At 63.6% G+C, this 230686-nt stretch carries 185 protein-coding genes, 2 tRNA genes, 1 pseudogene and 1 riboswitch (2 of these 189 cut by a window edge); of the genes and pseudogenes, 84 read left to right on the top strand and 104 right to left on the bottom strand.

Features of this window, described 5'->3' with window-relative positions; translation table 11 throughout:
- From B0E51_RS02190 to B0E51_RS02170, 6 genes are all read left to right on the top strand, one after another.
- A protein-coding gene (locus B0E51_RS02190) for a bifunctional nicotinamide-nucleotide adenylyltransferase/Nudix hydroxylase (protein ID WP_077443162.1) crosses the window boundary here: on the top strand, nt 1-56 show its end. The gene continues 994 nt to the left of window position 1, outside the view; only the last 56 of its 1050 coding nucleotides appear in the window; the start codon falls outside the window, past its left edge; its stop codon occupies nt 54-56.
- Nucleotides 57-119: 63 nt separating this feature from the next.
- Complete coding sequence (locus tag B0E51_RS19620; RefSeq protein WP_217333051.1) at nt 120-281, top strand: hypothetical protein; 162 nt, start codon at nt 120-122, stop codon at nt 279-281.
- Nucleotides 282-297: 16 nt separating this feature from the next.
- Nucleotides 298-1329 (top strand): SPFH domain-containing protein, encoded by a 1032-nt coding sequence (locus tag B0E51_RS02185; RefSeq protein ID WP_077443161.1) that lies wholly within the window; start codon nt 298-300, stop codon nt 1327-1329.
- A gap of 4 nt (nt 1330-1333) precedes the next feature.
- The gene (locus B0E51_RS02180) at nt 1334-2272 is read left to right on the top strand and encodes a sugar kinase (protein ID WP_077443160.1); all 939 of its coding nucleotides are present in this window, start codon (nt 1334-1336) and stop codon (nt 2270-2272) included.
- Between the two features lie 619 nt (nt 2273-2891).
- Nucleotides 2892-3650, top strand: coding sequence for an abortive infection family protein (locus B0E51_RS02175; protein WP_168172554.1), 759 nt, complete (start codon nt 2892-2894; stop codon nt 3648-3650).
- A 4-nt stretch (nt 3651-3654) separates the two neighbouring features.
- Nucleotides 3655-4500 carry a hypothetical protein gene (locus tag B0E51_RS02170; RefSeq protein WP_143525759.1) on the top strand — a complete coding sequence of 282 codons (846 nt, stop codon included), beginning with the start codon at nt 3655-3657 and terminating at the stop codon, nt 4498-4500.
- Nucleotides 4501-4503: 3 nt separating this feature from the next.
- Here the strand turns inward: B0E51_RS02170 and B0E51_RS02165 are convergent, their stop codons facing one another.
- Nucleotides 4504-5598: a hypothetical protein gene (locus B0E51_RS02165; protein ID WP_077443158.1), complete on the bottom strand. Its 1095-nt coding sequence runs from the start codon at nt 5596-5598 to the stop codon at nt 4504-4506.
- Nucleotides 5599-6024: 426 nt separating this feature from the next.
- A complete protein-coding gene (locus B0E51_RS02160; RefSeq protein ID WP_077443157.1) occupies nt 6025-6579 on the bottom strand; it encodes an SMI1/KNR4 family protein in 555 nt (184 codons plus the stop codon).
- A gap of 151 nt (nt 6580-6730) precedes the next feature.
- Here B0E51_RS02160 and B0E51_RS02155 point away from each other — a divergent pair, with 151 nt between their 5' ends.
- A complete protein-coding gene (locus B0E51_RS02155; protein ID WP_077443156.1) occupies nt 6731-7735 on the top strand; it encodes an ATP-binding protein in 1005 nt (334 codons plus the stop codon).
- 97 nt (nt 7736-7832) lie between these two features.
- On the top strand, nt 7833-9212 hold the full coding sequence (ntrC, locus tag B0E51_RS02150; RefSeq protein WP_077443155.1) for a nitrogen regulation protein NR(I): 1380 nt from the start codon (nt 7833-7835) through the stop codon (nt 9210-9212).
- Nucleotides 9213-9457: 245 nt separating this feature from the next.
- On the opposite strand, the gene B0E51_RS02145 is transcribed toward ntrC, so the two are convergent.
- Nucleotides 9458-13330 (bottom strand): glycosyl transferase family 36, encoded by a 3873-nt coding sequence (locus B0E51_RS02145; RefSeq protein ID WP_077443154.1) that lies wholly within the window; start codon nt 13328-13330, stop codon nt 9458-9460.
- A gap of 184 nt (nt 13331-13514) precedes the next feature.
- Between B0E51_RS02145 and B0E51_RS02140 the strand changes: the two genes are divergently transcribed.
- Both B0E51_RS02140 and gnd read left to right on the top strand, forming a co-directional pair.
- On the top strand, nt 13515-14864 hold the full coding sequence (locus tag B0E51_RS02140) for a glucoamylase family protein (protein WP_077443300.1): 1350 nt from the start codon (nt 13515-13517) through the stop codon (nt 14862-14864).
- 64 nt (nt 14865-14928) lie between these two features.
- Nucleotides 14929-15834: a phosphogluconate dehydrogenase (NAD(+)-dependent, decarboxylating) gene (gene gnd, locus B0E51_RS02135; protein WP_077443153.1), complete on the top strand. Its 906-nt coding sequence runs from the start codon at nt 14929-14931 to the stop codon at nt 15832-15834.
- 260 nt (nt 15835-16094) lie between these two features.
- On the opposite strand, the gene B0E51_RS02130 is transcribed toward gnd, so the two are convergent.
- The 9 genes from B0E51_RS02130 to B0E51_RS02090 all read right to left on the bottom strand — a co-directional run bounded on the left by B0E51_RS02130 (nt 16095) and on the right by B0E51_RS02090 (nt 21991).
- Entirely contained in the window at nt 16095-16475 is a 381-nt protein-coding gene (locus B0E51_RS02130) for a VOC family protein (protein WP_077443152.1), read from the bottom strand.
- A 101-nt stretch (nt 16476-16576) separates the two neighbouring features.
- Entirely contained in the window at nt 16577-16966 is a 390-nt protein-coding gene (locus tag B0E51_RS02125) for a VOC family protein (RefSeq protein WP_077443299.1), read from the bottom strand.
- A gap of 166 nt (nt 16967-17132) precedes the next feature.
- Nucleotides 17133-17555 carry an SgcJ/EcaC family oxidoreductase gene (locus B0E51_RS02120; protein WP_077443151.1) on the bottom strand — a complete coding sequence of 141 codons (423 nt, stop codon included), beginning with the start codon at nt 17553-17555 and terminating at the stop codon, nt 17133-17135.
- A 109-nt stretch (nt 17556-17664) separates the two neighbouring features.
- Complete coding sequence (locus B0E51_RS19070) at nt 17665-17955, bottom strand: hypothetical protein (protein WP_143525758.1); 291 nt, start codon at nt 17953-17955, stop codon at nt 17665-17667.
- 32 nt (nt 17956-17987) lie between these two features.
- Entirely contained in the window at nt 17988-18236 is a 249-nt protein-coding gene (locus B0E51_RS02115; protein ID WP_077443298.1) for a DUF1272 domain-containing protein, read from the bottom strand.
- A 585-nt stretch (nt 18237-18821) separates the two neighbouring features.
- Complete coding sequence (locus B0E51_RS02105; protein ID WP_077443149.1) at nt 18822-19526, bottom strand: LytTR family DNA-binding domain-containing protein; 705 nt, start codon at nt 19524-19526, stop codon at nt 18822-18824.
- On the bottom strand, nt 19526-20578 hold the full coding sequence (locus tag B0E51_RS02100) for a histidine kinase (protein WP_077443148.1): 1053 nt from the start codon (nt 20576-20578) through the stop codon (nt 19526-19528). Before B0E51_RS02100 ends, B0E51_RS02105 begins: the two co-directional genes overlap by 1 nt.
- Nucleotides 20579-20610: 32 nt before the next feature.
- Nucleotides 20611-21273 carry an alpha/beta hydrolase-fold protein gene (locus B0E51_RS02095; protein ID WP_077443297.1) on the bottom strand — a complete coding sequence of 221 codons (663 nt, stop codon included), beginning with the start codon at nt 21271-21273 and terminating at the stop codon, nt 20611-20613.
- Nucleotides 21274-21337: 64 nt separating this feature from the next.
- Nucleotides 21338-21991 (bottom strand): cysteine hydrolase family protein, encoded by a 654-nt coding sequence (locus tag B0E51_RS02090; protein ID WP_077443147.1) that lies wholly within the window; start codon nt 21989-21991, stop codon nt 21338-21340.
- A 144-nt stretch (nt 21992-22135) separates the two neighbouring features.
- Between B0E51_RS02090 and B0E51_RS02085 the strand changes: the two genes are divergently transcribed.
- From B0E51_RS02085 to B0E51_RS02075, 3 genes are all read left to right on the top strand, one after another.
- A complete protein-coding gene (locus tag B0E51_RS02085; protein ID WP_077443146.1) occupies nt 22136-23086 on the top strand; it encodes a helix-turn-helix domain-containing protein in 951 nt (316 codons plus the stop codon).
- Between the two features lie 139 nt (nt 23087-23225).
- Entirely contained in the window at nt 23226-25676 is a 2451-nt protein-coding gene (locus tag B0E51_RS02080; protein WP_077443145.1) for a prolyl oligopeptidase family serine peptidase, read from the top strand.
- Nucleotides 25677-25944: 268 nt separating this feature from the next.
- Nucleotides 25945-26220, top strand: a complete 276-nt coding sequence (locus B0E51_RS02075) for a hypothetical protein (RefSeq protein WP_254424367.1) — start codon at nt 25945-25947, stop codon at nt 26218-26220.
- A gap of 89 nt (nt 26221-26309) precedes the next feature.
- On the opposite strand, the gene B0E51_RS02070 is transcribed toward B0E51_RS02075, so the two are convergent.
- A complete protein-coding gene (locus B0E51_RS02070; RefSeq protein ID WP_077443143.1) occupies nt 26310-26660 on the bottom strand; it encodes a cupredoxin domain-containing protein in 351 nt (116 codons plus the stop codon).
- Nucleotides 26661-26670: 10 nt separating this feature from the next.
- The gene (locus B0E51_RS02065) at nt 26671-27213 is read right to left on the bottom strand and encodes a DUF4142 domain-containing protein (protein ID WP_077443296.1); all 543 of its coding nucleotides are present in this window, start codon (nt 27211-27213) and stop codon (nt 26671-26673) included.
- Nucleotides 27214-27355: 142 nt separating this feature from the next.
- Here B0E51_RS02065 and B0E51_RS02060 point away from each other — a divergent pair, with 142 nt between their 5' ends.
- Nucleotides 27356-28057, top strand: a complete 702-nt coding sequence (locus B0E51_RS02060) for an RNA polymerase sigma factor (protein ID WP_077443142.1) — start codon at nt 27356-27358, stop codon at nt 28055-28057.
- Between the two features lie 23 nt (nt 28058-28080).
- Here the strand turns inward: B0E51_RS02060 and eda are convergent, their stop codons facing one another.
- The 4 genes from eda to zwf form a co-directional block, all read right to left on the bottom strand.
- Nucleotides 28081-28737: a bifunctional 4-hydroxy-2-oxoglutarate aldolase/2-dehydro-3-deoxy-phosphogluconate aldolase gene (gene eda, locus B0E51_RS02055; protein WP_077443141.1), complete on the bottom strand. Its 657-nt coding sequence runs from the start codon at nt 28735-28737 to the stop codon at nt 28081-28083.
- A 162-nt stretch (nt 28738-28899) separates the two neighbouring features.
- Complete coding sequence (edd, locus tag B0E51_RS02050; RefSeq protein WP_077443140.1) at nt 28900-30717, bottom strand: phosphogluconate dehydratase; 1818 nt, start codon at nt 30715-30717, stop codon at nt 28900-28902.
- 104 nt (nt 30718-30821) lie between these two features.
- Nucleotides 30822-31535 (bottom strand): 6-phosphogluconolactonase, encoded by a 714-nt coding sequence (pgl, locus tag B0E51_RS02045; RefSeq protein ID WP_077443139.1) that lies wholly within the window; start codon nt 31533-31535, stop codon nt 30822-30824.
- 119 nt (nt 31536-31654) lie between these two features.
- Nucleotides 31655-33118, bottom strand: coding sequence for a glucose-6-phosphate dehydrogenase (gene zwf / locus B0E51_RS02040; protein WP_077443138.1), 1464 nt, complete (start codon nt 33116-33118; stop codon nt 31655-31657).
- A gap of 225 nt (nt 33119-33343) precedes the next feature.
- On the opposite strand from zwf, the gene B0E51_RS02035 reads away from it, so the two are divergent.
- The 7 genes from B0E51_RS02035 to B0E51_RS02010 all read left to right on the top strand — a co-directional run bounded on the left by B0E51_RS02035 (nt 33344) and on the right by B0E51_RS02010 (nt 46070).
- The gene (locus tag B0E51_RS02035; RefSeq protein ID WP_077443137.1) at nt 33344-34096 is read left to right on the top strand and encodes a GntR family transcriptional regulator; all 753 of its coding nucleotides are present in this window, start codon (nt 33344-33346) and stop codon (nt 34094-34096) included.
- Nucleotides 34097-34130: 34 nt separating this feature from the next.
- On the top strand, nt 34131-35141 hold the full coding sequence (locus tag B0E51_RS02030) for an SIS domain-containing protein (protein ID WP_077443295.1): 1011 nt from the start codon (nt 34131-34133) through the stop codon (nt 35139-35141).
- Nucleotides 35142-35149: 8 nt separating this feature from the next.
- Entirely contained in the window at nt 35150-36298 is a 1149-nt protein-coding gene (nagA, locus tag B0E51_RS02025; protein ID WP_077443136.1) for an N-acetylglucosamine-6-phosphate deacetylase, read from the top strand.
- Between the two features lie 88 nt (nt 36299-36386).
- Nucleotides 36387-36887: a hypothetical protein gene (locus tag B0E51_RS19065; RefSeq protein ID WP_143525757.1), complete on the top strand. Its 501-nt coding sequence runs from the start codon at nt 36387-36389 to the stop codon at nt 36885-36887.
- Nucleotides 36888-36965: 78 nt separating this feature from the next.
- Nucleotides 36966-37199, top strand: a riboswitch (cobalamin riboswitch).
- Nucleotides 37200-37326: 127 nt separating this feature from the next.
- Nucleotides 37327-39264, top strand: coding sequence for a TonB-dependent vitamin B12 receptor (gene btuB / locus B0E51_RS02020; RefSeq protein ID WP_077443135.1), 1938 nt, complete (start codon nt 37327-37329; stop codon nt 39262-39264).
- Between the two features lie 239 nt (nt 39265-39503).
- Nucleotides 39504-42659, top strand: coding sequence for an efflux RND transporter permease subunit (locus B0E51_RS02015; RefSeq protein ID WP_077443134.1), 3156 nt, complete (start codon nt 39504-39506; stop codon nt 42657-42659).
- Nucleotides 42660-42890: 231 nt separating this feature from the next.
- Complete coding sequence (locus B0E51_RS02010; protein WP_077443133.1) at nt 42891-46070, top strand: efflux RND transporter permease subunit; 3180 nt, start codon at nt 42891-42893, stop codon at nt 46068-46070.
- 32 nt (nt 46071-46102) lie between these two features.
- Here B0E51_RS02010 and B0E51_RS02005 read toward each other — a convergent pair whose 3' ends face one another.
- The 5 genes from B0E51_RS02005 to B0E51_RS01985 all read right to left on the bottom strand — a co-directional run bounded on the left by B0E51_RS02005 (nt 46103) and on the right by B0E51_RS01985 (nt 52886).
- The gene (locus tag B0E51_RS02005) at nt 46103-46579 is read right to left on the bottom strand and encodes a hypothetical protein (protein WP_077443132.1); all 477 of its coding nucleotides are present in this window, start codon (nt 46577-46579) and stop codon (nt 46103-46105) included.
- A gap of 109 nt (nt 46580-46688) precedes the next feature.
- Entirely contained in the window at nt 46689-48731 is a 2043-nt protein-coding gene (locus B0E51_RS02000) for an alkaline phosphatase family protein (protein ID WP_077443131.1), read from the bottom strand.
- Between the two features lie 209 nt (nt 48732-48940).
- Nucleotides 48941-50590, bottom strand: a complete 1650-nt coding sequence (locus B0E51_RS01995; RefSeq protein WP_077443130.1) for a multicopper oxidase domain-containing protein — start codon at nt 50588-50590, stop codon at nt 48941-48943.
- 325 nt (nt 50591-50915) lie between these two features.
- Complete coding sequence (locus B0E51_RS01990) at nt 50916-52199, bottom strand: MFS transporter (protein WP_077443129.1); 1284 nt, start codon at nt 52197-52199, stop codon at nt 50916-50918.
- Between the two features lie 198 nt (nt 52200-52397).
- Nucleotides 52398-52886: a GNAT family N-acetyltransferase gene (locus tag B0E51_RS01985; RefSeq protein WP_077443128.1), complete on the bottom strand. Its 489-nt coding sequence runs from the start codon at nt 52884-52886 to the stop codon at nt 52398-52400.
- Nucleotides 52887-53679: 793 nt separating this feature from the next.
- Here B0E51_RS01985 and B0E51_RS01975 point away from each other — a divergent pair.
- From B0E51_RS01975 to B0E51_RS01965, 3 genes are all read left to right on the top strand, one after another.
- Complete coding sequence (locus B0E51_RS01975) at nt 53680-55074, top strand: pitrilysin family protein (protein WP_254424366.1); 1395 nt, start codon at nt 53680-53682, stop codon at nt 55072-55074.
- Nucleotides 55071-56576, top strand: a complete 1506-nt coding sequence (locus tag B0E51_RS01970) for a pitrilysin family protein (RefSeq protein ID WP_077443126.1) — start codon at nt 55071-55073, stop codon at nt 56574-56576. Before B0E51_RS01975 ends, B0E51_RS01970 begins: the two co-directional genes overlap by 4 nt.
- A gap of 323 nt (nt 56577-56899) precedes the next feature.
- Nucleotides 56900-57319 carry an acyloxyacyl hydrolase gene (locus B0E51_RS01965; RefSeq protein WP_254424365.1) on the top strand — a complete coding sequence of 140 codons (420 nt, stop codon included), beginning with the start codon at nt 56900-56902 and terminating at the stop codon, nt 57317-57319.
- A gap of 92 nt (nt 57320-57411) precedes the next feature.
- Here the strand turns inward: B0E51_RS01965 and B0E51_RS01960 are convergent, their stop codons facing one another.
- From B0E51_RS01960 to B0E51_RS01940, 5 genes are all read right to left on the bottom strand, one after another.
- Nucleotides 57412-58932 (bottom strand): DHA2 family efflux MFS transporter permease subunit, encoded by a 1521-nt coding sequence (locus B0E51_RS01960; protein ID WP_077443124.1) that lies wholly within the window; start codon nt 58930-58932, stop codon nt 57412-57414.
- Nucleotides 58933-59094: 162 nt separating this feature from the next.
- Nucleotides 59095-60291, bottom strand: a complete 1197-nt coding sequence (locus B0E51_RS01955; protein ID WP_077443123.1) for an HlyD family efflux transporter periplasmic adaptor subunit — start codon at nt 60289-60291, stop codon at nt 59095-59097.
- A 10-nt stretch (nt 60292-60301) separates the two neighbouring features.
- Nucleotides 60302-61756 (bottom strand): efflux transporter outer membrane subunit, encoded by a 1455-nt coding sequence (locus B0E51_RS01950; RefSeq protein WP_077443122.1) that lies wholly within the window; start codon nt 61754-61756, stop codon nt 60302-60304.
- 36 nt (nt 61757-61792) lie between these two features.
- Nucleotides 61793-62272 (bottom strand): MarR family transcriptional regulator, encoded by a 480-nt coding sequence (locus tag B0E51_RS01945; protein ID WP_143525756.1) that lies wholly within the window; start codon nt 62270-62272, stop codon nt 61793-61795.
- A 51-nt stretch (nt 62273-62323) separates the two neighbouring features.
- Entirely contained in the window at nt 62324-62587 is a 264-nt protein-coding gene (locus B0E51_RS01940; protein ID WP_254424378.1) for a hypothetical protein, read from the bottom strand.
- Nucleotides 62588-62836: 249 nt separating this feature from the next.
- On the opposite strand from B0E51_RS01940, the gene B0E51_RS01935 reads away from it, so the two are divergent.
- The 11 genes from B0E51_RS01935 to B0E51_RS01885 all read left to right on the top strand — a co-directional run bounded on the left by B0E51_RS01935 (nt 62837) and on the right by B0E51_RS01885 (nt 72477).
- On the top strand, nt 62837-63652 hold the full coding sequence (locus B0E51_RS01935; protein WP_077443120.1) for a helix-turn-helix transcriptional regulator: 816 nt from the start codon (nt 62837-62839) through the stop codon (nt 63650-63652).
- An 83-nt stretch (nt 63653-63735) separates the two neighbouring features.
- Nucleotides 63736-64311 carry a DsrE family protein gene (locus B0E51_RS01930; RefSeq protein ID WP_254424364.1) on the top strand — a complete coding sequence of 192 codons (576 nt, stop codon included), beginning with the start codon at nt 63736-63738 and terminating at the stop codon, nt 64309-64311.
- 26 nt (nt 64312-64337) lie between these two features.
- A complete protein-coding gene (locus B0E51_RS01925; RefSeq protein ID WP_077443119.1) occupies nt 64338-65258 on the top strand; it encodes a substrate-binding domain-containing protein in 921 nt (306 codons plus the stop codon).
- 11 nt (nt 65259-65269) lie between these two features.
- Complete coding sequence (locus tag B0E51_RS01920; protein WP_254424363.1) at nt 65270-65947, top strand: c-type cytochrome; 678 nt, start codon at nt 65270-65272, stop codon at nt 65945-65947.
- Complete coding sequence (locus B0E51_RS01915; RefSeq protein WP_077443118.1) at nt 65944-66897, top strand: c-type cytochrome; 954 nt, start codon at nt 65944-65946, stop codon at nt 66895-66897. Before B0E51_RS01920 ends, B0E51_RS01915 begins: the two co-directional genes overlap by 4 nt.
- Nucleotides 66898-66954: 57 nt before the next feature.
- Entirely contained in the window at nt 66955-67386 is a 432-nt protein-coding gene (locus B0E51_RS01910) for a DUF2946 domain-containing protein (protein ID WP_343124651.1), read from the top strand.
- A gap of 165 nt (nt 67387-67551) precedes the next feature.
- Nucleotides 67552-68490: a hypothetical protein gene (locus tag B0E51_RS01905; protein WP_077443116.1), complete on the top strand. Its 939-nt coding sequence runs from the start codon at nt 67552-67554 to the stop codon at nt 68488-68490.
- 196 nt (nt 68491-68686) lie between these two features.
- Nucleotides 68687-69112: a TIGR01244 family sulfur transferase gene (locus B0E51_RS01900; protein WP_077443115.1), complete on the top strand. Its 426-nt coding sequence runs from the start codon at nt 68687-68689 to the stop codon at nt 69110-69112.
- A gap of 2 nt (nt 69113-69114) precedes the next feature.
- Nucleotides 69115-69882: a sulfite exporter TauE/SafE family protein gene (locus B0E51_RS01895; protein WP_077443114.1), complete on the top strand. Its 768-nt coding sequence runs from the start codon at nt 69115-69117 to the stop codon at nt 69880-69882.
- A 24-nt stretch (nt 69883-69906) separates the two neighbouring features.
- The gene (locus B0E51_RS01890; protein ID WP_077443113.1) at nt 69907-70764 is read left to right on the top strand and encodes a hypothetical protein; all 858 of its coding nucleotides are present in this window, start codon (nt 69907-69909) and stop codon (nt 70762-70764) included.
- Between the two features lie 102 nt (nt 70765-70866).
- Complete coding sequence (locus B0E51_RS01885; protein WP_077443112.1) at nt 70867-72477, top strand: peptidase S10; 1611 nt, start codon at nt 70867-70869, stop codon at nt 72475-72477.
- Between the two features lie 172 nt (nt 72478-72649).
- On the opposite strand, the gene B0E51_RS01880 is transcribed toward B0E51_RS01885, so the two are convergent.
- Both B0E51_RS01880 and B0E51_RS01875 read right to left on the bottom strand, forming a co-directional pair.
- Nucleotides 72650-73750: a LacI family DNA-binding transcriptional regulator gene (locus tag B0E51_RS01880; RefSeq protein WP_174570574.1), complete on the bottom strand. Its 1101-nt coding sequence runs from the start codon at nt 73748-73750 to the stop codon at nt 72650-72652.
- Between the two features lie 41 nt (nt 73751-73791).
- On the bottom strand, nt 73792-75075 hold the full coding sequence (locus B0E51_RS01875) for a sugar MFS transporter (protein WP_077443111.1): 1284 nt from the start codon (nt 75073-75075) through the stop codon (nt 73792-73794).
- 438 nt (nt 75076-75513) lie between these two features.
- On the opposite strand from B0E51_RS01875, the gene glk reads away from it, so the two are divergent.
- From glk to B0E51_RS01860, 3 genes are all read left to right on the top strand, one after another.
- The gene (gene glk / locus B0E51_RS01870; protein ID WP_077443110.1) at nt 75514-76587 is read left to right on the top strand and encodes a glucokinase; all 1074 of its coding nucleotides are present in this window, start codon (nt 75514-75516) and stop codon (nt 76585-76587) included.
- A gap of 105 nt (nt 76588-76692) precedes the next feature.
- A complete protein-coding gene (locus B0E51_RS01865) occupies nt 76693-79644 on the top strand; it encodes a TonB-dependent receptor (RefSeq protein WP_077443109.1) in 2952 nt (983 codons plus the stop codon).
- 142 nt (nt 79645-79786) lie between these two features.
- Nucleotides 79787-82120, top strand: a complete 2334-nt coding sequence (locus B0E51_RS01860) for a family 20 glycosylhydrolase (protein WP_077443289.1) — start codon at nt 79787-79789, stop codon at nt 82118-82120.
- A 234-nt stretch (nt 82121-82354) separates the two neighbouring features.
- On the opposite strand, the gene B0E51_RS19425 is transcribed toward B0E51_RS01860, so the two are convergent.
- Both B0E51_RS19425 and B0E51_RS01850 read right to left on the bottom strand, forming a co-directional pair.
- Nucleotides 82355-82513, bottom strand: coding sequence for a hypothetical protein (locus B0E51_RS19425; protein ID WP_168172553.1), 159 nt, complete (start codon nt 82511-82513; stop codon nt 82355-82357).
- 15 nt (nt 82514-82528) lie between these two features.
- Nucleotides 82529-87004, bottom strand: a complete 4476-nt coding sequence (locus B0E51_RS01850; protein WP_077443108.1) for a DEAD/DEAH box helicase — start codon at nt 87002-87004, stop codon at nt 82529-82531.
- A 198-nt stretch (nt 87005-87202) separates the two neighbouring features.
- Here B0E51_RS01850 and B0E51_RS01845 point away from each other — a divergent pair, with 198 nt between their 5' ends.
- The 4 genes from B0E51_RS01845 (at nt 87203) to pbpC (ending at nt 97776) form a co-directional block, all read left to right on the top strand.
- Nucleotides 87203-89215: a serine protease gene (locus tag B0E51_RS01845; RefSeq protein ID WP_254424362.1), complete on the top strand. Its 2013-nt coding sequence runs from the start codon at nt 87203-87205 to the stop codon at nt 89213-89215.
- Nucleotides 89216-89370: 155 nt separating this feature from the next.
- Entirely contained in the window at nt 89371-90174 is an 804-nt protein-coding gene (locus B0E51_RS01840) for an alpha/beta hydrolase (protein WP_077443107.1), read from the top strand.
- Nucleotides 90175-90310: 136 nt separating this feature from the next.
- Nucleotides 90311-95305, top strand: coding sequence for an alpha-2-macroglobulin (locus B0E51_RS01835; RefSeq protein ID WP_077443106.1), 4995 nt, complete (start codon nt 90311-90313; stop codon nt 95303-95305).
- 62 nt (nt 95306-95367) lie between these two features.
- Complete coding sequence (gene pbpC / locus B0E51_RS01830; protein WP_254424377.1) at nt 95368-97776, top strand: penicillin-binding protein 1C; 2409 nt, start codon at nt 95368-95370, stop codon at nt 97774-97776.
- A gap of 161 nt (nt 97777-97937) precedes the next feature.
- Here pbpC and B0E51_RS01825 read toward each other — a convergent pair whose 3' ends face one another.
- The 15 genes from B0E51_RS01825 to dtd all read right to left on the bottom strand — a co-directional run bounded on the left by B0E51_RS01825 (nt 97938) and on the right by dtd (nt 112101).
- A complete protein-coding gene (locus tag B0E51_RS01825) occupies nt 97938-98843 on the bottom strand; it encodes an alpha/beta hydrolase (protein WP_077443104.1) in 906 nt (301 codons plus the stop codon).
- An 87-nt stretch (nt 98844-98930) separates the two neighbouring features.
- Nucleotides 98931-99455: a lipocalin family protein gene (locus tag B0E51_RS01820; protein WP_254424361.1), complete on the bottom strand. Its 525-nt coding sequence runs from the start codon at nt 99453-99455 to the stop codon at nt 98931-98933.
- 64 nt (nt 99456-99519) lie between these two features.
- On the bottom strand, nt 99520-100602 hold the full coding sequence (locus B0E51_RS01815) for a cyclopropane-fatty-acyl-phospholipid synthase family protein (RefSeq protein WP_077443102.1): 1083 nt from the start codon (nt 100600-100602) through the stop codon (nt 99520-99522).
- On the bottom strand, nt 100599-101381 hold the full coding sequence (locus B0E51_RS01810; protein WP_077443101.1) for a DUF1295 domain-containing protein: 783 nt from the start codon (nt 101379-101381) through the stop codon (nt 100599-100601). The genes B0E51_RS01815 and B0E51_RS01810 overlap by 4 nt, the downstream gene beginning before the upstream one ends.
- Nucleotides 101378-101932, bottom strand: coding sequence for a DUF2878 domain-containing protein (locus B0E51_RS01805; protein WP_077443100.1), 555 nt, complete (start codon nt 101930-101932; stop codon nt 101378-101380). Before B0E51_RS01805 ends, B0E51_RS01810 begins: the two co-directional genes overlap by 4 nt.
- Nucleotides 101929-103215: a cyclopropane-fatty-acyl-phospholipid synthase family protein gene (locus tag B0E51_RS01800; RefSeq protein WP_077443099.1), complete on the bottom strand. Its 1287-nt coding sequence runs from the start codon at nt 103213-103215 to the stop codon at nt 101929-101931. The genes B0E51_RS01805 and B0E51_RS01800 overlap by 4 nt, the downstream gene beginning before the upstream one ends.
- Nucleotides 103216-103234: 19 nt before the next feature.
- A complete protein-coding gene (locus B0E51_RS01795; RefSeq protein WP_254424360.1) occupies nt 103235-104020 on the bottom strand; it encodes a DUF1365 domain-containing protein in 786 nt (261 codons plus the stop codon).
- The gene (locus B0E51_RS01790; RefSeq protein ID WP_077443098.1) at nt 104017-105315 is read right to left on the bottom strand and encodes an FAD-dependent oxidoreductase; all 1299 of its coding nucleotides are present in this window, start codon (nt 105313-105315) and stop codon (nt 104017-104019) included. Before B0E51_RS01790 ends, B0E51_RS01795 begins: the two co-directional genes overlap by 4 nt.
- 3 nt (nt 105316-105318) lie before the next feature.
- Nucleotides 105319-106218, bottom strand: coding sequence for a fatty acid desaturase (locus B0E51_RS01785; RefSeq protein ID WP_143525765.1), 900 nt, complete (start codon nt 106216-106218; stop codon nt 105319-105321).
- Nucleotides 106219-106414: 196 nt separating this feature from the next.
- The gene (locus B0E51_RS01780) at nt 106415-107833 is read right to left on the bottom strand and encodes a deoxyribodipyrimidine photo-lyase (RefSeq protein ID WP_077443096.1); all 1419 of its coding nucleotides are present in this window, start codon (nt 107831-107833) and stop codon (nt 106415-106417) included.
- 22 nt (nt 107834-107855) lie between these two features.
- Nucleotides 107856-108638: an anti-sigma factor gene (locus B0E51_RS01775; RefSeq protein WP_077443095.1), complete on the bottom strand. Its 783-nt coding sequence runs from the start codon at nt 108636-108638 to the stop codon at nt 107856-107858.
- Nucleotides 108635-109195, bottom strand: coding sequence for a sigma-70 family RNA polymerase sigma factor (locus tag B0E51_RS01770; RefSeq protein ID WP_077443094.1), 561 nt, complete (start codon nt 109193-109195; stop codon nt 108635-108637). Before B0E51_RS01770 ends, B0E51_RS01775 begins: the two co-directional genes overlap by 4 nt.
- A 189-nt stretch (nt 109196-109384) precedes the next feature.
- Nucleotides 109385-109460: transfer RNA gene (locus B0E51_RS01765), tRNA-Ile, on the bottom strand.
- 154 nt (nt 109461-109614) lie between these two features.
- Nucleotides 109615-111489, bottom strand: coding sequence for an RNA polymerase sigma factor RpoD (gene rpoD, locus B0E51_RS01760; RefSeq protein WP_077443093.1), 1875 nt, complete (start codon nt 111487-111489; stop codon nt 109615-109617).
- 171 nt (nt 111490-111660) lie between these two features.
- The gene (gene dtd / locus B0E51_RS01755; protein WP_077443092.1) at nt 111661-112101 is read right to left on the bottom strand and encodes a D-aminoacyl-tRNA deacylase; all 441 of its coding nucleotides are present in this window, start codon (nt 112099-112101) and stop codon (nt 111661-111663) included.
- 78 nt (nt 112102-112179) lie between these two features.
- On the opposite strand from dtd, the gene B0E51_RS01750 reads away from it, so the two are divergent.
- Nucleotides 112180-113073, top strand: a complete 894-nt coding sequence (locus tag B0E51_RS01750; protein ID WP_077443091.1) for a lipid A biosynthesis acyltransferase — start codon at nt 112180-112182, stop codon at nt 113071-113073.
- Between the two features lie 18 nt (nt 113074-113091).
- Here the strand turns inward: B0E51_RS01750 and B0E51_RS01745 are convergent, their stop codons facing one another.
- The 4 genes from B0E51_RS01745 to B0E51_RS01730 all read right to left on the bottom strand — a co-directional run bounded on the left by B0E51_RS01745 (nt 113092) and on the right by B0E51_RS01730 (nt 117079).
- Nucleotides 113092-113412, bottom strand: a complete 321-nt coding sequence (locus B0E51_RS01745; RefSeq protein ID WP_077443090.1) for a tetratricopeptide repeat protein — start codon at nt 113410-113412, stop codon at nt 113092-113094.
- The gene (locus tag B0E51_RS01740; protein WP_077443089.1) at nt 113409-115136 is read right to left on the bottom strand and encodes a glycosyltransferase family 39 protein; all 1728 of its coding nucleotides are present in this window, start codon (nt 115134-115136) and stop codon (nt 113409-113411) included. Before B0E51_RS01740 ends, B0E51_RS01745 begins: the two co-directional genes overlap by 4 nt.
- Nucleotides 115137-115220: 84 nt before the next feature.
- The gene (locus tag B0E51_RS01735) at nt 115221-116261 is read right to left on the bottom strand and encodes a CDP-glycerol glycerophosphotransferase family protein (protein ID WP_077443088.1); all 1041 of its coding nucleotides are present in this window, start codon (nt 116259-116261) and stop codon (nt 115221-115223) included.
- A 2-nt stretch (nt 116262-116263) separates the two neighbouring features.
- Nucleotides 116264-117079, bottom strand: coding sequence for a glycosyltransferase family 2 protein (locus B0E51_RS01730; RefSeq protein ID WP_077443087.1), 816 nt, complete (start codon nt 117077-117079; stop codon nt 116264-116266).
- Between the two features lie 194 nt (nt 117080-117273).
- On the opposite strand from B0E51_RS01730, the gene B0E51_RS01725 reads away from it, so the two are divergent.
- Together B0E51_RS01725 and B0E51_RS01720 are read left to right on the top strand one after the other, a co-directional pair.
- On the top strand, nt 117274-118287 hold the full coding sequence (locus B0E51_RS01725) for a glycosyltransferase family 2 protein (RefSeq protein ID WP_077443086.1): 1014 nt from the start codon (nt 117274-117276) through the stop codon (nt 118285-118287).
- A 31-nt stretch (nt 118288-118318) separates the two neighbouring features.
- A complete protein-coding gene (locus tag B0E51_RS01720; protein ID WP_077443085.1) occupies nt 118319-119173 on the top strand; it encodes a glycosyltransferase in 855 nt (284 codons plus the stop codon).
- Here the strand turns inward: B0E51_RS01720 and B0E51_RS01715 are convergent.
- The 6 genes from B0E51_RS01715 to def all read right to left on the bottom strand — a co-directional run bounded on the left by B0E51_RS01715 (nt 119161) and on the right by def (nt 126169).
- Entirely contained in the window at nt 119161-120162 is a 1002-nt protein-coding gene (locus tag B0E51_RS01715; protein WP_077443084.1) for a glycosyltransferase, read from the bottom strand. The genes B0E51_RS01720 and B0E51_RS01715 overlap by 13 nt on opposite strands.
- Before the next feature lie 13 nt (nt 120163-120175).
- Nucleotides 120176-121351, bottom strand: a complete 1176-nt coding sequence (locus B0E51_RS01710; RefSeq protein ID WP_254424359.1) for an O-antigen ligase family protein — start codon at nt 121349-121351, stop codon at nt 120176-120178.
- 216 nt (nt 121352-121567) lie between these two features.
- Nucleotides 121568-123289, bottom strand: a complete 1722-nt coding sequence (locus B0E51_RS01705) for a glycosyltransferase family 39 protein (protein WP_254424358.1) — start codon at nt 123287-123289, stop codon at nt 121568-121570.
- 120 nt (nt 123290-123409) lie between these two features.
- Entirely contained in the window at nt 123410-124711 is a 1302-nt protein-coding gene (rsmB, locus tag B0E51_RS01700; RefSeq protein WP_077443081.1) for a 16S rRNA (cytosine(967)-C(5))-methyltransferase RsmB, read from the bottom strand.
- A 10-nt stretch (nt 124712-124721) separates the two neighbouring features.
- Nucleotides 124722-125648 (bottom strand): methionyl-tRNA formyltransferase, encoded by a 927-nt coding sequence (gene fmt / locus B0E51_RS01695; protein ID WP_174570582.1) that lies wholly within the window; start codon nt 125646-125648, stop codon nt 124722-124724.
- An 11-nt stretch (nt 125649-125659) separates the two neighbouring features.
- Nucleotides 125660-126169 carry a peptide deformylase gene (gene def / locus B0E51_RS01690; RefSeq protein WP_077443079.1) on the bottom strand — a complete coding sequence of 170 codons (510 nt, stop codon included), beginning with the start codon at nt 126167-126169 and terminating at the stop codon, nt 125660-125662.
- A gap of 187 nt (nt 126170-126356) precedes the next feature.
- On the opposite strand from def, the gene B0E51_RS01685 reads away from it, so the two are divergent.
- From B0E51_RS01685 to B0E51_RS01655, 7 genes are all read left to right on the top strand, one after another.
- Nucleotides 126357-127478 carry a LysM peptidoglycan-binding domain-containing protein gene (locus tag B0E51_RS01685; RefSeq protein ID WP_077443078.1) on the top strand — a complete coding sequence of 374 codons (1122 nt, stop codon included), beginning with the start codon at nt 126357-126359 and terminating at the stop codon, nt 127476-127478.
- Nucleotides 127479-127585: 107 nt separating this feature from the next.
- Nucleotides 127586-128761 (top strand): DNA-processing protein DprA, encoded by a 1176-nt coding sequence (dprA, locus tag B0E51_RS01680; RefSeq protein WP_077443077.1) that lies wholly within the window; start codon nt 127586-127588, stop codon nt 128759-128761.
- Between the two features lie 132 nt (nt 128762-128893).
- Nucleotides 128894-131392, top strand: a complete 2499-nt coding sequence (locus B0E51_RS01675; RefSeq protein WP_077443076.1) for a DNA topoisomerase I — start codon at nt 128894-128896, stop codon at nt 131390-131392.
- On the top strand, nt 131393-131965 hold the full coding sequence (locus B0E51_RS01670) for a Sua5/YciO/YrdC/YwlC family protein (RefSeq protein WP_077443075.1): 573 nt from the start codon (nt 131393-131395) through the stop codon (nt 131963-131965).
- A 151-nt stretch (nt 131966-132116) separates the two neighbouring features.
- Complete coding sequence (locus B0E51_RS01665) at nt 132117-133493, top strand: AMP-binding protein (protein WP_077443074.1); 1377 nt, start codon at nt 132117-132119, stop codon at nt 133491-133493.
- Between the two features lie 93 nt (nt 133494-133586).
- On the top strand, nt 133587-134870 hold the full coding sequence (gene purD / locus B0E51_RS01660) for a phosphoribosylamine--glycine ligase (RefSeq protein ID WP_077443286.1): 1284 nt from the start codon (nt 133587-133589) through the stop codon (nt 134868-134870).
- Nucleotides 134871-135096: 226 nt separating this feature from the next.
- Nucleotides 135097-135972, top strand: a complete 876-nt coding sequence (locus B0E51_RS01655; protein WP_077443073.1) for a DUF1481 domain-containing protein — start codon at nt 135097-135099, stop codon at nt 135970-135972.
- Nucleotides 135973-136052: 80 nt separating this feature from the next.
- Here the strand turns inward: B0E51_RS01655 and B0E51_RS01650 are convergent, their stop codons facing one another.
- From B0E51_RS01650 to mnmG, 4 genes are all read right to left on the bottom strand, one after another.
- Nucleotides 136053-137912, bottom strand: coding sequence for an autotransporter domain-containing protein (locus tag B0E51_RS01650; protein WP_077443072.1), 1860 nt, complete (start codon nt 137910-137912; stop codon nt 136053-136055).
- A 113-nt stretch (nt 137913-138025) separates the two neighbouring features.
- On the bottom strand, nt 138026-140353 hold the full coding sequence (locus B0E51_RS01645; protein ID WP_077443071.1) for a Tex family protein: 2328 nt from the start codon (nt 140351-140353) through the stop codon (nt 138026-138028).
- Nucleotides 140354-140507: 154 nt separating this feature from the next.
- Nucleotides 140508-141287 carry an RDD family protein gene (locus tag B0E51_RS01640; RefSeq protein WP_077443070.1) on the bottom strand — a complete coding sequence of 260 codons (780 nt, stop codon included), beginning with the start codon at nt 141285-141287 and terminating at the stop codon, nt 140508-140510.
- Nucleotides 141288-141382: 95 nt separating this feature from the next.
- A complete protein-coding gene (gene mnmG, locus B0E51_RS01635; protein ID WP_077443069.1) occupies nt 141383-143257 on the bottom strand; it encodes a tRNA uridine-5-carboxymethylaminomethyl(34) synthesis enzyme MnmG in 1875 nt (624 codons plus the stop codon).
- A 606-nt stretch (nt 143258-143863) separates the two neighbouring features.
- Between mnmG and B0E51_RS01630 the strand changes: the two genes are divergently transcribed.
- Nucleotides 143864-144049 carry a hypothetical protein gene (locus B0E51_RS01630; RefSeq protein WP_077443068.1) on the top strand — a complete coding sequence of 62 codons (186 nt, stop codon included), beginning with the start codon at nt 143864-143866 and terminating at the stop codon, nt 144047-144049.
- An 89-nt stretch (nt 144050-144138) separates the two neighbouring features.
- Here the strand turns inward: B0E51_RS01630 and pepN are convergent, their stop codons facing one another.
- A complete protein-coding gene (pepN, locus tag B0E51_RS01625; protein WP_077443067.1) occupies nt 144139-146793 on the bottom strand; it encodes an aminopeptidase N in 2655 nt (884 codons plus the stop codon).
- Between the two features lie 69 nt (nt 146794-146862).
- Here pepN and B0E51_RS01620 point away from each other — a divergent pair, with 69 nt between their 5' ends.
- From B0E51_RS01620 to B0E51_RS01600, 5 genes are all read left to right on the top strand, one after another.
- Entirely contained in the window at nt 146863-147873 is a 1011-nt protein-coding gene (locus tag B0E51_RS01620) for an aldose epimerase (protein ID WP_077443066.1), read from the top strand.
- Nucleotides 147870-148829 carry a pyridoxal-phosphate dependent enzyme gene (locus B0E51_RS01615; protein WP_077443065.1) on the top strand — a complete coding sequence of 320 codons (960 nt, stop codon included), beginning with the start codon at nt 147870-147872 and terminating at the stop codon, nt 148827-148829. Before B0E51_RS01620 ends, B0E51_RS01615 begins: the two co-directional genes overlap by 4 nt.
- A gap of 279 nt (nt 148830-149108) precedes the next feature.
- Nucleotides 149109-153914, top strand: a complete 4806-nt coding sequence (locus tag B0E51_RS01610; protein WP_168172552.1) for a hypothetical protein — start codon at nt 149109-149111, stop codon at nt 153912-153914.
- Nucleotides 153911-154921 (top strand): RHS repeat-associated core domain-containing protein, encoded by a 1011-nt coding sequence (locus B0E51_RS01605; protein WP_168172551.1) that lies wholly within the window; start codon nt 153911-153913, stop codon nt 154919-154921. The genes B0E51_RS01610 and B0E51_RS01605 overlap by 4 nt, the downstream gene beginning before the upstream one ends.
- The gene (locus B0E51_RS01600; RefSeq protein ID WP_143525754.1) at nt 154918-155367 is read left to right on the top strand and encodes a hypothetical protein; all 450 of its coding nucleotides are present in this window, start codon (nt 154918-154920) and stop codon (nt 155365-155367) included. Before B0E51_RS01605 ends, B0E51_RS01600 begins: the two co-directional genes overlap by 4 nt.
- A 42-nt stretch (nt 155368-155409) precedes the next feature.
- On the opposite strand, the gene B0E51_RS01595 is transcribed toward B0E51_RS01600, so the two are convergent.
- The 3 genes from B0E51_RS01595 to B0E51_RS01585 form a co-directional block, all read right to left on the bottom strand.
- Nucleotides 155410-156114 carry a transposase gene (locus B0E51_RS01595; protein ID WP_077443061.1) on the bottom strand — a complete coding sequence of 235 codons (705 nt, stop codon included), beginning with the start codon at nt 156112-156114 and terminating at the stop codon, nt 155410-155412.
- 125 nt (nt 156115-156239) lie between these two features.
- Nucleotides 156240-157349, bottom strand: a complete 1110-nt coding sequence (locus B0E51_RS01590) for a sterol desaturase family protein (protein WP_077443285.1) — start codon at nt 157347-157349, stop codon at nt 156240-156242.
- An 84-nt stretch (nt 157350-157433) separates the two neighbouring features.
- Nucleotides 157434-158321 (bottom strand): DMT family transporter, encoded by an 888-nt coding sequence (locus B0E51_RS01585; protein ID WP_077443060.1) that lies wholly within the window; start codon nt 158319-158321, stop codon nt 157434-157436.
- 98 nt (nt 158322-158419) lie between these two features.
- Here B0E51_RS01585 and B0E51_RS01580 point away from each other — a divergent pair, with 98 nt between their 5' ends.
- Nucleotides 158420-159010, top strand: a complete 591-nt coding sequence (locus tag B0E51_RS01580; RefSeq protein WP_077443059.1) for a DNA-3-methyladenine glycosylase I — start codon at nt 158420-158422, stop codon at nt 159008-159010.
- A gap of 595 nt (nt 159011-159605) precedes the next feature.
- Here B0E51_RS01580 and bioC read toward each other — a convergent pair.
- The 3 genes from bioC to B0E51_RS01560 are packed head-to-tail and all read right to left on the bottom strand — an operon-like array spanning nt 159606 to nt 162039.
- Nucleotides 159606-160484 carry a malonyl-ACP O-methyltransferase BioC gene (bioC, locus tag B0E51_RS01570; protein ID WP_077443057.1) on the bottom strand — a complete coding sequence of 293 codons (879 nt, stop codon included), beginning with the start codon at nt 160482-160484 and terminating at the stop codon, nt 159606-159608.
- Nucleotides 160484-161266: a pimeloyl-ACP methyl ester esterase BioH gene (bioH, locus tag B0E51_RS01565; protein WP_077443056.1), complete on the bottom strand. Its 783-nt coding sequence runs from the start codon at nt 161264-161266 to the stop codon at nt 160484-160486. Before bioH ends, bioC begins: the two co-directional genes overlap by 1 nt.
- Nucleotides 161263-162039, bottom strand: coding sequence for a sulfurtransferase (locus B0E51_RS01560; RefSeq protein WP_077443055.1), 777 nt, complete (start codon nt 162037-162039; stop codon nt 161263-161265). Before B0E51_RS01560 ends, bioH begins: the two co-directional genes overlap by 4 nt.
- A gap of 139 nt (nt 162040-162178) precedes the next feature.
- Here B0E51_RS01560 and B0E51_RS01555 point away from each other — a divergent pair, with 139 nt between their 5' ends.
- On the top strand, nt 162179-162700 hold the full coding sequence (locus tag B0E51_RS01555) for a hypothetical protein (protein WP_077443054.1): 522 nt from the start codon (nt 162179-162181) through the stop codon (nt 162698-162700).
- 4 nt (nt 162701-162704) lie between these two features.
- Here the strand turns inward: B0E51_RS01555 and bioF are convergent, their stop codons facing one another.
- Both bioF and bioB read right to left on the bottom strand, forming a co-directional pair.
- The gene (gene bioF, locus B0E51_RS01550) at nt 162705-163895 is read right to left on the bottom strand and encodes an 8-amino-7-oxononanoate synthase (RefSeq protein ID WP_254424357.1); all 1191 of its coding nucleotides are present in this window, start codon (nt 163893-163895) and stop codon (nt 162705-162707) included.
- The gene (gene bioB / locus B0E51_RS01545; RefSeq protein ID WP_077443052.1) at nt 163873-164931 is read right to left on the bottom strand and encodes a biotin synthase BioB; all 1059 of its coding nucleotides are present in this window, start codon (nt 164929-164931) and stop codon (nt 163873-163875) included. Before bioB ends, bioF begins: the two co-directional genes overlap by 23 nt.
- A gap of 231 nt (nt 164932-165162) precedes the next feature.
- Between bioB and B0E51_RS19850 the strand changes: the two genes are divergently transcribed.
- Together B0E51_RS19850 and B0E51_RS01535 are read left to right on the top strand one after the other, a co-directional pair.
- Nucleotides 165163-165285: a hypothetical protein gene (locus B0E51_RS19850; protein ID WP_343124650.1), complete on the top strand. Its 123-nt coding sequence runs from the start codon at nt 165163-165165 to the stop codon at nt 165283-165285.
- Between the two features lie 12 nt (nt 165286-165297).
- Nucleotides 165298-166017: a ComF family protein gene (locus B0E51_RS01535; protein ID WP_077443284.1), complete on the top strand. Its 720-nt coding sequence runs from the start codon at nt 165298-165300 to the stop codon at nt 166015-166017.
- 5 nt (nt 166018-166022) lie between these two features.
- Here B0E51_RS01535 and ubiA read toward each other — a convergent pair whose 3' ends face one another.
- From ubiA to B0E51_RS01430, 21 genes are all read right to left on the bottom strand, one after another.
- Complete coding sequence (ubiA, locus tag B0E51_RS01530; RefSeq protein WP_077443283.1) at nt 166023-166916, bottom strand: 4-hydroxybenzoate octaprenyltransferase; 894 nt, start codon at nt 166914-166916, stop codon at nt 166023-166025.
- A gap of 228 nt (nt 166917-167144) precedes the next feature.
- Nucleotides 167145-168710 carry a threonine ammonia-lyase, biosynthetic gene (gene ilvA / locus B0E51_RS01525; protein ID WP_077443051.1) on the bottom strand — a complete coding sequence of 522 codons (1566 nt, stop codon included), beginning with the start codon at nt 168708-168710 and terminating at the stop codon, nt 167145-167147.
- Nucleotides 168707-168955, bottom strand: a complete 249-nt coding sequence (ilvN, locus tag B0E51_RS01520) for an acetolactate synthase small subunit (RefSeq protein WP_077443050.1) — start codon at nt 168953-168955, stop codon at nt 168707-168709. Before ilvN ends, ilvA begins: the two co-directional genes overlap by 4 nt.
- 111 nt (nt 168956-169066) lie before the next feature.
- Entirely contained in the window at nt 169067-170860 is a 1794-nt protein-coding gene (gene ilvB / locus B0E51_RS01515; protein WP_077443282.1) for a biosynthetic-type acetolactate synthase large subunit, read from the bottom strand.
- A 173-nt stretch (nt 170861-171033) separates the two neighbouring features.
- Nucleotides 171034-171375: a hypothetical protein gene (locus B0E51_RS01510; RefSeq protein ID WP_077443049.1), complete on the bottom strand. Its 342-nt coding sequence runs from the start codon at nt 171373-171375 to the stop codon at nt 171034-171036.
- A gap of 72 nt (nt 171376-171447) precedes the next feature.
- Nucleotides 171448-172464: a ketol-acid reductoisomerase gene (gene ilvC / locus B0E51_RS01505; RefSeq protein ID WP_077443048.1), complete on the bottom strand. Its 1017-nt coding sequence runs from the start codon at nt 172462-172464 to the stop codon at nt 171448-171450.
- The gene (locus tag B0E51_RS01500; protein WP_077443047.1) at nt 172461-174179 is read right to left on the bottom strand and encodes a dihydroxy-acid dehydratase; all 1719 of its coding nucleotides are present in this window, start codon (nt 174177-174179) and stop codon (nt 172461-172463) included. Before B0E51_RS01500 ends, ilvC begins: the two co-directional genes overlap by 4 nt.
- 189 nt (nt 174180-174368) lie before the next feature.
- Nucleotides 174369-175466: a 3-isopropylmalate dehydrogenase gene (leuB, locus tag B0E51_RS01495; protein WP_077443046.1), complete on the bottom strand. Its 1098-nt coding sequence runs from the start codon at nt 175464-175466 to the stop codon at nt 174369-174371.
- Between the two features lie 148 nt (nt 175467-175614).
- Nucleotides 175615-176199, bottom strand: a complete 585-nt coding sequence (leuD, locus tag B0E51_RS01490; protein WP_077443045.1) for a 3-isopropylmalate dehydratase small subunit — start codon at nt 176197-176199, stop codon at nt 175615-175617.
- A 151-nt stretch (nt 176200-176350) separates the two neighbouring features.
- Complete coding sequence (gene leuC / locus B0E51_RS01485) at nt 176351-177763, bottom strand: 3-isopropylmalate dehydratase large subunit (protein ID WP_077443044.1); 1413 nt, start codon at nt 177761-177763, stop codon at nt 176351-176353.
- A complete protein-coding gene (locus tag B0E51_RS01480) occupies nt 177760-178758 on the bottom strand; it encodes a branched-chain amino acid transaminase (RefSeq protein ID WP_077443043.1) in 999 nt (332 codons plus the stop codon). The genes leuC and B0E51_RS01480 overlap by 4 nt, the downstream gene beginning before the upstream one ends.
- A gap of 17 nt (nt 178759-178775) precedes the next feature.
- Entirely contained in the window at nt 178776-180371 is a 1596-nt protein-coding gene (locus B0E51_RS01475; protein WP_077443042.1) for a 2-isopropylmalate synthase, read from the bottom strand.
- Between the two features lie 111 nt (nt 180372-180482).
- A complete protein-coding gene (locus tag B0E51_RS19420; protein ID WP_168172550.1) occupies nt 180483-180620 on the bottom strand; it encodes a hypothetical protein in 138 nt (45 codons plus the stop codon).
- Nucleotides 180621-180825: 205 nt separating this feature from the next.
- Nucleotides 180826-182229, bottom strand: coding sequence for a hypothetical protein (locus B0E51_RS01470; protein WP_143525753.1), 1404 nt, complete (start codon nt 182227-182229; stop codon nt 180826-180828).
- A 112-nt stretch (nt 182230-182341) separates the two neighbouring features.
- Complete coding sequence (gene thrC / locus B0E51_RS01465; RefSeq protein ID WP_077443040.1) at nt 182342-183658, bottom strand: threonine synthase; 1317 nt, start codon at nt 183656-183658, stop codon at nt 182342-182344.
- Entirely contained in the window at nt 183655-184647 is a 993-nt protein-coding gene (locus B0E51_RS01460) for a homoserine kinase (protein WP_077443039.1), read from the bottom strand. The genes thrC and B0E51_RS01460 overlap by 4 nt, the downstream gene beginning before the upstream one ends.
- Entirely contained in the window at nt 184644-185804 is a 1161-nt protein-coding gene (locus tag B0E51_RS01455) for a homoserine dehydrogenase (RefSeq protein ID WP_254424356.1), read from the bottom strand. Before B0E51_RS01455 ends, B0E51_RS01460 begins: the two co-directional genes overlap by 4 nt.
- Nucleotides 185805-186139: 335 nt before the next feature.
- A complete protein-coding gene (locus B0E51_RS01450; RefSeq protein ID WP_217333050.1) occupies nt 186140-186823 on the bottom strand; it encodes a class I SAM-dependent methyltransferase in 684 nt (227 codons plus the stop codon).
- A 71-nt stretch (nt 186824-186894) separates the two neighbouring features.
- On the bottom strand, nt 186895-188067 hold the full coding sequence (locus B0E51_RS01445; RefSeq protein ID WP_077443280.1) for a YncE family protein: 1173 nt from the start codon (nt 188065-188067) through the stop codon (nt 186895-186897).
- Between the two features lie 56 nt (nt 188068-188123).
- Nucleotides 188124-188942 carry a creatininase family protein gene (locus B0E51_RS01440; RefSeq protein ID WP_254424355.1) on the bottom strand — a complete coding sequence of 273 codons (819 nt, stop codon included), beginning with the start codon at nt 188940-188942 and terminating at the stop codon, nt 188124-188126.
- A 431-nt stretch (nt 188943-189373) separates the two neighbouring features.
- Nucleotides 189374-190270, bottom strand: a complete 897-nt coding sequence (locus B0E51_RS01430) for a LysR family transcriptional regulator (protein ID WP_077443035.1) — start codon at nt 190268-190270, stop codon at nt 189374-189376.
- Between the two features lie 119 nt (nt 190271-190389).
- On the opposite strand from B0E51_RS01430, the gene B0E51_RS01425 reads away from it, so the two are divergent.
- From B0E51_RS01425 to B0E51_RS01410, 4 genes are all read left to right on the top strand, one after another.
- Nucleotides 190390-191373: an aldo/keto reductase gene (locus B0E51_RS01425; RefSeq protein WP_077443034.1), complete on the top strand. Its 984-nt coding sequence runs from the start codon at nt 190390-190392 to the stop codon at nt 191371-191373.
- Nucleotides 191374-191399: 26 nt separating this feature from the next.
- Nucleotides 191400-192152 carry a carboxymuconolactone decarboxylase family protein gene (locus tag B0E51_RS01420; RefSeq protein ID WP_077443033.1) on the top strand — a complete coding sequence of 251 codons (753 nt, stop codon included), beginning with the start codon at nt 191400-191402 and terminating at the stop codon, nt 192150-192152.
- A gap of 179 nt (nt 192153-192331) precedes the next feature.
- Nucleotides 192332-192739, top strand: a complete 408-nt coding sequence (locus tag B0E51_RS01415) for a cupin domain-containing protein (protein ID WP_143525752.1) — start codon at nt 192332-192334, stop codon at nt 192737-192739.
- Nucleotides 192740-192773: 34 nt separating this feature from the next.
- Nucleotides 192774-193826 carry an NAD(P)-dependent alcohol dehydrogenase gene (locus B0E51_RS01410; protein ID WP_077443031.1) on the top strand — a complete coding sequence of 351 codons (1053 nt, stop codon included), beginning with the start codon at nt 192774-192776 and terminating at the stop codon, nt 193824-193826.
- A gap of 195 nt (nt 193827-194021) precedes the next feature.
- Here the strand turns inward: B0E51_RS01410 and B0E51_RS01405 are convergent, their stop codons facing one another.
- Entirely contained in the window at nt 194022-197828 is a 3807-nt protein-coding gene (locus B0E51_RS01405) for a M48 family metallopeptidase (RefSeq protein ID WP_077443030.1), read from the bottom strand.
- Between the two features lie 274 nt (nt 197829-198102).
- Here B0E51_RS01405 and B0E51_RS01400 point away from each other — a divergent pair, with 274 nt between their 5' ends.
- Nucleotides 198103-199719, top strand: a complete 1617-nt coding sequence (locus B0E51_RS01400; RefSeq protein WP_077443029.1) for a GMC family oxidoreductase N-terminal domain-containing protein — start codon at nt 198103-198105, stop codon at nt 199717-199719.
- Between the two features lie 225 nt (nt 199720-199944).
- Here B0E51_RS01400 and B0E51_RS01395 read toward each other — a convergent pair whose 3' ends face one another.
- From B0E51_RS01395 to B0E51_RS01380, 4 genes are all read right to left on the bottom strand, one after another.
- Nucleotides 199945-200343, bottom strand: coding sequence for an SRPBCC family protein (locus tag B0E51_RS01395; protein ID WP_077443028.1), 399 nt, complete (start codon nt 200341-200343; stop codon nt 199945-199947).
- A gap of 2 nt (nt 200344-200345) precedes the next feature.
- Nucleotides 200346-200708, bottom strand: coding sequence for a VOC family protein (locus B0E51_RS01390; protein WP_077443027.1), 363 nt, complete (start codon nt 200706-200708; stop codon nt 200346-200348).
- Nucleotides 200709-200756: 48 nt separating this feature from the next.
- Nucleotides 200757-201584, bottom strand: coding sequence for an AraC family transcriptional regulator (locus tag B0E51_RS01385; RefSeq protein WP_077443026.1), 828 nt, complete (start codon nt 201582-201584; stop codon nt 200757-200759).
- 177 nt (nt 201585-201761) lie between these two features.
- Nucleotides 201762-203750, bottom strand: coding sequence for a bifunctional 2',3'-cyclic-nucleotide 2'-phosphodiesterase/3'-nucleotidase (locus B0E51_RS01380; RefSeq protein WP_077443025.1), 1989 nt, complete (start codon nt 203748-203750; stop codon nt 201762-201764).
- Nucleotides 203751-203946: 196 nt separating this feature from the next.
- On the opposite strand from B0E51_RS01380, the gene B0E51_RS01375 reads away from it, so the two are divergent.
- Nucleotides 203947-205656: a sulfatase-like hydrolase/transferase gene (locus B0E51_RS01375; RefSeq protein ID WP_168172548.1), complete on the top strand. Its 1710-nt coding sequence runs from the start codon at nt 203947-203949 to the stop codon at nt 205654-205656.
- 72 nt (nt 205657-205728) lie between these two features.
- Here the strand turns inward: B0E51_RS01375 and B0E51_RS01370 are convergent, their stop codons facing one another.
- On the bottom strand, nt 205729-205908 hold the full coding sequence (locus tag B0E51_RS01370) for a hypothetical protein (RefSeq protein ID WP_143525751.1): 180 nt from the start codon (nt 205906-205908) through the stop codon (nt 205729-205731).
- Between B0E51_RS01370 and B0E51_RS19705 the strand changes: the two genes are divergently transcribed.
- The 3 genes from B0E51_RS19705 to B0E51_RS01355 all read left to right on the top strand — a co-directional run bounded on the left by B0E51_RS19705 (nt 205907) and on the right by B0E51_RS01355 (nt 207889).
- Nucleotides 205907-206185 carry a hypothetical protein gene (locus B0E51_RS19705; RefSeq protein WP_254424354.1) on the top strand — a complete coding sequence of 93 codons (279 nt, stop codon included), beginning with the start codon at nt 205907-205909 and terminating at the stop codon, nt 206183-206185. The genes B0E51_RS01370 and B0E51_RS19705 overlap by 2 nt on opposite strands.
- 411 nt (nt 206186-206596) lie before the next feature.
- Nucleotides 206597-207511, top strand: a complete 915-nt coding sequence (locus tag B0E51_RS01360) for a prohibitin family protein (protein ID WP_077443023.1) — start codon at nt 206597-206599, stop codon at nt 207509-207511.
- A gap of 111 nt (nt 207512-207622) precedes the next feature.
- Nucleotides 207623-207889 carry a hypothetical protein gene (locus tag B0E51_RS01355; RefSeq protein WP_143525750.1) on the top strand — a complete coding sequence of 89 codons (267 nt, stop codon included), beginning with the start codon at nt 207623-207625 and terminating at the stop codon, nt 207887-207889.
- Nucleotides 207890-207934: 45 nt separating this feature from the next.
- Here B0E51_RS01355 and B0E51_RS19415 read toward each other — a convergent pair whose 3' ends face one another.
- A complete protein-coding gene (locus B0E51_RS19415; RefSeq protein WP_168172533.1) occupies nt 207935-208090 on the bottom strand; it encodes a hypothetical protein in 156 nt (51 codons plus the stop codon).
- A 299-nt stretch (nt 208091-208389) separates the two neighbouring features.
- Between B0E51_RS19415 and B0E51_RS01350 the strand changes: the two genes are divergently transcribed.
- Nucleotides 208390-210366 (top strand): ferritin-like domain-containing protein, encoded by a 1977-nt coding sequence (locus tag B0E51_RS01350; protein ID WP_077443021.1) that lies wholly within the window; start codon nt 208390-208392, stop codon nt 210364-210366.
- Between the two features lie 118 nt (nt 210367-210484).
- On the opposite strand, the gene B0E51_RS01345 is transcribed toward B0E51_RS01350, so the two are convergent.
- Complete coding sequence (locus B0E51_RS01345) at nt 210485-212467, bottom strand: alkaline phosphatase family protein (protein ID WP_168172547.1); 1983 nt, start codon at nt 212465-212467, stop codon at nt 210485-210487.
- Between the two features lie 200 nt (nt 212468-212667).
- Between B0E51_RS01345 and B0E51_RS01340 the strand changes: the two genes are divergently transcribed.
- From B0E51_RS01340 to B0E51_RS01325, 4 genes are all read left to right on the top strand, one after another.
- Nucleotides 212668-215106 (top strand): TonB-dependent receptor, encoded by a 2439-nt coding sequence (locus tag B0E51_RS01340; protein WP_168172546.1) that lies wholly within the window; start codon nt 212668-212670, stop codon nt 215104-215106.
- Nucleotides 215107-215114: 8 nt separating this feature from the next.
- Complete coding sequence (locus B0E51_RS01335; protein ID WP_077443019.1) at nt 215115-216125, top strand: alpha/beta hydrolase; 1011 nt, start codon at nt 215115-215117, stop codon at nt 216123-216125.
- A gap of 81 nt (nt 216126-216206) precedes the next feature.
- Nucleotides 216207-217307, top strand: coding sequence for a glycerophosphodiester phosphodiesterase (locus tag B0E51_RS01330; RefSeq protein WP_077443018.1), 1101 nt, complete (start codon nt 216207-216209; stop codon nt 217305-217307).
- An 82-nt stretch (nt 217308-217389) separates the two neighbouring features.
- Entirely contained in the window at nt 217390-218730 is a 1341-nt protein-coding gene (locus B0E51_RS01325) for an ectonucleotide pyrophosphatase/phosphodiesterase (protein ID WP_143525749.1), read from the top strand.
- 30 nt (nt 218731-218760) lie between these two features.
- Here the strand turns inward: B0E51_RS01325 and B0E51_RS01320 are convergent, their stop codons facing one another.
- Genes B0E51_RS01320 through B0E51_RS19805 form a run of 4 tightly spaced genes read right to left on the bottom strand, consistent with a single transcriptional unit; the run spans nt 218761 to nt 220376 of the window.
- Nucleotides 218761-219453: an MIP/aquaporin family protein gene (locus B0E51_RS01320; protein ID WP_077443016.1), complete on the bottom strand. Its 693-nt coding sequence runs from the start codon at nt 219451-219453 to the stop codon at nt 218761-218763.
- Nucleotides 219453-219869: an arsenate reductase ArsC gene (locus tag B0E51_RS01315; RefSeq protein WP_254424353.1), complete on the bottom strand. Its 417-nt coding sequence runs from the start codon at nt 219867-219869 to the stop codon at nt 219453-219455. Before B0E51_RS01315 ends, B0E51_RS01320 begins: the two co-directional genes overlap by 1 nt.
- On the bottom strand, nt 219866-220210 hold the full coding sequence (locus B0E51_RS01310) for a metalloregulator ArsR/SmtB family transcription factor (protein ID WP_077443015.1): 345 nt from the start codon (nt 220208-220210) through the stop codon (nt 219866-219868). The genes B0E51_RS01315 and B0E51_RS01310 overlap by 4 nt, the downstream gene beginning before the upstream one ends.
- A 31-nt stretch (nt 220211-220241) precedes the next feature.
- The gene (locus tag B0E51_RS19805) at nt 220242-220376 is read right to left on the bottom strand and encodes a hypothetical protein (RefSeq protein ID WP_256364096.1); all 135 of its coding nucleotides are present in this window, start codon (nt 220374-220376) and stop codon (nt 220242-220244) included.
- Here B0E51_RS19805 and B0E51_RS01305 point away from each other — a divergent pair.
- The 3 genes from B0E51_RS01305 to B0E51_RS01295 all read left to right on the top strand — a co-directional run bounded on the left by B0E51_RS01305 (nt 220375) and on the right by B0E51_RS01295 (nt 224083).
- Nucleotides 220375-221112 carry a lysoplasmalogenase gene (locus B0E51_RS01305; protein ID WP_254424376.1) on the top strand — a complete coding sequence of 246 codons (738 nt, stop codon included), beginning with the start codon at nt 220375-220377 and terminating at the stop codon, nt 221110-221112. The two genes, B0E51_RS19805 and B0E51_RS01305, sit on opposite strands and share 2 nt — an antisense overlap.
- Nucleotides 221109-222371, top strand: coding sequence for a sterol desaturase family protein (locus B0E51_RS01300; RefSeq protein ID WP_077443013.1), 1263 nt, complete (start codon nt 221109-221111; stop codon nt 222369-222371). The genes B0E51_RS01305 and B0E51_RS01300 overlap by 4 nt, the downstream gene beginning before the upstream one ends.
- Nucleotides 222372-222574: 203 nt before the next feature.
- Nucleotides 222575-224083 carry an amino acid permease gene (locus tag B0E51_RS01295; RefSeq protein WP_077443012.1) on the top strand — a complete coding sequence of 503 codons (1509 nt, stop codon included), beginning with the start codon at nt 222575-222577 and terminating at the stop codon, nt 224081-224083.
- A gap of 24 nt (nt 224084-224107) precedes the next feature.
- Here the strand turns inward: B0E51_RS01295 and B0E51_RS01290 are convergent, their stop codons facing one another.
- Complete coding sequence (locus tag B0E51_RS01290) at nt 224108-225175, bottom strand: GGDEF domain-containing protein (protein ID WP_077443011.1); 1068 nt, start codon at nt 225173-225175, stop codon at nt 224108-224110.
- A gap of 266 nt (nt 225176-225441) precedes the next feature.
- On the opposite strand from B0E51_RS01290, the gene B0E51_RS01285 reads away from it, so the two are divergent.
- The 5 genes and pseudogenes from B0E51_RS01285 to B0E51_RS01265 form a co-directional block, all read left to right on the top strand.
- On the top strand, nt 225442-227340 hold the full coding sequence (locus B0E51_RS01285; RefSeq protein ID WP_077443275.1) for a M61 family metallopeptidase: 1899 nt from the start codon (nt 225442-225444) through the stop codon (nt 227338-227340).
- Nucleotides 227341-227642: 302 nt separating this feature from the next.
- Nucleotides 227643-227719 (top strand) — tRNA-Arg (locus B0E51_RS01280).
- Nucleotides 227720-228157: 438 nt separating this feature from the next.
- On the top strand, nt 228158-228403 hold the full coding sequence (locus tag B0E51_RS01275; RefSeq protein ID WP_077443010.1) for a hypothetical protein: 246 nt from the start codon (nt 228158-228160) through the stop codon (nt 228401-228403).
- Between the two features lie 399 nt (nt 228404-228802).
- Nucleotides 228803-229210, top strand: a pseudogene (locus tag B0E51_RS01270) (IS3 family transposase); the annotation flags it as partial.
- 247 nt (nt 229211-229457) lie between these two features.
- Nucleotides 229458-230686, top strand: partial view of a hypothetical protein gene (locus tag B0E51_RS01265; protein ID WP_077443009.1) — the 5' portion only. The gene runs 97 nt beyond the window's last position; only the first 1229 of its 1326 coding nucleotides appear in the window; it begins with the start codon at nt 229458-229460; the stop codon falls past the right edge of the window.

The following is a 230686-nucleotide window of genomic DNA, read 5'->3' as shown; positions in this document are numbered from 1 at the left end:
CCCAGCTGTTCGAGGATCATCTGGCCATTCTGGAGTTTTTCCTGGGACGAGGTTGAACCCTTGTCTCTCCCGCCAGCGGATAGACCGCTGGTTTCCCACGACGCGAAGGAGCTTCCGTCATGCAACTACTCAAGTTAGCGATACCCACAAATAGCCAAGCCATCGAGGACATGAAGCGACCCACGGTTAGGGAGCACGCCATGGACACGGTGTGGGAGAACGGAACACTCATTCGCGCTCGGACCTTCACCAAGGTTCGCGCGCGCAACCAGCTCATCTAACCAGGGGGATACGATCATGCTCGGTTATCGTTACGTCAAAGCCAGTCCCAGCACCTACGTCATCCAGTACAAGAACGGTAAAGCCGTGCGCGAAGGCACCGGCCTCACGTTCTGGTACTTCGCGCCCAGCGCCACGCTGGTCTCGATCCCGCTGGAGAGCGTGGATGCCCCCTTCATGTTTCAGGAAGTCAGCAGCGACTTTCAGGTCGTGACCGTGCAGGGACAGGTCACTTATCGCGTGTCCGCGCCGACCACCCTCGCGAGCCTGATGAACTTCACGCTCAAGCCCGATGGCACCTATGCCTCGGAAGACCGGACCAAGTTGCCGCAGCGAGTGGTCAACGCCGTACAGGTGCAGTTGCGTTCGGTGCTGCAGGGTCAAACGCTTCAGGAGCTGCTGCGCGGTTCCGATCACCTGGTCCAGGTCGTGCGCCAGGGCCTGCAGCGCGCCGACGGCCTCTCGAGCCTTGGGCTCGAACTGGTCAACCTGTCGGTTCTTGCGGTGAAACCCAATCCGGAAACGGCGCGTGCGCTCGAAGCCCAGGTCCGTGAGCAGATCCTCAAACAGGCTGACGATGCGACGTACGTACGCCGCAATGCTGCGATCGAGCAGGAGCGTGCGGTCAAGGAAAACGAGCTCAATACTGAGATCGCGGTGGAGACCAAGAAGCGCCAGATACGCGAAACACAGCTGGAAGCCGAGCAAGCCGTGCTGGCCAAGCGCCAGGCGATCCAGGATCAGGAGTTGGCAGGCCGCATCGCTCTGGAAGACAAGAACAAGAGCCTGACCTCCTTGCGTGCCGCGAACGCGCAGACCGAAGCCGATGCCAAGGCCTATGCGGTAGCGGCCACCATGAAAGCCGTACAAGGTATCGACCCGAAGGTGCTCCAGGCTCTGATGGTGGGTCAGGCTGATCCGAGCGTGTTGATTGCACAGGCCTTCCAAGGACTGGCTGAAGGCGCTGGAAGGATTGGCGAACTCAACATCTCGCCAGATCTGTTGCAGCAGCTGACGCAGCCGCGAGCCAAGTTACCGGCCAAGGCCTGACGCCATGGATGCGCTAAACCAGCGAATCGTGCTGGTGACTCGCAAGACGCGGCTGGAGGAGTTGATCGTGCGTTTCAACACGATCGAACAGGCGCGCTTCTACGTCGAGCATCTGGGTGCGGACTTTTCGGACTATGAGGCCGAGCATCGGGTCTATCTAAGCGCGGTGCAGACGGCGGAGGCGACCTTGGGTCGCTTCGGCCGGGTGCAGCGGCTGGACCGCGGTTTCCTGTCGAATTACCTCTTCGCGCCGGATGCCTTGGTCGTGGTGCTGGGGCAGGATGGCTTGGTGGCCAACACGCTCAAGTACCTCAAGGGTGCGCAGCCGGTCATCGGGGTCAATCCGGATCCCGCGCGATGGGATGGTGTGCTCCTGCCCTTTGAGGTCAACGACCTCGTGGCGATCACGCCCGAGGCGATCGCCAAGAAGCGGCCGCTTAATCGCGTCACGATGGCGCGGGCGACGTTGAGTGACGGGCAGGAGCTGCATGCTGTCAACGACCTCTTCATCGGACCTCGGTCGCACGTATCAGCGCGTTACAAGATCCAGCAGGGTGATCGGTCGGAGACGCATTCGTCGAGTGGACTGATCGTATCGACAGGACTGGGTTCAACAGGATGGTTTCAGAGCCTACTGGCGGGTGCCGCTGGCATCCTTGGCCATAAGCTGGAGGGCCCTGCGCAGGCCTTGCGCGAGCACGGGTTTGCATGGGATACCGACCATTTGCAATTCACGGTGCGAGAGCCGTTTCCCAGTCGCGTGACCCAGGTGGAGATGGTGTTTGGGCAGGTTACGCGCAAGCAACCCTTGCGGCTTGTGTCGCAGATGGCGGGTTACGGCGTGATCTTCAGTGATGGCATCGAAGCTGACTTCCTGGAGTTCAATGCCGGTATGACGGCCACGATTAGCCTTGCCGACAGGTTTGGGCAGTTGGTGAATTGATAGCTGAGAGTCGGGGGCATCCCTATTCGGCCCATAGGGCACTGATGGCAATGAGCCGATGTTAAATCACGACTTGAGATGAGTGCAGCGGCCAAGAGGGAGAGTTTGCAGAGTGGAGAATATAGAAAAGCTTATGCAAGTCGGCTACGACTTCGCGGTGGAGATACGTGATGGGAAGTGGAATCACGTGTCCGATCCCAACGAACCTCCCGCAGTTGGGAGATCAGGTCTTGTTGCTGAACTTCGTCGCCGGTGTCCTGGATTCACCGATACGCAGTACAACCAGGCGATTGGGAATGGACTTTTCAATTCAAGGTAGAGCTGCATCTATCGATGACACATCGATAGATGCGAATTAATTTAGTGTAACCAGCGGATGCTATTCATAGCAGCACTTTGTAGGTTAGTCGGCAGAGCATCGCGTTCAAGTCCTCCGATTTGAAGTCCACGGTAGCGACACGAGGCACGGTCGCTATCGGCCAGTTGCCGTCGCTCGCATCGACCGTTCGAATTGCCAGTAATTGCCAAATAACGGACATCGTCCGAAGCGCGGCCGTCGGGGAAGAATAGGGATTCGGCGATAATGCGCACTGAATGTCTCCATGGGCGAGCGGGTCTGATGGACCAAATGCACTTCGATAGCAAGTTTCGCAGCAGAGTGCTGATAGCCCTGCAAAAGGCAATCGTGGAAAATTTTCAGGAACACGATTGGAAAGAGTTCGGCTATGCCACGGGCCACCAGGACTTCATCAGGAGCCACAAGCGGCTACTTCGTAGCCTTAGCTGGCAGGACGAAGACTACGGAAGCTGTGTATTCGATTTTCTCGAATTCCTGGTAAGTCGCGATGTGACAGCGCTGTACAAAATGGTGGAGCACCAAAAGTTGCGGCCACATCTGGAAAAGCACGCGCTGGATGTGTTGTCGGAGTTGGGATTAAGCGATGCCCATGTGCCCGCTCTGCCCCTGCCGCAGATTTCAGCCAGCGAAGTTGTTCGACGTGCTTTGGCTGATGCGGAGAGCCTGTTGGCGAGTAATGGCGCCACTAGTGCGGTGGATCGCCTACACACTGCGTTGCACGGCTATTTGCGGTCTGCATGTGCTGATGCAAGAATTGCCGTTGCTACTGATGCGTCCATCACGACCTTGCTGAAAACGCTCAGAACGGGACACCCCAGCCTAAAGGATTTAGGTGTCCACAGTGCAGAACTGGTGAAGGTACTCAACTCGTTTGGCAACATCGTGGATGCACTGAACACTCTTCGGAATCACGCCAGCGTTGCCCATGCCAATGAAAACCTGCTGGAAGAGGATGAGGCGCTGCTGGTCGTCAATGCTGTGCGGACCCTGTTCAACTATCTCGTGAAGAAACTGGGGTGAGGCAATGCCAACGCAATTGAACAGCGGGTTCTCCTGCAACTCGGTCATTTGGATCAGCAGCCTTCCCAGTGCAGAAATGCCTCCTACCAATCGCATGGTAGATGCTATGGCTGTGCACTCCAGTGAATTGGGTTTCGGCTTTCAGCACGTTCCCGTCTCAAGCAAGGCAAAGCTTTTGGGGCTTCTCGATGAGCTTGCCGTGCATGCGAGGGATCAAAATATGAAGCCTCTCATTCATTTCGACACACACGGAAATAAGGACGCGGGCATTTATGTCGATGGCGAAGATACGTTCGTTGATTGGAATACCCTTGCTGAGAAGCTTCAAGCGATCAACATCCATACCCAGAACAACCTCGCGGTTGTTGGCGCAACTTGCTTCGGCTTTCGCGCCATAAAGCCGATTTCGCTTCAAACAGCGGTGCCCTTCTTTCTGCTGCTTGCGCCGGAGGAAAAGGTCAACGTCGGGTTTCTGGAAGATAATGTTCCGAACTTTTATCGAGGGCTGTTTGAGTTTGGCTCCATCGACACAGCATATTCCCGGCACCTTTCCGACAAGTTCAAATACTTCCATTGCGAGAAGATGTTGTTCATGGTCATAGCGCGCTACCTGAAAGAGCAGTGCAAGGGGAAAGGCGGAGCCGCGAGAAGGGAACGGCTGATCACGGAGATACTTTCTCAGGGTATGGAGGACACGCCTGACAATCTCAAGCGGGTTAGAAAAATGCTCAAAGATGGATTGCGACCTGACCAGAGCCTGCTTGACCGATATGCCGGACGCTTTCTCATCGGACGGCAGTGCCGCTTTAGCATGGCAGACCTTGAAAGCTTCATTGATTCGGACAACTAGCGGCTAAAACAACGTAATCACCCGAAGCTGCTTGTCGTGTGGAAGAAGTTCTAGGGCACAAAGAAAACGTGCGACGCCAGGGTTCTCAAGCAGGATGTTGAATTTCATGGTTGATCCATCCTCCGAGCGGGCCAAGTTGTAGATGTAGTTCGCCTTAACCTTGCCGCGTATCTGCTCGGCGATGTCTGCTGCTGAGAGCTCCTCAAATCCAGAACGCTCTAACCCTTCCGGATGGTTTTCCTTTAGGTATTGCAGCTTTCGATCATCCAGCACTACCTCGAATTCATCCAGTTCCGCAGGGCTGGCGCCCATCGCTAGCAGTGAGAATTTGGTGTCCGTGTCATGAGGCAGGAATATCGGGCGCTCAATCTTGAAGGAAAGGAAAACCCCATAGAGCAAGCTTTGCAGGCTACGAAGGGAATATCCCGCCTTTTCGAACCCATAGGGCAACATGCTGATGTTTTCGGAGTTCGAGCGGTCATCCTCATGGCCTTGGATGACGAACTTCCGGTGCTTGATGAATGCGCGTACTAGCATGGTTGAGATGTAGAACTTCACCACGGACGCAAAAGTCAGGTCCAGAAATCCAACGTATGCCGGCAGCTCCTGGAAGCGGCTGTGCAGTGCGTCTGCCTGACCATCAGACAGGTTGTTGACGTAGACGATGTAGAGATCATGCCCATGCCCGGTATACGGCTCTGCCGCGCCAGCAAGAGCTTTCCGGAGTTCGTCGATGGCCCAGCCGTTGTGTTCCTTGTGGTAAAGCCAGTCTCCTAGCAGGACGCTATGACTTGAATGAGGGTCAAAAATCGGTAGAGCATGTTCGATAATCACTCGTCCATAGTTGGCCGTATCCACCTTGCTCCAGTTGAGCAGGTAAGCGCGCTCATTTCGGTTGGTGGTTGGAATCAGGGCATTTCGTAGGTCCTGATATTGGATACCTTTTGATGCCAGCACCTGTAACAGCTCACGGTGTGAATTCTGTATATCCTGAAATACCTGTTCATCGGTCATCTTGAAGTGTTCTGCCATGACCTCCAGAAGCGTGTGGCTTCTGGCTTCAAGGGTGAATATGGTATTGAACGGCAGCGCCGTCACAGCTTCGTTCTTCGCTTCACGGCTGCATTCTCCTCTAGGCTGAACCGGTCTTCGAAGCTAGTAAGTCTTGGTGAAAGCAGCATTTGCTATTGCTGTGTCTGCTGCTGATGTTCTCACTGGTTTAGGTTTGGCAGCTGCTTGACTCATTCGCCTCAGGCTGGTTCTGGTCGGGGTCGATCAACCCCATATTCGAGTATTGCCTCGTCCAGAATTACATAAATTTGAATCGCAACCGTTGCGGTGGTCAAAGGCCAGCAAATCAAGTGACACCTTTCCAAGAATAGGAAGTGTCCAATTTTCGCTGAACTGATTCATTCCCGTTGACGGCTCGACCGTTTGCTTTTGTGTCGCGAAACGGACATTTGCGACTTCTAAGCGAATGACAGGGTTGGGTGGCGGACTCATCAGCACACTGCATCATCGCGCTCAGATCTTGGACTCAAGGTACTCTCCGTTCCACTTCGAGTCAGAGAGCGACACCACGAGCTTCTCGATGAACGCGTTGAAATCTTCGGCTACTAACAGCTTTGTATCTTGGTCTCGACCAAAACGGATTACCTGACCAACCGTCCCCTGCGCATCAGGATCGAAGTCCAGTCCAATGTGGTTGCCGCCCCAGTCCTTCGTCAACGGTATCCAGAAGCGATTCGTATACATCGGCTTTATGGCCCCATTTGGATGCGACGCCATGAAGTCGGCGCAGTCGGCATTCATCGCTGCCTCATCCAACGAGCGCCACACGTCCCATTCCCTGCGGATGTTTTCGGCGGACAAAAGCTGTTGGCCACTGACGAGTCCGGCTCGCCCGTTCTGACCGTCGTGAACCGATAAAAACCCTTTCAAGCTATCGGGAAAATTCACCCCAAGATGAGCTTCTAAGGATTGAATCTGGTCGTCTGATGCCCCTGACCTAAGGCCGACTTGGTCGTGACATCCGTGCGCTCCTAAGAATGCCTCGATTCGTGTCCATTGTTCCTTCATGAGTCCCCCACTCGAAAGGTATCGCCAGAGTTAGGTGCCAATGACAAGGTTTAGGGTGACAGCGACACGGTTAATGGGTGCCGACACGAGTGCGCAAGCAGGTAAGCGTGCGCCATTTGCACCAATTCGAGTCATTGCCCATCATGGTGCAATGAACGAGGCCAATTGGCGTACATGGGCGGAACAGATGGCAACCGGGCTGGCCCGGGTCGATGCCGGGCTGCGTCTGCAGTGGATCAATCCGGCGTTGGCCGAGTGGCTGGAGCTGGGGCCGCGCAGTGCGATCGGGCAATCGCTGGGGCTGTGGCTGGATGAGGCGGCCTTGGCGCAGGCCTCACGTGCACTGGCCGAGCAGCGGCCGCTGCAGTGGCGTGGCATGTCGCTGGTAGCGGCCAGCGGTCGCGAAATCATGGCGGACATCGCCTTGCAGCCATTCAGCGACGGCCTGCTGCTGGAAGTGCATGCGCTGGCTGCGCCGCTGACGACCAGCTCGCCGTTGTCGGCCACCCTGCGCGGCTTTGCGCACGAGGTGAAGAACCCGCTGGCCGGTCTGCGCGGTGCGGCGCAGCTGCTGCAACGGCGCGTTGGCGACGCGGACCTGCAGGCACTCGCCGGGCTGATCATCGACGAGGCGGATCGGCTCGGCACATTGGCGAACCGCCTGCTGCATCACGACGGCGCGCCGCAGCTCGGTCCGGTGAATATCCATCAGTTGCTGGAGCGGCTCACCGACTTGCTGCAGGCCGAGCCGTCGCCGCCGCAGCTGCGCCACGATTACGACCCCAGCGTGCCGGATCTGCTCGGCGATGCGGGCCGTCTGCAGCAGGTGCTGCTGAATCTCGCACGCAATGCGCTGGAAGCCGGCGCGCGCACACTTACGTTGCGCACGCGGGTCGAGCACGGCCTGCGCCTGGGCGAGCGGATGCTGCGCATGGCGTTGCGGGTGGACGTGATCGACGATGGCGCGGGTGTGCCCGTGCCGTTGCGCGACACGCTGTTCCAGCCGCTGGTGTCCGGTCGCGCCGATGGCACCGGTCTTGGGCTGGCGCTGTCACGCGAGATCGCGCATGAGCATGGCGGCGAGCTGCGCTGCACGAGCCGGCCGGGCGACACGGTGTTCTCGTTGTATCTGCCGCTGGAGCGTGCACATGGCTGATGCCAGCGCTCTGCACTTTTCTCCCTCCCCTGCATGCCCCGAAGAAGGGAGTCCCTTCTTCGGGGCATGCAGGGGAGGAGCCAGATGAGGCAAACACATGACTGAAGAAATCTGGATCGTCGACGATGATCGCGGCGTGCGTTTCGTGCTGGCCGAAGCTTTGCGCGATGCCGGCCTCGCGGTGCGCGAGTTCGGCGAGGTGGCAAGTGCGCGCACGGCGTTGCAGGAAGCCTGCCCCGCCTTGCTGCTCACCGACGTGCGCATGCCCGGTGAGGATGGTTTGAGCCTGCTGAGCGAACTGCAGACGCGAGGCATCGGCCCGGTGATCGTGATGAGTGCGTATACCGATGTCGCCACCACGGCCGCGGCGTATCGCGCCGGTGCGGTGGACTATCTGGCCAAGCCGTTCGATCTCGATCAGGCGGTGGCCGCGGTGCAGCGGGCACTGGCCAGCGTCGCCGCGCCGGCGGTCGTTGCCGGCAACGTCATCGCGCCGAACCATGCGCTGCTCGGCGAGAGCGCGCCGATGCGCGAGGTGTTTCGCCTGATCGGCCGTGTCGCCGCCAGCGACCTCAACGTGTTGATCACCGGCGAGACCGGAACCGGCAAGGAACTGGTGGCGCGCGCGCTGCATGAGGAAAGCGCGCGGCGCGGCAAGCCGTTCGTCGCGTTGAACACGGCGGCGATTCCATCCGAATTGCTGGAGAGCGAATTGTTTGGCCATGAAGCCGGTGCGTTCACTGGTGCGACGCGTCGCCACGCCGGCCGCTTCGAGCAGGCCGAAGGCGGCACGCTGTTCCTCGACGAGATCGGCGACATGCCGCTGGCGCTGCAGACCCGCCTGCTGCGCGTGCTCGCCGGTGGCGAGTTCTACCGTGTCGGCGGCCGCGAGCTGATCCGCGGCAACGTGCGCATCGTTGCCGCCACCCACCAGGATCTGGCCACGCGTGTGGCCACCGGCCAGTTCCGTGCGGACCTGATGCATCGGCTCGACGTGGTGCGCATCGAGCTGCCGCCATTGCGCACACGACGCAGCGACATTCCGCTGCTGGCGCAGCACTTCCTCGCGGCAACGGCGCAGGAGCTGAAGCTGCCACCGAAACGGTTCTCGCGCGCGGCACTGAAAGTGATTGCGCAACGCGACTATCCGGGCAACGTCCGCGAGCTGGAAAACCTGTGCCGTCGTCTCACCGTGATCGCGCCAGGCGCAGAGATCCTGCCAGGCGATCTGGGAAGTACGGAAGGCAGTCCGGGCAGTGGTGAATGGACCGATGCACTGCGTGAGTGGGCGGTCGCGGCGCTCGCCGGTGGCGAAGCGGACATCCATGCGCGTGCCCGCGAGGCGCTAGACCAGACGTTGCTGCAGGCAGCCTTGCTGGCGAGTGAAGGCCATCGCCAGAACGCGGCACAGGCGCTCGGCGTGGGGCGCAACACGTTAACTCGCAAACTGGGTGCCTCGCGTACGCGGCGTACCTAGCTTTGCCCCCTGTCCCCGCCGGAGAGAGGGTTGGGGTGAGGCGCGGGTGCTCGCGGTGATCCCACATCTGCCGCCATTCCGGCGCAGACCGGAATCGCATGCCTGACAAAGCGATTAAATGAACAGCTTCGCTGTTGAAGAGCGATGACCAGCTTCGCTGTTTTGAAGCACCTCCGGCCTGCGCGGAATGACGAAAATCGGAGATTCGGGGGCCGCTGAAGTAGCGAAAAAGCTCGTCGATATGGTTAGCCGAGCACGACACGCAACCGATGCGTCTGCCCATCATCAGCCAGAGCGACAGCATCACCGGCAGTCAGCGTTCGACCATCCAATTCAACGCCAGCCACACCACGGCAAACCTTGCCCGGATTCTCCACGCTGATCTCGTACCGGCTCACGTGCTGCTTGCCGCGGTGTTGATAAGTGAGCTGAAAGCCGGGCCAGTCCTTCGGGATGCACGGATCGATCCGCAGCTTGTCGCCCTGCCGGTGGAAACCAAGCACCGCCTCCAGCCCACCGCGATAAAGCCACGCGGCGGAACCGGTGTACCAGGTCCAGCCGCCGCGACCGGTCAGTGCGCCCACCGAATAGACATCGGCGCAGGCGACATACGGTTCCACCTTGTAGCGCGCCACCGCTTCGGCGTTGTCGCCATGATGGATCGGATTGAGCAAATCGAACATTCCGCCGGCACGGTCGCCGTCACCGAGTTTCGCCCACGCGAAGATCGACCAGGTCGCGCCATGCGTGTACTGGCCGCCGTTCTCGCGCACGCCGGGTGGATAGCCCTTGATGTAGCCGGGGTTCTCCTGGCTGTGGTCGAACGGCGGGGTGAGCAGGCGCGCGATCCGGTGCTCGCGATCGACCAGCAGCTGGTCGACCGATGCCATTGCCTGCGCGGCATGGGTCTGGTCGGCAGCGCCGGCCATCACACTCCACGATTGCGCGATGGTGTCGATCCGGCATTCATCGCTGCTGTGCGAACCGAGCGGTGCACCGTCGTCGTAATAACCGCGTCGATACCACTGGCCGTCCCAGGCGCGTTCCAATACAGCACGCAGGTCGTCGGCGTAATCCAGCCAGCGCGCGGCGCGTTCGTTTTCGCCGCGCTGCGCGGCACATGGCGCAAACGCAGCGATCGTGCTCAGCAGGAACCAGCCGAGCCAGCTGCTTTCGCCGCGGCCCTTTTCGCCGACCGCATTCATGCCATCGTTCCAGTCGCCGGTGCCGATCAACGGCAGGTCGTGTGCACCGCGGGTCAGGCTGGAATCCAGCGCACGCGCGCAATGCTCATAGATCGAGACTTGCTGATCCGATGCCGCCGGCTGGAAGAATGCATCGATGGCGCCGTCGGGAATTGCCTGGCCGGTGAGGAACGGCAGCACCTCATCCAGCACCGTGCTGTCGCTGGTCACGCCGACATAGTGCATGGCGACATAGGCGAGCCATATGCGGTCATCGCTGATCTTCGTGCGGATGCCCTGGCCACCTGGCGGCAGCCACCAGTGCTGCACGTCGCCTTCGGCAAACTGGCGACCGGCAGCACGCAGCAGATGTTCGCGCGCGAGATCGGGGCGACTCACACACAGCGCCATTACATCCTGCAACTGGTCGCGGAAGCCGTACGCGCCGCTGGCCTGGTAGTACGCGGTACGCGCCCACAGCCGGCAACCCAGCACCTGGTACAGCAGCCAGTCGTTGAGCAGGATGTCCATCGCCCGATCGGGCGTGCGTACCTGCACCGTGTCGAGCAGGCCGTTCCACTGTGCGGCGACATCGACGAGCACGGCATCGATATCGGTCGCGCGATACTTCGTGATCAGGGCCTGCGCATCGGCTTCGCAAGCTGCGTCGCCGAGCATGAAGACGATGTCGATCTGCGTGTCCGGCGGCAGCTCGATGCGTGTCTGCAGCGCGCCGCACGGATCCAGCCCGGCGCCGAGCCGGCCGGAAAGTGGCCGGTCATCGCGCAGCACGGCAGGCCGCATGATCGTACCGAGCGGATCGAGGAACTCGCGGCGATCGCCGGTCATCGAATGTTGCTGTCCGGCCAGGTCGATGAACGCCACGCGATCGCCGAAATCGGGTCGCCACGGATTGCGTGCGAACAGCGCACCGGTCGGCGCATCGCGTGAGGTGATCACGTACGGCGCCGGCGTGGTGCCGTTCGCGCCCAGCGCCCATTCGACATAGCCGGTGACCGACAGCCGACGCGCTCGTCCCGAGCGGTTGCACAGGCGCAGTCGTGAAAGCTTGATGGAGTCGTTCGTCGGCACGCACTGGGTCAGCTCCAGCTCGATGCCGTGTGCGTCGTTGCTGAAGCGGGTCCAGCCCTTGCCGTGGGTCGCCGCGTACTTCGCGCCGTCCACGCGGATCGGCAGCGCGGTGGCGCTCCACAGCACGCCGGTATCCTCGTCGCGCAGATACAGCACTTCGTGCGGGCTGTCGCTGACCGGATCGTTCGGCCACGGCGTCAGCGGATTCTGCTGGCTGTTCAGCGACCACGCATAACCACCGCCTTCGGCCGAGACCAGGAAGCCGAACGTGGGGTTGGCGATCACATTCACCCACGGTGCCGGTGTGTGCTGTTTGTCGTCGAGGTCGATCCTATAGCTGCGCCCGTGGTCGCTGAAGCCGCCATGGCCGTTGGCGAATTCCGATTTGTCGGTGTCCGTTGTCATCGCAGCCGCCGGTGTACTCGCGCGGATGACCGGTGGCGTAGTGATCACCGCCGTTGCTGCGGCAACGGCGGGTGTGGGTGGCGTGTCGTCGAGCACCACACGAGCTACCGTCAGCAGGCCGTTGCGCAGGTCATCGCTGATCGCGTTGTCGCGCAATGCAAACAACTCGGCCTTGGGCAACTGATCGCTGGCTTTCAACAGTGCCTGCTGCGTGCTCACCAGCGACGCGATCACGCCGTGCAGTGCATCGCCATCGGTACCGTCGGCGCCATTCAACAGAACCACATCGACTGCCAGCCGCTGGCTGTGCCAGACGTTCTGCGCCAGCAACAACTCCTGCACGCGTGGCAATGCGTCCGAGTGACCCAGCCGCAACAGCACGATCGGACGGTCGCCGGAAATGCCGGCGGCCCACAGTGTCGGTGGGCCACCGCGACCGCGCGCTAATACGTCAGGCGCCGCGCGTTGGCCTGGATCGCTGCTCAACACGGCATCCATCCAGTGCGCAAAGCGTGCTGCCTGGGCGCCATCGATGCCGAGCCGTTGCTGTTCGGCTTCGGCATGGTTGGCCGCATCGGCAAACAACAGCTCGGCGGCATTCGCACTGTCCAATCGCGCCGTCAGTGCCAGCGCACCCTCGCGTGAGTCGGCCAGTTGCGTCCACAACAGCAGGGTCACGCTGGCGTTGGGAGCGAGCGTGACGCGTCGACGCAGACTGAACACCGGATCGAGCACGCAGCCGGCGCTGTTCGACAGCACGGCACGTGGCTGCATCGCCTGCGCCTGGCGCAGCGTGCGGCCGCGACCGAGAAAGCACGCGCGGTCGGTTTCGTATTCGGGCGTGGCATCGGCGGCTTGCCCCGCGACCTGCAACGCGTGCGCCGCCCATACTTCGGCCTCGCTGCCGGCACGGCGGCGCCGAGTGGCCAGAAGTACGCCATGCGCGGCATCCCACTCGGTCTGCACGAACATCTTGGAGAACGCCGGATGCGCGTTGTCGGCACCGATCGGACCGATCACCAGTTCGGCATACGAGGTGATCGAGAACGTGCGCGTGCGGTCGCCATGATTGCTCAGGGTCAGGCGACGCAACTCGATGTCGGCATCACACGCCACCGCCACGTCCAGCGTGCTGTGCAGGCTGTGGTGACGACGGCTGAAGCTGGCGCGTCCGGCGCTGAAGGCCACCGCGTCATCCGGCATGCGCATACCAAGCGGCTGCTGGCTGGTCGACCACACCGCGCCGCTGTCCTCGTCACGCAGCAGCAGATAACTGCCCCAGGGATCGCGGGTAGGATCCTCGCGCCAGCGCGTCACCGCCAGGTCATGCCACTGGCTGTAGCCGGAACCACTGCTGCTCAGCATCACGCTGTAATGACCGTTCGACAGCAGGCCATGCTGGCGTGGGTCGATGGTGCGCGAAGACGGGAATGGCATGGATCGTCCTGACCGTGGCAGCAAAGCGCCAGCATGCACCGATCCCGGCATGCGCGGCGTCAAGGCTTCGACCTGGGCTTCACTCCGCGGCGGAGTAGGATGGCCGGACGCCGAGCTGCCACCATGGCGAACGACGATTGCGCTTCGCAAGTTGTTGCTCCCGCGACTGACCCTGACGAGATCCATGCGCTCCCATTCGCTCAGCCATCCCCTGCAATCCGGCCAGCAACTGCAGCATCTGCAGAACAAGGCGTTCGCTTACTTCCAGTACGAGACCAACCTGCACAACGGACTTGTCAAGGACAAGACGGCACCGGACGACTCGAACTGGCCTGCCAGTATCACGGCGACCGGGCTGGCGTTGAGCGGTTACCCGGTCGCGGTCGAGCGCGGTCTGATCAGCAAGGACACCGCGATCAAGCGCACGCTGACCACGCTGCGCTTCTTCCGCGACAGCAGGCAGGGCACCGAGCCGGACGCCACCGGTTATCGCGGCTTCTTCTACCACTTCCTCGACATGCAGACCGGCAAGCGTGCCTGGCAGTGCGAGCTGTCTACCGTGGACAGCGCTTTCCTGTTTGCCGGCATGCTCACCGTGGCGGCGTATTTCAACGCCGATACGCCCGAGCAGAAGGAGATCCGCGAGCTCGCCAACTTCCTCTACCAACGCGCGGAGTGGCCGTGGGCACAGGCCGACGACGGCACCATCGGGCATGGCTGGCATCCGGAGAGCGGCTTCATCCCGCATCGCTGGCAGGGCTATGACGAGGGCCTGGCCATGTACGTGCTGGCGCTCGGCTCGCCGACCCATCCGCTGCCGCCGAGTTCGTTTGTGGCCTGGGCTTCGACCTACGAGTGGAAGCGCTGCTACGACATCGACTACCTGTATTGCGGCCCGTTGTTCACCCATCAGCTGTCGCAGGTATGGATCGACTTTCGCGGCATCCAGGACGCGTACATGCACGAGAAGGGCATCGACTATTTCGAGAACAGCCGGCGCGCCACCCAGATCCAGCAGCGCTATGCGATCGACAACCCGCTCGGCTTCAAGGGTTATGGCGCCGAATGCTGGGGCATCAGTGCCAGTGACGGTCCCGGCCCGGCGATGCTGAAGATCGACGGCATCGAACGCCAGTTCTACGACTACGAAGGCCGCGGCGCGCCGTACGGCCTCGACGATGGCACCATCGCGCCGTGGGCGGTGGTGGCCTCGCTGCCGTTTGCACCGGAGATCGTGCTGCCGACAGTGCACCATTTCATCCACACGTTACAGCTGCACGATCAACATCCCTACGGCTTCAAGGCGAGCATCAACCAGACCTGGCCGGGTGCATCCGTCAACGCATCCTGCCCGGGCTGGCAGTCGCCGTACTTCTTTGGTCTGGATCAGGGACCGATCCTGCTGATGATCGAGAACCATCGCAGCGGCATGCTGTGGGAGCTGATGCGAGGCTGCCGCTGGATCGTCGATGGCCTGCGCCGCGCCGGCTTCACCGGCGGCTGGCTGGACGCGGAGCACAAGCGGCGCTCCTGATGTCATCGTCGGCGCGGCTGGTAATCTGTTTATTTCCCCAATTCATTTACCACTGGAGCAGGCAATGGAACTTGGCATGATCGGTCTCGGCAAGATGGGCGCCAACATGGCGGAACGTCTGCTGCAAGGTGGCCACAAGGTGACCGGCTTCGATCCGAGCGCGGATGCGCGCAAGGCGCTGGAAGCACAGGGTGGAGCGTCGGCCGACTCGCTGCAGGCGCTGGTCAAGGCGCTGCCCGCGCCACGCGTGCTGTGGCTGATGGTGCCGTCCGGCAAGATCACCGATGACACGGTTGATGCGCTGCTGTCCGCGCTGGCGCCGGGCGACACCGTGATCGACGGCGGCAACTCCAACTACAAGGACACGCTGCGTCGCGCGGCCACCTACGCCGACAAGAAGCTCAACTACGTCGACTGCGGCACCAGCGGCGGCGTGTGGGGTCTGAAGGAGGGTTACAGCATGATGATCGGCGGCGACGAGAAAGCCGTCGAGGCGCTGCGGCCGATCTTCGCGACGCTGGCGCCCGGCAAGGACCAGGGCTGGGGCCGCGTCGGTCCGGTCGGTTCCGGCCACTACACCAAGATGGTCCACAACGGCATCGAGTACGGCATGATGCAGGCCTACGCCGAAGGCTTCTCGATCCTCAAGCACAAGGAGGATTTCGGCCTCGACCTGCACCAGATCGGCGAGATCTGGCGCTACGGCAGCGTGGTGCGCTCCTGGCTGCTCGACCTCACTACCGACGCACTCAGCAAGAACCCGAACATGGACGGCATCGCCCCATACGTGGTCGACTCCGGCGAAGGCCGCTGGACCGTCGATGCCGCGCTCGAACTCAACGTGTCCGCGCCGGTGATCACCTTGTCACTGATGGAACGCTTCCGTTCGCGCGACGACGATTCGTTCGCCGACAAGCTGTTGTCTTCGATGCGCAACGAGTTTGGCGGGCATGCGATCAAGAAGGAGTAAGGCAGCCAAGAAAGGAGTGGCGCTGCGCTCTGGGTGCCTTTTGAGGGAGTAATTTTCGGGAGCCCCCTGCATCGTCATTCCGGCGGCTCTCAACAGCCGAATGGCTAGTCAAGCCGGAGGTGCTTCAAAACAGCGAAGCTGGTCATCGCACTGCAACAGCGGTCGGTATCCATTTTCCTTCAGAAGGAGCGAGCAGAGCTTTCACCCCCTGCGTCGGTGAGTTACTTGTCAGGTGCCGATTGCATTACCGCAAGAACTCCTCAATCCCAGCGCGTGGCGTTCTTTGGAAATCCCGGGCGCTGGACGCGTACAACGCAGAATCGCTGCCCCGTGGGAGCCTGCATCACCACCCAGCGTTCCAGGCGATCAACCACGTGTGCTCCCAGCCCTTCCAGACGCGCTACCTCAGCCGGAATGTCGTCGGTTTCAATGTCGATGTGAACCCTGCTCTCATGCTCGACGCGCTGAATCTGGACAATGGGCTCATCGGGAGGTGTTGCCAGCATGCGGTAATTGCCGCGAGTCCCTGGGTGGTCGGAATCTATCTCGCGGCCCAGTGCATCGGCCCAGAACCTGGCGGCCTGATCGACATCCGATACATGGCAATCAATTAAAAGAGCGCAAAGACGGGAAGAATGCATGGCAGTCTCTTTGGATCTCCGGGTGTCGACAGTATGTGCTGCTGCCCCTGACGCCCAGGTTAAACCGCCGCCGCATCGCGGCGATCGGCCTGAAGGAGTTGTCAGGCCACAGGGAGCGCACTGATCGTGACGTAATACCCGTCGGGGTCCCGGAGCGAGAACTCCGGAGTTTCTGTGTTCGGGTTCAAGTGAGGCTCCTCTTCGAGCCGAGCGACGAGCGCGCGTGCCCTTGGCAGGGCCATGTCGAAATCGTCCACACGGAAAAACAGCAGGAGGCCGTTGCCGGGCTTTCCATGATCGGGACTCATCAGGGAAGGATGTTCGTGAGCACCCCACTCGTGAAGGCAGAGCAAAACCGTGCCATCCGAGTCGAGAATCTGCCCGAAGTCGTCATGGGCGGGCCGCGCCTCCGGCTGGCCAAAGAGCGACTGGTACCACTTGAAGCTGCCAGCCACATTGCCTACCCCGATGATTGTCCACGTACGCTTCATTCGGGCGTCCTCCGGTTGAGACGGCTGTTTACGAACTTGCGAGGTGCCCATGCACAGCTGAGGCTTGAATCAAGCGGCGGCTAAATCGTTTGCCTTGAATGAATTGTCAGGCACAGATTCGCCGTGGCCGATCTTGGTCTTCATGCATCCACGTCGCAATGCCGCACTAACTGCGCAAGACCGGCTCACCGGTCCGCGGGTTTGTGATGGTCACATTCTCGAGCGCTCGGATTCGCCAGATCTCGTTCCGTCTCGTCAGTACGGCGAGGATCAGCGTATCCACCTCATGTGGTCCGGCCGGGTGAGCGGCACCGGCCGCCAGGCGACTCCAGAAATGTATGACCGCCGCTCCGTCAGCAAGGTGAGCGACATCGATCAGCTCATTTTCCAGCGTGGAATCGCGATAGATTGTTTCGTGAATGGGAGCGTGTAGCGCCACGATCTCATCGATGCCCTGGACATAGTGCCCGAAGCGATTTACGAACGTCGCGTCTTCATCGAACAGACCGCCGAAAGCAGCCATGTCGTGAGCGTTCCAGGCAGCCTCAAATGCACCAGGGGCATCTTCTGGTCTTTTCATTTTGGTCATGAGTCTCTTGGATGACTTGGGTGCCTGACGCTGGAGTCGAGCAGGGGGCGAAGCCGTCCGCCGTGAACGAATGATTGGCTGCTGGTCGAGTACCGTCGGCGCAGCCGAGTCACCGCGTGGACGCCGCCGAATCGTCGGTGAGCACGTCTATCTCTGCAAGAGAAATCATCAGACTGCCATTAGTCGTAGTGCCGTTTGGCCCCATATAGCTCACGTGACCACCGTCCTTGAGCTCGACGACAAGATGGCCATTCTTCATCATGGGACAAAGAGCGATCTCGCGCACAGATCCATCTGACATCGTTACGGATCTGGTGTAACCACCAGAAAATGTATCGCCAAAGACAAAGTTCTGTCTTATCTCGTCGATGCATACCACAAAGGTTTTATTCGACTCCACAGCGAACTCTCCTGAAGTGGCTGACGCTGGAGTCAGGCCGCTGCAACACAGCCGTTTGGTTTAAGCACCCGCTCCGACGAAGGTGGGTATTTGATCAACAAATGCGCAGGGCGGATGGGGCGTGGGCTGAAGTTGCCGCCGCAGTTTGGGCATGTGCCGCGAAGAACGGTCTGCGCGCAAGATAAGCAAAACGTGCACTCGAACGTGCAAATGACGGCCTCGACCGAATCGGGAGGCAAGTCCTTGTCACAGCACTCGCAGTTTGGGCGAATTTGCAGCATTGCCTCCCCCATTTGTCAGTTACAGAAAGACTAAAAATGAGCCTAACGCTAGAGTTGGACAGTGGCCACGCAGCATGTTTTGGCGACAATGAACGGCCGAGACGAGCGCAGACCGACAACGGATGTGCTCGCCCTTATTTGCGTTTCGCCCTATGCAACATAGCGGTTCCGATAGCAACAAACGCGGCTCCGATACCAAAGAAGCTATAGAAAGCCGGTTGCCTGGCAAAGACAGCACCCACAACGGCCGCGACGAAAAAAATGCCGCCAGCGGACATGAAGAGATAGCCGCTGAGCTTTTGATTCTGGACAGTCGACACGTCTCGATGATCCTTTGATTTGTCTAACGTTAAGTAGACCCCAAATCGGGGCATATGCACCGGATGTTCAGCTTTGGGCCGGTGCTCGTCAAGCAGATGAAAACTTTGTCGAGTCAATGCTTTGGATGGCGACGGAGTACAGCTCTACCGACGCGTCGCGTCGTTGCATATCGCACGAATTGGCGCGCTATTTCTTGTCACCCACAATCCGGAGTGATAGTCGTCGCTGTCTTGGGATGTTTGCTGGTATCGCGCTTGCGCGCGTTCAGCCAAGCCGCAACAGCTTGCGTACGGCAGGCAGGTTGCGACGGCTGATCTCGGGGCTGAGTTCGGTGCCGTCGAGGCGGGCCAGTACGCGGCCGTCGGCGAGGGTTTTCACGCCGAGCAGGCGCGTCGGCGGCACCAGGCAGTTGCGGTGCAGGCGGATCAGCTGGTCCGGGTAGGCATCTTCCAGCTGGCGCAGCGAGTCCTCGATCAGCAGTTCGCCGCGGCGGTGTTGCACGGCCACGTACTTTTCCTCGGCGAGCAGGCAGATCACTTCATCGAGCGCGATGCGTACCTGTTCACCGCGCATCCGGCCGTGCAGGTAGGCGGTCGGTTCGCGTGGTGCATCGGCGAGTCGGCGTTGTGCACGCTGCAGCGCATCGCGCAGGCGCTCCAGTCGCACCGGCTTGAGCAGGTAGTCCACGGCACCCAGTTCGAACGCCTTCAGCGCATGCGCTTCATAGGCGGTGCAGAAGATCACCTGTGGTCGTGCGCGGCCGGCCAGACGTTGTGCCACGGTGGTGCCATCGAGGCCGGGCATGTTGATGTCCAGCAGCAACACGTCCGGCTGCAGTTCGCCGAGCGAGCCGAGTGCGGCTTCGCCGTCGCCGACACTGCCGACGATTTCCACGCCATCGCACTCGCCGAGCAGCGCAGCCAGTCGCGTGCGCGCCAGCGGTTCGTCATCGACGATCAGCACGCGCATCACGATGGCTGTCCCGGCAGTTGCAGCAGCACCACAAAGCGATCGCCCTGCGGCCCGGCTTGCACCTTCGCCTGCGGTCCATAGCGATAGGCGACGCGCTGCCGCACGCTATCTAGGCCATGACCATTGCCGGGCTCGGCCGGCGTGGTTGGCAGCGGGTTGCTGATCTCGATGCGGACGCCGTTGCCATCGCGTTGTCCGCGCAGGCTCACTTCACCGCCTTCGCGCAGCGGCTGGATGCCGTGGCGTACCGCATTCTCCACCAGCGGTTGAAGCAGCAGCCGCGGCAACGGAAAGTCGGTGGGCAGGTCATCCAGTGCGCGCTGTACGCGCAGGCGCGTGCCAAAACGCAGCTGTTCGATCGCCAGGTAACGGTCGATCAGTGCCAGCTCATCCCCCAGCGTGCCGTTGTCAGTGTCGTGCTGGCCAAGCGCCGCGCGGAACAACTCGGACAAGTCTTCAACCGTGCGTTCTGCCGCCGCTGGATCGATGCGGATCAGTGCGGCCACGGTATTCATGCTGTTGAACAGGAAGTGCGGGCGGATGCGCGCCTGCAGTGCCTCGACCTGGGCGCGACTGACCGCCGCCAATCGCACTTGCCACTGCGCCAGCACGTAGAAGTAACGCAGCATGGCGGCTCCGAGCAGGGCGGCGATCACCGCGTTGTCGCGCACGAACTGTCCCATGCTGCTGCCGATCAGGTGCATCTGCAGCGAGCCGTCGATCCAGCGCGCCACCGCACTGGCAACCAGCACGATCAACACGATCAGCAGCCACACGCCGACATACGGCATGCGTCCGGGCAGACGCTGCAGCAGCGGGCGCAGCTTGCACAGCGCCACCGCGATCACCAGCGCCAGCCAGGTCACAAACAGCATGCTGACGCTGTAGGCCGGCAAGTCACGCTGGTTGTCGCGTGCCAGCCACATCACGGTTACCGTCAGTGCGCCGACCACGAACAGGGCGAACAATGCCGGCAGCCGGCAGAAGTCCGGCAGCGGGCTGTGCTCGACGCCGCCATGCGGGCCGCTGGTGGAGGTGGATGCGCGCATGCGGGCAAGTATGCCGTAAGCGCAGGCGGCTGCTACGCCAGCTGCTGGCCGAGCCAGTGGCGCAGGTCGCCGATCTCTTCGGGGCAGACCGCGTGCGCCATCAGGTAGGTATGCCATTGCACGGTGTAGCCCAGCGACTGCAGCACGTCGCGGGAATCGACGCCGCGTTGCAGGATGACCACCGGATCGATGCTGCCGTGACCCCAGAAAATCGGGATGGTCGCGTTCGCCGCACTGCGCTCGCTGGCATGTGTGGCATACGTCGGAAGATAGGTCGACAGCGCAATGATGCCGGCCAGCTTTTGCGCATGATGCAGTCCGGCCGCCAGGGCGATCGCGCCACCTTGCGAGAAGCCGGCCAGCACGATTCGCTCACTCGGCACGCCGCGCTGATGCTCGCGGGCGATCAGCGTTTCCACCTCGGCCACCGACGCGCGCATGCCGGCCTCATCCTGGCGCGCATTGAGATCGAAGGCGGCGATGTCGTACCAGGCGCGCATCGACATGCCGTTGTTGATCGTCACCGGTCGCACCGGCGCATGCGGAAACACGAAGCGCAGCGCCGGCCATGCCCGGTCCACCAGCTGCGGCACGATCGGCGCGAAGTCGTTGCCGTCGGCACCAAGGCCGTGCAGCCAGATCACGCTGTGGCTTGGGTTGGGAGCGGTTTCGAGTTCGAGGGCGGGCAGGGTCATGGCTTCGGTTCGCGGCTGAAACGGCAAGGACGGCATCGTAGCAGCCGCTCTTGCGATTGTCGGCTCAAGCCGCTTGAGGTTTCGCCAGCTGACCCAGCGCACGCTGGTGCGAAGTGTGGATGCTGTCGCGTTCCGGTAGCTTGCGGGTTGCCACGCAGTCGATCCATTCAGCGGTGCCGAGTACGGCAGCGTAGCGCGACTGCTCGACCACGCTGAACACGCGATGGATCTCCTCGGCGCTGGCGAAGCCGGCACGGTTCGCATATGACACGCTGCCGGAGGCGTCCATCAGGAATTCCACCTGCAGGCCGGCGTCGAATGCGTGCTTGATCGTGGTGTCGTTGCAGTTGTGCGTCATGTAGCCGACCACGGTGAGGGTGTCGATCTCATTCTGACGCAGCCAGTCAGCCAGATCGGTGCCGGCGAACGCGCTCGGCAGGGCCTTACTCAGGTAGTGGTCGTGAGGGCGGCTGGTAACCACTTCGTGCAGCTGCCAGCCGTGCGAACCGGTGGCGAACAGTGGTGCATCGGCGGGGGACGACTGCTGCACCACGACCACCGGAATGCCGGCGGCGCGGGCGGCGTCCATCGCCTTGCCGATACTCTGCAGTGAACCGGCAATCGGCGGATATTCGATCCGCAGGCCACCGGTGTCGTATTCGTTCTGCACATCGATGACGACGAGAGCGCGGCGCGGATTGGTGGTCTGGGTCTTCACGATATTCCTCCTGGCTGGATTCGGTTGGGCGGGTCGGGACGGCTGTCCCGGCGAGGGAAATGATCCGCGGGGAAAGGTCTTGCCGACAGTGGCCCGAATGTCATAAATGACTATAATCGGGCCAATTCATCGAAGAGCGAAGACATGGCAGCGACGCGTGTGGCGATTGCGGCGTTCGACCAGATTCGGCCGTTCCACCTGTCGGTGCCGTGCGCGGTATTCGGCGAGGCGGCTGGTGCGGTACCGCTGTTCGACGTGCGCGTATGCGCAGTCGAGCCGGGCGAGCTGCGCAGCCAGATCGGTTTCACCATCGGTACGCGGTACGGTTTGCGTGAACTGGAGCGGGCGGCCATCGTGGTGGTGCCGTCATGGCGCGATGCACGCGAGCCGGCGCCGGAACCCCTGCTGGCTGCACTGCGTCGCGCGCACCGACGTGGCGCTTTGATAGTCGGTCTGTGCCTCGGTGCTTATGTGCTGGCCGAGGCAGGCCTGCTTGACGGTCGTCGTGCCACCACGCACTGGCGCTGGACCGAACTGTTTACACGACGCTTTCCGCAGGTGCGGGTCGAACCCAGCGTGCTGTACGTCGACGAGGGCGACGTACTCACCTCGGCCGGGACCGCTGCGGGTATCGACTGCTGCCTGCATGTAGTGCGCAAGCAGTTCGGTGCAGAGGTGACGAACCGCATCGCACGCACGCTGGTAGTGCCACCACACCGGCAGGGCAGCCAGGCGCAGTACATCGAGCAGCCGGTGCTGGCGACGGCCAGCGACAACCCGCTGACGAAGACACTGGGCTGGGCCGCACGCCACCTGGATACGCCACACAGCCTCGATTCGCTTGCCACCAAGGCGCTGATGAGCCGGCGCAGCTTCACCCGGCATTTCCGCCAGCACACCGGCACCACGGTTGGGCAGTGGTTGTTGGTGCAGCGCCTCGCGCTGGCGCAGCGGCTGCTGGAGACCACCGCGCAGCCGATCGAATGGATTGCCGAACGTGCCGGTTTCGGTTCCACGTTGTCTATGCGTCAGCATTTCGGCGCGACGTTCAATACAACGCCGTCGCTGTACCGGCGCGAGTTCAGAGGAGGCTGAGTAAAGCTTGCCTTCGGCCGAAATCCGCCACGGTGTACCGCGCAATGTCAGACAGCCGTGCACCCGTGACTTATGGCACAGCCCTTCGCGCGATATCGCCATGCTCGGCTATGCTGGTTTTTTGCTTGGGGATACATCCATGCGTCGAGTACTGCTTGCCAGCCTGATCGCCTTCTGTGTGCTGCCTGCGGTGGCCGCCACACCGCCGGCAACGGCGGCCGGCCCGCTCGACCTGGAAACCATCATGGCCAATCCCGACTGGATCGGGCAGGCGGTGGAGTCGCCGTACTGGAGCGTGGATGGGCGCAGCCTGTATTACTCGCTGAAGCGTGACGGCAGCCCGGTGCGCGATCTGTACAAGCTCGATCCGGCCAGCGGGCAGAGCATGAAGCTCGACCCGGCCGCGATGGCGCAGGCCGACGGTCAGGCGGTGTTCGATCGCGCGCACCGGCATGCGGCGTTCATCCTGCATGGCGATGTGTTCGTGGTCGATGTGGCCAATGGCCGGCGCCAGCAGGTGACGCGCACGCCGCAGGAGGAGTCCTCGCCGCAGTTCTCCGCCGACGGTCGTGCGCTGCAGTACCGCGACGGCAACGACTGGTACAGCTACGACCTGGCGAGTGGTGTCGCGGCACCGGTGGCGGTGCTGAATTTCGCCGACGATCCGCAGGCCAAGCAGCCCGACGACCTGGGCGAGCTGCAGCTCAAGCTGTTCAAGACGCTGCGCGAGATCAAGGCCGACAAGCAGGCCATGCGCGACGAGGACAAGGCGCTCGATGCGGCCGATCCGGGTCGCGCGCCGCGACCGTTCTGGCTGGGCGACAAGTCTCGCGCGGTCGATACCGAACTGTCGCCGGATGGCCGCTGGCTGCTGCTGGTGACAGTGCCGAAGGATCACGCGAGGGGCGAGGCGCCGAAGGTCAACCATTACGTCACGGACAGCGGCTATACCGAACCGCAGAACGCGCGCACCTATGTCGGTCGCAACGATCCCACGCCGCAGTCGCTGCTGCTGCTTGATCTGCAGAACCACCAGCAATACCCGCTGAAGACCGACAGCCTGCCGGGCATCAAGGACGATCCGCTCAAGGCGCTGCGCGCGCAGTCCGTCGCCGCGCTGGAGAAGGCCGGCAAGCAGGATGAAGCGAAGGCGCTGAAGGCACCGGAGCTGCGCGCGGTGCGCATCATCGCCAATTCGGAAGACGGCGGTGGCGGTGGCATCGTGTGGAGCGACGACGGCAGCCATCTCGCCATCCAGCTGCGCGCGATCGACAACAAGGACCGCTGGATCGCCAACGTCGATTTCAGCCGCCACGTGCTGGTCAACCAGCATCGCCTCACCGATAACGCGTGGATCAACTGGAATTTCAACGATTTCGGCTGGCTCAAGGACAACCGCACGCTGTGGTACATGAGCGAGGAAACCGGCTGGTCGCAGCTCTATGCCAAGACGCTGGATGGCAAGGCAAAGGCGCTGACCTCCGGCAAGTTCGAAGTCAGCCATCCGCTGCTCAGCGACGATGGCAAGTGGTTCTATGTGCGTACCAACCAGGTCGCGCCATATAGCTACGATGTCTACCGGCTGCCGGTCGATGGCGGTGCGCTTAGCCGCATCACCAGCTACCAGGGCATGGACGACTTCAAGCTGTCGCCGGACGGCAGCCAGCTCGCCGTGCTGCATTCCTCGCCCTACGTGTTCGCGCAGCTTGCGGTGCAGTCGAGCAGCGGCGGCGCGGCGCGCGAGCTGACCAACACGATGAAGCCGGCCTACACCGCGCATGACTGGATCGCACCGAAGATCGTCGAGGTGCCGTCCTCGCACGGCGCCGGGGTGATCTACGCGAAATACTACGGGCCAGCCGACGAGGCTGCCGCAGCATCTCGCCCCGCGGTGATCTTCGTGCACGGCGCCGGCTACCTGCAGAACGTCACGCTGTCATCCACGTATTACTTCCGCGAGCAGATGTTCCACAATCTGCTGGTGCAGCAGGGTTACGTGGTGCTCGACATGGACTACCGCGCCTCGGAAGGCTACGGCCGCGCCTGGCGCACTGCGATCTACGAGAAGATGGGCCATCCCGAGCTGGAAGACCTGCTCGACGGCAAGGCATGGCTGGTGAAGAACCACGGCATCGATGCGAAGCGTGTCGGCATCTATGGCGGCAGCTACGGTGGCTTCATGACCGAGATGGCGCTGCTGCGCGCGCCGGGTGAATTCGCCGCGGGCGCCGCCTTGCGCCCGGTCAGCGACTGGACGCTGTACAACCACGAATACACCGCCGACATCCTCAACGATCCACAGCTCGATCCTGCGGCGTACCAGACCAGCTCGCCGATCGAATACGCCGACAAGCTGCAGGACCCATTGCTGATCCAGCACGGCCTGATCGACGACAACGTGATGGCTGCCGATTCGATCCGCCTGTACCAGCGCTTCATCGAACTGCACAAGAAGAATTTCTGGATCTCGCTGTACCCGCTGGAACGACATGGCTTCGTGCACGCCGATTCGTGGTACGACGAATATCGGCGGATTGACGAGTTGTTTCAGACGTATGTGAAGCCGGTGAGCAACGCATCGGGTAGCTGAGTGATTCGTCGCCGGATGTGATGCCGTGAAACCGCGAGGAGCACGATCGCCGCCTCGCGGTTTCATGCGGACGATCACATCAGGACATCACCACGATCTCGGCGCGTTGTATCTCTGATTCACGGTTGGGCTGTGGACACGTGCAATGCCAGGCGGACGCGAGTAGCTTGATTGCCGTTTTACTCACGCCTTCGGTCATGAGGGGAAAAACATGCGCAAGTTACGGTTGGCCCTCGCGGCAGCTTGCCTGCTGCTTGCAAGCTGCTCGATGCCGCTGCCACCCGACAAGGCAGCCTACGCTGGCCAGTGGCAATCCTCGCAAATGTCCCTGAGTATCAAGCAGGACGGCAGCGTTGCCTACAAACGCCAGAGCGGCAATGAAAACACCTCCATGAATGGCCCATTGAAGAGCTTCGAGGGTAACAACTTCGTCGTCGGCATCGGCCCCATCAAGACCACGTTCGTGGTAACCACGCCGCCGCATGAAGACCAGGGCAAGTGGAAGATGGTGGTTGATGGCGTCGAGCTCACCAGGGCTCAGTGAGTGACTGATCAGGTGACTCATTTGCCCCACGTTGTGGCGCCGTGTGAAGGCGCCACAACCCCGTAACAGACTTCAGAGTTCTTGCCGGGTTACTTGACCACCACGGTGCCCGTCATGGTGGGGTGGAACTTGCAGAAGAACGCGAGCGTGCCGGCGGTAACAGTGATGCGTCCGCTGGTGTCCGGTTTCAGGTCGATGTCGAATTGGCCGTCGCGGGCAGTGGCGCTGTGTTCGAGGATGTCGTGATTGGTCCATTCGATGATGTCGCCGGCGCGGACGCCGGTCGGCATCGGGCCGTACTGCATCTGGTCGATCACGATCACATGCACGCGCTGGGCTTGCGCCGCCGGCTGCTGCTTCGCCGCGGTGGCGGCATTGGCCGGTGCGAAACCGCCGGTCAGCGCCAGCAGGCTGGCGAAAAGAATCGTCATGCGGAGCATGGAGGATTCCTTACTTCAGGCTCTGCGCGAGATGCTCGGCGTGTGCCTGGTGCGACTGGAACAGCTTGAGACCGGTTTCCAGCAGCGACTTCAGCTCCGCGTTCTGTGCCGACGGGATCAGCGTGCCGCTCAACGCGCCGTTGACGGCCTTGTGATACGCCACTTCGTTGTCGACGTAAGCCTTGTCGAACGCGCTGCCCTTGAGTGCTGCCAGCGTCTTGAGTTCGGCGGCGGCGTTCTTCGAGAGTGACTCACTGGTCGGGTTGTTCTCCGGCGTCACGCCCAGCTTCTTCACCAGCGCCAGCGCCTGGTCATTGACTGCCGTATGGTCGCGCTGCATTTCCTCGGCGAACGCACGCACCGCCTTGTTGTGCGACTTCTGCAGAGCCTGCTTGGCGGCGGTGACGTCGATCACTCCGGCGGTATAGGCGATGTGCGCGATCTGCGCGTCGTTGATGGCCGGTGCGGGGCTGGCAGCGGGGGTCTGGGCCTGCACACTGGCGACGGAAGCGATGCCAAAAGCGAGGGCGACGGCAAGCAGTGGCTTGTTCATGAGTGGTATCTCCTTGGATGGGCGAAATGGCAGCAGCGTGCCGGTGCCCATGGGATGCAGCAGCGACTCCGGGGTTCCGGTGCCCGGGTCGGGAACCTCGCGGGCGGCTGCCGCATCCGATCAGGTGTAAAAGGAGAGAACCATGACCTTGCCCGTCAAACTAGCCCCCGTCGATTACGCCGCACTGGACGACAACGCGCTGGTGGCGCTGGTCCGTAACGGCCAGCGTGAAGCGTTCCGCCACATCATGCAGCGCTGCAACCAGCGGTTGTTCCGCATTGCGCGCAGCGTGGTCGGCGAGGACTCGGAAGCGGAGGACGTGCTGCAGGAATCGTATATGCGCGCCTACAACAAGCTGGACACGTTTCGCGGTGACTCGACCCTGCTGACCTGGCTGACCAGCATCGTGCTGAACGAGGCGCGCGGCCGGCTGCGCAAGCGCCACAGCATGGTCGGGCTGGAACAGATCGATGCGGCTGCGGACGATAGTCACCAGGTCATCCAGTTTCCTTCGAAATTCGGCAATGAGGATCCGGCCGTATCCGCTGCCCGCGCACAGATCCGCCACCTGCTCGAACATGCCATCGACGAATTGCCGGAGGCGTTCCGCACGGTCTACGTGATGCGCGAGATCGAGGAGTGCACCGTCGAGGAAACCGCCAGCCAGCTGGCGATCAAGCCGGAGACGGTGAAGACCCGCCTGCATCGCGCACGCCGGCTGCTGCGTGCGTCATTGCAGGGAACACTGGCTGCCACCATGAGCGAGGCGTTCCCGTTCATGGGCCAGCGCTGCGCCCGTGTTACCGAGGCGGTGATGGCGCGGCTGGAGGCCGAGTCACCATAGTCCAGTATCGCGGAAGTCCGGATTCAGGCGAGCCGGTGCAGACCGGCGGCTTCGCGTGCAAGCAGTTCGATGGCCGGCCAGTCGCTGGTGGCGAGCAGGCTGGCTGGAGTCAGCCACGAACCGCCGACACAGATCACGTTGGACAAGGCAAGGAAATCCGGTGCACTGGCGAGGCTGATGCCGCCAGTAGGGCAGAAGCGAACCTGCGGCAGCGGGCTGGCCCAGGCGCCGAGCAGCTTGTGGCCACCGGCCGGCACCGCCGGGAAGAATTTGAGATGACGGTAACCGCGTTCGAGCAGGGCCATCACTTCGCTGGCGGTAGCGGCGCCGGGCAGCAGTGGCAGTTCGCTGTCGTCGGCAGCGTCGAGCAGGTATGGCGAGACGCCCGGCGAGACTGCGAAGCGCGCGCCGGCCTGTTGTGCTGCCTTCAGATCACGCGCGCTGAGCACGGTGCCGACGCCGATCATCGCGCCCTCCACTTCGGCGGCAATCGCGCGGATCGCTTCCAGTGCGGCTGCTGTGCGCAGAGTAACTTCGATCGCGGGCGTGCCACCGGCGACCAGGACGCGCGCCATCGGCACCGCGTGTCGTGCGTCGTCGATCACCACCACCGGAATCACCGGTGCCAGCCGCATCGTGGTTTCGATCTGTTGCTGCTTGAGTTCGATGCTGTTGGTCACGTGAGGCTCCAGATATTTTGTCCCCTCCCCCTGCAAGCAGGGGGAGGTTGTGACCGAAGGGAATCCCTCTTCGGGAGGAGGGGTTGCTTGAGCTGGCGATGAGATCAAGATCAAGAGCACCCCACCCCAGGCCCTCCCCTGCAAGCAGGGGAGGGAGCAAAGCTAAAGCACGCCGGCACCTAGATCCGCGGTGGTCGCCGCCTGCCGGAACAGGCCGAACAGTTCGCGGCCCATGCCGCTGTGCTGGGAAGACAGGTCGGTGGTGTGCGGCAGGCGCGCATCCAGTTCGTGTTTTTCCATCAAGACGTCCAGACGGCCATTCAAGGCGTCCAGGCGAATCATGTCGCCGTTGCGCACCTTCGCGATATTGCCACCGGCCACCGCTTCCGGCGTCACGTGGATCGCCGCCGGTACGCGACCGGAGGCACCGGACATGCGCCCATCGGTGAGCAGCGCAATGCGGTGGCCGCGGTCCTGCAGCAGCGTCAGCGTCGGGGTGAGCTTGTGCAGCTCGGGCATGCCGTTCGCCTGCGGACCCTGGAAGCGCACCACCGCCACGAAATCGCGATTCAACTCGCCGCGCTTGAACGCCGCGGGCACTTCGTCCTGATCCTGGAACACGATCGCCGGCGCCTCGATCACCAGCCGGTCGTCCGGTACGGAAGAGACCTTGATCACCGCACGACCAAGATTGCCCTGCAGCATGCGCAGACCGCCATCGGCGCGGAACGGTTCGTCGATGCCGCGCAGCACGCCGCGGTTGCCGCTTTGTTTCGACACCGGCATCCAGTGCAATGCGCCGGCCGCGTCCAGCTGCGGAATCTGCGCATAGCCGTCCATGCCGGTACCGAAGATGGTATTCACGTCGGCATGCAGCAGGCCCGCACTGAGCAGCTGGTCGATCAGGAACGCCATGCCGCCGGCGTCGTGGAACTGGTTCACGTCGGCGTAGCCATTCGGATAGACGCGCGCCAGCAGCGGGATCACGCCGGACAATGCATCGAAATCATCCCACCGCAACGCGATGCCAGCGGCGTGAGCGATCGCCACCAGATGTAGCAGGTGGTTGGTGGAGCCGCCGGTGGCGTGCAGGCCGATTACCCCATTGATGATCGCGCGCTCGTCGATGATGTGGCCAATCGGCAGGAAGTGCTCGCCCAGCGCACTGAGCGTGTTGACCCGCCGCACAACGTCGGCAGTGAGCGCATCGCGCAGCGGCGTGTCTGGTGCGGTGAAGCTGGCACCGGGCAGATGCAGGCCCATGATCTCCATCAGCATCTGGTTGGAGTTGGCGGTGCCGTAGAAGGTGCAGGTGCCGGGGGCGTGATACGACGCGGCCTCGACTTCCAGCAGCTCGGCCTTGCTCGCCTTGCCGTCGGCCCAGGCCTGGCGCACTTTCGATTTCTGTTCGTTCGGTATGCCGCTGGGCATCGGGCCGCTGGGCACGAAGGCGCCGGGCAGGTGACCGAAGCTCAGCGCGCCGATCAGCAGGCCGGGCACGATCTTGTCGCAGATGCCGAGGTACAGCGCGCCATCGAACATATCGTGCGACAACGACACCGCAGCGGCCATCGCGATCAGGTCGCGCGAGAACAGCGACAGCTGCATGCCGGGCTGGCCCTGGGTGACGCCGTCGCACATCGCCGGCACGCCGCCGGCGACCTGCGCAGTAAAGCCGGCGTCGCGGGCGATCTGGCGGATCAGTGCGGGATAACGCTCGTAAGGCTGATGTGCCGACAGCATGTCGTTGTAGGCGGTGATGATCGCGAGGTTGGCACGCCGGCCGTTGCGCAGCGCATCCTTGTCCGTGCTGCCGCAGGCGGCGAAGCCATGCGCGAGATTGCCGCAGGACAGATGCTCACGTTGCGGCCCGTGCCGATCGATCGCGTCGATCCGCTGGAGATAGGTCGCGCGCGTCTCGCGGCTGCGCTCGCGCAGACGTTCGGTGACTTCGGCAACGACGGGATGCAGCGTGCTCATGATTCAAATCCAGAAGTGAGTGGAGAGGAGTGAGAAGTGAGAGAAGGCGAAAGTGGTCGGCGCATTTCTCTCACTTCTCACTCCTCGTCTTTCGCTTCTCGCCTTCACGGGCACCAGTACACCGCCACCGGTACGCGCTGCTGGGTCATCACGGCGCGCACCGGATAATCCTTTGCGGTATCCAGGCCCAGCCGGACATCGGCGAGCAGTTCGCGCTTGTGCTCGCCCGTCACCAGCAGGTACAGCGCGCGGGTATCGAGCAGGGTTGGCAGGCTGAGCGTGATGCGCGGTTCGCCTGCGCCCGGTGCGTGCATCGGCAATACGCGGGCATGGCCTTCGAGGTCCAGCGCCGCGGCGAGATGGTCGCCACCGGGGAAGAACGAGGCGGTGTGGCCGTCGTCGCCCATGCCCAGCACCACGGCATCGAACGGCGACGGCAGTGCGTCGATGCGTGCGGCGGCCACGGCCAGACCTTCCTCGGGTGTAGCTGCGCCGGTGTAGAGCGGCACGAACGTGGCAGCTGCGGCCTGGTGCTGCAACAGCAGCGATTTCACCAGCCGCGCATTGGAGCGCTCGTCGCTGTCCGGCACCCAGCGTTCATCGACCAGGGTGACTTGCACGTGCTGCCAGTCCAGCGCTTCTTGCGACAGTCGCGCAAAGAAATCCTTCGGCGTACTGCCGCCGGAGACGGCAACGGTGGCGTGGCCGCGTTCGGCCAGCGCATGGCGCAGGCGTTCGGCGATCCGCTCGGCCAGCGCCACGGCCTGTGCGTTGCCGTCGGTGAAGCTGTGCGTGGTGACGTTCAGATGAGTAGTCATGAAAGGATCGTGGTACGCCCGCTGATCAGAGGATGCCGGCGCACTTCGCTGGGAGAGGGGAGGCAAAGTCTGCGGCACACGTCGGCATGGCCGGGTGAAGCGACAGTAAAGATCGTGGGTTATTCACTGTCTTCATTCCACGTACGGCCATCGCGTTCGATCAGTGCCACGGCGGCGCTCGGCCCCCAGCTGCCGGCGGCATACGGCCGCGGCGCTTCGCCACTGGCGGACCAGGCGGCGAGGATCGGGCCGGCCCAGCGCCATGCCGCTTCCACTTCATCGCGACGCATGAACAGGGTCGGGTTGCCGCGCACCACGTCGAGCAGCAAGCGCTCGTATGCATCCGGCTGCTGCACGCCGAACGCCTCGGCGAAACTCATGTCCAGCGGTACATGACGCAGGCGCAGGCCGCCCGGGCCGGGGTGCTTGATGGTCAGCCACAGCTTCACGCCTTCATCCGGCTGCAGCCGCAGCACCAGCCGGTTCTGCTTCAGCGTGCCGGCATCGGCATGGAAGATCGAATGCGGTACCGGCTTGAAGGTGACCACGATCTCCGAGACACGGCTCGGCAACCGCTTGCCGGTGCGCAGGTAGAACGGCACGCCGGCCCAGCGCCAGTTGGCGATTTCCGCCTTCAGCGCGACGAAGGTTTCGGTATTGGACTTGGTGTTGCCCAGCTCGTCCGGATAACCGGGCACGCTGGCGCCTTCGGCTACGCCGGCACGGTACTGGCCGCGCACGGTGAGCTGGGCGGCGTTGCTGTCGTCGATCGGTTTCAGCGAGTGCAGCACCTTCAGCTTCTCGTCGCGCACCGCATCGGGCGCCAGCGACGACGGCGGCTCCATCGCCACCATGCACAGCAGTTGCAGCATGTGGTTCTGCACCATGTCGCGCAGCGCGCCGGCGCGGTCGTAGTACGCGCCGCGATGGCCTACGCCTAGCGTTTCGCCGACGGTGATCTGCACGTGGTCGATGTGTCCGGCGTTCCACAGCGGCTCGAACAGCGCATTGCCGAAGCGCAGCACCAGCAGGTTCTGCACCGTTTCCTTGCCGAGGTAGTGGTCGATGCGGAAGGTCTGCGATTCGCTGAAGACCTTGCCGACCGCGTCGTTGATCTGGTTCGCGCTGGCGAGGTCGCGGCCGATCGGCTTCTCCAGCACCACGCGCGAGGCGCCTTCATTGAGCCGGTAATGGCCAAGGCGGCCGCAGATGTCGACGAACAGCTCCGGCGACGTCGACAGGTAGAACACCCGTACATGATCGGGCTGTGCACCGATGAAGCCGGCGAAATCGTCCCAGCCGTCGTCCTTGCGCGCGTCCAGCGGGCGGTAGAACACCTGTTGCAGGAAGGTGTCGAGCCTGGCCGCGTCGCAGATGCTGATCAGCGCCTCACGCAACAGCGCGCGGTAGCCAGCGTCGTCCAGCGCTTCGCGGGCGATGCCGATGATCCGGCTGCTGGCCGGGATCTGGCCGTCGAGGAAGCGATGGAACAGGGCCGGCAGCAGCTTGCGCACGGCGAGATCGCCAGTGCCACCGAAAATCACCAGGTCGAACGGTTCGACCGATTGGGAGGAAGCAGTCACGCAGTCACCTCGACTCGATGCCGGATGGCGGGCAGAGGGCCTGGCGGCGCGTCTTGCCCGGGGTGTCGATGATCGTACCAGTGAAATACCAGATCAGCTACCGCTATGCATACGAATTCATAAACTCGGGTCGCTTTACCGAAATATCCTTATAACTAGCCGTTTGGCGAAGCTGTGGCGAAATAGGCTTGCAGTTAGTGGTTTGCTATTGGTATCTTTGTTGGTATGGAAACCGCACTGGCCAACGAATACCGCCGGATCTGCCACGACCCGGCCACGCATCAGCCGCTGGCCTACCTGCGGCTGCGCCGGGCGATCCGCAACGTGGTCGAGCATCGCGACATCGAACCGGGCCAGGCATTGCCCAGCGAACGCGACCTGTCGCAGGCGCTGAAGCTGTCGCGGGTGACTGTGCGCAAGGCGATCGCCGGCCTGGTCGAGGAAGGGTTGCTGACCCAACGCCATGGTGCCGGCACCTTCATCGCCGAACGCATCGTCAAACCGATGTCGCGGCTGACCAGCTTCACAGAAGACCTGCGCGAGCGCGGCCTGTCGCCGCGTTCGGAGTTCTTCGAGCGCGGCATCGGCGAGGTGACACCGGAAGAATCGATGGCGCTGAACCTGTCGCCCGGCTCGCTGGTGGTGCGATTGCATCGCGTGCGCTACGGCCAGGACGAGCCGCTGGCGATCGAGCGCAGCGTGGTGCCGGCCAGCGTGCTGCCCGATCCGCTGCTGGTGCACGACTCGCTGTACGAGGCACTCGAACACCTCAATTGCCGGCCACGGCGCGCGCTGCAGCGGCTTCGCGCAGTGTCGCTGAATGCGCAGCAGGCACGCCTGCTGCATGTTGCCGTCGGTAGTGCGGGATTGAGCATCGAACGCCGCAGCTTCCTGGACGACGGCCGCGTGGTCGAGTTCACCTGTTCCTGGTATCGCGGTGACATCTACGATTTTGTCGCCGAACTGCAAACCGATTGAGGCCCGCTTGAACACACATGCCAGCGACACCCTGATGTACCGCGAAGCGCACGAGGCGGCCGACGTGGTCGCGCGTCAGTTCGCTGCCAACGACAACGTGGTGACGGCGCTGGCGCAATCGCTGCGCGCGCAGCCGCCACGCTTCATCGTCACCTGCGCGCGCGGCAGTTCCGATCATGCCGCGGCGTACGCGAAATATGTGTTCGAGACCCAGCTTGGCATCGTCACCGCCTCGGTGTCGCCATCGGTCACGTCGGTGTACGCGGCTCCTCAGCAATGGGAGGGCGCGCTGTTCATCGCGATCTCGCAGTCGGGCAAGAGTCCGGATCTCGTGCGCAATGCGCAGGCAGCCAAGCTGGCCGGCGCGCGCGTGGTGGCGCTGGTGAATGTCGAGGATTCGCCGCTGGCGGCGATCGCCGATACGGTGATTCCGCTGCATGCAGGCCCCGAACGCAGCGTGGCCGCGACCAAGAGTTACATTGCCGCGCTGGCAGCCGTGCTGCATTTGTGCGCGCGCTGGCACGGCGATCGTGTGCTGGTGGATTCGCTGCATGCCCTGCCCGATGCGTTGCGTGCCGGCTGGGACGCCGACTGGTCGGCGTTGAGCGATGGCCTGGTCGACGCGCACAACCTGTTCGTCGTGGGTCGCGGCTTTGGCTTCGGCATCGCGCTGGAGGCGGCACTGAAGTTCAAGGAAACCTGCGGCCTGCACGCCGAAGCGTTCAGTGCAGCCGAGGTCAAGCATGGCCCGATGGCCCTGGTAGGACCGCATTTCCCGGTGCTGTGTTTCGCCCAGGACGACGACACGCTGGCCAGCACGCTGGCGATTGCCGACGAGTTCCGCCAGCGCGGCGCACAGGTTTTCGTGGCCGCACCCGGCATGCAGGGTGCCGGCATGCTTCCTGTGCTCGCTGGGCTGCCAGCGTTGTGCACGCCGCTGCTGATCATCCAGAGTTTCTATCGCGCGGCGAGCGAACTGGCCTTGCGTCGTGGTTTCAATCCCGACGTGCCACCGCATCTCAACAAGGTGACCGAAACGGTCTGAGCAATGCCATGACTCACGCCCTCATCAATGGCCGCGTACTCACCCCTGACGGCTGGCGCAACGACCTCGCCGTCTTGCTCGATGGCGAGCGCATCGTCGATCTGCTGCCGCCGTCCGATCCACGCGTAAGCCGTGCGACAACGCACGACCTGCATGGTGCGATGCTGCTGCCGGGCTTCATCGACACGCAGGTGAATGGCGGTGGCGGTGTGCTGTTCAACGACGCGCCCACGGTGGAGACGATTCGCCGCATCGGCGCAGCGCATCGGCGTTACGGCACGACCGGCTTCTTGCCGACCCTGATCAGCGACAGCGTTGACGTCATGCGCGCCGCACTCGCTGCGGTGGAACAGGCGCTGGCCGAAGGGATACCCGGTGTACTCGGCATCCATCTGGAAGGCCCATACCTCGCGCCGGCGCGCAAGGGCGTGCACGACCCGAAGTTTTTCCACACGCCAGGCAGCGAGGAGCTGGCGCTGCTGTGTGCGCCGCATCGCGGCGTACGCCTGCTCACGCTGGCGCCCGAGCGGGTGCCGCTGGACAGCATCGGTGCGTTGGCCGCCGCCGGGGTGATCGTCTGTGCCGGCCATACCGCGGCCGACTACGCAACCATGCACGCTGCGCTCGCCGGCGGCGTACGTGGCTTCACCCACCTGTTCAACGCGATGACGCCGTTTGGCAGCCGCGAACCGGGTGTGGTCGGCGCGGCGCTGGAGGATGCCAACAGCTGGTGCGGATTGATCGTCGACGGTCATCACGTGCATCCGGCCAGCTTGCGCGTAGCGATCGCCGCGAAAGCACGCGGCAAGATGCTGCTGGTCACCGACGCGATGCCGCCGGTGGGCGCGGATCATCCGGAGTTCGTGCTCAACGGCGAAACCATCATCGCGAAGGACGGCATCTGCCAGACCGCGCAAGGCGTGCTGGCCGGCTCCGCGCTGGACATGGCCGGCGCGGTGCGCAATGCGGTGCAACTGCTCGGCCTGCCGCTGGATGAGGCGGTGCGCATGGCCAGCACCTATCCGGCCGATTTCCTCGGCCTCGGCGCCACGCACGGCAGGATTGCCGGCGGCTGCCAGGCGGATCTGGTGCTGATGGACGACGACTTTCGTGTACTGCGCAGCTGGATCGGCGGCGTGGAAGACGGGACGGTCTGAGCAGGCCATCCTGCGAGGCTGATCCGCGCGGCAAGCATTCTGGCAAACTCGGCTCGCAGGTATTGCTGAGTCGGCGCAAGGAGGAATCATGTGGGGTGTGCTTTTAGCAACAAGTCTTGCCGCGACGACTCAAGCGGGCCAGCCAATCAGCGCTGCCTCATCACGTGATTCGGTCGAAATCGCCGCGCTTTCTGCGGAACTAGAAGCCAGAAGCGAAGCGAGCCATCCAGGCAAGGGGCGAGTGCTGTACTCGGCCGGTCGTAACGGTGCGTTTGCCGGATATGTGATGGGTTGCCTCAACAAGATAGTTCTGGACAGTGCCCCGAATCCAGGCGCTTTGCGAGCGCTTCGTCCAGACAGCTCCCTGCTTTTCAGTATCGCCATACTTCCTGACGGAACCGTCAAGTCAGTGGAAATACTCATGAACCATGGTGGCCCCGCGATCGAAGCACGGCTGCGCAGCGCGATTCGACGAGCCGCACCCTTTGCGCCATTTCCCGCAGAAATGGCGAAGAAATACAGCGAAGTGGTCGTGACGCATACCTTGCAGTCTGCCGCATGCACAAGTTCCTCCCCGGACTGTCAGTAGACCGGCACAACGGCCAGATTTCAGGCAAGGCAGTGCGCCGCCCCGCTTCGTCCGCATTGCCCAAACGGCGCCTCGCCGCTACAGTGGCGCGGTTCAGGTGTCCCTTCAGTCTTGCGCTGAAGGGATGAAACGGGAAGCCGGTGCGTGGTGTTCGACAACACTGCAAGGCCGGCGCTGCCCCCGCAACGGTAAGCGAGATTCACGAACGGCGAATGCCACTGTGCTTGAGCACGGGAAGGCGCCGTCCGGGACATGCGGATCACCGCCTGTCGCTCGCAAGCCCGGAGACCGGCCCGAACGATTCCTGGTGGCTCGCGGTGGGCGAGGCCGAACCACGCGTGTGGCGACCCTGCCTGCCCGTCGTTCTGTCTTTCCCTGCGTCTGCTGCCAGCTCATTGAACCCATGAGCCGTGCGCGGGTGTGCGGCCGAGGAACGACCTTGAACAAGACCTTGCTGGCAACGGCACTCCTGAGCTGCATGATGGCTGCCCATGCGGCAGATCAGAACGACACGACCGCCCAGAACAATGCGACCGCACTGGATCCGGTGATCGTCACCGCCACGCGCACCGCGATCACCGTGGACGATGCGCTGTCGTCGGTCACCGTGATCACCCGCGCCGACATCGAGCGGCTGCAGCCGGTGTCGGTGATCGACCTGCTGACCGGCCTGCCGGGCGTGAACTTCACCCAGAGCGGCGGCCTCGGCCAGCAGAGTTCGTTGTTCCTGCGTGGCACCAATTCCACCCATACGCTGGTGCTGATCGACGGCGTGCGGATCGGTTCGGTGACGGCGGGACTCGCTTCGCTGGAGCAGATCCCGGTGGAGCAGATCGAGCGCATCGAGATCGTGCGCGGCCCGCGTTCGAGCCTGTACGGCGCCGACGCGATCGGCGGCGTGATCCAGATCTTCACCCGGCACGGTCAGGCTGACGGCGGGATCACGCCGTCGCTGAGCATGACCGCCGGCAGCAACGGCCTGTTCGGCAGCGAGGCGGGCCTGTCCGGTGGTGACCAGCACGCCTGGTACAACGTCAGCCTGGGTGGCGAGTACACCAGCGGCTTTCCCGGCTGCAAGTTCGGGGCGGCCGAGGCCAATGGCGGCAACGGCGCCGGCTGCTTTGTCGACGATCTGCGCGATGACGCGTACCGCAACTGGAACGGTTCGGCGAATGCCGGCTATCGTTGGGATAACGGCACCGAGCTGGCCTTCACCTGGCTGCGCAGCAAGAACGATGTGGAATATGCCGGCAGCCCGTACGGTGGCAACGACGCCGTCAACGAGCAGCGCGTGGCCGGCGTGCGGTTGAGCTTCTCGCCGCTGGATATCTGGAAGATCACGTTGAATGCCGGGCAGAGCAAGGACCTCGCCACCACGTATTACCAGGGCACCTATTACGGCACCTATTACCCGTTCGCGCAGACCGGCTTTTACAACTCGCGGCGCAACCAGTACTCGTGGCAGAACGACATTGCGCTCGCCTCGAACCAGCTGCTGACGGTCGGCGTGGACTACCAGCAGGAGCACCTCGACAGCAGCACCGGCTACCTGGCCGACAACCGCAACGATACCGGCACCTATGTGCAGTACCAGGGCACGTTCGGCCGCAACGAGCTGCAGGCGTCCGTGCGGCATGACGACAACTCGCAGTACGGTGGCCACGATACCGGCGCGCTGGCCTGGGGCTACAGCTTCGATCATGACCTGCGCCTGATGGCCAGCTATGGCACGGCGTTCCATGCGCCGACCTTCAACGACCTGTACTACCCGCCGTACTTCGGCATCCCGTCGGCCAATCCGGATCTCAAGCCGGAGAAGTCGCGCAGTGGCGAGCTGGGCCTGAGCCAGAAGCTCGGCATCTGGAACTGGGCGGTGAATGCCTACCAGACCGACATCGACGACCTGATCCTGCTCGATCCCAGCCAGAACTACGTGCCGTTCAATGTCAGCAAGGCGCGCATCCGCGGCGTGGAAGGCCAGCTTGGCGCGAACCTGGATGGCTGGCAGGTACAGGGCTATCTGACCCTGCAGCAGCCGAAGGACGACGGCGGCGCTGCCGATGCCAACAGCGGCAATCTGTTGCCGCGCCGCCCGGAGCGCACCGCGCGCATCGACATCGACCGCCGCTTCGGCGCGTTCGGTGTCGGCACCACCTGGTACGTCGCCGGCAAGAGCTACGACGATGCCGCCAACGTGAACCGCCTCGGCGGCTACAGCACGCTGGCGCTGCGTGCCAGCTGGCAGTTCACGGCTGACTGGCAGGTCGAGGCCAAGCTCGCCAATGCGTTCGATAAAGAGTATGAGACCGTGTACTACTACAACCAGCCCGGCCGTACCTGGTATCTGACCTTGCGTTACAGCCCGGCAGCGCACTGAGTTGATGCGCAAGCCGCCGGCAGGGAAGCCGGCGGCATGGTCAGGGGGCAAGTATGGGAAAGTCCACACCCATGTCTTCCGACATGGTGTGGACTTCAGGCACATACGCCGGGACGCGACTGCAGGCATAAAGCCGGCATGATCGAGATACCATTCCCCGCTGTGGTCGGTGTGCTGCCTCCGGCACGGCTGCCCGTCTGCCACATCTCGCCGCCATGCATGCGGGCCATGGAAGCGCCATGAATATCTTTGCACCCTTGATCCGCCGCCCGGCAGGTACTTCGCTGCTCGCGCTGGGCCTGACTCTGGCTGGCATCTGCGCCTATCTACTGCTGGGTGTGGCGGCATTGCCGTCGCTGGATTTTCCCGGCGTCTACGTGGTGGCCAACCAGCCGGGCGCCAGTGCGCAGACCATGGCCAATACCGTGCTGGCACCGCTGGAACGTCATCTGGGGCAGATCCCCGGCATCGACGACATGTACGGCAACGCCACCGAGGGTGCCGCCTCGGTGAGCGTACGCTTCAACTTCTCGCGCACCGCGGATAGCGCGGCGCGCGACGTGCAGGCGGCGATCAATGCCGCCGCGGCCGACCTGCCGTCAGGCATGCCGTCGCCACCGCAGTACTTCAAGTTCGACACCTCGCAGATCCCGATCGTGTTCATCACGCTTACCTCGAGCGGGTTGCCGCAGGACAAGCTGTACGACCTCGCCGACACCCTGCTCAAGCCCGCGGTTGCGCAGATCGACGGAGTGGCCCAGGTGCAGGTGTTCGGCGGCACGCCGCACGCGGTGCGCATCGAGCTGGACAACAACGCGCTGGCGGCGAAGGGGCTCACCTCGAACGACGTCGCCAATGCGCTGCGTGCCGCCAACGTCACGTCGCCGCAGGGCGCGCTGAGTGATGGCCACACGCAGATGACGGTGACCGCCAGCGATGGCCTGCAGGAGCCGGCCGAATTCGCCCGCCTGCTGATCTCGGTGAAGAACGGCATACCGGTGCGCCTGTCCGATGTGGCCAAGGTTTACAGCGGCGAGCAGGACGAATACCAGGCGGCATGGTTCAACGACCAGCACACCGTCGGCCTGCAGATCACCAAGCGGCCGGAAGCCAATGCGGTGGGCACGGTCGAGGCGATCCGCGCGCGGCTGCCGCAGCTGCGTGCGTCACTGCCGTCCAACATCACCCTCACGCCGGTATTCGACCTTACCCAGACCACCAAGTCGGCGCTGCATGAAGTGAAGGTGGCGCTGCTGATCTCGATCGCGATGGTGGTACTGGTGATGCTGGTGTTCCTGCGCCGGCTGCGCCCGACCATGATCGCCACCTTGAGCGTGCCGCTGTCGCTGGCCGGCGCGTTCGTGGTGATGTGGGCGCTCGGCTATACGCTCAACACCTTGTCGCTGGTGGCGCTGGTGCTGTGCATCGGCTTCGTGGTGGACGATGCGATCGTGGTGATCGAGAACATCGTGCGCCACATGGAGCAGGGCATGTCGCCGATGCAGGCGTCGCTGACCGGCGTGGGCGAGATCGGCTTCACGGTGATCTCGATCACGCTGTCACTGGTGGCGGTATTCGCGCCACTGCTGTTCGGCAACAACATGCTGATCATGCTGCTGCGCGAGTTCTCGGTGACGCTGACCGCGGCGGTGGTGATCTCGGCGCTGGTCTCGCTCACGCTCACCCCGGCGCTGTGCGCCTATCTGCTGAAGCACGAACCGGCCAACAGGCCACCGCCGGGCCGGCTCGAACGCGCGGTGGAGCGTTTTGACCACGGCATGCTGCGCATCTACGAGCGCGGGCTGGACTGGGCGATGCGGCATCGGCGGATCATGCGCTGGCAGCCGTTGATCCTGCTGATTGTCACCGTTCTGCTCGGCATTGCCGTGGTGAAGACCGCTGGCGGCACCTTCATGCCGGATGAGGACACCGGGCAGTTGCAGGTGGAGATCAGTGCCGATGCCAATATCTCGCCGGCACAGCTGACCGAGCGCACGCAGGCGGTGATGAAGACCATGCTGGCCGATCCGGCCGTGCTCGACCAGCTGACCATGCTCGGCGGCAACGACTCCGGTGGCGCAGTGGGCAACACGGCGCAGATGTTCGTCGACCTGAAGCCGCGCGGCAAGGGTCCGGGCGAGCGGCCGGAAAACATCAAGAAGGTCATCGAGCGGCTGTCCAAGCAGTACGACAAGCTGCCCGACGTCAAGGTTTCGGTCAGCGCCTCGCAGTTCCTCGGCGGCGGCGGCAGCGGCGACCAGGGCGGCCAGTACGAATTCCAGCTGGTCGACAGCAATGGCGGCGACCTGCAGCCGTCGGCGCTGCAGATGGTGCGGAAGATGCGCACGATCAAGGAATTCCGCGATGTCAGCAGCAACTTCGACCAGGTCGGCAAGCAGCAACTGCTGAAGGTGGATCGCGCGGCGGCCAGTCGTCTGCAGGTCAGCATGGGCGACGTGGACACGGCACTGTACAACTCGTTCGGCCAGCGCCAGGTCTCGACGATCTATTCGGACATCAACCAGTACTTCGTGGTGCTCACCTCCGGTACGGCGGAGAGTGTCAGTCCGGAGGGACTGTTGAATCTGCGCGTGCGCAATGACAAGGGACTGATGATCCCGCTGTCCGCACTGGCGCACATCGAACCCAACAACAGCCCGCTGCGCATCCGCCATCACAACCAGATGGAAGCGGCCACGATCACCTACAACCTCGCCAAGGACGTGCCGCAGGATCGCGGCATCAAGCTGGTCGATCAGGCGGCTTACGCGGCCGGACTGCCGGCCGGCATCCGGGTCGACTACACCGGCCAGAACCAGCGCCTGCAGCAGGCCCAGTCCAACGGCATGGTGCTGCTGATCGGCTCGATCATCGCGATGTACATCGTGCTGGGCATTCTCTACGAGAGCCTCGGCCATCCGTTGACCATCCTGTCCACGTTGCCGGCCGCGGGTGCCGGCGCCTTCCTCGCGATGCTGGTGACGCAGACGCAGCTTTCGCTGATGGCGATCATCGCGATCCTGATGCTGATCGGCATCGTCAAGAAGAACGCGATCCTGATGGTCGACTTCGCCCTCGTGGCGGAGCGCACGCGTGGCCTGTCCGCGCCCGAGGCAATTCGTGAGGCCGCGCTGGTGCGCTTCCGCCCGATCACCATGACTACCCTGGTGGCGATGGGTGCTGCGCTGCCGCTGGCGATCGGTTTCGGCATCGGCTCGGAGATGCGCCAGCCGCTGGGCATCGCGATCGTCGGTGGTCTGCTGGTGTCACAGTTGCTCACTCTGCTCAGCACGCCGGCAATCTACCTGTGGAACCACGACCGCAAGATTCGCAAGGCTGGGCGCCGTGAGCGCCGCGCGGAGAAGCGCCGGCTGAAGGCATTGCCTGCAACCTGAGCGACGATGCCACACTGGCGTGAAAGCGATGGAGCGGTGCAGTCGGGGGGCGCGGAACCCATGCGTCGATTTTCAAAGGGAACTGGACTTCAGGCACATACGCCGGAAGCCAATGGCGGGCATAAAGCACAGAGTGGCCGGAATGCCTGCCATTGCCGTTACCCTGTCGTCGGCCGCGGGCATGCCTGACCGCGGCGACGCACCGTTATGCTTGCGGGCCATGGAAGCGCCATGAATATCTTCGCACCGCTGATCCGCCGCCCCGCCGGCACCTCGCTGCTCGCCATTGGCCTGATGCTGGCCGGGGTGTGGGCTTACCTGCTGCTGGGCGTGGCAGCGTTCCCGTCGATCCAGTTTCCCGGCGTGGCGGTGATGGCGCAGATGCCCGGCGCCAGTGCACAGACCATGGCCAACACGGTGATGGCACCGCTGGAGCGCCATCTGGGGCAGATTCCCGGCATCCGCATGATGTTCTCCAATGCCAGCGAAGGCGGCGTGCAGATCCAGGTCATCTTCGACATGAATCGCAATGCCGACAAGGCGGCACTGGACGTACAGGCAGCGATCAACGCCGCTGCCGCCGACCTGCCGTCGGGCATGCCCAGCCCGCCGGGGTACATCAAGTTCGATACCTCGCAAATTCCGATCCTGCTGGTATCGCTCACCTCCACCAGTCTGCCGCCGGACAAGCTGTACGATCTCACCGACACCTTGCTGAAGCCGGCTGTGGCACAGATTCCCGGTGTGGCGCAGGTGCAGGTTTCCGGCGGTGCGCCACATGCAGTGCGGATTGCGCTGAACACCTCCGCGTTGGCCAATCTGGGCATGACCGCGAACGACGTGGCGAATGCGCTGCGCGCCGCCAATGTCAGCTCGCCGCAGGGCACGCTGAGCGACGGTCATACGCAGATGACCGTGTCGGCCACGGATTCATTGCAGACCGCACACGATTTCGCCTCGCTGGTGATCGCCAGCCACAGCGACATTCCGGTGCGGCTGTCCGACGTGGCCACGATAAGCAGTGGTCAGCAGGACCAGTACGCGGCGGCGTGGTTCAACGGCACGCGCGCGGTAACCATGCAGATCAGCAAACGGCCGGAGGCGAACGCGGTGGCCACCGTCAACGCGATCCGCGCCGCGTTGCCGACCTTCCACAACCTGCTGCCGGCCGACGTGCAGATCATCCCGATCTTCGATCTCACCCCGACCACCGAGTCCGCGCTGCACGAGGTGCAGGTCGCGCTGGCGATGAGCATCGTGATGGTGGCGCTGGTGATGCTGGTGTTCCTGCGCCGCGTGCGGCCCACCGTGATCGCGATGTTCAGCGTGCCGTTGTCGCTGGCCGGCGCCTGCGTGCTGATGTGGATGCTCGGCTTTACGCTCAACATCTTCTCGCTGGTAGCGCTGGTGCTGTGCGTGGGTTTCGTGGTGGACGACGCGATCGTGGTGATCGAGAACATCGTGCGCCACATGGAGAAGGGCATGGCACCGCTGCCGGCGGCGCTCACCGGCGTGCGCGAGATCGGCTTCACGGTAATCTCGATCACGTTGTCGCTGATCGCCGTGTTCGGGCCAATGGTGTTCGGCAACAACATGTTCACCATGCTGCTGCGCGAATTCGCGGTCACCCTGATCGCCACCATCGTGATCTCCGCCGTGGTCTCGCTCACGCTCACACCGGCGCTGTGCGGCAGCTGGCTGCTGCACGAGCCGCCGGTCGGCAGCCGTGCACCGGGCCGGCTGGAGCGCATGGCGGAGCGCTTCGACAACGGCATGCTGCGCATCTACGAGCGAGGGCTGGACTGGGCCATGCATCATCGCCGCCTCATGCGCTGGCAGCCGCCGATCCTGCTGGTGCTGACCGTGTTGCTCGCCGTCGTGGTGGCCAAGGTCGCCGGCGGCGGCCTGATGCCGAAGGAGGACACTGGCCTGCTGCAGGCGCAGATCAGTGCCGACGCGAATATCTCGCCCACCTTGCTGGCCAAGCGCACACAGGCGATGGCGGCGGTGCTGCAGGCCGATCCGGCGGTACTCGACGTCTCTACCATCCTTGGCGGGGGCAACAACAACGGCGCGGTCGGCAACCAGTCCAGCCTGTTCGTCGATCTCAAGCCGCTCGGCGACAAGCCGGGCGACCGTCACGATTCGGCGCAGGAGGTGGTCGACCGGCTGAGCAAGTACTACCAGACCGTGACCGACCTTGATGTGTCGTTGACGGCGGTGCAGTTCATCAATGGCGGTGGCCCCAGCAGCGGCGGCCAGGGCCAGTATGCCTTCCAGCTCAACAGCAACGACGGCACCGAGCTGCAGGAACCCACCCTGCAGGTGGCGCGTGTGATGCGTCGCATGAAGCAGTTTCGCGACGTCACCACCAGCTTCGACCGCATCGGCAAGCAGCAGATGCTCAAGGTGGACCGCGATGTCGCCTCGCGTCTCAATGTCAGCATGGGCCAGGTCGATTCGGCGTTGTACGACGCGTTCGGCCAGAACCAGGTGTCGACGATCTATTCGGACCTCAATCAGTACCAGGTGGTGCTCACCGCCGACAGCGCCGATTCGCTGAGTCCGGCCACCCTGCTCAATACCTACGTGCGCAATTCGCTCGGCAAGATGATTCCGCTGTCCGCGCTGGCGCGGATCCAGCCCAACACAGCGCCGGTCAGCGTCAGCCACTTCAACCAGCTCGAATCGTCCACGATCAACTACAACCTCGCCAAGGGCGTCACCCAGGCGGACGGCCTGAAGCTGGTCGATCAAGCCATCTTCGCGGCCAACCTGCCGCCCGGCGTGCAGAAGAAATTCACCGGCGACAACCAGAACCTGGTCGACACGCTGAACAATGCGCTGATCATGCTGCTCGCGGTGATCCTGGTGATGTACGTGGTGCTCGGCATCCTCTACGAGAGCCTGATCCATCCGCTGACCATCCTCTCCACCTTGCCGGCCGCTGGCATGGGCGCCTTCCTCGCGATGCTGGTCACGCATACCCAGCTCACCTTGATGTCGGTGATCGCGGTGCTGATGCTGATCGGCATCGTCAAGAAGAACGCGATCCTGATGGTCGACTTCGCCCTGGTTGCCGAGCGCGAACACGGCCGCACGCCACCGGAGGCGATCCGCGAAGCGGCGCTGGTGCGCTTCCGCCCGATCACCATGACGACGCTGGTGGCGATGGGTGCCGCGCTGCCACTGGCGGTTGGTTTTGGCTACGGCTCGGAGATGCGTCAGCCGCTCGGCATCGCCATTCTCGGCGGCCTGTTGGTGTCGCAGTTGCTGACCTTGCTCAGCACGCCGGCGATCTACCTGTGGCAGCACGATCGCCGCGAACGCAAGGCGAGGCGCCAGCGGCTGCGCGCCGAGATCCAGCGTCAACGGCTGCTGCAACAGCAGATGCCGGCATTGCCGGAATAGCAGTTCTCGCGGGTTCGCGCACGGACAACAGGTCAGTCGCTGGGACCGGTGCACGCGGCGTAGCGCTGGCCTTCGACGCGCACGACTTCACTGTGGCCCTGCAGTTCGATGCTGGCGGTGTAGTGCTCGGCCGAATCGAAGTCCACGCGGCCGTGGCCGCTCATCGGCGGATGCCCGCCACAGTTCAGCGCCCAGGTCAGTGCGGTGCTGCTGCGATGCTGGTCGTTGCGCAGGCATGACGTGTCCGGAACGGGCAGGTTCGCGAACATCAGCCAGGGATCCGCGTCTTCGTCCACGCAATGCCAGCGAACCGTGGGCGGGCCCGGCTGACCATGATCGATGACGCGCACGACGGTCTTCCACAACCCGGGCATCGCCTGGAAATCACCGGGATCGGCGTGGCTCGCCGTGCTGCCAAGACCTGCCGCAACGAGCATGAGCAGGACCACGCCATGGCGAACGGTGGAATTGCGGTGCCATCGCCGGGCTGGTGGAAAGAGGTTGTTCATGACGGGAGCACTCTGCGGAAAGCGGCATCAGGACAGGTATCGCCCGGCGCGTGAGGCGCTGAACACGCATGTCCTGCCTGCGGATGCAGGCAGGACATGCGTGCGTGGTTCAGTCCTGCGTATCGTTCGCTGCCACACTGGCTGTCGGGAAGTGCCCGAAGTTGAACATGTCCATCAGATTGCCGATCGCGGGCGAGTTGACCGGCACGTAGGGATTGTTGGGTAACTCAACCGGGTTGGGCAGGTTGTCGCGGCTGCGCGCCGAGATCGTCTCGCGCAGGCCCCAGTTGGCCTCGACGAATTTGTCGAAGGAGACATGGTCGTAATAGGTGTGCACCACGCGACCGCCCTGCGAGTACCTGGAGATCACCAGCAGCGGGATGCGCGTGCCGTCGCCGAAGAAGTCGATCGGCTGCACATAACCCGAGTCGTAGTAGCCGCCACCCTCGTCGAAGGTCACCATGATCACGGTGTCAGCCCACACCTTCGGGTTGGCCTTGGCCATCTCGACGATCTTCTGCACGTAGCCTTCGAACAGCTCAAGCTTGGACGAGGACGGATGGCCGTCCAGCAGTCCATCCGGTTTGGCGATGGAAACCGCCGGCAGCGTGTTGTTCTGGATATCGTTGTAGAGATCGTTGATATCCTGGTTGTTGCCACGCAGTTGCGGGTTGGTCATCACCTGGGTGGAGTACAGGAACGGATCGCAGATGTTGCAGAACGTGCCGGCCTCGCCGTTCTCCTTGCCATTGCCCCAGCCCTCGCCGTAGTACTTCCAGCTGACATGATGGCGGCTCAGCAGCAGCGCGAGGTTGTCCTGCGTGGTGGGCGGGATGGTGAACTGGTCGGCGCCCAGCGGTGCGGGCGTGCCATCACCGAGATAGCCCGGGTTGTAGTTGTTGACCAGGTAGTAGGCGCCCGGCTTGCAGTCCGTACCGCGGAAGGTGCGGTACGGCAGTCCACGCAGATAACCCTTCACCGAGGCCACGCCCGGCTGGCTGTCGTCGGCGCAGTTGACATAGGAACCGCCGCCGTAGCCGTCCTGCACGTACCAGTTGTTGGTGCCCGGCTGTGCATCGGGATTCTCGATCTGGTTGGCTGGCGGCATGGTCGGATTGCCCTGCGCATCGGCGTAGTAGATCGGACTGCCGAAGCCGAGCATGATGTGATTGGCACCGGTACCGCCCATCACCGACTGGTGGAAGTTGTCGCTCAGCGCATAGGTCTGGGCCAGCTCTTCGAAATACGGTGCATCACCCTTGTTCATGTTGAGGAACTGCATCGAGGTGGAACCCTCACCGGTGCTCTGCTCGGTAAAGCCGGCCGGTTGCGCGCTGCCATTGTTGCCGGCACCGATGCTGGTCTCGACCCACGGGAACAGGTCATTGCGACAGCCGCTCGGATTCTTCCTGGTGGCTGCCTGGGCACTGCAATCGAGCTGTTGCCACATCTGGAAGAAGCGATGCACCGGACTGTTGGCGTAATCGTTGTAGCTGATCGAGGCGTGCATATCGACCGGCGCGTTCGGCAACTGCGTGGGGAAACGCGTGTCGATGACATCGTTCGGCAGCCCGGTGCCACCCTCGGCGAGTTCGACATAGTCATTCGCCGGCAACGCCGGCTCGATCGCCTGTGCCTGCGCCGCCGAGGCGAGGTACGGCTGGGTCGGCGCACCGCCGGTGTTCATCGACGGCAGCAGTGAGTACGACGAGGTATGCGTAGGCGCATTCGAATACGCGCCGGTGTTCGAGGCCTGCCACTGGCGTGCCGCCGCGACATTCGGGCCCGCTGTGCCGTCGGCATTGACGATGCCTTCCGACAGCAGGTTGTGCACGCTCTGCCCCGCCGGTGGCGTGTAGGTGGCATAGACGTGGTCGAAAGTACGGTTCTCGCCGATCAGCAGGATGACGTGCTTGATCGGGGTGCGCGTATCGCCACTGCGATCGGGTCCGTTGCCGGGGTTATGCAACACGACGATGCCACCGGGCAGGTTGGAGCGGTTGGTCGTGGCTGTGGTCGGTACGTTCTGGCGGAACCCGGCATCCTTGTCGGGTGAAGTGGTGTTCTGCGCACTGACAACGCCGGCAAGGCCGGTGGCAAGCGCGCCGAGGAAGAGCGGCGTGAGCCGCTTGCGGCCAAACAACGTGAGCATGACTGGATCTCCTGCAGGAACCCTGTGAAGGCTGCGGTGAGTGATCCCCCTGATTCAGGCCCACGCGATGCTTCGACGTGCGGGCCGCCGGCAGTCTGGTCCGCGCAGATGACGTCGCGTTGGCACTTTCACGACAATGCACGCGCCCACCATGACAGTGCGGCGACAATGCACGTCGCTGTGCGCTGGTTCACGTCAGGTGCGCGGGATCAGCCCTTCGCCGGCAACAGCTGGTACGGCCGCATCATCTCGTTGTCTTCGTGCTCGAGCAGATGGCAGTGCCACACATAGCGGCCGGGCTCGCCCTCGAAGCGCATCGCGATGCGCGTGACCATGCCCGGATCGGCGCGCACGGTGTCTTTCCAGCCTGCCTCGTGCGGTGGCGGCGTCTGTGCAGGGCCGGTGTATTTGAGCGTGCGGTGCGCATTCCAGGCGAACAAGTCGAACTGGCGTCGTTCGATCACCTGGAAACGCACCAGATGCAGATGGATCGGATGCGCATCACCGGTGAGGTTGACGAAGCTCCAGGTCTCGATGCTGTGCTGGTGCGGATTTTCCGTGATGGGGTCGGACCAGTGCTTGCCGCCGAGCAGCATGCTCATGGCGTTGCCGCCGGCATCGTCCGCTTCCTCCAGCGTCAACACGCGATCGCGCACGGCACTGGCCGGATCGATACGCGTGACCGGACGCAGGCTTGCCGGCAGCACGGACGCATCGCGCCGGCTACGATCGCGTACACGAAATTCCAGGATTCCCTCGCCCTGGTGGCGCAACTGCATGGACTGCCCGGCAAGCGCGGAGAAATCGACCACCACATCGGCGCGCTCAGCCGGATACAACTCGATCCGCGCACGCTCGACCGGCGCGGACAACAGGCCCTGGTCACTGCCGATCTGCTGGAACGGTTGGTCGTGCGACAGTGAGAGATCGAAGAAACTCGAATTCGCCACATTGATCAGGCGCAGCCGATAGCGCCGCGGCTCGACCTCGAAATGCGGAAACAGCTTGCCGTTGCACAGGGTGAGGTTGCCCTTGCACTGCATCACCCACGGCGCCGACGGATCGTCCGAGACCGGGTAGTAGAGCTGGCCATCCTGCGCGATCAGCCGATCGCACAGGATCAGCGGCAGGTCGCAGTCGCCCGATGGCAGGCCCAGTGCCTGCTCCTCGGGGTCGCGCACGTTGAAGGCACCGAACAAGCCGGCATAGATGTTGAGCCGGGTGATACCCATGGCGTGATCGTGGTACCACAGCGTGGCCGCATCCTGTGCGTTCGGATAGTGATACAGCGCCGAATGGCCGGGAGCGAACCAGTCCTCCGGATAACCGTCGCTGCCCGCCGGTGAACGCGCACCATGTACATGCGCCACCGTGCGCACTTGCGGCTTCGAGCGCTCGGCGCCGTGGATGGTGTGATCGATCGGCAGGAAGTGCTGCGTCGGCAGTGCATTGATCCACTCGACCAGCAACGGCTCGCCGCGCATGGCCTCGATGGTCGGGCCGGGCGACAGGCCTTCGTAACCCCACAACGGCGTCGGCGGCAGGTCGCGGTGCAGGCGCGCATTGTAGGCGCGCATCTGCATGCGGTAGTACGGCAGCATCTGGCCGGGATAGGCGGGATGTGCGCGCCGTCCGGCAGCACGCGCGATCGGTGGCACCGGCAAGGGGTCGACGAAACGCGCCAGCGACGCCGGATTCACCAGCGGCACCTTCGGCGCCGCCAGCGTGGCTGCCGACATGCGTGCAGGCATCGCCATCGGCATCGTGCCCGCCGAGGCCAGCCGCAGCGCATCGGTGACGGCATACGCGCCGAACAGGCTGCCGGCGCCGCACAGGAAGCGACGACGCGAGAGCGTCATGAGCGGCTGCCTTGGCCAGAGCCTTTGGCACGATAGCGGATGGGGCGTCGTCGGCAGAGACGAGATGCGCAGGTCATGGGGTCCACCCTAGGCAGCCCGGATGACAGTCATGTGGCAACCCCGATTACTTGTCGTCGTCCAGCTCCCAATGATGGCCCGAATACTCGTCATTCCAGCGAAAGCTGGAATCCAGCGTCTTAGTGTCTTGCGACGGCACTGGATCCCGGCTTTCGCTGGGATGACGAGAAAACTTATTCAGACCATCCGGAACGACTGCGGTCTCTCTACATCACTGATCGGATGCATGGCGCAACAGTCATCCTCTTCACGCTTCCGCCGGACGCGCCGCACCAATACTGCGCAGCGCCGGGCTCGTCATGCAGCAGAGCGCGATCGCGGTCAGCGTCAGTCCCGCGCCGACGAACAGCGCCGGCAGCGAGATCACCTTCAACAGGCTGCCGGCGATCGCCGCGGACAGCGGGCCCAGACCCATGAAGGTGAACATCAGCACGCTCATCGTGCGGCCCATCATCTCCGGTGCCACACGGCGCTGGATCCAGCTGAAGATGGCGATCTGCGCGATGCCGCCCAGCATGCCGGTGGCGGTCAGCAGCGCGGCACCGCCGAAGGTCGAGTGAGCCAGCGCCAGCGTGGCCAATGCCAGTCCGGCGAGGCTGTCGATGCCGAGCACCATCAGGCCCAGCCGCCCGCGCACCAGTTTGCTGGCTGTGCCGGAAAGAAAACTGCCCAGCAGCATTCCCACGCCGTTGGCAGTCATCAGGATGCCCAGCGAGGCTGCCCCCAGATCCAGCCGGGTATCGGCCAGCACCGGCAGGCCGACCTGGATCGGGCCGCCGACGAACACCGACACCACCGCGGCGTAGAGGATGAAAGCGCGCAACGGCAGGTCGGCCCAGATATTGCGGATGCCGCTGACGACGTTGGCCAGCACGCTGCCCTCCGGCGCCTTCGGGTGGTGGTCGCTGTGGATGCGCACCAGCATCAGCGAGCCGAGCGAGAACAGGAAGCTCACCGCATCCACGCCGAAGGCCAGCCCGAGTCCGCTGGCGTCGGCGACGGCCTGTGGCTGCACCGCATGCGCACCGGTGCCGATCACCAGGCCGGCCAGCACCGGGCCGATGATCATGCTCAGCTGGCGCATGCCCATGAACAGCGCATTGGCCGGTTGCAGCTGCGTCGGTTCCACCAGCTGCGGCAGGATCGCCGAACCTGCCGGATAGGTAAACGCAGTGGACAGGCCGACGCCCAACGCGATCACGTAGATCATCCACATCTGGATCGCACCGGCCAGCACCAGCACGGCGAGCAGGCTGACCAGCAGCGCATTGATCGCGCGTGCACCGAGCAGCACTCGCCGCGGCGACATGCGATCCACCACCGCACCACCGATCAGCATGAAGGCAGCGCGCGGCAGCGCCATCGTGGCCAGCACCAGGCCCAGCGCCGCAGGATCATTGGTCAGCTTCAGCACCAGCCACGGCAACGCCACCAGGGTGAACTGGTCGCCGATCGCCGAGATCGTGCTGCCTCCGAACAGCAGGGCGAAGTTGTGATTGGCGAACAGCGAACCGCGCGGAGTGGGCTGCATCTGAAGTCCCTGGGCGCCGTCACGTGCGGCGCAGTGTGGTGGAGCGTGCTGAAAGGCGGAATCGCATGGTAGCCGTTCGCGTCAGTCCACGGCCATCGCGGATGCTGGCATGGTCCAGTGCACGCAGGTCGATGTTGTGCAGCAGATGCTCTTTGCGGCTGATCAGCACCGGCCGCACGGCGAGATGCAACTCGTCGATCAGTCCGGCGCGGCGGCCAGCCTGAGCTCATAGAAGCGAGTGCCGGGTAAGTGCGCGCTGTTGTAAGCAGGGATCTCGGAAAAACCTAGCGAACGATACAGTCCTTGCGCCGCCACCATGCTGGGGAGCGTATCCAATCGGAGCGCTGTGTAGCCAGCGCGGCGCGCAGCCTGGATGGCTTCATCAATGAGATGTCGGCCAAGCCCCCAACTGCGAAACGCTGGCCTTACATACAAGCGCTTCATCTCGCCGGTTTGCTCGTCAATGCGGCGCAGGGCAACGCAGCCTGCCATCTCGTCGTTGATCTTGGCGATGAGCAGGGCGCCATGAGGCGGAACGTAAGGTGATGGCAACGCCGCAAGCTCCGCCGTGAATCCCTGGTACTCAAGATCCACGCCGATCGCGGCGGCGTATTCAAGAAACAGTTCGCGCGCCGCTGCGGCTTGCTCTTGGTTTTCTACCGATACGAGGGTAATGGGATCTGACATGGGAGTCTGATGCTGGAGTTAGGCGGCGGCGAAGCCGCCCGCCTTGAACGAGTTGCTAGGCAGGATGCGCAAAATGGCAACGTCAAATTGGCCGCCGATGTCACTCGAATAGTACGTTCGCTTCCGCGCCACACTGAGTCTCCCATTTTTTAACTACAGCATTGGTTACGTGTGCGTCGACGTCCGAGCCAGGTGTCACTAAGCCGGGTAACACAGCCATAAACGAGAAGTGACTGCCGCTCGATTGTTGGAGAGTGAAACGGGTAGGCTGTTTCCAGCGGGCACCCTCCGCGGCGCGATACTCGATGAACGGACGAGTTGCCCCGTTGCTTTTAGCCTCGCCCAACACCGCCTGGCTGACACCAGGCATCACCTTCAAGACCCTCAACATACACGCTGTAGTTTGCGTCAAATGAGAGGAGGCGTTGCGTGCATGGGCTGACGCGGGTAGCGACAGAGCCAAAACCAGGTAGAAGATGAACTTCAAATTTGCGACTCCCGCAAATGTGCGCCAAACGCTTAGTAGTAGACCCCAAATCAGGGCATATGCACGGATGTTCGGTCGCTCTGCGATGAACCGTCAAGCAGGAAATTCCCGCACACGACAAGGAGTCACAAGTCAGGTGCTGAGGATGGGCGGAAGATTGCCAGGTTGCATATCGCTCGAATCGAGTCGCTACGTTTATCTGCTCGAAAACCAGTGATACGTATTTGCCCATGTGGGCCAGAAGTCACGGGCGCGGCGGCAGGTCGACTTGCTATGGTTGGACTTTCACCCGAAGGGAAGAAGGGGATGACCATGCGTCTGCGTCCGGCCGCGTTGCTGGCCTCACTCACCTTGTTCGCTGCTGCGGCGCTCTCGCCGCCGCTGGCCGCGACAGACCTGAACATTCCACCGATCCAGTACCATCAGCGCACGCTGCCGAACGGTCTGCAGGTGCTCACCGTAGAGGATCACGCCAGCCCGAATGTGGCGGTGCAGATGTGGTACCACGTCGGCTCCAAGGACGATCCGCAGGGGCGCTCCGGTTTCGCGCATCTGTTCGAGCACCTGATGTTCAAGAGCACCAAGCACATGCACGCCGAGCAGATGGACCGGCTCACCGAGGACGTCGGTGGCGCCAACAACGCATCCACCGGCGATGACGTCACCAACTATTTCGAGATCGTGCCGAGCAACTACCTGCAGACCTTGTTGTGGGCCGAGGCCGAGCGGCTGTCCAACCTCAACGTGGACGAGCCGAACTTCAAGTCCGAGCGCGCCGTGGTGGAGGAGGAATACCGCCAGAGCGTGCTGGCCAATCCGTACGGCAAGCTGTTCAACGCGATCGATCCGTACTCGTACACGGTGCATCCGTACAAGCGTCCGACCATCGGCAGCATCGAGGAGCTGGAAGCGGCCTCGCTGCAGAACGTGATCGACTTCCACAACACCTTTTACCGGCCAGACAATGCCACCTTGATCGTTGCCGGCGATTTCGATCCGAAGCAGCTCGATGCCTGGGTCGACCAGTATTTCGGCGGGATCGCGAAGCCAGCCACGCCGATTCCGCAGGTCACGGTGCAGGAGCCGGCGCGCAAGAAAAACCAGCACGACACCGTCACCAGCGAGACCGCGCCGCTGCCTGCGGTGGCGATCACCTGGCTGATCCCGCCCGCATCCGACAGTGCGGACATCATTCCGCTGCAGATCGCCGCCGCGCTGCTGTCGCAGGGTGATTCGTCGCGGCTGTACCAGTCGCTGGTGTATCGCCACCAGGTGGCCCAGCAGGTGGGCGCCGATGCGGATGGCCGGGTCGGGCCTGGCCTGTTCACCGCCTACGCGATTCTCGCCAGCGGGCATCAACCGGCCGAGGCGGCGAAACTGCTGAACGAGGAAATCATCTGGCTGGCCACCCAGCCGATTCCCGCGGCGGAACTGGACAAGGTGAAGACCCAGCTGCTGACCGCCGAACTCAGGCAGCGGCAGACCGCGCAGGGCATTGCGTTCGCACTGGGTCAGGCGAGTCTGATCGACGGCGGTGCCGAACACGTCAACACCGATCTGGCCGCGTTGCAGAAAGTCACCGAGGCGGACGTGCACCGCGTACTGCAGAAATACGTCACCGGTGCACACAGCGTCACCATCGATTACCTGCCGCAGGCTGCCAAGGGCACGGCGGTAGCCGGCAAGGGAGCAGCGAAATGAATCGTCCGATGAAGCTGTTCCGTCTGGCCGCCCTGACGGCGGCCGTGTTCGCCGCCAGCCAGGTGCTGGCGACCTCGCCGATCGCGCCGGCTTTTCCGACCGAGCCGCCGGCGCCCGGTCCGGCGCCTGTGCTGACCATACCCACGCCGTCCGTGCAGACGCTGGCGAACGGCTTGCAGGTCGTCAGTGTGCGCCGCGCCGGCCTGCCGCTGGTCACCGCGCAACTGGTGTTGCGCAGTGGCGGCGAGATGGATCCGCCGCAGCTGGCCGGCCTGGCCGACCTCACCGCGAACCTGCTGACCAAGGGCGCCGCCGGCAAGAGTGCGCCGCAGATCGCCGCCGCCGCCGAGACGCTGGGCGGCTCGCTGGGCGCGGCGGCTGGCTGGGACGAAAGCGCAGTAGGCATCACCGTGACCACGCCGAAACTGCCACAGGCCTTGAGCCTGCTGGCCGCGGTCGTGCGCCAGCCGGATTTCGGCGCGGCCGAACTCAAGCGTGCGCAGGCACAGGCGGTCGACGATCTGCGCCTGATGTTGAGCCGGCCCACGTCGCTTGCCTCGTTGGCTGCCGGACGCGGCGTGTTCGGCGATGGTGCCTACGGGCATTCGCGCAGCGGCACGCCGGCCTCGATCGCGCGGATCAGCCGTGCCGACGTGCAGCAGTTGCACGACCGGTTGTACCGGCCGGACAACGCGATCCTGGTGCTCACCGGCGACATCACGCCGGCGCAGGCGCAACAGCTGGCGCAGACCAGCTTCGGCAGTTGGTCGAAACCGGCCATGCCATTGCCGGTCCGGCCCGCGGGCATGCGTGCCAGCAACTTGCCGGCGATCCTGCTGATCGATCAGCACGGGGCCGGACAGGCCGGTGTGGTCGCCGCGCATGCCGCGCCACCGCGCAACGATGCCGACTATTACGTCGGCACGGTGGCCAATGCGGTGCTGGGTGGCTCGTATTCGGCACGCCTCAACGAGGAGATCCGCATCAAGCGCGGGCTTTCCTATGGCGCCACCAGCCGGCTGCAGTCGCTGGGCGATGCCGGCATGTGGCTGGCCGCGGCGCAGACCAAGAATCCGTCGGCGCCGCAGGTGGTCGAATTGATGCTGGGCGAATTCAACCGCCTTGCTACGACGAAGGTGGATGCGCAGGAACTGGCCGCACGCAAGGCGACCCTGATCGGCAGCTACGGTCGCAGCCTGGAGACCAGCGCAGGACTGGCCCAACAGGTCGGCGAACTGGCGGTTTATGGTGTGAAGCTGGACGAGATCGGCAAGTACATCGCGCAGGTACAGGCCGTCACGCCGAAGCAGATCGAGGCGTATGCACACAAGCATCTGGATGCCGCCGGCAGCAAGGTGGTGGTGGTCGGCGACGCCGCACAGTTCGGCGACGCGATTCGCAAGGCGCATCCACAGGCGGTGTTGCTGCAATCGAACGCGCTCGACCTCGACAGTCCCACTCTGCAGCCGGCTGCAACATCGGCGGTCACCACCGCGCGATAAACCAGCGACATCGCCTGTCTGGAAAGCCCCGGCACCTGCCGGGGTTTTTTGTGCCGGTGCCATGCAACGCCACTTCGCTCCAAGGCATGTCGTGGGGCACGTGGCGAAACACAGCGTTCACCCTGGGTGCCCATGTGTTTCACCTGAGCACAACACAGGCTTAGTAAACTGTTTGGTACACAAATACATCGCACCCCTATCCCCATAGGCTCCCCATGCATTTGCCTGCCAAGCTTCTCCGTGTTGTCCTCGCTTTTTCTCTTGTTCCGTTTGCCTTGCCTGCTGCGGCTACTCGCCTGGAAATCCAGGGCGGCCGAAGTTACATGGACAGTTATGCAGTGGACACCGCTTTTGTCGAAGGCGTGTTCGACGAACATCGCATTGGCAACAGCCGTTTCAGCTGGTCGCCGGATGTTTCGCTGGGCTGGATCGATGGCCGTGGCATCTCCCGCTACGACGGCAACCGCTACAGCACGCGCGACCAGATCTGGCTGCTGGCAGGCGGAGCACGCATCCACTATGGCGATCCGGGCGACTGGTACCGATCGCTGTTCTTCAGTTTCCAGCCGGCCCTGCACACCGGGCGCACGCAGGCACTGAGTTCTCCGTACGAATTCGTCAGCACGCTGGGCTGGCAGGGACGGCGTTTCAGCGTGCAGATCCGCCACATTTCCAACGGCAACCTGCACAGCCCCAACCGTGGTGAAACCATGGCGTTGCTGGGTGTGGGCTTCGATCTGTAGCCGCTGGCTATACGGATGTGACTTTCAGACACGAAACCGGCGGGTCATGGCCCGCCGGTTTCGTGATGCTGTAACGAGATCGCCCGCGTTGCTCAATGCCCACCGGACGCTGCCGCTGCCTTCGCGGTGAACGGCGGCCGCGCCAGCCACACCACGAAGATCAGCAGCACGAACACCCAGCCCAGCATGTAGAACACCTCGTTGAACGAGATCTGGAAACCCTGCTGGGTGATCATCTGGTTCACCAGGCTGGCCGATGTCTGCGAATCGCCGAGCTGGCTCATCGTCGCCTGCGTGGCCGGGTCGTAGACCGTGATGTGTTCGGTCAGCTGAGCGTGATGCACGATCGCGCGGTGTTCCCACATGAAGGTGGTCAGCGATGCCGAGAAGCTGGCGCCGAGCGTGCGCAGGAAGGTGGCCAGGCCACCACCGGCGGCGATCTCGTTCGGCTTCAGGTCGGACAGCAGAATCGTCGTCACCGGCATGAAGAACAACGCCACGCCAAGACCCTGCAGCAACTGCACCAGGGCAACGTGGGCGTAGTCGATGTCAAGGAAGAAGTCCGAGCGCATGAAGCAGGTAGCGCCCATCACGATGAACGAGAACGACGCCACCATCCGCAGGTCGAAACGCGCCGCGTATTTGCCCACGAACACGGTCAACAGCACGGGCAGGACGCCGAGCGGGGCCGCGGCGAAGCCGGCCCAGGTCGAGGTATAACCGAGATTGCGCTGCAGCCACTGCGGCAGCAGCAGGCCGATCGCGAAGAACGCCGCATATGCCAGCACCAGCGCCATCGTGCCGTAACGGAAGTTGCGATGACGCAGCAGCTTGAGGTCGACGATCGGATCCTTGTCGGTGAGTTCCCAGATCAGGAACACCGCGATGCTGATTGCCGAGACGATGCTGGTGATGACGATGAAGGTGGAGTTGAACCAGTCCTCGTCATTGCCCTTGTCCAGCACGATCTGCAGCGCACCCACACCGATGATCAGGGTGATCAGGCCGACATAGTCGATCTTCGGCCGCTGCGTGACATCGTTGCGGCCCTTCATCTGGTTGCCGACCACCATGCTGGCGAAGATGCCGATCGGCACGTTGATGAAGAAGATCCACGGCCATGAATAGTTGTCGGTGATCCAGCCGCCGAGGATCGGCCCGGCGATCGGCGCCACCACCGTGACCATCGCCAGCAGGGCGAGTGCCATGCCGCGTTTCGCGGGTGGATAGATCGAGATCAGCAGCGCCTGGGTGACCGGATACATCGGGCCGGCCACTGCACCCTGGATCGCGCGGAACACGATCAGCATGCCCATGCTCTGCGCGATGCCGCACAGGAACGAGGCGATCGAGAACAGCAGGGTCGACCAGATGAACATCTTCACCTCGCCGAAGCGGCGGGTGAGGAAGCCGGTGAGCGGCAGCGAGATCGCCATGCTCACCGCGAACGAGGTGATCACCCAGGTGCTCTGGTTCACGCTCACGCCGAGGTTGCCGGCGATCGTCGGCAGCGACACGTTGGCGATCGTGGTGTCCAGCACCTGCATGAAGGTCGCCAGCGACAGACCGATCGTGGTGAGCGCCATGTTGGGTGGACGGAAGGATGTGCTCATGAGGGCGGGTCTGTTGAGAGGGATTGCTCGGGGCGATTATTTGCTGGCTGGAGATCCGCTCCCTTCCCTGCATGCAGGGGAGGGTTGGGGAGGGGTGCTTTTGATCTTGCGCAAGCTCGGACAACCCCCTCCCAGCCTCCCCCTGCAAACAGGGGGAGGAGCTTATTTGCCGTCTTTGCCGCCGGCCATGTTGGCGTGGATGATCTGCGCGATCATTCCATCGGCCTGCGCCAGCTGCTTCTCGTAGACATCGGTGCTGAAGGCCGGCTGGGTCGGCGCCTGTTGCGCCAGCATCGGGCCGTTCTGGTCGTGCAGGCCCACTTCCACATCGGTGGACAGGCCGATGCGCAGCGGATGCTGGTCCAGCTGTTTCGGATCGTCGAACACGATGCGCACCGGTATGCGTTGCACGATCTTGATCCAGTTGCCGGTCGCGTTCTGCGCGGGCAGCAGGGCGAACGCACTGCCGGTGCCGACGCCGAGGCTCTCGATCTTGCCCTTGTAGGTCACCGCGCTGCCGTAGACGTCGGTACGGACATCCACCGGCTGACCGATGCGCATGTGGGTGAGCTGGGTTTCCTTGAAGTTCGCGTCGACCCACACCTGGTGCAGCGGTACCACCGCCATCAGCGCCAGGCCCGGTGCGATGCGTTGACCCAGCTGCACCGAGCGCTTCGCCACATAGCCGTCGACCGGCGCCACGATGGTGGTGCGCAGGTTGTCCAGATACGCCGAACGCAGATTCGCTGCGGCCGCCTGGACGTCCGGATGCGAGGCGACCACGGTGTCGTCGACCAGCACCTTGCTGGTCTGGTACTGCTGCTGGGAGGTGATCAGGCCGCTTTCGGCGGCGGTCAGCGCGTCCTGGGCATGCGCCAGTTCCTCGGCGGAGATCGCACCGGACTTGGCCAGGTCACGCCGGCGGTTGTAGTCGGCACGAGCCTTGTCCACCGCCACCTGGCGCGCAGCCACATCGGCCTGCGCGCCACTGACGCTGCTGTACAGGCCACGCACCTTGCGCACCGTGTTGGCGAGGTTCGCCCTGGCCATCGCCAGCGCCACTTCGGTATTGCTGGCGTCGAGCTTCACGAGTACGTCGCCGGCATGCACCAGATCGCCGTCATCGGCGCCGATGGTCACCACGGTGCCGGGCAGTTGCGGGGTTACCTGCACCACGTTGCCGGATACGTACGCATCGTCGGTGCTTTCGTACCAGCGTCCGTCGAGGAAATACCACAGGCCCCAGGCGATCAGGGCAAGCAGCACGACCACGCCGAGCAGGCGTAGCAGGAAGCCGCGGCGATTCTTTTCCGGCGGCTGGGCGACCGGGGCGGTCGCGGTAGGAGTCTGGCTGGACATGAGGGATGCCTCAGGAATGCGAAGATGAAGGGGAAGAAGGAGTCACGTCATCGGCCTGCGGCTGATAGCCGCCGCCGAGCGCTTGAATGAGCTGGATCGACAGGTCGAGGTGCTGCGCCTGCAGCGCGGCCATGCCCTGTTCGGCGAGCAGCAACTGCTGCCGCACGCTGAGTGCTTCCAGATAGCTGCCGACACCGGCCTTGTAGCGCTGTTCGGCCAGCTGCCAGGCTTGGCGTGCCGCATCCAGCGCGCGCTGCTGCGCGGCGATCTGCTCAGCCATCGACTGCTGTGCCGCATAGTCGTCGGCCACCTGGTTGAGCGCACCGACCAGAGTCTGGTTGTACTGCGCCACGGCGAGGTCGTACTGCGCGTCCTTGCCGGCGAGGTTCGCACGCAGGCGGCCGCCATCGAAGATCGGCAGGCTCAGCGTCGGACCGAATTCATAGAACCGCGACGAGGCCTCGAACAGGTTGCCGCCGCCGATGTTGAGCAGGCCGGCCATCGCACCGAGATTCACATTCGGCAGGAACTCGGTCTTGGCGACCTTGATGTCCTTGGACGAGGCTTCCACGCGCCACCGCGCGGCGACCAGATCGGCGCGGTGGCCGAGCAGCTCCACCGGCAGATTCGCCGGCACTGTCAGGGCGGCGGTGGCGAGCGCCTGCGGCCGCGCGATGTCCAGGCCGCGATCCGGGCCCTTGCCGAGCAGCACCGACAGCGCCGAACGGGCTGCATCGATCGCACGGTTCGCCTCGGCTTGCTGGCGCTCGGCGCTGGCCACCTCGGCATCGTTCTGCTTCAGCTGCAGCTTGCTGTCGATGCCGGCAGCGACGCGCTGGCGGGTCAGTACGCGCGACTGGCTGGCGCGCTCAAACTCCGCCTTCGCCACATCCTGCTGGGCATAGGCGTAGCCGAGCTGCACATAGGCGCGCGCCACGTTGCCGGACAATTCGATGCGTGCGGCGTGTGCCTCGATCTCGGCCGCGCGGGCCTGACCGAGTGCAGCTTCCCAAGCGGCGCGCTTGCCGCCCCACAGGTCCAGGCCCCAGTTGAAGCTGACATAGCCGTACTTGGCGGCCGCGAAATGCGAGGTCGGGCTGAGCAGACCGTCGGGCAGACGCGCCCCGGCAACGCTGGCGCCGCCGTTCACGGTTGGAGCGCGCGCGGCATCCGCTTCACCGGCAGCGGCCTGCGCCTGACGTGCGCGGGCATCCGCCGCGGCCAGGCCCGGATTGTCCTTCAGCGCTTCGTCGATCAATGAGGCGAGCTGGGCGTCACCGAGACCGCTCCACCAGTCCTGCGTCGGCCATGCCGCCGGAGAGATGGTGACGCCGGCGAGGCTGCGTTCGGCCTTCAGCGAGGACGGATCGAGCGACGTGCCGTCCGGATGCAGGCCACCACTGTTGGCGCAGCCGGCCAGAATGAGGGTGATTGCGGTCGCAGCCGCAAGAAGATGCAGACGCATGAGTTGAGGTCCAGGAATATTGCAGCTTTCGGGAAGTCAGTTCTTGTTGCGAAGCGCGTGCAGCACGCGCTCCAGGTAGTCGTACAACTGCGCTTGTTCGGTGTCGTCCAGTGAGCGCTGGGCGGCATTCATCACGCGCTGGCTGCAAACGGAGGCGGTGTTCTGCCAAACCGTATTGCCTGCCTCGGTCAGTTCGATGCGCAGGGCGCGGCGATCCTGTTCGTGCGGCGAGCGGCGCAGAAAGCCCTTGCGCTCCAGCTGATCCAGCTGGCGTGTCATCGCGCCACCATCGAGCTCCACCGCGCGGGCCAGTTCGGTAGCCGACACGGCACCCAGTTGCTGTGACTTCTTCAGGATCAGGTACTGGGTAAAACTGAGATCCAGGCCCTTGCTGGCGAGCTCGGCTTCGATCGCACGCACCATTTCGGCACGCACCATGGTCAGCAACATGCCCAGGCTCGGCGCCTGGGATTCGTTGGTGCCGGTTGGATTGGGGGAGGGGGTGTTCGGCTTCATCCCGGCATTCTATTGCCGAAAGTATATTTGTCAAGGCAAATATATGCCTGTTTATGTTTGTTGCAGCAAAAAGACTGGCCGGGTCTGCTGGAAATCAGCTCCACGGCCTTCCAGTTCGTCGGCCAGCCAGGTGCGCATGGCCGGATCGCGCAATTCGAACAGCTCGAATACGCCCAGCGCCCGCAGTGCCGGCAGTTGTGCCAGCAATCGTGGCTCCATCGCTCGGCGCACCGGCTCGGGAGTGGCGGGGTCGAGCATCTGATGGGCACAGGCGACAAAGGTTTCCAGCGGGGACGCCGCCGGTTTGGACTTCATGGTGAGCAGCTTGGTCGTAGACATCGGATCATCCTGGGTTCGAGACGTGGCCATGCGCAGGCGTGTGCAGCAAGGACGCATGAACGGCGCGCGGCGTGACGGCGAGGGCATCACAGCTGGACGAGGAAACCGCGAGCGGCGGCAGCGGCGGGGAGGTTCCGGTCAGGTGGTGGCCGGATGTGGAACAGCTTAGGCAGGCTCGCTGTAATCTGATAACGTTATTTGGTCAAGTTATATCGAGAACCGGCCATGTCAGCTTCCAAGGAGCACGTCCACGAACTGATCGAGCAGGTCGGCGGCCCCGCGCTGATCGCCTACCGGATCGATCGTGAAGCCACCAGCGAATACGGCGAGGACACCCAGACCTACGACTGGCATCGCCATCTGCGTGGGCAATTCTTCTGCGTCGAGAGCGGCCTGGTCCACGTGCACACCGAACATGGTTCGTGGATGCTGCCGCCGCACCGTGCCGGTTGGATGCCACCGGGTGAGTTGCATACGGTCAGCATCAGCGGAGTGATGAGCGGCTGGGGCGTGTTCATCACGCCGGATATCGACCACGGCCTGCCTGCGCGTCCCTGCGTGATCGGCATCACCGAGCTGCTGCGGGCGCTGGTGCACCGCGCCAGTTCGTGGACATGGAACGAGCGGCTGGATGCGGAGCAGGAGCGGGTGATGGCGGTGCTGCTGGACGAAATGCGGCGCGCGCCGCACGAACCATTGCACCTGCCGATGCCGCTCGACCGCCGGCTGCTGCGCATCGCCCAGGCCGTGCTCGAGCAGCCGCACGACAACCGCAGCCTGGAGGACTGGGCCACCTGTGCCGGGCTGTCCGCACGCAGCCTCAGCCGGCTGTTCCGTGCCGAGACCGCGCTGAGCTTTGCGCAATGGCGCCAGCAGGCGCGGCTTAGCCGCGGCCTCGAGCAGCTGGCGGAAGGCACGCCGGTGGCCGTCGTCGCCGACGCGCTGGGCTATGTCAGCGTCAGCGCCTTCGTGGCGATGTTCCGACGCAACTTCGGCCAGCCGCCGGCGCGCTATTTCGCGGGCCGGCCAGCAACGGCCTGACCGTGGCTACGCCTGGATATAAATCGCCTTTATCGTCACGATCATTAAAACTCCATTGGCTTATCGGATAAGCCGGACATAGCATGCGTGCACACTCATTCCGCGAGGTCGCCATGTTCCGTCCCTTCGTCTCGATCCTGCTTGTCCTCAGCCTGCTGCCCGCGGCAGCGTTCGCCAGTGATGGGTTCTGGCAGACGCCCACCATCGCCGGTGCCGGCAAGATCCATGCGTTGCCGCAGGCGGCCTACCAGCCGGATCGCAACGCTACCTACAAGGTGGTGTTCAGCCTGAGCAAGGCCGGTGACAAGCCCGACGAAGTGAACCCGTCACTCGATCATGTAGCACGCGCAGTGAACCTGTATGTGAGTGCCGGCGTGCCGCTCGATCACCTGAAATTCGTGGCGATCGCCTCCGGCGGAGCCACGCCCATCGTGCTGAACGATGCGCAGTACAAAAAGGCGTACGGCGTGGCCAATCCGAACCTGCCGCTGATCGAGCAACTGCGCAAGGCCGGTGTCGATATCGCGGTATGCGGCCAGGCCGTTGCGGAACACAAGTTCCAGTACGACTGGGTGGATTCGCACGTCACGCTGGCGCTGTCCGCGCTGACCACGGTCACCGTGCTTGAGCAGCAGGGTTATGCCCTGATGCCGCTGTGATCTTCACGTTTTCGAGGGATTGAACGATGCGTCATTTCGTTTTGGGCATGCTGTTGGCGGCCAGCTTCGGCGCCAGCGCAACCGACCGGACCGACTTCCTGCCGCCATGGAATCCACCGCCAGCGGGGCTGCAGTTCAGTGTGCCGCCGGTGGATGCGATCGCCGACCTGCATGGCGACATCGTCGATCCGCAGCTGGTGCTGTTCTTTGCCGGCAACCAGTTCATGGTGGTGCACGACTTGCTGGAGGCGTTCAAGCAGGCGCATCCGCAATACCAGCGGATCTATGCCGAGACGCTGCCGCCGGGCATCCTCGCCAGGCAGATCGAGAGCGGCACGCTGGTGATGGGCAACCTGCGCATCGCGCTCAAACCGGACATCTATACGGCCGGCAAGGATGCGATCGCCGACAACCAGCAGAAGCACAACTGGTTCGCCGACAGCTACGACTACGCGCGCAATCCGCTGGCGATCCTGGTCGCGAAGGGCAATCCGAAACACATCACCGGGCTGGCCGATCTCGGCCGTGGCGATGTGCGCGTGAGCATGCCGAACCCGGCGTGGGAAGGCATCGCCAAGCAGATCGAGGCGAGCTATCGCAAGGCCGGCGGTGATGCGCTCGATCACACCATCATGGACAGCAAGGTGAAGGATGGCAGCACCTTCCTCACCCGCATCCATCATCGCCAATCACCGCTGCGCGTGCTGCAGGGCGAGTCGGATGCGGCGCCGGTATGGTCGACCGAGGCGTATTTCCAGCAGCAGATCATGCATTTCCCGGTCGAGACGGTGACGATCCCCACGGCGCAGAATGTCACTTCCACCTATACCGCCGCACGCATGAAGGACGCGCCGCACGAACAGGCCGCGAAGGATTTTCTGGCCTTCATGCAGACCCCTGCCGCGCAGGCGGTGTATCGCAAATACGGCTTCCTGCCGGCGCATTGAGGATGGGCGGGATGATGCACATTGGTTCACGAACGTTGTTGCCTGGCCTCGGTCTATTCGTCGCCACGGCGCTGCCGCTCGGCGCCGTGCATGCCGTCGATGCGGCGGCGATCACGACGCAGGGCAATGGCAAGGGCGCGGCGCCATGCATGGCTTGTCATGGCGCCGACGGTGGCGGTCAGGCCAGCGCCGGGAATCCACGACTGGCGGGGCTCGATTCGGCCTACCTGCAAAAGCAGCTGGACGATTTTTCCAGCGGCACGCGCGCAAGCCCGGTGATGCAGGCCACCGCCACGGCGCTCAGTGAGGATGAGCGCGCGGCGCTGGCGACTTACTACAGCAAGCTGCCGATTCCGCCCGCATTGATGAAGCAGACCACGCCGATGCCGGCGGTGGATAGCGCGGGTGCCGTACTCGCCATCAGTGGTCGCTGGGATCAACAAGTGCCGGCGTGCGTGCAATGCCACGGTCCCGCCGGTGTCGGCGTGGGCGCGCACTTTCCGCCGCTGGCCGGGCAACCGACCGCGTATATCGAGGCGCAGCTCAAGGCGTGGCAGCAGGGTACACGGCACAACGATCCGCTGCAGCTGATGCAGCATCTGTCGAGTGCGCTGAGCGCGCAGGACATCAGCGCCGTGGCCGGCTGGTTTGCCGCGCAACCGCTCGATGCGAAAGGGGCCACGCCATGAGAACCCTGCACGCCTTGCTGGCGGCGACCATCGCGATCTGCGCGTTGAATGCCTGCTCGCAGAAAGCATCAACTCCGGTTGCCGCCAGTGCGGCGCCAGCAGCATCAGTCGCCGTCACAAGTAGCGCGGCCGTCAAGCCGGCATTACCAGCATTTGTGCCGCCATCGGAAACAGAAATCCCCAGCGGCCCGCTCGGCGACGTGATTCGCCAGGGCCGCGATATCTTCACCGACACGCCAGCGCATGCCAGCGCGTATGTCGGCAACACGCTGAGCTGCAGCAACTGCCATCTCGATGCCGGCCGGCTGGCGAACTCGGCACCGTTGTGGGGCGCCTACGGCATGTATCCGCAGTACCGCAAGAAGACTGGCCAGGTGAATACGTTCGGCGAACGGCTGCAGGGCTGCTTCCGTTTCAGCATGAACGGCAAGGCGCCACCGCTGGACAGCGCGGAGATGGTGGCGCTGGAAACCTATTCATGGTGGATGGCGAAGAGCGCGCCAGTCGGTGTGAAGTTGAAGGGCGCCGGTTATCCCAAGCAGGATTTCAAGCCGCCGCAACCAGCGGATTACGCGCGCGGCGAGAAGGTCTACGCGGCGAACTGTGCGTTGTGCCACGGCGCCGACGGGCAGGGCCAGCAGGTGGCTGGCCGCAACGTGTTTCCGCCGTTGTGGGGCACGCAGTCGTTCAACTGGGGTGCCGGCATGCATGAGCTGGACAACGCCGCCGCCTTCATCAAGGCGAACATGCCATTGAGCCGCGGCGGCAGCCTGAGCGACCAGGACGCGTGGGACGTGGCGATGTTCATGGATGCGCATGAGCGCCCGCAGGATCCGCGCTATACCGGCAATCTGGCCGACACGCGCGCGAAGTATCACGACACGCCGCAGTCGCTGTACGGCACCGAAGTGAACGGCCATCTGCTCGGTTCGCCGCCCGCGCAGAAGTAAGCGGAACGTCACGCGACGCCGTGTCGCAGTCCGTCTGCAACGTCTGTATGGGATGATTTGCCGGTCGCGTGGCGCTTGCCGCGATGGATTACGTCGGGGAAGGTATTGATCGGTACGCGTAGACATCGAAGGTTGGTCGCATGGCTGGGATTGTTCGCCATGTGGCTCACCATCGTCGCGCCGGTGGTCTCGCAGACCGTCGCCGCCGCGTCGTGGTCGCCTGATCTCGGGAGCTGGTGCGGAGATCGCGCTGGCCTGATCGATCATTCGTCGCCACAGCAGCCAAGCCCGCATGCGCCGACGTTGGAAAAGTGCGGCTACTGCGGTCTGCTTGGGCATAGCCCGACTCTGGCCGCGACTTTCTGGCTGCCCTTGCTGCCAACGCCGGTGGCCAGCATGCCGACGCTCCTGCCGGAGCGCATGGCGTCCATCACACGGGTCTGGCTGGCTGCCGCGCCACGCGGCCCTCCGGCGTTTCCGCACGCCTGATCGCTGACCCGGATACGCGCGGTTTCATCAGCGCGTCCGCGTTGCCGAACGTGCATGCCTCCGCACTTGCGGATGGGCCCGTGGACGTACGGGCTGGATCGCGTTCGGCTACGCCTTCGAACCTTCTCAAGTATTTCGGGATGCCTCATCCCTACAGGATCTTCCATGTCTCATTCCCGTCTTCCAGCGCGCGCTGCCCTCGGTACGCTGCTGCTCGGCCTTGCTTTCGTCTGGTCATCGTCCGCGCAGGCCTGCGCCTGCGGCTGCGGTGTGTTCGATGTCGGCACCAGCGCACTGTTGCCGAACGGCGCGAACACCACCGTGTTCCTGCAGGCGAGCTATCTCGACCAGGACACCAACTGGGCGGGCAGTTCCTCGGCGCCCAAGGCGGACAACGACGACAAGCACATCCGCAGCGAGTTCTATGTTGCTGGCCTGCAAGAGATGTTCAACCGCGACTGGGGCGTCATGGTCGAGCTGCCGTACACGCAAAGGCATTTCTCGACATTAGATGACGACACCGGGACGTTGAGCGATTTCAATCATGGCTCGATCGGCGATGTCCGCATCAGCGGCATGTACACGGGTTTCTCGGCGGACATGTCGACCGGACTGACCTTTGGCCTGAAGCTGGCCACGGGCGATTGGCGGTACCCCGGCTTCGATCGCGACACGGAAATCGGCACCGGCACCACCGACCTGCTGCTCGGCGGCTATCACCAGACCTATTTCGGCCAGAGCAACTGGGGCAGCTTCATCCAGGCCCAGCTCGACCAGCCGTTGAACACTCGCGCGGGCTATCGTCCCGGCACCGAGCTGGACAGTGCCTTTGGTGTCTATTCCGGAGGCTGGAATCTGGGCAACGGCGTGCGGCTCACCCCGATCCTGCAGGCGCTGGTGTCGTTGCGCGCGCGCGATGCGGGTGCAAACGCCGACCCGGCCAGCAGCGGCTACCAGCGACTGCTGTTTGCACCGGCGCTTGAGCTGCGCATTCGACGCATCCGGTTGTATGCGGATGTGGAGAAGCCGGTCTACCAGCACGTCAACGGCAACCAGCTGGTGCCGCACTGGCAGGGCAAGTTGACGGCGAGCCTGGGCTTTTAATCCAACTCTGCCGAGGGCAGCCTGCGAGCCTCGCGATCATGCTGCGTCCGGCGCGGACGCGGCATGGGTTCCGGGACTACCATGCGTGTCGATGACAGGTGCGAGGGGCGTGACAAACGCGGTAGTCGTAGTGTCCCGGATGCCTGTTTTTCAACTCACATCGGCGTGACATGTTCATCGCGAAGGATTTCCCAGGATGCAGCTGCGGCAACTCACCGAGACCCTCAGTGTCAGCGGACAGATCGACGAGGCCGATGTCGAGCTGCTCGCCGCACAGGGTTTCCGCAGCCTGATCAATAACCGCCCGGATGGCGAGGCAGCAGGGCAGCCGGATAGTGCGGTCATCGCCGCGCTGGCTGCACGCCATGACGTGACTTATCAGTATCTGCCGGTGATCTCCGGACAACTGCAGGACGCCCAGGTGGAGGCGTTTACGCAGGCGTTGACTACGCTGCCGGCACCGACGTTGGCGTTCTGCCGCACCGGCACGCGCTCGACCATGTTGTGGGCACTCGGCGCCGCACGCAGCCAGCCGGTGGAAGATGTCCTGCGGGCGGCGGCCGCGGCCGGATATGACCTCGACGCGCTGCGACCGCGCCTGCAACAGGCCGCAACGCGTTGAGCATGCTGCTGCCTGACCTGCTCGCCATCGTCTGCGGTTCGCTGGTCGGTTTCTCGCTGGCGCTGATCGGCGGTGGCGGTTCGATCCTGGCCACGCCGCTGCTGCTGTATGTGGTGGGTGTGCGCGATCCGCATCTGGCGATCGGCACCAGCGCGGTGGCGGTCGCGATCAATGCGTTCGCGAATCTGATCCCGCATGCGCGTGCCGGCCATGTGCGCTGGAAGGCGGCCTTCACGTTTGCCGCGACCGGAGTCATCGGTGCGTTCGTCGGTTCGACCCTTGGCAAACTGGTCGATGGCCAGCGTCTGCTGGTGCTGTTTGCCGTGCTGATGCTGGTGGTGGCTGCGCTGATGTTGCGCGGGCGCCGCGGTGGCGGTGTCGATCGTTATCCATTGCCGCACTTGTTTCCGCGACTCGGTGCAGTCGGGTTTGGTGCGGGCAGTCTGTCCGGCTTCTTCGGCATCGGCGGCGGCTTCCTGGTCGTGCCGGGACTGATGTTCGCCAGCGGCATGGCGATCATCGAAGCAATCGGCACCTCGCTGTTTTCGGTGGGCGCGTTCGCCACCACCACCGCACTCAACTACGCTGCCTCGGGCCTGATCGACTGGCGCGCGGCAGCCGGTTTCATCGCTGGCGGTATTCTTGGCGGCTGGCTTGGTGCGCTGGGCGCACACCGGCTGGCGAAAACCCGCGGCACGCTGCACGTGGTTTTCGCGCTGGCGATCGTTGCCGTTGCCGTGTTCATGCTGGCCAGGAATCTGCGCGGGTGACCGACGCATGACGGGAGTGTCGGGGTGATCTATGTATTGCTGAGCGTCATCTGCAGCGTATTGGTGTCAGTACTGCTGAAGCTGGCGCGCCGCTTCGATGTCGATGTGGGCCAGGCGATTGCCTGGAACTACGTCGTGGCCGGTGCACTCACCGCGTTGCTCTTGCAGTCGTCGCTGGCGAGCTTGCGCGAGCCGGGTGCGCCATGGCTCGCCTTGGCGGGGCTGGGCGTGCTGCTGCCGACGATCTTTCTCGCGCTGGGCGCGTCGGTTCGGCATGCCGGCATCGTGCGCAGCGATGCGGCGCAGCGGCTGTCGCTGTTGCTCTCGCTGCTGGCGGCGTTCCTGTTGTTCGGCGAACAGCTCAGCGGACTCAAGGTGGCTGGCATCACGCTCGGCCTGCTAGCGCTGTTGTGCATGGTCTGGCGCAACGGGCAGGGTGTGGCCGACAGCGGCGTCGCCGGCTGGCTGTATCCGCTGCTGGTCCTGGGCGGTTTCGGTGCGATCGACATCCTGTTCAAGCGCGTGGCGCTGGCCGGTGTGCCACTGGGTGCGTCGCTGCAGGCGATGTTCGCGCTCGCGCTGCTGGTAGCCTTCGCGCTGCAGCTGTGGCGCCGCCTGCGCGGCCGCACCCGCTTCACCGCACGCAGCGCATTGGGCGGTGTGGCACTGGGGTTGGCCAACTTCGGCAACATCCTGTTCTACCTGCGTGGCCATCGCGCGCTGCCGCAACATCCGGCGCTGGTGTTTGCCAGCATGAATATCGGCGTGGTGGCGCTCGGTGCGCTGGTTGGCGTGCTGGCTTTTCGCGAGCGTCTGAGTTGGCTCAACTTCAGTGGCGTGCTGCTGGCGCTGCTGGCGATCGGCTTGATTGCCTTCTTCTGAGAGCAGTGACTTCTGGGAGATGAAAGCCGGCTGCCTCGATGCCTATGCTGCAGGCTAACCCGGGGCGGGCTGCGCCTCTGCCTGCTGAGGATGTACCCGTCCATGCGCAAACTTCCCCTTGCCGCGGCCCTTGCCGCCCTGTTGCTCAGCACTGTTGCGATTGCCGCTACCGACAAGAAGGACGACAAGGACAAGCCCGATGCGACGAAGCCGGATGCGGCCCTGCTGCAGCCGCAATCGTCCGGCAGCGAGGGCTCCGTGTCGGTGGAAGGCCATCGCATCGATTACAAGGCGGTGGCCGGCACGCTGGTGCTGCACGGCAGTGGCGACAAGGAAAACGAGCCCCAGGTGAGCATGTTCTATGTCGCCTATTTCAAGAAAGGCGCCGAAGCGACCAAGCGGCCGGTCACTTTCATCTACAACGGCGGTCCCGGCTCGGCCACGGTGTGGCTGCACATGGGCGCGTTCGGTCCGAAGCGGGTGGTGACTGCCGACGACACGCATACACCGGCCGCACCGTATGGCTTGGTCAACAACGACTACAGCCTGCTCGATGCCTCCGACGTGGTGTTCATCGACGCACCTGGCGCCGGTTTCAGCCGGCTGATCGCGGATGACGCCGACAAGTCCAAGCGCGACGAGCAGATGAAGGATCGGCGCAAGGCGATCTACGGTGTCGATGGCGACGGCCATGCGTTCGCCCAGTTCATCACCCAGTTCCTGTCGAAGTACGGGCGCTGGAATTCGCCGAAATACCTGTTCGGCGAAAGCTATGGCACAACCCGTTCGGCGGTGCTGGCGAACATCCTGGAAAACGAGAACAGCGTCGATCTGAACGGCGTGATCCTGCTCTCGCAGATCCTCAACTTCGACACCAGCATCGATGGCCCCGAATTCAATCCCGGCATCGACCTGCCGTACGAGCTGGCGTTGCCCACGTTCGCCGCCACCGCGTTCTACCATCACAAGCTGCCGCAGCAGCCGGCAGCACTGGAGCCGTTCCTCGAAGAGGTGAAGCAGTACGCGCTGGGTGACTACACACAGGCGCTGATGGCCGGCTCGCGGCTCAGCGACGCGCAGAAGCAGGCCGTGGCGGAAAAGCTGCACCAGTACACCGGGCTGTCGGTGGCCTATCTGCTGAAGGCGAACCTACGGGTCAGCGGCGGCATGTTCGAGCACGAGCTGCAGACCGGCGAAGACACCACCACGGGTCGGCTGGACAGCCGCTTTGCCGGGCCTTCGATCGATCCGCTGAGCAAGGAGTCCGACTACGATCCGCAATCTTCGGCGATCAGCTCGGCCTATATCGCTGCGTTCAACGACTACGTGCGGCGTGACCTGAAGTTCGGTGACGGCCGGCAATACCGCGAGTTTGCCGACATCGACCACTGGGATTTCGCGCACAAGGCGCCGGGCGTGCAGGGCGAGGCGCTGCAGTCCTCGACCAATGTGATGCCGGACCTGGCCACCGCGATGAAGACCAACCCCAACCTCAAGGTGTACTTGAACGGCGGCTATTTCGATCTGGCCACACCATTCTTCGCGGCCGACTACGAGATGCATCACCTGCCGATCCCGACCAGCCTCGAGAGCAACATCAGCTACTCGTGGTATCCGTCCGGGCACATGGTGTACGCGCACGAGGCGTCATTGAAGCAGTTGCACGACAACGTGGCCCGCTTCATCGAGCAGACCGACAACGTGAGGCATTGAGGTTGTCTGGATAGCCCACTTTTTCGTCATTCCGGCGCAGGCCGGAATCGCTCTACAGCAGTAAAGCTGGTAATGGCTTTGCGACGGCGAAACCAGCCATCAGCAACAAGCGATCCCGGCCTGCGCCGGGATGACGGCAGGAAAATATCGGTTGTTCGAGCCGCCCGGACGCTCAGCGTTTGGGCGGCGCGGTATGCCGAGGTGCCGTCGAGCCGCGCACCACCAGCTCCGGGCTGAAGCCTTCATTGGTACTGTTGACTGGTTCACCGTTGGCGTCGCGCTGCAGATCGTCGATCAGCCGCTGCGCGGCGTGCCGTGCGATCTCCTCGGTGGCCTGCCGCGCGGTGGTCAGCGCGGGCCACGACTGCTTGGAGAACGGGCTGTCCTCGAAGCCGGCGATCGACAGGTCGTATGGCACATTGATGCCGTCGGAGTGCGCGGCCGCCAGCACGCCGGCGGCGATCTCGTCGTTCGAGCCGAAGATTGCGCTGGGCCGATCCTTCAGCGCCAGCAACTTGCGTGCGCCGCGAAAGCCATCGTCGAAGGTGTAGTCGCCGGGAACGATCAGCTTGCGGTCGAGCGTGATGCCGTAATCCTTCAACGCATCCTCGTAGCCCTGGTAGCGCTCGGGACTGGAGCGGTGCTCGCGACCACCCCACAGAAAGCCGATGCGCTGATGACCAAGCTGGATCAGGTGCTCGGTAATCGCGTAGGCCGCATCGCGATCGTCCACATAGACGCAGGGGTAGCCGTCCTGCGGATCCTTGCGTGCCGAGATGATCCGCATGAACGGGATCTTCGCTTCGCTGAGCGTGCGGATCAGTTCCACCTGCTCGGACATCGGTGGCGCCAGCACCAGTCCGGCCAGGCGCGAGCGGCGCACCAGTTCGCACAACTCGTCCGCAAGCTTCGGCGAGGACGAGTCGCAGGGATGGATCTGCAGACCGAAACCGCTGCTGCGGCATACCGACAGCACGCCGCGCTGCAGGTTGATGATGTAGTGCGCGTTGGGGTTGTCGTAAACGAGACCAAGCGCATAGGCGCGAGTACTGCGCAGGCTGCGCGCCGAAGGATCGGGCTGGTAGCCGAGCGCGTCGATCTCCCGCTGCACTTTCGCGCGCGTGCGCGCGTGCACCGAGGGTTCGTTGTTGATGACCCGCGAGACCGTCTTCAGCGAGACGCCGGCCCGCTCTGCGACATCCTTGATGGTGGCACTGCGCACCCGCGAACCTCTTGCATCGAAAATAAGGGGCGCCAGCAGCGCCTCGTGCATCCTAGCGTATGGCCATGACCGGAGCGAATACGCGATTCAATTTACCCGGCATGTTCCTGGCCGACCCGGTGACCGCGCATGCCGTAATACAGGATGTACAGGTAGCACGGCAGCATCAGCAGGGCGAACGCGAGCTGGAAATCGATGTGCTCCTTCAGATGCACGAACACCTGCGGAATCAACGCACCGCCCACGATACCCATGATCAACAGCGCAGAAGCAGCTTCGGTGTGTCGGCCGAGCCCCTTGATCGCCAGTGGAAAGATTGCCGGCCACATCATCGCGTTGGCGAAGCCCAGAGCGGCGACGAACATCACCGAGGCGTAGCCGTGGGTGATGTAGGCACCGAGCGTGAACAGCACGCCGAGCACCGCCGACACCGCCAGGTAGCGCTGTTGCGAGACGAAGCGCGGGATCACCAGGAGACCTACGACGTAGCCCAGCAGCATCGCGCCCAGCGTGAATGCGGTGAAGAACTTGGTCTGGTCCAGCGGCAGCCCGAAACCCTGGCCGTAGGTGCCGATCGCGTCGCCCGCCATCACTTCCACGCCCACGTACAGGAACAGGCACAGCACGCCCAGCCACAGATGCGGGAAGCTGAAGATGCTGCGACCGGTGTGGCCGATGGCGCGTTCGTCGTTCGCGCCGGCCGGCTTGATCTCGGGCAGCGAGGAGCGCACCACCCAGACCGCCAGCAGCACCAGTGCGCCGGCCATGATCATGTAGGGCAGGTGGATCTTGGCGGCGAACGTGTCGAGCAGCATGGTGCGCGTCGCCGGGTCGGCTGCCTTCACCTGCTGGTCGAGGTCGCCGATGCCGTGCAACACCAGCGCGCCGATCAGCAGCGGCGCCAAAATGCCGGCGAACTTGTTGCAGATGCCCATGAACGCGATGCGCTGTGCTGCGCTGTCGATCGGCCCCAGGATGCTGATGTACGGGTTGGAGGCGGTCTGCAGCAACGACAAGCCGGCGCCGATCACGAACAATCCCGCGAGCGCGCCGAAAAACACGCGCATGGTGGCGAACTGACCGAACATCATCGCGCCGATCGCCATCACGAACAGGCCCAGTGCCATGCCTTTCTTCATGCCAGTACGGCGCAGGACCATCGATGCGGGCAGCGAGAACACGAAATAGGAAATGTAGAACGCGAACGGCACCAGGAACGCATAGGCGTCCTGCACCTGAAAAGCGAGTTTGACGAAGGTGATCAATGGCCCGTTGAGCCAGGTGACGAAGCCGAAGATGAAAAACAGCACGCCGATGATCATCATCGGCCCGATATTCGAACGGTCGGTCGGCGCCGCCGCCAGCGTTGTTGCCATGTGTTCTCTCCCCGAAGATCGGCCGTGCTGGTAGCGGTCGAATGACCGGACACCCTGGAATGTCTCCTTAATCGCCGGAAAGTGCAACGTTGTCAATCCGTAGTGCACAAAGGCAGGTTGCCTGAGGTCCTGATCGAGCCGTAAAGACGGCCACACAGGACCGTATCTGCGGCATTGCAGAACATCATTTCTTCTTCGCAGAATATGCATAAATAGTCTGTACAAAGCCATTTGCACCGAATGTTAATGTGATTTCTCGGAGTGTCGTGACAGCTATGTTGCGATGCCGTATCGAATGTTGCAGAAATTTTTAACAGCCCCGTTGACAACGTTGTCATTTTGAGGACAGACTCCGCCGGAATCAGGCCAATGTCCGGTCGCAGCGCAGTGCATCGCCTGTGTGGCACAGGGCGATGCCGATCACGGGGAGAGGGTGGAGTGGGGGAAGTCGCCAACCAGCGTCATGCAGCGGAGCCGTCGGCAACGAGCCGGGCGGGTGCATCGGTTTTCGGCGAGCCGTTCCTGGCCGCCGATGTCGGTGGCACGCATGCGCGCATCGGGCTGGTCGCAGCCAACGCTGACGCCCGCCGCCCGATCAGCGTGCTGCACTACCACCGCTACAGCTGTGCCGACTGGTCGGGTCTCACCGCGATGCTGCAGGACTTTGTCAGGCAGCTCGCTGGCACACCGCATGCGGCGGCACGCGAAAACCTCCGTCATTGCGCGGTGGCCTGCGCCGGCTATGTGCTGGATGACGCCATCGTCAACGAGAACCTGCCGTGGCCGGTGTCGATCCGCGAGATCCGTGACGGCCTCGGCATCCAGCGGTTGGCTGTGATCAACGATTTCGAGGCGGTGGCTTACGCCACCCAGTTCATCGGTGCCGCCGAGACGCGCTCGATCATCGATGCCACGCAAGCGGCAGCCAGCGGGCCGGTACTGGTGATGGGGCCGGGCACCGGGCTGGGTTCGGCGGTGCTGTTGCCGGGCAAGCCGCGGGCCCAGGTACTGGCCACCGAGGCCGGACAGGTTTCGCTGGCCCCCGGCACCGAACGGGAGATCGAGATTCTGCGCGTACTCGGACGCGGTCGTCCGTACGTGTCGTTCGAGGATGCGTTGTCCGGGCCGGGCCTGCTCAAGCTTTATGGCGCGCTGTGCGAATTGCGCGTCTGTCCGGCGCGATTGCTGACGCCGGCGGAGATCACTGGCGCCGCTCTGGCCGGTAGCGATGCAGCTGCAGTGGAGGCGCTGCAGGTGTTCTGCGGTCTGCTCGGCAGCTTCGTCGGCGATCTGGTGCTGCTGTACGGCGCGCGGGGTGGGGTCTATCTCGCCGGCGGCATCCTGCCGCAGATCCAGCCGTTTCTGCAGGCCAGCACGTTCACGGCGCGCTTCTTCAACAAGGGCGTGATGCGCGCCTATCTGCAACAGGTTCCGGTACGACTGATTGAGCACGGCCAGCTTGGTGTCATGGGCGCCGCAGGCTGGTTTCTGGACGGACAGCAGGGAGAGTGAGATGAGCCCGATCCAGTAACACGGCGCCAAGCCAACCGCCACAAAAAATCCACGGCCGTCGTCACGCCGGTCCTGATTCGAGCCAGCCTCTGAGGGGAGGACATCATGAATTACCGCAAGACATTGCTAGCCGCCAGTATCATCACCGGTCTGTGCATCTCCGGCACCCTGTTCGCGCAAGACAGCGACCAGGCCACCGGCACCACCAATACCACCGGACAGAGCAAGCAGGATCAGGCCAAGGCCAAACAGCAGGCCAAGACGCTGGGCACGGTGATGGTCACCGGCATCCGCGAAAGCCAGGCGCTGTCACTGAGTACCAAAAAAGATTCTGTCTCGCACATCGAGGTGGTGTCCGCCGAGGATATCGGCAAGCTGCCCGCCAAGAATGTGGCTGACACCATCTCGCAGTTGCCGGGCGTGAACATCGCCGACGCAGCCGGCGCCGAAGGCGGCTTCGACGAGGCCGATCGCGCCAGCATCCGCGGCAGCGCGCCGTCGCTCACCCTGACCACGCTCAACGGACATACGGTCGCCTCGGGTGACTGGTTCATCACTGGCGGCGGCGGCAGCCGCAGTGTCAGCTACGCCATGTTCCCTTCGGAAATCGTCAGCCAGGTGGTGGTGCACAAGGGATCCGAGGCCAGCCTGCTGGAAGGCGGCGCCGCCGGTTCGATCGACATCATCACTCGCAAGCCGCTGGAATTCGGCAAGCAGTTTTCCGCCGAGGCCAGTGTGGGTGGCGTCTATTCCGACTTGCCGGGCGACACCAAGCCGCAGTTCAGCGGGCTGGTCAACTGGAAGAACAGCGACAGCACATTCGGCGTGATGTTGCAGGGCTTCTACGAAGACCGCGACCTGCAGCGCGATGGCCAGGAAATGCTCGGCTATTCGTACATTCCGACCGGTTCGGCACTGGCCAACCAGCTGGGGCTCAAGGCCGCCACGCCCGGCAGCCCCAGCACCGGCGTGTTCTATCCCAACCTGCCCGGCGCTGCCCTGTTCACCCAGGAGCGCAAGCGCAAGGGCGGCGCGATCGACCTCGAGTGGAAGGCGCTGGACAACCTCACCTTCAACCTCGACGGCTTCTATTCCAAGATGGACGCCACCGACTACAACCGCAACTACATGCTGCGCCTGCGCGACAAGTTGCCGGGTGACACGCTCTCCAGCTACACCCTCGACGGCAACGTGCTTACCAGCGCGGTGGCGGAGGGGCAGGCCGGCGTGTCGCAGGGCATCTACGACATGATCTCGCGTCCGGGCGAGAGCGAATCCAGCTCGTACATCACGCTGGACGCAGACTGGAAGGCCACCCAGGACCTCGACTTCAAGTTCCAGGGCGGCTTGACCCGCGGCACCGGCAACACGCCGACCCAGGACATCATGGAGATGGACACGGGCTACGGCGAGGGTGCCAGCTACGCGATGAATGGCCTGGGCAAGCCGGTGAACTGGGCGCTGGGCGGCAACAACAGCGTCTACAACCCGGCCACCGTCGGCCTCGACTGGATCTTCGGCGATCAGGACATTCACGTGATCGACAAGGAACATTGGTTCCAGGTCGACGGCGAGTTCGATTTCGACGATGCCGGCCCCCTGTCGTCGCTTCAGTTTGGCGTACGCGACGCCAAACACACGCACGACAGCCCGACGGCGATTGCCCAGGGCCCCAACTTCGCCACTAATATCTCGTTCGCCCCGGGCGCCACCATCTGGCCCAGCAGCAGCAGCAACTATCCCGGTAGCTTCGCCAGCGATCTCGGCGTGGGTCAGATGCCGGGCGGCATCTGGTACTGGACGCCCGCGCAGCTGGCGGCACTGAACGCGGTATATGCGAACCGGGCGGTGACCAACAGTTCCGGAACCTCGCGTTTCTATCCGAACGACATTTACGCCATGTCGGAGAAAAACGACGCCGCCTATATGCAGGTCAATTTCGCCGGCGACCGCTGGAGCGGCAATGCCGGCGTGCGCTACGTCGGCACCACCGAGGACATCGGTTACACCAGCCCGACGATCCAGGAATCCAGTTACGCCCCGGGCACACCGCCTTCGGCGTTCTATCCGAGCGGCTGGTACTGGAACTATTACAGCCATCACTACGGCAAGCTGCTGCCCAGCTTCAACCTCAAGTTCAATCTGAACGACGATGGCAGCCTGCTGGCCCGCTTCGCCGCATCGCAGACACTCACGCGCCAGGACTATGGCCAGCTGGCGGGCTTCCTGTCGCTGAATGATCCGCAGAGTCCAACCGGCGAGGGTTCCGGCAGCGGTCCGAATCCGCGGTTGAAGCCGATCCTTTCGACCAATTTCGATGCGTCGCTGGAGTGGTACTACTCGGAGCGTGGCCTGTTGTCGGCCAGCGTGTACGCGATGGATCTGAACAACTACTACGACTACGGCACGACCACCGGAACCTATCTCAACAACTATCTGACCTACGGCGGCAGCACCACTTACCCCAACCCCTCGCACACGCCGGTCTACAGCAATTACCTGGTCAGCATCCCGGTCAACGTCAACGGCAACCTGAAGGGCGTGGAGCTGAACTGGGTGCAGCCGATCGGTGAGCACTTCGGTACGTCGATCAACTACACCTACAGCAATGGCCATTCGTCCGGCGGTACGTACCTCTACAACGCCGACGGCACGCAGGGCACCGGTGTATCTGCAGGCAACCGTCCGCTGTTCGGTACCTCGAAGAACACGGCCAACCTGTCCGCGTTCTTCGAGAACAAGCAGTGGAACGCGCGCATCAACTACACGTACCGCTCCTCGTTCTACGACGGCATGATGCCGGTGACGACCGGCTCGCTCGGCAACACGATGCCGTTGCTGCCGTATTACCAGGCGGGTGCGGGCTACCTGTCGTTCTCGGCCGGCTACAAGCTCAACGAAAACGTGAGCTTCTCGTTCGACGCGATGAACCTCAACAACCCGACGCTGCGCTACTACGTCGTCGGCTCCCAGGCCGGTCTCGGCTTCGGCAAGGTGCCGGAAGCGTTCTACACGAACGGTCGCCAGTACTACCTGACCGTGAACTTCAAGCTCTGATCCGCTAGCGCATCACCGCGAGCCATGGACGGCTTCGCATCCTCCCCGAACGGGCCCTGTGACACTTTCCGGGCCCGTCTTTTTTTGAGGCGTCTGCGCAGTCACGCATGGCATGCTGCAACGCCTGCGCTGGAGATTGCCGATGACACGCCGCCCGTTCCTGTCACTCTGTGGATATCTGCTGGTCACCACCACTCTGGTGTCGGGCCTGGCATGTGCCACGCACACAGCCGGGACAACACCCTATTCGCTGATTCCCCTGCCGGCGCAGATTGACGCCGGCGAGGGTCGCTTCACCGTCGACGCCCACACGCCTATCGTGGTCGCCGATCAAAGTGGTCCGGCCCGTCACGTCGCGGACTATCTCGCTGACCTGCTCGCACGTACGCGCGGCCTGCGGCTGCCGGTGCGTCGCGGCGCGATGGCTGCGGATGCCATCGTATTGCGGCTGGACCCGCACGCCTCGGTGACCGATCGCGAAGGCTACGCACTGGACGTCACGCCGCAGGGCGTCGAAATCAGCGCGCGCGATGATGCCGGGTTGTTCTACGGCGCAATGACATTGTGGCAACTGCTCACCCCGGATGCGCAACATGGGTCGGTGCAGCTATCGGCCGTGCATATCCGTGACCAGCCACGTTTTGTCTGGCGTGGACTGATGCTGGATTCCGCCCGGCACTTCCAGTCGGTAGCCGAGATCGAGCAGTTGCTGGACCAGATGGCTCAGCACAAGCTGAATGTCTTCCACTGGCATCTCACCGACGACCAGGGCTGGCGCATCCAGATCAGGCGTTATCCCGAGCTCACCCGCATCGGCGCCTGGCGCACGCCGCCGGATGCCGGACATGACGATGAACCGGCACGTTATGGAGGTTTCTATACACAGGAGCAGATTCGCAAGATCGTCGCTTATGCAAGCGCGCGCCATATCACGGTGGTGCCGGAGATCGACATGCCGGGACATGCTCAGGCTGCGGTGGCGGCGTACCCGCAGCTTGGCGTGACCGGCAAGCGTCCCTTGGTCTCGGTCGACTGGGGCGTCAATCCATATCTGTACAACGTGGATGACAGCAGCTTCGATTTCATCGACCACATTCTCGACGAGGTGATGGCACTGTTCCCGTCGAAGTACATACACGTAGGCGGCGACGAGGCGGTCAAGGACCAGTGGCAAGCCTCGCCCGCGGTACAGGCGAAGATGCATGCGCTGGGCCTGAAGGACGAGGACGCGCTGCAGGGCTGGTTCATCAACCGCATTGGCCAGTACCTCGCCGCACACGGCCGGCAACTGGTGGGTTGGGACGAGATCCTCGACGGCGGCGTATCGGCCGATGCCACAGTGATGTCGTGGCGTGGCAGCAAGGGTGCGATCCAGGCGGCGCAGCAGGGGCATGACGTGGTGCTGTCGCCCGCGCCCGATTTGTATTTCGATCAGCTGCAGAGCGATCGTGCCGACGAGACCGCCGGACGCATACCCGTGCGCGATCTGGCCAGCGTATATGCGTTCGAGCCGGTGCCGAAGGAACTCGATGCAGCGCAGACGGCCCATGTACTGGGCGCGCAGGCGAACGTGTGGACCGAGCACATGCCGACGATGAAGCATGTGGAGCATGCGGTGTTTCCACGGCTGGACGCGTTGAGCGAAGTGGACTGGTCGCCAGCCGTATTGCGCGACTGGAACGGTTTCCTCGGCCGGTTGCCGGCGCAGTTCGCGCGTTATCGCGCGCAGGACATCGGCTATGCCGACAGTGCGTTCGCATCGGACATCAGGATAGATCGTGGCGCCGCGCTGGCCAGCGGTACGACGCAAGTCACGCTGTCCAATCAGGCTGGCTATGGTGAGCTGCATTACACGCTGGATGGCCACGCGCCCGACCGGCGCGCACCGGCTTACCAGGTACCTTTCGAAGTGAGGTTGCCGGTGACGATACGTGCGGCGTCGTTTGCCAGCGACGGCAGCGTGCTGGCCGCACCAAGCCAGCGTGTGCTGGATCGGGCCAGCCTGTTCAGCGTCGGCGGCAACGAGATGCCGAATTGTCCGGGCAGCGATTTCCGCCTGCGCGTGCAGCCGATGCCCGATGCCACCTCGCCGGCGCCGGTGTACGGCATCAACGTGTTCAACGCCTGCCAGTTGTATCCGGCGACGCCAATGGATGGTATCGCGAGAATCCACGTCGATGCCGTACGGCTTGAGCGCAATTACGCGCTGGCACATGACGCAAAGCTGGTGGTGTCTCGTCCGCACAGCACGCCATTCGGCGAACTGGTGGTACACCAGGATCAATGTACCGGGACGGTGCTGGCTACACTGCCACTACCTGATCCGGCGCATAGTGCGCGACGCTTCACGCTCGACGCGGCCATGCCCGCACAGCAGGGCAAGCATGCGTTGTGCCTGATCTACACCGCACCGATCGATGGCCCGTTGTACGCGCTCGATCGGGTCGCCTTGATGCCGGGTGCAACAAAGCCGTGAACGCATCGCTGCTTCGGCGTCAACGCGAACGCCGCCTACGCGGGTTCCGAACTGATGCAGATACTGCTGCCCGCGCTGGGCTGGCAGAAGTTGATCCATAAACATGTGTTCGCCGGTTGGATAACGTTCCCGTTCGGCCCCTATGTTTCCTCGCTGGCGTTCGCGCTGGTGTTCGTGGTGGCTGATCGTCTACACGATGGATCGGCGTCGCATCTATCTCAAGCTTTGAAGTCATCAGCGCCGAACACGGAGTGCCTTGATGAATAGTCCCATCGCCAGCAAGCCGAGCAGGAAGCCGATGCCGGCGCCCCACAGGGCACCGGTCTGGCCGGCGATCACGTAGCCCACGCCGAAGCCCAGCGGAAACAGCAGCAATAATGGCAGGCAGCCCATCGGATCGGACCTTTCCTAGTGCGTCGCAGTCAACGCGTCGGGCAACGAGGGTGGATGCCGCAGCAACGCATGTTTCGCGATCTGGATGTCGGTGACCGACAACTCGATCAGTGGCGCGAGTTTGCCGCCGACCAGGGCAGCAATCGCCACGCCATTGCGGTACAGCACGCGCGAACCAGTCAGCGCCGGCACCTTGTCGCCGACCAGTACGGTGCCGATCAGGTTCAATGGATCGCAGCCGCTGAGGCAGACCAGTTCGCCATCGTCCACGCGCTGGCGTACCGCGCGCAATGGCGCGATCGCTTCGGGCAGGGCGAACTGCTCGCCGACCAGACCTTCGATGAAACGACCGCCGCGGATTTCGCCGCGTGCCTCCAACCGGCGGTACACCCACAGCAATTCACGCCATGACGGCAACCATGGTGCCTCGCGTTCAAGTAATTTCCAGAACACCACGCCGTAGCGATGCAGCAGGGTGCGTGCGATGTGTTCGATCGCGTCGGGATCGGCTTTGCTCCTGCCGCCGCTGCACGTCAACGACCAGCGTCCGGCATCCTCAATGCCATTGAGCAGATGCCGGCGCAAACGACGATGCCGACCGCCATCGCGCTTCGCCGCCGGCAGCAGCAGCGCACGCAGGCCGGCAAAGCTGTCGGCGCTGACTCGGCCGGCGGCAACCAGCTCACCTAGCGCGTCCTCCAGTTCGGTACGCAGCAGATGCGTGACGCCGAGCAGCTCGTCGAAGAACAACGCGCCTTGCTCGCCCAGCGCATCGGCGACGGCCTGGGCGCGCGATGACAGCAGAATGTCCTGGGTGTTCTCGGCCGATGCGATGGACGTCCACATGTTCATGCTGCGACGTGGCAACAGCACGATCGGCGTGCTGCGCAGTGGGCCACCGCCACCACCATTACTGGCGCGCAGGCGGCCCCAGCTGACGCGACCGGCGCGACACAGCTCGTCCAGCCAGCTGATCGAATAATCGTTGATGCGCGCCGGCAGGATCTCCGTTTCCCACGCACCGGCCGCTGCCTCGAAACCCTCCAGCTGCGCCAGCGTGGCGCTCAACGCATCCGGTCCGCTGCGCCGGGTCGCTGCCGACACGTGCTGCCAGTCGAACAGGAAGCGCATCAATTCGCGTCGACTGACCGGCTCGATCTCGCGACGCAGCCGACCGAGGGTATAGCGATGGATGCGCGCCAGCAGATGCCGCTCGCACCATTCGGTGTCAGTCGCATCGGCGGTGAAGCGACCCTGCATCACATAGCCTTCGGACTGCAGGCGGAGCAGGGTGTGCTCGACCTCGCCCGCTTCGACCATCAGCGAATGGGCCAGCGCCGCCACGGTGACCGGGCCGAGGCCGCCGAGGCGATGGCGTACCAGTTCCAGCAGCGCATTCTCGCGGGTCCATGCCTGCGCTGCGTATTCGACGGGGGCGCTGATCGCCGGTTGCATCGACGCGGACGGATGCAGGGTCTGCAATAACGGCAGTTTCTCCGCGGATGTCCAGATCTGCTTTTCAAGTGTGAGCAAAGTCGCGCGGCTTGCTTTGGCCAACGTCTGCAACCGCTCATGCCAACCGTGATTGGCCGCCACTTCATCGGCAGTGACGAAGCCCAGCAAGCTAAGCGCCTCGTGCATCTCGTCCGCGTCGCGTACCTGCGGCCACGCCTCGTCGCGCACGGCGGCGATCGCCTCGGGATCGAGTCGGCCCAGATCGTCGGCACTGTCGCTGTCGTTCCAGCGACGCGTCTGCACGGCCTGGGTGCGGCGCTCCTCCAGCGGCGCATCGTCGAGGAAGGCGTACGGTGCGGCGTTTAGTACTTCGGCGGCGAGTGGACTCGGCCCGGTGAGGTCGCGCGCGATCACGCTGATCTCGCCGCTCTCCAGTCCGCGCAGGATCTGCAACAAGCCATCCACGTCCATCGCTTCGCGCAGGCAGTCGTGCATGGTCTGGTTGATCAGCGGATGATCCGGTACCTCGCGCTCGCCCACGATGTTCTCCAGGCAGGCAACCTGATCGGGGAATACGGCGGCGAGCAGGTCCTCGCTCTTCATCCGCTGCAGCGGTGGCGGCGTCTTCTTGCCACCGGTGAAGCGCGGCAGCGCCAGTGCGGTCACCGCGTTCCAGCGCCAGCGCGCGGGGAACAGCGGGGCATCGAGCAGGGCCTGGATCAGCACGTGTTCGGCGGTGTTCGAATGCAGGTAATGCGCGACTTCCTCCAGCGGGAAACTGTGGCTGGTCGACAGCGACAGCACGATCGCATCCTCGGTCGCCGCCGCCTGCAACTCGAAGTTGAACTGGCGGCAGAAGCGCTTGCGCAGCGCCAGCCCCCACGCGCGATTGATGCGGCTGCCCCACGGTGTGTGGATCACCAGCTGGGTGCCGCCGGATTCGTCGAAGAAGCGTTCCAGCACCAGGGTGTGCTGGGTTGGCAACACGCCAAGCGCGGCCTTGGCGCGGGCCAGATAATCGACCAGCTGTTGCGTGGCCGCTTCTTTCAAGCCGAGTTGATCGGCAAGCCATGCCTGTGCAGCCGGCACACCACCGGCATCCAGTTGCGCAGAGATTCCATCGCGCAGCCGTGACACGCCGAACGACAATTCCTTGCTGCGTCCCGGCGCCTCGCCCAGCCAGAACGGAATGCTCGGCGGCGCGCCATGCGCATCTTCCACCCGCAGCCGATCGCGCTCCACGCGCTGGATGCGATAGCTGGTGTTGCCGAGCTGGAAGATATCGCCGGCCATGCTCTCGACCGCGAAGTCCTCGTTCACCGTACCGACGATGATCGCCTGCGGCTCCAACACCACCTTGTAGTCGGCGGTGTCGGGAATGGTGCCGCCAGAAGTCAACGCGGTGAGCCGCGCGCCGCGGCGTGCACGCAACTGGCGATGCACGGCATCGCGATGGATGTACGCCGCGCGTGCGCCACGGCGAGTGGTGAAACCCTCGGCCAGCATGCGCACCACCGCGTCGAAATCGGCACGTGCGAGATTGCGATACGGATGCGCGCGACGCACCAGGTCGTACAGCGCATCCTCGTCCCATTCCTGGCAGGCGACTTCGGCGACGATCTGCTGCGCCAGCACGTCGAGCGGTTGCGGTGGCAGGATCAGCGCATCCAGTTCACCTCGACGCACACAATCCAGCAGTGCGGTGCATTCGATCAGGTCGTCACGGGTGGCGGGAAACAGCCGCGCCTTCGGCGTGCCGTCGATACTGTGGCCGGAGCGGCCGGCGCGCTGCAGGAAGGCGGCGATCGAGCGCGGCGAGCCGAGCTGACAGACCAGGTCGACCTCGCCGATGTCGATGCCAAGTTCCAGCGACGCGGTCGCCACCAGCACCGACAATTCACCGCGCTTGAGCCGTTGCTCGGCATCCAGCCGCAACTCCTTTGCCAGGCTGCCGTGATGGGCGGCGACGGTTTCCTTGCCAAGCCGCTCGGACAGGTACCGCGCGGCGCGTTCAGCCATCCGTCGCGTATTGACGAAGACCAGGGTGGTGCGATGTGCCTGCACCAGTTGGGCAAGCTGGTTGTAGACCAGCTCCCAGCAGTCGTTGGACATCACCGCTTCGAGCGGTACCGGCGGCACCTCGATCGCGAGATCGCGCGCACGGGTGTGGCCGACGTCGATGATGGTGCATGGCACTGATTCGCTCCCTCCCCTGTGTACAGGGGAGGGCCGGGGTGGGGTGCTCTTTGCCTCAAGATCAAAAGCTTCACCCCCTCCCGACCTCTCCCTGCGACCGAAGGGAGTCCCTTTTTCGGGGCTTGCAGGGGGAGGAGCAAGAGCAGTGAACGTGGCGCTTCCTCCGGCGCCAACCAGGAAGCTGGCGACTTCCTCGATGGGCTTCTGTGTCGCCGACAGCCCGATCCGCAACAACCGCCGCTGGCACAGCGACTCCAACCGCTCCAGCGACAACGCCAGATGCGAGCCGCGCTTGCTGCCGGCGATCGCGTGGATCTCGTCGACGATCACCGTGCGCGTGCCAGCCAGCATCGTGCGGCCGGAGTCCGAGCCGAGCAGCACGTACAGCGATTCCGGCGTGGTCACCAGGATGTGCGGCGGCTGTTTGCGCAGCAGGTTGCGTTCCACCTGGGGCGTGTCGCCGGTGCGCACAGCGGTACGGATCGCCACGTCGGGCAGGCCGAGCTTCTCCAGTTCGGCGCGGATGCCTTCCAGTGGCGCTTCCAGGTTGATGTGGATGTCATTCGACAGCGCCTTCAATGGCGACACATAGACCACCGTAGTGGCGTCCGCCAGCGCGCCGGCATGCGCCACGCCTTCGCGCACCAGTGCGTCGATCGCCGCCAGGAAAGCGGTCAGCGTCTTGCCCGAGCCGGTGGGCGCGGCAACCAGGGTATGCCGGCCGCCGCGGATCGACGGCCACGCTGCGGCCTGCGCCGCGGTGGGCGCGGCGAAGGTGCGGCGAAACCAGCCGGCAACGGCCGGGTGGAAATCGTCCAGCGGGCTGGGATCCAGGCGCATCGGTGGTTATCGGCGCTGCGGCAGGGAAGGGGTCACTGCATCATATATGGGGCTTTTCTCAGATCCTGCGATCCGTCATGGAATCCGCCGTGGGCTGCGGTGCAAGCGCCGTTGCGGCATGTCAATATTCACGCTCGGCCGTCGCAGGTCAGGGGCCCCGTCGGGGAATCCGGCGCGGCCTTCATGCGAAGGACTCTCATGCACGTACTGGAAATGATTCTGCGCAAGGCCGGCTCAAAGGCGCTGACGCTGGCTTGCCTGTCGTGGCTGGCGCTGGCGGTACTGTGCAGCGGTGCTGCGCATGCCGCCAGCCTTGATCCCGCGGTGTTGCCGAAGATCCAGGCAGCCACGTTCGAAGTGGTGGCGGCCAAGCCGGTCAACGATCCGCTGACCTACGAAAAGCCGCTGCCGATGGAGCTGCTGCCGTATCAGGAGCGTACCGACAAGTACTACTCGATCGGCACGGCCTTCGCATTGGGCAACAACCGTTACGTCACCGCGGCGCATGTGCTGCAGGTCGGCATCGGCAGCCTGTGGGGCGAACCGGCCCTGCGCGATGCCAGCGGCCACGTCTACGGGATCGGCAAGATCGAGAAGTATTCGCTGCAGCAGGATTTCGTGGTGTTCTCGCTGGCCACGCAGCCGGCGACGGCGGCTGCGCTGGATGTCGACACCAAGCCGGCCTTGAACGAGGTGGTTTACGCCGTCGGCAATGCACTTGGCACCGGCGTGGTGATCCGCGACGGCCTGTATACCTCCGACACGCCAGAGGATCAGGACGGGCGCTGGAAGTGGATGCGCTTCTCGGCGGCGGCCTCGCCTGGCAACAGTGGTGGCCCGCTGCTGGACAAGGACGGCAAGGTCATCGGCATCGTGCTGATGAAGTCCGCGAATGAAAACCTCAACTACGCCTTGCCGATCGGCATGGTGCTGAGCGCGCCGGAGCATCTGGCGTCGATCGACCAGCGCATTCCCTATCAGTTCGACGTGTTCGACACGACGCTCAGCAATACTTTCAAGACCTCGTTTGCGTTGCCGTTGAGTTTTGCCGAGTTCAGTGCCGCGTTCCAGCAGCACTTCGACACCTATGCCGATGCACAGCTCAAGGCCTTGCTGGCCAAGGAGCCGGACAAGCTGTTTCCGCGCGGTGCCGGTTCCAACCAGCTGCTGTACGGCTCGCCCTCGATGGAGGATTTTCCGGCACTGATCACCCGCGCCAGCAATGGCACCTGGGGCTTGGCGACGAAGCCGGGGACAAATACCAAGCTGGCCGACAATGGCTACGTGACGCCTGGCCTGGTCGGCAAGAATTTCCTGTTTCACCTGCGCAAGCCCGACAGCGTGTCTGCCAGCCAGTTGTATGGCGACCCGGTGAGACTGATGGACATGCTGGCGAAGATCGGCTTCCTGACGCGCAACATCGGTCCCGAGAAAATCCGGATCACCTCGTTCGGCAAGCCGACGCTGGACACCACGTACACGGATGCCTGGCAGCGGCACTGGCAGGTACGGGTGTGGCCGGCACCGTACGAGAACGCGCTGGTGATGACGTTCTCGCTGCCTGTGCCGGACGGCTATGTCACCCTGATGCGGCTTGTGCCGGCAAGCCAGCAGCACGATATCCTGATCAACATGCAGGCGCTTACGGATTTCTTCTTCGTCGCGTACGACGGCACGCTGGCGCAGTGGAAGGATTACCTGAAGAACACCGCGCTGCTGCCGGCCGCCTTCAAGGACATCCGCGTCGATATCGACTATGGCCATCGTTTCAGCTATGCCTCGAAGCGGTTGCGCTTCACCTTCACGCCCGAGCTGCAGAAGGTCGAGCCGGACAGCATGCTGACCCTGGGCTTCAGTTATTTCGTCGACCACGGCAAGGTGGTGTGGGATGTCGCCGATGTGTGGACGGCCGCCAATGCCCACGAGCGCTACTGGGTGAATGTCGCGCGCAGCATGGCGCCACCTGATGATCTTGACGACAGCTACAAGAGCGAATGGAACAAGATTGTCCACCGCCAGCACCCCTATGACGGGGCTGCCATCAACGAGAACGACGTGACCAAGAGCATGGCCGTGGTCGACGGTTCGGCCGAAGCGAAACCGACCATGCTTTACACCGCCTACTACCAGGCCGAAGGCACGCAGCCGGCAAACGAGGTGAAGGCCAAGCTCGACCTGTTGTTGAAGGACCTGCACGTCGAGGAACACTGATCGCTGAGCCGGCGCTGCACACCCTGTGCGGCGCCGGTGGCTCGGTATACGTCAAGCAGTCCGGAAGGAAGAGGAAGCAACGAGTGTCACAGCGAGTACAGCTTGCGTCGCGGGACGTCAGTACCGGCAGCGCAGCAATACCGACCTGGCTGACTATGGCCGATGGCCAGCAGCTGTTCCTGCGCGATTGGCCGAAGCCGCAGGCGCGTGGTGCGGTGCTGATCGTGCACGGGCTGGCCGAACACAGCGGCCGCTACGAACTGTTGGCACAATGGTTCAACCAGCGCGGCTATGCCGTGCGCAGTTACGACCAGCGCGGCCATGGACAGACGCCGGGCCAGCGCGGCGCGCTGCGTCATGCCGACGACCTGCCGGAGGATCTGGCCACGGTCTATATCGACTATGCCGACAGCCTGCCGCATGCACCGCTGCTGCTCGGCCACAGCATGGGTGGCCTGGTCGCTGCGCGTACCGTGCTGGACGGACGCATCACTCCGCCGGCGCTGGTGCTGTCCTCGCCGGCACTGCGCAGCTGGGAACCGGCATGGCTGGTGCGACTGGCGCGGGTGTTGAACCGCGTCGCGCCTCGACTGCCGCTGCGCAGCAGCCTGAAGTTCGACAAGCTGTCGCACGACCCGCTGGTGGCGGTCACCTACCGCAATGACCCGTTGCGCACCGGCTCGATCACGCCGCGGCTGGCCGACTTCATTTTCCAGAGCGGCCCGGCATGCATCGCCGATGCCGCCAGCCTGTCAGTGCCGACCCTGCTGCTGGTGGCCGACAGCGACGAACTGGTCGATCCGTCCGGCAGCCGCGCATTCGCCCGCAAGGCAGCATCGACCGGGCAACTGACCACGCGCTTTTTCTCCACGCTCTACCACGAACTGTTCAACGAAGCCGAACCCGGGCGCAGCCAGGTTTTGATGCAGCTGGGTGACTGGCTGGGTCGGCGCGTGTGAACGAAAGCGGCATCCATGGTCTTGCGCGATGTTGCCGCGATGGCGCCCCGATTCTGAAATCTGTACGCCCCGCCGGCGCCTCGTCGCTGCCATGAATTCAGGCGATACTCTTCCACTAGCCTAGGGAGAGGTTTTCATGTCACGTTTGCCGTTCGTGTGCTTCTCGCGCCGCACGATGCTGCGCGCCTTTGTTTCGCTGTTGCTGTGCCTTTCCGTCACTGCCTGTCACCGTGGTCCCGAGGAGGGCAGACCGGCCCTGCAGGGCGCGCCAGCCAGCAGTGCTTCGACACACGGGGCAGCCAAGTCTGTCTTCGCGCTGGTCTCGGCCAGTTCGGAATCGAGCGATTCGCGTACCGCGTTGACCCTGCGCTTCAATGCTGCATTGGCCTCGGCCCAGGCGTTCGACACGCTGATCGCGGTGACCGGTCCGAACGGTGAAGTGGTCAGCGGCAGCTGGAGCCTGCAGGACGACGGCAAGACGCTGAGCTTTCCGTTCGTGCAATCGAACGCGCATTACGCGGTACAGATGCAGGCGGCCTTGCTGGCAGCCGATGGGCGCACGCTGGGCCATGAGGTGAAGCATGACGTGTACTCCGGCAACCTGCCGGCGGCGGTCGGCTTCGCCTCTCACGGCAGTGTGCTGCCGGCGCGTGGGGCGCGCGGGCTGCCGTTGGTGTCGGTGAACGTGCACGACGCCGACGTGGAGTTCTTCCACGTGCACGACGACGCGCTGTCGGACCTGTTCTGCGCCTATCCCGCCAACAAGCACCGCGACAACTACGAGCTCGACCACGACGTCAACAACTGGGACTTGTGCGAACAAGGCGGTCGCCTGAAGCGCCCGATTACCGAGATGGCCGATTCGGTCTACGCCAATCACTACACGCTGGGTGGCGACGAGAACGAACGCACCGTGACCTATCTGCCGGTGCAGGACATAAAGCAGCTGGCCGAACCCGGCGTCTACATGGCCGTGGTCAAGCAGGGCGGCACGTTCAAGGGTTCTTACGATACATCGATCTTCTTCGTCAGCGACCTGGGCCTGCATCTGCGTGTGTATCGCGACAATGTGTTGCTGCATGTCGCCTCGCTGCGTGATGGTTCGCCGCTCAGCGGCGTGGCGGTGGAGATCGATGACGACAGCGGCAGCAGCAAGCTCAAGGCGATCACCGATGCCAGCGGCAACGCGCTGATCGCCTACAAGATCAACCCGGCCGATGTGCTGATCGCACGGCGTGACAAGGACGTCTCGGTGCTGCCGTTCAACCGGCCGGCACTGGACGTTTCCAACTTCGACATCACCGGCCGCAAGCAGGTGCCGTTCGAGGTATTCGCGTGGTCAAGTCGCGACCTGTATCGACCCGGGGAGACGCTGCATGCCTCCGCCTTGCTGCGCGATTACGACGGCAAGCCGATGAAACAGCAGTCGCTGTTCGTGCGGCTGAAGCAGCCGGATGGTCGCAGCCTGGTCGACAAGCGGCTCGAGCCGCGCGAACTCAATTACTTCGACCTGAGCCAGGCCATCCCGGCCGATGCGGCGACCGGTCTGTGGCAGCTGGAGTTCCGCCTCGACCCGGCCAGCAAGGAAGCGGTGCAGGCGTTCCCGTTCCACGTCGAGGAGTTCCTGCCCGAGCGCCTGAAGGTGGAGATGTCCAGTCCGCAGCCGAGGTTGATGCCGGGTGAGCCGCTCAAGTTGAAGGTGGTATCCAGTTATCTCTACGGTGCGCCAGCCGATGGCAACCGTTTCACCGGCAAGCTGCTGATCGCGCCGGAAGTGCACCCGCTGGCCACCTTGCCCGATACCTTCTTCGGCGATCCGCTGATCGACCTGCCGAAGAGCGCGGACGATGCCGTGGACGCGAAGCTCGACGCGCAAGGCCAGCTTGAGCAGGACGTCAACCTGCCCGATGACGTGAAGCCGCTGGCGCCGCTGGCCGTGAACCTGTCCGGCAGTGTGTACGAAACCGGTGGTCGCGCCGTCACCCGGGTGATGAAGAAGATCTACTGGCCCGCGCCGGAACTGGTCGGCGTACGCCCGTTGTTCGATCCCAAGCAGGGTGCCGAGAGCGAGGGCCATGCCGGCTTCGAGATCCTGCGCGCGAATGCCGACGGCAAGCTGGTGGCCGGCGCGCATCTGAAGGTACGCCTGCAACGCGAGCTGCGCGACTTCTACTGGCTGTACGAACACGGCGACAGCTGGAAATCCACCAACAACCAGCATCTGCAGCTGATCGAGGAAAAGGACATCGATGTCGCAGCCGGCCAGCGCGTGCAGGTCGACTTTCCGGTCGAGTGGGGTGGCTACCAGTTGCAGGTGTTCGATCCCCAGACCAACCTCACCACCACCTTCCCGTTCTTCGCCGGCTACAGCTGGGATGACGAGAACCTCGGCAAGGAGGCACGCCCGGACAAGGTGAAGCTGGCGCTGGACAAGGCGCGGTATCGCGCCGGCGACACCATGAAGGTCACCGTCACCGCGCCGCATCCGGGGCCGGGCGTACTGCTGGTCGAATCCGACCACATGCTCTACACGCGCAACATCGACGCCCAGGACGGTGCCACCTTCGAGATCCCGGTGACTGCCGATTGGGAGCGCCACGATGTCTACGTGGTGGCCCTGGTTTTCCGCGGTGGCGAGGCGGACGAGCACACCACGCCGGCGCGCGCGATGGGCATCGAGCACGTCACGATGGATCGCAACGATCGCCGCATACCGCTCAAGCTCGACGCGCCGGCAATGATGCGCCCGGGCAATCCGCTGCAGGTCACCGTGCAGGCCACCGGTCTGGCCGGCAAGCAGGCGTACGTCACGCTGTCGGCGGTCGACCAGGGCGTGATCAACATCACCGACTATCCGGTGCCTGACGCCTGGGCATGGATGTTCGCCAAGCGTGCGCTCGGCATCGATGCCTACGATTTGTACAGCCGCATCATCGAGGCGATGGATGGCAGCGAGGCCAAGTTGCGCTACGGCGGCGACATGAGCGGCAAGGCGTTGCCGCATGCCACGCGATTGAATCCGAAGGTGCAGATCGTCGACCTGTTCGCCGGCCCTGCCGTGTTCGATGCACAAGGCAAGGCCACCCTGCACGTGGATGTGCCTGACTTCAATGGCAGCCTGCGCCTCGCCGCACTGGCTTATACCGATGCGCGCTACGGCAATGCCGACGGCAGCATCGTCGTGCGCGCGCCGTTGGTTGTGGAGCCGAGCACGCCGCGGGTGATGGCGGCCGGCGACAAGGCGCGCATCAGCCTGGATCTGAAGAACCTTTCCGGCAAGGATGGCGTGGCGAAAGTCTCGGTGAAGGGCGATGGCCTGATCGCGATCGACAACGCCAGCCGCAGCGTGCCGCTGAAGGACGGTGCGGGCACCACGCTCACCATGCCGGTAACTGCCGCCGCCGGTGTCGCCGTGGCCAAGGTCGACATCCACGCCGAACTCAACGACTACAAGGTCGACCGGCATTTCGAGTTTGCCGTGCGCCCGGCCTGGCCGGAGCTGGTGAAAACCGTGCCGATGGCGATCGAGGGCGGCAAGCCGATGCGCCTGGATGGCGGCGCGACAGCAGGGCTTGTTCCCGCCACCGTGCGTGCCCAGCTCACCCTGAGCACGTTGCCGCCGCTGCCGTACAACACTGCGTTGCGCAATCTGCTCGATTATCCCTATGGCTGCATCGAGCAGACCACCAGCAAGGGTTATGCGGCGCTTATCCTGGATGGCCAGACGGCCAAGGCGCTCGGCGTCTATGCGATGAGCGACGATGTGCGCAAGGCTGCAGTGGACGGAGCGCTGGCGCGGATCGCCTCGTTCCAGGCCAGCAACGGCCACTTCAGCTTCTGGGGTGGTACCAGCCCGATCGAGACCTTCATGACCCCGTACGTGGTCGACTTCATGCTCGATGCGCGTGACGCCGGTTTCGCGGTGCCGCAGGACGTGCTGCAGAAGTCGCTGCAGCGCCTCAGCGACGACCTGCTTGCCGGTGGCCACCCGTACTACGATTATGAGCAACACGATCACCTGCGCATCGCCGACGAGGCGTACTCCGGCTTCGTGCTGGCGCGGGTCAACCGTGCGCCGCTGGGTACGCTGCGCGCGATCTTCGACAACGACCGGCAGAAACTGGTCGGGCCGTTGCCGCTGGTGCATCTCGGTATCGCGTTGAAGCTGATGGGCGACAATGACCGCGCGCAGAAGGCGATCGCCGAAGCGTTCGCCTGGAGCAAGGAACGGCCGTGGTATGTCGGCGATTACGGTTCGGACCTGCGCGATCTGGCGATGATGGTCGCACTCACCCACAGCTATGGCATGAGCAAACCCGAATACGATGCCAGGCTGATCGACTGGGCGCGCAACGCCAGCGCACGCGAACAGGCGATGCAGCAGAAGATCCCGTACTACCACTGGTCGTGGTCGTACATGAGCACGCAGGAGCAGGTGGCGATCGCCCGCGTCGCCCGCGCATTCGATGCGGCCAAGGATGCGCCGCTGGCGGTCACGGTGAATGCCGGTGGCAAGAGCGAGTCGGCGCCGGCAGACAAGCACCTGTGGACACGCGAGCTCAGTCAGGCCGAGCTGGCCGCCGGCGTCACCGTGCAGCCGGTCGGCACCGCCACGGTATTTGCCACACTTGATGTGGCCGGCATTCCGCAGAAGGCACCGCCGGCCGATCCGAGCCAGGTCGACGTGCGGCGCAGCTACTTCACGACCGATGGCAAGCCGTGGACGGGCAACCAGCTCAAGGAAGGCGACACCCTGATCGTCGAGCTGACCATCGAGGCGCGCATGGACATAGCCGACGCGCTGGTTACCGACCTGTTGCCGGGCGGACTTGAGGTGGAGAACCTCAATCTTGATGGCGCCAAGCAGTGGGAGGGCATCGTGATCGACGGCATCAACCTCGACCAGCACACCGGCGCGGCCGACATCGTGCACGAGGAATATCGCGACGACCGCTATGCCGCCGCGTTGAGGTTGCGCCGTGGCAATGCGGCACACGTGTTCTACCTGGTGCGTGCGGTAACACCCGGGACCTATACCGTGCCGCCGCCGCTGGTGGAGGACATGTATCGGCCGGCGCTGCGCGGTATCGGCACGGTCACGCCGGCGCAGCTGACCGTGATCGAGCCGTAGGGATCATCGGGCAGCCGCGCGGACTCGTCCTCGTGGCTGCCCGCCATCGATCCAGCATGACCATGGCGTCTTCCGAACCCATGCCTGTCCCGTTGCGCCGCGCACGCCTGCGGCGCTGGTTGCGCGCGATCACAATCACCTTGCTCGTGTTGCTGCTCATCGCGCTGCTGTTCGACCGGCTGTTTCCATTGCACCTGCCCGCGCCGGACACCGGCAGCACCGTGGTGCTGGCGCGCGACGGTACGCCCTTGCGTGCATTCGCCGACAGCGATGGTGTGTGGCGCTATCCGATTGCCGCGAAGCAGGTCTCGCCGCTGTATCTCACGGCGCTGCTGCATTACGAGGATCGCTGGTTCTATCGTCACCCGGGCGTCAATCCGTATGCGCTGGCGCGCGGTCTTGCCAGTGGCCTGTTGCATGGGCATGTCGCTTCCGGCGGCTCCACCCTGACCATGCAGGTGGCGCGGATCATCCAGCCCGGCTCCGGGATGTTTCGTCCGCATACCTTCGGTGGCAAGCTGCAGCAGATCTTCCGTGCACTGCAGCTCGAAGCGCATCTGAGCAAGGCGCAGATCCTCGATCTGTATCTCAACCACGCCCCGTTCGGCGGCCCGATCGAAGGTGTCGAGGCGGCTTCGTGGGCGTACCTGGGCAAGCCGGCCAGCCAGCTCTCGCGCGCCGAAGCCGCGCTGCTCGCCGTGCTGCCGCAATCGCCGAGCCGGCTGCGTCCGGATCGTCATCCCGAGGCGGCGCGCACCGCGCGCGACAAGGTACTCGGGCGCATGCACGATCTCGGCATCTGGAGTGCTGCACAGGTCCGTGACGCGGCGATCGAACCGGTGGTCGCGCGCTCGCTGCGCGCACCACTGTCCGCCGCATTGCTGGCCGAGCGACTGCACCAGCAGCAACCACAGGTGCGGCGCATCACCACCACCATCGATGCCGATCTGCAGCGAGCCGCGGAAGATCGCGTCTCCACCTATCTCGCGCGCTTGCCGGCACGCACATCGGCGGCCTTGCTGGTGGTCGACAACGCCACACTCGAAGCGAGCATCTATGTCGGCACCGCCGAGTTCGCCGACCCAATCCGGCTTGGTCATGTCGACATGGTGCGTGCACCGCGTTCGCCCGGTTCCACGCTCAAGCCATTCCTGTATGGCCTCGCGCTCGATGATGGCTTGATCACCTCGCAAAGCCTGCTGGTCGACGCACCGCAGGATTTCGGCGGCTACAAGCCAGGCAATTTCGACGAGGCCTTCAGCGGGCCGGTCAGTGTGGCCGAGGCGCTGCAGCGTTCGCTCAACGTACCGGCGGTCGACGTGCTGGACCGGATCGGGCCAAACCGTTTCGTGGCGCGACTGGCCAACGGCGGCATCGACCTCGGCCTGCCGGATGGGGCCAAGCCGAACCTGTCGATCATCCTCGGCGGTGCGTCCACCCGGCTGGAAAATCTGGTCGGTGCGTATACCGCATTCGCCAACGGCGGCATTGCCGGCACACCGCGTTACACGCCCGAACAACCGATGCAGCCGCGGCGCATGCTGTCGCCGGGTGCGGCATGGATCATCCGCGACATCCTCGCGCACAACCCCGCTGATGCTGAAGGCGCACCGCTGGAAGGCACGATCAATCGGCATGACGCCGTTGCCTGGAAGACCGGCACCAGCTACGGCTATCGCGATGCCTGGGCGATCGGTGTCACCGATCGCTGGACGATCGGCGTGTGGATTGGCCGGCCGGATGGCACGCCATCGCCGGGCCAGTACGGCGCAGTGACCGCGCTGCCGCTGCTGTTCCAGGTCGTCGACATATTGCCGCAACGTGGCGGCCGCGCGCATGCCGCGCAACCAGCCAGCGTGCGCGCGGTCGACATCTGCTGGCCGCTCGGCACGGCCTTCAATGCCACTCCGGCGAACCTGTGCCGTCAGCGGCGCACGGCATGGGTACTCGACGAGGCGTTGCCGCCTACGTTTGCCGAGCGCGATCTTGGTGCGTGGGCTTCAGGCCTGGTCAGTCTGCGGATGAATGACCAGGGCCAGCGTCTCAGCGCTGCCTGTCACGCCCGTCATGAACATAGGGTCCAGCTGGCACGCTGGCCGACACTCGTTACGCCTTGGCTGAGTGTGGATGACCGTACCAGCTCGGCACTGCCACCACTGGCACCGGGCTGTGCGGCGGATTCGCTTGATGTGGCTGCGCCGATTCGCATCGCCGGGCTGAGCGATGGCGTCACCCTGCGCAAGGCGCCAAACAGCAACAAACCATTACGTGTGACCTTGCAGGCACTTGGCGCCCAAGGCACGGTGCAATGGCTGCTCAACGGCCGCCTGCAGGGCAGCAGCGAAGGCGACGCCAAGATGCTGCTTACTCTGATGCAGGCGACTGGCGACTACCGTGTGACCGCACTGGCCGGCGATGGCGCATTCGCGACCATCGCATTGCATGTGGTGGGCCCACCATCAATCGAATAATTGATCTAAGTTGCTGTCAGGTCGACGTATTTATAAGTCGTCTTGCGAAACTGACTCGCAATTTGACTCACTTTTATTATCCTGCTGGCCTAGATACAGGCTTTCGTCATATCAGCACGCAGGTTTGTTTATCGGCACTTCTGGCATCGAAGATAAAGCGCTCAACGATCCACAGGTGCGACGATACGTTCGTGAATGAACTGCAGAGTGTCGTGCAACGCCGGTGCGATGCCCTGCAACGGCGGCGACAGTGACAACAGCAGGCCGGTGTGACCGATGTGCGGATACATGCGCAGCGTGACCGGCTCGCCCTTGTCGCGAAGCAGCTTGGCCAATGACCTTGCATTTCGCGGATCGACAATATGGTCGCTTTCACCCTGCAGCAATAACGTGGGCGGCTCGTCGCCGTCCACGAAGAAGACCGGCTGCGAACGCTCCTGCGATTGCCGGTCGTGACCGAACATGTCGATGAAGTCGGGGTTGGTCAAAGGCAGGAAATCATAGGGTCCGGCCAAGCCGATGAATCCGGACAGTTGTGCGGGGCGCATGCCGACTGCGTTCAGCCAGTGTGCGTCGGTGGCCAGCAACGCAGCCAAGTGTGCACCGGCTGAATGCCCCATCACGAACAACGTGTCCGGATCACCTCCGAAATCGGCAGCATGCGCATGGGTCCATGCCACTGCGTCTGCGGCATCGCGCATGAAATCGTCGAGCCGCGCTTGCGGATATTTGCGGTAGTCGGGGATCACCGCGACGACGCCGTGCCGTGCCAGAACCTCGCCGATCCATCGGTACCATTGTCGCTTGCCGCTCTTCCAGCTTCCGCCATAGAAGAACACCACCACCGGTGCATGACGGGTCGCGTGGGGGGCATACACGTCCAGCGCCAGCTGGTGGTCGACATTGAAAACCACGCCGCTACGCACATCAAGGCCGCTATCGCCGGACGTCGCGTTGATTGCCGAGAACAGCGCAGCCTGGCACCCGCAGAGCAACAGTGTCAGCAGAGAGTTCGCGGCCGTTCGGACGTAGTGATGCAGAAAACGGGGCGATCCAGAGTCATGCATTGGCGGTCACTATCCGATGGTCTTGTTTCTTGTGCTTTGAACGTCATGGTCAGAAGGTTGCGCAGTACACGACGCAACCGGTGGCTGTCACTTGTCCGCTTCAGGCCACTGCTGCGGGACCTTGCGCACGTCTCCGAGCGAATAACCCAGCTGCCTGACGCGTATCATCAGCGCGTCGTAATCGGTCTGTGGAATCGTCGGCGTACGCGCCATGATCCAGGTGTAGTCGCGGGCGTCGCGGGCGACGATGGTCTGGCTGTAGTCGTCCTTCAGATACGCCACGATGTATTGCGCCTTGATCGGCCAGAACACTTGCACGCCCCATACGGCATTGCCGCTGCCGGCTTTTACGAAGCCGGTGGAATGGATCGCCTTCACCGCGCTGTCGTACGAACCGTTGTGAAAGCGGAATGCGGTATAAACGCTGCCGTCAGGCTGCAGTTTGTAGGTCTCGACCGCGTTGTAGGCGTTCTTCTCGAATCGGGTGGGAATGGTGGCAATCACGTACCAGGTGCCCATGAAGCGCGGCAGGTCGACATGCGCGACCGGCTTGATCGGCGGCAGGCTGCTGGCGTGAGCGCAGGCATCGACGATGAGCAGGCTACAGGCCATTAACCATGTTTTCGACACATGCATGCGATAGCTCCGAGGTAGATGAAACAGCCGACACGGACGGTCAGGGCCGCACGAACCGGTAGTGCGCCACCAGCCATTCCTCGCCGTCGGCGTAACCGAACAGCTCCGCGCAGGACATCCAGAACATGCGCCAGCGCTGGAACCACAGCGGCGCGGCCTTGGCGCCGTAGGCTTCGGTCAGCGTGGTCATCACCTGATCCTTGCGTGCATCCTGGTTGGCCAGCCAGTGATTGGCGCTGCGCTGGTAATGCGTGCCGTCGACATGCCAACGCTGCTCGATCTGCAGTTCGCGTTGAAACCACAGCAAGGTGTCGGAGGCCGGCATCAGACCGCCGGTGAAGAAGTGTCGGCCCATCCAGTTGTCCTCGCCGCCGGTTTCGAACGGATACATCAGGGTCTTGTGCGCGAAGATATGCACGAACAGCTTGCCACCGGGCTTCAGCCAGCTGGCGATGCGACCCAACAGGATTTCGTAGTTGCGCATGTGCTCGAACATCTCGACCGAGACGCAGCGATCGAACTGCGCGGCTTCCAGTTCAAGCTGATTCACGTCCTGGGTAATCACCCGCACATTGAACAGGCCGCGCTTGCGGCACTTCGCCTGGATGTGTTCGCGCTGCTGGTTCGAGTTGGAAACGGCGGTGATCTTGGCGTTCGGATAGCGCTCGGCCATCCACAGCGTGAGCGAGCCCCAGCCGCAACCAAGTTCGAGGATCTTCTGGCCGTCCGCCAGTTCGGCACGTTCGCCATACAGCTTGAGCATGGCTTCCTCAGCCTGATCCAGCGACTCGTTGCCGCGCGGGTAATGGCAGCCGGAATACTTCAGGCGCTTGCCGAGGCACAGCTCGAAGAACGCCGGCGGCAGTTCGTAATGCTGCGCGTTGGCGGCGTCGGTGTGGATCGCCACCGGGCTGTGCCGCAGCATGTCGATGCGTTCGGCAAAGCGCGCAGCCTGCTGATCCAGTCCACCCGCCATTTCCTCGCGCAGGCGCTGCGCGCACATGCGGCGGATGCCTTGCCGCAACAACGCGTCGGGCAGACGACCTCGTTCGGCCAGGCCCAGCAGACCGGTGGCGGGATGCTCTTGCGGCAGTTCGTCGAAAGCCGTGGCGGCGGTGTTCATGGTTCGCTCCTTTTCGGAAACCAGGGAATCAGCATGGAGGTGCTGCGTTGATAGGCGCGGTAGTCGTCGCCGCGGCTGCGCAGTGCCTGCGTCTCGGTGTACGGGATGCCGCTGATCCAGCGCAGGAATACGTACATCACCAACGGGCCGGCCCAGGTCAGCCATGCAATCGGCGATCCGATCGCGATGCAGACGTAGGCAAACCAATGCACCCATTCGAAGAAATAGTTGGGATGCCGCGAATAACGCCACAGGCCAGCGCGACAGGTGCGCCCGTGATTCGCCGGATTGGCGCGGAAGCGGGCGAGCTGCTGATCGGCGATCGATTCGCCGATCACGCTGACCAGCCAGATCGCGATGCCGATCAGCATCCAGGGGCCGAATCCTTGCGGGTTGCGTGCCACCGCCAGGAACGGCAGCGAGAACAGCACGATCAGCACTGCCTGGAACTGGAAGAACAGGAAGAACTTGAACTGGCTGCCATGCCAGTGCGCACGCAGGTTCTGGTAACGGCCATCCTCGGGCTCGCCGCGAACCCGCTGCCACAGATGTGCAGTCAGCCGCGTTCCCCACAAGCCGCCGAGCATGGCCAGGATCACGCGCGGCCAGAGGCCGCCGTCACCGAGCAAGGCGAACAGCACGGCACTCCCGCCCACACCGCCGGCCCACAGCGCATCGACGATGCCGGCGTTGGATCGCGGGCGTTGCCACAGCCAGCCCAAGCTCATCATCAGCGCCGCAAGCAGCCACAGCACAAGCAGTTGGATCCATGCATTCATGGCGCATCGCCTTGCAAGGAAATCGCTGTCGGCGTCGCGTCGATCGACCAGCGTCTGGCCAGCCACGCCAACGCCGGTGTCGCCAGCGCCCAGCCGATGCCCAGCCACAACAGGCCGCACCACGCGGGATCGGCAAAGCTCACTACATGCCAACCGCGTGACGCGCTCAGATAGGCCAGTGGGCCACCGATGGCTCCGAGTAATGCAGCGAGCCAGAGACGCGTTTCCAGCCAGCTCAATGATTGGGTGAAAGTCATCGCGAAAGTGGCCCACAGCGCCAGAATCCATACCGGTGCCAGCGCAGCCGATGGCCACGGCGTGGCATAGCTGGCCAGCCCTGTGCGGATCAATCCGCCATCGACCAGCAGCCCCAGCACGATCGCCGTCGCCATCAATGAGAGATCGGTTTTGTAATGACGCGCAGCGCCCAACTGGCATGCGGCGTAAACCAGCATGCCGGCGATCCCCGGCCACGCCAGTCCGCGCCCGGCGCCGATTACGGCGGCGAACCAGACCAGCTGATAGCCGATGAGGCTGGCCCAGAATTTCATGCAGGCATTCCGCCGGCCGGTGCGAGCTCCGGCAGCAACGCCGCGCGCCGGTTGCCGGGCTTGGCCAGCAGCAGATGTGCGACACCGATCGAGCGTTCGCGGAAACCACCTTCGCAATACGCCAGGTAGAACTCCCACATGCAAATGAAGCGTTCGTCGAAGCCCTGCGCACGCACCTGCGGCAGCTGCGCCATGAAGCGTTCGCGCCAGGCCTTCAGGGTCAGCGCATACGAGTGGCCGAAGTCTTCCAGCTGGGTCAGCGCCAGATCGCTGGCGCGAGTTTTCGATGCGATCAATGCACTGATCGATGGGATGAAGCTGCCGGGAAATACATGGCGTTTGATGAAGTCGACCGACTTCAAGGCCTGCGCATAACGGTGATCCTCGATCGTGATCGCCTGCAGCAGCGCCAGCCCGTCGGGTTTCAGCAGGCTGCCAAGCTTCTCGAAATAGACGTCCAGATACGGCGAACCGATCGCCTCGACCATCTCGATCGAAACCAGCTTGTCGTACTGGCCTTCGAGATCGCGGTAGTCCTTGAGCAGCAGGGTAGTGCGATCACTCAGGCCTGCCGCCGTGATGCGTTCGCTGGCCAGCGCATGCTGCTCGCGCGAGATCGTGGTAGTGGTGACGTGGCAGCCGTAGTGCTGCGCGGCGTACAGCGCAAAGCCGCCCCAGCCGGTACCGATCTCGATCACCCGGTCGGTCGGTTTCAGATCGAGCTTGCGGCAGATGCGTTCGAGCTTGCGCGTCGAGGCGATTTCCAGCGTGTCGGATGGATCCGTCCAGATCGCCGACGAGTACATCAGGTCCGGCGACAGGAACAGGCTGAAGAAATCATTGCCGAGGTCGTAATGCGCCGCGATGTTGCGACGGCTGCCATCGCGTGTATTGCGGCGCAGTGCATGCAAGCCGCGCATCGCCATGCCGCCGAACCGGGCCAGGCCACTCTCCATGCCATCGAGCATGTCGCGGTTGCGCACCAGCAGCTGCATCAGCCCGACCAGATTGTCGCAACGCCATAGACCATCCATGTAAGCCGCGCCCGCGCCCACGCTGCCGTTGGTGGCGACGGCGCGGTAGAAGGCTGGATCGAGGATCTCCATGTGGATCTGCAGATCGGCCGTGGCATCACCGAATTCGAGTTGCTCGCCATCGTCGGTCAACAGCAATCGTCCGTGCCGCAGCTGGCTCAGTTGACCGAGCAACTGCTGGCGCAGGAAGCGATCGAAGGCTCCGGTTCGGGGGCTTTCGTAGTCGGCGGTCTTGGCAATGTCGTTCATGGCGAACCTCGATACAGCTTCAGGAAACAGCGGGGTGATCGTGGACAGGGTTGCGCTTCAGCCACAGCCGCAGTGCCTGCCAGTGGATGGCGCCGACCACCTGCGCGGTCATCAGCGGATAGCGCCACAGCACGCGGGCAAGCGAGGCGCCGGTCAGGAGTTTGCGCTGCAAGGTGAGCGTGGCGTCGAACTCGCGACGGCCATCGCGCAGCACATCCATGTGTACATGCAGCTGGTCGCCCGGCGTGGTGAAGCTCCAGTCGTATTCGCGCGCCATCGGCATGAATGGCGACACATGGAAGGTCTTGGGGAAGGTCCAGTGCAGTGCACGTCCCTGCACCTGTGCGGTCTCGATCGGCAGCACGTAGGCGTGGCGTTCCTTCCAGGGCGTGTTGGTGATCTCCGCCACGATGCAGACCAGGCTCACCCCGTCCTCGGCGTAGCAGTAGTAGAAGCTGACCGGGTTGAACACCAGCCCGAAGTAGCGCAGATGGGTCAGTATGCGGATCGGCCCGACCGGACGATGGCCGGTGGCTTGCTCGACGCGTTGACGCACAGCCTCGGCCAGCGGCAGTTCAGTCGGGCCGAGATAGTCCTTGCGACGAAACTGCGCGACGTTGCCGCGTTCGTTCGACCACAGCCAGCGCTGCTTGAACACGCGATCGACTTCATCCAGATCCAGATAGAGCTGGGCCATCCGGTAATCGAAGGCATGCGGATGCGGTGCGAGCCGACGATGGCGCACCACACCTTCATACACCGCGCTCGTCAGCGGCGAATTTGCATGGGTTGCTTCGGTGTTCACGCCGCGATCTCCTCGGCACGTAATTCGACCGCGTGGATGGCGCCCATGCCGACCGGCCAGCGCACGCCGAGGGCGGCAGCCACGTCGACCGCGCTGCGGATGCCGTCTTCATGGAATCCCCAGCCCCAGTACGCGCCGGCGAACCAGGTATGGCGTTGACCCTGGATCTCGGCCTTGCGCCTCTGCGCCGCCACCGACGCGTGGCTGTAGACCGGATGGTGGTACTGCATGCGGGCCACCACCTTGTCCGGGTCGATCGCTGCTGTGCGGTTGAGCGTGACCACGAAGGGCTCCGGTGATTCGATGCCCTGCAGCAGGTTCATGCAGTAGCTGACCGTGCACGCCTCGTCGGGATCACGCGGCAGCCACGCGTTCCACGCGGCCCATGCCTTGCGTCGCCGCGGCAGCACGCTGGCATCGGTATGCAGCAGGGTGTCGTTGGCCTGGTACGGCATCGCGCCGAGGATCGACTGCTCGCGTTCGTCGGCATCGCTCAGCAAGGCCAGTGCCTGATCGCTGTGGCAAGCCAGAACCACATGATCGAAATGCTCGACGCCGGCAGCGCTGGTGATCTCGGCGCCGGCGGCATGGCGGCGGATCGAGCGCACCGCGCAGTTCAGCCGTTCGCGCACCGACCAGTGCTCGCGCAACGCCTGCACATAGGTGGACGAACCACCGCGGACCACGCGCCATTGCGGACGATTGCTGATTTGCAGCATCTGGTGGTTGGCCATGAACTGCGCCAGATAGCGCGCCGGAAAGCCGAGAATCTGCGTGGCTGGCGACGACCACAGTGCCGACGCCATCGGCACCAGATGTTCGTCGCGGAACGCGGCGCCGTAGCCGTGTTCGGCGAGATAGTCGCCCAGCGTGGGGCCTTCTTCCGGGAAGTCGAGCAGCGCCGGCGCCTCGCGGTAGAAGCGCATCAGGTCACGCACCATGCCGATGAAGCGGGGCGAGCACAGGTTGCGTCGCTGGCAGAACAGCGTATCCAGCGTGGCCGCGTTGTACTCCAGCCCGCTGGCCTCGTTGTGCACCGAAAAGCTCATCGTGGTCGGCTGCGATGCCACGCCGAGCTGATCGAACATCCGCGTCAGCAGCGGATAGTGATGGGGGTTGTGCACGATGAAGCCGCTGTCGATGCGATAGTGGCGACCTTGCTGCTCCACGTCATGCGTATGCGTATGACCACCGAAATAACTGCCGGCCTCGAACAGCGTCACCTTGTGCCGGCGCGACAGCAGCCACGCCGATGCCAGCCCCGCGATACCCGATCCGACCACGGCGATGTGCATGGCTCAGCTCCGTGCCTTGGTCAGCACCCAGGCGGGTACCGGCTTCAGCCCGCGTACCAGACCCAGCGCCGACATCAGCTTCAATCCGTACCAGGTCAGGTCGACCTCCCACCAATGAAAACCCTGTCGGCTCGAACCAGGGAAGAAGTGATGGTTGTTGTGCCAGCCCTCGCCAAAGGTGAGCAGCGCGAGCCAGACGTTGTTGCGGCTATCGTCCTTGGTATCGAAGCGACGCTTGCCGAAACGGTGCGCCAGCGAGTTGATCGTCACGGTGGCGTGAAACAGCACGATGGTCGAGACGAAGAAACCCCAGATCAGCATCTGTCCGCCACCGGTGCCGAGTTGCGGCGCCATGTGATGCAGTAGCACGCCCAGCGCATACATGAGGACGGCGAGCACAACCGGAATGGCGATGTCATAACGGTCGAGCCAGCGCAGCTCCGGAAATTTCGCCAGGTCCGGCACGCGCGACAGGTCGGTGCGGAAGTTGCGCGGAGTCAGGAACCAGCCGACATGACTCCACACGAAGCCGTAAACGCCCGGCGAATGCGGGTCGGCCGGCGTGTCGGTCACCCTATGATGATGGCGGTGGTGCGCAGCCCACCACAGCGGCCCGCGTTGCACGCAGGAGGCACCGATCAGCGCGAATACGAACTGCACCGCACGCGAGGTCTGGAAGGTGCGATGCGAAAAATAGCGGTGGTAGAACGCGGTCAGCGCAAACATGCGGATGGCATAGAGCGACCCGGCCACGATCAGGGCGACCGGAGAGACGCCTACCCACAGAACGCCGAGGCAGGCCAGATGCATTGCCACGAACGGGGCGGCACGCAGCCAGTCGACGCGATCCTCACGGCTCTCGTCAACCTCGACGGCCACGCCGGTATCGAACCACCGACGCATGGTACGGACCAGCCAGGAGCGCCGCGCAGGACAGTCGGTCGAAGCGGAAGCCGACGGATCGATCCCGTCGGGCAGCGGTGTCAGGATCAGTCGGGAACTTGCCATGGAAACGTACCTGTCTGCGTGTCATGGACAGATACGGCTCAACTGGCGATGTGGATGCATGGACGTGGCAGGAATCTGGCCTGCAAACCGATCAGGGCTTTCTGCAGGCCTGATAAGCGGTTAGCGCATCCTGCCGGGAGCTGACCAGATCCACCATGGGCGCCGGGTAGCCGCTGCGGCTCAGCAGTGACGGATCCTTCCACGGCTCATGCAGCAGATCGAGCGGCGCATCCGCCAGCTCAGGTAGCCAGCGGCGGAGATAGACGCCGTCCGGGTCGAACTTCTTCGCCTGGGTCACCGGATTGAACACACGGAAATACGGTGCGGCATCAGCGCCGCAGCCGGCCACCCACTGCCAGCCCAGCGTGTTGTTGGCCAGATCGGCATCGACGAGCGTGTCCCAGAACCAGCGTGCGCCGTGCTGCCAGTGCTGGCGCAGATTTTTGGTCAGGAAGCTGGCCACGATCATGCGCACGCGGTTGTGCATCCAGCCGGTGTGCCACAGCTCGCGCATGCCGGCGTCAACCAGCGGGATGCCGCTGCGACCCTGCTGCCAGCGCGAGAGCAGCTCGTCGTCGGGTGCGGCCCAAGTGAAGTCGGCGAAGCGCGGATTGAAGTTTTCTGTCGGCGTTTGCGAAAAATGGAACAGCAGGTGATGGGCGAATTCGCGCCAACCCAGCTCGCGCAGATACGGTTCGATATCTGGTCGTCGCTTTGCCTCGACGGATTGGGCCCGGCGATCCAGTTCGGCATGGATCTGCCGCGGCGAGATCTCGCCGAAATGCAGATGTGGCGACAGCCGCGAGGTGCCGTGACGCGAAGGCAGGTCACGTGCCTGCGCGTAATCGCCGATGGCGTCGTCGGCGAAGATTTCCAGCAGCTCCTGTGCGCCTGCCTCGCCCGGTCGCCACGTATCGGTCATGCCGTTGTCCCAGCGGATGCGCGGAAGCAGATCGAACGCCGCCAGCGGCAAGTCACCCGGCAGCTTGTGCCAGCCGGGCAGGATCGGTTCGGGCCATGGTTCGATGATTCGCAATTGTGGCCGCAGATTGCGCCAGTACGGCGTGAACACCTTGTACGGATCGCCTTGCTGGGTCGCGATTTGACACGGCTCGCACCATAGGGCGGCGTTATGGCTGTGTGTCTCGATGCCCTGTTCGCGCAGCGCACTCTTTATGTGCGTGTCGCGGGCTATCGATGTCGGTTCGTACAAGCGGTTCCAGTAAACCGCCGTGGCATCACTCATGCGGATCAGCTCGCGCAGCACGTTGAGCGTGTCGCCCTGGCGCAGATGCAGTCCGGCATGCTGTGCACGAAGCCGCTTGTCCAATGCTGCCAGTGAATGGTGTAGCCACCAGCGGCTGGCGGCGCCGGCGGTCCATTCACCATCCTCGCCAGGCGCGTGAATGAAGACTGGAAGTACCTGTGCATGCGCCGCACAGGCGGCGCTCAACGCCGGGTTGTCGGTCAGGCGCAGATCGTGCCGGAACAGGACCAGGGCTGTGCTCATGAGCGGATCAGGCCGGGTTTGATTAGACCCGGTTCCGGTCCGCTCGCCTGACTCCAATCATGGCCACCTTGCCGCCGGCATCCGGCGCGGCGCCGATTGCACCCTTGGCGATCACTGCACCGGTCGGTTGACCGGTCGGCGAACCGCCGATCGGTTCGACCGAAACAGCTAGTGCGGCGGTCGGACCGAGTTGCGCAAGCAAGGCCGGATCGAGCGCCAGCGTGGTGGGCTTGTCGCGCGCGATCATGCCCACCGAAATCGGTTTGCCGCCGGCCGGAATCAGCCACAGCTCGGGCGCGTGGCCCTGCTCGAGCGCAACCGGCGTGGCCGGCACCACCACCATGCGGGCGTGTTGCAGGTCCATCGTGGCGGTCCAGCCGGTGCTGCCGTTGTCCTGCTGGATGGTCGAGGCCATGTAGCCGGCATTGACCACCGTGGGCGTCGTTGTCGGCCGTGGCAGCGCCACCACCACGAGCAGCGCGACAGCCACTGCACTGGCACCGATGCCGAGCCAGTGCCACAGCTGCAGGTTATTCCACAGGCCCTTGCGTGGCGTCACCCTGGCGGGTGCGTCCAGTTGCAGCGCGTCGTGAATCCGCGCCCATACATACGGTGCAGGGGTGACCTCGCCGATGGTGTCGGTCAGCGGCATCAGGCGACGCTGCCACAAAGCCACCGCGGTCGCTGCTTCGCCGGAGACCAGGACTTCATGCGCCACTTCGGCACGAGTGTCGGCGTCGAGCACGCCAAGCACGTACTCGGCATAACGCAGATTGTTGTTGCCGTCTTCGATGGGCGTATTCATTGATCGAGGCACGTGCGAAGTTGCATGAGGCTGCGGCGGATCCAGCTTTTCATGGTTCCGAGCGGCACCTTGCAGCGTGTCGCCAATTCGTTATACGTAGCGCCGGTGAAAAAGGCTTCACGCACCGAACTCTGCTGTTGCGGCTCCAGTTCATCGAGACACTGTTGCAGCCGCTGGTATTCCTGGCTGGTTTCCGCACCGGCCGCCGGCGTGGGCTGTTCGTCGACGGTCTCGTCCAGCCTCGACGGGTCGTCCAGCAATTCCTCGCGATGCTGGCGCAGGCGATCGATCGCCTTGTTGCGCGACAGCGTGACCAGCCAGGTGATCGCGCTGGCCCGGTTCGCGTCGAAGCTGCCGGCGCTGCGCCACACGGTGGTGTAGGTCTCCTGCAGCACTTCCTCGGCCGCGCCGCGGTCGCGCAGCATGCGCAGGCACACACCGAACAGCTTGGGCGACGTGCGCTTGTACACCTCGGCAAAAGCTTTCTGGTCGTTGCGGCCGGCTTGCTGCAACAGCCGATTCAGCTCGTCACGCTCAGCGGGGCTGCTGACACTCATGGGCAAACCATCCGGTAGTCGCGAACCGCCCGACGGTTGTTTCCATCGGTTTCGCCTGCCAAAGGTATCAGGTGTAAGTGGTCAGCGCGCCCTTGCATGATTGCGGGCTCGGTGCCGACGCCCCGGCATCCCGACTGCCGGTGACCACGTATATACGAAACGCCATACGGACACTCTCGGACGAATGTGTGGTGGGCCCACCAGGACTCGAACCTGGAACCAAAGGATTATGAGTCCTCTGCTCTAACCATTGAGCTATAGGCCCGCGCGCGGAGGCGGAAGTTTACCGTAGCGAGAGCGTGACTGTACTTGTGGATCGCGGTTCATGCGTATCCGGGTGAGGGCTTGAGTGAGTGCCCTGAAACGAAGAATCCCCGCGCTGGCGGGGATTCTTCAGTCTTCTTGCCGTGAGTTTGCGCTCAGTCGACGTCGAGGAACGAGCGCAGCTGTTCCGAACGGCTCGGGTGGCGCAGCTTGCGCAGTGCCTTCGCTTCGATCTGGCGGATCCGCTCGCGGGTGACGTCGAACTGCTTGCCGACTTCTTCCAGCGTGTGATCGGTGTTCATGTCGATGCCGAAGCGCATGCGCAGCACCTTCGCTTCCCGCGGGGTCAACCCGGCCAGCACGTCGCGCACGGTTTCCATCAGGCCGGTCTCGGTGGCCGACTCGATCGGCGAGCTGGCGTTGCCGTCTTCGATGAAGTCGCCCAGATGCGAGTCCTCGTCGTCGCCGATCGGGGTCTCCATCGAGATCGGTTCCTTGGCGATCTTCAAGACCTTGCGGATCTTGTCCTCGGGCATCTCCATTTCCTTGGCCAGTTCTTCCGGCGTGGCCTCGCGGCCGAACTGCTGGAGCATCTGGCGGGAAATGCGGTTGAGCTTGTTGATCGTCTCGATCATGTGCACCGGGATGCGGATGGTGCGTGCCTGGTCGGCGATCGAGCGGGTGATCGCCTGGCGGATCCACCAGGTTGCGTAGGTCGAGAACTTGTAGCCGCGACGGTATTCGAACTTGTCGACCGCCTTCATCAGGCCGATGTTGCCTTCCTGGATCAGGTCGAGGAACTGCAGGCCACGGTTGGTGTACTTCTTGGCGATCGAGATCACCAGGCGCAGGTTGGCTTCGACCATTTCCTTCTTGGCGCGACGAGCCTTCGCCTCGCCACTGGCCATGGCACGGTTGATGTCCTTGATGTCGATCAGCGGCAGGAACAGCTTGCGTTCGATGGTGGCGAGCTTTTCCTGCTCGGCGTCGATCGCTTCGCGGTGGGTCTTGATGTTCGGCGACCACTTCTGGCGCTTGCGACCCAGCTCGGCGGCCCACTCGAGGTTGCCCTCGTTGCTGGGGAACGCCTTGATGAACTCGGCCTTGGGCATCTTCACCTGCTTGACGAAGATGTCCATCAGCACGCGCTCGTGATGGCGGATGTCGTTGACCACTTCGCGCAGCTTGCGCACGAAGCCGTCGATCAGCGCGGACGGCAGCTTGAGCTTGAGGAATTCCTCGGCCATCTGGTCGCGCAGCTTGACGATCTTCTTGTCGAGGATGCTGGCGGCTTTCGGCGCGGCCTTCTGAAACTTGCTGTAATGGTCGCGCAGCAGCTCCATGCGGCGCTTGACCTCTTCCGGATCGGGTCCGCTGGAGCCGGCCTCCTCTTCGTCCTCGGTGGCGGTCTCGTCGTCGTCTGCTTCGGCGTCATCGCCGGGTTCCGGTTCCGGTGCCAGCAGCGCGGCGGCTTCCTTCTCCTTGCGGGCGAGGTCGGCGGCTTCTTCCAGATCGAGGAAGCCGGCCAGGATTTCGCTGAGGCGGCGCTTGCCGTCCAGATGCTGGTCGTATTCCTCCAGCAGCAGCTCGATCGTCAGCGGGAAGCTGGCCAGCGCGGTCTGCACCTGGCCGAGGCCTTCCTCGATGCGCTTGGCGATGGCGATTTCGCCCTCGCGGGTAAGCAGCTCGACCGTGCCCATCTCGCGCATGTACATGCGCACCGGATCGGTAGTACGGCCGACTTCGGCGTCGACGGCCGACAGCAGCGCCACGGCCTCTTCGGCGGCGGCTTCGTCGTCGGTGCTGCTGCCGGCCTTGTCGGCCAGCGGGTCGGCGTCCGGCGCGGCATCATGCACTTCAATGCCGACGCCCTTGAGCACCGCCATGATGTCTTCGATCTGCTCCGGATCGACGATGTCGTCTGGCAGATGGTCGTTGATCTCGGCGTAGGTCAGGTAGCCCTGCTCCAGACCCTTGGAGATAAGTGCCTTGATTTCGGACTGTTGCTCGTGGGGAGCTTTGCTGTTCATTAATTAACCGACCGCCGCGGGGTTCAAGAACCGGACATTATAGCGATGTGCTGCTTTTTTGACCAGTTTTCAAGTGAGAAAAAGTTCAAACAGGGCACGCAAAAATCACGCCAAATCGCGACCTTGCAGTAGCTTTGCGGGCTGCGCCACGCGTAGTCCGTGCCCAGCTGCTCAACCGGTGTCGAGCCAGAAAGTCACTGGGCCGTCGTTCACCAGCTGGATCACCATATGGGCACCGAAGCGCCCGGTTTCCACCCCCGGATGCGCAATGCGTGCAAGTTCCAGCAACCGTTCGAACCAGCGGCGACCATGTTCGGGTGGTGCGGCGCGGGTGAAGCTGGGGCGCATGCCGGAGCGGGTGTCCGCAGCGAGGGTGAACTGGCTGACCAGCAGCAGATCGCCGCCGGTATCTGCGAGTGAACGGTTCATCTTGCCCGCTTCGTCGGCGAACACGCGATAGCCGAGCAGGCGTTCCAGCATGCGCTTCACCTGCACCTCGCCGTCGTCCGGCTGAACCGCTACCAGGGCCAGCAGCCCTGGTCCGATCGCGCCGACGGTTTCCTCGCCGACATCGACACGGGCGGAAAGGACGCGCTGGATCAGGGCAATCATGGCCGCACGCTTGGAGTGAGGTGATCAGCTTACGGCGCAATGGCGGACGGTGAAAGCCGGCTCCCGTAAACTGAGCGGATGCGTGCCGACATCTATCTCATCTATCTGCTGCTGCGCCTGCTGGCGTTGTTGCCGCTGCGTGTCTTGCATGGCATCGGCAGCGGACTGGGCCGCGTGCTGCTGTGGCGGCGCGGCCAGATGGTGCAGAACACGGCGGTGAACCTGCGCATCGTGCGGCAGGCATTGGATGATGCAGCGCAGGCGGCGCTGCTGCGCGAGGTGGTGAGCGAGAGCGGCAAGTCGGTCAGCGAGATCGTCAAGGTCTGGGGCGCCGGTGCCGAGCGCGCGCTGGCGCTGGTGCGCGAGGTGCGCGGCGAAGCGTTGCTGGATGCCGCGCTGGCCGCCGGCAAGGGCGTGATCATCGCGGCGCCACACCTGGGCTGCTGGGAATTGCTGAATTACTGGCTGTGCCGCAAGACGCCGATGGCGATCCTGTACCGTCCACCGCGAATCGCCGCGGTTGAGGGTCTGCTGCGCAAGGTGCGCGGTGCGCTGGCGCCGGAGCAGGTGCGTGCCGATGGCGCCGGTGTGCGCACCCTGTACAAGCGGCTGGCAGCCGGCGGCACGGTCGGCATCCTGCCGGATCAGAAGCCGCGTGCCGGCGAAGGTGAATTCGCGCCGTTCTTCGATCGCCAGGCGTTGACCATGGTGTTGTTGCCACGGTTGGCCGCACGTACCGGCGCGACCGTGCTGTTTGCGTTTGCCGAACGCTTGCCGCGCGGTGCCGGGTATCGCATCCAGATCTTGCCCGCGCCCGAACGGTTGACCGATGCCGACCCGGCACTCGCCTGCGCCGCGTTGAACCAGGGCGTGCAGGACTGCGTCGAGTTGGCCTTCGCGCAATATCAGTGGCAGTACAAGCGCTATTCGGCGGATGGCTTGGTCAGTCCGTACGATCGCGAGAGCGGGTAAACGGCACCAGGTGCGTTCCTACGGCTTTTCCAGCCGGCGCAGGAATACGGTCATTTCCTTTTCGGCCTGCTTGTCACCACGCCTGGTGGCAGCGTCGATGCCATTGCGCCAGGCGTCTGCCGCAGCCTGCAGCTGGCCGGTCTGCTGGCAGGCCTTGCCGAGCAGCTTCCATGCGGCCGAGTAGGCGGAATCGAAATCCAGGGCGCGCCGCAACTCGCCGATTGCGGCGTCAATCTCGCCTTCGCCCAGCAGGGCATTGCCCAGCGAGAAGCGCAGCAGGGCACCATCGCGCGGGCCGTCGCACTGCTTGCGCAGGCTGGCGATCAAGGTGGCACTCACGGTTGCGTGCGATAGCGCCAGGCGTCAGCCGGGTAGACCTGGGTCGGTCGGGTCGGTTCCGGCGGAGCAAGTCCGGCGCGCAGGTCGGCTAGCGAGGCGGCTGGCCAGACCACCAGCCACGATGAACGGAATGGCTGCACCAGCAGCGCGTAGCGCAGGTCGTTGGCGTCGAGCTTTCCCGGGTGCACCACGATCAGGCCGTCCGGATGGGCATGGGCGAAATCCCGCACGGCCTGATCCCCGAACAGCTCGGTGATCGGTTGGGTCAAGCGGGCCTCAAAATGGAACTCGCCCTCGTAGTTGCCCAGATAGCCGATCGGACGCTGTGCCTGTTCCGCGGCAGCCAGCAGATGGGCGGTCGGCTGCAGGTCGTAGCGAGACCACAGCGTGAGGGTGAACAGGGTGTTGAGAGTGAGTACGCCGACCAGCCCAGCCACCGCCAGCCGGCGCAGTTCGCCGCGGCCGCGCAGCAGCAGCAAACCACCGAGCAGCAGGAACACCACACTGAAAAAGCGACTGTAAGGTGCGGCTGCATCCGGCCATTCGCCATGCAGACGATTGCTGGCCACCAGCACGGGCAGCGCAAACAACAGCAGGCCGAACACGATGCCGCCCACACCCAGCGGCCAGGTACCGAACCAGCCATTGTCGGCCAGGGCCGGACGGCGCTCGCGCAGCACGGCAATCGCGCCGGCCATCAGCAGTACCATGCCGCCGAATTCAGGCAGCGGGTAATACAGCTGCTTGCCACTGATCAGCGAAAACACGACGAAGCTGGGCAGCAGCCAGCACAAGGCAAAACGCAGGCCCGGCTCGAGTGGCCGGCGCAGACAGGCCAGGGCCACCCACACCCGCGGCCAGCCACTGAACGGAAAGAGGAGCAGCGGCAGGCCGAACAGGTAGAACCAGAACGGCTGCGCGTGAGTCTGCAGGTCCTTGCCTTGCGCCAGCTTGTTGACTACACGTCCGGCGGTCTGGGTGAAGAACAGTCGCTGCCGGTACACCTCGCCGCCGGAGAACCCGGCGGGCAGCGCCCATGCCAGCAAAATAACGCCACCGAGCAATAGCGACAGCACGCCACGGCCATACCAGCGGGCACGATGCTGGCGTGCCCAGTCATTCCACAACGGCCCGAGCAGCCACGGAAACACGATGTGCAGCAGCATCACCGGGCCCTTGGTCAGCAGGCCGAGGCCGATGCACAGGCCGAACAGCAGCCAGCGCGGTTCGGTCCGATGCAGCTTCGGAGTCAGGCACAGCAACGCGGCCAGCGTCCATACCGCCAGCAGCACGTCGTACATGATCTGCAGGCCGAACAGGAACGCATAGCCCAGTGCCAGCAGCATCCATGGTGCCGCCTTGGCCATCCACGGCCGGCTCGGAAACAGCCGCCGCGCCAGCATCGAGATCAGTACCAGCTGGGTGCCACCGATCAGCACCTCGAGTACGCGTGGCCAGACATCATTGACGCCGAACACGAACCAGCCGGCATGGATCAGCCAGAACAGCAACGGCGCCTTTTCGCTGTACGGCTGACCGTTGATATGCGGCACCAGCCAGTGGCCGTGGCTCCACATCTCCCACGCCACCGCCAGGGTGCGGGTGGAATACAGCGGCATCGGCCCGTGCGAAAAAATCGCCAGCAAGGCCACCAGCACCCATAACGGCAGCCATGGCCACAGGGCCCGCAGGTGTTCGGAACGGCTATAGGCGCTGACTGACACGTGGCTGGCTCTTGGCGGATTCAGGGTGATTCTAGCTTGCGTCAGGTGCGCGGATGGCAGCAGCAGCGTCAGCGCCAGATGTGCTCAGGCTGGCCCCCAGTAACCGATGCGGCGGCGGATCTTCAGCTTGCGCCACAGATTCAGTGGCTTGCGCTGCCGATTGCGGGCGCCACTGGCGACGAAGGCGTCGATCGCATCGAGCACGCGCTCGCTGGAGCGGCCGTCGCGATACGGGTGGATCGCGTCGGCGTAGTCGCGGATGGCCTTGAGCAGTTCCGGTGGCCGCGCCAGCGCATGCTCGATCGCCGGCTCGAACTGAGCCGCATCGTCGATATCGATCAGCTGAGGGCCGGGTCGGCGGTTCTTGAACGTCACCACCGGCTTGCCGGTGAGCAGGAATTCGTTGAGTGCCGACGAGGTGTCCGAGCACATCAGGTCGACCTGCGGGAACAGTTCGAGAATGTTGTCGTTCCCGGCGAAGGTCAGATACTCGTTCTGCAGTGCCTTGAACTTCGCCACAGTCTCCGCTGCCATCTTCGGATGGAAGGTGACGATCCAGCGCCAGCGACCGTCGCGCGACAAGCGTTTCACTTCCTCGTACAGCGTTTCGGCGGCGCTCCACGATGGCGAGAAGGTGGAGTGGTACAGGATCACCGGAGGCCGGCGCACCTCGGGCAACGGCCCGGCGATTTCGCGCATGAACGGATCGAGCTTGGGCCAGCCGGTCTCGGTCACCGTGAAGTGTCCGACGCGGTCGGCGATCGCACGGAATTGTGCGGTGTCGCGCGGACCGGTCGTGCAGTACAAGTCGAAGAAGCCGCGAATGTAGATGTGTCGTGGCTTGCCGGCATCGAAGCCGTGGAACGTCTCGACCTTCACGCCAGGAAAGAAATGCGGAACCGCGTTGGACGAGGTGATCACCGCCAAGGGATTCCACGCGCGCACTTCGGCCACGGTGAGCAAACGCTCGCCTTCCAGCAGGTCTTCGGCACCGGGGCCATCGAAGAACCATGCTGCCTCGTCGCCACGATCACGGATTGCTTCTTGCAGCGGACGCAGGATCGCCAGTGCGTAGCGTTCGGAACCGTACAGCAGATAATGTTTTTTGGAGGCCGGCGTGGACATGATCAGCGGTCGATTTGGTGCCTGGTCAGGGCGGTTGCCGCTCGTGGCAGCGATTCCGGGTTCTGGCGGATCTCGTAGTAACGCATGCGCTTGTAAACGGCATACACGGCCGCGGTATGGGCAATCAGGTAGCCACGCCACCCGTCCAGAAAGCCAAGCCGCAGGAAGTAGTCCTTGACGAAGGTCAGCAGAAACAGAAACGGGGTCTGCCACATGCGTACCGGCTTGTTCTTGTCGTTCCAGTCGCGGCACTTCAGCTCGGAATAGCGCAATACCTTCAGCTGCTTGTGCACCAGCGTCGGGTTGTTCACGTGATTGAACGGCGCGCGCAGTGTCGGCACGGTGCCATCGAAGCACAGCGACTCATGCACTCGTGCATCGCTCCAGCGTGCGCGATCGCGGTGGTATAACCGGGCCATCTTTTCGCCGACCGCAGGACGGTACCAGCGCATCGGAGCGCCCATGAAGACGGTGCTGCGACGCAGATAGGCAGCCGGCAGTTTGCTCGCCATCAGTTCGGGCAGGCGCTGCTGCAGTTCGATGGCAAGTTCCGGAGTGAGGTATTCGTCAGCATCCAGCGCAAGAATCCACGGATTCGCACACAAGGTGGTGGCGAAATTGCGTTGCGGTCCGAAGCCGAGCCAATCCTGATGAACCACGCGTGCACCGTGGTCTTGCGCAACAGCGACCGTGTCGTCGTCGCTGCCGCTGTCGATCACCAGCTTCTCGGCGGCGAACGGCACGCTGTCGAGGCAGCGCGCAATGTTCTCGACCTCGTTGTGGGTGATGACGACGAGGGTCAGCGGGAAGGTGGGCATGCGGGGAATTCTAGCTGATCCCATCAGGCGTCCGGTTGCGATGCTGTCTGCTGACGAGCGCGCGCGAGATGACCCGTGATAGCGGAGATGACCCTTGAGTCCGATATGATGGTGCCTTGGCATGAGCTGCCGGCAACTAGTGTTGGGGACACGTTGTCACATCAGGCAGTAGTGATCTCGGGGAGTGGACGCAAATGAGCGACATTGCGGGCGAAGAAGCCCTGGTCGAACCACCACTGCCGCAAGAGTCCGCGGCTGATCCGGCAACGGCTCGTGTTGAGAGCGGTGCGGGCACCCGGGCGACGACGTTTGCGGTGGTCATCACCAGCTACAACTATCGTGACTTCGTGCTGGAGGCGGTGGAGAGTGCGCTGGCACAGAGTCGCAAGGCGTTGCAGGTCATCGTGGTCGATGATGGTTCCACCGATGGATCGGACCTGCTGTTGCGCGAGCGCTATGGTGCCGACGAGCGCGTTACCCTGATCAGCGGCATCAACGGCGGTCAGCTCAGCGCGTTCCAGCGCGGTGTGAACGCGGTGCATGCGGATGTCATCAGCTTCCTCGACTCCGATGATTGCTGGGAGCCGGGCTATCTGGCCCGCCTCGGTGCGTTGTATGACGCGCGCGAAGATATCGATTTCGTGTTTTCCGACCTGCAGCTGTTCGACCAGCAGGACCGGATGATGAGTTTTCACGGCAGCGAGGTCGATCTTGGCTACACCGCGATCAGCACCTACGTGTTGACCCATTGGTACGGTGCGCCGACTTCCGCGTTGTCGATGCGTGCGTCATGGGCACGGCAGGCACTGGATCTTCCGGAATCCTTCCAGCGGACCTGGCGGTTGTCGGCCGACAATTGCCTGGTGTTCGGCTGCAGCGTGCTTGGTGCACACAAGTACTACCTGCCGACTGGTTGCGTCCGGTATCGCATCCACGGCAAGAACGGCTGGTGGTCGAACCAGTCGGCGCGAGTCGAATACATCAACAAGATGACTTCCAGTGCACTGATCCGGCATTACGCCGCAAGGATCGGCATGGGCCCGGAATGCATCGAGTTCAGCAAGCTGGAATTCATGACCAAGCCGCGGCCACCATGGAGTGAAACCAAGCGCTACGCCAGGCTGGTGATGATGCGACGGGTATCACCGTGGCGGAAATGGGAGCGTGCCTTGAACATCCTGCGCCGCGGTTGGAGGCTGCGTGGCTGATATCGCGGGCACTCATGATGGGGCCGCATTGATGCGCATCAGTGTCGCCGTGATCACCTACAACTGGCCTGCGGCACTGGAGCTGGTGTTGCGCGCATTGGCTGCGCAGAGCGAGCTGCCTTTCGAAGTCATCGTCACCGACGATGGTTCGCAGCCGGCGACGCGCGAACTGCTCGAACATGTGGCGGCGGACTATCCGGTGCGTCTGGTATACCTGTGGCAACCCGACGACGGCGCGCGCATGAGCCGGGCACGCAACCGTGCGATTGCTGCCGCGCAAGGCGACTACATCATCCTGCTCGATGGCGACATGGTCGCCGAGCGCCATTTCATCGCCGACCATCGCACGTTTTCGCGCCAGGGCTGCTTTGCGCAGGGCTCACGCGTGCTGACCGATGCCGGACTGACTCGCCGCATGCTGGAACACGAGCTGGTCATGCCGGGCTTTTTCAGTCGTGGTATCGAGCGGCGGCGGCACACGCTGCGCATGCCGCCGCTGGCGCACTGGTATGCACGACCAGGCAGCAAGCGGCGGGGCATCAAGAGCTGCAATATGGCGTTCTGGCGTGACGACCTGCTGCGTATCAACGGATTCAATGAGGCCATGACCGGCTGGGGTCGCGAGGATACGGAACTGGCGGCGCGCGCTTTTCACGCGGGGTTGCTCCGGCGTGACATCCGCTTCAGCGCACTGGCAACGCATCTTTATCATCACAGCCGCAAGCATGTCGTCGACAATCCCAACGATCGCATCGTGGACGATACACGGGCGCGCCAGCTGATTCGCTGCGGGCTCGGCGTCGATCAGCACCTGGCTGAGTTTGTGGTGGCGCCGGCCGATTTCCGCACTGTCGCGCGTACCGGCATCCCTGCTCAGAGCAACTGACGCAGGGCGGCGTCTAACCGAACCGCGAAACCTGTCTCATTCGAGGTGAACCAGTTGCGCGCGTGTTCGCCCAAGGTCGTATGTTCGGATTCGGGCATCTGCATCAGGCGCTCGACGGTGGCTTCCAGGGCTGTTTCGTCGAAGCGATGCAGGGTCGTCATATTGAACGGGCGGGTGTCGGCAGTGCGCACCAGCATGCCGCGTTCGGTGGTGACCAGTTCGTTCATCGGGGCCGCATCGCAGGTGACCACGACGGCCTTGCAACTCATCGCCTCGACGATGTAATGCCCCCAGCCCTCGGTTTCCGACAGGCATAGATGGAACCGGTGCGAATTCTGCAGATTCCGGATTTGCCGGATGTCGTTCAGATAGCCTACCTGGTGCTCGATGTTGGCGGGAGTCGGGCCGGGCGCAGGAATGGCCGTCTTTGGCGATTGCAGCAACAACAGTTTTGGCCATTCCGGATGGCGCCGCCACAGCGCGAGCAGGCGCTGCGTACCCTTCATCCGGCTGGCACCGGCCAGATGCAGGAAGGCGGCCTGTCGCGGGATAGTGTCGTCCAGGCAATCGCTGCTGCGGAAGCCGATATGGATGGCACGACAACCGCGCGCATTGAACAGGTCAACGCCGTAATGGGTCTTGCACAGGATGGCGTCGAAGCGCGTCAGATAATGCTGGCTGCGTGGTGACAGCCACTCCGGATTCGGCACCAGCAGATTCAGCCGGGCCAGCCCGAAATAGCAGGGACGCACGTGCTCCAGTGCGATGTTCACATCGAACAATTTCGGTTGGCGGCCACCGCTGCGCAGCCGTTGCCACAGCATGCGAAAGTACATCGGGATGCTTTTCCAGCGACCATCCTGCCGATGCGGGCCGAGCCGGGTCACATGCACCTGATGGCCGAGGGCAGCAAGCGCCTCCGACAACAAACGGATGTCGTGACTGAGTCCGCGCTGATTGTCCCAAGCGAGCAGGTTGATACGGGCCATGGAGGATCGACGGTCAGCGGGGTGACGTGTAGCGCAGCTGCCGGCCGATACCGACCGCCAGGCCCAACACGAGGAACAGATAAAGCGACTGCGGCATGGCCCGATAAAACACATTGTCGCTGAACGCACATAGAGCGTACATGCCGATCACCATCAGCCCGCCAACGGCAGATGCGGCAATCGACTCCTGGGGGTGGTTGGCATGCCGGGCGAAATAGGCCAGCGGAACACCGAGGAACAGCAACAGCACGAGGAGGGCAGGCAAGCCGCCGGCGAACATGGATTCGAGATATTCGCTGTGCGGGTGCACGTATTTGGCGATCGCGGGGTCGGCATGACCAAGGGCGACCTGATGGCGGACGTAGGGACCAAATTGCTCCAGGCCATTGCCGGTCAACGGGTGTTCGAGGAAGGCCTGCCACGAGACTCTCCACATTTCCAGCCGCTCGCGGATTGCGATGGCGGCGGGGGAGTCATCGGTACTGTAGCTGCGGATGTCTGTGGATACGGCAGCGAGCCGATCGACCATCTCCCTGTGCAGGGTGGTGGTAACCGCAAGCATGCCAGCCACGGTCACCACAAACAGGACAAGCATGCGTCGCCACAAATGCGAGCGCACCGCATACCAGAGCATCAGTCCGAGGTAGATCGGGGCAAACGCCAGCAGCGGGCCACGGCTCTGGGTCAGCACGGCGCCGTACAGGCCGACCACCACAGCCACGATATGCAGCGTGCGATCGTTGCGACTGGTATCCCTGCGCAGCGCCTGCAGCATCGACAGCAGCACCAGAATCAGCACGAACATGGCGAATTCGACCGCCGCCCAGTCGCCACCGTTCAGGCCGGCCGGCCGATCAACGCCCTGCGCATAGCGCTGGAACAGGCAGGTAACGCCAAGCAGCAGCGTAGTCAGGCTGAAGCCGATGGCGACCACGCGCTCGCGCAAAGGCAACGCAAACACGGCGGCGACAGCCAGAAACAGCAGTGTTTGCGCCGGCAGACCGATGGTGCCCCAGTCCAGGTGATGCCCGAGAAAGTTGCCGATGTCGTACAGCAGCCGCAGTGCGCAGACGACGGCGACTGGCCACGCAAGGCGATAGTTGAAACGGATGTCCTTGCGCATGATCAGCAGGGCGACGCTGGCCAGAAACAGCGCGATCATCGGTATGAGCTTGATGCGCGATGCCACGGCAAAACATGCCGGCATGATGGCTACAAGTACGGAAAGCGCCCAGATTCGCCACGTAACGGAATCTGCGCGTACATCGTCAACCTGTCGAACCAATCGAGAACTCCCTTTCTGGCCATGCTACGAGGCCAGCGGGATGCGGTGGCGGGCGTACATGACACTGTAACAAGCTTAAGCTTGGCAGTGTGAACATAGTCTGGCGGTTGCGATGGGGCTTCAGGGCGTGTCGTCGGCATCCTCGCTGTCACTCACGTTCGGTACGCAACCGGGCACCACCGCATCGGCCTTGAACATCCACCATTCGCGACGATTGGCATGGCCGACATAGGTGGCATGCTGGCGATTCACGCAGGCACCCATGGCTTCGTCCAGGCTGAAGATCCAGCGCTGGGCAGGGTCATTTCTCTGCCAAGCCACCGCTTCGGCGTATTGCTGTGACCAGGGGGCGAGGAAGCCGAATTCCGCTACCGGTCCATCTGCCATCAGCAGGTTCTGTTCTTTCCACGCAAGCAGGCCGATGGTTGCGTCGGGCCCGGCGATGGCGCGCGCATGCAGCATCACATCGCGCGCCGAGCGGTCGCCATTGAGCATCGGATATCCCCACAGGCCGTAGGTGGCCCACAGGATGAAAGCAAACAGCAGCCAGCCCAGGGCGGCGTGACGCACACGCGTGACCGCGACGATGAGCAGGCCGGCCAACCCGGTGCCAAGCAGCAGCCACCAGATCTGCGGGGCCACGCTTTGTTCGATCTTCACGGCCCAGACCGGGTGTCGATGGAGCGCGAGCAGGGCGACGACGGTCAGTGCCGTCGCGAGCAGCAGAGTCAGGGCAAGCACCGCCAGTCGCACACGGTGTTGGCGTAGCAGGCCGGGCAGCAGGGGTGCCAGCGCCAGCGCGGTGATCGGCAGCGCGGGCAGGATGTAGACATCGCGCTTGCCCGGGCTCAACGAGAAGAACAACAACAGCAGCGCAATCCAGCCCAGCGGCAGCAGGAAGCGCGCGTCGCGTCGCTTCAGCCGGCGCCACCATGCCGGGAGCGCCCACGGCAGCAGCAGCGACAACGGCAGCCAGTCGACCACGATGATGCCGAGGAAATAGAACGGCGAATGGATATGCCCGGTCGGTGTCGCGTAGCGATGCACGGTCTGCCCGAACAGGATGTTCTGCACATATTCGGCATGCTGCGGATCGCCGTCGGCGCGTGCGATCAGCAGCATCGGCAACAGCCACGCCAGGATCGGCACCAGGAACAGCGCCAGCCCACCGGCCCAGCACCAGCCATCGGGCGGCAGTGCCAGGCGATGCCAATGGCCACGACGGGCGACCAGGTAGGGGATCAGCATCAGCAGTGCCAGCACGCCGACGCCCTTGGTCACCACGCCGACACCGGCGAAGAAGCAGCCCACGGCAAACCAGCGCCACGACGGCCCCAGCAGCAGATGGCGCAGCAGGCCGTAATTTGCCAGGGTGATCCAGCCCAGCAGCAGCGGATCGATCTGCGCGTTGCGCATCTGATAGCTGAAATGGATGGTCACCAGCAGCGTGGCCGCGGCGAGCAGGGCGCTGCGGTGGTTCCACAAGCGGCATGACAGATCGTAGACCAGCGCCAGCGCGGCCAGTGCGGCGGCCAGCGAGGGCAGCAGGAACGCTACCCGCCAGGATCCGGTGAGCAGATAGGCCAGTGCCTGCAACCACATGAACACGGGCGGCTTGTCCGGGTACAGCTCGTGGCCGCGATGCGGAAACAACCACTGACCGTGCTCAACCATCCAGTGTGCCACCAGCGCGAAGCGCGGCTCGTCGGATGGCCAGGGATCGCGCAGGCCGATGCCGAGGCCGAGCAGCAGCAACGCGAATACACCGAACAGCAGCAGTTCCCGGCGGGCGCTACTCAGCCACAGCGGACGTGCGTGGGGAAGAGGTATGCAGAATTTCACGGGTCGGGTGGTTTCTGTCAGCAGACGGCCAATGTTGCCAAGCATAGCCCGGTGGCTGCGAGTCATTCGCGCCAGGGCCCGGCGGTGTGAACAGGGTGCTGTGACCGGCTAAGGATTGGCTTAGGAGCGCTTCTGCAGCACCGCGTAATACATGCCGTCGAGGTCACCATCGCCGGGCAGTATCTGCCAGCCTACCGTCGCGGCATGACCTGCCGGCAGCGTAAACGCCACAGCTTGCGCATCCGGCTGGGTAGCCAGCAGCTCGCTGACGATCGCTTCGTTTTCCGCGCGCAGCACCGAGCAGGTGATGTAGACCAGCAGGCCACCCGGCGCCAGCAGCGGCCACAGCGCCGACAGGATCCGGCGCTGCTGCTCGTGCATGGCAGCGATATCGCTTTCGCGTCGATGCAGCCGCACATCGGGCCGCCGCCGCAACACGCCGGTGGCCGAACACGGCGCATCAATCAGGATGCGGTCGAATGGCTGGCCCTTCCACCAACCCGCAGTTGCGCCGGCATCGCCGATCACCACCTTGGCATTCAGCCGCAGCCGCATCAGGTTCTGGCGGATTCGTTCGGCGCGCTTGGGATCGAACTCGAGAGCGGTCAGGTCGATGTCGGCACGCTCAAGCAGGTGGCAGGCCTTGCCACCGGGAGCAGCGCAGGCATCGAGTACACGCAGACCGTCCTTGAGGTCGGCCAGGTCGGCAGCGACCTGCGCGGCGCCGTCCTGCACGGCAAACAGGCCATCCTCGAAACCAGGCAGGCGGGTGACGTCAGTGCTGTGTGGCAGCAACAGGGCGTCGCTAAGCCAGGGATGGGCCGTGACCACCTGGCCGGCACCTTGCAGCAGATCGATCAGGGCTTGTCGCTCGCTGCGCTGGCGATTCACGCGCAGCATCAGCGGCGGTTCGCGGTTGTCGGCAGCCATCACCGTCTCGGCCAGTTCGGGCCAGTCGCGTTGCAGGGCCGCGGCCAGCCACGCCGGATGTGCGTGGCGGGTCTGCGGCCTGGCATCGAGTTGGGCGACCAGGGTTTCGCGTTCGCGTTGCCAGCGACGCAATACGGCATTGACCAGTCCGGCCAGCTGCGGCCGCTGCAATGAGCGCACCGCCTCGACGGTTGCTGCCACTGCCGCGTAGTCCTGCAGCTCGAGGATTTCCAGCTGGACCAGGCCCAGTACCAACAAGGCGTGGATGGCGGGATCCTTGTGACGCAGGGACTTTTCCAGCAGGCCGTCGATGGCGGCATCGAAACGCAGCCACCAGCGGGCGCCTTCGCTCAGCAAGGCCATCAGCAGCGCGCGATCGCGCGGATCAGCCAGGCGTGGCGCGTTGCGCTCCATCACATCGCGCAGCGAGGCGCCACGCAAGGCGACTTCGGCCAGCCCCTTGGCCGCCAGTGCGCGGGTATCGGTTTTCATCGGACGTGCTTCATCGTGGCTGGCGCAGTTCGGGGCGGGCGTTGAGGTAGTCGACCGCGCCGATGCGCTTGCCGCCGGCACGCTGCAAGGCGGTGACGCGCAGTGCGCCGTGGCCGCAGGCGAGGTCAATGCCGTCGCGCCCGGCGGCGAGTACGTCACCGGGCGCAGCGTGATGATCGAATTCGATCGCCTGCGCGGCCCAGATCCGCAAGGGCTCGCCGGCGATCTCGCCTTCGGCGACGGGCCACGGATCGAAGGCGCGCACCTGGCGTTCCAGCTCGACCGCAGGCTTGTTGAAATCGAGTTTCGCTTCGGCCTTGTCCAGCTTGTGCGCGTACAACACACCTTCTTCCGGTTGCGGCGTGGCGGTCAGCGTCTCGCCAGCCAGTACCCGGCGCAGGCCTTCAGCAAGTACTTCGGCGCCCAGCATGGACAGGCGATCGTGCAGCGAGCCGCCGGTATCCTCGCGGACAATCGGGGTGCGTCGCTGCAGCAATACCGGGCCAGTATCCAGACCAGCTCCCATCTGCATCAGCTCGACACCGCTTTCGCTGTCGCCGGCAAGGATCGCGCGCTGGATCGGCGCAGCACCACGCCAGCGAGGCAGCAGGCTGGCGTGCACGTTCCAGCAACCCAGACGTGGAATCGCCAGTACCTTGCGCGGCAGGATCAGGCCATAGGCGACTACCACCAGCAGGTCGGGCCGGTATGCTGCAAGGACCTGCTGCGCTTCGGCAGACTTGAGTGATTCGGGCTGTTCGACCACGATGCCAGCGGCCAGAGCGGCCTGCTTGACCGGGCCCGGGGTGAGCTTGCGGCCGCGGCCCGCGGGGCGATCGGGCTGGGTATAGGCAGCCACCACCTGGGCGCCACTGGCGCGGCAGGCTTCGAGGCAGGAGACGGAAAATTCCGGGGTGCCGGCGAAGACCAGCCTCAAACCTGAGCTATTCAAGCACTCGCCGCCTGCTTGCGTTGCTTGTCCAGCCGCTTCAGCAGCAACGCGCGTTTCAGCGATGACAGGTAGTCGACGAACACCTTGCCATCCAGATGATCCAGCTCATGCTGGATGCATACCGCCAGTGGCCCTTCGGCCTCGACAATGATTTCCTTGCCGTCGACATCCTGCGCCTTCACCTTCACCTGCAGGGCGCGGGTGACGTCGGCGTACAGGCCGGGGAAGGACAGACAGCCTTCCTGGTAGACCTGCGAACCATCCTTTTCAAGGATCTGTGCATTGATCAGCGCCAGCGGCTGCTTGCGGTCATCGCTCATGTCGGCCACCAGCACACGCTGGTGCACATTGACCTGGGTCGCGGCCAGACCGACGCCATTGGCGGCATACATGGTTTCGAACATGTCGGCGACGAACTGCTTCAGTTCGGCGTCGAACACGCGCACCGGCTCGGCGCGGGTACGCAGGCGCGGGTCGGGGAATTCAAGGATGGAAAGTATGGACATGGATTTCACCTCGGCGCCAAAAATGCGGGCGGTTTGGTAAAAGCCACCCCCGGCGCGATCTAGAATGTGCCTTATTGTACGTCGGCAAACATCCGAGCGCAGACGATTTTTGCCAACTGAAACCTGTTGCGCGCATTAACCATTCGGTTACACTCGACCGAGCTCTGGGGAAGGGGGATTCCCGCCAATGATCAGAAAGCTATTCGTCTTGCTGGCCGGCATGCTGGTTACCGTGGCTGTGTACGCGGCCGGTGCGCAACTGCGAGCCAATCATCCCGATTCCTACACCGTGCGCCGCGGCGACACTCTGTGGGCAATCTCCGCCAAGTTCCTGGCCAAGCCTTGGCTTTGGCCGGAGATCTGGCAGGCCAATCCACAGGTGCGCAACCCGCATCTGATCTACCCCGGTGACGTGCTCAACCTGTCCTTCATCAATGGGACGCGGCTGCGACTGGAACCAGGCGTGCACCCTGAGGGCGAGGCTGTGCCGGCGATTCCGCTGTCCCAGTTGAAGATGTTCCTCAAGGACATGCGGGTGATGGATTCCAATACCGTCAGCTCGGCGCCTTATGTGGTGGGCCTCGAGGAAGCGCGCCTGCGCGGCACGGTGGGTCAGAACATCTACGTACGCGGTCTGCAGGGTGAGCCCGGTCAGCGCTGGGCGATCGTGCGGCCGACCCACGTGTTCCGCGGCTTCGATCAGAACGATGCGGGCAAGGCGGATCTGGTCGGCCATGAGCTGGACAGCAATGCGGCCATGGTCAATGCGCCATGGGATGAAGAAACCCGCAACGACGGGCACTATGGCTTCGGCGGCGATCTTGGTCTCGAGGTCAGTGTGATCGGCACCGCCGAGACGCTGCGCATGGGCGATCCGTCGACTCTGCTGCTGCTCGACGCGACCATGGAGATTCGCAGTGGCGACCGCATCATGCCGGTCGACGACACACCATACGATCCTTATTACTATCCGCATCCGCCTAAGTCGGTGCCGGGCAATGCCAAGGTGGTAGCTTTTGCCGACGCGATGGACGCCGCGGGTCCGCATCAAGTGGTGGTGCTGTCGATTGGTGCCAGGGACGGGGTCGACAATGGCCAGACGTTCTCCATTTCCGAGCCCGGTGAGACCATCCACGACGACGTCGCCAGCAACAGCTGGAATCGCGGCGTCGGCAAGACGGTCACATTGCCGGACGAGTATGTCGCTCATGTGATGGTGTTCCGCACCTTCGACCGGGTCAGTTATGGCTTGGTGATGGACGGCTTGCGTCCGGTACATGTCGGCGGTCGTTTGACCATGCCCCAGTAACCAACCAGCCACTGGTTTCGGCACTTTCCTACAGCACGGCGCGGCCACCACCGCGCCGTTTCTGTTTGTGGCTGCTCATTAAACTGCGAAGCATGGATCAGCAATGCATGGATGGCACGGACGAGTTGCGCGCGTGGCTGATCGCATTGCGGACGCCAGGGCTTGGCCCAGGCGGGCTGCGCGAACGGTTGACGGCGGCTGGCGGGGACATAGAGATCGTGCTGGCGCGCCTGCGTCGCGACGCTTGGGGGCTCGGTGAGCTTGCGCGGACATGGCTGGCGCAACCGGATGAAGCACGGCTCGCGACCGATCTGGCCTGGCTGGCCGCGCCGGGCCATCGCCTGTTGCGTTGTACCGAGGCAGATTTTCCGCCGCAGCTGGAGAACATCCCACAGCCGCCGGCTGCGTTGTTCGTGGCCGGTGATGCCAGCCTGTTGCTGTTTCCGCAGGTGGCTATCGTGGGTGCGCGCAATGCCAGCGCAGCTGGACTGGCACATGCTCGGGCATTCTCCCGGGCATTGGTACAGGCGGGTCTCGCAATCACCAGCGGCATGGCCGACGGCATCGACGGTGCCGCCCATGCGGCGGCACTGGATGCTGGTGCGGCGACGCTGGCGGTGGTGGGTACAGGGCCGGACCGGGCGTATCCGCGGAAGCATCATGGGCTGGCGCGGCGCATTGCCATGCATGGCGCATTGGTCAGCGAGTTTCCGCCCGGCACGCCAGCGCGTGCGGATCATTTTCCACGGCGCAACCGGCTCATTGCCGGCCTTGCACTGGGTACGCTGGTGATCGAGGCCGGGTTGCAGTCTGGTTCCCTGATTACTGCACGACTGGCCGGAGAACAGGGACGCGAGGTGTTCGCGCTGCCCGGTTCCATCCATAATCCGCTTGCCCGCGGTTGCCATCGTCTGATTCGGGAGGGTGCGCGGTTGGTCGAAAGTGCTACCGAGATCGTCGAGATCCTGGCGCCGGCAGCACGTTTGCTGGGTGACGAACTGGCTGCCCGACTGGGGGCGGAAACGGGTCATGGGATGGCTGGGGCGCCGGCGGAGAAGAAGCCCGCGAGTTGTTCATTCCAATATTCCGAAAATCCCGAATATAGGCAGCTTTTGCTCGAACTTGGCTATGAACCGGCGACGTTGGACGAACTTGTTCAGCGTACTGGACAGTCCGCAGCAGCGTTGTCCTCGATGCTGTTGATGCTGGAACTGGGGGGCCGGATCGAGAGCCTGCCAGGCAATCGCTACCAGCGTTTGCCGAACGGATCCGTTGCCGACTGAGGTGCTTGCGCGGCATGGCATGGCCGTGTCGCAAGTGGCCCGGGCTTGACAGTCGTTGGCACGGCATGGTTTCAACTATATATATGTCCGGCGCCACAAGCGCTGGTGGTTCGCTTCCGGAAATCCCGCTTCATGGCAAAAAACCTGCTTATCGTCGAATCACCGGCCAAGGCCAAGACGATCAATAAATACCTCGGCAAGGACTTCCAGGTCCTCGCCTCCTACGGTCACGTACGTGACCTGAAGCCGAAGGAGGGCGCGGTCGACACCGAGCACGGTTTCACCATGGCCTACGAGATCATCGAGCGCAACGAGAAGCACGTCGATGCAATCGCCAAGGCAGCCAAGCTGGCCGACGACATCTATCTGGCGACCGACTTGGATCGCGAAGGCGAGGCGATCAGCTGGCACATCAGCGAGATCCTGAAGGAGCGAGGCCTTACCAAGGGCAAACAGCTGCATCGGGTGGTGTTCTCCGAGATCACGCCGAAGGCGATCAAGGCGGCGGTGGCGGCGCCACGCCAGCTCTCGCACGACCTGGTCGACGCGCAGCAGGCGCGCCGCGCGCTGGACTACCTGGTTGGCTTCAACCTGTCGCCGGTGCTGTGGCGCAAGGTGCAGCGCGGCTTGTCCGCCGGTCGCGTGCAGTCGCCGGCGCTGCGCATGATCGTCGAGCGCGAGGAGGAGATCGAGGCGTTCAAGGCGCGTGAATACTGGACCATCGAAGCGCAGCTGAAGCACGCCGATGGCGATTTCACCGCGCGCCTGAGCAGGCTCAACGGCAAGAAGTTCGAGCAGTTCGACCTCACCAACGAAGCCGATGCGCAGACTGCGCGGGATGCGCTGAAGCAGGCTGCACATGGCCGCCTCACCGTCAGCGACGTCGGCTCGAAGGAGCGCAAGCGCCGTCCGGCCGCACCATTCACAACTTCCACGTTGCAGCAGGAAGCCGCGCGCAAGCTCGGCTTCACCACCAGCCGCACGATGAAGGTGGCGCAAGGTCTGTACGAAGGCGTGGCGCTCGGTGATGAGGGCAATGTCGGCCTGATCACCTACATGCGTACCGATTCCACCATGCTCGGTGACGATGCGCTGGCTGAATTGCGCCAGCTGATCGTGCGCGATTTCGGCGCTCACGCTCTGCCGGACGCGCCGCAGGTCTACAAGACCAAGTCGAAGAACGCGCAGGAAGCGCATGAGGCGATCCGGCCGACCTCGGCGATGTACACGCCAAAAGCGGTCGCCGGCTTCCTCAACGATGACCAGCGCAAATTATACGAGCTGATCTGGAAGCGCACCGTCGCCTGCCAGATGATCCACGCCACGCTGAACACGGTATCGGTGGAGTTCGCCCTGCGTGATGTGACCGGCGGCGACGCCTCGTTCCGCGCCAGCGGCACCACCGTGATCGATCCGGGCTTCCTCGCCGTGTACGAGGAAGGTCGTGACCAGAAAACCGAGGAGGACGAAGACGAAGGCCGTCGCCTGCCGCGGCTGGCGGTGGGCGAGCAGGTGCCGCTGCACGAGATCGCCGCCGACCAGCATTTCACCGAGCCACCGCCGCGCTATTCCGAAGCGAGCCTGGTCAAGGCACTGGAAGAGCACGGCATCGGGCGTCCGTCGACCTACGCCAGCATCATCCAGGTGCTGCAGAACCGCGAGTACGTCTTGCTCGACAGCCGCCGCTTCAAGCCCAGTGACGTCGGCCGTGCGGTCAGCAAGTTCCTCACCGCGCATTTCACCCGCTACGTCGACTACGACTTCACCGCGAAGATGGAAGACGAACTCGATGCGGTCAGCCGTGGCGAGGAAGCCTGGGTGCCGCTGATGGAGCGCTTCTGGCTGCCGTTCAAGCAGCAGGTGGACGAGAAGACCGAGTCGGTCGATCGCAACGAGGCTACCGGTGCGCGCGAACTCGGCAGCGATCCGAAAACCGGCAAGCCGGTGTCGGTGCGGCTGGGCCGGTTCGGACCGTATGCCGCGATCGGCACCAAGGATGACGAGGACAAACCCACCTTCGCCTCGCTGCGTCCTGGTCAGAGCATGCATACGCTCACCCTGGCCGAGGCGCTGGAGCTGTTCAAGCTGCCGCGCCAGCTCGGACAGGCCGAGAACGGCGACGAAGTGATGGTGGGTGTCGGTCGCTTCGGTCCGTTCGTGAAGCAGGGCAGCACCTATGCCTCGCTCAAGGCCGAGGACGATCCGTACACGATCGAACTGCCACGAGCACTGCAGATCGTGCAGGAAAAGCTGGAGATGCTGGCGAACCGGTTGATCCTGGATTTCGGCAACGGTGTGCAGGTATTGAACGGCCGCTACGGCGCGTACATCACCGATGGCGAGAAGAACGCGCGCATCCCGAAGGAGCAGGAGCCGAAGGAGCTGACCGAGAAGCAGTGTCTCGAGCTGCTGGCCGCGGCGCCGGTAAAGAAGGGTCGCTTCGGCAAGAAGACCGCGGCGAAGAAGGTGGCGGCAAAGAAGGCGCCGGTCGCGAAAAAGGCTGCCGCCAAGAAGACCGCCACGAAAAAGGTCGCGAGCAAGAAGACTGCCGCGAAAAAAACCACCGCCAAAAAGACGGCTGCCAAGAAGGCTGCCGTGAAGAAGGTGGTGGCGAGCAAAGTCGGCGCCTGAGTGCTGCGCCGGTTCACCCTTGCCGAACTGGATGCTGCCGCCGGGCTGTTGCACGGCGGTGGCGTGCTGGCGTACCCCACCGAAGCAGTATTCGGCCTCGGCTGCGATCCACACGATCATGCCGCGTTCGAGCAGCTGTTTGCGCTGAAGCAGCGACCATCCACGCAGGGCGTGTTGCTGATCGCTGCCGAGTTCGCTCAGGTCGAGCGTTACATCGACCTCGCCGTCGTACCACCAAACGTGCTGACACAGGTGCTGGCGAGCTGGCCGGGGCCGCATACCTGGGTCTTTCCACGCACGGCCGAGGTGCCGGCCTGGGTCGTCGGCGACCATGCAGGCATCGCGTTGCGGGTCAGTGCGCACGAGCCGGTAGCTGCGCTTTGCCGGGCCTTTGGCGGCGCCCTGGTGTCGACCAGTGCCAACCCGCACGGCCATCCGTCGGCGCGTTCGGTGACGGCGGTGTGTGACTACTTCGGTGATGCGCTGGATGGTGTGCTGGATGCGCCCTTGGGCGGCCAGTCCAGTCCGACCATGATCCGGGATGCGCTGTCGGGCGCTATCATCCGTGGCTGAACGTCCAGGGGACGCGCCGGATCGAAAGTCGCCATGCGACAGCTGAACCGCTGCGGGACGACCACCGCTGCCATTCACGCCACCGTTCATCCGCGCGCGCGATGCTGTTCCCCTGGTGCAACGAATCGATAAGTCGTCAGGGAGACCGTACGTGGCCATCGTTTACGACACTTACCAGCGTGAGGCGCCGTCGCGGTTGCCGTTGCTGAGCGCCGCCGATCCGGCTCGGGTGCTGGCATGGCGCAATGGCCATGCCGTGAGCGCCGCGCAGTTTATGGCGCATGTGCATCTTGTGGCTGCCAGATTGCCCGTGGCCACGACTGCCGTGAACCTGTGCGAGGATCGTTACGCTTTCCTGGTGGCGTTCTGTGCGATCGTGCTGCGCGGCCAGACCAACCTGCTGCCTTCATCCCGTGCGCCGCAGGCGGTGGATGAGGTGATGGCGACCCATCCGGGTTGCTACGCGCTGGGCGAGCAAGCGCTGGATCCAGCTCCGCACGGTTACCGCCAGTTGCCATCCCTGGAGGAGATCGCGGTGCCAGTCGACGCGGATGCGACATGGCCGCTGATTCCGGCCGACCAGGTGGTGGCGATCGGTTATACCTCCGGCTCCACCGGCATGCCCAGCGAAAACCGCAAGACCTGGCACAGCTTCCATGCCAGCAATGCCGGCAATCTGGCGATGCTGCAGGCGGCCGTCGGGTCGCATTTCACGGTGGTCGCCACTGTGCCGTCGCAGCACATGTACGGCATGGAGATGTCGGTGCTGCTGCCGTTGCTCAGTGAAGTCAGCGTGCATGCAGGGCGGCCGTTCTTTCCGGCCGACGTGGCTACCGCGCTGGCAGCGGTACCAGCGCCAAGGGTACTGGTGACCACACCGGTGCATCTGCGCGCGCTGGTCGAGTCGGGCATTGCGCTCCCGCCGATCGCGGCGATGGTCTCGGCCACGGCGCCGTTGCCGGTCGAACTGGCAACGGCTGCCGAGCGCTGCTTTGGTGCGCCGCTGTTGGAGGTGTTCGGTTCCACCGAGACCTGTGTCTTCGCCAGCCGTCGCCCTACGGTGGACGAAGATTGGTTGCTTTACGACGGCGCCATCCTGCATCCGCAACCGGATGGCACGGCGGTCGAGGCGCCGCAATTGACGGCACCGATCACTCTGGCCGATATCGTCAGCCTGTCGGACGGTGGACGCAGATTCCGCCTGCGTGGCCGACATGCCGACATGCTGGAGATCGCCGGCAAGCGAGCCTCGCTCAGTGATCTCAGCCGTCGCCTGCTGGCGATTCCCGGGGTAGAGGACGGCGTGGTGTTCCAGCTCGATGGCGGCGATGCGCTCGGCATTCATCGGATTGCCGCGTTGGCAGTGGCACCAGGGCTGGACGAGCATGTGATCCTTGATGCGTTGCGCCGCGCGATCGACCCGTTGTTTCTGCCGCGCCCGTTGCGTCTGGTAGCCGCCTTGCCTCGCAACGAGACCGGCAAGCTGCCGCGGGCGGCGCTGCTGGAGTTGTTGCAGCATCACGACTGAAGGCCGGTGGCGGCGTTGCGCGGGTAATCCGTCGCAACCGCTACAATGCGCGCCTGCGCTGCGTGGCGCATGGGTGGTTTTTGGAGTGCAGGCATGAAGGTTCTGGTGATCGGCAGCGGCGGGCGCGAGCACGCCTTGGCGTGGAAGCTCAGGCAGTCGTCGCAGGTCGACGAAGTGATCGTGGCTCCCGGCAATGCCGGCACCGCGCATGAGCCGGGCGTGCGTAATGCCGATGTTGCGATGGACGATCTCGATGGGCTGCTGCAGCTGGCCAAGCGCGAAAAGATCGGGCTGACCGTGGTCGGCCCCGAGGTGCCGCTGGTGGCTGGCGTGGTCGACCGCTTCCGTGGCGCTGGGCTGCGCATCTTCGGCCCGCGCGCGATTGCCGCGCAATTGGAAGGCTCCAAGGCGTTCGCCAAGGACTTCCTGCAACGCCACAACATTCCCACCGCGCGCTATGCGGTATTCACCGATCTGAATCCGGCGCTTGCCTATGTGCGCCAGCACGGCGCACCGATCGTGATCAAGGCCGACGGTCTCGCCGCCGGCAAGGGCGTGGTGGTCGCGCTGACCCTGGCCGATGCCGAGCTGGCATTGCGCGACATGCTTGGCGCGCACAGTTTCGGCGATGCTTCGGCGCGGGTGGTGATCGAGGAATTCCTCGATGGCGAGGAGGCCAGTTACATCGTGATGAGCGACGGCAGCCATGCGCTGCCGATGGCCTCGAGCCAGGATCACAAGCGTCGTGACGAAGGTGATCTGGGGCCCAATACCGGTGGCATGGGTGCGTATTCGCCTGCACCGGTGGTCACGCCCGAGGTGGAGCAACGCATCCTGCGCGAAGTGATTGAACCGACCCTGCACGGGATGGCGGCCGAGGGTGCGCCGTTCATCGGTTTCCTGTATGCCGGCCTGATGATCGACAAGGCCGGCAACCCGAAGGTGATCGAGTTCAACGTACGCTTCGGCGATCCGGAAACCCAGCCGATCATGCTGCGGCTGAAATCCGATCTGGTCGAACTGATCGATGCTGCGCTCGACGGTCGGCTGGAACATACCCAGGCACGCTGGGACATGCGTCCGGCCATCGGCGTGGTGATGGCTGCCGGCGGTTATCCCGGCAGAGTGCGCAGTGGTGATGTGATCGATGGCCTGGAAACCGTCAGCCACAGCGACAGCAAGGTTTTCCACGCGGGTACCCGGCTCGATGGGCAGGGTCGCGTCGTCACCGCAGGCGGACGCGTGTTGACCGTGTGCGCGCTGGGCCGCGACATCGCTGCCGCCCGCGAGCAGGCCTATAACGCAGTCAGACAGATCCATTACGAAGGAGCCTTTTGCCGTCGTGACATCGCGTACCGGGCCCTGCATCGTCAGTAAGGCTGGTGTGCCAGCCGGTGAATCGGCCACCACGAGCGGCAGTATTTCGATTCGCGGTCAGCCATGCAGGAATTTGCGTACGCCTACGCATGGTAGGCCATTGGCTGGGTTGACTTTTCTGCGCAGAGCCTTTTGGGCTATGCTAGGAACTTCCCCCGCGTAGAGCCGCGGCGCACAGGCGCCTGACAGCTTTCGTGCTTGCTTTCACGTTTGATGAGGTTTTCCCATGCGCAAGACGGTTTTGTCGCTGATGTCGGTTGCAACGTTGGCATTGGCCGGCTGCAACAACGCTCCTTCCACGTCGCCATCGACGGACGCAGCCTCCTCCACCTCGACTGACACGGCAGTGGCCACCAAGGTTGCCAATGAGGTGAGCGGCACGATCTCGGTGCGTGGACCCGTCCAGCCCTCGGCCAATGCCCAGCTGGTGATCAACCTGGCTGACGTATCGTCCGATGCGGCGGGCGCTGCTCCGCTGGCGAGCAAGACCTCCCCGGCAGGTACCTTCCCGCAGCCGTTCCAGCTGACCTTCAACCCGGCCGATGTGAAGCCGGATCACCTCTACGTGGTGAAGGTTGTCGTGACCGACGGTGATCGTCATTTCGTGATGCCGATCCAGGCACCGGTGCTGGCCAAGGGCAACAAGAATGACGGCGTGTCGATCGAACTGATCGCCGAACAGACCCAGGGCGAGAAGGTGCTGGCGGCGTTCACTGCGGATCAGAAGCAGCTGGGTGCGATGAAGGTCACCCATGGCACCAAGCTTGAGCCGAATGCCTCACGTGGCTGGCAGTTGTTCCGCCAGGCGGGCGAGATACAGTTCATCCGTGAGCTGGTCGATTACGGCGACAAGGGTTTCACCAGCACCGATTACGCCTACAAGGATGGCAAGGTGTGGGCGGTCGTGCAGCAGACCATGGCCAACAGTGGTGCGAAACCAAGCTCGATCGATCGCGCCGGCTGGAGCGACGACGGCACGCTGGTGCTGAAGCAGCACGAGGTGGGCAGCGACGTGCAGACGCTGGATGACGACATGGCAGCAAAGCTGCACAGGCAGGCGATGGACATCCTCAGTCTGGCGACGAACGGCAAGAACAAGTAAACCAGTCGTCTCCGCCAAGCTGGATATGAAAAGGCCGTCCGCGCAAGCGGACGGCCTTTTTGCCGTGCGGGATGTACGGATCAGAAGCCGATCTTGAAGCCCATGTTGACGCTGTTGTATTTCTGGCTGTTGTCGCTGAAACGGCCGCTGTAACCGATCCAGCTGGTCACGTTGGGGGTGAGCTGGGCGGACAGGCCTATGCTGGCGGTACCCCAGGTCTTGTCCGGTACGAAGCCGGCCAGCGCGAACGAGCCGTTCATGGTGGTCAGGTCGGTGTCGATCTCGCGTGGATCGGCCTTGCTGTCGCGGTTCCAGGCCAGTTCGACATAGGGCGCCATGACCAGGTTGCTGACCTGCCACTGCCCTTGCAGGCGCCAGCCCAGGGTGGAGATCAGAGCCTCGCGATGCTGGCTGCCGAACCACATGGCGGTCGCATCGCCGCTGGTTTCGCGGTAGCTGTCGACATCAATGTCCTGCCACTCCAGATTCGCGTAGGGGCCGGTCTTCAGACTGTTCGTGAGGTCAAACCACCAGCCGCCATTGAGCCCGACACCACGGTGGGAACCGTCTGTGCTGCCGTTCTCGGTCGTGCGAGCGGCGCCGATCTGGAAGCTGCGCTGGATATCGTCGAAGCTGGACTCGCCGTAGCTGGCATAACCCCCGACATAGCCGCCACCGGAGTGCCAGGTCACATAGCCCAGCCCGGAATAGTCTTTCAGGGTATAGCCGCCGTCACCGGACATGCCGGCATTGTTGTGGGCCATGCCGAAGGCGAGGCCGGCGGAGAGATTGTCGCTGGGCTTCATGTCGTAGCCCACGGTGAAATTCAGATTGTTGCTGTCGGTTTGCGGCGAGCTGCTGCTGCCATCAAAGCGCTGCTGGGCATAGTCGATGTTGACGAAGGCACGTTGGGTGGCACCCAGGCTGTCTTTCAGCATCTGGTCGCGCAGGACGCCTGCCTGTTCGGTGGCAGCAGCCAGCGGCGCTTCACCGAGCAGCGAGGCTTGGCCGGGCGCGGCCAGTTCCGACAGCACCACCTGCGCCAGCATGGCGTGAGCGGCGGTCGTCGGATGCACGCCATCGGCAAACAGATAGGTCTGATCCGCACCCGGCGCGACCAGGGTGCTGCCATCGCAATCGTGCGAGCTGGAGGTGGTGCAGGCCGGTGTGCTGATGTTGGTGAAACCGTACTTGGCGGGATCGGCCACCACCTGTTCGAACAAGGCGTAGGTATTGACCGCGAGCGTGTGCGAACCGAGTCCGGCATTCAGGGTCTGGTTGTAGGACTGCGACACGCCGGTAAGGAAAGTTTCAATGCCCGGCACCAGTGCTTCATCCTGGTGCGCCGAGGGCGTATCCCCGATATTGGGCAGATTGAACACCACCAGATAATTTGCGCCAGCCTGCTTGAGCTGGTTGATCAGTACCAGCTCCTGCGTGGCGGCGGCATTGATGTTGGTGGTCGCTTGTGCAGCGGTCTCACCGGCACCGGCGATGATGGTGCCGATGCCGTACTGGGTGGAGTGGTAGAAGATGTCGTTCGCGCCGCCCCAGACCATGTAGAGGCTGTTCGGATCGGCCTTGGCGCCATTGGCGAGATAGCCGGTGACCTGCTGGGTGATGGTCGGGATCGATGGATCGGGACCATCATCATCGGTGATCACGCCAGCGCCGCCATAGGCATAGTCACTGCCGCCCACACGCGAGGGCTGCAAGTTGAAGCCGTAGTGGCCGGCTACGATTTGTACGGTGACTTCACCTGGATTGGTGGTGAACTTGGAGTATTCGTTGAGCGAGCTCGAAAAGAACTGGCCCGTATCGCTCAGGCTGTCGCCGAACACCACGACGTTGTCGAACGGCGCGCTCCCGGCCGCCTGCGCCGTAGTGGCCAGAAGCATGGCGGCGGCGATCGCCGAGACCAGATGACGTGTGCGAAGCATGTGCTGACTCCCCGGAAAGGCGGCCCATGAGAGCCGCGTAACAAGGGCGTAACAATATCGGAAAACGTGCGGGTGCGCATGGTCAGGCGCACCATCTGTCTCCGCTCCGGACGTCAGTTCTTGCGTGCCCGTGCAAATGCATCGGCCAAGGCGTTTCCACCCGGCGCCGGGGCTGATTGTCCGCCGGTACCGATGCGCGCCGTGGGACGTGGATCGCGCTGGCCTCGCGGTGTGGTGTCACTACCTGCAGCCGGCCGGCCGCGTGCCTGTCCGGGTTCATCATCCAGTCGCATGCTCAGGCCGATGCGCTGGCGCGGCAGATCGATCTCCATCACCTTGACCTTGACGATGTCGCCGGCCTTCACCGCATCACGCGGGTCCTTCACGAAGGTATGCGACAGCGCGGAGACGTGCACCAGGCCATCCTGATGCACGCCGATGTCGACGAACGCACCGAACGCGGCGACGTTGGTGACGCGGCCTTCGAGGATCATGCCGGGCTTGAGGTCTTTCACGTCTTCGACGCCCTCGGCGAAGCTCGGCGCGACGAATTCCGGGCGCGGATCGCGGCCGGGTTTCTCCAGTTCCTTCAGGATGTCGCGCACGGTCGGCACGCCGAACTTCTCGTCGGTGAACTGCTCGGGTTTCAGACCGCGCAGGAAGCTGCTGTCGCCGATGATGTTGCGTACCTCGCGGCCGCATTGCGCAATGATCCGTTCGACCACGGGATAGGCCTCGGGGTGCACCGCGCTGGCATCCAGCGGGTTGTCGCCGTTTGGCACGCGCAGGAAGCCGGCGCACTGCTCGAAGGCCTTGTCACCCAGGCGCGGCACTTTGAGCAGTGCCTTGCGATTGGCGAACGGGCCGTTGGCATCACGGTGCTTCACCACGTTCTCCGCAACCGACGCGGACAGGCCGGCGACACGTGACAGCAGTGCAGCAGACGCGGTGTTCACGTCCACACCGACCGCGTTGACGCAATCCTCGACGCGCGCATCCAGCGCGCGCGCCAACTTGATCTGGTTCACGTCGTGCTGGTACTGGCCGACGCCGATCGCCTTCGGCTCGATCTTCACCAGTTCGGCCAGCGGATCCTGCAGCCGGCGCGCGATGGAAACAGCGCCGCGCAGACTCACGTCCAGCTCGGGAAATTCCTTGGCCGCGATTTCCGAAGCGGAATACACCGAGGCGCCGGCTTCACTCACCACGATCTTCGACAGCTTGGCGTCGGGCAGCTTCTTGATCAGCTCGCCGGTCAATTTGTCGGTTTCGCGCGAGGCGGTACCGTTGCCGATCGCGATCAGATTCACACCGTGTTGCTTGCACAGTTTCGCCAGCGAGATCAGCGACTCGTTCCATTGCCGGCGCGGCTCGTGCGGATAAATGACGTCGGTCGCGAGCAGCTTGCCGGTGGCATCGACCACAGCCACCTTGACGCCGGTGCGAATACCCGGGTCCAGGCCCATCACCGTGCTCGCGCCGGCCGGTGCGGCCAGCATCAGGTCCTTCAGGTTGTCGCCGAACACGCGGATCGCTTCGTCCTCGGCGCCTTCACGCACGCGGCCGAACAGGTCGAGGGTGAGGTGCAGGTGCAGCTTCACGCGCCAGGTCAGGCGCACGGTTTCGCGTAGCCACGCATCGGCGGCGCGGCCGCGGTTGTGGATATGGGCGTGCGCGGCGACACGGCCTTCGCCTTCGAGGTGGCCTTGTTCGCTGTCTGCCGCTGGTGCGAGTTCCAGTTCGAGGATGCCTTCGTTGCGTGCACGCATCAGCGCCAGCAGGCGGTGCGAGGGAATCTTGCCGACCGGTTCGACGTGGTCGAAGTAATCGCGGAACTTCGCACCCTCGTTCTCCTTGCCTTCGACCAGCCTGGCGCGGATCTGCCCTTGCGCCCACAGCCAGTCGCGCAGCTCGCCAACCAGGTGCGCATCTTCGGCGATCGATTCCATCAGGATCGCGCGTGCGCCATCGAGCGCGGCGCGCACATCGGCCACGCCTTTCTCTGCATCGACAAACTTTTCAGCGAAAGCCTCAGGTGTCAGCGTGGGATCCTCGCGCAGGCCCAGCGCCAGCGGCTCCAGTCCCGCCTCGCGCGCAATTTGCGCCTTGGTACGGCGCTTGGGTTTGTACGGCAGGTACAGATCCTCCAACCGTGCCTTGGTGTCGGCGGCGAGGATGTCGCCCTTCAACGCGTCGCTCAGCTTGCCCTGTTCCTCGATGCTGGCGAGGATCGCGCTGCGGCGGTCCTCCAGCTCACGCAGGTAATACAGGCGCTCTTCCAGCCGACGCAGCTGGGTGTCGTCGAGACCGCCGGTGACTTCCTTGCGGTAGCGCGCGATGAACGGCACGGTGGCGCCGCCGTCGAGCAGGTCGACGGCCGCGTGAACCTGTTCGGGTTTGGCAGCGATGTCCTGGGCAATGCGTTGTTCGATACTGAGCATGAGGGGTTTTCAATTCCTTGCGGCGGCGCATGGTGCCGATTGAATGGATCAAGCCGCCGATCATAGCAAGCGGCCCCATGTGTGCCGGCATCGAGCGCGGACATGAAAACGGCGCCGCGACCACCGTCGCGACGCCGCGGGTGCTGAACAGGGATCAGGCGTTGAACGAGCTTCCGCCACCTGCCGAGGGCTGTGCGGGCTTGAACTCGCTGGCACGGCCGTTCAGTACCAGGGTGCTGCCGATCATGTCATGCAGACCCTGCTTGCGCTGGGTCCAGGCGACCATCAGGAAGCCGATGCAGAGCATCAGGCCACTGAGGAACTTGGCCGCATAACGCCCCAGCGCACGGCCAAAGCCGATGCGATTGCCGTCCAGGTCGGTGACCCGGATACCCAGCGCGAGCTTACCGATGCTGGCCTGCCACGCCGAGCTTTCGCAAATGGCGAAATACAGCCAGCCCATCACGAGGCCCACGAGCATCGCCGGCCACATGCTGGCGTAGAACTGCTGCTGCGCAGCCAGCATGGCGTGCGGATCGCCGGCGCCGTTGATGACCGCCTGCTGCAATGCCTGTTTCGCCGCGTCCATGCCGAACGCCTTCTGGATCAGCAGCTGCGGGAAATACAGGATGATCGCATCGAGGATATAGGCGGCCACGCGCTTCCAGAAACCGGCATAGTCCTCGAGTGCCGCGGCCGTGGTCTGCGGCAGCGCTTGCAGCGGCGCAGTGGGCGCTGAATAAGGATTGTTGGCTGGCGGTGGCGTGCTGCGCACTTCATCAGGAAACAGCACGGACAGCGGCTGCCAGTCGGCGAGGCCTTCATACCAGGCCAGATCGTCGCGGCTGACCTGGCCGCTACGCAACCATTGGCGTACATCCGTTTCCTTGTACGGGCCGTGCCGTTCGCCGTCCCGACCGATCCAGATTTCCATCGTGCACACTCCCCATGCTGGTCAAAGTGGGCATGATGCCATGAGTGCCGATAGATGCTGCATGCCACTCGTCACTGCGGTATGCGGAGAAGGATTCAGGCGGCGTGGCGCTTCAGGTGCACCAGCAGCAGGGAGATCGCGGCGGGCGTGACGCCGCTGACACGGGCAGCCTGGCCGACCGTCGCGGGCTGCGAACGCTTGAGCTTAAGCAGCACTTCGGCGGAGAGGCCGCGCACCTTGTCGTAGTCGAAGCTGACGGGAATCGCCGTATGCTCATGCCGGCGCTGGCGCTCGACTTCTTCGCGCTGACGTTCCAGATAACCGGAATACTTGGTCTGCACCTCGACCTGGGCGGCGACATCGTCGCGCTCCACGGCGGGGCCGAGTTCGGCGACGCTGGCAAGTTTTGCGTAGTCCAGTTCCGGTCGGCGCAGCAGATCCAGCGCATTGGTCTCGCGGCTTACGGCGATGCCGAGCTGGCGTTCGATCGCCGCACCGAGTGCATTGTTCGGCGCGGCCCACAGTGCACCGAGGCGTTGAGTCTCGCGCTCGACTGCTTCGCGCTTCGCCCGCAGCGCATCGAAGCGTACCTGCGGCACCACGCCCAGTGCATGGCCAGTTTCGGTAAGGCGCAGGTCGGCGTTGTCCTCGCGCAGGTGCAGCCGGTATTCGGCGCGCGAGGTGAACATGCGGTAGGGCTCGATGGTGCCGTTGCTGGTGAGATCATCGATCAGCACGCCCATGTATGCCTCGTCACGGCGTGGATACCACGGCGCCTTCCCCTTGACGGCGAGTGCCGCGTTCAGACCGGCGATCAGGCCTTGCGCGCCGGCTTCCTCATAGCCGGTGGTGCCGTTGATCTGGCCGGCGAAGTACAGACCGGGAATCGCCTTCGTCTCCAGCCACGGATTGAGCCCGCGCGGGTCGAAGTAGTCGTATTCGATCGCGTAGCCCGGACGTGTGATGTGGGCGTGCTCAAACCCCTTGATCGAGTGCACCAGCGCCAGCTGCACATCGTATGGCAGCGAAGTGGAGATGCCGTTCGGGTAGACCTCGAAGGTGTCCAATCCTTCCGGTTCGATGAAGATCTGGTGCGAGGACTTTTCGGCGAAACGCACCACCTTGTCCTCGATCGAGGGGCAGTAGCGCGGACCGACGCCTTCGATCTGGCCGGTGTACAGCGGCGAGCGGTCCAGCGCGCCGCGGATCAACTCATGCGTGCGCTCGGTGGTGTGGGTGATCCAGCAACTGATCTGACGCGGATGTTCGTCGCGCGTACCGAGATAGGAGAACACCGGTGCCGGATCGTCGCCGCGTTGCTCCTCGAGCTCGCTGAAGTCGATGCTGCGCAGGTCGATGCGCGGCGGCGTGCCGGTCTTCAGTCGGTCGGCGGCCACCGGCAGTTCGCGCAGTTTCTGCGCAAGCGTGCTGGCTGGTGGATCGCCGGCACGGCCACCCGCGTACTGCGCCGGACCGATATGGATCTTGCCGGCTAGGAAAGTGCCGGCAGTGAGTACCACCGCGTTCGCGCCGAACGACAGGCCCATCTGGGTCACCACGCCGGTCACGCGGCCGTGCTCGATGATCAGGTCGTCCACCGCCTGCTGGAACAGCTGCAGGTTCGGCTGGGTTTCGACGATATGGCGGATGGCGGCCTTGTAGAGCGCGCGATCAGCCTGGCAGCGGGTGGCGCGCACGGCCGGCCCTTTCGACGCGTTGAGCGTGCGCCACTGGATACCGGCGCGGTCGGCGGCTTGCGCCATCGCACCGCCGAGCGCGTCGATTTCCTTGACCAGGTGCCCCTTGCCGATACCGCCGATGGCCGGGTTGCAGCTCATCTGACCGATCGTCTCGATGTTGTGGCTGAGCAGCAGGGTGCGCGCGCCGGTACGTGCGGATGCCAGCGCAGCCTCGGTGCCGGCGTGGCCGCCGCCGATCACGATGACGTCGTAGTGGGTCGGATGACGCATGGGGTTGCCCTGGTCGTGCAATAAGTGACAAAACAGGTCGGTATGGTAACGCCATCAACACTTTGCGGTCTGGTACCAGTTGCTGGCATGTTTCCTGCTTTAAGAAAACCAGCACTTTCACGGGCAGACGCTGCGCGACTACGCGCGCCGAGATCGAACGGACAGGGGTTCGATCGCGTACCGGGAAAGGAAGCAAGACGGCACCCTTCGGGGTGCCGTCGTCTTTTGTGCGGCCGAAAGATTTTGTGAGGCCCAAAAGACAAGGCCCCGCGGCTGGTGGCCGCGGGGCCTTGTGCTGATAGATCTGGCGCCCGGCGGTCTCAGGAACAGGGGGAATCCAGGATGACCGTATTGCCGAGCGCCAGAAACCGGAATCTTGCTGGCGCAGACAGCTCGCGCTGTCGCGGAACGTTGGTCGATATTTACCGAATACGCGTGAACAAGGGGTGACTGAAAAGGGATTTTGTGTCGGGCCACGGCAGCTGCTGACGTGCCGCGTCAGTCGCGTGATGCAGAGCATTCGCCGACTGTGATCTACATCACACATTGGCACGGGCGATGCATTCTCCAGATCACCAACACGAACCAACGCGAAGGAGATCCACCATGGACATGAACTTCAACTTCGAACCGGTTTATCCGCATCACGATCTGCTGATCGAGATTGGTCAGGTCGAGATGGCGATGGACGGCCTGAGCAATCGTGAGGAAAACGAGCGCGGTGCGCTGCAGCCGGGTCTGGAGTCACGCATGCACAGCCTGCTCGAGGCACTGGATCATCTGGCCGTCTGAATCATCGCGGCAACGGTGTGCAGTGAGCTAGCCACGCACACCGGGAAGACAACCCAGGGCAGAGTACGACCAGCCTGCCCGGTCGCGGCTCAATGATTGAGTACGTTACCGATGATTTCTGCCAGGTTGCGCGAAAGGTCATCACGCCCAGCCAATCCGGCAATCGCTGCACGAGCCGCTTCGCGCCGTTGCGGTTCCAGTCGCTGCCAGCCGTTGAATGCCGTGGCCAGTCGCGCCGCGACCTGAGGATTCAGTGCATCGAGGGTGACCAGCCGTTCGGCGAGCAGGCGGTAACCGGCGCCATCGACACGGTGGAAGCCGCTGGGATTGCCACGCACGAAGGCACCCAGCAGCGCCTGTACCCGGTTCGGGTTTTTCAGAGTGAATGCGGAGTCGCGTTCCAGCAGCAGCACACGCTCCAGTGCCGCATCACCGGGCAGCTGCGCTTGCACCGCAAACCACTTGTCCAGCGCCAGGGCGTTGTCGGCGTAGTGTGCGCGATAGTCCGACAGCGCTGATTCCGCCTGCACCGCATGGCCACGCACCAGTACGGTGAGCGCGGCGAGCCGGTCGGTCATGCCGGGCGCGTCACGATATTGCGCCACTGCCAGTGCGCTGGCATGGGCGCTGTCCAGCAGGGCCAGCAGTTCCAGGACACGGCGCTTGAGTCGGCGCCGGGCTTGGCTGAGTGCATCGAGCCTGATGCTGGTATGCGCGGCGAGTGCCTGATAGCGCTCGCGCAAGGCTTCCGCGCCAGTCTCTTCGGCGAGCCGTTGTTGCAGGTTCTGGCGTAGTGCGTGAATGCGCTGCGGGTCGATCGCCATCTCGCGCTCGGCCAGTTCGACCTCGCCTGGCGGGGTCAGCAGATCGGCCAGCAGTGCGTCGTCGATGGCGTTGTCGTGGAACAGCCGTGCGAGTGCTTCGCACCAGGCTTGCAGGGCGCCATCGTTATTGCCGTCACGCAGATTTTCGTAGGCTCGTATGGCGAGTTGCTGGCCAGCCTCCCAGCGATTGAAGCCGTCGACGTCATGGCGCAGCAGGAGTGCCAGCTCCTCCGGCGTGTAGTCGTATTCCAGGATCACCGGTGCGGAGAATCCGCGCAGCAGGGAGGGCACCGGTGCGGTGATGACGTTGTTGAAGACAAAGCTCTGCTTGACCTGTGTCAGTACGACGATGCATTCGTTTTCGTTGCCGGTCATCTGGCCGTCCAGCCGCAACGGCAGCATGTCGCCGTGATGCGTAAACAGGGCCAGCTTGACCGGGATCGGCAGCGGCGCCCTGGGTTCATGATCGACGCCCGTGACGGACGTGTGCTGGGTCAACGTGAGCGTGAATTCGTGCCTGGCAGCGTCATAGTGGCCATGCGCCTTCAGATGCGGCGTGCCGGTCTGGGCATACCAGGCCAGATAGGGAGTGAGGTCGATCCCGTTGGCGTCGCCCAGCGCATCGAGAAAATCTTCCAGCGTGGCAGCACTGCCGTCATTGCGTTCGAAGTAACGGTCCATGCCGCGGCGAAAACCATCCTTGCCCAGCGCACCAGCCAGCATGCGCACCAGCTCGGAGCCTTTCTCATACACCGTGGCGGTGTAGAAGTTGTTGATCTCGCTGTACTGCGCCGGGCGTACCGGATGCGCCAGCGGACCGGCGTCCTCCGGGAATTGTGCGCGGCGCAGCAGGGCGACGTCCTCGATGCGCTTCAGCGGCGCGGAGTTCATGTCGGCCGAGAAGCTCTGCTCGCGAAACACCGTGAGCCCTTCCTTCAGCGACAGCTGGAACCAGTCGCGGCAGGTGACGCGGTTGCCGCTCCAGTTGTGGAAATACTCGTGCGCGACCACGGCCTCGACATGCCGGTATTCGTCGTCGGTGGTCGAATCCGGATCGGCCAGCAGGCACTTCGCGTTGAAGATGTTGAGGCCTTTGTTCTCCATCGCGCCCATGTTGAAGTCGTGAGTGGCGACCACGTGGAATACGTCGAGATCGTAGTTGCGACCGAAGGCCTGCTCGTCCCAGCGCATCGAGCGTTCCAGCGCGTCCATCGCGTAATGGCAGCGGTCGATCGCCTCGGCCTCGGCCCATATCTTCAGCTGCACGGCACGGCCATCGGCGGTGACATAGTCGCGTTCGATCTTTTCGAGCCGGCCGGCAACCAGTGCGAACAGATAACTGGGCTTCGGATGCGGGTCGACAAAGCGCGCCCAATGCCGGCCACCCTCCAGCTCACCGGCACCGTCGGGATTGCCGCCGGCCAGCAGCACCGGGAAACGTGCGCGGTCGGCACGCAGGGTGACGGTATAGCGCGACTGCACGTCGGGGCGATCGGGGAAGAAGGTGATGTGGCGGAAGCCTTCGGCCTCGCACTGGGTCAGCAGGAAGCCGGCTTCGCGCGAGCCGGACAGGTACAGACCTTCCAGCGCGGTGTTCGCAGCCGGGCGCAATCGCACGCGGGTTTCCAGCACGCTACCGTCGCGGGCGCCATCGACCTCCAGCACGTTATCGACGTAGCGATACGCCGTGGCGGGCAACTGCTCGCCATCCAGGGCGATCGACAGCAGCTGCAGGTTCTCGCCGTCCAGCCGCAGAGGCTCGGTCTGCGCGGGGTCACGGCGCAGCAGCAGGCGTGCGAACAGCTCGCTGGTGTCGATGCCGAGATCGAAATCCAGCTCGACCGTCTCGACCCGCCAGGCGGGTGCGCGGTAATCGCTGAGACGGATCGGGGTGAGGGCTTGCTCGGACAGTGCGTGCATGCGGACAACAGTGGGTGTGGGGCCGATCAGGCTAACATGGAGCGCTTTAACGGCAGGAGAACCCCCGTGATGCCCACAGACGCCACGCGATATGCCGCCGAGCGTGCCCACCTGGGTGAGCAGGAGATCGTGGTACTGACGAATCCCGGCGGGAGCCGCCGCCTGCGCATCGCGCGGCATGGCGCGGCCCTGCTCAGCTTCGAGGTGGCGCTGGATGGCGGCATGCACGATCTTGCCGACGGCTATCGCGACGCGGCCGAAGTGGTCAGCCGGCCCGGTTCGCTCTTCGCGATCATGGTGCCGTTCGCTGGACGGATTGCCGATGCGCGCTACAGCTTCGATGGCCAACCGCAGGATCTGCAGCCCGGCATCGTCGGCGCCGGGCGTGCCAGCCGGCATGGCTTTGTGCGCGATGCGGAGTTCGACATCACGGTACTGGAGGCGGATGAACATGCCGCGCGGGTGACTCTGGCTACGGCCGTGATCAGGCCACAGCCGGGCTATCCGCACGCGATCGATCTGGCGGTGACCTTCACGCTGGATGCAAGTGGCCTCACGCTGGAGGCACGCATGCGCAATGTCGGCAACAGCGTGGCACCTTGCTTCTTTGGCTGGCATCCGTACTTCCGACTGGTCCATGGCACGATGGCCGACTGGCAACTGCAGATCCCAGCACAGACGATGATCCGTACCGATGCCGATCTGATCGCGCTGGCCGGCATGGCGGCGTATGTGGCGCTGGACGATGCGCCCGCGCTGGATTACCGCGAGCCGCGACTTCTCGGCGACAGCATCCTCGATCAGGGCTATACCGACCTGGAAGCCGATACCGATGGCCGCATCCGTACCCATCTGCGTGATCCAGCCAGCGGGCTGGCTATCGCGGTGTGGCAGGAGCGCGGCGTGATGCACGCGTTCACCGCCGATACGGTGAGCCGCGATGCGCGCCGCGCGATCGCGCTGGAGCCGATGGAATGCATGGCCGATGCATTCAACCGGCCCGAATGTGCCGAGGCGATCCGTCTGCTGCCCGGTGCCGAGCGCAGTTTCCGTTGTGGTGTGGAGTTCCAGTTGCCATGAGTTATTCGTTGGGTAACTTGCCAAGTTTCGAACAGATCCGCGATGCCGCCGCGCGAATTGCGCCGCATGCGCGGGTTACGCCGGTGTTGCGCAGCGATGCGCTGGATGCGCTGAGCGGTGCCGAGCTGCATTTCAAGTGCGAGAACCTGCAGCGTGGCGGCGCGTTCAAGTTCCGCGGTGCCTGCAATGCGGTATGGGCGTTGAGTGACGCACAGGCCGCGCACGGCGTGGTTACCCATTCTTCCGGCAACCACGGCAATGCGCTGGCGATGGCTGCGGCCACTCGCGGCATCGCCGCGCATGTGGTGGTGCCGGAAGGTGCGGTACGCGCGAAGATCGAGGCGATCGAGCGCGCCGGCGCGATCCTGCATCGCTGCGCACCGACCCAGTTGGCCCGCGAGGCGATGACGGCCGAAGTGCAGCGCGCCACCGGTGGCGTACTGGTGCATCCGTATGCTGATACCCAGGTGATGGCCGGGCAGGGCACCGTCGTGCTGGAGTTGTTGCAACAAGCACCGGGCCTGGATGCGCTGATCACGCCGGTAGGCGGTGGCGGTCTGGCCAGCGGCGCGGCGATTGCCGCGCATGCGATCAATCCATCACTAAGCCTGTTCGGCGCCGAACCATTAGGTGCCGACGATGCCGCGCAATCATTGGCGCATGGTTCCCGCGTCACCACGGTGGTGCCGGACACCCTGTGCGACGGCCTGCGTGCGCTGGTCGGCGAGCGCAACCTCGATGCCTTGCGCGCCCATCACGTGGATGTGATCACCGTCAGCGATGCGGAAACCATTGCGGCGATGCAACTGCTGTGGTCGGAGCTGAAACAGGTAGTGGAAGTATCCAGCGCCACCGTGCTGGCAGCGATCCTCAAGCGGCGTGAGCGCTTCGCCGGTCGCCGCGTCGGCGTGGTGCTGACCGGTGGCAACGTCGATCTGCAGGCGCTGCCGTGGTGATGAATTCAACGACGAAGTGCAGCCCCGCGTAGGGTGATGCGGTGCAGATGCGGCAGCATGCGAAGCATCATTGCCAGGTGGAACCGCAATGAGTTACACGCATCTGAGCCACTGGCATTGCGCGACAAGACCGTGCTGATTGCCATGCCGCAAGATTTTGCTTGTTGACAGGATCCGAGATGCTACCCGTATCCTGAAAAAACACCCGCGCGCAACGCGCGGGTCCAAGGGGACAATTCGATGCGTGCACTTCGGCAAGGGATCTGCCTTTTGGCGGTCATGGCGTGGGTTTGGGGTGTCCATGCCCAGGACACGGACCAAGTCTACGAAGACTACACCCGTGATCTGCGTGCGGTGCAGGAGGTAACACCGCTGACCTCGACGATGTTCGGCGATCAGGTCAGCCTGTACAGCGGCGGGACGCAGTTCGACGTCACCGACATCGACTTGCCGGGCAACAGTCGCTTGCCGGTTCGGCTCGGCCGTCATTTTCTGGTCCAGAAAGCCGGCTTGCAGGTGGGCAGCCTGGGCGGGTTTGGCGAGTGGGATCTGCAAGTGCCGTACATGGACGGCCACTTCGCCGCCGAGAACGGCTGGGAAGTTCAACTGCCCACCAATCTCAATCAGGGTACCTATTCGCGCTGCAGTGTGCAGACGTCGCCCTTCACCCTGGTGAACGGAACCGTCGAGCCGACATACCAGATTTGGGACGGCAACCTGCTGTACATCCCGGGCGAAGTCGACGACGAAGAGTGGCTGCTGAACACCGAGACCAAGCTTCCCGCGGTGACCGACGGGAACAGTTATCCGTGGGTGACCAAGAGCCTGTACCGAGCCATGTGCGCCCCCAGTACGGCGAATGGCTATCCGGGCGAGTCGTTCGTGGTGGTTTCGCCCGACGGCGTGCGCTACACCATGAACTGGATGCTGGTGAACCCCACGACCGCCGCGTCCTACCAGGTGCCTAATCCGGCCGGCAATAGCAGCACAACGGTCGGGGCCAATCGCTCGCGGATCTTCCTGCTGGCGACCCAGGTGGTGGACCGCTTCGGCAACTGGGTCAAGTACAGCTACAACGCTTCGTCTCAGCTGACCAGCATCACCGCCAACGATGGCCGGGAAATCGACATCACCTGGTCGGGAAACAACATCAGCAGTGCGACAGCAGGAACGCGGACTTGGCATTACGGCTATACCCCGAGCGGCACGCTGCAAAACGTGACCTTGCCGGATGGCTCGCAGTGGACGTACACCGCAGCGTCCGGCTCACTGGTCACGGTCCGTACGCCGCCGCAAGACCCGCCGCCTCAAGAACACTGTCAAGTCGATCCGTTGCCCCGGACGGGCAGTTTCGTCTACGTGATCGGCGCACCCTCCGGCGCGCAAGGCACGTTCACGTTCAACTACCAGCGCAATATGCGCACCTATGTCCCCCAAAACAGCTGCACGTACGGCGATGGCGACACCATGTATCCGCCTGTCGTCGACCACTTCGACGACTTCGCGCTGATTTCGAAGCAGATCAGTGGGGCAGGGCTGAGCGCACAGACCTGGACCTATGACTATCTGAACAATTTTTCCAGCGGCAGTGCGACGTACTACACCGCGTCAGCCCCATACAGCAGTCCGCAGGAGACCTATATTCCGACCGGATGCAGTAATTGTTCTGTGTCGAAAACCGTGACCGTCACCGGGCCGACCGAGATCACCAAGAACGTCTTCGGCGTGCAGTACGGCAACAACGAAGGGCGTCTTCTGCAAACGGAAGTGGATTCACCCTCCGGTACCATGATGCGCACGGTGACCTATACCTACCTGGACGACAGCCAGATCGGCAACCAGGCGTTTCCCGACAACGTGGGCTTGTCGTTGCAGCCGATCTACAAAAATCCGATGGTGGGCCGCCTCCGTCCGGTGACCTCCACAATCACGACACAGGATGGCGATACCTATACGCATCAAAACGTGGCCTTCGACGTGTTTGCGCGGCCATACCAGGTCAACAAGTACAACAACATCCCCGGTCAGGTATCGCTTGAAGAACAAACCACCTACTACGACAACCTGGCGCTCTGGGTGCTCGGCCAGCCCTTGCAGGTGGTCAACATGCAGAACGGCGAAACGGAAACCCAGAACGTCTACACCGGCAGCAACGCCACGCTGTACTCGAGTGCGCACTTCGGCGAAACGACGCTGACCTATACCTACAATGCTGCCGGCCAGCTGGCCAGCTTCGAAGACGGCAACAGCCAAACCACCAGCCTCGGCAATTACTACCGCGGCATTCCGCAGTTGGTCAATTATCCCGACGGCACCAGCCAGTCCGCGGTCGTGGATGTTTATGGCGAGATTCAATCTGTCACCGATCAGAACGGCCACACCACGTCCTACACGTACAACGCCGTAGGCTGGCCGCAGACCATCAGCTACCCGACGGGCGACGAGGTGGCGTGGAACACGAAGAACTACAACTTCACCTATGTCACCACAGCCGAACGGGGTATCCCCGCTGGCCACTGGCGGCGCACGGTCAGCACCGGCAATGGCACCGATGTGACCTATTTCGACGCGATGCTGCGGCCGCTGCTCAGCGACACATCGATCGCCGGCACGGCAGGTTCGGACATCAGCACGGCCAACAGTTACGACCCGCGCGGCCTGGCCACGTTCACGTCCTATCCGGTCAGTGGCACGCCGGACCTGTCGGCGATCACGGTCGGTACGCACAAGGCCTACGATGCCTTGCAACGACTGACCACCAGCCAGCAGGATTCCGAACTGGGTACGCTGACCACCAGTACCGCCTACCTGTCCGGTGCCGGCATGCAGGTGACCGATCCCAAAGGCAACGTCACCACCACCCGTGGCCAGGTGTTCGACGAGCCGTCCTATGACAAGCCGATCCTGGTGCAGGCACCAGCTGGCGTCACCCAGACCATCACCCGCGACTACTACGGCAGTCCCCTGTCGATCACCCAGTCGGGTATCTACAACGGCACCGAAAGCGACAGCGTCACCAAGACCCTGGTCTACGACAGCTATCATCGCCTGTGCCGCACCACCGAACCGGAAAGCGGCGACTCGGTGATGGCCTACGACGGCGCCAACAATCTGCAATGGAGCGCCGCCGGGCTGAGCATCACCGGAACCGGTTGCGGGCAGAGTCAGGTGGCTGCATCGGTGCAGACCCTGTTCACTTACGACCCGATGAACCGGGTGAAGGCGATCGCCCCGCCAGCGGGCACCCAGAGCACCCAGTACCAGTACGACGCGGCGGGCAACCTGCAGTGGGCGACCTCGGGCAATACCGTCTGGCATGGTCTGTACAACTACCGCGACATGCTGACCGGCGAGTCCCTCAATGTGGTCGGCCAGAGCGCGCTGGCGCTGGGCTATGCCCACGACGCCAATGGCAGCCTCAGTGTGATCAGCTATCCCAATGGCGAGACGGTCAGCTACGCGCCCGATGCGCTGGATCGTCCCACCCAGGTGGGCAGCTATGCCACCGGCGTCACGTATTACCCGAATGGCCAGGTACAGGGTTTTACCTACGGCAACGGCACGAGCTATCTGGTCCAGCAGAATGCGCGCCAACTGACCAGCAACTTTTCCTATGGCAACGCCAGCACGCTGAACCTCAGCGAGGACCTGTTCTACGACAGCGACAGCAACATCGTCAGCGTGCAGGATCTGGTCAACGGCCAGCGCAACAAGACCTTCCAATACGATGGCTTGAACCGGTTGACCAGCGCCGTGGCGCCTTCCCTGTGGGGCACCGAGTCGTATCAATACGACCCGCTCAACAACCTGCGCACGCGCCTGTCGGCGGGAGTGACCTCGGTCTACGCCTACGATCCGACCAACCGGCTGCAGAGCATCACGCGCGGTGGTTCGGTCAGCAGCTTCGGTTATGACCCCCGCGGCAACCTCACCAACCGCAACGGCGTGGTCTTGCTGTTCGACCAGAAGGACCAGCTGAGCCAGGTGACGGGCTACGACAGCTACCTTTACGACGCGAATGGCCGGCGCGTGCAGAAGACCTCGGCCAGCGGCACGCCGACCTACTACTTCTACGACCACGGCGGCCAGCTGATGTACCAGTACGCGCCGGGTGCATCGCAGGCCACCAACTTCATCTACCTGGGTAGCAAGCTGATCGCCCGCAACGCCTCCCTGCAACTGGCAGCGCCGGGCGCGGTGAGCTTCAGCGCCAACCCCAGCAGCAGCAACTACACCGTGAGCTGGGGCGCGGTGCCGCTGGCGACGTCGTATGTCCTGCAGGAGAGCGCCAACGGCGGTGCGTGGGTGACGGTGTATGCCGGCAGCGGCACCAGCGCCGCACTGAGCGGTCGGGCCGGTGGCAGCTATGTCTATCAGGTGCAGGGCTGCAGCAGTACGTGTGGCGGCTGGACGGGCTCGGCTACGCTGGGTGTATGGCCGGCGCCGCCGGCCAACCCGGCGGGACCGGGCGTGCTGACGTACGCCCCCTTCACGGTCACGTGGACAGCTTCGCCCGGAGTCGCCACCTATGCCGTGCAGCAGAGCTTCAACGGCGGCGCCTGGACCACGCTCGCCAGCGGCATCACGACGCCCTCCTACAGCGTGACGAGTGCGCCGGGCGGCACCTACACCTATCAGGTCGCCGCCAGCAATGCCTACGGCACCAGCGGCTGGACAGCCTCCACGCCGGTGTCGGTGACCCAGGTACCGGCCACGCCGACGAACTTCGCCATGAGTACCACCAATGGCGTCACGTCGATGACCTGGAATGCGATGGCGTGGGCCACCAGTTACAACTTCACGGCGACCGGCAAGAACGGCCATCTGGGCACGTACACCTACGTCGTGGCCACCAACAGCTACAACTTTCCTTCAGGCAGTTACACGGCTCAGCAGCTGACGGCTTGCAGTATCGCGGGATGTAGTGCGCCTCTGCAGATCAGTGGTCAATTCACGGTGGGCGGTGGGGGTGCCCAAACGAGTGCCACGATGACGAAGCTCAAGCGGGTGCTGGGTGCAGACACGGGCTCGGGGATTGGATGCAACGCCAGCACCTGCACGGTCACCTTGGGAGGCAACCCATGAGCCCGTTCATGAGCAGGGCACGCCATCGGCTGCTGGGTGTGATGGCCGGGCTGATGGTGCTGATGGCCACTGGGGTCCATGCGGGCTCGGTGACCTATGTGTACACCGACCCGCAGGGCACGCCGCTGGCGGAGGCCGATGCCAGTGGGAACATCACAGCGACGTACGACTATGCGCCGTATGGGAGCCAGGCGCTGGGTACACCGCCGAACGGGCCAGGGTATACGGGGCATGTGAACGATCCGGATACCGGGTTGGTGTATATGCAGGCGCGGTATTACGATCCGGTGGTGGGGCGGTTTATCAGTACCGATCCGGTGGGGCCAGCCGTTGGAAACACGTTCAATTTCAGCCGCTATGCTTATGCCAACAACAATCCGGTTGTGAATATGGATCCGAATGGGCGGTGTACGGGGTCACACATTGAAGACGACAATGGAAATTGCGCTAGTACCGGAACGACAACAACGATGATCACGGCCGCGTCTGTCACGGCAGTACGAGCGTCCAATTCGGGCCACATTACGTACATTCAGTACGCGGATGGAGCCGTGGAGAAAAGAACGGGAAGCCGCCCTTCGCGAGATAATAATCCGGGTGATTTGCGCAAAGGAAGCAGTAAATCGGCAAGCAGCAAGCTGGCACTTGGATGGGACTATTCACCTACTGGGGCACATGACAATGTCACTGCGAAGCAGCCGTTCGCTATCTTTTCGTCCGCTTCTGCGGGTGACCGTGCACTTCAGGACACACTCACCTCTGTTTATGGGAATGACACTATAGAGGAAGCGATTCAACGCTTCGCGCCGAGCTCAGACTCCAATAATCCAAAACAATATGCGGCGTTCATCAATGCCCGCACTGGGGCCCCTGCAAGTACGACGATCAACTCGCTGACCCCTGCTCAGCTAAGTGGAACGATTGATGCCATAAAAGCTCAAGAAGGATTCAAAAGCGGTGGCTCGGTAGAAATCTACAATTCTGGACCGGGGCCGTTCTCCCAATGATGCTAAGAACTTTATTAATTACGATTTTTCTTGCGCTGACATATTGTGCCGGCGGGGCTTTGGCAGTCGATGCAAAGGCAAGCGGTAATCTGGAATATTGTTATCAGCCGTGCGTAGTCACTTTGCACGGGACGATAAGGATGACATGGACGTATGGGCCACCAAATTTTGGCGATCCCAAGACAGATAAAAAGATCAAAATTTTCGTACTCGTGCTAGACCACAAGATAGATGTTCATGGTTCTGATTTGTTCGATGCGATGGGGGGAATCTCAGAGGTGCAGCTTTATCTGCCACTTGGGGTGCCACCGATTGCGGAAAAGCAACGTGTGACGGTTGTTGGGAAATTGCAGCAGGCCACGACTGCGACCGACATTTATCCGATTGTGATGCAAGTGTCGGCGGTAAAATACAATAAAGGGAATAAAGGGGGCGTGGCCAATTAAGACTCTTCCCTCGCGCGGGTCCAATAAAGGGGACGTGACCAATTAAGCCTCCTCCCTCGCGCGGGTCAGCCTTGGCCGCCCATGCGGTCGGCACGTGGCAGGGCGTCCCAAGGTTGTTTCCACCATGCGCTGGAAGCGCTCATCGCCCAGCGCACGCTCCTGGCTGGCATAAGTGCGGAGGTGTTGCAGGTCATCCGGCGCGATGCCTGCGTCCAGCCATTGTCTGTAGGCGTGGGCGCGTTCGGCTTGGTCGTGTCCCATCGCGAGGTAGAGCGGGTGGGGTGTGATGAGCGGATCGCGTGCGCGGGCCAGGTGCGTGTGCACGCTCGACCAGCGGTAGTCTTCCGGCGCGTCGACCATGGCGGCGCGCACCGGGTTGAGTTCGATATAGCGCATGACCGTCAGCAGGTAGTGCTCGCTCTGCACCAGGCAGGACTTGAACCGTCCTTGCCAAAGTGCACCGCAGCGCATGTGCCTGAGGTTGAAGGCCTGCACGTACGACTGGCCAACCCAGCCCATGGCGCGTGACAGTGTCCCGACGGCACCCGGAGTGAGCAGAAGATGGAAGTGGTTGTCCATCAGGACGAACGCATGCAGGGCGATGTCATGGTCACGGAAGGCCCTGCGCAGCAGGTACCTGAAGTGGTGGCGATCCTCTGCATCGAGGAAGATCGCTCCCTTGTTGATGCCACGCTGGGTGATGTGCAGTGGCACGCCTGGCAGTTCAAGACGCGGCAGTCGTGGCATGGTTGCTGTCGGTGGAGAGCTTGCCGTCACTCTGCGTTGGATGACTCGCCCGGATCTGTCAGCGGGAAGGCTGGGGCCGGGTGGGCATGGGCTTGATTGGCCGCGTCCCCTTTTTCCGCTTTAAGTCACGCCACTTCCGTAGAAGTGGCGCTGCTCGCAAGATCCGCTTCGGCGACGGCTGCGACTGGCGACTTGTGTTCGAAGATATGCAGGTCCAGCTTGCTGACCGGGATCGGCCGATAGCCTTCACCGAACGCCACCTCACCGGGTGTCCAGCCCTCGATGCAGCGCACCGCGCCCCAGAAACGCTTCAGTGCGGCCCAGTGCAGGCCGGCCAGACCGTGGTTGTTGTCGGCATCGACGACTGGATCGCCTACGCCGGTCGGTCGCGGCGCCATGCCGTATAGCGACGTGCCGAACAGCACATCCCAGATCGAAAGCACCTGGCCGTAGTTGCAGATGTGCAGGGTCGGTCGCTCGGGATCGACCAGCATGTGGTGCAGGCGGTGAAATTTCGGGTCGACGAACACCCGCTCGAACACTCGGCCGAAACCGATGCGCGTGTTGGTATGCGAGAAGTTCTGCACCAGTTCGCCGATCAGCATCAGCCAGGCGAACTCGTCCGGATCCACGCCGATCACCAGGCCGACTACGGCCAGGATCATCGACTGGATGAAACCATCGACCAGGCTGCCGCGATCGTTCGTCCAGCAGCTCATCTGGCGCGTGCTGTGATGCATGCTGTGCAGCGCCCACCACCATGGGATCGCGTGCTGGGTACGGTGCATCCAGTAGTACACGAAGTCGTAGACCACGTAGTACGTCGCGAACAGCGCGTAGGGGTGCTGGTTGAACCAGGGTATCCAGTGCGTCAGCGCCAGCGGCGAGCCGGTGCTCGAGGTGGCGGTGTCGGCACCGCCGAACAGATGGCTGAACGGGGTCAGCACCAGATAGGTGAATAGCGGAAAGACGCCCAGCAGCATCAGCAGCGTGTAGTTGCGGTCGACCAGGGTCAGCTTGCGATCGGCCCACTTCTCGGCGGGAAACCAGGTCTCCAGCGGGCGGAACAGAAAGCCGATGATGCCCACCTGCAGCGCCGCGATCATCAGCGACGCGGCGATGTCGTTGGGATCGCCGGCCAGACCATTCAGATGCAACGCATCCAGGAAGGGCACGACCGCATGGGCACTCAGCCAGCTGACCCCTTGAGACCACCATTGAGACAGATCAAACATCGGCATTTCTTCAGTTTCGGCAGCTTTGCATGATATCGCTGCACGCAGGCCCGGAGGCTGAATGGCAGCCTCAGGATGACAAGCTCATGCGCGTTGCCGTGCGCCGATCCCGCTGACCGCGACCAGCCCCAGCAACACCAGCGCGATGCCGAACACCTCCATCATGGATGGCTGTTCGTGCAGGATCATCCACGCCAGCAGCACGCTGACAATCGGCACGCCGAGGCTGGACAGGCTGGCCACCGTCGTGGGCAGCCGCTGCAGCACGATCGACCACAGCCACCAGGCCACGGCGGAAGCCAGCACCACGCTGTACGCGAGGCCGCCGATGAAGGCCCAGTCCCAATCGATCGAGCGCTGCGGCACCGCCAGCGCCACGATGCCCAACGCCACGCCACCGGCCAGCATCTGCCAAGCGGTGAGGTTGAGCACCGAGAGCGTATGTGTGCGGAACAGGCGCTTGCTGAGCACGGTACCGCCCGCCCAGGCGGCACCACCGGCCAGCGCCAGCGTGGTGCTAAGCACACTCCCCATGCGGTGCCATGGCTCGATGATGCAGAGCAGTCCGAGCGCCGCCAGCGTCAGTCCCAGCCAGTGCCGCCGGGTCGGTCTGTCACCGAGCAGCAACCACGCCAGCAGCACGGCCCAGAACGGCATGGTGTAGGCGAGCAACGCCACATGGCCGGCGCCGCCATCGAGCAACGCCCACTGTTCCAGTCCCTGGAACGCGGCGGTCTGGCACAGGCCGATCAAGATCGTCGGCAGCAACGGCGGCGGCCGCAGCGATTGCCGCGAGACCAGCAGGACAGCAAACAGTACGCTCGCGCCAAGCAGATAACGCAACGCGGCGAAATCGAACGGCCCGGCATGCGCCAGTACCTGCTTCATCACGATCCAGCTGTACGCCCAGAGCAGGATGGTGACGAGCAGCGCAGGGACGGCACTGCGCTGTGGTGACGAAAGAGGGGGCATGACGAAACAGCCGGGAGGGAGCGACAAGTCTAGCGGTGTCGGCTAGGGTGTGCCGGCGTACCCGTATGCGTTGTTCTTCCACTCAGCCAGTGCCTGCCATGACCAAGCCATCCGATCTGCCACGCTGCCACTGGGCCATCAGCAGCGATGCCTTGATGTGCCACTACCACGACACCGAATGGGGCACGCCGCTGCACGACGATCGTGCCCTGTTCGAGTTCCTGTGCCTGGAGGGTGCGCAGGCCGGCCTGTCCTGGCGCACCGTGCTGGCCAAGCGCGAGAACTACCGCAAGGCCTTCCACAACTTCGAGATTGCCCGCGTCGCCGCGATGAAGGATCGCGAACTGGAAAAGCTGCTGCTCGATCCCGGCATTATCCGCAATCGCCTGAAGGTCACGGCGACGCGCGACAACGCGAAAGTCGCGCTGGAAGTGATCGGAGAGTTTGGCAGTCTGGACGCCTATCTGTGGTCATTCGTCGATGGCAAGCCGCTGGTCAATCGCTGGCGCGACAAGAGCGAAGTGCCGGCCAGCACCGAGTTGTCCGACCGCATGAGCAAGGCGTTGAAGAAGCGCGGTTTCCGCTTCGTGGGCACGACGATCTGCTATTCGCTGCTGCAGGCGACCGGGATGATCAATGATCATCTGGTCAGGTGCTTTCGGCACAAGGCATGTGGCGGGAAGAAGTGAGCGGTGTTTTTCCCGAATGACCGCGACCCAAATGTAGACCCTACGGCAAGTAAATTTTGACCAGTCGTTGAGTCCTTTAGCTTGAAGCCTCACCATCAATTCCATATCGGGCAAGTCAACGTGAGAAGAAGCCTCTCAATCGTTCTTATTTTGGCCACGTCCTTTGTGCTATCAGCATGCAGTCATCCTGCGGCGGGGTGCAATTCATCGACCCAAAGCGAGCATTCCAAAAACCTTGGAGAGCTGAGATCGCTGAAGCTAAACAATGCAACCGAAGATGCCGCGAGTGCATATGCGAGAGGCGACGCTCGGCTATTGGGGGTTTATGGTTACTCCGTGCAAGCTCCCGGTTACGACGGCGACCCCTATGCGTACAAGAGCAAGATCAAAATGTTAGAGGGCACGGGCGACGCGTTCTGTACCAGGGAAGAGGCAGACCTCAATCACAACGCGAGGACCTACGCGAGGAAATACAACGAGACCATGCTATTAAAGCTCAAACAAGCGGGCGTCTATTTCGATCCTGTATCCGACGTACATCGTTAATGTCTTCATTCTGGCTGCGGATATTCCAGATTGCGCAAGGTCTTCGATTTCAGCGCCTCGACCCGCGCAAGTTGTCGATCGAGAAGCTTGCTATCTCGCCGCCATCGGAACCACGTCGCGGCTGGCCAGTAGGCGGACCCCACGCATGCGCGGTCACCACTTCCCAAGTCGCTGGAATGCGGCCATCCACGCGCATCGCCTCGTAGGCGGCGAGCATGCGCTGATAGCGTGACTTGCCGGTGAGGCCGCGTTCGCGCGTGCTGTCAGCATTCGTGGCGCCGAGGCCTTGCAGTTCTTCGAGCAGCTTGCGCGGCTCGCTGTAGGTCAGGGTGTAGCGGAACACGTCCAGCACCGGGTCGCGCAGGCCAGCGGCGAGCATGGCGTCGCCGACGTCGTGCATGTCGAGGAAGCGGCTGACGTGCGGCTGCTGGTCGGCTTCGGCCCACGACGCGCGCAGTTCCTTCAGCGTATCCGGGCCGAAAGTGGAGAAGGCCAGCAGGCCGCCGGGTTTCAGCACGCGCACGCATTCGTTGAACAGCGTGGACAGGTCATCGATCCACTGGAAGCACAGATTGGAATGCAGCACGTCGACGCTATGGTCGGGAAGCGGCAATGCGGTGGCTTCAGCACAGACGCGCTGGAATGGCTTGAGCCAGCTCGCGTGCTGTTTCGCCGCGCGCAGCATTGGCAGGGCGAGATCGACTGCGATTACTTCGGCCTTGGCGTAGCGCTGTTTCAGCAGGGCGCTGCCGCGGCCGGTGCCGGCGCCCAAGTCGATCACGCGTTGCGGTGTCTGCGTATAGAAGTCCAAGCGCTCCAGCAAGGCAGCCTGTACTTCACGCTGCAGCACGTCGTGTTGTTCGTAGCTTTTGGCGGCGCGGCCGAAGTGACGGCGCACCAGCTGGCGGTCGAGGTGGAACTCGTTCATCAGGGCTGCCCTGGATGGATGTGTGCCAGCAAGGGCTGGAGTGCCTGCGCCACCACGTCGGCATGACCGAAGAACGGTGCATGGCCGGCGTGATCGATTTCGGCGTAGCTGCCGCCGCATTGGCTGGCCGACCATTGCATCGCCTGCGGATGCACCAGGCGGTCACGGCGGCCGGCGATCCATGCGCTCGGCACGCTGAGGTCAGGCAAGCCAGCGCGACGGTCGTCCGTATCCAGGATGCGGATGCCTTCCTGCAATACACGCAGATCGGGTTCGCCGCGGGCGAACACCAGCGTGCGCAGCTGGCGCAGTTCGGCGCGCGGATCGGCGCTGCCCATCGCTTCCAGCGCGAGGAAGCGCTCGATCGTGCCGTGGTAATCGGTTTCCAGATCGGTGGCCAGCTGCTGCACCATCGCGGCATCGTTGCCATACGGCCAGCCGGCATCGCGCACGAAGCGCGGCGTGGCGCACAGCATCGCCAGGCCGCGCACCTGCTGCGGCAGGTCCAGTGCGGCAGTCAACGCGATCAGTCCGCCCAGCGACCAGCCCAGCCAGATCGCCGGCGGGGTGATCGCGGCAATCGCCGCGGCGCAGGCACTCGGCTCCAGCGGCAGCCCGCAGTCGCGTGAGTAGCCATGGCCGGGCAGGTCGACCACGTACATCGTGCAGTGTGCTTCCAGCGCCTCGACCAGCGGCGCCAGCACGCCGCCGTGCATCGCCCAGCCATGCAGCAGCACCATCGGCACCGGGCCGCGGCCAAGCGTCTCCATGTACAGGCTCATGCGTCGGAGTCCTTGTCCTTGGCGCGTGGTACGGGCATCGGGATGCCGGCCGGCGTCAGTGCGCTGTCCACCGCAACGCGTCCATCGAACACGAAGCAGTCGCCGCGCCAGTGGGTGCCGTCGGTCTGTTCCAGGTATTTCAGGATGCCGCCTTCGAGCTGGTAGACGTGCGGCATCCCGAGATCCTGCATGTGCAGCGCCGCCTTCTCGCAGCGGATGCCGCCGGTGCAGTACGAGACGATGGTCTTGCCGTCGTAGCGCGCGCGGTCTGCGGCGATCGCTGCGGGAAACTCGGTGAAGCTGGCGATGCGGTAATCCACCGCCTGCGGGAACTTGCCGACATCGACCTCGTAGTCGTTGCGGGTGTCCAACAGCACGACTTCGCGGCCCTCGTCATCATGGCCCTGGTCCAGCCAGCGCTGCAGTGTGGGCGCATCCACCGCCGGTGCGCGGCCACCTTCGGGGCGCACCGTCGGCAGCCGCATCGTGATGATTTCCCGCTTCAGCCGCACCCGCAGACGGCCGAACGGCACCTCGTCCGACAACGACTCCTTCGGCTCAATATCGGTGAAGCGCGGATCTTCATGCAGACTGGCGATGAAGCCGTCGATCGATGCGCGACTGCCGGCGAGGAACAGGTTGATGCCTTCCGGCGCCAGCAGGATCGTGCCTTTCAGCGCCAGCGCTTCGCAGCATTCACGCAGCCGCTCGCGCAGCGCGGGCAAGTCGTCCAGGCTGATGAATTTATAGGCGGAGATGTTGACGATCGACATGCGGGGAGGGTCGTGTGCGACGGGTGATTATATCGGCTCGCCGTGGCCAGCCGTGAGCGGAATGGGGGATCACGCCTTCCGTGGGCAGTTTTCCGGAATATTTCGCTAGACTGTTGGCAGGGGAATCCGGGAGCGATGCATGAGCAGTTGCAACAATTGCGGCAAGACCATTCTCTTTGGCGGCCGCACGGTGGCCGCCAAGCGATACTGCGGCGCGGGCTGTGCTGCACGTCATCCGCTGCTTCAAATGGCCGGGCAGGTACCTGGACATGTGCTTCAAGAGTATGTGCAACGCTGGCGCGTGGGGGCCTGTCCGCGTTGCCGCAGGCAAGGCCCGATCGACGTTTATGAGCATCATCGCGTGCACTCCTTCGTGCTGTTGACGCAGTGGCATACCCGTCGCGATGTCTGTTGCCGGCGTTGCGGGCGGCGCAGTCAGATCGGCAGTGCGCTTTATTCGGCGGCCCTTGGCTGGTGGGGGTTTCCATGGGGGTTGTTGATCACGCCGATCCAGGTTGCACGCAACCTCACCGGAGTTTTCCGGGCTGCACCCGGCACTGCCACGCCGGCATTCGAGCGCGTGGTGCGCCTGCAACTGGCACAGAACGCCATTCAGAACGCTGGTCAGACATCTTCGGCAACACCGCCCGCCTTGCCATGAAATTTCAGGTTTTTCCTTGTCGCAGGCTGCTGGCCAGCGCGCTGAGTAGGCGGTCCACGTGATCTTCTTCATGTGCTGCCGACAGCGTGATGCGCAATCGAGCTCGGCCTTGCGGCACGGTTGGCGGGCGGATCGCGCTCACCAGCAGGCCTTGCCGCTCCAGTGATTGAGCTGCTGCCAGGGCGGCATCGGCGCTGTCCAACAGCAGTGGCTGGATAGCGCTGGTCGAGGCCGCCAGCGGCAGGCCGAGTTCGATCGCGCCGCGACGAAAGCGCCCGATCAGGGCGGTGAGCTTCTCCCGTCGCCATCCTTCGGCCTGCGCCAGCTGCACTGCTGCGAGTGCAGCGGCGGCCAGTGCCGGCGGCATTGCGGTGGTGTAGATGTAGGGTCGCGCAAACTGGATCAGGCCGTCGATCAGAGCCGCCGGGCCGGCCACGAAGGCGCCGGAGCAACCGAGCGCCTTGCCCAGCGTGGCCATCAGCAACGGCACTTCGTGTTGCCCGAGGTTGGCGGCGCTGATGCTGCCGGCGCCATTCGTGCCAAGCACGCCCAAGCCATGCGCGTCGTCGACCATCAAGGTGGCGCGTTCGTTCGTGCACAACGTCGCCAGCTCACGCAGTGGCGCGATATCGCCATCCATGCTGAACACGCCATCGGTGGCCAGCAGCGCGGCGGCGGCAGGGTTCGCCGCCAGTTGCCGTGCGGCAGCGGCAACATCCGCATGTGGATAGCGTTTCAGTTCGGCGCCACTGAGTTTCGCGCCATCCAGCAGACAAGCGTGGTTGAGCTTGTCCTGCACACAGACATCGCCGCGCGTCAGGAAGGCCTGCAGCACGCCGAGGTTGGCCATGTAGCCGGTAGAGAACAGCAGCGCGCGTTCGCGACCAGTCCATGCGGCCAGCGCTTCTTCCAACTCTGCATGTTCCGTGCGGTGCCCGCAGATCAGATGCGCCGACGTGCTGCCCACGCCGGCTTCCCTGGCCGCGCGCGTGAGCGCGGCGATCAGCTGCGGGTGCTGCGCCAGGCCAAGATAGTCGTTGCTGCAGAACGACAGCAAGCGCTGGTGGCCGGTTTCCAGCCATGGTCCGTCGACATGATCGATCGTACGCAACCGCCGCAACAGTTGCGCTCGCTCGCGTTTGGCCGTCTGTGCGGCCAGTCGTTCGAGCAGGTCAGGCCGCGACGCTGCAGCCACAGCCCTGTCCGCAGCTGGCCTGATCCACATCGGGATGACTCGTTTCAAGAATGTCCGCATGCACGGTGCTGCTTTCCTCGACCACCTGCAACGGATGCAGATCGAGCCGGTGGAACAGTGCGCGGTCGTGTTCCACGTCCGGGTTGCCGGTGGTCAGCAGTTTCTCGCCGTAGAAGATCGAGTTGGCACCGGCGAAGAAGCACAGCGCCTGCACCGCATCGTCCATCTGCTGGCGGCCAGCCGACAGGCGCACCATCGAGGCCGGCATCAGCAGACGCGCGACCGCAATGGTGCGCACGAATTCGAACGGATCCAGCGCCGCGGTGCCGGCCAGCGGCGTACCTTCGACCTGCACCAGCTGGTTGATCGGCACCGACTGCGGATGCTCGGGCAGGTTGGCCAGCGTCTGCAGCAGGCCGGCGCGCTGGTCACGCGATTCGCCCATGCCGACGATGCCGCCACAGCAGGTCTTCATGCCGGCGGCGCGCACATGATCGAGCGTGTCGAGCCGGTCCTGATACTGGCGGGTGTGGATCACTTCGCCGTAGAACTCCGGTGCGGTGTCGAGGTTGTGGTTGTAGTAGTCGAGTCCGGCAGCCTTCAAGGTGTCCGCCTGCGATCCGCTCAGCATGCCCAGCGTGGCGCAGGTTTCCAGCCCGAGGCCCTTCACGGCACGGACGATCTCGGCCACCTTCACCACGTCGCGATCCTTCGGGCCACGCCAGGCCGCGCCCATGCAGAAACGGCTGGCGCCGGCATCCTTCGCCGCCTGCGCGCGCTCCAGGACCGCTTCCACGCTCATCAGTTTCTGCGCCTGCACGCCGGTGTCGTAGCGCGCCGCTTGCGGGCAATACGCGCAGTCTTCCGGGCAGCCGCCGGTCTTGATCGACAGCAGAGTGGACACCTGCACTGCGTTCGGATCGTGATGTTCGCGGTGCATCGAGTGCGCGCGATGCAGCAGCTCGTTGAACGGCAGCGCAAACAGCGCGACGACTTCAGCGCGGGTCCAGTCGTGGCGGATGGCAAGGTCGACCATGGAACAGCAACTCCCATACATGAGGCGGCAGAGTGTGGAAGTCGCCCCGGAGCGTGTCAACTCGATACGTTGACGAATGGTTGACGTGAGCGGGAACGCAATCCAGCCGTTACCATCCTGCTATCAATAGCAGCGCGACATGGAGCGGACCGGCATGAGTGAAGGACAAGGCAGCAGCGGCAACGTGCTCGCGCCATCTGCAGTTTCTTTATTCCGGGACTGGGCCAGCTGGTGCAGGGGCGTTTGCTCAAGGCGATCGTCATGTTCGTGCTGGCCGCCCTGCTGTGGATCATCCTGCTCGGCTGGCTGATCCACTTGTGGTCGATCCTCGACGCTGCGCTGTACAAGCCCTGACGCTGAGTGGAGATGCGCATGGATGCGCTGATAAAAACCTGGCAGCAGCTGCAGCACTTCGTACTGCCATGGCGTTGTCTGTTGTGTGGCGCTGCCGGTGACCATGACATCGACCTATGCGCCGATTGCGCGGCCGAGCTGCCGCGCAATCGCAGCTGTTGTGCACGCTGCGCGCTGCCGCTGGCGACAGCAGCGATGATGTGCGGTGAATGCCAGCGCCGTGCGCCACCGTGGGACGCAGCATGGGCACCGTTCCGCTATGGCTGGCCGCTGGATCGATTGGAGTCACGCTACAAGTTTGGTAACGATCTTGCCGCCGGCCGCGTGCTGTCGACATTGTGGCGGCGTGAATCTTGCCCGGTCGACCTGCCGAAGCTATTGCTGACGGTGCCGCTGCATCGCAGCCGGTTGCGCCAACGTGGCTACAACCAGGCACTCGAGCTAGCCCGTCCGCTGGCCAGCGAACTGGGTCTGTCGTTGCGCCACGACGTGCTGCAACGCCTGCGCCGCACCGATGCACAAACCGAACTCGATGCCGTCGGCCGGCGCCGCAATGTACGCGGCGCATTCGCGCTGCATGCCGGTGTCGAGCTGCCTGCGCATGTGGCGATTCTCGATGACGTGATGACCACCGGCGCGACCCTGGCCGAATGTGCGCGTGTACTCAAGCGCGTCGGCGTGCAGCGGGTGGATGTGTGGGCGTTGGCGCGGGCGCCATCACACCGCGGCTAGCGCCGTCAGCGCACTGCCAGCGCCAGCACGATGCCGATCCATATCGCCAGTCCGAGCCAGTTGTTGTGACGGAACGCGGCGAGGCAGGCATCGCGGGCGCGAGCTCGGATCAGCCACAGCTGGTAGCCGAACAGGCCGGCGGCGACGGCGAGGCTCAGCCAGTATGGCCAGCCCAGCGCGGCGCGCTGGCCGACGAACAGCATGGCCAGCACGAAGGTGCCCATCAGCACGCCAAGGATCGGCAGGTCGGCATCGCCGAACAGGATCGCGGTGGACTTGGCGCCGGCCTTGAGGTCGTCGTCGCGGTCGACCATCGCGTACTCGGTGTCGTAGATCACCGACCAGATGATGTTGCCGATGAACAGCAGCCAGCCCACCGGCGGCACTGCATTCGTCACTGCGGCGAACGCCATCGGGATCGACCAGCCGAAGGCGGCGCCGAGCACTACCTGCGGCATATAGGTGTAGCGCTTGGTGAAGGGGTAGATTGCCGCCAGCGCGGCACCGGCGAAGGACAACTCGATCGTCAGCCGGTTGGTAAACAGCACCAGCACGAAGGCGAACACCAGCAAGGCGGCGAAGACGAGCAGAGCCTCGCGCGGCGTGACACGGCCCGATGCGATCGGTCGCCCCGCAGTGCGCGCGACTTGCGGATCCAGCTTGCGGTCGGCAAAGTCGTTGATCGCGCAGCCGGCGGCGCGCATGGCGAACACACCGAGAGTGAAGATGATCAGCGGTTTCCACGGCGGGAAATCGCCGGCCGCCAGCCATAACGCCCACCAGGTTGGCCACAACAGCAGCAGCGCGCCAATCGGTCGGTCCATCCGGGTCAGCACCAGATAGTCCAGGGCCTTCGCGCGTTGCTTAGCCGGCAGCTTCTGCAGCAGCCAGTTCAGCACACGGGTGGCGCGGGTGGAGCTGTCGGCTGGCTGGACCGGCTTGGCAATGGGCTTCGTCACACCGGGCCGTGGCCGGGCGGTGGGGGCGGGCGCGGTATTGCGTCGCTGGCGTTTGCGGGGAGGAGGGGCCATCCGCCGAGTTTAGCGTGGCCGCCATGCTCTGTTCGCGTGCTGGATCACTTCAGTACATGCAGCGTGATGGCTCCGGTCGACCTTGTGCCATTCCGTTCACTGCCGCAGCAGCAGCCGGTAGGCGGGGTGGTCGCTCTCGTCCCAATGCGGGTAACCGAGTGCAGCCAGAAACGACGGCAGCAGGGCATGCTCATCCGGTGGTACCTGGATGCCGACCAGGATGCGGCCGTAATCGGCACCGTGGTTGCGGTAGTGGAACAGGCTGATGTTCCAGTCCGGGTGCAGCTGGCCGAGGAAGTGGGTGAGTGCGCTGGGGCGTTCGGGGAATTCGAAGCGATACAGCCGCTCATGCTGCGCCAGCGATGAACGGCCGCCGATCATGTGGCGCAGATGCAGCTTGGCCAGCTCGTCGTCGGTGAGGTCGAGTACGTCGAAGGCCTGCGCGCGGAACGCGGCCGCCAGCGCCTCGCGTTCGTCGCGGCTGGCGATCTGCACGCCGACGAAGATATGTGCGGAGCTGGCATCGCCGATGCGGTAGTTGAATTCGGTGATGCCGTGCCGGCCCAGGGTGGCACAGAAGCGACGAAAGCTGCCGCGTTCTTCAGGGATCGTCACGGCGAACACCGCCTCGCGCTGCTCGCCGACCTCGGCGCGTTCGGCGACGAAGCGCAGGCGGTCGAAATTCATGTTGGCGCCGGAAACGATCGCCACCAGCGCGCCGCCGCTGTCGCCGTGAGTAGCGACATATTGTTTCAGCCCGGCCAGCGCCAGTGCGCCGGATGGCTCCGGCACGCTGCGCGTTTCCTGGTAGATGTCACGGATCGCCGCGCAGATCGCGTCGGTATCCACCCGCAGCATCGCGTCCACATGCTGCTGGCATAGCGCGAAGGTGAGCGCGCCGACCTGCTTCACCGCGGTGCCGTCGGCGAACAGGCCGACTTCGTCCAGTACCACGCTCGTACCGGCTTCCAGCGAGCGCGCCATCGCGTCGGCATCGACTGCCTGCACACCGAGCACCTGTACCTCCGGTCGCATCGCCTTGATACACGCGGCCACCCCGGCAAGCAGTCCGCCACCGCCGACCGGCACGAACACCGCATGCAGCGAGCCCGGATGCTGGCGCAGGATTTCCAGCGCCACGGTGCCCTGGCCGGCGATCACCGCCAGATCGTCGAACGGGTGCACGAAGGTGGCGCCGCGCTCGGCCTGCAAGCGTGTCGCTTCGGCCTGCGCATCGCTAAAGGAGTCGCCGACCAGCACGATCTCCACCATCGCACCACCGAACCGGCGCACCGCATCCACCTTCACCTGCGGTGCGGTCACCGGCATCACGATGGTGGCGTGGATGCCCAGCTTCGCCGCGGCCAGCGCCACACCCTGCGCGTGGTTGCCGGCGGAAGCGGCGATCACTCCGCGCGCGCGTTGCGCCGGGTCCAGCTGCACCATGCGGTTGTACGCGCCGCGCAGCTTGAACGAGAACACTGGCTGCTGGTCTTCGCGCTTGAGCAGCACCGGCTGGCCGAGTCGCGCGCTGAGTAGCGGCGCCGATTCGAGTGCCGACTCGTGTGCCACGTCGTAAACGCGCGCGGCACGGATCTGTGCCAGCAGATCGTCGGCGGTTAGCGCATCGTCATCGGCAGCTGGCGCGACGACGGCATTCATGCCGCCAGTGCCGTTGCCGGATGCGCCACCTGCAGCACGTCGACCAGCTTGCGCGTCTGCTGCAGGATCTGGGTGATACCGGCGTCGTCGCATTGCAGGCTCAAGGTCAGACGCGAGACGGCGGGATCATGCGTGGCGGCCACGGTCAGCGTGTCGATGTTGTAGCCGCGCGCGGCGAACAGCCCGGCCACGCGCACCAGCGCGCCGGCTTCGTTCTGCAACAGGATGGACAGTGTGTGGTTCATGGCTTGCTCCCTTCAGGCTCGTCATCCCGGCGAAAGCCGGGATCTAGAGGCTTTGCGCGTCGACGACACTGGGTTCCGGCTTTCGCCGGAACGACGATCAAAATGGCCCGCTCAAAACATGTGTGACGGCTCCGCCTCCTGCACGGCGGGCGCTTCGCGTGAGGTAATGAAGTCGCCGGTGATCATCTGCGCGTAGCTGGCGCCGGGGCCGACCATCGGATACACGCCGGCATCCGGATCGATCATCACTTCCAGAAACGCCGGGCCATCGAAGGCGAGGAACGCGGCGATCGTCGCCTCCAGATCCTCCGTGCGCTCCAGCCGCTGCGCCCAGGCGAAGCCGTCGGCCTGGGCGGCAAGCACGAAGTCCTTCTTGTGCAGGCTCTTGTCGGAGGCGGCGAAGCGGCCCTTGAAGTACAGCTTCTGCCACTGCCGCACCATGCCGTCGCCGACGTTGTTGAGCACCACCACCTTGATCGGCAGGTTGTAGGTGGTGACGGTTTCCAGCTCGCCGATGTTCATGCGGATGCTGGCATCGCCATCAATGTCGATCACCAGTGCGTCCGGTCGCGCGAACTGCGCGCCAACCGCCGCCGGCAGTCCGAAACCCATCGTGCCCATCGAGCCGGAAGTGAGCCAATGCCGCGGTGCGCGGAAATCGAAGTATTGCGCCGCCCACATTTGGTGCTGACCTACGCCGGTACTGATGATCGCGCGGCCATCGGTATACCGGTTGATCGCTTCCAGCACGGCGTAGGGCTGGATCAGCGCACTGCTGCGGTCATAGTTCAGCGCATGTACGCGCTTCAGTTCGACCACGTGCGTATGCCAGGCATCGAGCGAGGGCCGCAACCCGTGCGCGCGGCCGTAACTGGTCAGGCGCTCCAGCGCGCGTACCAGCGGCCCGACATGATGCCAGTGCACCGATTTCACCTTGCCGATCTCGGCCGGATCGATATCGATGTGTGCGATGAACTTCGCGTGCGGTGCGAACTTGTCCGGCACGCCGGCCACGCGGTCGTCGAAGCGCGCGCCCAGCGCCAGCACGAAGTCGCAATCCTCCACCGCGTAATTCGCATACGCGGTGCCGTGCATGCCGAGCATGTGCAGTGCCAATGGATCGGTGGTGTCGAACCCGCCCAAGCCCATCAACGTGGTGGTCACCGGCAGCCCGAACGTATCGACGAATGCACGCAATGCCGTTGCCGCACTGGCTGCGATCACGCCACCGCCGGCGTAGATCAGTGGACGCTTTGCCTGCATCAATGCCGTGAAGAAGGCGGCGCAGTCGGCATCGCTCAGCGCCGACTGTTCCACCGCGCGCAGACGCGCGCGGTAACCGGTCAGCGCCAGCTCGCCGGTGCCATGAAACTTCAACGCGGTGTTCTGCACGTCCTTCGGTACATCCACTACCACCGGTCCGGGGCGACCGCTGCGGGCGAGGGTGAACGCGGTGCGCAGGGTCGCTTCCAGCTGCATTGCATCGGTGACCAGGAACACATGCTTGGCGCAGGCACCCATGATGTTGCTGATCGGTGCCTCCTGGAACGCATCACTGCCGATCGCCACGGTGCTCACCTGGCCGCAGATCACCACCAGCGGGATCGAGTCGGCCATCGAGTCGCGCACCGGCGTGACCATGTTGGTGGCGCCGGGGCCGGAGGTGACCACCGCCACGCCGACCTTGCCGGAGGCGCGCGCATAGCCCGCAGCCATGAAGCCCGCGCCCTGTTCGTTGGCCGGCACGATCAGCGGCATCGGCTCGTCGCCGTTGTCCTTCAGGTGGGTCGCGTTGTAGCGGAATACGGCGTCGTATACCGGCAGGATGGCGCCGCCGGAATAGCCGAACATCACCTCGACGCCTTGGTCGGCGAATACCTGCACGATCACGTCGGCGCCACTCATCGCGTGGCCGGCAAGCGGATGGTGGCTGGCGGTGATCGGCGGTGCGGTGTCGGCTGTCAGCAATTGCGTCGTCACAATGGTTCCCTGGATGCGCCGGGGGTGCCGGCGGCTTGACGGAGATTCGGGCGGCGGACGTAGCGAGCGGAGTCGCACCAGGCCGATGCCGGAAGCGTCTAGTTGCGGATCAATTCGTCTTCGGTGGCCGATCGTGCCGGCGCGCCGTAGATCGACACGATGCGCAAGTCCTGCGCGAGGGCCGAGAAGTTCTCCCACGCGATGCCGTTGATGTCGGCGTCGCTGGTGAACCCACGGGCCTCGTCGTCCTCGAAGCCCACATGCCGCAGCTGGCCGGCGCGTTCGGGCTGCCGGTTGATCGAGAAGTTGAGCAGGTCGGTGCGCCACATCGCGTAAGTACCCGCGACCACCGCTTGCGGTGGCTGGCCGAGTCGAGCGCTGTAGTCGGCGATCGAGGCCTCCAGGTCGGCGACGGCCAGGGCGATATGGAAACGTTTCACGGGTAACCTCCTCGTTCAATGCAATGGAGTAAGGCTGCCCGCCACGACTGGCGGGCAGCCTGTGGCTGGCTGTCAGCCGACCTTCTTCAGTGGTGCGGCTTCGGCCTTGGCAGCGGATGGCTGCAGCCACGGCATCTGCGCGCGCAGCTTGGCGCCGACGACTTCGATCGGATGATCGAGATCGGCCTGCTTCAGGCGCTTGTAGTTCGGTAGGCCGGCCTTGTATTCGGCCGTCCAGTTGCGCGCGAAAGTGCCGTCCTGGATGTCGGTGAGGACTTCCTTCATCCGCGCCTTGGTGCCGGCGTCGACCACGCGCGGACCGCTGACGTAGTCGCCGTACTGCGCGGTCTCGGAGACGAATTCCAGCATCCGCTTGAGGCCACCTTCGTAGAACAGGTCGACGATCAGCTTCAGCTCGTGCATCACTTCGTAGTAGGCGATCTCCGGCTGATAGCCGGCTTCGACCAGGGTCTCGAAACCCTTGATCACCAGCTCGCTGGCACCGCCGCACAGCACGGCCTGCTCACCGAACAGGTCGGTTTCGGTCTCTTCCTTGAAGTCGGTCTTGATGATCATCGCGCGGCCGCCACCGATGCCGTCGGCGTAGCCCTTGGTCTTCGCCTCGGCGTGGCCGCTGACGTCCTGGTGCACCGCCCAGATGCACGGCACACCACGGCCACGCTCATACTCGCTGCGCACCAGCGCGCCGGGGCCCTTCGGCGCGACCAGAATCACGTCGATGTCGGCGCGCGGGGTGATCTGCTTGAAGTGCACGTTGAAGCCGTGCGCGAACAACAGCGCGGCGCCCGGCTTGATGTTCGGCTCAATCACTTCCTTGTAAAGGGTGGGCTGCACCATGTCCGGGGTCAGCACGGCGACCAGGTCGGCGCCACGCACGGCGTTGGCGGGTTCGACCACGGCGAAGCCATCCGCCTCGGCGCGTTTCCAGGTCGGGCCACCGGGGCGCAGGCCGACCACGACATCGAGGCCGGAGTCGCGCAGGTTCAGCGCGTGCGCGCGGCCTTGGCTGCCGTAGCCGAGTACGGCGATGCGGGATTTGGCGAGTGGGTTGGTGGGGGCGGTACTCATGCGGCAACTCCTTCGGTGGTTTCGGTGTGGGTGTGCTTGGATGGTGCGATCGCGGTAGGCAACTGGGTGGTGGCGCCGTCGGAAGCGGAGCCGACCAGACGCGCGTACTTGGCCAGTGCGCCCTGGGTGACTTTTGGTTTGGGCGGCTGCCAGCTGGCGCGGCGACTGGCCAGATCGGCCGTCGTACGCAGCTCGCGGTGTTCGGCATCGATCACCACGCGGTCGCCCTCGCGCAGCAGCGCGATCGGGCCGCCACGCACCGCTTCGGGTGCGATGTGGCCGACCATGAAACCGTGGGTGGCGCCGGAGAAACGACCGTCGGTGATCAGCGCCACGTCGTTACCGAGGCCGCGACCGACCAGGGCCGCGGTGACGCCGAGCATCTCGCGCATGCCGGGACCGCCGGCGGGACCTTCGTTGCGGATCACGATGACGTCGCCGGCGTGGATGCGGTCGCCCTGCACGGCGGCGAACGCCTCTTCCTCACTCTCGAACACGCGCGCGCTGCCTTCGAAGTGGCCGTTATTGCCGGCGCCGCCCTTGCCAGGAATTTTGAGGATGCAGCCTTCCGGCGCGAGGTTGCCGTACAGGATCGAGTAGCCGCCGCGCGGTTTCAGCGGCTCGGTGACTGGATGCACCACGTCCTGTGTCTCGGCGCGTGGTGCGGCCGCCGCTTCGGCGAACAGGCTGCGACCCGTGACGGTGGGTGCATCGTCCAGCATGCCGGCGGCGATCAGCTCCTGTGCCACCCGCGCGCTGCCGCCGGCGCCGAACAGTTCGACTGCGGTATAGCGACCAGCTGGCAGCAGGTCGGCGATCACCGGCGTGTGCACCGAGGCGGGCTCGAAATCTTCCAGCGCCCACTCGACGCCGGCCTCGCGTGCGATCGCCAGCAGGTGCAGCACCGCGTTGGTGGAGCCGGCGGTAGCGGCGACCATGCGGGCGGCGTTGCGGAACGAGGTACGCGTCAGCATGTCGCGTGGCGTGCGCTCGACCTTCAGGCATTCCATCACCAGCTCACCGCAACGATAAGCGGCAGCGCCCTTGGCTGGATGCGTGGCGGGGATGTCGTTGTAGCCCATCGGCGACAGGCCCAGCGTGGTCAGCACCATCGCCATTGTGTTGGCGGTGAACTGGCCGCCGCAGGCGCCGGCACCGGGGCAGGCATCGCGCTCGACGGAGGCGAGTTCAGCGTCGTCGATCTTGCCGGCACCGTGCGCGCCGACCGCCTCGAATACCTGCTGGATGGTGATCGGATGATTGTCGTGCGTGCCGTGCGCGATGCTGCCGCCGTACAGCGCGACGCCGGGGATGTTCAGACGCGCCAGCGCCATCGCGGCGGCGGGAATGGTCTTGTCGCAGCCGCACAACACCACCATCGCGTCGAGGCAGTGGCCATCCACCGCCAGCTCGATCGAGTCGGTGATTACCTCGCGGCTGATCAGCGAGGCACGCATGCCCGGCGTACCCATCGCGATGCCGTCGGTCACGGCGATCGTGTTGAATTCGATCGGCGTGCCACCGGCGGCACGGATGCCGGCGGCGGCTTCGACCGCCAGCTCGCGCAGGTTGAGGTTGCATGGGCTTACGTTCGACCAGGTGTGCACCACTGCCACCAGCGGTCGGGCAATCGCCGCGTCGTCCAGTCCGGTGGCGCGCAGCATCGCGCGGGCAGGGGCGCGGTCGGGGCCGCTCTTGATCAGGTCACTGCGCATGGATGTTCCGTTGGATTGACAAGAAAAAGCGTCCCCTGCGTGCAAAGGGAGTTGGCGACGCGGACGGGAACGTGCGCCTTGGGAACGCACGGAGGGCATCCGGTGCCGGAAGCACGCAGGGGACGGCAGAAAATACGGACACGTCCATGTGGCCGTTGGGAAAGTGTTGATGGGCGCCAGGGGACTGCATCAGCCGCATGCGCGTGCTCCGCAGAAGAACGCGGCGGCGTTGTCGGCGTACTCCTCGATCGCGGTCAGCACGGCATCGCACACCGCCGCGGTGCCAGCGCTGCCGCCGATGTCGCGGGTGTGCGGGCCATGGCGCAGTACTTGGTCGACGGCCGTTTCGATGGCCACTGCTTCGGCTTCCAACCCCAGCGAATGACGCAACAGCAGTGCGGCAGAAAGGATCGCGCCGACCGGATTGGCCACTCCGTGGCCGGCGATATCTGGCGCCGATCCGTGGATCGGTTCGTACAGGCCAGCCTTGCCCTCACCCAGCGACGCCGACGGAAGCAAGCCGAGCGAACCGGCCAGCGCAGCGGCCTCGTCGGTGAGGATGTCGCCGAACAGGTTCTCGGTGACCACCACGTCGTAGCGATTCGGCTGGGTCAGCAACAGCATCGCCATCGAGTCGACCAGCTGGTGCTCGACCTTCACGTCGGGATAGTCGGCGGCGACGCGCTGCACGGTACTGCGCCACAGGCGCGAGGTTTCCAGTACGTTCGCCTTGTCCACCGAGGTGACGTGATGACGACGGCCGCGCGCCAGCTCGAAGGCGCGACGCACCACGCGCTCGACTTCGGCGACGGTGTATTTGCATTCGTCGGTAGCGGTATCGGCCGTGCGGGTTTTTGCACCGAAGTACGCACCGCCGGTCAGCTCGCGCACGAACAGTACGTCGACGTTCTCCAGTTTCTCGTTCTTCAGTGGCGACAGGTCGGCCAGCGCCGGATGCACTTGCAGCGGGCGCAGGTTCGCGTAGACACCCAGCGCGGCACGCAGCGCCAGCAGTCCCTGTTCGGGGCGAACCGATGCGTTCGGGTCGGACCACTTCGGTCCACCGACGGCACCGAGCAGCACGGCATCGGCGGATTGGCATGCGGCCAGCGATTCGGCCGGCAGCGGCGCGCCGGTGGCGTCGATCGCGGCGCCGCCGATCAACTGCTCATCGAAAGTGAACTCATGCTCGTAGCGGGCAGCGACTGTCTTCAGTACGGCGACCGCGGCAGCGGTGACCTCGGGGCCGACGCCGTCGCCGGGCAGCGTGACGATATGGGCTTTCATGTATTTGCTTCCGCAATGTGGATGGATGGGAGTAGAGCTTGACCAAGCCTCACGTCATCCCAGCGAACGCTGGGATCCAGTGACGTGTGCTGGGCCGAAGGCGCTGGACCCCAGCGTTCGCTGGGGTGACGGGTAGGGAGAGTGCGATTCATGCTGCAGCCTCCATGCGCTGTTCGTACTGGCTGATCGTGTCGGCGTGTTGCAGCAGGTAGCCAAGCTGGTCGACACCGTTGAGCAGGCAGTGCCGCGCGAATGGTTCCAGCCGGAACGGAATGCGGCCGCCGTCGGGCAGCGCGATGAACTGTTCACGCACGTCGATCACCAGTTCGATGCCGGGATGCTTGAGCAGCCAGCGGTGTTCCAGTTCATCGATGACGATCGCCAGCAGGCCGTTCTTCAACGCGTTGCCGCGGAAGATGTCTGCGATCTCGCTGCACAGCACCGCCTGCACGCCGTAGTCGAGGAGTGCCCATGGCGCGTGCTCGCGCGAGGAGCCGCAGCCGAAGTTGCGTCCGGCGACGACGATTGAGCAGCCCTGCGCCTGCGGCTGGTTCAGCGGAAACGTTGGGTTGTCGCTGCCATCGGCCTGATAACGCCAGTCGTGGAAGCACAGCTTGCCCAACCCTTCGCGGGTGGTGGTGGTGAGGAAGCGCGCCGGGATGATGCGGTCGGTGTCGATGTTCTCGTCGGCCAGCACGGCAGTGCACGAGTGGATGCGGGTGATGGGCTTCATGCGGATCTCCTCGAAGCAGCAGCCTTGGCTCCTCCCCCTGATTGCAGGGGGAGGTTGGGAGGGGGTAAAGCTCTGGAGTCCGAGGCAAAGAGCACCCCACCCCAACCCTCCCCTGCAGGCAGGGGAGGGAGCAAAGCGAAAGGCGTCGCGTTCATGCCGCCACCTCCACCAGGTAATCGCGCGGATCAGCAATGCGCCCAGCCAGTGCAGACGCGGCGGCGGTGGCCGGGCTGGCCAGCACGGTGCGCGCGCCCTTGCCCTGGCGGCCTTCGAAGTTGCGGTTGGAGGTGCTCACCACCAGCTGGCCCGGCTGGGCCAGGTCGCCGTTCATCGCGATGCACATCGAGCAGCCCGGCACGCGCCACTCGGCGCCGGCGGCGGTGAACACCTGGTGCAGGCCTTCGCGCTCGGCATCGCGACGCACCGCTTCGGAACCCGGCACCACCAGCATGCGCACGCCGTCTGCGACGCGACGGCCACGCATCACGTTGGCGGCTTCGCGCAGATCGGACAGGCGCGAGTTGGTGCAGCTGCCGACGAACACCACGTCGACCGGCGTGCCCTGCATCGGCTGGCCGGGCTTGCTCTGCATGTAGTCGAGCGCGCGATGTTCCTGCGCATTGGTCGCGGCCGGCACCGGCGCATCCATCGCGATCGCCATGCCCGGATGGGTGCCGTAGGTGACCGTCGGTTTCACCGCGCTGGCGTCGATGCGCACTTCGCGGTCATAGGCTGCACCGTCGTCGCTGCGCAGCGCGCGCCACGTCGTCACGGCGGCATCCCACGCGGGGCCCTGCGGTGTGCGTGGGCGCCCCTTCAGCCATGCGAACGTGGTGTCGTCCGGCGCGATCAGTCCAGCACGCGCGCCCGCCTCGATCGACATGTTGCAGACGGTCATGCGCTCGTCCATCGACAGCGCTTCGATCGCTGCGCCTCGGTACTCCAGCACGTAGCCGGTGCCGCCATCGACGCCGATGGTGCCGATGATGTGCAGAATCAGATCCTTTGCACTGATGCCGGCGGCCAACTGGCCATCCACATGAATCGCCATTGTCTTCGGCTTGCGTTGCAGCAGGCACTGCGTAGCCATCACGTGGCCGACTTCGGTGGTGCCGATGCCGAACGCCAGCGCGCCGAATGCGCCGTGGGTGGAGGTGTGGCTGTCACCGCAGACGATCGTCATGCCCGGCTGGGTGGCGCCCAGCTCCGGGCCGATCACGTGCACGATGCCGCGGTCGGCACTGTCCCAGCCGTACAGCTCGACACCGAACTCGCGGCAATTGGTTTCCAGCTGGGTCACCTGCGCCTGCGCCTCGGCATTCGCGTAGGGGCGCGTGCCGTCGGCGTTCGTCGGCAAGGTCGGAGTGGAGTGGTCCAGCGTAGCCAGCATGCGATCCGGGCGACGCAGCTGCAGGCCGCGTTCGCGCAGTTCGCTGAACGCTTGCGGCGAGGTCACCTCATGCAACAGATGCAGGTCGACGTAGAGCACCGCCGGCGTGTCGACGGTTTCGGGCACGACGACGTGTGCGTTCCAAGCTTTCTCGAAGAGTGTCTTTGCGGTCACGCCGAAATCTCCATTTGTTTGTGCGCTCGTCCGTGAGCGCCGGAATCAGCAAGCAGTGGCTTGCGGTCAGGGACGCCCGCATTGACGAAACTCAGCCAGTTCCAGCGATCTTCGGTGCGGCCATCGAACAGGCCGAAGAACGCCTGCTGCAGTTGCTTGGTGATCGGGCCGGGCATAACTGCGCCGACGACCTTGCGATCGACCGAGCGCACCGGCGTGATCTCGGCGGCGGTGCCGGTCATGAACACTTCGTCGGCGGTGTACAGCGCCTCGCGCGGCAGGTCGCGCTCTTCCACCGTGACGCCGAGATCGGCGGCCAGCATGAGCACGCTGTCGCGGATGATGCCGGCGAGGATGCCGGCGCTGGACGGCGGAGTGAGCAGCTTGCCGCGCTTGACCAGGAACAGATTTTCGCCGGCGCCTTCGCTGAGCAGCCCGTTGTGGCCCAGCGCGATGCCTTCGTCGTAACCGCCGCGGCGCGCTTCCAGCCCGATCAGCTGGCTGTTGAGGTAGTTGCCGCCGGCCTTGGCCCAGCTCGGCAAGGTGTTCGGTGCGGGGCGGTGCCACGAGGACACGCAGACGTCCGCGCCTTTTTCCACCGCATCGCCCAGATAGGCACCCCAATCCAGCGCCATGATTGCCACTTCGACTGGCGCGCCATCCTTCGGCAACACGCCCAGGCCACCGGCGCCGCGGAACACGATCGGTCGCACATAGGCCGAGCGCATTGCATTGGCGCGGATCAGCTCGATGCAAGCGGCGTTGATCTCGTCCTCGCTGTAGCCGATATCGATCTCGTAGATCGCCGCCGATTCGAACAGCCGATGCGTGTGCTCGGCCAGCCGGAAATACGCCGGACCTTGTGGCGTGGCGTACACACGCTCGCCCTCGAACACCGAGGAGCCGTAGTGCAAGGCGTGCGTGCTGACATGGACGCTGGCGTCGGCCCAGAGTTTGATGCGGCCGTTGTGCCAGAGGAAGGGCGTGTTGCTCATGGAAGCTTCCTGGGTGATTACAGGTTGGCGACGGCGATCGGCGGTGCAGCCGGTGCCTGTCGTTCGATGCGGTTGACGATGGCCAGCGCGGCCTGCGCGGTCGCTTCGACGATGTCGGTGCTGACGCCGTGGCCGCGCCATTCGCGCGCGGCATGGCGGGCGGTGAGCTGGGCGTGGCCTTGGGCATCGCCACCTTCGCTGACGGCGCGTACCTTGAAGTCGCTCAGTTGCAGCGCGTTGCCGGTCGCGCGTTCGATCGCGCGCAGCACGGCATCGACTGGACCATCGCCAATCGCCGCTTCGCCGACTTCGCGGCCGTCGTCATGGCGCAGCTTCACCGAAGCCGAGGCGCTGCCGCCCAGATGCGTGCTGGTGTTGAGTTGCACCAACCGCCATGGACCTGCGGCGTCCGGATCCAGGCCCAGCGCGATCGCTTCCAGATCCTCGTCGTGCACTTCGCGTTTCTTGTCGGCCAGCGTCTTGAAGCGCGCGAAGATCACGTCCAGCGCCGCGTCATCCGGCGTGTGGCCGAGGGTCTCCAGGCGCTGACGCAAGGCGGCGCGGCCGGAATGCTTGCCCATGATCAGCTTCGTCTCGGCGATGCCGACGTCCTGCGGGCGCATGATTTCGTAGGTGCCACGGTGCTTGAGCATGCCGTGCTGGTGGATACCCGACTCGTGCGCGAACGCGTTGTCGCCCACGATCGCCTTGTTGCGCGGCACCGCCTGCCCGGTCAGCTGGGTCAGCAGGCGTGAGGTGGGATAGAGCCGGCGCGTGTCGATGCGGGTGCCCACACCAAAGTGCGGTGCGCGCACCTTCAGCGCCATCACGATCTCCTCCAGCGCGGCGTTGCCGGCACGCTCGCCGATGCCGTTGATCGTGCATTCCACCTGGCGCGCACCGGCGCTCACCGCGGCCAGGCTGTTGGCCACCGCCATGCCGAGGTCGTCGTGGCAATGGCTGGAGAAGATCACCTTGTGGGCATCGCGCACGTGCCGACGCAGATAGGTGAACAGTTCGACGATCTCGGCCGGTGTGGTGTAGCCCACCGTATCCGGCGCATTCAGCGTGGTAGCGCCGGCAGCGACCGCCGCGCTGAACACCTCGGCGAGGAACTCGGGTTCGGTACGCAATGCGTCTTCGGCGGAGAACTCCACTTCGTGGCACAAGCCGCGTGCACGTTCGACGGCTGCGACCGCGGCATCGACCACCTGGGCCTTGCTCATGCCCAGTTTGTGCTCGCGGTGTAGCGGGCTGGTCGACAGGAACACATGGATACGCGCATGCCGCGCCTGCTCCAGTGCACGTGCGGCGCTGTCGATATCGCCGCTCTGGCAGCGCGCCAGTGCGCACACCGTGGTGCTCTTCAGAGTGCGGGCGATTTCAGCGACTGCGGCGAAATCATCCGGTGATGCCTGCGGGAAACCCGCTTCCAGCACATCCACACCAAGTGCTTCCAGTGCTTGTGCGATGCGCAATTTTGTACGCCGGTCCATCGAGAAGCCCGGCGCCTGTTCGCCATCACGCAAGGTGGTATCGAAGATGCGGACACGATCATCGGCAGCGTTGCTGCTGCTGGATACGTTTGCAGTTGTTACTGATTCGGGGTTCATCGCTGGCTCCGCTGATGCGAGCCGAGGGCAACAAAAAACCCCGCGCCGTTGCCGGTGCGGGGTTCTTTGGGAGTCTTCAGGTTTCTTGCTTATTTACCTGGACACATGCCCTCAGCCCGCACCTCCGTTGGTAATAAGGAGTACGAGTACGAGGGCAAGAAGGAGCGTGCCGCGAGCCTGCAGCAAGCCGGCAACCGTCACGAGACGGTTGTTTTCGGCGATGCGGCGATGGCTGTTGCGCTGCGACATGTAACTGACCGTAAACCATGACTTCGCAGGCTGTCAACAGTTTTGTTTATGAAGAATGCTTCTAAGGGATTTTCTGTGATTCAGACGGCTATCCATCCAAATGGAAACATCATTCCAGATGGCGCGTGCGGAGAGAGGCGAGTCCGGTGTGAATCGAATGACGCTCGAGGACAGTACTTAAGGGTATGTTGCAGGTGATTTTCGACTACTGGATCAGGTAGGCATCGTTACGGTCCGTAGCATTGACGGCTGGTGTGAACTCGACGGATTGCTTGTCGAAGAAAGCCAGTATCCATTGCGCGCGCTGATCTGCGTCGGGGTTGGCAGTGCGGCGGTAGATATCGGGCGTGATGTAAACATTTCCGGTCACGTTGGGGATCGTTTGCGTGAATTTCATATCGGGCCCGACGGATTGGCCCGAGCGCCAGGTGTCGTCGCGCGCCTGAACGATGGCGGCATAGTCCCGATACTCGGCAACGAGCCTTGGAAGGATCGCAATCAGGGGAATCGCCAAGGCAAGCAGCAATATCGGACCGGCATATTTGAAATGGCGGCTTGGCCATCGTGCGGCCAGCAGGGTGGCCAACGACCCCAACGCAATAAGGATGTAGTTCTGCCGCAGGGTGTCGTGCCGCTCGCAGCAAGGCGCACCGAAGTTGTAGAACGCGGCAGCCATCGTCAGCATGGCTGTGGCGAGTAATGCCAGTGCCAGGATCAGGCGCATGCGCTGCATGCGCTTGTTGGGCGAACTCCGTCGTGCAGACATTGCCAGGTAAAGACCGACGAGAAAAAGCAGCTTGATCACCAGGCCTTCGGCCAGCCCGATGTATTTGTGACGCAGCGTATCGCCCTTGAGCAGCTCGAACGGCAAATCCTTCGCGACGGCAAGCAGGGTAGCGAACGGATGATGTGCTATCGCGGGATCGCCGATGATTTCGCTGGCCTGCGATACCCGTCCGCTGTACTGGAGGCAGAGAAGCCCTGACGACAGCAGGAAAGGGATGACCATGAGAGTCATTTGCCGCCTGCTTTGCACGCTGCGGCTGATGACGAGTAGCCCGACATAGATGATCGTGAACATCGCGCCGACTTCGGAGCTGGCGGCTGCCGTCATCAGTGCGATGAACGTCCAGCACAGGCCGGTTTTGCTTTCACTCCAGCCGCCCCAGTCGAGTGCAAGCAACAAGGCTGCCGCAGCCAGTGTCGGGAGATAGGCGGCAACACCGTCCGGCCAATAGAAGAACTCGGTGACCGGGTGGCCGAGCAGCAGCATGGCCAGCATCGCGATGGCGGTGAGAAAACCGCGTTTGCCAAGCGAGGGTGGCAACAGCAGGGCGCCCGCCAGAACAAGCCAGAACAGCGCGATAAAAGCACCGATCAGCGGCAATCCGTAGTGGTGAACGGTAACCGCATACAAATAGATCAGCGCCTCGGACAAGGGCCGAGGGCTCCAGTGCCGCAGACGTTCGATGAGGAAATCGCCACCCTGCTGGTGATAGTTGTGCAGGGTAAGAAAATCATCCTGCCAGGTGCCGAGCGGAATCAGTCCGGCGAATGCCAGCACTGTTGCAATGCCGACAAGAATGACAAGTCCGTTGCAGAACTTCATTGAATACATCCATGCATCCGAATCGCGCAAGGTATCAGAAGGGCTTGCATGCACCGCCGCGGTTTTGCGTGACCGGGCGAGCCTTCGAGCAGTTCGATCTGCCGATGTCGTACTAATGGCTTGATAGCCAGGTCCTTAGCGCGGTGTCATTGGCGGACAGCGGTTCGGCACAAGCCGGGCGCGCCAACATCGTGGCGAGTGCGGGTGGCACCGGTAACGACCGCCCGATCAATGGTTCCACCACACTCTCGAACTTGGCCGGATGCGCGGTAGCAATCACAGCCCATGGCGAGCTGTCACCTTCGTCGCGCAGACGATCGAGCCGATGCATTGCAGTGGCAGTGTGCGGGCACAAGACTTCACCGTGCTCGTGTGCATGGGTGGCGATGGTCTGACGGATCGTGGCATCGGCGACGCTGTCGGCGTGCAGCAAGTGGCGCAGGCGATTCTCGTCCGGGAACGTCCAGCGCAGCCGTTCGAAGTTGCTTGGAGCGCCCACGTCCATCGCATTCGCCAGTGTGGCGACGGCTTCACGCGGCGTGTAAACGGCACCGGAAAAATAATCGCGCAGGGTGGCATTGGCATTGCAGGCCAGTCGCACGCTGCCGATCGGCAGGCCCAGTTCGCGCACCCACAGGCAGGCCAGCGCGTTGCCGAGGTTGCCGGTGGGCACGATGAAGTTCAGCGGTGTGCCGTGCTCCCGCCACCAGCTTAGTGCGGCGTGCGCGTAATAGCTCATCTGCGGCAGCAGGCGGCCGAGACTGATGCTGTTGGCCGAAGAGAGCGGCAACTGCGTCTGCAGCGTCGCATCGTTGAGTACCGTCTTGACCATGCGCTGGCAATCGTCGAAGCGGCCGGCTACGCGCAGCGCACTGATGTTGTCGCCGAAGCAGCCGAGCTGGTGTGCTTGCCGTGGCGAGACCAGTCCGTCGGGATACAGGATGACCACGCGTACATTCGGCTGGTGATGGAACGCGGCAGCGACTGCCGCACCCGTATCGCCGGAGGTGGCAACCAGGATCGTCAGTGGTCGTGCATCGTGGCGCGGTAGCCGGCGCAGGCAGGCGGCGAGGAAACGCGCTCCGAAATCCTTGAAGGCTGAAGTGGGACCGTGAAACAGCTCCAGCATCAGTGTGTTCGGATGCGCCGGAAGTGTGCGTAGTGGTGCATCGAAGGTGAATGCCTCGGCGCAGATCGTGGCCAACTCGTCAGCCAGCGGATCGCCGGCAAAGAACGGCGCCAGCAAGGTGGTCGCGGTATCGGCCAGCGAGCCATGGGGATCGAACACGGCAGGATCGATCGATGGCAATGCCTCAGGTACGTACAGGCCTCCATCGGGCGCCAGTCCGGCGGCGATCGCCCGACTGATCGGCACGGTGGGACCGGCGCTGTGGGTGCTGTGATAGCGCAGCGGTTCGACGTCGCTCATGCATCCGCCTCGAGCGAGGGAATCAAGGCGGCGGACGGTCCGTCGATCGGCGATACCCAGGCATCGCTGTCCAGTCCGGCTTCGGCAAAGGCGGCCTGCATCGCGACAGAAGCTGCCTCGGCGTCGCGGCGATTGTCGTACCAGCCGAATACGCTGGGGCCGGCGCCGGAGATGCTGGCACCGAGTGCGTGATGATCCAGCGCGGCCTGCTTTACTCGTGAAAAGTTCGGGATCAGCGGTGCACGGCGCGGTTCTACCAGTACGTCCTTCAGCCCTTCGCGCACCAACGCCGCATCGCCGCGATAGCAGCCGGCCAGCACCAGCGCGAGATTCGTGCTTTGGGCGACAAACTCGCCGAGTTCATAGTGGCCGGCCAGTGCCGCCCGTGCCCTGCGGGTCTCCAGCACCACATGCGGATGCACCAGCGCGCAATGCCACGCGGCCGGTACCTCGATGCGCAACAGACGCTCGTGGGTGGCAAGCACCAGGCCGCCAAGCAGCATCGAGCCAAGGTTGTCGCCATGCCGGCTGCCGCTGGCCACCGCTTCGCCATCCAGCGCGAAGCCGTACAGCGACTCGCGCGGCAGCGGTTGCACCAGCAACGCATTCGCGGCGACCAGTGCCGCCACGCAGGATGCGGCCGAGCCGCCCATGCCCGAACCCAGCGCGATGCCCTTGTGCAGCACCAGCTCGAAACCGTGCTGCAGCCCGAGCGCCTTGCGCAGCGCGAGCAGGGCGACGCCGGCGGTGTTCTGGCGCGGGTCGGTCGGCAGTTCGGTGACGCAGCCGCGGATCGCCGCGATGCGTACCACCGGCTCGTCGATGCGACGTACCTCGGCGCGATCGCCGGCACCGGCCACGCTGTGGCCGAGCAGGTCGAAACCCACGCCGACGTTGCCGACACTGGCGGGTGCGAAGGCGCAGGCGACCTGCGGAAGTTTGGAGCGACGCGGTGAAGCCATGACGGGTTCCAGAAATAAGGTGTTCATGCGCGCACCTCCAGCGAGTCTGCAATGCGCAACAGATCGGTGAACACGCCGGCAGCGGTCACTTCGGGACCGGCGCCGGGGCCTTGCACCGACAGTGGATTGTCGCAGTAACGGCGTGTCGTGAACTGCACGATGTTGTCGGTCAGTCGCGTATGCGCGAACGGATGCTTCGCTGGCAGCACGACCAGCTTGACGCGGGCGCGGCCGTGGCGGTCCAGGCTGGCGACATAGCGCAGCACGCCGCCGAGAGCCCGCGCCTCGGCCAGCCGCGCGGACATCAACGGATCCAATTCGTGCAGTCGCTGCATGCAGGCTTCAAGTGGCAATGCCGCCAGTGCGGGCGGCACCAGACTTTCCACCGCGACTTCCTCCAGCGACAGCGGCCAGCCCGCTTCGCGCGCCAGGATCACCAGCTTGCGCGCCACGTCGAGTCCCGACAGGTCGTCGCGCGGATCAGGCTCGGTGTAGCCCAGCGCATGCGCCTCGCGCACCAGCGCCGAGAATGGCTGCTGGCCATCATGGCGGTTGCACAGCCACGCCAGCGTGCCGGAGAACATGCCTTCAACTGCGAGCAGTTCGTCGCCGGTATCGAGCAGGTCGCGCAGCGTCTGCACTACCGGCAGGCCCGCGCAGACGGTGGCCTCGTAGCGGAAGCGCATGCCGTCGGCGCAGGCGGCGCGGATCGCCTGCCAGCGCGACAGTGCACCGCTGCCGGCCAGCTTGTTCGGCGTCACCACATGGAGGCCATCAGCCAGCCAGCCGGCATAGTGCCCGGCGACGACATCGCTGGCGCTGCAGTCGATCAGCAGCGCGTGGCGGCCATCGTTGCCGCGTACGTGCGCGGCGAATTCATCGAGATTGCCAGGCCGCCAGATCTGCGCGCGCTCGCCGTGACGGTCGCGGCCGGCATGGTTGAGTTCGGGATCGTCGCAGTCCAGCCACATCCGCCGGCTGGCGGCGACGCCGCTCAGCTGCAGCTCCAGCCCGGTCTCGCGCAGCAAGCGTGGCTGGGCGGCGCGCAGTTGGGCGAGCAGTGCGCTGCCGACGCGGCCGGGTCCGATCAGGCCGACCGCCAGCACGCGCCGGCGCCGCGCAGTCGGCACGGCGAAGCTGGACGAAGGTAGCGGGGCGGCAAGTTGGGGTGCACAGACATTCACGATGACCTCCTGTGAGGCCCGTGCTCGCTGGCGGATCGGCTTGTGCTGTGAGAGTGCACCGGCCCGCCTCATCGAGGGCGGGGCCGTTGCGTAGTGAAGAACCTATTCGCGCACGGACACCCACCCCGACCGAGTCGTGGTGGTAGTCGTAATCGTGGTGGCGATGGAACGAGCGTTGACGCCCGCCGGCAACAGCAGATGCCCGGTGGAAACCGGGGCAGCGTGCATACGTGCTGACATGGAAAGCGGCGACATGGCACCGACCTTAGAGCGATTGCTGCACTGCGGTCAACAGGTTCATTTGCAACTTTTCGCTATAAGCGTGTCTGCACCGGTCAATCCGTGACCTGCGCGATGAAGATCACCGACGCCGGTTTGCGTGTCAGCGGATTCAACGGCTCGTGCATCTCCAGCAGGCGCAGTCCGTGCTCCGGGAAAAGCCCGATCCAGCTTTGCAGCGTCCTGAAATACCACGGAGCAGGATCGCTGAAGTCCTCATGGAATCCGGCCCACGACCCGGGTCGCCAACCGTCTTCGTAAGGATGATCGCCGCATGCGATGAGCGGGTGCAGCGTCTGTACCAGCAGGCTGCCTTGCGGCTTGAGCAGCGAACGGATGACACCGAACAGGCCCGCCACGGATGCATGACCGAGCAGCGAGAAATTGCAGACGACGGCATCGACAGACAGCGTGAGCCGGCCTGCAATCACATCTTCATAGGAGGCCACACGAAAGTCGCCACCACCGGCCTGCCGCGCCTGTTCGATCAGCGCGGGAACGGCATCGATGCCGACTACCGAGATGCCGGTGGCAGCAAGTGCGCGGGCCAGCCAGCCCTCACCGCAACCGACATCGAGTACCGATCGCGGTGAGCAGCTGAGGACGGCATCGATGATCGCCTGATCGGTCACCAGTCGGCGGCTCTCGATCTGCCGTTCACGCACGGCGGTGATCCATGGAGCAGCATTTCTGCCCCATGAATCGACGATCTTCGCCTCGCTGAGTGGATCGATGCTCATCCGCGCTCTCGTCGGCCCGGGTTTGTGCGTGGCAGCTTCCGCGAAGCTGCCTGCGCATCATGCAGCCAGATTCAGCGCATGATCCCGGTATGGCCCAGCGAATAGCGCCCGGGCTGCGGCCAGACCGCCAGCCCGTGCGGCTCCGCGCCGACCTTGATCGATCTGACCGCACCGGTGGTGGTGTTGAACGCATAGACGACATCATCGAAGCGGCCCGACAGCCACAGCAATTTACCGTCGGCGCTGACATTGCCCATGTCCGGGCTGCCGCCGTGCGGAATCGGCCAGTTCGCCACGACCTTGCGCGTGGCGAAGTCGATCACCGACACGCTGCCCTTGCCGTGGCGCGGTCCGTGGATGCGGTTGGATCCACGATTGGCGACATACAGTTTCGTGCCATCCCGGCTCGGATACATTCCGTGCGTGCCGACGCCGGTCGGGACGAAGCCGATCTTGCTGAAGCTGTCGCCGTCGATCAGGAACACGCCGTCGGCCATCATGTCGGCGACATAGAACACCTTGCCGTCGGGCGAGACGCGGATGTCCTGCGGCATGCCCTTCTTGTCGAGCAGCAGATAGCCAACCACCTTGCGCTTGACCATGTCGATCTTGGCCAGCTTGCCGCCGAATTCGCAGGTGAAGATCGCGTACCGGCCATCGATCGAGAAATCGGCGTGATTGATGCCCTTGCACTCAGGCACCTGCAGGCTGTTATGCAGGGCCATCGTATGCGCATCGCGGAAGTCCAGCCGCGCACGCGATTCCGCCACCACGATCGCTTCCTTGCCGTCCGGCGTGAAATACATGTTGTAGGGATCGTCGACCGCGACCGCCTTGCCCGGCTTGCCGGTCTTTGGATCGATCGGAGTGAGGCTGCCGTCGTTGTGGCCCTCGGCGTTATTGGTCACCCACAGCGTCTGCAGATCCCATGCCGGAACCACGTGCTGCGGACTCTGGCCGACGGGGAACGTGTCGACCACCTTGAACGTCGCCGGATCGATCACGGATACGCTGTTCGAACGCAGGTTCGGCACATAGATTCGCGGCAGGGCACTGACCACCGCCGGACTGAAGTGATTGACGCCGGCCTCGCTGTACATGTTGCTGGCGTTCACTACAGCGGGCATGCCGGCTACGGTAGCGACCGGCTGCGCGGCAGCGGCGATGGAGGCCGCACAGAGGCCTGCCAGGGCGGCGCCCACACAAGAGGCGATCCGGAAAAAATGATGGGAACGTGGAGTCATGATGATCTTCGTTTCAAATGATGGGAATGGGGGTGGATCGAAGGCTGGCGGTTGCATTATCGCCCAGCGGTGTCCTTCTTGAGCGCATCGACGGTTCGCGACACGATGGCATCGATACCCAGCCGACCGAGTTCGGCGCTGGAACGGCGCGGGTCACCGCCATAGACGCCGTCTGCTGCGCCGAGCTTCGAGCTGGTGCGCAGCCGATCCAGCCTGACCATTTGCGGAGCCACCGCAAGTTGCAGGGAGGTATCGGCGAGTCCCGCATGCGTGCCGATCTCGTCATCGCGAAAGCCATGCTGGCGCAGGATCTGTGCGTAGCCATCCGAGCTGGCAGCGTAGTATTCCGGTGGCACGAAGGCTCGCGTCGCCGAGCCGGCCCAGCTCTTGTTGAGATGGGCAACCACATGCTGGATATCCTTCTGGTAGCCACCGTGATCGCCCAGAAAGACGATGTTGCGGAAGCCGTGCACCGCAAAGCTGTTGGCAGCGGACTCCAGCATTTTCTCGAACACGTCGTCCGGGATGGTGATGGTGCCGGGAAAGCGCATGTGCGATGTCGGCGGCGCGTAGCTGCCTTCCGGCACATACGCGATCACCGGCGCCACGAGTGCATTGCCGAGCCCTTCGGCAATCCGTTGTGACAGCCACGCCACGCGCGCGTTGTGCTTGCCCAGTGCGACATCCGGACCGCTCTGCTCGGTCGCACCGATCGGAATGATGATGGTGGTCTTGCCGGCCTGGATCTGGTCGCGCAGCTCGGTCCAGGTCAGGTCCTGCAGCAGCACGGTTCTTGGTGTCTGCGCGAATGTCGTCTGCGCGGCGATGAAAAAAATGACGGCCGCGAAAACGGGCCGCAGTGAATGACGCATCATGAACAGTCCTTGCAGGTAGACGTCGCCGAGTGCTGGCGGAAAGGGCGCGGGTAGTTCAGCACATCATTGCCGTTTGCGTGTCGATTAACTACCTGCAGCGCGCATGTCGGTCAGCTGCTGTAATGGCGCTACCTGTATTTGTCGCAAGGTTTGCCATGGGCCACGGGGCGAGAGCAGCTTGGTTCTAGAAATCACAGGGCGTTGCATGACCACCGCAGGTCGTATACCTGCAGTGGTCATGTCGATCATGCTGAAGTCGGATGACTTCCAACATCAAAACGGCACGCCTTCGAGTTGCCTCATGCGACCGCTGGCAATGTCACGCTTCGCCTTTTCGAGTCGCTCGGGTGTGTCCATCACGAACGGGCCGGAGAACAGCACGTCGCCCTGCACCGGCTGACCGCCGAGTTTGAGCAGCTGGCTGGCAAGGATCAGCCTTCCCTATAGCGCAATGCCTCCACCAGCAGCGAAAACGCCGGCGAGTGCTGGCGCCTGCTCGGGTAGTAGAGGTGATAGCCGGGAAATGGCGGACACCAGTCACACAGCAGGCGCTGCAACCTGCCTGCCGCGATATCCGCCAGCACGATGTCTTCCGGCAGACAGGCGAGGCCGAAGCCATCGAGCGCCGCCGTACGGATCTGCTGGCTGTTGTTGAAGGCCAGCCGACCCTCCACGCGGACGTTCAGCGCGTGGCCGTCCTGTTCGAACTCCCACGCGTAGAGTCCGCCATGGGTAAGGAAACGGATATTGATGCAATCGTGCCCGGTGAGATCGCGCGGGGTATGCACGGGCGGTCGTGCAGCGAGGTAGTCGGGCGCGCCGACGACGGCCATCCGCATCGGCGCCCCGATCGGTGTGGCGATCATGTCCTTGGCCACCTGCTCGCCGAGACGGATGCCTGCATCGAAGCGCCCGGCGACGATGTCGGTCAAGGTGGAGTCACTGATCACCTCGACGCGGATGTCCGGGTATTCCGGCAAGAGCCTGCGCAGTGCCGGCCAGAGGATCGTCGTGGCGGCGTGCTCGCCGGTGGTGATGCGCAGCGTGCCGCTGGGCTTGTCGCGCAGCTCGCTCAGGCTCGCTACGGCTGCGTCGATGTCGCCGAAATTGGGAGCCAGCTCCCGGAACAGGCGCTCGCCCGCTTCGGTGGGGGCGACATGGCGCGTGGTGCGGGTGAGCAGGCGCAGGCCGAGGCGGGCCTCCAGCCCGCGGATGGTATGGCTGAGTGCCGATTGCGACACACCCAACTGCGCGGCGGCGCGGGTAAAGCTGCGTTCGCGCGCCACCGCCAGGAAGGCCAGCAGATCGTTGTAGTTCTCGCGGGGCATGGGCGGACCCGGCTTATTAATGAGCTCAGATCATAAAAGCATTCGTATTGCAGCGGCTAATCAAGCCAAACATCCACGCGCAAACTACCTGCTTCCCGATCCTTGGCAGGAGCAACCTCATGCAAACGCGCGTACTAGGCCATAGCGGCCTCAACGTTTCCGCCCTCGGCTTCGGCTGCATGGGCCTCAACTTCGGCTACGGCCCCGGCCCGGGCAAGCAGGAAGCCATTCAACTCATTCGCGCGGCATTCGACGCCGGCGTGACCTTCTTCGACACCGCCGAGGCCTATGGTCCGTTCACCAACGAGGAACTGGTCGGCGAGGCGCTCGCCCCGATCCGCGACAAGGTGGTCATTGCTACCAAGTTCGGGTTCAAGGATGGCGATTCGAAGACTGGCATGGACAGCCGGCCGGAACGCATCCGCGTCGTCGCCGAAGCCGCGCTCAAGCGTCTGCGGACCGATCGCATCGATCTGTTCTACCAGCATCGCGTCGATCCGAACGTGCCGATGGAAGACGTGGGGGGCACGGTCAAGGAGTTGATCGCGGAAGGCAAGGTCAAGCACTTCGGCCTGTCGGAAGCGAGCGCGCAATCAATCCGTCGCGCGCATGCGGTGCAACCGGTCGCCGCGCTGCAAAGCGAGTATTCGCTGTGGTGGCGAGAACCCGAGCAGGAAGTGCTGCCGACATGCGAGGTGCTGGGCATCGGCTTCGTCCCGTTCAGCCCGCTCGGCAAGGGCTTCCTCACGGGCAAGATCGATGCAACCACCGCGTTCGCCAAGGACGACTTCCGCAACATCGTGCCGCGCTTCTCGCCGGAGGCGCGCCAGGCCAACCAGACGCTGGTCGATCTGCTCGGCAGGATCGCTGCCGCCAGGCAGGCGACACCCGCGCAGATCGCGCTGGCTTGGCTGCTCGCGCAGAAGCCATGGATCGTGCCGATTCCGGGCACCACCAAACTGCATCGTCTGCAGGAAAACATCGGTGCCGCCGCGATCGATTTGAGCAAGGGCGAACTGCGCCAGATCGAAGACGCCGTGGCGCAGATTCAGGTGCAGGGCGATCGCTATCCAGCTCATCTCGCCGCACGCGCGGGCAAGTAAACAAACAGGATCAACGAGGCAACCCGATGGCAATCACCGAAGTCGCGCAGCGCAATCACGATGAACTGTTTCCCAACCACGTTTCGACGCTGAAGGTCAGCGACCCCGAGCTGATCGAGATCTTCGACAACTGGGCGTTCGATGAAGTGATCGAAGCCACGGGGATGGATGTCCGTTTGCGCCTGATGATTCAACTGGCGGCGTTGATCGCCTGCCAGGCGGTGAACGAATACCGCATCATGCTGGGCGCCGCGCTCAACGTCGGCGTGACGCCGGTCGAGGCCAGGGAAATCCTCTATCAGGCGCTGCCTTACGTGGGCATGGCCAGGGCGTTCGATTTCCTGCATGCCACCAACGAGGTGTTCCGCAGTCGCGCCATCGCGTTGCCGCTGCCGGAGCAATCGACCACGACGGCACAGACGCGGTTCGAAAAAGGGTTGGCAGTACAGAAGCAGATATTTGGCGATCGCATCGACGCGATGGTCGCGCAGTCGCCAAAGGATCAGCTGCACATCCAGCGCTTTCTTTCCGCGAATTGCTTCGGTGACTACTACACGCGCAACGGCCTGGACTTGCAGACACGTGAACTGCTGACGTTCGCGATCCTTGCGTCACTCGGCGGTTGCGAACCGCAGCTGGCCGGTCACGTCGCGGGGAACCTCGCCGTCGGCAACGATCGCCAGGTACTCATCGCCGCCATCACGCAGCTTTTGCCCTTCATCGGTTATCCACGCACATTGAATGCGACAAGGGTGATCAACGAGGGCACGTCAGCGTAAGCCCCATGCCGTCATCCCCGCGAAAGCGGGGATCCAGTGCCTTGGCATTTCATGAGCTGGAAGACACTGGATTCCCGCTTTCGCGGGAATGACGGCGGAGAGTCCCCGTAATGACGAGAGCCGAGGCGTTGTGCGTCGTTCTGCATACTTTTTCCGTCCATTCATCAAGAGCATTCACCATGGAAATCATCCGCAACGGCTCACAGCCCTCCGTCGCCGGACCAGCCGAGTACTTCACCGGCAGGGTCCGCATCGATTCGCCGTTCAAGGGCATCGGTGGCGCGAACGTGTCCGGCGGCATCGTGACCTTCGAGCCGGGCGCGCGCAGCGCCTGGCACACGCATCCGCTGGGGCAGGTGCTGATCGTCACCGCAGGCAAGGGCTGGACCCAGTGCGAAGGTGGCCCGATCATGGAGATCAGCGCCGGCGACATCGTCTGTTGCCCGTCGAATCATCGGCACTGGCACGGCGCCACGCCGACCACCGCGATGACCCACATCGCCGTCCAGGAGGCGAAGGACGGCAAGGTGGTCGAGTGGATGGAGAAGGTGATCGACGAGGAATATCTTGCAGGACCGGCATCCTGACCCCATTCCATCAATCCCCAGCAAGGAAAACGTCATGACCACCAAAGCCTACGGCGCACATGCCGCCGACAAGCCGCTGCAATCCATCGACATCGAACGCCGCGCGCCCGGTCCGCAAGACGTGCAGATCGATATTGCCTATTGCGGTGTCTGCCATTCCGACCTGCATACGGTGCGCTCCGAGTGGGGTGGCACGTTGTATCCCTGCGTACCCGGCCACGAGATCGTTGGCCACGTCAGCGCGGTGGGCAATGAGGTGACCGGTTTCAAGGTCGGCGACACCGTGGGCGTGGGCTGTCTGGTCGGCAGTTGCCAGCATTGCGCGGCCTGCGACGAGGGCTTGGAGCAGTACTGCGAGAACGGTTTCGTCGGTACCTACAACGGCCCGACCGCGGATGCGCCCGGGCACACACTGGGCGGTTATTCGCAGCGCATCGTGGTCGATAAAAAGTTCGTGCTGAAAATCCGCCATCCCGAATCGCAGCTCGCCGCAGTCGCGCCGCTGCTGTGCGCGGGCATCACTACCTATTCGCCACTGCGGCACTGGAAGGTTGGCCCCGGTAGCAAGGTCGGCGTGGTTGGCATCGGCGGCTTGGGCCATATGGGCGTGAAGCTTGCGCACGCGATGGGCGCACATGTGGTGGCCTTCACCACGTCGGACAGCAAACGCCAGGCGGCGCTGGACCTCGGCGCGAACGAAGTGGTGGTTTCGCGCAACGCTGACGAAATGAAGGTGCACGCCAGCAGCTTCGACTTCATCCTCAACACCGTGGCCGCGAGCCATTCGCTGGATGCCTTCACCGGGCTGCTCAAGCGCAACGGCACGCTGGTGCTGGTCGGCGTGCCGGAGCATCCGCATCCGTCGCCGAGCGTGGCCAACCTGATCTTCAAGCGCCGGGCGATCGCCGGCTCGCTGATCGGCGGCATCGCCGAAACGCAGGAGATGCTGGATTTCTGCGCCGAGAAGGGCATCGTCTCCGACATCGAGATGATCCCGGCACAGAAGATCGACGAGGCCTATGACCGCATGGTGAAGGGTGACGTGAAGTACCGCTTCGTCATCGACAATGCGTCGCTGGCCAAGTGAGTGGATCGCCGTGCGCTGAATGACTTCGGCGTACGGAGTGAACTGCAGATCCTGTTTGAACTCCACGATGGACAGCTGAGTGCTGTCTTCAAGAAAGAGTAGAGAGCTTCCGCCTCCGTTTGCCGAGTTGAGCAAGCGGGGTTGGAATGCGTCGACTCCGTGTCACGGATGAAGCTTATTGCCGCGAAGCTTGAACTAGCCCATGTATGGCCGTTCTCCCGCAAATAGAACGCTGCGCGCATAGGTCCGCCATGTCTCTGGTGTGCGATCACCAAGCAGATACGCGCCGGCGATGAAAGCTTGGGCACGCAGCATGAACGGTACGCCATCCAGCGAATGCTCTGCGGCCATTGCATTGCCGTTACGGGACAGCGCCAGGAAGCGCTGCAGCTTTGCAACGATGCCGGGTGAGTCGTACTCCTTTTCAATATTGTCGAGCACGGTAGCGATGGCCGGATCGTCGGCATTGTCACCCTCGGCCAGAGCAAGCCATACGGTCTGCTCGTCGACTCCTTCGCTGGCAGGAAGTCTGGTGGCGCGTGCACGCAACTCGGCAGAGGCGCCTCGTGAGCCAGCCGCCAGCCGCAGTACCCGCGAGGCCATGGGCGTATTGGCCGCTGCGGCTACGGCTTCATCGATGTGCCCGTTGGCCAGGAGGCCAAGTGAGCGATAGGAACCCTCTGGCAGCGGCGCACCAGGTTCGAGCAGCATCAGGTTGTGCACGATGGGGGATATTCGCGCGAATTCAGCTTGCCTCTGCAATGCGGCGGCCGGATCGGTCAGGCGCAAGAGGCGAAGCACCTGGAGTGCGTCTACCGGGCGCAGCGCCAGATTCTTCGACATCGCGATCTGGTAGTCGGCCAGCGCAGCTGGGTAGTTTGCGTGCTCGCTGTCGACAGTTGCCGCGGCGTTCGCGAACCAGGCGGAGTCTGGCCAGCGCTGGAGCCCCTCCTCAAACTTCTGATCGCGTTCAGGACCGGGCTGCATGCAACGCGTCACCAGATAGGCCAGGTCAGGCTGCGTCGGCGCTGCGTCGGCCCGCGCACGATCACGCGCGCAGACCGCATCATGTGCGGCCCCTTTCGCCATGTCCTGCTCGACGCGCATGACGATGACATCATTCGGAAAGTGTGCCCGCCTCGCCGCGAGTGCATCGCTGAAGTCGGGAAGCGAACTTGCCAGTCCCAGCCAGCTCAGCAGATAAGGCGAGTCCGGTGCATCGAAGCGCACATGGGCCAGGAGCATGGTCGCAGCAGCCTGCTTGTCCTGGACCTGGCTCATGATGAACTCGGGCATATCGTTGTCGGCAGCGTCGAGTACGGTCAGCGTACCGCCACCACTCTTGCTCTCGATGCGTTCCGGCGGCGGGCTGAAAATGTATTGCGCCCAGACTGCCTGCCAGCGCTTTGGCATCAGCACGTGTGGTGCCGCCGGCGCCACGTTGCCGTAGGTTGCCGTCCACTGCCGCAGTGGGCTGGCCGCAGCAACGTTGTACACCAGCTGGGTGTCGGCACGGCTGATGGGTGCGATGAAATCTTCGATCGGCTGCTCGTCGCTCGCCTGTGTGACGACCCGAATGTCGCCACTGTCACTCACCGAAACGTCCGCATGCGAATGCGGCTGCAAGCTCACGCGATGGCCATCCACCGTTGCAACGACTGCGCGTGCCAGGCCGTTGTACACGGTGATCGTGGTACGTCCCACACTCCAGCCAAGCGCGAGTACCGATCCGACGATGGTGACGGCAACTGCGGCACGGGCAAGACCCGGGAAGAAGCCACTGGCCGTCTGGAACTTGTGCCAGAAGTCAGGCTTGTCGTGGCGGCCGCGCTCACTGCCCGGCGCCAGGGTGTGATAACTCTCGGGAACCCAAGGTGCCGTGCTCGGCGCATCTTGCGGTGGCAGGCCACGGGTCGCGGCGGCGACGGTGGCCTCGGTCAGCAGCAGCTCATCGAGCGCGGTGCGCCGCAATGCCGACAGCCATCCAGTGGCGTGATTGATCCATTTGTCTATAAGGCGCAGCCATTCGTTGATATTGGCGCGGGCAGGGGTGTTGAGGCCGTACGCGCCGAGCGCCGCCGGCCAGCTGTCCTTGCCCAGTTCGGCGAGAATCTTCGCTCCCGGATGCACACTGGCTGCCTGGCTGAATACCTGAGTCAATGCGCGATGGATATCGTTCGCACTTGCCAGAATGTTGCGAGCTCCACGCTCATCGATGCTGCCGCGCGCGGTTGCCCGCTGCCAGGCGCGCGCGAGTCCAGCCTGCGCATCCCGTACGTTTGCCTCGGCGTGATCGGCGTAATGGAGCAATCGCAGCAAGCCCAGCAAATACGCCTGCCATGCAGGCGAGAGCTTTGCCGCTGCGGCCAGATGAAGGCTGCGTGCATTCTTGAGAATGGCTTCCAGACCGGAGCGCGTTGCGGCGCGTTCCTTGTCGACCGATGCAATGGCGGCAGGCAATTCGCTACGCTTGAGTATCCTGCCGCGGTAGCGGATGACGCCGTCCGGCGCGTCATAAACACGGTCACGCAGCGAGCACAGCAGCGCATGTTCCCGTTCGAGCGAACGCAGGCGTTCGAGCTCCTCACCAAGGTTCTGCGGATACAGCATGTCCAGCTGCAGCGGCCCCGTGACCAAGGCGCGTTCATACAATTCCTCGGCGCGTGCCGACTGACGCACGGCGGAGAGTCCGAGATAGATGCCCCGGTAGTACGACTTCAGGTGTTCGCGACCGAACTGCTCCTCCAGCTTTCTCAGCGTTTCGGTCGGCTCGGCAAGGGCATGCTCGGTCTTGCCGACCAGCTCGCGGGTCATCCTCTCGCGCAGGTTCTGGACATCATCAAATACCACCCAGGCACTGCGCTCGTCCGCCGGTGCAGCAAGGTACATACGCTTGGCGTTCTTCTCCCGCTCGTGGTTCATGGGATGGGTTGACCACATCCGCGGCGGCTGCGCGAGTGCATCTTCGAAAACGCGGAACGCAGCGCCACCTTCGACCGGCACCTGAGGACGATGGCCGTAGTCGGGGTCGTTGTAAACCAGGCACAGACGGTCCGCCAGCGCCTGCTGCACGGTAAATGCGTCGCGGGGAGGACTGTGCGCAGCCACTTCGCCACGCAGGAAGTTCATGGTCCGGTCCCACGCGTCATCGGCGATCTGCAGACGGTGCAGCGCATGCACCAGCGCGTCACTTCCGGTGAGCGAGACGGCGACCAGATCCGCCTGCATTTCCATCTCACGCGAAAGCGCACGCTGGGCGATCACAACCAGCCGGAACACGGCGTCGACCACGGCGCGAAGGGCCCAGATCACCAACCCAAGCAGCCAGCCGACCCAGGCGATGCGGAAGTCCATCCTCGACAGTTGTCGCAGGAATGTATCCAGCGCATCACGCCTGCCGACGATATGCGCGGCAATCTGCTGGGTCGTGTAGACCCAGCGACCCACCGCCATCGAGCGTTGCGCGAAGTGGCCGAATTCGTGGGCGCAGACGGCCTTGAACTCGCCGAGATTCAGCATGTTCACCAGGCCCAGGCCAATTTCCAGATTCTTGCGCGACGGAAACAGCAGGTTGAGCAATGACAGGTCGTAGAACACCGCGGCATTGACGCGGCCGCTGACGTAGACCTTGTGCGGCCGCGGCGCGCCCGCCTCATCGGCAATTCGTTCGAGAAAGGCGAACAGGCGTGGTTGCTCCGCGCGCGCAAGTTCGATGCCGCCGTTCTGTCCGCCCTTCTTGATGAAGAACAGCGCCTTGATCAGGAAAAACGCCAGGAACAGGCTGCTCGCACCAACCATGATGTCGAGAAAGCCGCCTCCGGCAGCGAGCTTCATCAGCTCGCTGATCCCGGTCAACACAAACCAGGCCGTCAGCGCAAAGTAGAGCAGGATGAAGAACAGCAGGCCGCCGACGGCAAGCCATGCGTGGCGCCGATAAGATGGGCCCGGACGCGTGAAAGCGGCCGGCACCTCGGCAGGTCCGGCGGGATAGATCGTTTCCATATTGTTGTTCGCTGCTGGCGTGAGCACGCGCGACGGCAGTAGCCGTCGCCCCCTTACAACCCCTGTCATCCATTTTGCAGGTGGGGCATGTAATGCCCTACCGCATCCATACATAGCGAATTATGGGAAATTTATATAGGGGGTCAGGCCACCCGCCCAGGCAGACACGATGCCAAATCGGTACTCGCTCAGTGCGTAGTGTGCCGCGTCGCGATCACGTATGGTGCAGGGGCTGGCTTGCCGTATCAGAACAATTTCCTTCAGGACACGCACGATGGCCGACTCGGTGGATTATCTCGTTGTGGGTGCCGGCCCGGCCGGTTGCGCGGTAGCTGCACGACTGGCCGCGGCCCGGCCCGACCTGACCGTCGCCATCCTCGAGACCGGACCGGAGCGCACGCCACTGCGCTCGAAAGTGCCGCTGGGCATCGCTGGCCTGGTGGGCCTGAAAGGCTCCGCGAATTACGCCTACACTACGACACCGCAGGCGGGGTTGCAGGGGCGCCAGGGTTTCCAGCCGCGCGGGCGCGGCGTCGGTGGTTCCAGCCTGATCAACGCGATGATCTACATGCGCGGCCAGCCGCAGGATTACGACGGTTGGGCGGCGCTGGGTTGTCACGGCTGGGGCTGGAACGATGTGCTGCCGTATTTCAAGCGCAGCGAGGACAACGCGCGCGGCGCATCGGCACTGCATGGCGTCGGCGGTCCGTTGCGGGTCGAGGATCTGCGCGAGCGGAATCCGGCGACCCAGTCCCTGATCGATGCTGCCGTTCAAGCTGGCTTTCCGCGCAACGACGATTTCAACGGCGCGGTGCAGGAAGGTGTCGGCGCCTATCAGGTCTTCCAGAAAGCCGGCCGCCGTTTCAACGCCGCCGAAGCCTATCTTGGTGCGGCCGGCGCGCGGCCAGCCAATCTGCAGGTGATCGCCAACGCCCAGGTTCGGCGTGTCCGCTTCGACGGTAAGCACGCCACCGGCGTGGTCTATCGCAAGGGCGGTGTCGAGCATTCGCTGAGCGCACGCTGCGAGGTCATCCTTTCGGCCGGTGCGTTTGGTTCGCCGCAACTATTGATGGCTTCAGGCGTGGGGCCGGCCGAACACCTGCGCGAGCACGGCATCGATGTCATCGCGGATCGCGCACAGGTCGGGCAGAACCTGCAGGATCATGTCGACTACACCTTGAACGTGCGCGCCAGGGCGCCGGGCCTGTTCGGCATCACCCTGCCGGTGCTGTACCAGGGCATGATGAGCATGCGCGCGTGGAGTCGCGACGGGCGCGGCATGCTGACCACGAACGTGGCCGAGGCCGGTGGCTTCCTCAAGAGCGATCCCTCGCTCGACCGGCCGGACCTGCAATTGCACTTCTGCATCGGCATCGTCGACGACCATAACCGCAAGCTTCACCTGGGCTCGGGCTATTCGATCCACGTCTGCGTGTTGCGTCCGCACAGCCGCGGCCAGGTTCGCCTGGCCAGCGCCGACCTGAGCAAGGCACCGCTGATCGATCCGAATTTCCTCAGCGATCCGCGCGATCTCGACACCCTGGTTGCCGGCACCAGGATCAGCCAGCGCATCATGGCCGCACCCGCACTGACCAGCTGGAACGGACGCACGATCTACGGCACGGGGCGTGATGACGACGAGACCCTGCGCCAGCTCATCCGCGCCCACGCCGACACGATCTATCACCCGGTCGGCACCTGTCGCATGGGCGACGATGCGGACTCCGTGGTCGATCCGTCGCTGCGCGTGCGCGGTGTCGAAGGTCTGCGCGTAGTCGATGCCTCGATCATGCCACGCGTGATCAGCGGTAACACCCAGGCGCCTTGCGCGATGATCGGCGAGAAGGCGGCCGACATGATTCTTGCGGTGGTCGCACCAGCTACTAGGTGAGCTATGCCTGCTGTGGGTCGCAAACGGACTTCGCGAGGTTGCTGCCTGACCGTCCGCTGCGCACTGGCCGCTCGCGGCCAACACCGGCCGGTCAACTACCTCAGATGCATGGCCCAAAGCGGCCGTTCAAAATGGCTGGTGGATGATGTCTTGGAATTCCTCGCATGCGTCCCCGACTGAATGACATGGGTCGCCGTTCGGACGATGGCACAGGTCGTTGTTTGTTCAGTCTGCCGCGTTTTCCATCACGCGTTTCATCGCTGCGAGACCCGCTTCAATCATCTGGGCGACGGCCGATGCGGCTTCGTGTGGAAGCAGATCAGCGATCCATACACCACGCGTACCGTGTTCGACCGGAAATACTTGGAACGACGTACTGTAGTGCGACATCTCGGTACCTTCTGCACTCCACGCGATGCGGCACCGGTTGTCATCGACATCGATGATCAGCTCTCGCACAACCATGCCGTTGCCGAAGGTTACTATCCGCGCATCTCCCTCCACGATCGTATTTACGACGAACCCGGGAACAAGGCGCGTATGCAGAGCCCCAATGTCGCGCGCGGCACTCCACACCTGCTCTGGCGGGACGTTGATGAGTACTTCGCGATGAATGGAGGCCATGCTCAGTACTCCTCGCTGAAGCACACGGCTTCGACGTTGTTGCCATCAGGGTCGAACAGGAAGGCAGCGTAGTAGCTGGGACTGTATTCGCTGCGCAGGCCAGGTTTGCCATTGTCGCGGCCACCCGCCTTGATTCCTTCAACATGGAAGCGATCAACAGCGTCGTGATTCGAGGCACGTAGCGCGATGTGGCCCCCACTGGGTTTCACTTCGGCCGCTTCGTAAAGCCACAACGCCGGGGCATTCACAGGGCCAAAGCCGCTGCCCGAACTGTCCACCACGTATCCCAGTGGTGCAAGGGCGGCTGCGTAGAACGTTGAGCTGGCTTTGAGGTTTTTCACCTTTACACCGACGTGGTCGAACATGGGTACTCTCCGAAAGGATGAGCCTCCATAGTGACGGCGTCTGTCGAATCAGACTTGGAGAATCTTGCGTTCGCCTCGTGCAAAACGCCGGAAGCGGCGCGGCGACATACCTACGGCGCGCTGGAAGGTGCGGATGAAGTTGGATAGATCGTTAAAGCCCGCTTCCAGCGCCACATCGGTGACGGATCGCTCAGCGTCGACCAGCAAATGCGAGGCGCGTCGCAGACGTGCGCGCACGAGATACTGATGCGGCGTCACGCCCAAGGTGTTAGCGAAGACGCGTAGAAAGTGGTAAGGGCTGAGACCGGCTTCACGTGCAACGATGTCGAGACTGATGATCTGGTCTGCATTGGCCTCGATCCATAGCGCCGCTTCGATCGCACGGTGGCGTTGGCGTGCGTTGACAGGCTGATGACTACGGGTCGTATCCGCGACGACGTTGACGAAGCGTCGAGTGATCGCGACGGCGACTTCGTCGATGCCGATATCGCTACAGCCTTCGGCTGCGGCCCATGCGAGCTCCCCGAGCACCATCAATCCAGGCAAGGGTGGGAGGCCACCCGCGCGCCATGCCTTCTTGCTGTCACCAACCTGTTCCACGAATTCCGGTGAGAGTTGAAACGAAAGGCATTCGTCGCCACCGCAGTGGTGATCGTGTGTGCACCGGTATTCATCTCCCGTGTGACCCACCAGCACCGAACCAGGGATGAACTCGAAAAATCGGCCAAGTGAGTGACAGCCGAAGCTGCCTTTGCGTACGTAGGAAATAGAATGGGTTAAGAATTGCTCGTCAACCAGCTTGTCGCCAGCCGCAGCAGTACAGCGGTAGTCGAACACCGCCAAGTCACGGTTTTGGTACAGCGTTTCGATCTGCATAACGATGAGGAAACCTGGCGTGAGTCAAACTCGCAGCCCTTTCACTTGGCTACTCTATCTGATTGACGGCTTCTACTGCCCGTAATGTGCGATGAGTCTGGCCATCCAGAAAGAAGCCGTTCGCGACGGGCTGCAACGGGTCGAAAGCGGACACTCCCACCCATGCTTATGTCGCCCTCAATGCGACAGATCAATCGCATAAGTCGCCGTGCCATCGCCATGATCTTTCAACTGACGGATGTCGTCGAGGCCCGCTTTCTGCGCCAGCGCCTGCTTGTCGCTGGCACTCTTGAACACCACCTGGCCATGCGTCTTCAACCGTGCGAACTTCCATGAAGTCGGTTCGAGATCCTTCGCGCTGACCGTCCGATGCTGCTCCAGCCATTTCGCCAAAATCTCGCGGGTGCCGTCCGGGGCGGACAGCACGATGTTCTTGCCGTCGAGGCCGGGGAAGTTGCCGCCGCCGCTGGCGCGGTAGTTGTTGGTGACGACGATGAAGGGCTGGTTCGGAGTGACCCGCTTGCCGTGATACGTCAGCGAGGTGATGCGCTGGCCGATCGGCTTCGACACGTCGATGACGTAGTGGACGCCACCCTGGATCTGGTCGAAGTTGAAGCCGGGGTAGTGGTCGTTGATCAGTGCTTGTTCATCGGTCTTGCTTGGGTCGATGCGGTTGAAGCGTTCGGCGGATTTCTCCAGCCATGCCTTGAGGCTGTTGCCGTCGATCTTCACTGCGGCCAGCGTGTTCGGATAGAAGTACAGGTCGGCGGCGCTGCGCAGGGTGAGTGGGCCGGGCGCCACGTCGGTGTAGTCGTCGGGGCCACCGAAGCCAGTGCGGAAGGCGGCGGCGGATGACAGTACCGGCACGTTCGCCAGTTCCGGGTGCAGCCGCGGCAGTTCGCTGCGCACGTAGTCGGCCTGCGCCGCGTTGACCGCGGCCAGCGCGGTCATGTTGCCTTCGTCGGCGAAGTAGCTGCTCATGCGCAGCGTGCTGTTGCCGATCGGCGTGTTGACGTAGGCGATCGCCGCTTCGTGCGCCTGCTGCACCAGCGGCGCGATCTCGGGATCGACCGGCACGCACTGGTTCTTCTGCGCGCAGATCGGCCGTACTTCGCTGTGCGTATTGTCGAGGTCGACTACCCAGCGGCCGTTCTGGCGATTCAGCACCAGCTTGATCACGCCCAGATCCTTGCCGAAGAAACCGCCCATCACCGCGGGCACGGTGCGCACGAAGCCGAGCCGGGCATCGACGTCCTTCATGCCGGCGTAATGCGGACCGGGGAACTCGGTATGCGAATGACCGAGCAGCAGCACGTCGATGCCTTTCACCCCGGCCAGATACCAGCCGCCGTTTTCCATCTGCGGCGTGTACGGCGCGGTGTCGAGGCCGCCGTGGAGGATCGCCACGATCAGGTCGGGATGCTGCGCTTCGAGTTCCGGCAGGTATTTCTGCGCCGCCTCGACCACGCCGCTGACGGTGACCTTGCCGGCCAGATTCTGCTTGTCCCATTGCATGATCGGCGGCGGCGTGAAACCGATGATACCGATCTTCAGCGGCACGCTGACCTTGCTGCCGTCCGCCGTATACGCCTCGATGGTTTTCGTGACCACCGCCCACGGTTTGAAAATGGGCGAGCCGTCGCGCGCGCTGGCGACGTTGGACAACACCAGCGGAAAGTGCGGACCGGCGCAGCGATCGCTATGCCCGCCATCGACATTCATCGGCGTGCCGGTGACCTGCGACAGGAAGCCCAGGCCGTAGTTGAATTCATGGTTGCCGGCGGTGCCGCCGTCGTAGCCGAGCGCGTCCATCGCCTTGTAGATTGCCAGCTCCTGGTCGCAGCCAACCGGCTTCACCAGCGCCTGGTAGTCGGCCAGCACGCTGCCCTGGATGGTATCGCCGCTGTCGAACAGGAAAGTGTTGGGAAACTCCGTGCGGGCGCGGCGGATCAGCGTGGCGGTGCGCTCGTAGCCCAGCGAGTCGTCCGGCTTTAGCTTGTAGTAGTCGTAGCTCAGCACGTTCGAATGGATGTCGGTGGTTTCCAGGATTGCCACGTTCGCGCGCGCGCCATCCTGCAGCAGCGGGTTCGGCTTGACGGCGTGGCTGGCGCAACCGGCGAGCAAGGCGGCAGCAAGGGCGGCGAGGGGAAGGTGACGTGGTGACATGGCGGTTCCGTGGGGCGCGTGCGGGTTCAGACCGTAAAAACTAACAGATCGGGATGACCCTTTGCCTTGTATCGAACGCTGAGCAATACCCAACGCCGGTGGAACGGCATACCGGGCAAACCGCCTGTTGCCGGTGCAAGACCGTAAGATGGTGCACTGGTGACATACCAAGTCCTTACAGGGGGACTTTCAACTGATGCGTCGAATTTCTTTGCATGTCACGCGCGCCCGTGTGGTGTCGTTGTGTGCGCTGGTCTTTTTTGCCGGCTGCCTCGCCCTCACCGCGCTGCGTGAACCCGAGCCGATGCAGCAAGGCTTCATTGCGGGCCTGATGGTGTCCACGGTCATCGTGCTGCTGTTCGTGTTCGCGCGAGTGGCCACGGCACTGGTGGTCGGCGGCGGCCTGTTCGTCGCGCTGCGCTTCATTTCCGAGTTGAAGCAGCGCTATCTCGAATCGCAGCTGATGCCGTCGGACTTCATCTATTACGCCAGCACCAGCCTGGTCGATACGCTGAGGCATTACCCGCATCTGTATGCACTGGGGATCGGCATCTGTGTGGTGGTGCCGCCACTGCTGTATCTGGTGTGGCGCTGGGACTGGCGCGTGCTGCGCGGTCTGCGGCGCTGGCCGGCGTTGGGCGTGCGGCTCGGCGGCATCGCGTTTGGCGTGTTCGCGTTCTGGCTGTGCATGCTGCCCACCGGCCCGTTTGCGCAGATGCACTCGCGCAATGTGTGGGAGAAGCTGTCCGACGACGCACAGCTGACCAACTTCTTCGTCAATTTCCGCGACTCCGCGGTGACGTTGCCGGCGATGGCGAGTGACGCCGTCGCCGAGCAGCAGTGGGGATCGACCGCGGCAGGCGAGCCGGGCACGGCGCATCCGCCGTATCCGGACATCGTGCAGGTGCTGGAGGAAAGCACCTTCGATCCATCCAACTACACCGTTTGCACCGTGCCGGCCTGCCACCTGGCGATGTTCCAGACCGATGCGCGCACCCGTGGCACCGGCGTGCTGCGCACGCATACTTTTGGCGGCGGCACCTGGGTCAGCGAGTTCGCCACGCTGACCGGCATGCCGCAGGACATCTTCGGTCCCGGCGGCATGTACGCGCCATTCGTGCTGGCGCCGCATGTGCATGATGCGCTGGCACTGCAGCTGCGCCGGCTCGGTTATCTCACCATCGCGATCTACCCGACCGATGGTGCCTTCATCAATGGCCGCAACGCCTATACGGCGTACGGCTTCGATCATCTGTACGACGTCAACGAGCTCGGCCTGGAAGAGTGGGAGGAGACCGACAAGCAGATGTTCGACGCGGCCAAGCGCGTCTACGACAAGGTGAAGAAGCCGGGCCAGCCGGTGTTCGTGATGATCCTGACGATCAACCAGCACGGGCCGCACGACGATCCGATGTCGACCCTGCCGGTGCCGTTCCAGAATCTGCTGCACGGCCTGAAGGCTACGCCGGCGCTCAACTTCGACACCTACCTTGCGCGCCTGCACGATTCGGATGTGGCGATGAGCGGGCTGGAACGCGATTTCCTCGATCGCGAACAGCCGACCGTGCTGGTGCATTTCGGTGACCACCAGCCGTCGTTCGACGGGTTGATCCGCGGCCTGCAGCGCAGCGTGCCTGCACCACTGCAGCCGTACCGCGACTACCTCACCTATTACATGATCAAGAGCAACTTCGCCGGCCCGACGTTGCCGAGCTATCCGATGCTCGACATCGCGTTTCTGCCCGGCATGGTGCTGCAGGCCGCCGGCCTGCCGAGAGATCCGTACTTCTCCGCGGAGAGCGGGCTGCGCACGCGCTGCAACGGCCTCTACGACGACTGCGCGATCCCCGGCCTGATCGACTCCTACCATGCATGGACCTTCGGGCGGCTGCACGTTTATCAGTGATCGGCGCATGGGTGCATGGACGGCAAGGATGCCCTCCTGCGAGCGAGTGTCAGACAGGGGCAGTTTCTGTCGTCATCCGGCGACAGCCGGATCGCAAGATCGCACGATGGCTTCATGGCTTGATGCACGTGCTTCAAGCTGCCGTGAGTATTTCAGCGGCATGTGAGCGCATCGCACCAGCATGGTCTTGCGAATCAGATCGCCGTTGCGGTCAGGCTCGTACTGGCAAGTGTCTTGCTTGATGACTGTCATGAACGACATCACCACCGACATGCCCATGCTCACCGAAGTCACCGCGAAAAATCAGCAGGCACTGACTGCCGCCAACGAAGCAAGCCTGGAACAGAAGATGGCCGATCTCGGCCTCTCGAACGACACCAAGCGGTTTCTGCGCAACCTGCGTCTCGCCGAGAAACAGCTCAACGATGCCTTCAACACGGCGCGTCAGGGCGGCGAGCTGGAAGAGCGGGTCAGTCAGGTCTATCACGATCTGTACGGAGCGGGTTGCGCACGGTCAGCTTCGCGCTAGAGCGATCGTCTGAATAACTCGTCATCCCAGCGAATGCTGGAGGCGCTTCACAACAGCGAAGCTGGTCATCCAGTGCCTTTGCAAAGCACTTGAAGACGCTGGGTTCCAGCTTGACCAGCCATTCGGCTGTTGAAAGCCGCCGTAATGACGGGCAAAGACTTAATTCAGACCATCCCTAGAGCGCTATGTAGAGCGGGCAGACACCTTCGTTTCGATGCGAAGCGGTCCTGACCATGCCCGATTCAATGACGATGCATCTTCCCTCGCAGTGGCAGGGCAGCCGACAGGATTTGCGGTCTTGCCGGTAGCGACATCTTGTGTCCGGCAGCATCATCCAAGCATGCTGTCGTTGTTTTCGGTCAGCCAAACCAGGCTGTCGCCATCACGACACATCATCGAAATGGGGATCACATGAAAAATTTGCCACTGGGCGGCAGCACAGGCTTTGTTGGAGGCCTTCCCGTCTGGAAGATCGTTGCGGCTCTTGCGATCGTCGTCCTGCTGCTGAACAGCGCTTTCGTGATCTCGCCCAGCGAAGAAGCCGGTACGCGCTGGCTGGGCGGCACGCCGATGACGTCGGTGCCGCTTACCACCGGCATGCATTTCAAGGTCCCGTTTTTCGAGAACGTCGACCGCATCCAGACCAGTCGTTCGGTCTATACGCTCAACTCGCTGGACGTCTATACCAATGACAACCAGAAAGTCACCATCGACGTCAGCATCATCTACCAGATTCCCAGCGCCGCCGTGATGAACCTGCTCTATCACGTCGGTCGGGCAGGCAACTTCGATATCGACGGCACGATTCTTCCGGTCGTGAGGGATCGCGCGCTGGCCGCGTTTGCCCAGTACAACACGCTGACCATCTCCGACCAGCGCGCACAGATCACCCTGCAGATGAGGAAGGACATCAGCGAGGCACTGCGACGGCTGTTCAACGTCGAAACAATCGACGTGCAGCTGACTGGCATCCATTACTCGCCCGTATTTGACCAGTCCATCGAGGAAGCGGTACGTGCCAAGAACCTCGCGGTCCAGGCTGAAAACACCGTTGCGCAAAAGAAATTCGAAGGCCAGCAGAAGACCGTGACGGCAGGGGCTGAAGCCCAGGCCGCGGTCGAACGGGCAAATGGCGAGGCGCAGGCCATCGTGCTGCAGGCAGATGCGCAAGCCAAGGCGATCGCCTCCGTGGGCAACGCCCTCAAGTCCAACCCGGACTACGTGCACTTCTACGGCATGCAACGCTGGAACGGCATCCTGCCGCAGGTCGTGGGCGCCGGATCGATACCGATGATCGATCTGCATACCGGAGATGCCGCGAAGTAGTCGCGGCGTCGCTGTCAGGAGCGCTGGTCCATGCATCGTTGGACCAGTGCTGTTGATGTCGGTTTGCGACCCTAAGCCGACGTCGCTATTTCTTTAGGTAAATCGTGTCCCATGCCTGAGATCATTCGTCCTTGGAGAGAATGCCCTTTCGCAGTGGACAGCTTTTATGTTGTCTTGAAGTCATTCACTGCGCTTCGCGACAAGTTCGTAGAAGGCGAGATACTTCAGTTTGAAAAGGATGCGTGGTCTCGATACGACGGCATCACCGGGTACTTCTTTCGTCAGAAAAGCTCAATTTTTACGAGAGTGTGGGATATAGGTGACGGCGACGATATCGAGCAGTGGCGTGAGCTGTTTGTGGAGCGCGAGCCTGCATAGACTGCCAGTGTCTGCTATCGACGGCGGCCTCAATCGGTCGACGACTCAGCTAGCCGAAGTCGCCACGGCCGCAACATGAGCCTGACTGGCTGCGATGCCCGACACCGGTACCTGTGTCGTGAGCATGGCGCCCAGGGTCAGCAGGCAGATCAGCAGGCAGGCACTGAACAGGGTCTGCAGCATCAGGGTTTCGAATTTCATGAGGGTTCTCCGCGAGTGAGGTTGGGAAGCTTTCGCTAGGTATATGGCAACGCCCGTGCCAAGGCTTCGAATCCGCGGCAGGCCGCATTCCCAAGCCATTTCCCGCATTGCTGCTCGACGAGTACACGTGTCCGCGGACGGCGTCGCTGTTGTCCGGACAGGCACGGATAGCGGACAGTGAGCATCCGTCATCGAGCCATGGCGGACACGACTTCCAGCTTGAGACGCGCCTGCGGTTATCCTGCTCGGACGGTATATTTTCAGTCTCTTCTCGAAACCGCTTATCCGGGGAGCCAGCCATGGCCAGCTACAACCCGATCGATGCCACGCCCAGCCGCGAGCAGGCGCTGCATGCGCTGTACGAGGCGGCGGAACTCGAACACTGCCTCATGTGCACTTATCTGTACGCCGTCTTCTCGCTGAAGTCGTCGGTGGAGGAGGGTCTGACGGCGGAGCAGCTCGATGCCGTCACGCGCTGGCGGCGCACGATCCTGCAGATCGCCACGGAGGAGATGGGGCACCTGGCTTCGGTGTGGAACATCACCGTGGCCCTGGGTGGCGCGCCGCGGATCGGGCGCTCGAACTTTCCGCTCGATCCCGGCTACCTGCCGGCTGGCGTGGTGGTGAAACTGGCGCCTTTCAACGCAGCCACGTTGCAGCATTTCATCTATCTGGAGCGGCCCGCCGATTCCACCGAGCCTGAGGGTGAAGGCTTCGCGCCCGAACGTGTCTTCGTGCGCGCTGTCGATGGCCCTCGGCTTACTCCGATGGGTCTGGATTACGATACCGTGGGGGTGTTCTACCAGAAGCTGAGCGAAGGCCTGTGCAAACTGGTCGCTGCGCACGGCGAGGCTGGTGCGTTGTGCGGTGATCCTGCGTTGCAGTTGTCCGGTGCCGAGGTATCGCTTCCTGGCGCCAAGCGCGTGATCTGCCTGAAGACCGCGCTGATCGCCTTCAACGCGATCATCACCCAGGGCGAAGGCGCGCAGCAGAACAGCGAGGACTCGCACTACCAGAAGTTCGCCGGGATACGCGCGGAATACCAGGCCTTGCTCGCCGCAGATCCTTCTTTCGTGCCAGCGTTTCCCGCGGCCACCAACCCGGTGCTGCGGCGGCCACCGCGCCCGGAAGGCCGTGTATGGATCGAGGATGCCCGAGCCATCGCGACGGTCGATCTGGCCAACAGCGCCTATGGTTTGATGCAGCGCCTTCTCGCCTATAGCTATGCCGTGCCGACGCAGGATCCGGACAAGATGCTGGCGCTGGATCTGTCGATCGGCCTGATGCACGCACTGGCGCCGCTGGCCGAACGCGCCGCGCGATTGCCGGCAGGTCCGTCGAATCCCGTGTGCCATGCCGGTGTCTCGTTCATTACGTTGCGCGATGCATCCGCGTTGCCACCCGGTCCGGGTGCCCGCCGTTTTTTCTGCGAACGCATGCAGCAACTGGCGGATGCGGCAGCGCGCCTGAACGAAGCTGGCGATGCACGCACCGCCGCCGCGGCGACGATCCTCTCCCGGCTTGCGCAAAACGCGGTACGGGGTTTCGATCTTTCCAGGGCGGCACCATCGGTCGTGTCGTCTGCATCGCCTGCGGTCACGCCCACCACGCAACCCGCGCCACCGACGTCCGTGCAGGATGGCATCGAACAGGTCGAGGGTGAAAAGCTGACCCTGTTGTTCGAAACGAAGCGGTGCATCCACGCGCGCTTCTGCGTGACCGGCGCGCCCACCGTGTTTCTCGCCAACGTGCAAGGCCCGTGGATCCATCCCGACACGATGGATGTGGAACGGCTGGCGGACATCGCCCACGCCTGTCCTTCCGGCGCGATCCGCTACAACCGGCGCGATGGTCGCCCCGATGAATCTGCGCCGCCGGTGAATCTCGCGGCCACGCGTGAGGCCGGCCCGTATGCGCTCCGCGGGGAGCTGCATCTGAACGGCGTGCCCGCGGGATATCGCGCCACGCTGTGCCGCTGCGGGGCGTCGAAGAACAAGCCGTTCTGCGACGGCTCGCACCATGACGTCCACTTCACCGCCACTGGCGAACCGCCGACGGGAACGTCGACCGATGCGCTACCCGTGCGCGACGGCCCGCTGCATATCGAGCCGCAAACCAATGGCCCGTTGAAGATACGCGGCAATCTCGAGATCACCAGCGGAACCGGCCGCATGGTGGCGCGGACCACGAGCACGTTCCTGTGCCGCTGTGGTGCCAGCCAGAACAAGCCGTTCTGCGATGGCAGTCACGCCAGGATCGGATTCATGGCGGAGTGATGCTTCGCATATGCAGTACGTCGTGTGATGCATGACGGTCATCAGTTATGGCTTGCGTGAAGTTCTGCATGTCCATTTTCGTGCGGACTCAACCGATCCATGCCAGTTCGACTGACGCTCAATGCCGCTCCGGTCCCGCCTGATCGAAGTAAGTCCAGCTCTTGCCGTCAGCGTCGAGCTGCTTGAGCTTCACGGCGAAGTCGAAGCTCGTAGCACTCAGCGCGCTGCCGTCGATGCGTTGCATGGTCAGGCCAGTGGCCGGCTGCCTTGGCTGCAACGTGGTCGGCTTCACCTGATAGTCGGTCAGCGGGCGCATCAAGGCACCGGCCAGTGCCTCGCGCAGTGCACGGCCCTGCGCCTTCGGCAGTGACAGTCCGAGCAGGGCGGCGATGGTGGGGGCGACGTCGACGTTGCCGCTGGGTAGCGGATCACTGAAGCCCTGCTGGAAACCGGGGCCGGCGGCGAGCAAGGTGTTGTGCACGTCGATCGGGCTGAAACTGCCGTGCTCGCCGCGTTCGTTCGCCTGGCTGGCGTATTCGGTGCCGCGGTAGCCCTGGATCACCGCATCGGCATCCCAGGCGTAGCTGATGATGATGTCCGGTCCGCGCGCGGCGTTTTCCAGGTGCACGCTTTCCGCCGGCAGGGTGCCGGGGATGTCGCCGTAGCGCTTCGCCACAAAGATCGCACCGATGTATTCGCGCGACTGCAGGAAGCGCACTGTGCGCTTGATCAGGGCAGCATCGTGTTCGGGCTGGTAGAGGTATTCGGTACCGCCGTTGGAGGCGATCACCAGTGCGCTCTTCGGCAGGATTTCGGGTACGAGGTAGCTGGGCGTGGTGTAAGCACCGGGCTTGCCGCACAGACGGCCGTCATCGTCGTAGCGGGTCTGCTGCAGCGGACTGCCGCCGGCACGCAGACCGCTCATCACCGGCACGTACATGCAGCCGCTGCCGTCGAACGCGGTGAAGCCGGCCTGTGCGAGCTGATCGGCCAGGCGGATGCCGCCGGAGACGGAATAGCCCCAGTCGTTGTCGATGCCGGCGACGCGGCCGTCGTTGATCTGGCGCAGCGGAAACAGGTCGCGTGGGCCGGCGATATTGCTGTGGCCGTGGTCGGAGACCACGATGACGTCGGTGTCCTGCGCCATGCCGAGCTGCTGCAGCCGGGCTTCGAGCTGGCCGAGCAGTTCGTCCTGCGCCTTCAGCGCGAGATGGAATTCCGGCGAGCCGACGCCGTACAGATGCTGGGTGGTGTCCGGGTTGCGCAGCCACACCACGCTGAGATCGGGCCGATGCTTCGGCAGGATCACATCGAGGTATACCTTCATCATCCAGGCGTTGGCCGGGGCCGGCGTGGTTTCCGCGGCGGCGGTGGCGTCTGCGGTGACGCCATCCTTCAGCGTCACCATCTTGCCCTGCTCGGTGGGCGAGTCGTTGTCCTCGCGCAGGCTGAGCTGGTCGGACGGATAGGTGTTGGCAGTATGCGCGGGCAACGCATAGCCCGCCTGTTGCAGCTCTTTGGCAAAAGCCAGCGGCAACGCGGTGTTCTCGTCGAAGATCACGCCGCCTTGCTTGTAGTCCTGCAGGAATGCGGGGCCGGATTTGCCGACCGCGGCCGTGGTCAGACCGGCCTTCTGTGCGGCGGCGAACAGCGTGGGCAGTTCCAGCAGTTCGTGGTCGAAGTGCGCATCCAGATCGCGCAGCACGGCGTAGTCCTCGGTGTAGATCGGATCGCGGAAATCCGCGGCCGCGCCTTTGGCGTTGAGGCCGCTCGCACCCGGTGCCCAGAAATGGTTGCCGTAGAAACCGAGCGGGCCGGGGAAGGCGCCGGTGGCGAAGCTGGACGCATTGGCCATGGTGAAGGTGGGGTAGGTCGCGTGGTTGTCTTCGAAACGGCTGCCGCGCTGCGCCAGTGCCAGCAGGTTCGGTGTGTCCTCGGCACTGATCGCATCCGGCCGCATGCCGTCCCAGACGAACAGGATCACCCGGTGCGGCTTCGATCCCGTGCTGCTGGAGGCTGCATGCGCGCCGGGCAGCGCGACCAGCATGGCCAGGGCAAGCAGGAGGGGCAACAGCGACAGGCGGCGAAACGCAGTGGTCATGGGGTAACCCGGATGGCAGTGAACGCGACATGCTGCCTTGCACGTGTTGCAGTTTGCAGTCGAACGCCTAGACATCAGCCTGGACAGGCGGCTTCGTTTTGCGGATTTTGCTGCCATGCGACATGGAACTGTCATGGACACCGGACACCATGGCGGGTCAAACTTCGGGCCGCTATTCCATGCGGCATCAAGGGGAAAACATGTCGATCCAGGTCGCCAGCAACATGCTGCGGGCGCAGCGCCGTCGCAGCCTCTCTCTTTATATCTCCTGCCTGCTGCTGGGCATGCCGCTGCTGGCGCACGCGCAGCAGGACAGTCCCGATGCACATGCGGCGGTATCCAGCACGCCACCGCCCGGTACGAAGCCATCCAGCAGCGCAGTCAACCTGAACACCATCGTGGTGACTGCGCAGAAGCGCGAGCAGCAGGAAAAGGATGTGCCGATCTCGATCTCGGCGTATTCCGGCGACTTCCTCAAGACGCTCGGCATCACGCATATGGATGACCTGGGTCGCTACGCGCCCGGCGTGCAGGTGCAGGTGCAGAGCCCGAACACGCCCAGCATCGCGATACGCGGCATCACCACCGACGACACCTCGGCCAATACGCCCGGGCGCGTGTCGGTGTTCCAGGATGGCGTCGACATCAGCCGTGCGACCGGCTCGATCGTGGCGCTGTACGACATGGACCGCATCGAGGTGTTGCGCGGCCCGCAGGGCACGCTGTTCGGCCGCGGTGCCGAAAGTGGTGCGCTCTCGCTGATCGACAACAAGGCCAACGACACCACTTCGGGCGGCTTCACCGCCGAGTTCGGCAATTACGACAGCCGCATGGTCAACGGTTTCTTCAATACGCCGCTCAGCGCCAACGTGGATGCGCGCGTGGCGGTCTACGACAGCGAACACGACGGCTATATCAAGAACCTTGCCGGCGGCACGCTCAATGGCGAGGACACCAAGGCAATCCGCGCCAGCCTGCATATCAAGACCGGCGAACAGAGCGCCATCGACCTGGTCGCCAACTACCAGTACGACACGCCGCCGGGCACGGATTTCCGCAGCCTGCTGCCCGACAGCCAGGGCTCGACGAACGTGTTCGGTGCCGCCGATCTCAACGAAGGCAGTGCGCTCGGCATCCACCGCAAGATCTACAGCCTCGCCGCGCTGGGCAGCTTCCAGCTCAGCGACGACTGGACGCTGAACACCACCACCGGCCTGCGCAGACTCAATTCCAACGAAGAGTTCGACGGCGATGGCTCGCAGCTCGACATGCTCAACTTCGGCAATCATTCCAAGACCCACCAGGCCAGCCAGGAAGTCCGTTTCAACTACGACAGCGGCGGTCGCTTCACCGGCTTCGTCGGCGCCAACTTCTTCTACGAGAACGGCAGCCAGGCGGTACCGTTCAACACCGACGAGCGCAGCCTGCTGATCGACCTGATTCCGCTGGCGCGCAGCCTCGATCCCGCTGTGGTCAATCTCCTTTTCGGCTCGACGGATCCGTCGCTGCTGACCTCGAATTTCCAGCCGAACCAGCCCTATAGCGCGATCCCGTTGCTCAACTCCCCGCTCAACCCGAACGAGAGCGAAGGCTACGAGAACCACGGCAGTACACGTTCGTATGAAATTTTCGCGGACGGCACCTACCACCTCACCGACAGCTTCGACATCACCGGTGGCTTGCGGGTGGCGCATGAGGACATCACCGCGGGCTACCAGGTGTTCAATGCCACCGGTCCGAATGCGGCCAGCATTGGGCCGGCCTTTGCGTTGTTTGGAGCCGGCGTCAACGGCATCACGGCGCCCAACGATCTGTTCGCGCCGACCAATGGCCTGCTCACCAATGCGAAGACCACCAATTCGGTGGTGGGTCGCCTGATCGGCACCTGGCGCGTCAACGACGACATCAATGCTTATGCCAGCGTGTCGCGCGGACGCCGGCCGGATGCACTGGAGTTCAACGTCAATCCCAATGGCAGCTATACCAAGGAGGCACTGCCAGCGGAAACTCTGTGGAACTACGAGGTTGGCGTCAAGGGTTCGGCGGACGAGGGCAAGTTCGCCTACGATCTGTCCGCGTTCTATTACAACTACACCAATTTCCAGAGTCAGGTGTACCAGGCCGGGCAGTACATCGCGGTGAATTCCGGCCGCGCGCATTCACCGGGCTTCGAGGCTTCGCTGCAGCAGGCGTTTACCGACAACTTCAGCGCCTTCCTCAACTACAGCTACCTGCATGCGCGCTTCGACGGCACCGACCAGAACGGCAACCCGCAGCAATACGCGGGCAACCACTTGCGTCTGGCGCCAGACAACACGGTGTCGCTGGGTCTGCTGTGGAATGTTCCGCTGGCCGTCGACCGAGCGTTCTACTTCCGGCCCAGCTACACCTGGCGCTCGAAGATTTACTTCGAGGACGACAACAATCCTAGCTATGCGCAGGCCCCATACGGATTGCTCAACCTGCGCACCGGCGTGACCTTCGGCCAGGGCCGCTGGGATGTGGGTCTCTGGGGTAGCAACCTCGCCAACAAGAAGTATCTGATCGACGGTGGCAACACCGGCGAGAACTTCGGATTGCCGACCTATATCCCCGGTGCACCGCGGACGTTCGGGATCAGCATCTCCGGCAAGTTCTGAGGCAACCGGTGCGGCGTCGCTACAAGGGTCTGCTGGTAGCGACCGCCGTGCTGGCGGTCGCCATCGCGGCCGGCCCGCGGGTGCATCTGCACCCGCTGATCCTGTCGGCGTTGCCGCAAGCCATGCCGCAGACGCCAGAGGCGCTGCAGGCATGGGTGGATGCTGGCGAGCGTGCCGTGAGCGGGCTGCGCCCGGACAACCAGGCACGCGTCGTCTGGGCTGACCCGGCGCATCCGGCACGTACATCCTGCGCGATCGTCTACCTGCATGGATTCGGTGCCAGCCAGGGTGAGGGCGCACCGGTGCATCGGCAGCTGGCCCACGCCTTTGGCTGCAACCTGTATCTCAGCCGCCTGCCCGGGCATGGTCTGGTTGCCGCCGATGCCATGCGCGGACTGGACGCGCAGCATTTGCTGCAGGGTGCAGCGCAGGCGCTGGCAATCGGCCACGTGCTGGGTAACAAGGTGATCGTGATCGGCACCTCGACCGGCGGCGCGCTGGCGCTGGATCTGGCGGCGCGGCAGCCGAAGCAGGTGGATGCGCTGGTGCTGTGGTCGCCGCTGGTGCGCGAACGTGGCAACGGACTGGCACCGATGCTGTGGCCGTGGGGGCCGAGCTGGCTGCGCTATGTGAAGAACCACGGCGGCACGATCGTGCATGGTCGGTCGGATTCGGTTTACTGGGCCGCCGATACACATATGGACGGCTATCGCAGCCTGACCGAGCTTACTCGTGGGGAGATGCAGCCGGCGACTTTCGCCAGGGTCATCGCGCCGGTTTTCCTCGGCTATTACTACCGCGACGAACAGCACCAGGATCCAACCGTGTCGGTGGCGGCGATGCTGGCGATGTACGACCGGCTCGGCACGCCGCCCACCTTCAAGCGCAAGCAGGATTTTCCGGATGCCGGCGCCCATGTGATCGCTTCGCCGCTGCGCTCGCAGGCCAGCGCAGCGGTGTTTGCCGCCAGCCGTGATTTCCTGCAACAGGTGGTCGGCCTGGTGCCTGTGGAGCATTGAGCGGCACAGGTCGTGTCAACGCCGTTTCATATATCCGGGGCACGATGCCATACGCACCGTGCGCTGCCGTCGAGTGAACCCATGAAACGTCTATGCTTGGCTATCGCTTTTGTCGCCGGAGTCCTGGCCGTGCTGCCTGCTGCTGCGCTCGCTCATGAAAAGCCACTCGCTGCCAGGGTGCTGGTGATCGGCCATCGCGGTGCGCCCGCATGGCGGCCGGAACACACGCTGGCCTCCTACGGCAAGGCGATCGCCGATGGTGCCGACTTCGTCGAGCCGGATCTGGTGATGACCAAGGACGGCGTGATGGTGGCCCGTCATGAGAACGAGATCGGCGGCACCACCGATGTTGCAAGCCATCCCGAGTTCGCCGCGCGCAAGACCACCAAGACGATCGACGGCCATGCGGAAACCGGCTGGTTCACCGAGGACTTCACGCTGACCGAGCTGAAGACGCTGCGTGCCCGCGAACGTCTGCCGCAGTTGCGCAGCACGAAGTACGACGGCGAGTTCCAGATCCCCACGCTGGACGAGATCATCGACTTCGTCGCCGCCGAGTCGGCGGTGGTCGGACATCCGGTCGGAATCATCCCGGAGATCAAGCACGGCAGCTATTTCCAGCGACTGGGACTGCCGATGGAAGACACCTTGCTGGCCACGCTGGCAGCACACAGCTACACGCGCACGGCGCCGGTGGAAATCCAGTCGTTCGAGATTGCCAACCTGAAATATCTGCGTGGCAAGCTGGGCACGATGCATCCGAACATCCGCCTGCTGCAGCTGATCGATGCTGCCGACCAGCAGCCGTATGACGTGGTGGCTGCAGGCGGCAAGCTCAGCTACGGCGACATGCTGAAACCGGTCGGACTGCACGAGATCGCCCGCTATGCCGATGCGATCGGCCCGAACATCAACGCCATCATTCCGTCCACCGCCGATGGCCATCTGGGCGCGCCGACCACCCTGGTGCACGATGCGCACGCGGCCGGACTGGAGCTGCATCCGTATACCTTCCGTCCGGAGAATCAGTTCCTGGCCAGGGATTTCTGGCAGGGCAGTGATCCGAAGACCTTCAACGAAGCTGGCCTGCTCGCCGAGATCCGCGTCTATCTCGATGCCGGCATCGATGCGTTCTTCGTCGACGATCCGGCCATCGGCCGCAAGGCGCTCACCATACGCTGAGCGGAGTCGACGCACGCCTGTCACGGGACTGCAGCGAAGCTGACCGAGCATGCGCGCACCTTGGTCACCCGGTGGAATCGGTATGCGTCGTCTGCTGCTCGCGTTGTCCTTCGGCGTGTTCGCCGTGTTGTGCTGTGGCCAGACCATCGCCACGCCGGTGCTGCTGATCTCGATCGACGGCCTGCGTCCTGCCGACGTCCTGCAGGCACGTCAGCGCGGTCTGAAGCTGCCGAATCTCGAAGCTTTCCTGCAGCGCGGCGCCTATGCGCATGACGTGCGCGGCGTGCTGCCCACGTTGACCTATCCCAGCCACACCACCCTGATCACCGGTGTCTCGCCGGATCTGCACGGCATCGGTGGCAACCTCACCTTCGACCCTTACAACAAGAACCAACAGGGCTGGGACTGGTATGCCGGCGACATCAAGGTACCCACGCTGTGGGATGCCGCGCATGCGGCCGGTCTGAGCACGGCGAACGTGCACTGGCCGGTCAGCGTGGGCGCGCAGGTGGACTGGAACCTGCCGCAGATCTGGCGCACCGGCACCGCGGACGATCGCAAGCTGCTTGCAGCACTGGCCACGCCCGGCCTGTTGCCGTCGCTGGAGCAGGATCTCGGTCCGTATGCCGATGGCATCGCCGAGGATCTGCCGGGCGACCAGAACCGCACGCGCTTCGCGATCAAGCTGCTGGAGACACGCAAGCCGTATTTCATGACGGCCTACCTCACGGCGCTGGATACGCAGCAGCATGCGAGCGGCCCGGACACGCCGGCGTCGCGCAAGACGCTCGAAGGCATCGATCAGCTGATCGGCGAACTGGTGGCGGCCGCACAGCGCGTGCACCCGGATGGTGTGGTGGCGATCGTGTCCGATCACGGCTTCGCGCCGGTGCAGCATGACGTCAATCTCTATCTGCCGTTCATCCAGGCTGGCCTGATCACGCTGAAAGATCGCGAAGTAAGCGACTGGCAGGCGATGCCGTGGAACGATGGTGGCAGTGCGGCGATCGTGTTGCGCGATCCTGCCAATGACGCCATCAAGCTGAAGGTCGCTGCACTGCTGAAGCAATTGCAGGGTGACCCGCAGTACGGCATCGCGCAGGTGCTGGATCATCCGCAGATCATGGCGCAGGGCGGTACGCCGATGGCCAGCTGGTTCGTGCAATTCCGGCTGGGTTACGAAATGGCCATCAAGCCGGATGTGCCGCTGCTGTCGCCGGGACATTACCTGGGCATGCACGGTTACGCTGCAGCGCTGCCGGAGATGCGCTCGACCTTCCTGATCGCAGGGCCGGGTGTGCCCGCCGGCAAGGATCTCGGCTCGATCGACATGCGCGATATCGCACCCACGCTGGCCGTGCTGCTTGGTGTGCAGCTGCCGCAGGCGCAGGGCAAGGCGTTGCTGGGCGGGGCATCACGCTAGGCGCGATTCACCCATTGTGCGGGCGAGACTTCAGGCGGATGGTTCAGTGGCTACGGATGAGGATTTGGTCGCCGTGGCACGCAGGGCGAATGCGGTGACGCAGCCCAGCAGCGCCCCGGCGATCTGTGCAAGTACGAAGTCGCTGACATCCTGGGGCCGGATGCCGGCGAATGTCTGGGTCAGTGAGCGTGCAAGGGTCACCGCCGGGTTTGCAAACGAAGTACTGGCGGTGAACCAGTAGGCGGCGAAGATGTAGCTTGCCACCAGGGCGGGAATCGCCGCGGGCCGGTGACGGCGGCCCAGCAGTATTGTCAGCAGCAAGCCGTAGCTCGCCACGCCTTCGCTGATCCATAGCGGCGCACCCGTGCGGGCATGCATGCCGGGCTGGATCAACGGCAGGCCAAACATGGTGTGCGCCAGCATGACGCCGGCTATCGCTGCGATGATCTGTACCCCGATATAGGCCACCATTTCGCGGCTGCTGATCTCGCCATGGATACGCATCGCCAGTGTGACGACCGGATTGAAGTGCGCGCCCGAGACCGGTGCGAACAGCACGATGAGAACGTAGAGGGCGCCTGCGGTGGCGGCGGCATTGGCGAGGAGGGCGACGGCGTCGTTGCCGCCGGCAAGCGCCGCACCCATGATGCCCGAGCCGACGATGGCGGCCAGTAACAGCGAGGTGCCGATGAACTCGGCCAACAGCTTGCGCCAGAGATTCATCAAAGCGTGCTCAGCAGCGTGCGTACGCGCGAGGCAATATCGTCGCGAACGGCCCGATAGGCGTCATCGTCCATGTGCCTGGGATCGGCCAGGGCCCAGTCCTCGCGGCGCTTCGCCGGCACCAGCGGACAGGCATCACCACAACCCATCGTGATCACCGCGTCGAACTCGCCATCGACTTCGTCGAGCGATTTCGAGGTGTGCGTGGTCAAGTCATATCCCAGTTCCTGCATGAACCGGATTGCTTTCGGGTTGATCATTCCGGACGGAAGTGAGCCCGCACTCAAGGCCACGACGCCGCTGCCGCCGTGGATGCGCGCGAACGCTTCCGCCATCTGGCTGCGGTTGGAATTCTCGATGCAGACGAAGAGCACGCGCTTCATGCCGGTCAGCGGGTGTATGTGATCGTTGTTCATCGTGATTTCCGGGCTGGCTTGCATGCGATTGCGGGTGTGCAGCAGTCCGTGTCGTTCAGCCCCGCACAGCAGTTCTCGGTGAGGAAGCCGAGCAGCGCATTCATCTGCTTGTAGTTCGCACGACACTGGATCACGCGTCCCAGGCGCTCGTCGCTGACCATCCCCGCCCTCCGCAGGATGTGCAGGTGATTGGTGAGTGTGGCTCCTGGCAGGCCGGTGGCCATGGCAAGTTCGCCCACAGCCATGCCGTCTTCACCGGCCTGGACAAGCAGCCGGAACAGGTTCAGGCGGTGCTCCTGGGAGAGGGCGCTGAGACAAACGAGTGCATCTTTTGATTTCATATTTCCAGAATCATGGAAATAAATGATTGAGTCAAGCACCGGCAACACCCATGCGGGTCATGCCGTTCGCGTTTGAACGGTACTGGACGATGCCGCTGTGAATTGCAGCCGACTCGTGACTATGATCGGCGGACTCGGTTTCGCAAGGATCGTGCATGTCGGTCATGCCATCAGCCACCTGGTCGGCGCAGGGGCGTCCAAGGCTTGCAGCGTTCACAATGGTCGTGGCGGTCGCGGCGATCCTCGGTGCCCTTCTGGCCGATCCCGCGCTGGCTGATGGCTGGCGGATGTTGCACTGGCTATGCAAGCCGCTGACTACGGCGCTGATCCTGTTGCTGGCATGGAGCGCAAGGCCGGTAGTGTCGACGCGCTATCGGCACCGGATTTCGGCCGGCATCGTCTGTTCGCTGCTCGGCGATGTGCTGCTGATGTTGCCGCAGGATCTGTTCGTGCCCGGGCTGGTGGCCTTCCTGCTCGGCCATCTGTGCTTTCTTGCGGCGTTCCTCAGTGACAGCCGCTTTGCCGTGCGGCCGCCGTGGCTGCTCGCCAGCTGGGGTTACGGCGCGGTCAACCTGTGGCTGTTGTGGGATTCGATTGGCGTATCGCTGAGGGTGCCGGTGATCGTCTATGTCGTGGTGTTGTCCAGCATGGGCGGGCAGGCGCTGGCGCGTGCCTGGATGTTCGTACGGCGTGGCGATGCGCAGGCAGGTAGTGCTCGTCGGGCCGCCGTCGGCGCCGTGCTGTTCATGCTGAGTGACAGCCTGCTGGCCTGGAACCGCTTCCATGCGGCGATCCCGTTATCGAGCCTGTGGGTGTTATCGACGTATTATCTGGCCTTGTGGTGGATCGCGCGCTCGGTGCAGCGCGACGACACCTTGATCGAGGCAGGTGCTGCGCAGTGAATACGCCGGAACTCATCATCACCTGGGCGACGCCGGTGTTCTTCCTGCTGATCGGGATCGAGCTGCTGGTGGCGAAGCTGCGAGGGCGGCGCGCGTACGCCACCAATGACGCGATGAACAGCATCGGGCTGGGGGTGATCTCGCAGATCGTCGGCGTGTTCAGCAAGCTGCTGACGTTCGGCATCTATGCATGGTGCGTGCAACACCTGGCCCTGTTCGCGCTGCCGGCGGACAGCCTGTGGGTCTGGGCTGGCGCATTGCTGCTGTACGACTTCTGCTACTACTGGCTGCACCGCTGCGGGCATGAGGTGAACATCCTGTGGGCCGCGCACGTGGTGCATCACCAGAGCGAGCACTACAACCTGTCCACCGCGCTGCGCCAGACCGGCAGCGGCGCGTTGCTGGGCTGGCTGTTCTATCTGCCGCTGGCCTTGCTTGGTGTGCCGCTCAAGGTGTTTGTGATCGTGGCGCTGATCGACCTGCTGTACCAGTTCTGGGTGCACACCGAACAGATCGGCCGGCTCGGCTGGTTCGACCGGGTGTTCTGCTCACCGTCCAATCATCGCGCACATCACGCGGTGAACGACCGCTACCTCGACCGCAACTACGGCGGCGTCCTGATCGTGTGGGACCGGCTGTTCGGCAGTTTCGTCGAGGAAGACGACAACGACCCGCCCGTCTACGGCACACGCTCGCCGCTGCGCAGCTGGAACCCGCTGTGGGCAAATGCCGAGGTGTACTGGCATACGGCCGTGGATGCGTGGCATGCGCAGCGTTGGCGCGACAAGTTGCTGGTATGGCTGAAGCCGCCGGGCTGGCGGCCGGCCGATGTCGCAGCGCGCTATCCGAAGCCGGCTTTCGTGATGCCCAGCGAACGCTTCGATCCGCCGGTGCCGAAGGCACTGATGGTCTATGCCCTGGTGCAGTTTGCGCTGCTGCTGGGGATGACCACGCAATTCCTCGGCATGGCCGGTGCAGCCAGTCTGTCGGCATTGCTGGCCTATGCACTGTATCTGGTGACCAGCCTGTGCGTGCTGGGTGCGTTGATGGAAGGACGGCGCTGGGCGCTGTGGGCGGAAGGCCTGCGCGTACTGCTGACCGCGCTGCTGCCGCTGCTGCTCGGCCGCTGGTTCGGCATCGATCATCTGGACGGCCATATCGCGCTCGCCATCGCGGCGGTGTTCGGCTTCAGCGCGCTGGCGTTGCCATGGCTGGGTCAGTCGTCTTCCGCGGTGGGAGCGGCTTCGGCGGCGAATTGAGGAGGAATTCCGGACAAGCCTCATTTTTGCCGTCATTCCGGCCCTTGCCCCCTCTTGCGGGGTTCGCCGGAATGACGGATGGGGAGTTTTCGAGATTCCCCTGAGCTATTGCAACGGTAGATATCAATGCTGCTTGCTGCACTGCGCTGCGCGTGTCCCGGCGCATTCGCTATGATCGCCGCTTGCTTCCTCAGGGTCAGGCGATGAGTTTCTTCAGCAAATTGGTGCGGCACAAGTCGGTCGAGCAGTTGCAGGCGGAGGTGGGTTCGCGTGGCGATTTCCGCCGTGTGCTGGGGCTGTGGCAGCTCACCGCGATCGGCATCGGCGGCATCATTGGCGTCGGCATCTTCGTGCTGGCCGGCCAGCAGGCGGCGACTAACGCCGGGCCGGCGGTAGCGCTCAGCTTCATCATCGCGGGACTGGGCAGCGCCTGCGCGGCTCTGTGCTACGCCGAGTTCGCCGGGCTGATCCCGGTCACGGGCAGCGCGTACACCTACGGCTATGCGGTACTCGGCGAGTTCGTCGCCTGGATCATCGGCTGGGATCTGCTGCTGGAATACGCGCTGGTGGTCGCCGTGGTGGCGATCGGCTGGTCCGGCTATGTGCAGGTGCTGCTGAACTCCGCCGGCGTGCATCTGCCGGAATGGGCGCAGCAGAGCATGAGCGCGCAGACCATGCAGTACTACCTGCAGCAGGTTTTCGGCGCGCATGGCGCGACCGCGATCGCTGCGCCGAGCGATGGCCATCGTTTCAACGTGATCGCCGCCGGCGTCTCGGTGGCGGTGGCGGTGCTGCTGACCGTGCGTACCGAATGGGGCGCGCGCTTCAACACGGCCGTGGTGACGATCAAGGTGATCGGCGTGCTGCTGGTGGTGCTGGTGGGCGTGTTCTACATCAACACCGCGAACTGGCATCCGTTCATTCCCGCACGCGTAGTCGATGCCACCACCGGGCTCGGCCACTTCGGCTGGCAGGGCGTGCTGACCGGCGCCAGCGTGGTGTTCTTCGCGGTGTTCGGTTACGACACGCTGACCACGGCGGCGGAGGAGGCCAAGCATCCGCAGCGCGACCTGCCGCGCGCGGTGCTGTTGTCGCTGGCGATCGCGATGGTGCTGTATATCGCGGTGTCGCTGGTGCTCACCGGCATCACGCCGTACAGCCATCTCGGCGGCGATGCCTCGGTATCCGATGCGTTCGAATCGATCGGCCTGCACTGGCTCAGCATCATCATCGCGGTGGCTGCCGTGATCGGCGTCACCAGTGTGCTGTTCGCCTTCATGCTGGGCGCCGCGCGGATCTGGTTCGCGCTGGCACGCGATGGCCTGCTGCCGGGCTGGTTCGCGAAAGTCAGCCCGCGCTTCGGCACACCGGCTCGGCCGACCATTATCCTCGGGTTGTTTACGGCACTCGTCGCCGGCCTGCTGCCGATCGGGGAAGTGGCCGAGCTGGTGAATATCGGCACGCTGAGCGCCTTCATCATCATCTGCGGCTCGATCATGCTGCTGCGGATACGCCGCCCGGAACTTCAGCGAAACTTCCGCACGCCAGCGGTGTGGTTCACCGCGCCGCTCGGCATCGTGTTCTCGGCGGTGCTGATCTACGGGCTGCCGTGGGTGACCTACGAGCGCTTCGTGTACTGGATGTTGTTCGGCTGTCTGATCTATTTCGGCTACGGCATCCGCCGCAGCAAGCTGGGGCAGTCTGGCAGTTAAGGGGGTTGTTCGAGCCGGCTTCGATCAGGCGCTGACGATGCGGTCGCGCCCGTTCCGCTTGGCACGTCGCATCGCCTGATCGGCACGCGCCAGCAGGCTCTCGACCGCCTCGGCGGGATGGCTGCATTCGGCGATGCCGATGCTGACGGTCAGCATGCCATCCGGACGCGGGATCGAGTGCACGGCCAGCCGCAGCTGCTCGGCCCGCTGAGAGGCCTGCCGCAAGTCGAGTCCCGGCAGCAGCAACGCAAATTCCTCGCCGCCGATGCGGCCGATCAGATCGGTCTGGCGTGTCTGCGCGCGCAGGGTTTCGGCCAGGGCGACGAGTGCTGCATCGCCGGCGGCATGGCCGTGATCGTCATTGAGCTGCTTGAAGTGGTCGGCGTCCAGGAACAGCATGCACACCGGCTTCTGCTGCCGGCAGATATCGCAAAGGGCAAGCCGTGCCAGTTCGAGGAAGCGATTGCGCTGCAGCAGGCCCGTCAGATCGTCGGTATTGGCCTTCTCGCGCAGCTGGCGTTCCAGCCGGAACTGTTCGAACAAGGTGCGTGCCATGAATGCGCGCAGCACCGCCGCCAGTGAAACGGCAATCGCCATATAGACGAGGTATTGCACCAAGTGCATGCCATCGGTGCGCAACAGCAGCATGGGCAGTGGCCCGAGCGCGCAAAGCGCCATCGCGATGCCGAAGTCCCAGGTTTCGAGCCAGATCACCGATGACGTTACCGGCAGCAGCAGGCCCGGCATGATCCAGGGTTGCCCCGGCGCGCGGCCGATGCCGTTGAGGTTGATGCCGATTTCCAGCAGCAGCACGCACGACAGGGTGAGTACACTGAGCATGCGCGGCTGCTGCACGCGCCGTGTCGCTGCGGCCACCAGCAGCAATGGCAGGATCGGCGCCAGCCGCATCGCCAATGGCACGGGCGAGCTACCCAGCAGCGCACCCGCCGTGGCCGCCGCCGCATAACCCAGCATGGCTACCAGCATCAGCGCATGGATCATCGGTGCCATCTGCTGTGCCAGATAGCGGGTGTACTCGCGATGCTGTTCCGGATCGGCGGCGTGCGGGTTTTTGGCGAACAAGGCGAGCATGTGTCTACCGATGATGGAGGAGCAAAGTGATATCAGCATGGATGCAGCAAGATGGATGCCATGACCGCGGAGCGGTGATCAGGATGGCTGGCGTTGGCACGCGATCATGACCTTCGGCATGGGTTAAGCGCGGCGGCAGAGGTCTAGCATCGACGCCTTGAATCCGTGCCATGACAGCTTCACAGCGCGGTTTTCCTGTGCCTGGCGGGTTTGGCAGCCAGGCTGACAGATCCTGATCCACCTTCATGCCCCGTTGGAGAATGCTTTTGAAAGTCACCCGTCTCGCTTCCGCCCTTGCCGCCACCGCCTTCGGACTGGCCAGTTTCGTTGCATTGGCGGATGTCCCGGCGCCGCAGGATGTGCCGTATCAGGGCACCTTGAAGATCAGCGTGGATGCTACCGACGTGGCCCATCGCATCTTCCGCGTGCACGAGGTGGTGCCGGCGCAGCCGGGTCCGCTGACCCTGCTGTATCCGCAGTGGCTGCCGGGCAACCATTCGCCGACCGGCCCGATCGACAAGCTGGCCGGACTGGTGGTGAGCGCCAACGGCAAGGTGCTGCCATGGCAACGCGATACCTTGAACGTCTACGCGTTCCATGTCGAAGTACCGCAGGGTGCCAGCAGCGTCGAGGTGGATTTCCAGTTCCTGTCGCCGCAGAGCACCCGTGAGGGCCGCGTGGTGATGACGCCGGAGATGCTCAACCTGCAGTGGAACGCGAACACGGTGTATCCGGCCGGCTATTACAGCCGGCGCATCATGACCGAAGCCAGCGTGAAGTTTCCCACCGGCTGGCAGTTCGGCAGCGCGCTGGAAGTGGCATCGCATGATGGCGACACGGTGAACTTCAAGCCGATCGCATACAACGACCTGGTCGATTCGCCGATCTACGCCGGCAAGTATTTCAAGCGCGTCGACCTGGATCCTGGCGCGAAGACGCCGGTGCACATGGACATCGTGGCGGATGCGCCGAAGTACCTTGAGATCACTCCGGCGCAGCTGAAGGCGCACCAGAACCTGGTGCAGCAGATGTACAAGATGTACGGCGCGCATCACTACGACCATTACGATTTCCTGTTCTCGCTCAGCGACAAGATGAGTGGCAACGGTCTGGAACATCACCGCTCCAGCGAGGATGGCGTCGGCACCAACTACTTCACCGAGTGGGACAAGAACGCCGTGATGCGCGACCTGCTGCCGCACGAATTCAACCACTCGTGGGACGGCAAGTACCGTCGTCCGGCCGACCTGTGGACGCCGAATTTCAATGTGGCGATGCAGGATTCGCTGCTGTGGGTGTACGAGGGTCAGACCCAGTTCTGGGGCTATGTGATGGCTGCCCGTTCGGGCCTGTGGACCGAAGATCAGGCCCGCGACATGCTCGCCTTCGTCGCCGCCACCTACGATCGAGGTCGCCCGGGCCTGGCCAGCTGGCGCAACATCCAGGACACCACCAACGATCCGATCATCGCCCAGCGCGCGCCGTTGCCGTATCGCAACTATCAGGGCAGCGAGGACTACTACTCCGCCGGCCAGATGATCTGGCTCGATGTCGATGCCAAGTTGCGCGAACTGAGCAAGGGCAAGCATTCCATCGACGATTTCGGCAAGGCCTTCTTCGGCATGGACAACGGCAGCTTTGTCACCAACACGTATACCTTCGACGACGTGGTGAAGACGCTCAACGGCATCGAGCCGTTCGACTGGACCAGCTATCTGCGCAGCCGTCTGGACGGGCACGGCCCGCTGATCGGTGGCATCGATGGCCACGGCTGGAAGCTGGTTTACACCGACCAACCTTCTCCCGCGGTAAAGGCAGTGGAAGCACGCCGTCATTTCGCCGACCTCACCTATTCGCTCGGTCTCTCGGTCGGCAAGGATGGTGCGATTGGCGACGTGCTGTGGGACGGTCCGGCGTTCAAGGCCGGCATCTCGCCGAGCATGACCGTGATCGCCGTCAACGGCCACGACTACGACGCCGACGCACTCAAGGATGCCGTCACCGCGGCAGCGAAGGACAACAGCCAGAGCATCGAATTGCTGGTGAAGGATTTCGACCAGTACAAGACCATACGTATCGACTACCACGGTGGCCTGAAATACCCGCATCTGGTCCGCGACACGAGCAAGCCCGACACACTGGCCGATCTGCTCAAGGCCCGCTGAGGCAGGTCCGTGCCGTGCTCCCGGGTCATCCGGGAGCACGGATGGGATAAGGCGCGCTGCCGTTGCAAAGCTGCACGGCTACGGCCTACGGTCCGTCCACGTGCCCAGGCAACTCCGCTATACTGCGCCCCCGTGGTGCCGACCTTCGCCGTGCACCGCGCGGCCATACATGCGCCCGTAGCTCAGCTGGATAGAGTACTGCCCTCCGAAGGCACTACTCAGGGGCTTCGAGGGATGGATCAAGTGTCACATCGTCCTTTACTCAAGATCGGACGGTGAGCAGGAAGAAGTCATTACAGAATGCGCCCGTAGCTCAGCTGGATAGAGTATTGCCCTCCGAAGGCAAGGGTCGTGGGTTCGAATCCCGCCGGGCGCACCATTTTCCCTGTGACAGATTTGTGCCGCATTTGGGGCAAAGTGCTTCCGTGACGTCCTCCCAATATGAGTAAAAGACTGCACGCCACTTCGCTAAAGATCTCGGGGCAGCCTCTATACGTGGCTGGTGCGGCTTGAGATCTCTCGGTACCGGACGCTCGCAACTCAGCGGTCGTTAGATGCGGATTGCTAGTTCAGTGACCAAATCTTTGTCAACAGTTGGCCACGTTCGCCGGCCAACTTGACCAACGCTACCAGCCAGCTTCATCCGATTGAAGGTCGCTTGTCGACCCGTTGCTGTCGGTCGCAAGCGTCCGTCTTGGGGTCAGCGTTCCGAGAGCGAGGTAAACTACTAGCTATGCGCGCAGGCCAGATGTGTTCGGGTCTGGTGACATCGGACTCCAACCGTCGTGCTACTCAAAATCAGGGGCGTCGAGCATCCTTGTTGCTGATTCGGCGGGCAGTGGCGAGGCGTTTCCATTACCAACGGAGCGCCACCATAACCGCTACCCCGCAGCAAGCACTCATCAACCAGCTCGTCACCTCGCTGCGCGCGGTACTACCGTTCGCAGAGAACGAGCGCACATCCCTCCACCACGCGGAGCACCGCGATGGCGACGACTGCGGGGCCGAAGCGGCCGATGATGCGATCGAGGTGGCGAAAGGTGTTTTGGCGCGTGTTTTATGACGATCTAGAAAGTGTTCACTTTCTTCAGTCTAGAGACCGCCCCATGCCATCGCATTCCAGCACGAGTCCAGCGGATCGTCGCCATAGGTCGGACAGCAAGCGGGCTTGGTGTCAGGAATGTGACGCCCCGGAGCTGTTTGCGGCTAGCGCCGTGGGTGATGACATATACAGGGACGGCGAGCTACGATCGGCCCGTCGGACAGGAAATCAGTCCGTACGGCACTGGATACTAGGGAGAGGGCATGATCAAACAAATTCATGTTGGCGTCATCGGAACCGGAAGAGATCCTCATCTTCTGAAGAACCTCATGAACCAAGTCAAGACGACACCCGTCTGGGATTGCAATGTGCAGCATGCACTGATGCTGGTTGGATATCTAACCGCCCCGCCCATCCAGGTTGTTCCTTCCGGTCGTACTCGATCTGTTTTCGCGCCAGGTGGTGGGATGGGCGATGCGATCCACGCAGCACACGGACGTGGTGCTGCAGGCGCTGCTCGCCGCTGTCTGGCGACGCAAGCCAAAGCCCGGCTTGATCTTGCACTCGGACTAGGGCAGTTAATTTACCCGTTAGGAATGTCAAGCTTTCCTTGAAGGGCACGGCATCGACTGCAGCATGAGCCGGCGCGGCAACTACCACGACAACGCCGTAGCTGAGAGCTGCTTTCAATTGCTCAAACGCGAACGGATCAAGCGAAGAATCTATGCGACCCACGCCGACGCGCGAGCCGACGTGTTTGATTACATCGAGATGTTCTACAACCCGAAACGCCGGCATGGTTCCTATGGCGACGTGTCACCGGTATAGTTTGAAAGGCACTATGCGCAAAGCGGCTTCTGAGTGTCCACGGAACGCTGAACGAATCAATTTGAGATAGATTATGTCACATCAAACCTTGGCTTTTATACGTCACGACCCACTCTTGCGGGTGGTTACATCTTGCCAACGGTTTTTATCTCTAAACCTGATCGCCGGGGAATGTACTTTCTTTATGCATCGGTTTTGAATGAGGGGCGGGCGGGATGGCAAATGGCGTGTGATCATATGATGCGATATGTCGGCGGATGACTATTCGCACCGGGAGATCTGGTCCTTGGGGTTGCTTACGGCGTCCACCGGATTAGCGGCGCACCTCAAAATGGCGTGGGACGTTGTGTTGGTCGGCCGCTCCAGCGGTGGCGAAATGGCTGCGTTCGCGTTTGCATTTCCAGCGATGCTCATTTTCACCAGCCTTAGCCAAGCGTTTTATATTGCCACATCGGCCACGTTCACACGTGACAACCTCGTTCGAAACGGTTGCGTCGACGCGACCGCAATGAAGCGCTTCATGGCGATGTATTTTGCGGTTGGCATCATTGCGGCAGGCGTCTTTCGATTATGCCTACCCATGTTCCTGGTACTGCTTGGGGCTGATTCCATAGCGCCGTTTGTCGTCGAATATTGTAATATTTGGCTGTGGAGCGTGCCCATGCTATTGGTATCGTCAGCGAGTTTCTCGATCCTACGCACACTAGGGCTGATACGGACCGCAAGCATGATCACTTTGGCCTCCGTTGCCATCTCAGCGTCAGCCTCCACCATGTTCATTGGGCAGCCTGTCTTTGGCTATCCCTTGCGCGCCATTGAAGCAGCCGCATACTCGACGGTGCTATTCAGTTTCATTTCGTTTGGATCCGCCCTATTTATCGTCATGCGAAAGGCGCATAAGGGCGTTTCATCGAGCGAAGAGGTTGGGAGAGAGCTAAGAGTCTTCGCGCGAGTCGCTATTCCGGTCTTCGCTACTAACTTGATCAACATTCTGTACCTCTCGACCATAACCAGGATATTTGCTCAGACCGGTCGCGATGGCCTCGCCGTGCTCGGACTTGTTGATCGATACGAGCAGCTCCTGCTTGCGCTACAAATGGGCTTTGTTGCGGTCACCACCCCAGCGCTGAAGAGCAGGTACTCGACCGGATCAGCCAGCGAAATTAATCCAGTTTCATCGAGAACCGTGCAGGTTATGTTGTCTTCATCGCTGCTCGCAGCGGTATTGGCAATATCGCTGGGTTCATTTCTCGCCTTCCGGCTCATCGCACCCGTGACGATTGCGACGTCGGCGACATTTGCGATGATTGCAATTTCAATTAGCTGCGGTTTCCAAGGAATCTTCTTCCTTCTTTCGGTCATGCTCAATCTACGCGGCTATACAGGTTACGCGCTTCTTTGGAGTGTGGTAAGAGCCTTTGGGATAGTGGTGCCCTTAGCATTTGTCGGGCGCACATTGGGCGGGCCGAATTACGT

The organism is Rhodanobacter sp. C05 (assembly GCF_002001165.1).
In the GTDB taxonomy this organism is placed as follows: Bacteria; Pseudomonadota; Gammaproteobacteria; order Xanthomonadales; family Rhodanobacteraceae; genus Rhodanobacter.
Note: the sequence above shows the minus strand (reverse complement) of the source record. Positions and strands in the feature narration are given on the sequence as shown.

Bases quoted from the DNA above. Each gene is read 5' to 3' on its own strand.
- B0E51_RS01295 (WP_077443012.1), top strand. From the start codon at position 222,575: ATGAGTTTCTTCAGCAAATTGGTGCGGCACAAGTCGGTCGAGCAGTTG.
- B0E51_RS01815 (WP_077443102.1), bottom strand. From the start codon at position 100,602: ATGAACACCGCCGCCACGGCTTTCGACGAACTGCCGCAAGAGCATCCC.
- ilvC (WP_077443048.1), bottom strand. From the start codon at position 172,464: ATGAGTACCGCCCCCACCAACCCACTCGCCAAATCCCGCATCGCCGTA.
- B0E51_RS02085 (WP_077443146.1), top strand. From the start codon at position 22,136: ATGGCAGCGACGCGTGTGGCGATTGCGGCGTTCGACCAGATTCGGCCG.
- B0E51_RS01600 (WP_143525754.1), top strand. From the start codon at position 154,918: ATGATGCTAAGAACTTTATTAATTACGATTTTTCTTGCGCTGACATAT.
- B0E51_RS01445 (WP_077443280.1), bottom strand. From the start codon at position 188,067: ATGACTCCACGTTCCCATCATTTTTTCCGGATCGCCTCTTGTGTGGGC.
- B0E51_RS01315 (WP_254424353.1), bottom strand. From the start codon at position 219,869: ATGAACAACGATCACATACACCCGCTGACCGGCATGAAGCGCGTGCTC.
- B0E51_RS01420 (WP_077443033.1), top strand. From the start codon at position 191,400: ATGGCAATCACCGAAGTCGCGCAGCGCAATCACGATGAACTGTTTCCC.
- def (WP_077443079.1), bottom strand. From the start codon at position 126,169: ATGTCCATACTTTCCATCCTTGAATTCCCCGACCCGCGCCTGCGTACC.
- B0E51_RS01535 (WP_077443284.1), top strand. From the start codon at position 165,298: ATGCGCATGGATGCGCTGATAAAAACCTGGCAGCAGCTGCAGCACTTC.
- B0E51_RS01940 (WP_254424378.1), bottom strand. From the start codon at position 62,587: ATGAAGTCCAAACCGGCGGCGTCCCCGCTGGAAACCTTTGTCGCCTGT.
- leuB (WP_077443046.1), bottom strand. From the start codon at position 175,466: ATGAAAGCCCATATCGTCACGCTGCCCGGCGACGGCGTCGGCCCCGAG.
- ntrC (WP_077443155.1), top strand. From the start codon at position 7,833: ATGACTGAAGAAATCTGGATCGTCGACGATGATCGCGGCGTGCGTTTC.
- B0E51_RS01475 (WP_077443042.1), bottom strand. From the start codon at position 180,371: ATGAACCCCGAATCAGTAACAACTGCAAACGTATCCAGCAGCAGCAAC.
- B0E51_RS01965 (WP_254424365.1), top strand. From the start codon at position 56,900: ATGGACAGTTATGCAGTGGACACCGCTTTTGTCGAAGGCGTGTTCGAC.
- B0E51_RS02095 (WP_077443297.1), bottom strand. From the start codon at position 21,273: ATGACCCTGCCCGCCCTCGAACTCGAAACCGCTCCCAACCCAAGCCAC.
- B0E51_RS02105 (WP_077443149.1), bottom strand. From the start codon at position 19,526: ATGCGCGTGCTGATCGTCGATGACGAACCGCTGGCGCGCACGCGACTG.
- ilvA (WP_077443051.1), bottom strand. From the start codon at position 168,710: ATGAATGCCGTCGTCGCGCCAGCTGCCGATGACGATGCGCTAACCGCC.
- B0E51_RS02060 (WP_077443142.1), top strand. From the start codon at position 27,356: ATGACCTTGCCCGTCAAACTAGCCCCCGTCGATTACGCCGCACTGGAC.
- ilvN (WP_077443050.1), bottom strand. From the start codon at position 168,955: ATGAACCACACACTGTCCATCCTGTTGCAGAACGAAGCCGGCGCGCTG.
- B0E51_RS01790 (WP_077443098.1), bottom strand. From the start codon at position 105,315: ATGCACATCGCCGTGGTCGGATCGGGTATCGCGGGGCTGGCATCGGCG.
- B0E51_RS01480 (WP_077443043.1), bottom strand. From the start codon at position 178,758: ATGAGCAACACGCCCTTCCTCTGGCACAACGGCCGCATCAAACTCTGG.
- B0E51_RS01290 (WP_077443011.1), bottom strand. From the start codon at position 225,175: ATGCTCGCCTTGTTCGCCAAAAACCCGCACGCCGCCGATCCGGAACAG.
- B0E51_RS02140 (WP_077443300.1), top strand. From the start codon at position 13,515: ATGCGCTCCCATTCGCTCAGCCATCCCCTGCAATCCGGCCAGCAACTG.
- B0E51_RS01380 (WP_077443025.1), bottom strand. From the start codon at position 203,750: ATGTCACCACGTCACCTTCCCCTCGCCGCCCTTGCTGCCGCCTTGCTC.
- B0E51_RS01925 (WP_077443119.1), top strand. From the start codon at position 64,338: ATGCGTCATTTCGTTTTGGGCATGCTGTTGGCGGCCAGCTTCGGCGCC.
- B0E51_RS01595 (WP_077443061.1), bottom strand. From the start codon at position 156,114: ATGCCACGACTGCCGCGTCTTGAACTGCCAGGCGTGCCACTGCACATC.
- B0E51_RS01915 (WP_077443118.1), top strand. From the start codon at position 65,944: ATGAGAACCCTGCACGCCTTGCTGGCGGCGACCATCGCGATCTGCGCG.
- B0E51_RS01845 (WP_254424362.1), top strand. From the start codon at position 87,203: ATGCACGTACTGGAAATGATTCTGCGCAAGGCCGGCTCAAAGGCGCTG.
- gnd (WP_077443153.1), top strand. From the start codon at position 14,929: ATGGAACTTGGCATGATCGGTCTCGGCAAGATGGGCGCCAACATGGCG.
- B0E51_RS02010 (WP_077443133.1), top strand. From the start codon at position 42,891: ATGAATATCTTCGCACCGCTGATCCGCCGCCCCGCCGGCACCTCGCTG.
- B0E51_RS01655 (WP_077443073.1), top strand. From the start codon at position 135,097: ATGCGCAAGACGGTTTTGTCGCTGATGTCGGTTGCAACGTTGGCATTG.
- pgl (WP_077443139.1), bottom strand. From the start codon at position 31,535: ATGACTACTCATCTGAACGTCACCACGCACAGCTTCACCGACGGCAAC.
- B0E51_RS02030 (WP_077443295.1), top strand. From the start codon at position 34,131: ATGTACCGCGAAGCGCACGAGGCGGCCGACGTGGTCGCGCGTCAGTTC.
- ilvB (WP_077443282.1), bottom strand. From the start codon at position 170,860: ATGAGTGGCGCCGACGTGATCGTGCAGGTATTCGCCGACCAAGGCGTC.
- B0E51_RS01990 (WP_077443129.1), bottom strand. From the start codon at position 52,199: ATGCAGCCCACTCCGCGCGGTTCGCTGTTCGCCAATCACAACTTCGCC.
- leuD (WP_077443045.1), bottom strand. From the start codon at position 176,199: ATGAAGCCCATCACCCGCATCCACTCGTGCACTGCCGTGCTGGCCGAC.
- B0E51_RS01960 (WP_077443124.1), bottom strand. From the start codon at position 58,932: ATGAGCACATCCTTCCGTCCACCCAACATGGCGCTCACCACGATCGGT.
- B0E51_RS01995 (WP_077443130.1), bottom strand. From the start codon at position 50,590: ATGACGCTCTCGCGTCGTCGCTTCCTGTGCGGCGCCGGCAGCCTGTTC.
- B0E51_RS01555 (WP_077443054.1), top strand. From the start codon at position 162,179: ATGAGCAGTTGCAACAATTGCGGCAAGACCATTCTCTTTGGCGGCCGC.
- B0E51_RS01875 (WP_077443111.1), bottom strand. From the start codon at position 75,075: ATGGCAACAACGCTGGCGGCGGCGCCGACCGACCGTTCGAATATCGGG.
- B0E51_RS01720 (WP_077443085.1), top strand. From the start codon at position 118,319: ATGCGCATCAGTGTCGCCGTGATCACCTACAACTGGCCTGCGGCACTG.
- bioB (WP_077443052.1), bottom strand. From the start codon at position 164,931: ATGGTCGACCTTGCCATCCGCCACGACTGGACCCGCGCTGAAGTCGTC.
- B0E51_RS01730 (WP_077443087.1), bottom strand. From the start codon at position 117,079: ATGCCCACCTTCCCGCTGACCCTCGTCGTCATCACCCACAACGAGGTC.
- B0E51_RS19620 (WP_217333051.1), top strand. From the start codon at position 120: ATGCAACTACTCAAGTTAGCGATACCCACAAATAGCCAAGCCATCGAG.
- B0E51_RS02120 (WP_077443151.1), bottom strand. From the start codon at position 17,555: ATGACCAAAATGAAAAGACCAGAAGATGCCCCTGGTGCATTTGAGGCT.
- B0E51_RS01675 (WP_077443076.1), top strand. From the start codon at position 128,894: ATGGCAAAAAACCTGCTTATCGTCGAATCACCGGCCAAGGCCAAGACG.
- B0E51_RS01585 (WP_077443060.1), bottom strand. From the start codon at position 158,321: ATGCCCCCTCTTTCGTCACCACAGCGCAGTGCCGTCCCTGCGCTGCTC.
- B0E51_RS01770 (WP_077443094.1), bottom strand. From the start codon at position 109,195: ATGAGTGTCAGCAGCCCCGCTGAGCGTGACGAGCTGAATCGGCTGTTG.
- dtd (WP_077443092.1), bottom strand. From the start codon at position 112,101: ATGATTGCCCTGATCCAGCGCGTCCTTTCCGCCCGTGTCGATGTCGGC.
- B0E51_RS01375 (WP_168172548.1), top strand. From the start codon at position 203,947: ATGCGTCGAATTTCTTTGCATGTCACGCGCGCCCGTGTGGTGTCGTTG.
- B0E51_RS19420 (WP_168172550.1), bottom strand. From the start codon at position 180,620: ATGTCGCAGCGCAACAGCCATCGCCGCATCGCCGAAAACAACCGTCTC.
- thrC (WP_077443040.1), bottom strand. From the start codon at position 183,658: ATGAGCGACGTCGAACCGCTGCGCTATCACAGCACCCACAGCGCCGGT.
- B0E51_RS01865 (WP_077443109.1), top strand. From the start codon at position 76,693: ATGAATTACCGCAAGACATTGCTAGCCGCCAGTATCATCACCGGTCTG.
- B0E51_RS01605 (WP_168172551.1), top strand. From the start codon at position 153,911: ATGAGCCCGTTCATGAGCAGGGCACGCCATCGGCTGCTGGGTGTGATG.
- B0E51_RS01415 (WP_143525752.1), top strand. From the start codon at position 192,332: ATGGAAATCATCCGCAACGGCTCACAGCCCTCCGTCGCCGGACCAGCC.
- B0E51_RS01970 (WP_077443126.1), top strand. From the start codon at position 55,071: ATGAATCGTCCGATGAAGCTGTTCCGTCTGGCCGCCCTGACGGCGGCC.
- B0E51_RS01685 (WP_077443078.1), top strand. From the start codon at position 126,357: ATGATCAGAAAGCTATTCGTCTTGCTGGCCGGCATGCTGGTTACCGTG.
- B0E51_RS01715 (WP_077443084.1), bottom strand. From the start codon at position 120,162: ATGGCCCGTATCAACCTGCTCGCTTGGGACAATCAGCGCGGACTCAGT.
- B0E51_RS01560 (WP_077443055.1), bottom strand. From the start codon at position 162,039: ATGTCGATCGTCAACATCTCCGCCTATAAATTCATCAGCCTGGACGAC.
- B0E51_RS02175 (WP_168172554.1), top strand. From the start codon at position 2,892: ATGGACCAAATGCACTTCGATAGCAAGTTTCGCAGCAGAGTGCTGATA.
- B0E51_RS01750 (WP_077443091.1), top strand. From the start codon at position 112,180: ATGCGTGCCGACATCTATCTCATCTATCTGCTGCTGCGCCTGCTGGCG.
- dprA (WP_077443077.1), top strand. From the start codon at position 127,586: ATGGATGGCACGGACGAGTTGCGCGCGTGGCTGATCGCATTGCGGACG.
- purD (WP_077443286.1), top strand. From the start codon at position 133,587: ATGAAGGTTCTGGTGATCGGCAGCGGCGGGCGCGAGCACGCCTTGGCG.
- bioC (WP_077443057.1), bottom strand. From the start codon at position 160,484: ATGAACGAGTTCCACCTCGACCGCCAGCTGGTGCGCCGTCACTTCGGC.
- B0E51_RS19705 (WP_254424354.1), top strand. From the start codon at position 205,907: ATGAACGACATCACCACCGACATGCCCATGCTCACCGAAGTCACCGCG.
- B0E51_RS01945 (WP_143525756.1), bottom strand. From the start codon at position 62,272: ATGAAGCCGAACACCCCCTCCCCCAATCCAACCGGCACCAACGAATCC.
- B0E51_RS01500 (WP_077443047.1), bottom strand. From the start codon at position 174,179: ATGCGCAGTGACCTGATCAAGAGCGGCCCCGACCGCGCCCCTGCCCGC.
- B0E51_RS02180 (WP_077443160.1), top strand. From the start codon at position 1,334: ATGGATGCGCTAAACCAGCGAATCGTGCTGGTGACTCGCAAGACGCGG.
- B0E51_RS01450 (WP_217333050.1), bottom strand. From the start codon at position 186,823: ATGAGCATCGATCCACTCAGCGAGGCGAAGATCGTCGATTCATGGGGC.
- B0E51_RS01430 (WP_077443035.1), bottom strand. From the start codon at position 190,270: ATGCCCCGCGAGAACTACAACGATCTGCTGGCCTTCCTGGCGGTGGCG.
- B0E51_RS01975 (WP_254424366.1), top strand. From the start codon at position 53,680: ATGACCATGCGTCTGCGTCCGGCCGCGTTGCTGGCCTCACTCACCTTG.
- B0E51_RS01725 (WP_077443086.1), top strand. From the start codon at position 117,274: ATGAGCGACATTGCGGGCGAAGAAGCCCTGGTCGAACCACCACTGCCG.
- B0E51_RS01895 (WP_077443114.1), top strand. From the start codon at position 69,115: ATGCTGCTGCCTGACCTGCTCGCCATCGTCTGCGGTTCGCTGGTCGGT.
- nagA (WP_077443136.1), top strand. From the start codon at position 35,150: ATGACTCACGCCCTCATCAATGGCCGCGTACTCACCCCTGACGGCTGG.
- B0E51_RS01390 (WP_077443027.1), bottom strand. From the start codon at position 200,708: ATGTTCGACCACGTCGGTGTAAAGGTGAAAAACCTCAAAGCCAGCTCA.
- B0E51_RS01825 (WP_077443104.1), bottom strand. From the start codon at position 98,843: ATGCATGACTCTGGATCGCCCCGTTTTCTGCATCACTACGTCCGAACG.
- B0E51_RS01320 (WP_077443016.1), bottom strand. From the start codon at position 219,453: ATGAATCTCTGGCGCAAGCTGTTGGCCGAGTTCATCGGCACCTCGCTG.
- B0E51_RS01370 (WP_143525751.1), bottom strand. From the start codon at position 205,908: ATGACAGTCATCAAGCAAGACACTTGCCAGTACGAGCCTGACCGCAAC.
- mnmG (WP_077443069.1), bottom strand. From the start codon at position 143,257: ATGCGTCATCCGACCCACTACGACGTCATCGTGATCGGCGGCGGCCAC.
- B0E51_RS01775 (WP_077443095.1), bottom strand. From the start codon at position 108,638: ATGAATACGCCCATCGAAGACGGCAACAACAATCTGCGTTATGCCGAG.
- B0E51_RS01590 (WP_077443285.1), bottom strand. From the start codon at position 157,349: ATGTTTGATCTGTCTCAATGGTGGTCTCAAGGGGTCAGCTGGCTGAGT.
- B0E51_RS02130 (WP_077443152.1), bottom strand. From the start codon at position 16,475: ATGCATTCTTCCCGTCTTTGCGCTCTTTTAATTGATTGCCATGTATCG.
- B0E51_RS01610 (WP_168172552.1), top strand. From the start codon at position 149,109: ATGGCGTGGGTTTGGGGTGTCCATGCCCAGGACACGGACCAAGTCTAC.
- B0E51_RS02035 (WP_077443137.1), top strand. From the start codon at position 33,344: ATGGAAACCGCACTGGCCAACGAATACCGCCGGATCTGCCACGACCCG.
- B0E51_RS01310 (WP_077443015.1), bottom strand. From the start codon at position 220,210: ATGAAATCAAAAGATGCACTCGTTTGTCTCAGCGCCCTCTCCCAGGAG.
- B0E51_RS01630 (WP_077443068.1), top strand. From the start codon at position 143,864: ATGGACATGAACTTCAACTTCGAACCGGTTTATCCGCATCACGATCTG.
- B0E51_RS01985 (WP_077443128.1), bottom strand. From the start codon at position 52,886: ATGTCAGATCCCATTACCCTCGTATCGGTAGAAAACCAAGAGCAAGCC.
- B0E51_RS01350 (WP_077443021.1), top strand. From the start codon at position 208,390: ATGGCCAGCTACAACCCGATCGATGCCACGCCCAGCCGCGAGCAGGCG.
- B0E51_RS02075 (WP_254424367.1), top strand. From the start codon at position 25,945: ATGCCGCTGCCACCCGACAAGGCAGCCTACGCTGGCCAGTGGCAATCC.
- B0E51_RS01440 (WP_254424355.1), bottom strand. From the start codon at position 188,942: ATGATGCGTCATTCACTGCGGCCCGTTTTCGCGGCCGTCATTTTTTTC.
- B0E51_RS19065 (WP_143525757.1), top strand. From the start codon at position 36,387: ATGTGGGGTGTGCTTTTAGCAACAAGTCTTGCCGCGACGACTCAAGCG.
- B0E51_RS01800 (WP_077443099.1), bottom strand. From the start codon at position 103,215: ATGAACGACATTGCCAAGACCGCCGACTACGAAAGCCCCCGAACCGGA.
- B0E51_RS01805 (WP_077443100.1), bottom strand. From the start codon at position 101,932: ATGAAATTCTGGGCCAGCCTCATCGGCTATCAGCTGGTCTGGTTCGCC.
- B0E51_RS01405 (WP_077443030.1), bottom strand. From the start codon at position 197,828: ATGGAAACGATCTATCCCGCCGGACCTGCCGAGGTGCCGGCCGCTTTC.
- B0E51_RS02015 (WP_077443134.1), top strand. From the start codon at position 39,504: ATGAATATCTTTGCACCCTTGATCCGCCGCCCGGCAGGTACTTCGCTG.
- B0E51_RS01470 (WP_143525753.1), bottom strand. From the start codon at position 182,229: ATGAAGTTCTGCAACGGACTTGTCATTCTTGTCGGCATTGCAACAGTG.
- B0E51_RS02000 (WP_077443131.1), bottom strand. From the start codon at position 48,731: ATGCTCACGTTGTTTGGCCGCAAGCGGCTCACGCCGCTCTTCCTCGGC.
- B0E51_RS02065 (WP_077443296.1), bottom strand. From the start codon at position 27,213: ATGAACAAGCCACTGCTTGCCGTCGCCCTCGCTTTTGGCATCGCTTCC.
- B0E51_RS01340 (WP_168172546.1), top strand. From the start codon at position 212,668: ATGTCGATCCAGGTCGCCAGCAACATGCTGCGGGCGCAGCGCCGTCGC.
- B0E51_RS01900 (WP_077443115.1), top strand. From the start codon at position 68,687: ATGCAGCTGCGGCAACTCACCGAGACCCTCAGTGTCAGCGGACAGATC.
- B0E51_RS01355 (WP_143525750.1), top strand. From the start codon at position 207,623: ATGCCTGAGATCATTCGTCCTTGGAGAGAATGCCCTTTCGCAGTGGAC.
- B0E51_RS01325 (WP_143525749.1), top strand. From the start codon at position 217,390: ATGCGTCGTCTGCTGCTCGCGTTGTCCTTCGGCGTGTTCGCCGTGTTG.
- B0E51_RS01905 (WP_077443116.1), top strand. From the start codon at position 67,552: ATGTCTCATTCCCGTCTTCCAGCGCGCGCTGCCCTCGGTACGCTGCTG.
- B0E51_RS01820 (WP_254424361.1), bottom strand. From the start codon at position 99,455: ATGGCCTGTAGCCTGCTCATCGTCGATGCCTGCGCTCACGCCAGCAGC.
- B0E51_RS01885 (WP_077443112.1), top strand. From the start codon at position 70,867: ATGCGCAAACTTCCCCTTGCCGCGGCCCTTGCCGCCCTGTTGCTCAGC.
- B0E51_RS19425 (WP_168172553.1), bottom strand. From the start codon at position 82,513: ATGGGCTGCCTGCCATTATTGCTGCTGTTTCCGCTGGGCTTCGGCGTG.
- B0E51_RS01735 (WP_077443088.1), bottom strand. From the start codon at position 116,261: ATGTCCACGCCGGCCTCCAAAAAACATTATCTGCTGTACGGTTCCGAA.
- B0E51_RS02100 (WP_077443148.1), bottom strand. From the start codon at position 20,578: ATGCGCGCATCCACCTCCACCAGCGGCCCGCATGGCGGCGTCGAGCAC.
- B0E51_RS02185 (WP_077443161.1), top strand. From the start codon at position 298: ATGCTCGGTTATCGTTACGTCAAAGCCAGTCCCAGCACCTACGTCATC.
- pbpC (WP_254424377.1), top strand. From the start codon at position 95,368: ATGGCGTCTTCCGAACCCATGCCTGTCCCGTTGCGCCGCGCACGCCTG.
- B0E51_RS02005 (WP_077443132.1), bottom strand. From the start codon at position 46,579: ATGAACAACCTCTTTCCACCAGCCCGGCGATGGCACCGCAATTCCACC.
- B0E51_RS01780 (WP_077443096.1), bottom strand. From the start codon at position 107,833: ATGAGCACAGCCCTGGTCCTGTTCCGGCACGATCTGCGCCTGACCGAC.
- bioH (WP_077443056.1), bottom strand. From the start codon at position 161,266: ATGAGCCTGTACATGGAGACGCTTGGCCGCGGCCCGGTGCCGATGGTG.
- B0E51_RS01930 (WP_254424364.1), top strand. From the start codon at position 63,736: ATGCGTGCACACTCATTCCGCGAGGTCGCCATGTTCCGTCCCTTCGTC.
- B0E51_RS01330 (WP_077443018.1), top strand. From the start codon at position 216,207: ATGAAACGTCTATGCTTGGCTATCGCTTTTGTCGCCGGAGTCCTGGCC.
- B0E51_RS01810 (WP_077443101.1), bottom strand. From the start codon at position 101,381: ATGAATGCATGGATCCAACTGCTTGTGCTGTGGCTGCTTGCGGCGCTG.
- B0E51_RS01955 (WP_077443123.1), bottom strand. From the start codon at position 60,291: ATGTCCAGCCAGACTCCTACCGCGACCGCCCCGGTCGCCCAGCCGCCG.
- B0E51_RS01400 (WP_077443029.1), top strand. From the start codon at position 198,103: ATGGCCGACTCGGTGGATTATCTCGTTGTGGGTGCCGGCCCGGCCGGT.
- B0E51_RS01850 (WP_077443108.1), bottom strand. From the start codon at position 87,004: ATGCGCCTGGATCCCAGCCCGCTGGACGATTTCCACCCGGCCGTTGCC.
- B0E51_RS01650 (WP_077443072.1), bottom strand. From the start codon at position 137,912: ATGCTTCGCACACGTCATCTGGTCTCGGCGATCGCCGCCGCCATGCTT.
- B0E51_RS01880 (WP_174570574.1), bottom strand. From the start codon at position 73,750: ATGCACGAGGCGCTGCTGGCGCCCCTTATTTTCGATGCAAGAGGTTCG.
- B0E51_RS02170 (WP_143525759.1), top strand. From the start codon at position 3,655: ATGCCAACGCAATTGAACAGCGGGTTCTCCTGCAACTCGGTCATTTGG.
- B0E51_RS19805 (WP_256364096.1), bottom strand. From the start codon at position 220,376: ATGACCGACATGCACGATCCTTGCGAAACCGAGTCCGCCGATCATAGT.
- B0E51_RS02155 (WP_077443156.1), top strand. From the start codon at position 6,731: ATGAACGAGGCCAATTGGCGTACATGGGCGGAACAGATGGCAACCGGG.
- B0E51_RS02070 (WP_077443143.1), bottom strand. From the start codon at position 26,660: ATGCTCCGCATGACGATTCTTTTCGCCAGCCTGCTGGCGCTGACCGGC.
- B0E51_RS01345 (WP_168172547.1), bottom strand. From the start codon at position 212,467: ATGACCACTGCGTTTCGCCGCCTGTCGCTGTTGCCCCTCCTGCTTGCC.
- B0E51_RS01860 (WP_077443289.1), top strand. From the start codon at position 79,787: ATGACACGCCGCCCGTTCCTGTCACTCTGTGGATATCTGCTGGTCACC.
- B0E51_RS02115 (WP_077443298.1), bottom strand. From the start codon at position 18,236: ATGCTGCAAATTCGCCCAAACTGCGAGTGCTGTGACAAGGACTTGCCT.
- B0E51_RS01645 (WP_077443071.1), bottom strand. From the start codon at position 140,353: ATGCTCAGTATCGAACAACGCATTGCCCAGGACATCGCTGCCAAACCC.
- B0E51_RS01620 (WP_077443066.1), top strand. From the start codon at position 146,863: ATGCCCACAGACGCCACGCGATATGCCGCCGAGCGTGCCCACCTGGGT.
- B0E51_RS02080 (WP_077443145.1), top strand. From the start codon at position 23,226: ATGCGTCGAGTACTGCTTGCCAGCCTGATCGCCTTCTGTGTGCTGCCT.
- rsmB (WP_077443081.1), bottom strand. From the start codon at position 124,711: ATGAAAACCGATACCCGCGCACTGGCGGCCAAGGGGCTGGCCGAAGTC.
- B0E51_RS01835 (WP_077443106.1), top strand. From the start codon at position 90,311: ATGTCACGTTTGCCGTTCGTGTGCTTCTCGCGCCGCACGATGCTGCGC.
- B0E51_RS02145 (WP_077443154.1), bottom strand. From the start codon at position 13,330: ATGCCATTCCCGTCTTCGCGCACCATCGACCCACGCCAGCATGGCCTG.
- B0E51_RS01950 (WP_077443122.1), bottom strand. From the start codon at position 61,756: ATGCGTCTGCATCTTCTTGCGGCTGCGACCGCAATCACCCTCATTCTG.
- B0E51_RS01640 (WP_077443070.1), bottom strand. From the start codon at position 141,287: ATGGAAATCTGGATCGGTCGGGACGGCGAACGGCACGGCCCGTACAAG.
- B0E51_RS01785 (WP_143525765.1), bottom strand. From the start codon at position 106,218: ATGCGTCGGTGGTTCGATACCGGCGTGGCCGTCGAGGTTGACGAGAGC.
- pepN (WP_077443067.1), bottom strand. From the start codon at position 146,793: ATGCACGCACTGTCCGAGCAAGCCCTCACCCCGATCCGTCTCAGCGAT.
- B0E51_RS01920 (WP_254424363.1), top strand. From the start codon at position 65,270: ATGATGCACATTGGTTCACGAACGTTGTTGCCTGGCCTCGGTCTATTC.
- B0E51_RS02125 (WP_077443299.1), bottom strand. From the start codon at position 16,966: ATGAAGCGTACGTGGACAATCATCGGGGTAGGCAATGTGGCTGGCAGC.
- B0E51_RS01395 (WP_077443028.1), bottom strand. From the start codon at position 200,343: ATGGCCTCCATTCATCGCGAAGTACTCATCAACGTCCCGCCAGAGCAG.
- B0E51_RS01410 (WP_077443031.1), top strand. From the start codon at position 192,774: ATGACCACCAAAGCCTACGGCGCACATGCCGCCGACAAGCCGCTGCAA.
- B0E51_RS01385 (WP_077443026.1), bottom strand. From the start codon at position 201,584: ATGCAGATCGAAACGCTGTACCAAAACCGTGACTTGGCGGTGTTCGAC.
- B0E51_RS01840 (WP_077443107.1), top strand. From the start codon at position 89,371: ATGGCCGATGGCCAGCAGCTGTTCCTGCGCGATTGGCCGAAGCCGCAG.
- B0E51_RS01425 (WP_077443034.1), top strand. From the start codon at position 190,390: ATGCAAACGCGCGTACTAGGCCATAGCGGCCTCAACGTTTCCGCCCTC.
- B0E51_RS01615 (WP_077443065.1), top strand. From the start codon at position 147,870: ATGAGTTATTCGTTGGGTAACTTGCCAAGTTTCGAACAGATCCGCGAT.
- B0E51_RS01360 (WP_077443023.1), top strand. From the start codon at position 206,597: ATGAAAAATTTGCCACTGGGCGGCAGCACAGGCTTTGTTGGAGGCCTT.
- rpoD (WP_077443093.1), bottom strand. From the start codon at position 111,489: ATGAACAGCAAAGCTCCCCACGAGCAACAGTCCGAAATCAAGGCACTT.
- B0E51_RS01935 (WP_077443120.1), top strand. From the start codon at position 62,837: ATGTCAGCTTCCAAGGAGCACGTCCACGAACTGATCGAGCAGGTCGGC.
- B0E51_RS01460 (WP_077443039.1), bottom strand. From the start codon at position 184,647: ATGAACACCTTATTTCTGGAACCCGTCATGGCTTCACCGCGTCGCTCC.
- B0E51_RS02160 (WP_077443157.1), bottom strand. From the start codon at position 6,579: ATGAAGGAACAATGGACACGAATCGAGGCATTCTTAGGAGCGCACGGA.
- edd (WP_077443140.1), bottom strand. From the start codon at position 30,717: ATGAGCACGCTGCATCCCGTCGTTGCCGAAGTCACCGAACGTCTGCGC.
- B0E51_RS01305 (WP_254424376.1), top strand. From the start codon at position 220,375: ATGCCATCAGCCACCTGGTCGGCGCAGGGGCGTCCAAGGCTTGCAGCG.
- B0E51_RS19415 (WP_168172533.1), bottom strand. From the start codon at position 208,090: ATGAAATTCGAAACCCTGATGCTGCAGACCCTGTTCAGTGCCTGCCTG.
- B0E51_RS01580 (WP_077443059.1), top strand. From the start codon at position 158,420: ATGACCAAGCCATCCGATCTGCCACGCTGCCACTGGGCCATCAGCAGC.